Origin of the sequence: Mesorhizobium sp. M7A.F.Ca.US.008.03.1.1, assembly GCF_003997495.1 — a bacterium.
In the GTDB taxonomy this organism is placed as follows: Bacteria; Pseudomonadota; Alphaproteobacteria; order Rhizobiales; family Rhizobiaceae; genus Mesorhizobium.
Window position 1 is genome coordinate 57,672 of record NZ_RZRU01000002.1, and the last position, 222,210, is coordinate 279,881.

Annotated in this window: 229 protein-coding genes, 1 tRNA gene, 3 pseudogenes and 1 riboswitch (2 of these 234 running past the window's edge); of the genes and pseudogenes, 91 read left to right on the top strand and 142 right to left on the bottom strand. The window is 63.5% G+C overall.

The window, feature by feature from the left end:
• The 6 genes from EOA16_RS03070 to EOA16_RS03095 all read right to left on the bottom strand — a co-directional run.
• Positions 1-325 carry the 5' end (the start) of an ABC transporter permease gene (locus tag EOA16_RS03070; protein ID WP_127255419.1) on the bottom strand. Its footprint begins 662 nt before the window's first position, so only the first 325 of its 987 coding nucleotides appear in the window; the start codon lies at positions 323-325; its stop codon lies beyond the left edge, outside the window.
• On the bottom strand, positions 322-1,302 hold the full coding sequence (locus EOA16_RS03075) for an ABC transporter permease (protein WP_127255421.1): 981 nt from the start codon (positions 1,300-1,302) through the stop codon (positions 322-324). The genes EOA16_RS03070 and EOA16_RS03075 overlap by 4 nt, the downstream gene beginning before the upstream one ends.
• Positions 1,299-2,846: a sugar ABC transporter ATP-binding protein gene (locus EOA16_RS03080; protein WP_127255423.1), complete on the bottom strand. Its 1,548-nt coding sequence runs from the start codon at positions 2,844-2,846 to the stop codon at positions 1,299-1,301. The genes EOA16_RS03075 and EOA16_RS03080 overlap by 4 nt, the downstream gene beginning before the upstream one ends.
• 80 nt (positions 2,847-2,926) lie before the next feature.
• A complete protein-coding gene (locus EOA16_RS03085; protein ID WP_127255425.1) occupies positions 2,927-4,051 on the bottom strand; it encodes a sugar ABC transporter substrate-binding protein in 1,125 nt (374 codons plus the stop codon).
• Between the two features lie 304 nt (positions 4,052-4,355).
• Positions 4,356-5,384 carry a LacI family DNA-binding transcriptional regulator gene (locus EOA16_RS03090; protein WP_127255427.1) on the bottom strand — a complete coding sequence of 343 codons (1,029 nt, stop codon included), beginning with the start codon at positions 5,382-5,384 and terminating at the stop codon, positions 4,356-4,358.
• A gap of 180 nt (positions 5,385-5,564) precedes the next feature.
• The gene (locus EOA16_RS03095) at positions 5,565-6,794 is read right to left on the bottom strand and encodes an MFS transporter (RefSeq protein ID WP_127255429.1); all 1,230 of its coding nucleotides are present in this window, start codon (positions 6,792-6,794) and stop codon (positions 5,565-5,567) included.
• 170 nt (positions 6,795-6,964) lie between these two features.
• Here EOA16_RS03095 and EOA16_RS03100 point away from each other — a divergent pair, with 170 nt between their 5' ends.
• Complete coding sequence (locus EOA16_RS03100) at positions 6,965-7,255, top strand: DUF3175 domain-containing protein (RefSeq protein WP_164754093.1); 291 nt, start codon at positions 6,965-6,967, stop codon at positions 7,253-7,255.
• Between the two features lie 17 nt (positions 7,256-7,272).
• Here the strand turns inward: EOA16_RS03100 and EOA16_RS03105 are convergent, their stop codons facing one another.
• Together EOA16_RS03105 and EOA16_RS03110 are read right to left on the bottom strand one after the other, a co-directional pair.
• Positions 7,273-8,049, bottom strand: a complete 777-nt coding sequence (locus EOA16_RS03105) for a FadR/GntR family transcriptional regulator (RefSeq protein ID WP_127255433.1) — start codon at positions 8,047-8,049, stop codon at positions 7,273-7,275.
• Positions 8,050-8,151: 102 nt separating this feature from the next.
• On the bottom strand, positions 8,152-9,048 hold the full coding sequence (locus tag EOA16_RS03110; protein ID WP_127255435.1) for an NAD(P)-dependent oxidoreductase: 897 nt from the start codon (positions 9,046-9,048) through the stop codon (positions 8,152-8,154).
• 119 nt (positions 9,049-9,167) lie between these two features.
• On the opposite strand from EOA16_RS03110, the gene EOA16_RS03115 reads away from it, so the two are divergent.
• Complete coding sequence (locus EOA16_RS03115) at positions 9,168-10,106, top strand: NAD(P)-dependent oxidoreductase (RefSeq protein WP_127255437.1); 939 nt, start codon at positions 9,168-9,170, stop codon at positions 10,104-10,106.
• A 22-nt stretch (positions 10,107-10,128) separates the two neighbouring features.
• On the opposite strand, the gene EOA16_RS03120 is transcribed toward EOA16_RS03115, so the two are convergent.
• On the bottom strand, positions 10,129-10,911 hold the full coding sequence (locus tag EOA16_RS03120) for a FadR/GntR family transcriptional regulator (protein WP_127255439.1): 783 nt from the start codon (positions 10,909-10,911) through the stop codon (positions 10,129-10,131).
• 181 nt (positions 10,912-11,092) lie between these two features.
• A complete protein-coding gene (locus EOA16_RS03125) occupies positions 11,093-12,082 on the bottom strand; it encodes a sugar-binding protein (protein WP_127255441.1) in 990 nt (329 codons plus the stop codon).
• Between the two features lie 466 nt (positions 12,083-12,548).
• Here EOA16_RS03125 and EOA16_RS03130 point away from each other — a divergent pair, with 466 nt between their 5' ends.
• From EOA16_RS03130 to EOA16_RS03190, 12 genes are all read left to right on the top strand, one after another.
• A complete protein-coding gene (locus tag EOA16_RS03130) occupies positions 12,549-13,289 on the top strand; it encodes an ATP-binding cassette domain-containing protein (protein ID WP_013530854.1) in 741 nt (246 codons plus the stop codon).
• A 42-nt stretch (positions 13,290-13,331) separates the two neighbouring features.
• The gene (locus EOA16_RS03135) at positions 13,332-14,330 is read left to right on the top strand and encodes an ABC transporter permease (RefSeq protein WP_127255443.1); all 999 of its coding nucleotides are present in this window, start codon (positions 13,332-13,334) and stop codon (positions 14,328-14,330) included.
• An 11-nt stretch (positions 14,331-14,341) separates the two neighbouring features.
• A complete protein-coding gene (locus EOA16_RS03140; RefSeq protein WP_127255445.1) occupies positions 14,342-15,109 on the top strand; it encodes an SDR family oxidoreductase in 768 nt (255 codons plus the stop codon).
• 178 nt (positions 15,110-15,287) lie between these two features.
• A complete protein-coding gene (locus EOA16_RS03145) occupies positions 15,288-16,115 on the top strand; it encodes an AraC family transcriptional regulator (protein WP_127255447.1) in 828 nt (275 codons plus the stop codon).
• Positions 16,116-16,227: 112 nt separating this feature from the next.
• Positions 16,228-16,671, top strand: coding sequence for an SRPBCC family protein (locus EOA16_RS03150; RefSeq protein ID WP_127255449.1), 444 nt, complete (start codon positions 16,228-16,230; stop codon positions 16,669-16,671).
• Between the two features lie 13 nt (positions 16,672-16,684).
• Positions 16,685-17,479 (top strand): FAD binding domain-containing protein, encoded by a 795-nt coding sequence (locus EOA16_RS03155; protein ID WP_127255451.1) that lies wholly within the window; start codon positions 16,685-16,687, stop codon positions 17,477-17,479.
• A gap of 60 nt (positions 17,480-17,539) precedes the next feature.
• Positions 17,540-18,022 carry a (2Fe-2S)-binding protein gene (locus EOA16_RS03160; protein WP_127255453.1) on the top strand — a complete coding sequence of 161 codons (483 nt, stop codon included), beginning with the start codon at positions 17,540-17,542 and terminating at the stop codon, positions 18,020-18,022.
• 11 nt (positions 18,023-18,033) lie between these two features.
• Positions 18,034-19,401, top strand: a complete 1,368-nt coding sequence (locus EOA16_RS33470; protein WP_127255455.1) for a xanthine dehydrogenase family protein molybdopterin-binding subunit — start codon at positions 18,034-18,036, stop codon at positions 19,399-19,401.
• 1 nt (position 19,402) lies between these two features.
• The gene (locus EOA16_RS33475; protein WP_023756899.1) at positions 19,403-20,407 is read left to right on the top strand and encodes a molybdopterin cofactor-binding domain-containing protein; all 1,005 of its coding nucleotides are present in this window, start codon (positions 19,403-19,405) and stop codon (positions 20,405-20,407) included.
• A gap of 8 nt (positions 20,408-20,415) precedes the next feature.
• Entirely contained in the window at positions 20,416-21,297 is an 882-nt protein-coding gene (locus EOA16_RS03175) for a MoxR family ATPase (RefSeq protein ID WP_127255457.1), read from the top strand.
• 220 nt (positions 21,298-21,517) lie between these two features.
• Positions 21,518-22,654 (top strand): VWA domain-containing protein, encoded by a 1,137-nt coding sequence (locus tag EOA16_RS03185; RefSeq protein WP_127255458.1) that lies wholly within the window; start codon positions 21,518-21,520, stop codon positions 22,652-22,654.
• Positions 22,654-23,541 (top strand): amidohydrolase, encoded by an 888-nt coding sequence (locus EOA16_RS03190; RefSeq protein WP_164754117.1) that lies wholly within the window; start codon positions 22,654-22,656, stop codon positions 23,539-23,541. Before EOA16_RS03185 ends, EOA16_RS03190 begins: the two co-directional genes overlap by 1 nt.
• A gap of 4 nt (positions 23,542-23,545) precedes the next feature.
• On the opposite strand, the gene EOA16_RS03195 is transcribed toward EOA16_RS03190, so the two are convergent.
• The 7 genes from EOA16_RS03195 to EOA16_RS03225 form a co-directional block, all read right to left on the bottom strand.
• Positions 23,546-23,953: a carboxymuconolactone decarboxylase family protein gene (locus EOA16_RS03195; protein WP_127255462.1), complete on the bottom strand. Its 408-nt coding sequence runs from the start codon at positions 23,951-23,953 to the stop codon at positions 23,546-23,548.
• A 367-nt stretch (positions 23,954-24,320) separates the two neighbouring features.
• Positions 24,321-25,817, bottom strand: a complete 1,497-nt coding sequence (locus EOA16_RS03200; RefSeq protein ID WP_127255463.1) for a sugar ABC transporter ATP-binding protein — start codon at positions 25,815-25,817, stop codon at positions 24,321-24,323.
• Positions 25,817-26,866 carry a hypothetical protein gene (locus tag EOA16_RS03205; RefSeq protein ID WP_127255465.1) on the bottom strand — a complete coding sequence of 350 codons (1,050 nt, stop codon included), beginning with the start codon at positions 26,864-26,866 and terminating at the stop codon, positions 25,817-25,819. The genes EOA16_RS03200 and EOA16_RS03205 overlap by 1 nt, the downstream gene beginning before the upstream one ends.
• The gene (locus EOA16_RS03210; protein WP_127255467.1) at positions 26,863-28,986 is read right to left on the bottom strand and encodes an SMP-30/gluconolactonase/LRE family protein; all 2,124 of its coding nucleotides are present in this window, start codon (positions 28,984-28,986) and stop codon (positions 26,863-26,865) included. Before EOA16_RS03210 ends, EOA16_RS03205 begins: the two co-directional genes overlap by 4 nt.
• A gap of 82 nt (positions 28,987-29,068) precedes the next feature.
• Positions 29,069-30,097 carry a sugar ABC transporter substrate-binding protein gene (locus EOA16_RS03215; RefSeq protein ID WP_127255469.1) on the bottom strand — a complete coding sequence of 343 codons (1,029 nt, stop codon included), beginning with the start codon at positions 30,095-30,097 and terminating at the stop codon, positions 29,069-29,071.
• A gap of 88 nt (positions 30,098-30,185) precedes the next feature.
• On the bottom strand, positions 30,186-31,172 hold the full coding sequence (locus EOA16_RS03220) for an ABC transporter permease (RefSeq protein WP_127255471.1): 987 nt from the start codon (positions 31,170-31,172) through the stop codon (positions 30,186-30,188).
• 270 nt (positions 31,173-31,442) lie between these two features.
• Positions 31,443-32,876, bottom strand: a complete 1,434-nt coding sequence (locus EOA16_RS03225; RefSeq protein WP_127255473.1) for a DHA2 family efflux MFS transporter permease subunit — start codon at positions 32,874-32,876, stop codon at positions 31,443-31,445.
• Positions 32,877-32,997: 121 nt separating this feature from the next.
• On the opposite strand from EOA16_RS03225, the gene EOA16_RS03230 reads away from it, so the two are divergent.
• Together EOA16_RS03230 and hutH are read left to right on the top strand one after the other, a co-directional pair.
• On the top strand, positions 32,998-33,999 hold the full coding sequence (locus EOA16_RS03230; RefSeq protein ID WP_127255475.1) for an ornithine cyclodeaminase family protein: 1,002 nt from the start codon (positions 32,998-33,000) through the stop codon (positions 33,997-33,999).
• Positions 33,996-35,477 (top strand): histidine ammonia-lyase, encoded by a 1,482-nt coding sequence (gene hutH / locus EOA16_RS03235; RefSeq protein WP_127255477.1) that lies wholly within the window; start codon positions 33,996-33,998, stop codon positions 35,475-35,477. The genes EOA16_RS03230 and hutH overlap by 4 nt, the downstream gene beginning before the upstream one ends.
• A gap of 9 nt (positions 35,478-35,486) precedes the next feature.
• Here the strand turns inward: hutH and purU are convergent, their stop codons facing one another.
• The 15 genes from purU to EOA16_RS03310 all read right to left on the bottom strand — a co-directional run bounded on the left by purU (position 35,487) and on the right by EOA16_RS03310 (position 50,458).
• A complete protein-coding gene (gene purU / locus EOA16_RS03240; protein WP_127255479.1) occupies positions 35,487-36,368 on the bottom strand; it encodes a formyltetrahydrofolate deformylase in 882 nt (293 codons plus the stop codon).
• The gene (locus tag EOA16_RS03245; protein WP_127255481.1) at positions 36,365-37,165 is read right to left on the bottom strand and encodes a 3-methyl-2-oxobutanoate hydroxymethyltransferase; all 801 of its coding nucleotides are present in this window, start codon (positions 37,163-37,165) and stop codon (positions 36,365-36,367) included. The genes purU and EOA16_RS03245 overlap by 4 nt, the downstream gene beginning before the upstream one ends.
• Before the next feature lie 34 nt (positions 37,166-37,199).
• The gene (locus tag EOA16_RS03250; RefSeq protein ID WP_127255483.1) at positions 37,200-37,514 is read right to left on the bottom strand and encodes a MocE family 2Fe-2S type ferredoxin; all 315 of its coding nucleotides are present in this window, start codon (positions 37,512-37,514) and stop codon (positions 37,200-37,202) included.
• 17 nt (positions 37,515-37,531) lie between these two features.
• A complete protein-coding gene (locus EOA16_RS03255; RefSeq protein ID WP_245455862.1) occupies positions 37,532-38,614 on the bottom strand; it encodes a fatty acid desaturase family protein in 1,083 nt (360 codons plus the stop codon).
• A gap of 49 nt (positions 38,615-38,663) precedes the next feature.
• Entirely contained in the window at positions 38,664-39,845 is a 1,182-nt protein-coding gene (locus tag EOA16_RS03260) for an aldose 1-epimerase family protein (RefSeq protein ID WP_127255487.1), read from the bottom strand.
• Positions 39,846-39,861: 16 nt separating this feature from the next.
• Positions 39,862-40,638, bottom strand: a complete 777-nt coding sequence (locus EOA16_RS03265; RefSeq protein WP_127256201.1) for an ATP-binding cassette domain-containing protein — start codon at positions 40,636-40,638, stop codon at positions 39,862-39,864.
• Positions 40,639-40,640: 2 nt separating this feature from the next.
• On the bottom strand, positions 40,641-41,621 hold the full coding sequence (locus EOA16_RS03270) for an ABC transporter permease (protein ID WP_245455841.1): 981 nt from the start codon (positions 41,619-41,621) through the stop codon (positions 40,641-40,643).
• Positions 41,622-41,703: 82 nt separating this feature from the next.
• Positions 41,704-42,648: a substrate-binding domain-containing protein gene (locus EOA16_RS03275; protein WP_127255489.1), complete on the bottom strand. Its 945-nt coding sequence runs from the start codon at positions 42,646-42,648 to the stop codon at positions 41,704-41,706.
• Between the two features lie 56 nt (positions 42,649-42,704).
• Entirely contained in the window at positions 42,705-43,619 is a 915-nt protein-coding gene (locus EOA16_RS03280; RefSeq protein ID WP_127255491.1) for a sugar phosphate isomerase/epimerase, read from the bottom strand.
• A gap of 55 nt (positions 43,620-43,674) precedes the next feature.
• Complete coding sequence (locus tag EOA16_RS03285) at positions 43,675-44,760, bottom strand: Gfo/Idh/MocA family oxidoreductase (RefSeq protein ID WP_127255493.1); 1,086 nt, start codon at positions 44,758-44,760, stop codon at positions 43,675-43,677.
• 35 nt (positions 44,761-44,795) lie between these two features.
• Complete coding sequence (locus EOA16_RS03290; protein WP_127255495.1) at positions 44,796-45,857, bottom strand: ABC transporter ATP-binding protein; 1,062 nt, start codon at positions 45,855-45,857, stop codon at positions 44,796-44,798.
• Between the two features lies 1 nt (position 45,858).
• Entirely contained in the window at positions 45,859-46,950 is a 1,092-nt protein-coding gene (locus tag EOA16_RS03295) for an ABC transporter ATP-binding protein (RefSeq protein ID WP_127255497.1), read from the bottom strand.
• On the bottom strand, positions 46,947-47,906 hold the full coding sequence (locus EOA16_RS03300) for a sugar ABC transporter permease (protein ID WP_127255499.1): 960 nt from the start codon (positions 47,904-47,906) through the stop codon (positions 46,947-46,949). The genes EOA16_RS03295 and EOA16_RS03300 overlap by 4 nt, the downstream gene beginning before the upstream one ends.
• Positions 47,903-48,763 carry a carbohydrate ABC transporter permease gene (locus EOA16_RS03305; protein ID WP_127255501.1) on the bottom strand — a complete coding sequence of 287 codons (861 nt, stop codon included), beginning with the start codon at positions 48,761-48,763 and terminating at the stop codon, positions 47,903-47,905. The genes EOA16_RS03300 and EOA16_RS03305 overlap by 4 nt, the downstream gene beginning before the upstream one ends.
• 81 nt (positions 48,764-48,844) lie before the next feature.
• Entirely contained in the window at positions 48,845-50,458 is a 1,614-nt protein-coding gene (locus tag EOA16_RS03310; RefSeq protein WP_127255502.1) for an extracellular solute-binding protein, read from the bottom strand.
• Positions 50,459-50,794: 336 nt separating this feature from the next.
• Here EOA16_RS03310 and EOA16_RS03315 point away from each other — a divergent pair, with 336 nt between their 5' ends.
• A complete protein-coding gene (locus tag EOA16_RS03315; RefSeq protein ID WP_056590241.1) occupies positions 50,795-51,823 on the top strand; it encodes a LacI family DNA-binding transcriptional regulator in 1,029 nt (342 codons plus the stop codon).
• Between the two features lie 58 nt (positions 51,824-51,881).
• Here the strand turns inward: EOA16_RS03315 and EOA16_RS03320 are convergent, their stop codons facing one another.
• The 7 genes from EOA16_RS03320 to EOA16_RS33040 all read right to left on the bottom strand — a co-directional run bounded on the left by EOA16_RS03320 (position 51,882) and on the right by EOA16_RS33040 (position 57,605).
• Positions 51,882-52,901, bottom strand: coding sequence for an aliphatic sulfonate ABC transporter substrate-binding protein (locus EOA16_RS03320; RefSeq protein WP_127255504.1), 1,020 nt, complete (start codon positions 52,899-52,901; stop codon positions 51,882-51,884).
• 36 nt (positions 52,902-52,937) lie between these two features.
• Entirely contained in the window at positions 52,938-53,834 is an 897-nt protein-coding gene (locus EOA16_RS03325) for an ABC transporter permease (RefSeq protein WP_127255506.1), read from the bottom strand.
• Between the two features lie 12 nt (positions 53,835-53,846).
• Positions 53,847-54,683 (bottom strand): ABC transporter ATP-binding protein, encoded by an 837-nt coding sequence (locus tag EOA16_RS03330; RefSeq protein ID WP_127255508.1) that lies wholly within the window; start codon positions 54,681-54,683, stop codon positions 53,847-53,849.
• 17 nt (positions 54,684-54,700) lie between these two features.
• Entirely contained in the window at positions 54,701-55,027 is a 327-nt protein-coding gene (locus EOA16_RS03335; protein WP_127255510.1) for a ferredoxin family protein, read from the bottom strand.
• Positions 55,024-56,649 carry an FAD-binding protein gene (locus tag EOA16_RS03340; protein WP_127255512.1) on the bottom strand — a complete coding sequence of 542 codons (1,626 nt, stop codon included), beginning with the start codon at positions 56,647-56,649 and terminating at the stop codon, positions 55,024-55,026. The genes EOA16_RS03335 and EOA16_RS03340 overlap by 4 nt, the downstream gene beginning before the upstream one ends.
• Positions 56,650-56,685: 36 nt before the next feature.
• Positions 56,686-57,282: a thioredoxin family protein gene (locus EOA16_RS03345; RefSeq protein WP_127255513.1), complete on the bottom strand. Its 597-nt coding sequence runs from the start codon at positions 57,280-57,282 to the stop codon at positions 56,686-56,688.
• Between the two features lie 146 nt (positions 57,283-57,428).
• Positions 57,429-57,605 (bottom strand): hypothetical protein, encoded by a 177-nt coding sequence (locus EOA16_RS33040; RefSeq protein ID WP_245455842.1) that lies wholly within the window; start codon positions 57,603-57,605, stop codon positions 57,429-57,431.
• An 18-nt stretch (positions 57,606-57,623) separates the two neighbouring features.
• Between EOA16_RS33040 and EOA16_RS33045 the strand changes: the two genes are divergently transcribed.
• On the top strand, positions 57,624-57,836 hold the full coding sequence (locus tag EOA16_RS33045) for an SIP domain-containing protein (protein WP_245455843.1): 213 nt from the start codon (positions 57,624-57,626) through the stop codon (positions 57,834-57,836).
• Here EOA16_RS33045 and EOA16_RS03355 read toward each other — a convergent pair.
• From EOA16_RS03355 to EOA16_RS03400, 10 genes are all read right to left on the bottom strand, one after another.
• Positions 57,754-58,248, bottom strand: a complete 495-nt coding sequence (locus EOA16_RS03355) for a DUF126 domain-containing protein (RefSeq protein ID WP_127255515.1) — start codon at positions 58,246-58,248, stop codon at positions 57,754-57,756. The genes EOA16_RS33045 and EOA16_RS03355 overlap by 83 nt on opposite strands.
• Entirely contained in the window at positions 58,245-59,495 is a 1,251-nt protein-coding gene (locus EOA16_RS03360) for an aconitase X (RefSeq protein ID WP_127255517.1), read from the bottom strand. The genes EOA16_RS03355 and EOA16_RS03360 overlap by 4 nt, the downstream gene beginning before the upstream one ends.
• 71 nt (positions 59,496-59,566) lie before the next feature.
• Entirely contained in the window at positions 59,567-60,631 is a 1,065-nt protein-coding gene (locus EOA16_RS03365) for an ABC transporter ATP-binding protein (protein WP_127255519.1), read from the bottom strand.
• Complete coding sequence (locus tag EOA16_RS03370; RefSeq protein ID WP_127255521.1) at positions 60,631-61,419, bottom strand: ABC transporter permease; 789 nt, start codon at positions 61,417-61,419, stop codon at positions 60,631-60,633. Before EOA16_RS03370 ends, EOA16_RS03365 begins: the two co-directional genes overlap by 1 nt.
• Positions 61,419-62,282 (bottom strand): ABC transporter permease, encoded by an 864-nt coding sequence (locus tag EOA16_RS03375; protein ID WP_127255522.1) that lies wholly within the window; start codon positions 62,280-62,282, stop codon positions 61,419-61,421. Before EOA16_RS03375 ends, EOA16_RS03370 begins: the two co-directional genes overlap by 1 nt.
• Positions 62,283-62,349: 67 nt before the next feature.
• Entirely contained in the window at positions 62,350-63,411 is a 1,062-nt protein-coding gene (locus EOA16_RS03380; protein WP_013530805.1) for an ABC transporter substrate-binding protein, read from the bottom strand.
• Between the two features lie 57 nt (positions 63,412-63,468).
• Complete coding sequence (locus EOA16_RS03385; protein WP_127255524.1) at positions 63,469-64,440, bottom strand: PfkB family carbohydrate kinase; 972 nt, start codon at positions 64,438-64,440, stop codon at positions 63,469-63,471.
• Positions 64,437-65,477: an ADP-ribosylglycohydrolase family protein gene (locus EOA16_RS03390; protein WP_127255525.1), complete on the bottom strand. Its 1,041-nt coding sequence runs from the start codon at positions 65,475-65,477 to the stop codon at positions 64,437-64,439. The genes EOA16_RS03385 and EOA16_RS03390 overlap by 4 nt, the downstream gene beginning before the upstream one ends.
• A 3-nt stretch (positions 65,478-65,480) precedes the next feature.
• Positions 65,481-66,206, bottom strand: a complete 726-nt coding sequence (locus tag EOA16_RS03395) for a GntR family transcriptional regulator (RefSeq protein WP_127255527.1) — start codon at positions 66,204-66,206, stop codon at positions 65,481-65,483.
• 220 nt (positions 66,207-66,426) lie between these two features.
• Positions 66,427-66,750 (bottom strand): DUF982 domain-containing protein, encoded by a 324-nt coding sequence (locus EOA16_RS03400; protein ID WP_245455844.1) that lies wholly within the window; start codon positions 66,748-66,750, stop codon positions 66,427-66,429.
• A 29-nt stretch (positions 66,751-66,779) separates the two neighbouring features.
• Here EOA16_RS03400 and EOA16_RS03405 point away from each other — a divergent pair, with 29 nt between their 5' ends.
• Positions 66,780-67,037 carry a hypothetical protein gene (locus EOA16_RS03405; protein WP_023814060.1) on the top strand — a complete coding sequence of 86 codons (258 nt, stop codon included), beginning with the start codon at positions 66,780-66,782 and terminating at the stop codon, positions 67,035-67,037.
• A gap of 252 nt (positions 67,038-67,289) precedes the next feature.
• Here EOA16_RS03405 and EOA16_RS03410 read toward each other — a convergent pair whose 3' ends face one another.
• From EOA16_RS03410 to EOA16_RS03435, 6 genes are all read right to left on the bottom strand, one after another.
• A complete protein-coding gene (locus EOA16_RS03410; RefSeq protein WP_127256205.1) occupies positions 67,290-67,427 on the bottom strand; it encodes a DUF3309 family protein in 138 nt (45 codons plus the stop codon).
• A 66-nt stretch (positions 67,428-67,493) separates the two neighbouring features.
• Positions 67,494-68,129 carry an isoprenylcysteine carboxylmethyltransferase family protein gene (locus EOA16_RS03415; RefSeq protein ID WP_245455845.1) on the bottom strand — a complete coding sequence of 212 codons (636 nt, stop codon included), beginning with the start codon at positions 68,127-68,129 and terminating at the stop codon, positions 67,494-67,496.
• Positions 68,130-68,365: 236 nt separating this feature from the next.
• The gene (locus EOA16_RS03420) at positions 68,366-69,388 is read right to left on the bottom strand and encodes an ABC transporter substrate-binding protein (protein ID WP_127255530.1); all 1,023 of its coding nucleotides are present in this window, start codon (positions 69,386-69,388) and stop codon (positions 68,366-68,368) included.
• Positions 69,385-70,149, bottom strand: coding sequence for an ABC transporter ATP-binding protein (locus EOA16_RS03425; RefSeq protein ID WP_127255531.1), 765 nt, complete (start codon positions 70,147-70,149; stop codon positions 69,385-69,387). The genes EOA16_RS03420 and EOA16_RS03425 overlap by 4 nt, the downstream gene beginning before the upstream one ends.
• Positions 70,146-70,907, bottom strand: coding sequence for an ABC transporter permease (locus EOA16_RS03430; protein ID WP_245455863.1), 762 nt, complete (start codon positions 70,905-70,907; stop codon positions 70,146-70,148). The genes EOA16_RS03425 and EOA16_RS03430 overlap by 4 nt, the downstream gene beginning before the upstream one ends.
• Before the next feature lie 92 nt (positions 70,908-70,999).
• Positions 71,000-71,608, bottom strand: a complete 609-nt coding sequence (locus EOA16_RS03435; protein ID WP_127255533.1) for a YkoF family thiamine/hydroxymethylpyrimidine-binding protein — start codon at positions 71,606-71,608, stop codon at positions 71,000-71,002.
• A riboswitch (TPP riboswitch) is annotated at positions 71,599-71,712 on the bottom strand. Its footprint overlaps the gene before it by 10 nt.
• A 194-nt stretch (positions 71,713-71,906) precedes the next feature.
• Here EOA16_RS03435 and EOA16_RS03440 point away from each other — a divergent pair.
• The gene (locus tag EOA16_RS03440; protein WP_127255534.1) at positions 71,907-72,236 is read left to right on the top strand and encodes a hypothetical protein; all 330 of its coding nucleotides are present in this window, start codon (positions 71,907-71,909) and stop codon (positions 72,234-72,236) included.
• Between the two features lie 98 nt (positions 72,237-72,334).
• Here the strand turns inward: EOA16_RS03440 and msrA are convergent, their stop codons facing one another.
• Positions 72,335-72,853: a peptide-methionine (S)-S-oxide reductase MsrA gene (gene msrA / locus EOA16_RS03445; RefSeq protein WP_127255536.1), complete on the bottom strand. Its 519-nt coding sequence runs from the start codon at positions 72,851-72,853 to the stop codon at positions 72,335-72,337.
• An 82-nt stretch (positions 72,854-72,935) separates the two neighbouring features.
• On the bottom strand, positions 72,936-74,477 hold the full coding sequence (locus EOA16_RS03450) for a glycosyltransferase family 39 protein (RefSeq protein ID WP_127255537.1): 1,542 nt from the start codon (positions 74,475-74,477) through the stop codon (positions 72,936-72,938).
• Between the two features lie 298 nt (positions 74,478-74,775).
• On the opposite strand from EOA16_RS03450, the gene EOA16_RS03455 reads away from it, so the two are divergent.
• Positions 74,776-75,483, top strand: coding sequence for a hypothetical protein (locus EOA16_RS03455; RefSeq protein WP_127255539.1), 708 nt, complete (start codon positions 74,776-74,778; stop codon positions 75,481-75,483).
• Between the two features lie 165 nt (positions 75,484-75,648).
• Positions 75,649-76,405: pseudogene (locus EOA16_RS03460) on the top strand (IS5 family transposase).
• Positions 76,406-76,418: 13 nt separating this feature from the next.
• Here the strand turns inward: EOA16_RS03460 and EOA16_RS03465 are convergent.
• The 6 genes from EOA16_RS03465 to EOA16_RS03490 form a co-directional block, all read right to left on the bottom strand.
• A complete protein-coding gene (locus EOA16_RS03465) occupies positions 76,419-76,733 on the bottom strand; it encodes a hypothetical protein (RefSeq protein ID WP_127255540.1) in 315 nt (104 codons plus the stop codon).
• 380 nt (positions 76,734-77,113) lie between these two features.
• Positions 77,114-77,437: a hypothetical protein gene (locus EOA16_RS03470; protein WP_127255542.1), complete on the bottom strand. Its 324-nt coding sequence runs from the start codon at positions 77,435-77,437 to the stop codon at positions 77,114-77,116.
• Positions 77,437-77,622, bottom strand: coding sequence for a hypothetical protein (locus tag EOA16_RS03475; protein WP_127255544.1), 186 nt, complete (start codon positions 77,620-77,622; stop codon positions 77,437-77,439). The genes EOA16_RS03470 and EOA16_RS03475 overlap by 1 nt, the downstream gene beginning before the upstream one ends.
• Complete coding sequence (locus tag EOA16_RS03480; protein ID WP_127255546.1) at positions 77,607-77,840, bottom strand: hypothetical protein; 234 nt, start codon at positions 77,838-77,840, stop codon at positions 77,607-77,609. The genes EOA16_RS03475 and EOA16_RS03480 overlap by 16 nt, the downstream gene beginning before the upstream one ends.
• Position 77,841: 1 nt before the next feature.
• Entirely contained in the window at positions 77,842-78,060 is a 219-nt protein-coding gene (locus tag EOA16_RS03485; RefSeq protein ID WP_127255547.1) for a hypothetical protein, read from the bottom strand.
• Positions 78,057-78,767: a glycosyl hydrolase 108 family protein gene (locus tag EOA16_RS03490; protein ID WP_127255549.1), complete on the bottom strand. Its 711-nt coding sequence runs from the start codon at positions 78,765-78,767 to the stop codon at positions 78,057-78,059. The genes EOA16_RS03485 and EOA16_RS03490 overlap by 4 nt, the downstream gene beginning before the upstream one ends.
• A 246-nt stretch (positions 78,768-79,013) precedes the next feature.
• Here EOA16_RS03490 and EOA16_RS03495 point away from each other — a divergent pair, with 246 nt between their 5' ends.
• Both EOA16_RS03495 and EOA16_RS03505 read left to right on the top strand, forming a co-directional pair.
• Positions 79,014-79,706 (top strand): FkbM family methyltransferase, encoded by a 693-nt coding sequence (locus tag EOA16_RS03495; protein ID WP_164754098.1) that lies wholly within the window; start codon positions 79,014-79,016, stop codon positions 79,704-79,706.
• A 448-nt stretch (positions 79,707-80,154) separates the two neighbouring features.
• A complete protein-coding gene (locus EOA16_RS03505; RefSeq protein ID WP_127255552.1) occupies positions 80,155-81,351 on the top strand; it encodes a hypothetical protein in 1,197 nt (398 codons plus the stop codon).
• On the opposite strand, the gene EOA16_RS03510 is transcribed toward EOA16_RS03505, so the two are convergent.
• On the bottom strand, positions 81,311-83,623 hold the full coding sequence (locus EOA16_RS03510) for a right-handed parallel beta-helix repeat-containing protein (RefSeq protein WP_164754099.1): 2,313 nt from the start codon (positions 83,621-83,623) through the stop codon (positions 81,311-81,313). The genes EOA16_RS03505 and EOA16_RS03510 overlap by 41 nt on opposite strands.
• Positions 83,624-83,858: 235 nt before the next feature.
• On the opposite strand from EOA16_RS03510, the gene EOA16_RS03515 reads away from it, so the two are divergent.
• On the top strand, positions 83,859-84,128 hold the full coding sequence (locus tag EOA16_RS03515; protein WP_127255555.1) for a hypothetical protein: 270 nt from the start codon (positions 83,859-83,861) through the stop codon (positions 84,126-84,128).
• A gap of 76 nt (positions 84,129-84,204) precedes the next feature.
• Entirely contained in the window at positions 84,205-84,510 is a 306-nt protein-coding gene (locus EOA16_RS03520) for a hypothetical protein (protein WP_127255556.1), read from the top strand.
• 51 nt (positions 84,511-84,561) lie between these two features.
• On the opposite strand, the gene EOA16_RS03525 is transcribed toward EOA16_RS03520, so the two are convergent.
• Positions 84,562-84,990, bottom strand: a complete 429-nt coding sequence (locus EOA16_RS03525; protein WP_127255558.1) for a DoxX family protein — start codon at positions 84,988-84,990, stop codon at positions 84,562-84,564.
• A gap of 201 nt (positions 84,991-85,191) precedes the next feature.
• Here EOA16_RS03525 and EOA16_RS03530 point away from each other — a divergent pair, with 201 nt between their 5' ends.
• The 5 genes from EOA16_RS03530 (at position 85,192) to EOA16_RS03550 (ending at position 87,350) form a co-directional block, all read left to right on the top strand.
• Positions 85,192-85,368: a hypothetical protein gene (locus EOA16_RS03530; protein WP_164754100.1), complete on the top strand. Its 177-nt coding sequence runs from the start codon at positions 85,192-85,194 to the stop codon at positions 85,366-85,368.
• 506 nt (positions 85,369-85,874) lie between these two features.
• Entirely contained in the window at positions 85,875-86,054 is a 180-nt protein-coding gene (locus EOA16_RS03535) for a DUF3606 domain-containing protein (protein WP_024501602.1), read from the top strand.
• Positions 86,055-86,315: 261 nt separating this feature from the next.
• Positions 86,316-86,759, top strand: a complete 444-nt coding sequence (locus EOA16_RS03540) for a GFA family protein (RefSeq protein ID WP_127255559.1) — start codon at positions 86,316-86,318, stop codon at positions 86,757-86,759.
• A gap of 94 nt (positions 86,760-86,853) precedes the next feature.
• Positions 86,854-87,090, top strand: coding sequence for a DUF982 domain-containing protein (locus tag EOA16_RS03545; protein WP_127255561.1), 237 nt, complete (start codon positions 86,854-86,856; stop codon positions 87,088-87,090).
• Between the two features lie 14 nt (positions 87,091-87,104).
• On the top strand, positions 87,105-87,350 hold the full coding sequence (locus EOA16_RS03550; protein ID WP_127255562.1) for a DUF982 domain-containing protein: 246 nt from the start codon (positions 87,105-87,107) through the stop codon (positions 87,348-87,350).
• Positions 87,351-87,434: 84 nt separating this feature from the next.
• Here the strand turns inward: EOA16_RS03550 and EOA16_RS33480 are convergent, their stop codons facing one another.
• Both EOA16_RS33480 and EOA16_RS03555 read right to left on the bottom strand, forming a co-directional pair.
• Positions 87,435-87,569, bottom strand: a complete 135-nt coding sequence (locus EOA16_RS33480) for a hypothetical protein (RefSeq protein ID WP_281035762.1) — start codon at positions 87,567-87,569, stop codon at positions 87,435-87,437.
• 90 nt (positions 87,570-87,659) lie between these two features.
• Positions 87,660-87,968, bottom strand: a complete 309-nt coding sequence (locus EOA16_RS03555; RefSeq protein ID WP_127255564.1) for a hypothetical protein — start codon at positions 87,966-87,968, stop codon at positions 87,660-87,662.
• A 147-nt stretch (positions 87,969-88,115) separates the two neighbouring features.
• Between EOA16_RS03555 and EOA16_RS03560 the strand changes: the two genes are divergently transcribed.
• Positions 88,116-89,054 (top strand): alpha/beta hydrolase, encoded by a 939-nt coding sequence (locus EOA16_RS03560; protein WP_206517307.1) that lies wholly within the window; start codon positions 88,116-88,118, stop codon positions 89,052-89,054.
• Here EOA16_RS03560 and EOA16_RS03565 read toward each other — a convergent pair.
• Positions 89,034-89,582 (bottom strand): MgtC/SapB family protein, encoded by a 549-nt coding sequence (locus EOA16_RS03565; protein ID WP_127255565.1) that lies wholly within the window; start codon positions 89,580-89,582, stop codon positions 89,034-89,036. The two genes, EOA16_RS03560 and EOA16_RS03565, sit on opposite strands and share 21 nt — an antisense overlap.
• A gap of 131 nt (positions 89,583-89,713) precedes the next feature.
• On the bottom strand, positions 89,714-90,769 hold the full coding sequence (locus EOA16_RS03570; RefSeq protein ID WP_127255567.1) for a PAS domain S-box protein: 1,056 nt from the start codon (positions 90,767-90,769) through the stop codon (positions 89,714-89,716).
• A gap of 178 nt (positions 90,770-90,947) precedes the next feature.
• On the opposite strand from EOA16_RS03570, the gene EOA16_RS03575 reads away from it, so the two are divergent.
• The 3 genes from EOA16_RS03575 to EOA16_RS03585 all read left to right on the top strand — a co-directional run bounded on the left by EOA16_RS03575 (position 90,948) and on the right by EOA16_RS03585 (position 92,263).
• Entirely contained in the window at positions 90,948-91,430 is a 483-nt protein-coding gene (locus EOA16_RS03575; protein WP_127255569.1) for a pyridoxamine 5'-phosphate oxidase family protein, read from the top strand.
• Positions 91,431-91,811: 381 nt separating this feature from the next.
• On the top strand, positions 91,812-92,105 hold the full coding sequence (locus EOA16_RS03580) for a hypothetical protein (protein WP_127255571.1): 294 nt from the start codon (positions 91,812-91,814) through the stop codon (positions 92,103-92,105).
• Positions 92,106-92,189: 84 nt separating this feature from the next.
• Positions 92,190-92,263 (top strand) — tRNA-Gln (locus tag EOA16_RS03585).
• 55 nt (positions 92,264-92,318) lie between these two features.
• Here the strand turns inward: EOA16_RS03585 and EOA16_RS32520 are convergent.
• Complete coding sequence (locus tag EOA16_RS32520; RefSeq protein ID WP_164754101.1) at positions 92,319-92,819, bottom strand: hypothetical protein; 501 nt, start codon at positions 92,817-92,819, stop codon at positions 92,319-92,321.
• 152 nt (positions 92,820-92,971) lie between these two features.
• On the opposite strand from EOA16_RS32520, the gene EOA16_RS03600 reads away from it, so the two are divergent.
• Positions 92,972-93,178: a hypothetical protein gene (locus EOA16_RS03600; RefSeq protein WP_013530768.1), complete on the top strand. Its 207-nt coding sequence runs from the start codon at positions 92,972-92,974 to the stop codon at positions 93,176-93,178.
• 89 nt (positions 93,179-93,267) lie between these two features.
• On the opposite strand, the gene EOA16_RS03605 is transcribed toward EOA16_RS03600, so the two are convergent.
• Positions 93,268-93,510 carry a hypothetical protein gene (locus EOA16_RS03605; RefSeq protein ID WP_127255575.1) on the bottom strand — a complete coding sequence of 81 codons (243 nt, stop codon included), beginning with the start codon at positions 93,508-93,510 and terminating at the stop codon, positions 93,268-93,270.
• Between the two features lie 280 nt (positions 93,511-93,790).
• Here EOA16_RS03605 and EOA16_RS03610 point away from each other — a divergent pair, with 280 nt between their 5' ends.
• Positions 93,791-94,108, top strand: coding sequence for a hypothetical protein (locus EOA16_RS03610; RefSeq protein ID WP_127255577.1), 318 nt, complete (start codon positions 93,791-93,793; stop codon positions 94,106-94,108).
• Between the two features lie 105 nt (positions 94,109-94,213).
• Here the strand turns inward: EOA16_RS03610 and EOA16_RS03615 are convergent, their stop codons facing one another.
• Complete coding sequence (locus EOA16_RS03615) at positions 94,214-95,083, bottom strand: NmrA/HSCARG family protein (RefSeq protein ID WP_127255578.1); 870 nt, start codon at positions 95,081-95,083, stop codon at positions 94,214-94,216.
• A 103-nt stretch (positions 95,084-95,186) separates the two neighbouring features.
• Here EOA16_RS03615 and EOA16_RS03620 point away from each other — a divergent pair, with 103 nt between their 5' ends.
• From EOA16_RS03620 to EOA16_RS03635, 4 genes are all read left to right on the top strand, one after another.
• Entirely contained in the window at positions 95,187-96,077 is an 891-nt protein-coding gene (locus tag EOA16_RS03620; RefSeq protein WP_127255580.1) for a LysR family transcriptional regulator, read from the top strand.
• A gap of 110 nt (positions 96,078-96,187) precedes the next feature.
• The gene (locus tag EOA16_RS32525) at positions 96,188-96,361 is read left to right on the top strand and encodes a hypothetical protein (protein WP_164754102.1); all 174 of its coding nucleotides are present in this window, start codon (positions 96,188-96,190) and stop codon (positions 96,359-96,361) included.
• A 133-nt stretch (positions 96,362-96,494) separates the two neighbouring features.
• Positions 96,495-96,740: a DUF982 domain-containing protein gene (locus tag EOA16_RS03630; protein ID WP_127255581.1), complete on the top strand. Its 246-nt coding sequence runs from the start codon at positions 96,495-96,497 to the stop codon at positions 96,738-96,740.
• A 70-nt stretch (positions 96,741-96,810) separates the two neighbouring features.
• The gene (locus EOA16_RS03635) at positions 96,811-97,812 is read left to right on the top strand and encodes an aldo/keto reductase (protein ID WP_127255583.1); all 1,002 of its coding nucleotides are present in this window, start codon (positions 96,811-96,813) and stop codon (positions 97,810-97,812) included.
• 53 nt (positions 97,813-97,865) lie between these two features.
• Here the strand turns inward: EOA16_RS03635 and EOA16_RS03640 are convergent.
• A pseudogene (locus EOA16_RS03640) lies at positions 97,866-98,392 on the bottom strand (IS5 family transposase); the annotation flags it as partial.
• A gap of 30 nt (positions 98,393-98,422) precedes the next feature.
• On the opposite strand from EOA16_RS03640, the gene EOA16_RS03645 reads away from it, so the two are divergent.
• The gene (locus EOA16_RS03645) at positions 98,423-98,824 is read left to right on the top strand and encodes a hypothetical protein (RefSeq protein ID WP_127255584.1); all 402 of its coding nucleotides are present in this window, start codon (positions 98,423-98,425) and stop codon (positions 98,822-98,824) included.
• A 61-nt stretch (positions 98,825-98,885) separates the two neighbouring features.
• Here the strand turns inward: EOA16_RS03645 and EOA16_RS03650 are convergent, their stop codons facing one another.
• From EOA16_RS03650 to EOA16_RS03670, 5 genes are all read right to left on the bottom strand, one after another.
• Positions 98,886-100,865 carry an AI-2E family transporter gene (locus tag EOA16_RS03650; protein WP_127255586.1) on the bottom strand — a complete coding sequence of 660 codons (1,980 nt, stop codon included), beginning with the start codon at positions 100,863-100,865 and terminating at the stop codon, positions 98,886-98,888.
• 143 nt (positions 100,866-101,008) lie between these two features.
• Complete coding sequence (locus EOA16_RS03655; RefSeq protein ID WP_127255588.1) at positions 101,009-102,097, bottom strand: D-alanine--D-alanine ligase family protein; 1,089 nt, start codon at positions 102,095-102,097, stop codon at positions 101,009-101,011.
• A 24-nt stretch (positions 102,098-102,121) separates the two neighbouring features.
• Positions 102,122-102,739 (bottom strand): C39 family peptidase, encoded by a 618-nt coding sequence (locus EOA16_RS03660; RefSeq protein WP_127255590.1) that lies wholly within the window; start codon positions 102,737-102,739, stop codon positions 102,122-102,124.
• A gap of 97 nt (positions 102,740-102,836) precedes the next feature.
• Entirely contained in the window at positions 102,837-103,352 is a 516-nt protein-coding gene (locus tag EOA16_RS03665) for a hypothetical protein (protein WP_127255591.1), read from the bottom strand.
• Between the two features lie 187 nt (positions 103,353-103,539).
• Positions 103,540-103,968, bottom strand: coding sequence for a VOC family protein (locus tag EOA16_RS03670; RefSeq protein WP_127255593.1), 429 nt, complete (start codon positions 103,966-103,968; stop codon positions 103,540-103,542).
• A 327-nt stretch (positions 103,969-104,295) separates the two neighbouring features.
• On the opposite strand from EOA16_RS03670, the gene EOA16_RS03675 reads away from it, so the two are divergent.
• Positions 104,296-104,598 carry a hypothetical protein gene (locus EOA16_RS03675; protein ID WP_245455846.1) on the top strand — a complete coding sequence of 101 codons (303 nt, stop codon included), beginning with the start codon at positions 104,296-104,298 and terminating at the stop codon, positions 104,596-104,598.
• Here the strand turns inward: EOA16_RS03675 and EOA16_RS03680 are convergent.
• The 3 genes from EOA16_RS03680 to EOA16_RS03690 form a co-directional block, all read right to left on the bottom strand.
• Positions 104,575-105,774, bottom strand: coding sequence for a PLP-dependent aminotransferase family protein (locus EOA16_RS03680; protein WP_206517311.1), 1,200 nt, complete (start codon positions 105,772-105,774; stop codon positions 104,575-104,577). The genes EOA16_RS03675 and EOA16_RS03680 overlap by 24 nt on opposite strands.
• Before the next feature lie 175 nt (positions 105,775-105,949).
• Positions 105,950-106,402, bottom strand: coding sequence for a GNAT family N-acetyltransferase (locus EOA16_RS03685; protein ID WP_127255598.1), 453 nt, complete (start codon positions 106,400-106,402; stop codon positions 105,950-105,952).
• Positions 106,403-106,467: 65 nt separating this feature from the next.
• Positions 106,468-107,220, bottom strand: coding sequence for a pyridoxamine 5'-phosphate oxidase family protein (locus EOA16_RS03690; protein ID WP_164754104.1), 753 nt, complete (start codon positions 107,218-107,220; stop codon positions 106,468-106,470).
• Positions 107,221-107,225: 5 nt separating this feature from the next.
• Here EOA16_RS03690 and EOA16_RS03695 point away from each other — a divergent pair, with 5 nt between their 5' ends.
• Positions 107,226-108,680: a PLP-dependent aminotransferase family protein gene (locus tag EOA16_RS03695; protein WP_127255601.1), complete on the top strand. Its 1,455-nt coding sequence runs from the start codon at positions 107,226-107,228 to the stop codon at positions 108,678-108,680.
• 49 nt (positions 108,681-108,729) lie between these two features.
• On the opposite strand, the gene EOA16_RS03700 is transcribed toward EOA16_RS03695, so the two are convergent.
• A complete protein-coding gene (locus EOA16_RS03700; RefSeq protein WP_245455847.1) occupies positions 108,730-109,224 on the bottom strand; it encodes a hypothetical protein in 495 nt (164 codons plus the stop codon).
• Between the two features lie 119 nt (positions 109,225-109,343).
• Here EOA16_RS03700 and EOA16_RS03705 point away from each other — a divergent pair, with 119 nt between their 5' ends.
• Entirely contained in the window at positions 109,344-109,943 is a 600-nt protein-coding gene (locus tag EOA16_RS03705; protein ID WP_127255602.1) for a DUF922 domain-containing protein, read from the top strand.
• 54 nt (positions 109,944-109,997) lie between these two features.
• Here the strand turns inward: EOA16_RS03705 and EOA16_RS33615 are convergent, their stop codons facing one another.
• From EOA16_RS33615 to EOA16_RS03725, 4 genes are all read right to left on the bottom strand, one after another.
• A complete protein-coding gene (locus EOA16_RS33615) occupies positions 109,998-110,255 on the bottom strand; it encodes a hypothetical protein (RefSeq protein ID WP_127255604.1) in 258 nt (85 codons plus the stop codon).
• Between the two features lie 98 nt (positions 110,256-110,353).
• The gene (gene add / locus EOA16_RS03715; RefSeq protein WP_127255605.1) at positions 110,354-111,346 is read right to left on the bottom strand and encodes an adenosine deaminase; all 993 of its coding nucleotides are present in this window, start codon (positions 111,344-111,346) and stop codon (positions 110,354-110,356) included.
• Between the two features lie 119 nt (positions 111,347-111,465).
• Positions 111,466-112,524 (bottom strand): Gfo/Idh/MocA family oxidoreductase, encoded by a 1,059-nt coding sequence (locus EOA16_RS03720; RefSeq protein WP_127255607.1) that lies wholly within the window; start codon positions 112,522-112,524, stop codon positions 111,466-111,468.
• Positions 112,525-112,573: 49 nt separating this feature from the next.
• Complete coding sequence (locus EOA16_RS03725; protein ID WP_127255608.1) at positions 112,574-113,278, bottom strand: SDR family oxidoreductase; 705 nt, start codon at positions 113,276-113,278, stop codon at positions 112,574-112,576.
• A 127-nt stretch (positions 113,279-113,405) separates the two neighbouring features.
• Between EOA16_RS03725 and EOA16_RS03730 the strand changes: the two genes are divergently transcribed.
• Positions 113,406-114,302 carry a LysR substrate-binding domain-containing protein gene (locus tag EOA16_RS03730; protein ID WP_127255610.1) on the top strand — a complete coding sequence of 299 codons (897 nt, stop codon included), beginning with the start codon at positions 113,406-113,408 and terminating at the stop codon, positions 114,300-114,302.
• Here EOA16_RS03730 and EOA16_RS03735 read toward each other — a convergent pair.
• Positions 114,299-114,760: an Lrp/AsnC ligand binding domain-containing protein gene (locus EOA16_RS03735; RefSeq protein ID WP_127255611.1), complete on the bottom strand. Its 462-nt coding sequence runs from the start codon at positions 114,758-114,760 to the stop codon at positions 114,299-114,301. The genes EOA16_RS03730 and EOA16_RS03735 overlap by 4 nt on opposite strands.
• Positions 114,761-114,887: 127 nt before the next feature.
• Between EOA16_RS03735 and EOA16_RS03740 the strand changes: the two genes are divergently transcribed.
• On the top strand, positions 114,888-115,883 hold the full coding sequence (locus EOA16_RS03740) for an ornithine cyclodeaminase family protein (RefSeq protein WP_127255613.1): 996 nt from the start codon (positions 114,888-114,890) through the stop codon (positions 115,881-115,883).
• A gap of 124 nt (positions 115,884-116,007) precedes the next feature.
• Here the strand turns inward: EOA16_RS03740 and EOA16_RS03745 are convergent, their stop codons facing one another.
• Positions 116,008-116,625, bottom strand: coding sequence for an XRE family transcriptional regulator (locus EOA16_RS03745; RefSeq protein WP_127255615.1), 618 nt, complete (start codon positions 116,623-116,625; stop codon positions 116,008-116,010).
• Positions 116,626-116,759: 134 nt separating this feature from the next.
• Here EOA16_RS03745 and EOA16_RS03750 point away from each other — a divergent pair, with 134 nt between their 5' ends.
• From EOA16_RS03750 to EOA16_RS03765, 4 genes are all read left to right on the top strand, one after another.
• The gene (locus EOA16_RS03750; protein ID WP_127255616.1) at positions 116,760-117,893 is read left to right on the top strand and encodes an FAD-binding oxidoreductase; all 1,134 of its coding nucleotides are present in this window, start codon (positions 116,760-116,762) and stop codon (positions 117,891-117,893) included.
• 55 nt (positions 117,894-117,948) lie between these two features.
• Positions 117,949-119,553, top strand: coding sequence for an ABC transporter substrate-binding protein (locus EOA16_RS03755; RefSeq protein ID WP_127255618.1), 1,605 nt, complete (start codon positions 117,949-117,951; stop codon positions 119,551-119,553).
• A gap of 84 nt (positions 119,554-119,637) precedes the next feature.
• Positions 119,638-120,738: a serine hydrolase domain-containing protein gene (locus tag EOA16_RS03760; protein ID WP_127255620.1), complete on the top strand. Its 1,101-nt coding sequence runs from the start codon at positions 119,638-119,640 to the stop codon at positions 120,736-120,738.
• Positions 120,739-120,911: 173 nt separating this feature from the next.
• Positions 120,912-121,106, top strand: a complete 195-nt coding sequence (locus EOA16_RS03765; RefSeq protein WP_024501638.1) for a hypothetical protein — start codon at positions 120,912-120,914, stop codon at positions 121,104-121,106.
• 54 nt (positions 121,107-121,160) lie between these two features.
• Here the strand turns inward: EOA16_RS03765 and EOA16_RS03770 are convergent, their stop codons facing one another.
• Complete coding sequence (locus EOA16_RS03770) at positions 121,161-123,278, bottom strand: EAL domain-containing protein (RefSeq protein WP_127255621.1); 2,118 nt, start codon at positions 123,276-123,278, stop codon at positions 121,161-121,163.
• 219 nt (positions 123,279-123,497) lie between these two features.
• On the opposite strand from EOA16_RS03770, the gene EOA16_RS03775 reads away from it, so the two are divergent.
• Positions 123,498-123,947 (top strand): ester cyclase, encoded by a 450-nt coding sequence (locus EOA16_RS03775; protein ID WP_127255623.1) that lies wholly within the window; start codon positions 123,498-123,500, stop codon positions 123,945-123,947.
• A 60-nt stretch (positions 123,948-124,007) separates the two neighbouring features.
• Here the strand turns inward: EOA16_RS03775 and EOA16_RS03780 are convergent, their stop codons facing one another.
• Entirely contained in the window at positions 124,008-124,544 is a 537-nt protein-coding gene (locus EOA16_RS03780; protein ID WP_206517308.1) for a hypothetical protein, read from the bottom strand.
• Positions 124,545-124,662: 118 nt separating this feature from the next.
• The gene (locus EOA16_RS03785) at positions 124,663-124,989 is read right to left on the bottom strand and encodes a DUF1330 domain-containing protein (protein WP_056591901.1); all 327 of its coding nucleotides are present in this window, start codon (positions 124,987-124,989) and stop codon (positions 124,663-124,665) included.
• Between the two features lie 175 nt (positions 124,990-125,164).
• Between EOA16_RS03785 and EOA16_RS03790 the strand changes: the two genes are divergently transcribed.
• Positions 125,165-125,857 carry a helix-turn-helix domain-containing protein gene (locus EOA16_RS03790; RefSeq protein WP_127255624.1) on the top strand — a complete coding sequence of 231 codons (693 nt, stop codon included), beginning with the start codon at positions 125,165-125,167 and terminating at the stop codon, positions 125,855-125,857.
• Between the two features lie 51 nt (positions 125,858-125,908).
• Here EOA16_RS03790 and EOA16_RS03795 read toward each other — a convergent pair whose 3' ends face one another.
• On the bottom strand, positions 125,909-126,106 hold the full coding sequence (locus EOA16_RS03795) for a transcriptional regulator (RefSeq protein ID WP_127255626.1): 198 nt from the start codon (positions 126,104-126,106) through the stop codon (positions 125,909-125,911).
• 127 nt (positions 126,107-126,233) lie between these two features.
• Between EOA16_RS03795 and ada the strand changes: the two genes are divergently transcribed.
• The 4 genes from ada (at position 126,234) to EOA16_RS03815 (ending at position 129,199) form a co-directional block, all read left to right on the top strand.
• Entirely contained in the window at positions 126,234-127,358 is a 1,125-nt protein-coding gene (gene ada / locus EOA16_RS03800) for a bifunctional DNA-binding transcriptional regulator/O6-methylguanine-DNA methyltransferase Ada (RefSeq protein ID WP_164754121.1), read from the top strand.
• Between the two features lie 18 nt (positions 127,359-127,376).
• Positions 127,377-127,595, top strand: a complete 219-nt coding sequence (locus EOA16_RS03805) for a hypothetical protein (protein ID WP_127255629.1) — start codon at positions 127,377-127,379, stop codon at positions 127,593-127,595.
• Between the two features lie 309 nt (positions 127,596-127,904).
• Positions 127,905-128,459 (top strand): methylated-DNA--[protein]-cysteine S-methyltransferase, encoded by a 555-nt coding sequence (locus tag EOA16_RS03810; protein WP_127255630.1) that lies wholly within the window; start codon positions 127,905-127,907, stop codon positions 128,457-128,459.
• A complete protein-coding gene (locus tag EOA16_RS03815; RefSeq protein WP_127255632.1) occupies positions 128,456-129,199 on the top strand; it encodes a 2OG-Fe(II) oxygenase in 744 nt (247 codons plus the stop codon). The genes EOA16_RS03810 and EOA16_RS03815 overlap by 4 nt, the downstream gene beginning before the upstream one ends.
• Before the next feature lie 24 nt (positions 129,200-129,223).
• On the opposite strand, the gene EOA16_RS03820 is transcribed toward EOA16_RS03815, so the two are convergent.
• A complete protein-coding gene (locus EOA16_RS03820) occupies positions 129,224-129,823 on the bottom strand; it encodes a dihydrofolate reductase family protein (protein ID WP_127255634.1) in 600 nt (199 codons plus the stop codon).
• Between the two features lie 102 nt (positions 129,824-129,925).
• On the opposite strand from EOA16_RS03820, the gene EOA16_RS03825 reads away from it, so the two are divergent.
• Both EOA16_RS03825 and dinB read left to right on the top strand, forming a co-directional pair.
• The gene (locus EOA16_RS03825; RefSeq protein WP_127255636.1) at positions 129,926-130,342 is read left to right on the top strand and encodes a helix-turn-helix domain-containing protein; all 417 of its coding nucleotides are present in this window, start codon (positions 129,926-129,928) and stop codon (positions 130,340-130,342) included.
• A 119-nt stretch (positions 130,343-130,461) separates the two neighbouring features.
• Positions 130,462-131,709: a DNA polymerase IV gene (dinB, locus tag EOA16_RS03830; RefSeq protein ID WP_127255638.1), complete on the top strand. Its 1,248-nt coding sequence runs from the start codon at positions 130,462-130,464 to the stop codon at positions 131,707-131,709.
• Positions 131,710-131,722: 13 nt separating this feature from the next.
• On the opposite strand, the gene EOA16_RS03835 is transcribed toward dinB, so the two are convergent.
• The 12 genes from EOA16_RS03835 to groES form a co-directional block, all read right to left on the bottom strand.
• Entirely contained in the window at positions 131,723-132,136 is a 414-nt protein-coding gene (locus EOA16_RS03835) for an excalibur calcium-binding domain-containing protein (RefSeq protein WP_348630307.1), read from the bottom strand.
• 53 nt (positions 132,137-132,189) lie between these two features.
• Positions 132,190-133,212 (bottom strand): cupin domain-containing protein, encoded by a 1,023-nt coding sequence (locus EOA16_RS03840; RefSeq protein ID WP_127255641.1) that lies wholly within the window; start codon positions 133,210-133,212, stop codon positions 132,190-132,192.
• A 127-nt stretch (positions 133,213-133,339) separates the two neighbouring features.
• The gene (locus EOA16_RS03845) at positions 133,340-134,941 is read right to left on the bottom strand and encodes an FGGY-family carbohydrate kinase (RefSeq protein ID WP_127255643.1); all 1,602 of its coding nucleotides are present in this window, start codon (positions 134,939-134,941) and stop codon (positions 133,340-133,342) included.
• 145 nt (positions 134,942-135,086) lie between these two features.
• Positions 135,087-135,815 carry an SDR family oxidoreductase gene (locus EOA16_RS03850; RefSeq protein WP_127255645.1) on the bottom strand — a complete coding sequence of 243 codons (729 nt, stop codon included), beginning with the start codon at positions 135,813-135,815 and terminating at the stop codon, positions 135,087-135,089.
• Positions 135,816-135,837: 22 nt separating this feature from the next.
• Positions 135,838-137,097: a sugar ABC transporter permease gene (locus EOA16_RS03855; protein WP_127255646.1), complete on the bottom strand. Its 1,260-nt coding sequence runs from the start codon at positions 137,095-137,097 to the stop codon at positions 135,838-135,840.
• On the bottom strand, positions 137,094-137,933 hold the full coding sequence (locus tag EOA16_RS03860) for an ATP-binding cassette domain-containing protein (RefSeq protein WP_127255648.1): 840 nt from the start codon (positions 137,931-137,933) through the stop codon (positions 137,094-137,096). Before EOA16_RS03860 ends, EOA16_RS03855 begins: the two co-directional genes overlap by 4 nt.
• Before the next feature lie 99 nt (positions 137,934-138,032).
• On the bottom strand, positions 138,033-139,121 hold the full coding sequence (locus tag EOA16_RS03865) for a sugar ABC transporter substrate-binding protein (RefSeq protein ID WP_127255649.1): 1,089 nt from the start codon (positions 139,119-139,121) through the stop codon (positions 138,033-138,035).
• A 239-nt stretch (positions 139,122-139,360) separates the two neighbouring features.
• Positions 139,361-140,245 carry an AraC family transcriptional regulator gene (locus tag EOA16_RS03870; protein ID WP_127255651.1) on the bottom strand — a complete coding sequence of 295 codons (885 nt, stop codon included), beginning with the start codon at positions 140,243-140,245 and terminating at the stop codon, positions 139,361-139,363.
• A gap of 320 nt (positions 140,246-140,565) precedes the next feature.
• Positions 140,566-140,859 carry a DUF982 domain-containing protein gene (locus EOA16_RS03875; RefSeq protein WP_127255653.1) on the bottom strand — a complete coding sequence of 98 codons (294 nt, stop codon included), beginning with the start codon at positions 140,857-140,859 and terminating at the stop codon, positions 140,566-140,568.
• An 88-nt stretch (positions 140,860-140,947) separates the two neighbouring features.
• Positions 140,948-141,175 (bottom strand): hypothetical protein, encoded by a 228-nt coding sequence (locus EOA16_RS03880; RefSeq protein ID WP_127255655.1) that lies wholly within the window; start codon positions 141,173-141,175, stop codon positions 140,948-140,950.
• Positions 141,176-141,244: 69 nt separating this feature from the next.
• Positions 141,245-142,876 (bottom strand): chaperonin GroEL, encoded by a 1,632-nt coding sequence (gene groL / locus EOA16_RS03885; protein ID WP_127255656.1) that lies wholly within the window; start codon positions 142,874-142,876, stop codon positions 141,245-141,247.
• 56 nt (positions 142,877-142,932) lie between these two features.
• Positions 142,933-143,247 carry a co-chaperone GroES gene (gene groES, locus EOA16_RS03890; RefSeq protein WP_127255658.1) on the bottom strand — a complete coding sequence of 105 codons (315 nt, stop codon included), beginning with the start codon at positions 143,245-143,247 and terminating at the stop codon, positions 142,933-142,935.
• A 337-nt stretch (positions 143,248-143,584) separates the two neighbouring features.
• On the opposite strand from groES, the gene EOA16_RS03895 reads away from it, so the two are divergent.
• Together EOA16_RS03895 and EOA16_RS03900 are read left to right on the top strand one after the other, a co-directional pair.
• Positions 143,585-143,863 carry an usg protein gene (locus tag EOA16_RS03895; RefSeq protein WP_127255660.1) on the top strand — a complete coding sequence of 93 codons (279 nt, stop codon included), beginning with the start codon at positions 143,585-143,587 and terminating at the stop codon, positions 143,861-143,863.
• A 175-nt stretch (positions 143,864-144,038) separates the two neighbouring features.
• Positions 144,039-144,821, top strand: coding sequence for an SDR family oxidoreductase (locus EOA16_RS03900; RefSeq protein WP_127255661.1), 783 nt, complete (start codon positions 144,039-144,041; stop codon positions 144,819-144,821).
• A 134-nt stretch (positions 144,822-144,955) separates the two neighbouring features.
• Here the strand turns inward: EOA16_RS03900 and EOA16_RS03905 are convergent, their stop codons facing one another.
• Positions 144,956-146,458, bottom strand: a complete 1,503-nt coding sequence (locus tag EOA16_RS03905; protein WP_127255663.1) for an ATP-binding protein — start codon at positions 146,456-146,458, stop codon at positions 144,956-144,958.
• A gap of 208 nt (positions 146,459-146,666) precedes the next feature.
• Here EOA16_RS03905 and EOA16_RS03910 point away from each other — a divergent pair, with 208 nt between their 5' ends.
• Positions 146,667-146,972 (top strand): hypothetical protein, encoded by a 306-nt coding sequence (locus EOA16_RS03910; RefSeq protein ID WP_013530714.1) that lies wholly within the window; start codon positions 146,667-146,669, stop codon positions 146,970-146,972.
• A 64-nt stretch (positions 146,973-147,036) separates the two neighbouring features.
• Here the strand turns inward: EOA16_RS03910 and EOA16_RS03915 are convergent, their stop codons facing one another.
• From EOA16_RS03915 to EOA16_RS03925, 3 genes are all read right to left on the bottom strand, one after another.
• Positions 147,037-147,885 carry an aldo/keto reductase gene (locus tag EOA16_RS03915; protein ID WP_127255665.1) on the bottom strand — a complete coding sequence of 283 codons (849 nt, stop codon included), beginning with the start codon at positions 147,883-147,885 and terminating at the stop codon, positions 147,037-147,039.
• 142 nt (positions 147,886-148,027) lie between these two features.
• Positions 148,028-148,660: a PQQ-binding-like beta-propeller repeat protein gene (locus tag EOA16_RS03920; protein ID WP_127255667.1), complete on the bottom strand. Its 633-nt coding sequence runs from the start codon at positions 148,658-148,660 to the stop codon at positions 148,028-148,030.
• A gap of 86 nt (positions 148,661-148,746) precedes the next feature.
• A complete protein-coding gene (locus EOA16_RS03925; protein ID WP_127255669.1) occupies positions 148,747-149,967 on the bottom strand; it encodes a helix-turn-helix domain-containing protein in 1,221 nt (406 codons plus the stop codon).
• Positions 149,968-150,269: 302 nt separating this feature from the next.
• Here EOA16_RS03925 and EOA16_RS03930 point away from each other — a divergent pair, with 302 nt between their 5' ends.
• The 4 genes from EOA16_RS03930 (at position 150,270) to EOA16_RS03945 (ending at position 153,009) form a co-directional block, all read left to right on the top strand.
• On the top strand, positions 150,270-151,022 hold the full coding sequence (locus EOA16_RS03930) for a thioredoxin family protein (RefSeq protein ID WP_127255671.1): 753 nt from the start codon (positions 150,270-150,272) through the stop codon (positions 151,020-151,022).
• 83 nt (positions 151,023-151,105) lie between these two features.
• On the top strand, positions 151,106-151,366 hold the full coding sequence (locus EOA16_RS03935; protein WP_127255673.1) for a hypothetical protein: 261 nt from the start codon (positions 151,106-151,108) through the stop codon (positions 151,364-151,366).
• A 49-nt stretch (positions 151,367-151,415) separates the two neighbouring features.
• Positions 151,416-152,420, top strand: a complete 1,005-nt coding sequence (locus EOA16_RS03940) for an NAD(P)-dependent alcohol dehydrogenase (RefSeq protein ID WP_127255675.1) — start codon at positions 151,416-151,418, stop codon at positions 152,418-152,420.
• A gap of 205 nt (positions 152,421-152,625) precedes the next feature.
• Complete coding sequence (locus tag EOA16_RS03945; protein ID WP_127255676.1) at positions 152,626-153,009, top strand: VOC family protein; 384 nt, start codon at positions 152,626-152,628, stop codon at positions 153,007-153,009.
• 42 nt (positions 153,010-153,051) lie between these two features.
• Here the strand turns inward: EOA16_RS03945 and EOA16_RS03950 are convergent, their stop codons facing one another.
• Positions 153,052-153,915, bottom strand: a complete 864-nt coding sequence (locus tag EOA16_RS03950) for a bestrophin family ion channel (RefSeq protein WP_245455848.1) — start codon at positions 153,913-153,915, stop codon at positions 153,052-153,054.
• A gap of 191 nt (positions 153,916-154,106) precedes the next feature.
• Positions 154,107-154,727 (bottom strand): TetR/AcrR family transcriptional regulator, encoded by a 621-nt coding sequence (locus tag EOA16_RS03955; protein WP_127255678.1) that lies wholly within the window; start codon positions 154,725-154,727, stop codon positions 154,107-154,109.
• A 290-nt stretch (positions 154,728-155,017) separates the two neighbouring features.
• Here EOA16_RS03955 and EOA16_RS03960 point away from each other — a divergent pair, with 290 nt between their 5' ends.
• The 6 genes from EOA16_RS03960 to EOA16_RS03990 all read left to right on the top strand — a co-directional run bounded on the left by EOA16_RS03960 (position 155,018) and on the right by EOA16_RS03990 (position 162,903).
• Positions 155,018-155,515 carry a (2Fe-2S)-binding protein gene (locus EOA16_RS03960; protein WP_127255680.1) on the top strand — a complete coding sequence of 166 codons (498 nt, stop codon included), beginning with the start codon at positions 155,018-155,020 and terminating at the stop codon, positions 155,513-155,515.
• Positions 155,512-156,570 carry a xanthine dehydrogenase family protein subunit M gene (locus tag EOA16_RS03965; RefSeq protein WP_127255682.1) on the top strand — a complete coding sequence of 353 codons (1,059 nt, stop codon included), beginning with the start codon at positions 155,512-155,514 and terminating at the stop codon, positions 156,568-156,570. Before EOA16_RS03960 ends, EOA16_RS03965 begins: the two co-directional genes overlap by 4 nt.
• The gene (locus EOA16_RS03970; RefSeq protein WP_127255684.1) at positions 156,560-158,818 is read left to right on the top strand and encodes a xanthine dehydrogenase family protein molybdopterin-binding subunit; all 2,259 of its coding nucleotides are present in this window, start codon (positions 156,560-156,562) and stop codon (positions 158,816-158,818) included. The genes EOA16_RS03965 and EOA16_RS03970 overlap by 11 nt, the downstream gene beginning before the upstream one ends.
• Positions 158,819-159,149: 331 nt before the next feature.
• Positions 159,150-159,629 (top strand): (2Fe-2S)-binding protein, encoded by a 480-nt coding sequence (locus EOA16_RS03980; protein WP_127255686.1) that lies wholly within the window; start codon positions 159,150-159,152, stop codon positions 159,627-159,629.
• The gene (locus EOA16_RS03985) at positions 159,626-160,609 is read left to right on the top strand and encodes a xanthine dehydrogenase family protein subunit M (protein ID WP_127255688.1); all 984 of its coding nucleotides are present in this window, start codon (positions 159,626-159,628) and stop codon (positions 160,607-160,609) included. The genes EOA16_RS03980 and EOA16_RS03985 overlap by 4 nt, the downstream gene beginning before the upstream one ends.
• On the top strand, positions 160,606-162,903 hold the full coding sequence (locus EOA16_RS03990; protein ID WP_127255690.1) for a xanthine dehydrogenase family protein molybdopterin-binding subunit: 2,298 nt from the start codon (positions 160,606-160,608) through the stop codon (positions 162,901-162,903). The genes EOA16_RS03985 and EOA16_RS03990 overlap by 4 nt, the downstream gene beginning before the upstream one ends.
• Positions 162,904-163,073: 170 nt before the next feature.
• Here EOA16_RS03990 and EOA16_RS03995 read toward each other — a convergent pair whose 3' ends face one another.
• The 9 genes from EOA16_RS03995 to EOA16_RS04035 all read right to left on the bottom strand — a co-directional run bounded on the left by EOA16_RS03995 (position 163,074) and on the right by EOA16_RS04035 (position 174,823).
• Positions 163,074-163,940: an outer membrane protein gene (locus tag EOA16_RS03995; protein ID WP_245455849.1), complete on the bottom strand. Its 867-nt coding sequence runs from the start codon at positions 163,938-163,940 to the stop codon at positions 163,074-163,076.
• Positions 163,941-164,083: 143 nt separating this feature from the next.
• A complete protein-coding gene (locus EOA16_RS04000) occupies positions 164,084-165,043 on the bottom strand; it encodes an AraC family transcriptional regulator (protein ID WP_127255692.1) in 960 nt (319 codons plus the stop codon).
• Positions 165,044-165,248: 205 nt separating this feature from the next.
• Positions 165,249-166,130 carry a DMT family transporter gene (locus EOA16_RS04005; RefSeq protein WP_127255693.1) on the bottom strand — a complete coding sequence of 294 codons (882 nt, stop codon included), beginning with the start codon at positions 166,128-166,130 and terminating at the stop codon, positions 165,249-165,251.
• A 218-nt stretch (positions 166,131-166,348) separates the two neighbouring features.
• The gene (locus EOA16_RS04010; protein ID WP_127255695.1) at positions 166,349-167,431 is read right to left on the bottom strand and encodes a histidine kinase dimerization/phosphoacceptor domain -containing protein; all 1,083 of its coding nucleotides are present in this window, start codon (positions 167,429-167,431) and stop codon (positions 166,349-166,351) included.
• 158 nt (positions 167,432-167,589) lie between these two features.
• Positions 167,590-169,080, bottom strand: coding sequence for an efflux transporter outer membrane subunit (locus EOA16_RS04015; protein WP_127255697.1), 1,491 nt, complete (start codon positions 169,078-169,080; stop codon positions 167,590-167,592).
• A gap of 12 nt (positions 169,081-169,092) precedes the next feature.
• Complete coding sequence (locus EOA16_RS04020; RefSeq protein WP_127255699.1) at positions 169,093-172,236, bottom strand: efflux RND transporter permease subunit; 3,144 nt, start codon at positions 172,234-172,236, stop codon at positions 169,093-169,095.
• Between the two features lie 3 nt (positions 172,237-172,239).
• Positions 172,240-173,514, bottom strand: coding sequence for an efflux RND transporter periplasmic adaptor subunit (locus EOA16_RS04025; RefSeq protein ID WP_127255701.1), 1,275 nt, complete (start codon positions 173,512-173,514; stop codon positions 172,240-172,242).
• A 278-nt stretch (positions 173,515-173,792) separates the two neighbouring features.
• Positions 173,793-173,993, bottom strand: coding sequence for a hypothetical protein (locus EOA16_RS04030; RefSeq protein ID WP_127255703.1), 201 nt, complete (start codon positions 173,991-173,993; stop codon positions 173,793-173,795).
• A gap of 131 nt (positions 173,994-174,124) precedes the next feature.
• Positions 174,125-174,823 (bottom strand): hypothetical protein, encoded by a 699-nt coding sequence (locus EOA16_RS04035; RefSeq protein ID WP_127255705.1) that lies wholly within the window; start codon positions 174,821-174,823, stop codon positions 174,125-174,127.
• Positions 174,824-175,095: 272 nt separating this feature from the next.
• On the opposite strand from EOA16_RS04035, the gene EOA16_RS04040 reads away from it, so the two are divergent.
• The 6 genes from EOA16_RS04040 (at position 175,096) to EOA16_RS04065 (ending at position 182,725) form a co-directional block, all read left to right on the top strand.
• Complete coding sequence (locus tag EOA16_RS04040) at positions 175,096-175,827, top strand: response regulator (RefSeq protein WP_127255707.1); 732 nt, start codon at positions 175,096-175,098, stop codon at positions 175,825-175,827.
• Positions 175,824-177,065, top strand: coding sequence for an ATP-binding protein (locus EOA16_RS04045; protein WP_127255709.1), 1,242 nt, complete (start codon positions 175,824-175,826; stop codon positions 177,063-177,065). Before EOA16_RS04040 ends, EOA16_RS04045 begins: the two co-directional genes overlap by 4 nt.
• A gap of 555 nt (positions 177,066-177,620) precedes the next feature.
• A complete protein-coding gene (locus EOA16_RS04050; RefSeq protein WP_127255711.1) occupies positions 177,621-178,790 on the top strand; it encodes an acyltransferase in 1,170 nt (389 codons plus the stop codon).
• On the top strand, positions 178,787-179,893 hold the full coding sequence (locus EOA16_RS04055; protein WP_127255713.1) for a glycosyltransferase family A protein: 1,107 nt from the start codon (positions 178,787-178,789) through the stop codon (positions 179,891-179,893). Before EOA16_RS04050 ends, EOA16_RS04055 begins: the two co-directional genes overlap by 4 nt.
• A gap of 3 nt (positions 179,894-179,896) precedes the next feature.
• On the top strand, positions 179,897-180,931 hold the full coding sequence (locus EOA16_RS04060) for a glycosyltransferase (protein ID WP_127255715.1): 1,035 nt from the start codon (positions 179,897-179,899) through the stop codon (positions 180,929-180,931).
• A gap of 9 nt (positions 180,932-180,940) precedes the next feature.
• Positions 180,941-182,725 carry an ABC transporter ATP-binding protein gene (locus tag EOA16_RS04065; protein WP_127255717.1) on the top strand — a complete coding sequence of 595 codons (1,785 nt, stop codon included), beginning with the start codon at positions 180,941-180,943 and terminating at the stop codon, positions 182,723-182,725.
• 284 nt (positions 182,726-183,009) lie between these two features.
• Here EOA16_RS04065 and EOA16_RS04070 read toward each other — a convergent pair whose 3' ends face one another.
• The 5 genes from EOA16_RS04070 to EOA16_RS04090 all read right to left on the bottom strand — a co-directional run bounded on the left by EOA16_RS04070 (position 183,010) and on the right by EOA16_RS04090 (position 190,286).
• Positions 183,010-184,476: a hypothetical protein gene (locus EOA16_RS04070; protein WP_127255719.1), complete on the bottom strand. Its 1,467-nt coding sequence runs from the start codon at positions 184,474-184,476 to the stop codon at positions 183,010-183,012.
• Positions 184,477-184,923: 447 nt separating this feature from the next.
• Positions 184,924-185,196: a cell division topological specificity factor MinE gene (minE, locus tag EOA16_RS04075; protein WP_023813379.1), complete on the bottom strand. Its 273-nt coding sequence runs from the start codon at positions 185,194-185,196 to the stop codon at positions 184,924-184,926.
• Positions 185,193-186,008 (bottom strand): septum site-determining protein MinD, encoded by an 816-nt coding sequence (minD, locus tag EOA16_RS04080; protein WP_127255721.1) that lies wholly within the window; start codon positions 186,006-186,008, stop codon positions 185,193-185,195. The genes minE and minD overlap by 4 nt, the downstream gene beginning before the upstream one ends.
• A 62-nt stretch (positions 186,009-186,070) precedes the next feature.
• Entirely contained in the window at positions 186,071-186,865 is a 795-nt protein-coding gene (gene minC / locus EOA16_RS04085; protein WP_127255722.1) for a septum site-determining protein MinC, read from the bottom strand.
• 373 nt (positions 186,866-187,238) lie between these two features.
• On the bottom strand, positions 187,239-190,286 hold the full coding sequence (locus tag EOA16_RS04090) for an NB-ARC domain-containing protein (RefSeq protein WP_127255724.1): 3,048 nt from the start codon (positions 190,284-190,286) through the stop codon (positions 187,239-187,241).
• 399 nt (positions 190,287-190,685) lie between these two features.
• Between EOA16_RS04090 and EOA16_RS04095 the strand changes: the two genes are divergently transcribed.
• Entirely contained in the window at positions 190,686-191,351 is a 666-nt protein-coding gene (locus EOA16_RS04095) for a hypothetical protein (RefSeq protein ID WP_127255726.1), read from the top strand.
• A 155-nt stretch (positions 191,352-191,506) separates the two neighbouring features.
• Here the strand turns inward: EOA16_RS04095 and EOA16_RS04100 are convergent, their stop codons facing one another.
• From EOA16_RS04100 to EOA16_RS04110, 3 genes are all read right to left on the bottom strand, one after another.
• Positions 191,507-191,656, bottom strand: a complete 150-nt coding sequence (locus EOA16_RS04100) for a hypothetical protein (protein WP_010910556.1) — start codon at positions 191,654-191,656, stop codon at positions 191,507-191,509.
• A 770-nt stretch (positions 191,657-192,426) separates the two neighbouring features.
• Positions 192,427-192,774 (bottom strand): DUF2934 domain-containing protein, encoded by a 348-nt coding sequence (locus tag EOA16_RS04105; RefSeq protein WP_127255728.1) that lies wholly within the window; start codon positions 192,772-192,774, stop codon positions 192,427-192,429.
• Between the two features lie 89 nt (positions 192,775-192,863).
• Positions 192,864-193,475, bottom strand: a complete 612-nt coding sequence (locus EOA16_RS04110; protein WP_127255730.1) for a BA14K family protein — start codon at positions 193,473-193,475, stop codon at positions 192,864-192,866.
• 259 nt (positions 193,476-193,734) lie between these two features.
• Between EOA16_RS04110 and EOA16_RS04115 the strand changes: the two genes are divergently transcribed.
• From EOA16_RS04115 to EOA16_RS04125, 3 genes are read left to right on the top strand one after another with little or no spacing between them, the layout of a single operon-like run.
• A complete protein-coding gene (locus EOA16_RS04115; protein ID WP_127255732.1) occupies positions 193,735-197,859 on the top strand; it encodes a Pls/PosA family non-ribosomal peptide synthetase in 4,125 nt (1,374 codons plus the stop codon).
• Positions 197,860-197,885: 26 nt separating this feature from the next.
• Positions 197,886-198,359 carry a GNAT family N-acetyltransferase gene (locus tag EOA16_RS04120; protein ID WP_164754105.1) on the top strand — a complete coding sequence of 158 codons (474 nt, stop codon included), beginning with the start codon at positions 197,886-197,888 and terminating at the stop codon, positions 198,357-198,359.
• Positions 198,356-199,000 carry a 4'-phosphopantetheinyl transferase superfamily protein gene (locus tag EOA16_RS04125; RefSeq protein WP_127255734.1) on the top strand — a complete coding sequence of 215 codons (645 nt, stop codon included), beginning with the start codon at positions 198,356-198,358 and terminating at the stop codon, positions 198,998-199,000. Before EOA16_RS04120 ends, EOA16_RS04125 begins: the two co-directional genes overlap by 4 nt.
• A gap of 2 nt (positions 199,001-199,002) precedes the next feature.
• Here the strand turns inward: EOA16_RS04125 and EOA16_RS04130 are convergent, their stop codons facing one another.
• A complete protein-coding gene (locus EOA16_RS04130; RefSeq protein WP_127255736.1) occupies positions 199,003-200,115 on the bottom strand; it encodes a KamA family radical SAM protein in 1,113 nt (370 codons plus the stop codon).
• Positions 200,116-200,276: 161 nt separating this feature from the next.
• On the opposite strand from EOA16_RS04130, the gene EOA16_RS04135 reads away from it, so the two are divergent.
• Positions 200,277-201,212, top strand: a complete 936-nt coding sequence (locus EOA16_RS04135) for a hypothetical protein (RefSeq protein ID WP_127255738.1) — start codon at positions 200,277-200,279, stop codon at positions 201,210-201,212.
• A gap of 29 nt (positions 201,213-201,241) precedes the next feature.
• On the opposite strand, the gene EOA16_RS04140 is transcribed toward EOA16_RS04135, so the two are convergent.
• From EOA16_RS04140 to EOA16_RS04150, 3 genes are all read right to left on the bottom strand, one after another.
• Positions 201,242-202,798, bottom strand: coding sequence for a serine hydrolase (locus EOA16_RS04140; RefSeq protein WP_127255740.1), 1,557 nt, complete (start codon positions 202,796-202,798; stop codon positions 201,242-201,244).
• A 155-nt stretch (positions 202,799-202,953) separates the two neighbouring features.
• A complete protein-coding gene (locus tag EOA16_RS04145) occupies positions 202,954-203,844 on the bottom strand; it encodes an NmrA family NAD(P)-binding protein (RefSeq protein ID WP_127255742.1) in 891 nt (296 codons plus the stop codon).
• Positions 203,841-204,023, bottom strand: a complete 183-nt coding sequence (locus tag EOA16_RS04150) for a DUF1127 domain-containing protein (RefSeq protein ID WP_127255744.1) — start codon at positions 204,021-204,023, stop codon at positions 203,841-203,843. Before EOA16_RS04150 ends, EOA16_RS04145 begins: the two co-directional genes overlap by 4 nt.
• A gap of 219 nt (positions 204,024-204,242) precedes the next feature.
• Between EOA16_RS04150 and EOA16_RS04155 the strand changes: the two genes are divergently transcribed.
• Positions 204,243-205,154, top strand: a complete 912-nt coding sequence (locus EOA16_RS04155; protein WP_127255746.1) for a transcriptional regulator GcvA — start codon at positions 204,243-204,245, stop codon at positions 205,152-205,154.
• A 265-nt stretch (positions 205,155-205,419) separates the two neighbouring features.
• Here the strand turns inward: EOA16_RS04155 and EOA16_RS04160 are convergent, their stop codons facing one another.
• Complete coding sequence (locus EOA16_RS04160; protein ID WP_127255748.1) at positions 205,420-205,632, bottom strand: 4-oxalocrotonate tautomerase family protein; 213 nt, start codon at positions 205,630-205,632, stop codon at positions 205,420-205,422.
• Positions 205,633-205,712: 80 nt separating this feature from the next.
• On the bottom strand, positions 205,713-206,471 hold the full coding sequence (locus EOA16_RS04165; RefSeq protein WP_127255750.1) for an SDR family oxidoreductase: 759 nt from the start codon (positions 206,469-206,471) through the stop codon (positions 205,713-205,715).
• Between the two features lie 102 nt (positions 206,472-206,573).
• Between EOA16_RS04165 and EOA16_RS04170 the strand changes: the two genes are divergently transcribed.
• The gene (locus EOA16_RS04170) at positions 206,574-207,467 is read left to right on the top strand and encodes a LysR family transcriptional regulator (RefSeq protein ID WP_127255752.1); all 894 of its coding nucleotides are present in this window, start codon (positions 206,574-206,576) and stop codon (positions 207,465-207,467) included.
• Between the two features lie 24 nt (positions 207,468-207,491).
• Here EOA16_RS04170 and EOA16_RS04175 read toward each other — a convergent pair whose 3' ends face one another.
• Positions 207,492-208,724 (bottom strand): flavin-dependent oxidoreductase, encoded by a 1,233-nt coding sequence (locus EOA16_RS04175; RefSeq protein WP_127255754.1) that lies wholly within the window; start codon positions 208,722-208,724, stop codon positions 207,492-207,494.
• Positions 208,725-209,115: 391 nt separating this feature from the next.
• Here EOA16_RS04175 and EOA16_RS04180 point away from each other — a divergent pair, with 391 nt between their 5' ends.
• The 5 genes from EOA16_RS04180 (at position 209,116) to EOA16_RS04200 (ending at position 214,169) form a co-directional block, all read left to right on the top strand.
• On the top strand, positions 209,116-210,132 hold the full coding sequence (locus EOA16_RS04180) for a GlxA family transcriptional regulator (RefSeq protein WP_164754106.1): 1,017 nt from the start codon (positions 209,116-209,118) through the stop codon (positions 210,130-210,132).
• A 195-nt stretch (positions 210,133-210,327) separates the two neighbouring features.
• Entirely contained in the window at positions 210,328-211,188 is an 861-nt protein-coding gene (locus EOA16_RS04185; protein WP_127255756.1) for a xanthine dehydrogenase family protein subunit M, read from the top strand.
• Entirely contained in the window at positions 211,188-211,664 is a 477-nt protein-coding gene (locus EOA16_RS04190) for a (2Fe-2S)-binding protein (protein ID WP_023813348.1), read from the top strand. Before EOA16_RS04185 ends, EOA16_RS04190 begins: the two co-directional genes overlap by 1 nt.
• Before the next feature lies 1 nt (position 211,665).
• The gene (locus EOA16_RS04195) at positions 211,666-213,936 is read left to right on the top strand and encodes a xanthine dehydrogenase family protein molybdopterin-binding subunit (RefSeq protein WP_127255758.1); all 2,271 of its coding nucleotides are present in this window, start codon (positions 211,666-211,668) and stop codon (positions 213,934-213,936) included.
• A complete protein-coding gene (locus EOA16_RS04200; RefSeq protein ID WP_127255760.1) occupies positions 213,924-214,169 on the top strand; it encodes a MoaD/ThiS family protein in 246 nt (81 codons plus the stop codon). The genes EOA16_RS04195 and EOA16_RS04200 overlap by 13 nt, the downstream gene beginning before the upstream one ends.
• An 80-nt stretch (positions 214,170-214,249) precedes the next feature.
• On the opposite strand, the gene EOA16_RS04205 is transcribed toward EOA16_RS04200, so the two are convergent.
• From EOA16_RS04205 to EOA16_RS04230, 6 genes and pseudogenes are all read right to left on the bottom strand, one after another.
• Positions 214,250-215,428 carry a hypothetical protein gene (locus EOA16_RS04205; protein WP_127255762.1) on the bottom strand — a complete coding sequence of 393 codons (1,179 nt, stop codon included), beginning with the start codon at positions 215,426-215,428 and terminating at the stop codon, positions 214,250-214,252.
• Positions 215,428-215,874: a response regulator transcription factor gene (locus EOA16_RS04210; protein WP_127255764.1), complete on the bottom strand. Its 447-nt coding sequence runs from the start codon at positions 215,872-215,874 to the stop codon at positions 215,428-215,430. Before EOA16_RS04210 ends, EOA16_RS04205 begins: the two co-directional genes overlap by 1 nt.
• Before the next feature lie 5 nt (positions 215,875-215,879).
• A complete protein-coding gene (locus EOA16_RS04215) occupies positions 215,880-218,054 on the bottom strand; it encodes a hypothetical protein (protein ID WP_127255766.1) in 2,175 nt (724 codons plus the stop codon).
• Between the two features lie 938 nt (positions 218,055-218,992).
• On the bottom strand, positions 218,993-219,433 hold the full coding sequence (locus EOA16_RS04220) for a DOPA 4,5-dioxygenase family protein (protein ID WP_127256217.1): 441 nt from the start codon (positions 219,431-219,433) through the stop codon (positions 218,993-218,995).
• Between the two features lie 132 nt (positions 219,434-219,565).
• Positions 219,566-219,852: pseudogene (locus EOA16_RS04225) on the bottom strand (ABC transporter permease); the annotation flags it as partial.
• An 83-nt stretch (positions 219,853-219,935) separates the two neighbouring features.
• A complete protein-coding gene (locus tag EOA16_RS04230; RefSeq protein WP_127255768.1) occupies positions 219,936-220,292 on the bottom strand; it encodes a hypothetical protein in 357 nt (118 codons plus the stop codon).
• Positions 220,293-220,547: 255 nt separating this feature from the next.
• On the opposite strand from EOA16_RS04230, the gene EOA16_RS04235 reads away from it, so the two are divergent.
• A complete protein-coding gene (locus tag EOA16_RS04235) occupies positions 220,548-220,988 on the top strand; it encodes a hypothetical protein (protein WP_127255770.1) in 441 nt (146 codons plus the stop codon).
• A 72-nt stretch (positions 220,989-221,060) separates the two neighbouring features.
• Here EOA16_RS04235 and EOA16_RS04240 read toward each other — a convergent pair whose 3' ends face one another.
• On the bottom strand, positions 221,061-222,210 hold the 3' portion of the coding sequence (locus EOA16_RS04240) for an ABC-F family ATP-binding cassette domain-containing protein (protein WP_127255771.1). It continues 473 nt past the right edge of the window; only the last 1,150 of its 1,623 coding nucleotides appear in the window; its start codon lies beyond the right edge, outside the window; its stop codon occupies positions 221,061-221,063.

Here is a 222,210-nt window from a genome sequence, read left to right on the forward strand (position 1 = left end):
ACGGAATGGCCAGCGCCACGCCGAGCGGACCATAGGCGGCCGCCGCGCAGGCCATCATGGCCCCTACGGCCACCGACCACGGCACCGACAGGTCGATCTGGCCGAGCAGGATGACTAGCATCATGCCGGTGGCGATGACGCCGAGGAATGAAGCCACCTTGAGCTGCTGCAGAAGATATTCAGGCGACAGGAAGCTTCTGGAATAGAGGCTGCCCAGGAAAAGCAAAAGTACGATGCAGGCGAAGGCCGTCAGCACCGCCGGATCGGCGCGGCGGATGAATCTGGGCATGCGGCCGGCAATGCCGCCAAGGGTCGTTTCGCTCACAGGAACCACTCCAGCCGGTTGCGGACCCGAAACAGGGCGAAGGCGCCGAGGCTGACGGCGACCAGCAGGATAACGCCCTGGAACAATGGCTGCCAGAGCGGATCGAAATCGAACACGAACAACAGGTCGCCGATCGTACGGAAGGCCAGCGCGCCGAAGATCGCGCCGATGGCGCTGCCCTTGCCGCCGAACAGCGAGACGCCGCCGAGCACGACCGCGGCAATCGAGAACAGCGTGTAGGCGTTGCCGCTGGCATAGGCCGCGTCACCGGTATAGGTGAAGAATGTCAGGAACAGCCCGCCGATCGCGGCGAGCAGCCCCGCAAGCGCGTAGGCGGCGAACTTGCCACGCCGGATCGGCACGCCGGACATGTAGGCTGCCATCTCCGAGGAACCGGCCGCATAAGCCGCGCGGCCAAGCACCGAACGGCTGAACGGCACCCAGACGACCAGCACCACGGCCAGCAGCACCACCAGGCTCGCCGGCACCACGCCGAACACCCGCCCGGTCAGCGCGTCGGCAAGGTCCTCGTTGACCGAACCGCCTGGAAAGGGTCGCAGCAGCAGCGCGATGCCGAAATAGACAGCACCCGTTGCGATGGTGGCGACAATCGGCTGCAGGCGTCCATAGATGACGATGGCACCGTTGATAGCCCCGCACAGCAGTCCTGTGCCAAGCACCGCAACGACCCCGAACGCGGTTTCGACGCCGGTACCGATGACCAGCCACGAAGCCAGGCAATTGGTCAGCGTGAAGATCATGCCGACGGAAAGGTCGATGCCGGCGGTGATCACCACCAGCGTCTGGGCCATCGCCACAAAGGCGAGCAGCACGCCCTTGTTCGAGGCCGTCTGCACGACGTTGGCGGTGAAGCCGGCCGGATGGTTCGAGGTGTAGATGACGAACATGACGATGAAGATGCCGAACGCCAGCAGCGTTCCGCGCTGTTCGGCCAGCCAGTAGCGCCAATCTTTCACGCGTCCGCTCCCAGGCCCACCGGGCTCTCCTCGCCATGGATGTTGAGCGCGCTTGATATCAGCGCCCGCTCGGTGATCTCTGCGCCGACCAGCTCGCGCTTGACCGCCCCGTCATAGAGCACCAGAACCCGGTCGCAGCAGCCGATCAGTTCGTCATAGTCGGTCGAATAGAACAGGATCGCCGCGCCCGTGTCGGCGAGCTTGCGCATCAGTTGGTAGAGCTCCTGCTTGGTGCCGACATCGATGCCGCGCGTCGGATCGTTGAGCAGGATGATGCGCGGCTGCCGCATCAGCCATTTGGCGATGACCACTTTCTGCTGGTTGCCGCCCGACAGCGCGCCGACCGGAATGTCGAGGCCTGCCGTCTTGATCGCCAGCAGACCGACCATGTCGTCGATAAGCCGCTGCTCGGCGGCGCGGTCGATGATGCCGGCTTTCGACAGCCGGTCCAGCGCGGCGAAGGAAAGGTTTTCGCGCACCGTCATCGGCAGCATCAGTCCTTCGGTCTTGCGGTCCTCCGGGATGAGCGCCATGCCGATGTGGTCATCGCGCGCGGCGGATGGACTGGCGATCGCCGCCGGCTTGCCGTCGATCAAGATCTGGCCAGACAGGCCGCGCAGCACACCGAAGAAGGCGAGCAGCAATTCGCGTTGGCCCTGGCCGTCGAGGCCACCAAGGCCGACCACTTCACCTGCCCTGACGGTCAGTGAGATGTCGTGCAGCCGGTCGGCCCATGAGAGCTTGCGGGCCTCGAGCCTGGGGGCTGCGGTGGCAGGCACGGCCGCCGGCTTGGGCGGAAAGATATGGCTGTATTCGCGGCCGATCATCAGTTCGACCACCTCATTGTCGCTCTTCGAGCCGGCTGGATAGCTGGCGACATTGCGGCCGTTGCGAAACACCGTGCAGTGGTCGGCAAGCTCGGCGATCTCGTTCATGCGGTGCGAGATGTAAAGCAGCGCCAGCCCTTCCGAGCGCAAGCGCTTGAGCACGCTGAAGATCTTGGCGACGTCGGTCGCGGTCAGTGCCGAGGTCGCTTCGTCAAGGATCAGGATGCGCGGCTTCCTGGCCAGCGCCTTGGCGATCTCGACCATTTGGCGGCGCGACAATGGCAGGTCCTTGACCAGCGCCAGCGGGTGGATATCGGCGGCGCCCGCCCGTGCCAACGCCTCCTCGGCGATGCGGCGCTGCGCCTTGCGGTCGATCATGCCGAAACGCTTCGGCGGATCGGAAATGACAATGTTGTCGGCAACGCTGAGTTCGGGGACCAGCGACAGTTCCTGGAAGATGCAGACGATACCGGCCTTGTTCGCAGCGCCTGGCGAGGCGAACGTCACCTCGCCTCCATCCAGCGTCATGCGCCCTTCGTCGGGCGCGACAACACCCGCCATGACCTTGATCAGCGTCGATTTGCCGGCGCCGTTTTCGCCGAGAATGGCGTGAATGCTGCCTGATGAGACCGAAAGCTCGGCCTTCTCCAACGCCCGCACACCACCATAGCGCTTGGATATGCCTTCCATCCGGAAGAGCGGAACCATACCGTCCATCGGCCCTCCCGAGGCACTTTGACGACCAGGGTATCGAGTGGCCGGCGCCGCGGGAGATCCCGCGGCGCCGTATATGCTGCCTATTGGTCCGCCTTGGTCTGGCCCATGATTTCCTGCGCCGTGAAATTGATGCCGCAGGTCGGGAAGGAGTTGCCGACGAAGAAATTATCGGACTGGTCGGGGAAGAAGTCCTGACCGGCCTTGAAGTTCGGATCCTCGACAATCGCCAGCGGCAGCTTGACGGCTTGCGGAACGACATTGCCTTCGAGTGCGGCAATCGCCGTCTTGATGGCAACCGCCACCTGGGCCGGACCGGTACCAGCCGAAGAGCATTTCAGCCCGTCCGCAGCGTGAGCGGCGCAGAACTTGCGGAAGCCATTCTCGGTCTCGCCGCCGAACGGCACGAATGGATGCTTGGCATCGATCATCGCCTGCACGATGCCGGTATCGCCGCCCTGCCCGGTGACGCCGTCGAAGGGGCCGTTGGTGGCGATGGCGTCGGCTGAAGCCTTTTGCGCCACGCCGTCATCCCATTTGCCAACCACTTCGGTGACCTCCCACTTCTTGCCGGAAGCGTCGAGAGCCTCATGGATGCCGTTGTGGCGGTCGGTATCGACCGAGGTGCCGGCAACGCCGCGCACTTCGAGCACCTTGCCGCCATTCGGCACATGGCCGACCAGCCATTTGCCCCATAGCTCGCCAAGACCCTTCTGGTCGACGTTGACGTTGATGGCGTCCTTGGTGTCGAGAATGTTGTCGAAGGCAACCAGAATGACACCGGCTTCCTTGGCGCGCTTGATGACCGGCCCGAAAGCGGTCGGGTTCTGCGCGTTGACGACGATCGCGTCATAGCCCGAATCAATGAAGTTGTTGATCGCCGAAATCTGCGCCGGCACGTCTTCGCCGGTCGAGACGACCTTGAATTCCTTCAGCTTCGCGGCGACGTCCTTCTGTGCCGCATAGGCCTTCGCCGTCTGCACCATCTGGATGCGCCAGGTGTTGGCGATGTAGCCGTTGGCGAGCGCGATCCGATATGGACCGTCTTTCTTGGGGAACTTGAAGAATTGGGTGTCAGCGGCCCATGGCGCGAAGCAGTCCGGCTCGGCGGACGGTCCCTTGACGATTTCGGGGTCGGCGATCGCCGACGAGCTCAACATGACAAATGCAGTGGCGGCAACGACGCCACCAATGAGTGACTTGATCATCGATATTCCTCCCAGTTGCAGTTCTGATTGTTGTTGGCTGCTGTGACGTCTCGCGCGTCAGATCCGGAACCTCCCGCCTAACTCTGCCGCGCCTTTCGGTGGCTGAATGTCGCCCCGATCCCCTCCCTTGCTCCCCGGTAATGCCGGAAAAAACCTATCATATTATCCATAATAAACAAGTATGAGTTGTCGCTTATATATAATAAACAGGTTTTGCTGTTTGTTACGAGCACCTTTCCGGCGAAAGTGGTAGCGCTACCATTCCGCAGTGTAAAGCGTCATTCGCACAGTGGCGAATGCGTGTTCACCGGTCGGTGCTCTCGCGGCGCTTGAGTTCGAAACCGAGATCGATGACCCGTTGATCAGGCCTGTTGCCGGCAATTGCCGCGAGCGCCATGGCGACCGCTCGTCGGCCGATCTCGTAGCGGTGAGTGCGGATGCTGGTGACCGATGGAAACGCCACCTGCATCATGTCGAGATCATTGAAGCCGACGATGCCGATCGTCTTCGGCACTGCGATCGAAGCGCGATGGCATTCGAACAACACGCCGAGCGCGATGTCGTCATTGTTGCAGAAGACACCGTCGAGCGTCGGCACCTTGGCCAACGCGTCGCGGAGCATTTCGCGGCCGAGCGACACGCTGGACAGCACCGGCGTGGTGGTGACAAGGCGCGGGTCGAACAGGCCCGCGGCCTCCATAGCCGCGCGATAGCCGGCAAGGCGCCGCTGCGAACGCGGGTCCATGCGCGCGCCGATGAAGCCGATGCGGCGATAGCCCGCCTCGATCAGATGCTCGGTCGCCGCCCTGCCGCCGTCGAGATGCGAGAAGCCGACCATCATGTCGACCGGATCTGGACCGGTTTCCATGACCTGCACCACCGGGCAGCCGGCGTTCTCCAGCAGTTTTCGCGAGGTCGGCGTCTGGTCGATGCCGGCGACGATCAGCGCTGCCGGCCGCTGCGAGCCGAATAGCTGCAGCAGCCGCTCTTCCTCAAGGCCGGAATAGTGGGTGTTGCCAAGCTGGATGCGGAACGGGCTGGCCGACAGGCTGTCATAGATGCCGCGCACCACTTCGGCAAAGACATTGTTGGTAAGTGACGGCACCAGCACGCCGAACACTTCGGCGCGCGCCGAGGCCAGCGCCCGTGCATTCGGGTCCGGCACGTAACCGAGCTCGTCGACGGCGGCCTGGATCTGGCGGCGCAGCTCTTCGGACACACGCTCCGGCTCGCGCAAGGCGCGCGACACGGTGATGGCGCCGACGCCGGCCTTGCGCGCGACATCCGCGATGGTCGGGCGGCCGCCACCCCGGCGTGAGCGCGGCTTGATCACGGACGCGCTCGCCCGGAAACGCACCCGGCAGGGCGCGGTTTCGACACGATCGTCTTTGCTGTCTCCATCTCGTCGGCCCTTTGCCGCCCCAACTCGCCTTCTGGCGTCGCGCGGCACCCGCCGGTTGTCAAGCCAAGGCGCGTGCCGGGCTTACGTGCGTGTGAAGACCACCGACTTCCTTCAGGCCATCGCGGCGGCGCTGCGCCGTGCCCTCCAGAACAGCAGCCCGATCGCCAGAATGTTCAGCAGATTCCAGGCGATGCCGTTCAGGAAGGCAGCGGCATAGGAGCCGGTCAAATCATAGATCCAGCCTGACATCCAGCCGCCGATCGCCATGCCGAAGATGGTCGCCATCATGACGATGCCGATACGCTGGCCGGCCTCCCTGGCCGGCATGTAATCGCGCACGATGATCGCGTAGCAAGGCACGATGCCGCCCTGCGACAGGCCGAACACCAGCGACACCACATAGAGCGAGGCAAGCCCGTCGAACGGGATGTAGAACAGCAGCGACAGGCACTGCAGCACCGAGCCGATCATCAATGTCCACACGGCGCCGATACGGTCGGCGAGGAAGCCGGACGCCAGCCGGCTGACGACGCCGCCCGCCATCATGATCGACAGCATGTCGGCGCCATGTGCGACGCCGTAGCCAAGGTCCATGCAATAGGCGACGATATGCACTTGCGGCATCGACATCGCCACGCAGCAGCCGAGCCCGGCGACGACCAGCAGCACCTGCAAGGCCGCCGGCGACAGCGAGATCGGCTGCACCGACCGGCTTCCGGGCGAACCCGCGGCGAGCGCCTCCGGGGCACCGCGCCGCAGCATCAGCACCAGCGGGACCATGGTGACCAGGCAGAAGATGCCGATTGCCGCATAAGTGAAGCGCCAGCCCTCCGCCTTCATCAGCGTCGGCATGATGGTCGGCCATAACGCCCCGGCAAGGTAATTGCCGGCCGCCGCCGCCGTGACCGCAACACCGCGACGGCGGTTGAACCAGTGCGAGATATCGGCGATCAGCGGCCCGAAGATCACCGATGTGCCGACACCGATCAGCACTCCTTGGGCAAGCGTGAATTGCAGGATCGAGGTCGACAGCGCCGCGAGCAGCAGGCCGGCGGAAAGCGCAATCGAAGAGAGCAGCGCCGGGATCCAGTAACCCATCCGGTCGATGGCGCGACCGACCAGCACGTTGCCGGCGGCGAAACCCACCATGGTCGCAGTGTAAGGCATGGACGCCGCGGCGCGGTCGACGCCGAACTCGGCCTGCACCGCGGGCAGCACGACGACGACAGCCCACATGCCCACGGCGCCGATCGTCGCCAGCAACATCGAGATGGCAAGCCGCATCCAGGCATAGGAGCTGTCGATGCCGGGACCGGGCTGGATGTTGTCGGTTCGGGTCAAGGCGTTTCCTGTCGGCGGTCTCGGAGATCGGCTGCCGTTTGCGCCACTATCGGCGCATTCTCAGGCCGCAGCAGCGCCACAGCGGGCAAATCCGTGGCTCCAGAGCAAGGGCGGAACCGATGCCGATGTGCGGAGTTTCCCGGCAACCCACCCTGCAAAGGAGCTCTGCGATGACCGGCACCAGGAAAAAATGGTCGGCCGAGGTGACCGAGCACAGCGACGCGATGGATCTTGAGGATCACGTCTTCGAATCCGACGACGCCAGGAAGATCGCCGCCTCGCTGAAACGATCCGCCGAACACAGCCACAGGCGCAAGGCCGAGCCTTTTCAGTCCGCCATGTCGATGCTGAATTTTTACATCAACCGCGCCGGCAAGAACTTGCCTGCCGCGCGCAAAAAAGTGCTTGAGGACGCCAAGGACGAACTGCGCAGCGCCTTCGGACGAGACAAGGATGATTAGCGGCGGCCGGTCCGGTCCTACCGGCCGCGGATGACGCCGTCTGTGTTGGCGAGCAGTTTGCGCACGGCATTGCGCGCCGCGTCAGGGCGCTGCAGGCGGATGTTCTTCTCGATCGCCTCGTGCAGCTTCTGCGCGTGGTTGAGATCATCGATCTCCCGCGTCGTGTAGGCAAAGAGATGATCGAAGGCGGATTCGATCAGCACGCCGAGCGGCACCAGCAGGTCGTTGCCCGAAGCCCGCAGGATGGCAAGATGGAAGCGCGTGTCGGCGCGGGTCCGCTCCTGCAGGCTCGTCGCCTCTCCCATCTCACGGCAGGCCAGGCTGATCCCGGCCATCTGCTCGTCGGTTCTTCGCATGGCTGCAAACGCGGTCGCTTCCGGCTCGATGATGTGGCGGAATTCCTGCACCGTCTTGAGGAACACTTCGCGATCCGGCGACGTCGCGTACCAGGCAAGCACATCGCGATCGAGCAGGTTCCAGCGTTCCTTCGGTTCGACCCAACTGCCGATCTTGGGACGTGAGGCCAAAAGGCTCTTGGCCATCAGCATCTTGATGGCCTCGCGCACCGCCGAGCGGCTGACGCTGAAGGTCTCCGACCATTTCGCTTCATTGGGCAGGATGGTGCCGGGCGGATAGTCGCCGCGCACGATCCTGAGGCCGATTTCGCTGGCCAGCGAGGCGTGGACGCTGGAGCCTGGAATACGCGCGGCGTCCGCCCGGCGAACGCCGCCCGGACGGTCCCCCGAGGCCGCTTTCCCCAACGATTTTTCCTTGTTCGGCTTCGCGTCCCGCATGGGCTCCAGAAAGTCCGTATTAAGCAGGCTGTCAAGCGCGGCAAGCGGCTTGCACCGCAAAGCCGCCAGCTGTGCACAGATCAGCCTCGATTGCTTCGCGGATCAGTCCTGCTTGACGTATTTGCGCCAGCTATGCTCCGGGCGGAAGCCCAGCACGTCGCGCGCCTTCCGGTTCGACAGCAGCGTCTCGTATTCGCCGAGTTCGGCCTTGACCGGCACGCCGGGGTAGAACCGCTTCAAGAGTTCGGCAGTCGGCAGGTCGGATGATGTGTCGTCATTGGCCGCGTTGAACACCTGATAGCCGAGCCCGTCCTTCTCTATGGCGCGCAGCGTGATCTGGCCAAGGTCGCGCGCGTCGACATAGCTCCAGGCGATGCGCTTGCGGAAACCCGGATCGGCGAACCATTTCGGAAACAGCGAATATTCGTGCGGCTCGATGACATTGCCGATGCGCAGGGCATAGATGTCGGTGCCATTGCGCTGCGCAAATGCACGCGCCGTCTTCTCGTTGACGACCTTGGACAAAGCATAGCTGTCCATCGGGTCGACATCATACTCCTCGTCTAGCGGGAAATATTTGGGATCGCGCGGCTCGTTGGCGAACACAAGTCCATAGGTCGTCTCGCTGGAGGCGATGATCACCTTGCGGATCCCGAGCTTCACCGCCGCCTCGATGACATTGTAGGTACCAAGCGCATTGATGCGGAACACCTCGTTGTCGGTGGTGATCATGATGCGCGGGATGGCGGCGAAATGCACCACCGCATCGACCGGCTGCGGGCGCAGCGAGGGGTCGAATTCATGCAGGCCCATATAGCTCGACAGTGCGTTGAACACCTGCCCGCTGTCGGTGATGTCGGTGATCAGCGTGCGTACCTTGGGGTTGTCGAGCGGCCTGGTGTCGATGTTGAGCACCTGGCAGCCCTGCTCGACCAGGTACTGGACGACATGGCGTCCGGCCTTGCCGCTGCCGCCGGTGAACATGATCCGCTTCGTCATTTTGCTCTCCACATCCTCAGGAATTTATGTGTATTGTCAGACAATATCGCCATCCGCAACCACCCACGCCTGCAAAACGGCAGCGCCTGACATCAATCATTGCAACAGGACTTGAAGACATGAACACGACTGCCGCCAGCGAAAAGATCGGCTTCATCGGGCTTGGCCTGATGGGCCACGGGATCGCCAAGAACATCGTCGACAAGGGCTACAGCCTGACTTTCCTCGGCCGCAAGAACCGCAAGCCGGCGGAAGATCTTTTGGGCCGAGGCGCCAAGGAAGCGTCTACGTCGCGGGACGTGGCGGCGGCATCGGATATCGTCTTTATCTGCGTCACTGGCTCGCGCGAGGTCGAAGCCATCATTCGCGGCCCCGGCGGCCTCAAGGAGGGCTTGAAAAAGGGCTCGGTCATCGTCGACTGCTCGACCTCCGATCCGGTCTCGACCATTGCGCTTGCCGCTGAGCTCAAGGCGCTCGGCATCGATTTTGTCGACGCACCGCTCAGCCGCACGCCGAAGGAAGCCTGGGAAGGCACGCTCGACGCCATGGTCGGCGCACCGGACACCCTCTTTGCCAGGGTGAAACCGGTGATCGAAACCTGGGCCGGCCGCATCGTCCATATCGGCGACACCGGCGATGGCCATCGCATGAAGCTGCTCAACAATTTCATCTCGCTCGGCTACGCAGCGATCTATTCGGAGGCACTGGCGCTGGCTGAGAAGGTCGGCATCTCGCCGCCGCGCTTCGACAGCGTCATCCGCAATGGCCGCATGGATTGCGGCTTTTACCAGACCTTCATGCGCTGGACGCTGGAAGGTGACCGCGATGCGCACAAATTCACCATCGCCAATGCCTTCAAGGACCTGACCTATCTGGAATCGATGGCGGGTGCGGCCGGCATTGCCAACCCGCTCGGCAACGCTACCAAGAACTCCTTCGCCGGTGCCCATGCAACCGGCCCGGCCGAGCAATTCGTGCCGATGCTGGCGACGCATATCGCTGAGGTGAACGGTGTCGACCTGATGCCGATGAAGGATGGGAAGAAACAGACGATTTGAGATTGCCAAACGCAAGCGTGGATCACCGCCTCCAGCGCCCGATCCCTTCATCGGTATCCGCAAGCAGCTTGTGCACGGCGTTGCGCGCTGCGGCTGGGCGCTGCAGGCGGATGTTCTTTTCGATCGCCTCATGCAGCTTCTGAGCCTGGCGCTGATCGGCGACCTGCTGTGTCGTGAATGCGAAGAGATGGTCGAGCGCCGACTCGATCAGCACGCCGAGCGGCACCAGAAGATCGTTGCCGGAGGCGCGCAGGATGGCGAGATGAAAGCGCGTATCGGCGCGGATACGCTCCTGCAGGCTCAAGGCCTCGCCCATCTCGCGGCAGGCCTGGCTGATTTCCGCCATTTGCTCGTCGCTGCGCCGCATGGCGGCAAAGGCCGACGCTTCCGGCTCGATGATATGACGAAACTCCTGCACGGTTCGCAGGAACGCCTCGCGGTCGGGCGCCGTCGCGTACCAGGCCAGCACGTCGCGGTCGAGCAGGTTCCAGCGCTCCTTCGGCTCGACCCAGCTGCCGATCTTGGGGCGTGAGGCCAACAGGCTCTTCGCCATCAGCATCTTGATGGCTTCGCGCACCGCCGAACGGCTGACATTGAAGATCTCTGCCCATCTGGACTCGTTGGGCAGGATCGTGCCAGGCGGATAGTCGCCACGCACGATCCGCAGGCCAATCTCGCCGGCCAGCGAGACATGGACGCTCGCTCCCGCAAAATGCGCGGCACCAGCCTTCCGCATGACAGCCGGGCCGTGGCTGGCTTGTGCCTTGGCCCGGTCGGTTCGCTTGCTTGACTTCTCGTCCGGCATCCACGTTCCAATGCGTCGACCGTCTGTCGTCCGGACTGGTCCGAACCGCACCGGCGCCGATTTCGTTGCCGAAAAATCCAGATTATGGCCGCGCCAAAGCAGGAGCCTGTTGCCCCAACCCATTGCGTCCGTTCAGGAATTGACGGGGCGCCCAGTCACCGGGCGCCCCGAAATCGAGAACCTACTTCTGGATGCAGGTGTCGACCGTGTCCTTGGTGCATTCGTCGAGGCCGGTGAACACCGGATCGGCGACGGTCTTGCCTTCGACCAGGTCGATCATCACCGACGGTGCCTTGTAGCCCATTTCGAACGGCCGCTGACCGACCAGCGCGGTCACGAGGCCGTCACGAGCGATCGCCACTTCGTCGCCGATCGTGTCGGCGGCGCCGATGACGAAGTCGTTGCTGGCGATCCGGTCTTTGAGCGGTCCGAACAGATCGCGATAGGGCTGCGGCGCGCCGAACAGCGGCCAGCCGCCCATGATGCCGAAGGCGTCAAGCTTGGGGTTGGCGGCGAGGATGTCGGTCATCGCCTGCACGCCCTTGGCGCCGTCGTCATTGGTGAACACCGGGCAGCCCGCAACTTCGGTCCAGCCACCTTCGCCGGCAAGTGCGGCAAGGCCTTCCTTGCCCGACAGTGCGTCACGCATGCCCTGGGCACGGCGCAGGATGTTGTCGGCTGCCGGGTTGCCCTCGATCGTGCAGATCGTGCCGCCATTCGGCTTGCCCTTCTTAATGTACTCGCCGATCTTGTGACCCATCAAATAGTTGTCGGTGCCGAGATAGGTCTTGCGAAGTGCAGCATCTTCCTTGCTGAGGTCGGCATCGAGCGTCATGATCGGGATCGTCGGATTGGCGGTCTTGATCGTCTGCGCGATCAGCGGCGCGTTTGACGGCGAAATCGCCATCGCCACGGTGTCGGCCTTGCTCAGCATATCCTGAACGATCTGCGCCTCGCCGGCTTCGTCGGAAGTCGACGCCGGACCGGTGTAGAAGCATTCATATTCCGAGCTGGCGTTTTCCTTGTTCCATTTCTCGCAGCCCTGGTGGATGGCTTCGAAGAACGGATTGTCGAGACCTTTCACGACAATGACGAGCTGTTTCTTGGCCAAAGCCGGCCCGGCGCCCAACGCCATGGCGGCGACGGCGGCGAGCAAAAGTGTCTTCCTCATGTCAGTCCTCCCTTGAAACAAACGGACACGGCGTGCCCGCCATACAGATCGACCGGATGCATGATGACCGAGGGTCGTTTCGCGAGCGCTCGTGTCGCCAGGACAGATCGATAAGCATTTCCAGATTCGGCTTCAGATCAGCTCACACACAGGTGCCGCCGGATCCTGGACCGTCAAACCTCCGCCGATTCCTGCCGGCGAACCGCCAGCGGGGATCGGCATAATCTCCTCCGACGCTTAGCTAATATCGGCTTGGCGCCAACGTCAATGCTATTTGTCCTACAAAACGGATTTTTAAAATAGTCCTGGCCCAATTCGTCCGACAATTGATTGACGTGCGCCGGCTTTTGCGTAAAAGAACGCTAACGCCGTCTTCGGGAGGAGCCGGGGAGAGCGAGGCCAAAGCAGCGTCGGCATCCAGGCCGGGAACAGCGGCAGGTCGCAAATCACGGGGAGGCAAAGGCTGGTGGCGGTTCTCGAACTCACCAACATCTCAAGGCATTTCGGCGCCATCCAGGCTGTCAACGACGTTTCTCTGTCGATCGAGCCCGGACAGGTGGTCGGCCTCATGGGCGACAACGGCGCCGGCAAGTCGACGCTGGTCAAGATGATCGCCGGCAATTTCCGCCCGAGCCATGGCACCATGCACATGGACGGCAAGGAATTGATCCTGCACAAGCCGGCGGAAGCCCGCCAGCACGGCATCGAGATCGTCCACCAGGACCTTGCGCTCTGCAACAATCTGACCGCCGCCGCCAATGTCTATCTCGGCCGCGAGCTGCGGCGCGGCGTCGGGCCGTTCCGCATCCTCGACTATGCCTCGATGTACAAGCGTGCCGGCCAGCTCTTCGCCGAATTGAAGTCCGAAACCCGTCCGCGCGACCTCGTCAAGCAGATGTCGGGTGGCCAGCGCCAGGCGGTGGCCATTGCCCGCACCATGCTGTCGCAGGCCAAGATCGTGCTGATGGACGAACCGACGGCGGCGATCTCGGTGCGCCAGGTCGCCGAAGTGCTGAACCTGATCCGCCATTTGCGCGATCAAGGCATCGCCGTCGTGCTGATCAGCCACCGCATGCCCGACGTCTTCACCGTCGCCGACCGCGTCATCGTCATGCGGCGCGGCCGCAAGGTCGCCGACAAGACGATTGCGTCGAGTTCGCCCGAGGAAGTCACCGGGCTGATCACCGGCGCCATCGAACAGGTTTGATTTCAAGCGAATTCCACCACGCACAGCAAATGAAGGTCGACGATGGCACTGACAATTGACCAGCCGATCGAGCACAAGCGGCAATCCCTGCCGGCAAGACTGTTTGCCAGCCAGACTTTCTGGGTGGTGATCTCCGTCATCCTTGCCTGCGTGTTCCTGTCGTTTGCCACCGACGCCTTCGCCACGTCGAAGAACCTCTACAACATCACCCGCAACATCACCTTCGTCGCCATCATCGCGCTCGGCATGACCTTCGTCATCATCACCGGCGGCATCGACCTGTCTGTCGGCTCGGTGCTGTGTCTGTCCTCGATGGTTCTGGCCGTCACCATGCATGCCGGCTATTCGATCGAGGCCGGCATCCTGGCTTCCATTGCCACCGCGCTCGCCATCGGCGCCTTCAACGGCATATTGATCGCCTATCTCGGCTTTCCACCGTTCGTGGTGACACTCGGCATGCTGTCGATCGCCCGAAGCCTCGCCATGGTCGCCTCCAACAACACCGTCGTCTTCCAGTTCGGGCCGGACCACGCCAAGCTTCTGGCACTGGGCGGCGGCGCCTGGGTGTTCGGCATCGCCAACCCGGTGCTCTATATGATCCTTCTGGCGCTGATCACCGGCTTCATCCTGCGCTGGACCAAGTTCGGCCGCCACATCTTCGCCATTGGCGGCAACGAGCACGCGGCGACGCTGACCGGCGTTCCGGTGCGCCAGATCAAGGTTGCCGTCTACATGATTTCGGCGCTGTCGGCAGGCATTGCCGGCATCATCCAGACCGGCTGGCTGGGCGCCGTCACCACCAATCTCGGCACCGGCATGGAGTTGCAGGTGATCGCCGCCACCGTCATTGGCGGCGCCAATCTGGCCGGCGGCGTCGGCACTGCCTTCGGCGCCATCGTCGGCGCGGCCCTGATCGAGGTGATCCGCAACAGTCTCGGCCTGCTCGGCATCAATGCTTTCTGGCAAGGCGTCTTCATCGGCGGCGCCATCCTGCTGGCGGTGCTGTTCGACCGCATCCGCAATTTCCGCCGCAGCGACTAAGCCGACGGTTGATGGCCAACTCCCTGTTCAGCCTCGAGGGGCGGGTGGCGCTGGTGACTGGCTCCGGCCAAGGCATCGGCTTCGCGCTGGCTCGGGGCCTGGCCGAACATGGTGCAAGCGTGGTGCTGAACGGTCGCGACACCGCCAGGATCGGCGGTGCCGTCGAAAAGCTGCGCAATGCCGGCTTCAAGGCGCATGCCTCGGTATTCGACGTCACCGATTTTCAGGCGATCAACGAGGACATTGCCCGCATCGAGGCCGAGATCGGCGCCATCGACATCCTCATCAACAATGCCGGCATACAATTCCGCGCCCCACTCGAGGACTTTCCCGAGGAGCAATGGGAGCGGCTGTTCAAGACCAATGTGTCGGGCGCCTTCCAGGCCGGCAAGGCGGTCGCCCGCCACATGATCCCGCGCGGCAAGGGCAAGATCATCAACATCGGTTCGGTGCAGAGCGAACTGGCAAGGCCGAACATCGCGCCCTACACCGCAACCAAGGGCGCGATCAGGAACCTGACAAGGGGCATGTGCGCCGACTGGGCAAAGCACGGCCTGCAGATCAATGCGATCGCGCCCGGCTATTTCCGCACCGAGATGAACCAGGCGCTGGTCGACAATCCGGAATTTTCCGGCTGGCTGGAAAAGCGCACGCCGGCCGGGCGCTGGGGCAATGTCGACGAGCTGATCGGCGCCGCCGTGTTCCTTGCCTCCGACGCCTCGTCTTTCGTCAACGGCCATACGCTGTATGTCGATGGCGGCATGACGGCTTCGGTTTGAGGCGGCAATCCTCCCAACCGCTATTCGTTCCAGTGCCTATCGCTCAGTCTGAAAATCCGGCCTCACTGGCCGTCATTCGCCCTCGCCGCTCCCGCGCGTCTTGACGCGGCCCTGAACTCGGCCGCACAATCCCTGTTGCAGACGAAGGGAGGCCAGTCGTCTGCGGGAGGATATACCCATGACGGAAGCGATCAGGCTCTACTGGGGCCGGTTCGGACATGTTTCTATCCTGAATGTCGCAAGCGACTTCGTCACCCATGCCCATGTCGAGGCCCATCTGATCATCTGGCTGGAAGGCACGGCCGGCGAAATGACCATCGGCCGCGAGACCGTGCGGCTTGGACCTGGAACGGCCGCCGGCATCAACTCCTTCCAGCCGCACAGCCATGTTCTGTCGCAAAACGGGACGCCCGGTCTGTTTCTCGCCTTCTACATCGATCCCGACTGGGCGCGGCGCCGCCGCGACCTGCCTTCGTCGGCGCCGCTGTTTTCAAGAGCCGCGATCACATTGGAACCGTGGCTGCATCAGGCCGCCGCCAATCTGCTCGACCACCTCAGCGACAATGAGAGCGTCGACGATATCGCCAACTACGAGATCGAGCGTTTCATCGATAGCGTGCTCGACGCAGCCGACGCCTCGGCACCGCAGGAGACCCGTCTCCGCATCAACACCATGCAGGATTTTCGTGTCCGCAAGGCAATCCAGCTGATGAAGGCCAATGTCTGCGAGCGCATCTGCTTCGACGACGTGGCGCGCAGCGTCGGGCTGTCGCGACCGCATTTCTTCGCTTTGTTCAAGGAACAGACCAATCTGACGCCCAATGTCTACTGGAACACGCTGCGCATGGAAGAAGCGGTGCGGCAGCTGCAATGGTCCCAGGAACCGCTGATCTCGGTCGCCTGCAATCTCGGCTTCACCACGCAGGGCAATTTCTCGCGCTTCTTCCGCGATCATGTCGGCGTGCCGCCGACGCTCTACCGCGAAGCCGCGCGGGCGATCGCCTGAACCAACCGCCCTTTTTCAGACTCCTTGATAGGCGCTCAAGACGCATTGATAAGCGCCGCTGAAATGGCCGCCCTACCCTTGCACCGGATCGCTTTTGCAAGGGAACATTTGAATGGCCAAAGTCACCATTTCCAGCGTCATCGACGCGCCGGTCGAAAAGGTCTGGGCGCGCATACGAGACTTCAACGGGCTGCCGGGCTGGCATCCGCGCATGGTGGAAAGCCACATTGAAGACGGCAAGGATGCCACCACGATCGGCTGCGTGCGCAATTTCCAGCTCGCCAGCGGCCCCCGCCTGCGCGAAAAGCTGCTCGACTTTTCCGACCAGAATTTCCTGGTCAGCTACTCCATCCTGGAGACGCCGCAGCCGCTGACCAACCACAAGGCGACCCTGCAGCTGCGGCGCGTGACCGATGGCGACCGCACCTATGCCGAATGGACCGCCAGCTTCGACGCCGCTCCCGAGGAAGCCGACAAGCTGGCCGACGGCATGGGCACCAATGTCTTTCAGGGCGGCTTCAATGCCCTGAAAAGCCATTTCGCCGGCCAGAGCTGACAGGAGCCAAACCATGGCGCTGGCACTGCAGACTTTTGCAACGGTGAAAGACGCGAACGCGGCACTGAAAACCCAGGGCACACGCTACCTCGGTGGCGGCACGCTGGTCGTCCGCGCGGCCAATGAAGGCGACGTCTCGGTTTCCGGCCTTATCAGGTTGACCGAGCCGTCCCTGTCCACCATCGCCGTTGCCGGCGATAAAGTCCGCATCGGCGCTTCGGTGACCATGGCGGCGATCGCCGGCCATCCGGAGCTTGGCACGCTCGCCAAGGCCGCCCGCGCCGTCGGTGGTCCGGCCATCCGCAACATGGCGACCGTCGGCGGCAATCTTTTTGCCCCGGCCCCCTATGGCGATTTCGCCGTTGCCCTGTTGGCGCTCGATGCGACGGTCAGCACCGATGGCGGCGAAACATCGATCGAGACTTTCCTGGCCAATCGGGACGGCAGCCGCGCCGTCGTCACTTCCGTGAGCTTCACGCTTCCGAAGGCCGACAGTTTCCGCTTCCTGAAAGTGTCGAGGGTCAAGCCTAAGGGCGTCTCTGTGCTCAGCATAGCCGGTGCTCTGGAACTGTCGTCGGATGGCACCGTGACCTCGGCGCGGATCGCGCTCGGCTGCATGGCGGATCGGCCAATGCGCGCCAGCGCGGCGGAAAAGGCGCTGATCGGTCGAACGCTGACGGCTGACGGCATCGCGCCGGCCTTGGCCGCGGCCGGTGATGGGACCTCGCCCATCACCGACCCGATCGCCAGCACCTGGTATCGCGCCGAAGTCCTGCCGGTTCATCTCGGCCGATTGCTGCTCGCATAATATTTCGTTCGGGGGCGCGCGTCTGTCCGCTGGTTCGGGCAGGCGCGCTGGGAGGAAAACATGGCAAAGGTTCCGGTTCAATTCACGCTCAACGGCTCGGAAAAGGCCGAATTCATCGACAGCGGCACGACGTTGCTGCACGCCTTGCGCGACAAGATCGGCGACACCTCGCCGAAAGGCGGCTGCCATCAAGGCACCTGCGGCGCCTGTTCGGTCATCATCGACGGCGAACTCAGGCTCTCCTGCCTGACGCTGGTCGAGACCTGCAATGGCGCCGTCATCAGCACCACGTCAGGGCTTTCCGAGGCTGGCGTCCTGCATCCGCTGCAGCGCGCCTTCCTCGACACCTTCGCCACGCAATGCGGCTTCTGCACGCCGGGCATGATCATGGCGGCCAAGGTGTTGCTCGACCATACGCCCAACCCCAGCCGCGACGAGGTGATCGAGGCGCTGTCGGGCAACATCTGCCGCTGCACCGGCTACGAGCCGATCATCCAGGCGGTGCTGACCGCCGCGCGGTCCAACTCTCAGAACGCGGCTTGAGGTTACAAAACATGGAACTGCGCAAGAGCTACTTCGCCGATGTCCGCAAGGATGATCTGCACGAGATCGGCCAACCGCGGCCGCGCTCGGATTCACCCGGCCATGTCACCGGCAAGACCGCCTTTTTCGCCGACCGCAACTTTCCCGGCATGCTGCACCTGAAGATGGTGCGCAGCCCGCATCACCATGCCCGCATCCGCTCGATCGACACCTCCGAGGCGGAAAAACATCCAGGTGTGGTGAAGATTCTGACCGCCAAGGACGTGCCGCACAATGTCTACACCATCCTGATCCTGATCCAGGTCGGGCCGGAGGACGAGACGGTGCTTGCCGACGGCAAGGTGCGCTGGAAGGGGGAGGCCGTGGTGGCGGTGCTGGCCGAAACCGAGCGCGCGGCGCAAGAAGCGGCCGCCAAGGTCAAGGTCGACTATGAGGTGCTGCCGGCCGTCTTCGACATGGAAGAGGCGCTGAAGCCTGGCGCGCCGCTGGTCAACGAATATCACGGCCAGAATTACTATCTCTACGACAGCGGCGAGTGCCGCAAGGTGCGCTTCGGCGACGTCGAGGCGGGCTTCGCCGGCGCCGACCACATCTTGGAGGAGAGCTACCAGTCCTCGCCGATCGAGCACGCGCCGACCGAGACCACCGGCTGCGTGGTGGCACCTGAGGGCAATGACCGCTTCACCTGCTACACCAACACGCAGGCGATGTTCTTCACGCTCGACAACACCTCGATCATCCTGCAGATGCCGGGCAGCAAATTGCATTTCGTCGGCGGCACCGTCGGCGGCGGCTTTGGCGGCAAGGTCGACGTCATCGTCGAGCCGATCGCCATCCTCGGCGCAAAATTAACAGGACGACCAGTCTGTTTTATCTACAGCCGCGAGGAGGAGATGCAGATCTCGTCGCCGCGAGCGGCCGAAAAGGTCGTCATCAAGGACGGCGTCATGAAGGACGGCCGCATCGTCGCGCGCAAGGTCACCGGCTATACCGACGCCGGCGCCTATTCGCGCCACTCGCCCTATGGCGCGCAAAAGGGTGCCGGGCACTATCCCGGCCCTTACACCATCCCGAACGTCTGGATTGACACCTATTGCGTCTACACCAACCGCACGCCCTCCTCCGCCATGCGCGGTTTCGGCGTCACCATCGGCGATTTCGCGCTGGAGGTGCAGATGGACAAGCTGGCGCGGCTGATCGGAATGGATCCGCTCGAATTCCGCTTCATCAACGCCTATCGCGACGGCGATATGAAAGCGCACCGCCAGCCGACCGAGGGTGCGGCGCTGATCGAATGCATGCAGGAAGCTTCGCGCGCCGCCAACTGGCCGGTGGCGGAAAAGTACATGGCGATGTCGTCCTACGTGAAGGGAGCTTGAGATGGCGATCAGGCGTGGACGCGGCGTTGCCGCGATCAATTATCCCACAGGCATGAACCTCGGCGGCGACCCGACCCAGGCGCTGGTGCATTCGACGCCGACAGGCAATTTCATGGTGACGCTGTCATCGGTCGATCTCGGCCAGGGCATGAAGCAGATCATGGCGCAGATCTGCGCCGAGACCATCGGCGTACCAACCGACCGTGTCGTCGTCGACACCGCCGACACCGACACCGGCCCGCACTGCATGGGCACGTTTGCCTCGCGCGGCACGCACCGCGCCGGTAACGCCGTCATCCAGGCGGCCAGGGAAGCCCGCCAGGTGATGCTGGAAGTGGCGGCCGAGGAGCTGGAGGTCAACGCCTCCGATCTCGAGACCGACGGCCAGGGCAACATCCTGGTCAAAGGCGCACCGCAAAAGTCGATCTCGATCTTCGATGTCGCGCTGTCGGCGCATTTCAAGCGCGGCCGCTCGATCTCGGGCCGCGGCATGTTCCTGATCCCGCGCTCCTATCCGGAGAAGGAGACCGGCGCGATGAAGCCGTCGACCTGTTACGCGCATGCCTGCACCGTGGCCGAAGTCGAAGTCGACGACGAGACCGGCGAGGTCACCGTGTTGACGGTCAAGAACGTCTTCGAGATCGGCCGCGCACTAAACCCGAAAATGGTCGAGCAGCAGCTGGTCGGCGGCTCTTGGATGGGCATCAGCCACGCGCTCTATGAGACGACCGAGCCCTACTATCCCAACCGCGACCATGGCGGCACCGACTTCAACCAGTATCTGATGCCGGGCCCCGGCGACCTCGCCGAGACCGAGATCATTGTGCTGGAGCGGCCATCGGCAGACGGACCATACGGCGCCAAGGGGCCGGGCGAAATGTGCGCCAACCCGCAAATCCCCGCGGTCGCCAATGCCGTCTTCGACGCTGTCGGCGTGCGCATCGACACCCTGCCGATCACGCCGGAGCGCATCCTGCGCGCGCTGAAGGCGCAGGCGGCGAATTGAGGGCTGGAATGACAGGGACAGGCGCCGAGACTGTCGCAACGTCGCCGGAGGCGGTGGCGCAGCACCTTGCCACCTCGCGCTATCTGGCGGATGAAAGCCTTTCGACCGCCATCTTCCTGGCGATCAGGCTGGGCAAGCCGCTGCTGCTCGAAGGCGCACCGGGCGTCGGCAAGACCGAGGCGGCCAAGGCGATCGCGCAACTGCTTGGCCGCGATCTGGTGCGGCTGCAATGCTATGAAGGCATCGACGCCGCGCATGCGCTCTACGAATGGAATTACCAGCGCCAGCTGCTCGCCATCCGCCACGCCGGCGAGCATGAGATCGACATTTACGACGACCGTTTCCTGATCGCCCGGCCGCTCCTGCAGGTGCTGAAGGCGCCGGAACAGCGCGTGCTGCTGGTCGACGAGATCGACCGCTCGGACCATGAATTCGAAGCGCTGCTTCTGGAATTCCTCTCCGACTTCCAAATCAGCATTCCCGAGCGCGGCACCATCCGCGCCACGGCACAGCCGATCGTCATCCTGACCTCGAACCGCACCCGCGAACTCGCCGAAGCGCTGCGCCGCCGCTGCGTCTACCACTGGATCGGCTATCCCGACGCCGAGCGCGAGGCCGCCATCATCCTGCTGCGCGCCGGCAACGTGGCTGAAGCAACGGCGCGCGCCGTGGCGGCGGCCGTGCAGACCATCCGCGCCCGCCCGCTGGCCAAGCCGCCGGGGATCGCCGAGGCGGTCGAATGGGCTAACGCCGCCACCATCCTGGAGAAGGGCGGCAGCCTGTGGCCCGAAGCCTTCCGCCGCGCCATCGGCGTGCTGATCAAGGACGAGGAGGACCTCTCCTACATCGCGCCGGAGCTTGGCCGGATTGTCGAGGAGGCGCTGGCGTGAGCCGCGATCTCAACAATCCCTCCTCCCCGTTCATTCTGCAACGCTGGCGGGACTGCACCCCTCTCTGTCCTGCCGGACATCTCCCCCTCAAGGGGGGAGATCAGCTGTCATCTCGGCTTTCGCCAATCTCTAAGGTCTCCGAACGGAGCGAAGCGCCGAAGCTGCCAATCTCCCCCCTTGAGGGGGAGATGTCCGGCAGGACAGAGGGGGGCGCCACGCAATGATGCGGGAAACAAGCATGCCCCGCGCCGCCGCACCTCTGCTCGGCTTCGGCCGGCTGCTGCGCCGCTACGGCTTTGCCGTAGCCCCCGAGCAGGTCTCCGGCTTCATGCAGGCGGTGACGTTGCTCGGCCCGCGCTCGATGGCCGACATCCGCGAGGCGGCGCTCGCGACGCTGGCGCCGCCGCCCGACCGCCGCGACGAATTCGAGGCGCATTTCCAGAGCCATTTCTATGGCAACACATCCGCCGTGGTCGAAAGCGACGCCGACGAGGAAACTCGCATCAAGGATGATGGCGGCGCCGACGACGAACGGATCGAGGCCGAGCAGCAGCAAGAGGGCGGCGAGCTGTCCTCGGCGCTGGAGCAACTGAGTACCCGCGACTTCCAGCGCGATGATGACAGGCTGACCGCCTTTCGTCGCAAACTCTCGACCGCTTTACCAGCCCGGCGCTCCTTCCGCACGATACGCACCCACTCCCGCGGCAAGCTCGATTTGCGCCGGTCGCTCAGGGAAATCGTCAGCGCCGATGGCGACGTGCCCTCGCCGCTGCTGCGCCGCCGCCAGACCGTCCCGCGAAAGCTGCTGCTGCTGATCGATGTCTCCGGCTCGATGAAACTGCACACGGCGGACTATCTCAAGCTGGCGCATGCCGCCGTGCAAGGCGCCGACCGTGCCGAAATCTTCACCTTCGGCACGCGGCTGACCCGCATCACCACGGCATTGCGCATCCGCGACCGCAGCCAGGCGCTGGCGCGCGCCGCTGCCCAGGTCGACGATTGGGACGGCGGCACCCGCATGGGACCGACGCTGCTCGCTTTCCTCTCGGTGCCGCGCTTTTCCGCCTTCGCGCGCGGTGCCGCGGTTGTCATCCTGTCCGACGCGCTGGAGCGCGGCGATCATGGCGAGCTGGAGACAGCGATGCGGCGGCTGAGCGCCCGCGCTTTCCGGCTGTCGCTGGCCACACCGCTAGCCGGCGACCCGCGCTTCCGGCCGGCAACGGCGGCACTGCGCGCCATCCTGCCCGCGCTCGACGATCTGGTCGACGGCTCATCGCTCGCCGGCCTCACCGATTTCATCCTGTCGCTCGCCCGCCCTGCCCCGGCGGCGGCGGCAATCTGGAAGAGGGTTTCATGATGCAGAAAGTCATAGACGCGCATTTCCACATCTGGCGCCAGAAGGACCAGCCCTGGCTGGTCGGACCGATGGTGCCGCGCATCTTCGGCCCCTACGAGCCGATCCGGCGCGATTACCCGATCGAGGAATTTCTGGCTGACCAGCAAGGCGCCGGTGTCGAGAAAGCCGTCTATGTCCAGACCAACTGGGCCAAGGAGGATTTCGAGAAGGAAGTCGCCTTCCTGCAGAAGACCGCTGACGAGACTGGCTGGCCGCATGCCATCGTCGGCTACACCGACATGACCGTCGACGACATCAGGCCTCAGATCGATCGCTTGAAAAAATATCCGCTGCTGCGCGGCGTGCGCATGCAGCTGCACTGGCACGAGACGCCGGCCTTCCGTTTCGCAGCTTCGGCCGACCAGGTGATCGACCCGAAGGTGCGCGCCAACGTGGCGCGGCTCAAGGATTATGGCTTGTCCTTCGACTTGCAGCTCTTCCCCGCCCAGATGAAGGACGGCCTGACGCTGGTCGGCGAAAACCCGCAGACCAATTTCATCCTCACCCATGCCGGCATGCTGACCGGAATGGAGCCGGAAACCACGGAAGCCTGGAAGGAAGGCCTACGCACGCTGTCCGCGGCGCCCAATTTCTACGCCAAGCTCTCCGGCCTCGGCACCTTCATCCATCGCAACGACCCAGCGCTGATCGCCTACATCGTCGACAACGCGATCGACATATTGGGCGCCGACCATCTGATGTTCGGCTCGAACTTCCCGATCGAGAAACTGTGGACCAACCACGCCGAACTGATCAAGGCGTACCGCGATGCGGTGGCCAGGCATGGTTCGGCAGCGGAGGCGGATATCTTCTGGAACACGGCGCAGAAGATTTACCGGCCGGTGTGACGCTTCACTTCACCTCGAACTGCGGATCGACCGGGATCTGCAGCGCCGTCACCATATGGTTGGTCTGCCCAGCCAATCCGATGATCGACACCAGCTCGCCATGCTGGGCATCGGTCATGCCCTTGGCGCGGGCTGCCGCCGTATGCGAATGGACGCAGTAGGAGCAGCCATTGGCGGTCGACACCGCGATGTAGATCATCTCCTTGGTCAGCGGATCGATGGCGCTGTCGGCGACCATCACCACCTTCAACTGCTCCCAGGTCCGCTTCAGCGCCGCCGGATCATTGGCCAGCCCGCGCCAGAAATTGTTGACGAAATCGGATTTCCGCGTCGCGCGGATGTCGTCGAACACGGCTTTCACGGCCGGGATTTTCTCCACCTCGGCGTCAGTCAGAAGTCTTGTGGTGGCCATGGCATTCTCCCTTCGTTGGATCGTCGTGAGTTGGCTGAATCAAGTCCTGAGCAACTGGAGCTAACCGCTTTGTATGATTCATTTTTTGATGCGGTTGACTGACAACCATGGAGGTTGGCCGAGACCCCTCACCTTCGTCATCCACGGGCGAAGCAAGGAGCGAAGCTCCGTCGCGGAGACCCGAGGATCCATTCCGTGACATCAGTCGAAGAGTGCAGCGGAGCAGAACTCTGCACTGCAGCGACGCTTTGCAGTCGCGGCATGGATCCTAGGGTCTGCGCCACGTCGCTGCGCTCCTTGCTTCGCCCTAGGATGACGAATGGACTGACGTCCCGGCCAATTGTCTGAGTGCGCACCGCCCAGAAACCTAGTGCACGGCCGCATACATGATCTTCTCCTCCGTCGCCTCCGCAGGCGAAAACTCCTCGACAATACGCCCTTGCCTACAGACAAGAATCCGGTCGGACAGGTTCATGATCTCCGGGAGGTAGGACGAGATGACGACCACCGCGAGGCCCTCATCGGCCAGCCGGTTGATGATCTGGTGGATCTCGGCAATCGCGCCGACATCGACGCCACGTGTCGGCTCGTCGAAGATGACGATGCGCGGCTGCTGCACCAGCCCCTTGCCGATCACCACCTTCTGCTGGTTGCCGCCGGACAGTTCGACCACGCGCGCATTGTCGTTGATCGCCTTGATGTTCAGCGTCTTCGTCCATTCGGCTGACAGCGCGCGCATTTCCTGCGCATTGATCACCCAGGCCTTTTCGCGGCCCGCCGCCAGCAGTCCGCCGAACAGGTTTTCGGCAATGCCCATCGTCTCGAAGATACCCTCGCTCTTGCGGTCCTCGGTGACATAGACGATGCCGTCGGCCACCGCTTCGCTCGGCACGAGATAGCGCACCGGCCTGTCGTCGAGCTCGATGGCGCCGCCGCGCAAAAAGTCGCGCTTGTAGATGCCGGAGACGATCTTGAAGGTCTCGGTGCGGCCGGAGCCGATCAGCCCGAACACACCGGTGATCTGCCCTTCGAAGATCGAGAAGGACGTGTTGCGCACGACATTGCTCATCGAAATGTCCTGCACCGACAGCACTTTCTTGCCCGCCTTGCGCAGCTTTGCCTCGTCGCGCTGGCGGTAGATCTGTCCCGACAATGTGCGCCCGACCATGGCGGAAACGATCCTGTCTCGGTCGAAAGCAGATGTGTCGTCGGTGATGACCAGCTCGCCGTCGCGCAGGATAGTGATGCGGTCGGCAATATCGAGCGCCTCTTCCAGCGCGTGGCTGATGAAGACGATCGAGACGCCGCTCGCCTTCAGCCGGCGGATCAGCGCGAAGAAGTGCCGCTTCTCCTCCGGTGTCAGCGTCGCCGTCGGCTCGTCGAAGATGATGATCTCGGCATTGTGGTGGACGGCGCGCGCGATCTCCACCATTTGCCGCTTGGCCGCGCCCAGCGTCGCCACCATCGCGTTCGGGTCGACGGGAAAGTTCAGCGATTGCAGGAATTGTTGGGCCGAAATGTAGGTGCCGCGCAGTCGGTTGAGAAACTTTTCGGTGCCGAGATAAAGGTTCTGCGCCACCGTCATCGACGGCACCAGGCTGGTCTCCTGGAACACCATGGCGATGCCGGCTTCAAGCGCTGCGTGCGGCGAGCCGTAGGCGATCTCTTGCCCCTTGTGGAACATCTTGCCCGAGGTGGCGTCGACCACACCGGCGATGATCTTGGTCAGCGTCGATTTGCCCGCGCCGTTCTCGCCGAGCAGCGCGTGGATTTCGCCTTTGCGTAGCTCGAACGTGACGTTCTTGACCGCGGGCACGCCGCGATAGTTCTTGGTGACATTCTCCAGGCGGACGATCGGTTCCATCAGAAACCTCCCGTGGCGACGGAAAGGATGCAGTCGCCGCCCCTCGAGGCGACGAACAGCCGGCCGTCCCTTTCGGCAACGCTGCAGATGCCGTGGCGCGTGCCGTTGGCGCGGCTGTGCAGGCTGAATTGCGGCTGCAGCTTCTGGTCGAGCCTGACCACCAGCCCGTAGGAGCGGCTCGGCGACCATGGCTTGTGGATACCCATTGTGCGGATGCCGCCGCATTGCAGCGGCTCCAGAAAACTGCGGCTGGAGGCCAGTGCCGGCGCGATCCAGTAGGCGGGCGGCACTTGGCTCAGCATGTCCTGCCGGTAATGCGTTTCCTGCAGCACGAATTCGATCAGCCGGTTGCGCGGCGCGAACAAGGTCAGCCAGGCGCCGCCATCGGCGGACGGCGACAGCCGCGATGGATAGCCTGGCAGATGCGCCAGAACCGTCGAGCGGCTGCCCGTCGCGCCATCGAAGCGCACCAACTGATGACGCCAGCTTTCGCTGACCAGCACATCCCTGCCGAGTGGATGCAGCCCATAGGGAAAGGCAATGTCGCTGGCCACCTTGCGGAAATCACCGCCTGCGGCGTCTCGCTTCCAGAGCGAACCGGAAGCGCCCTTCTTCATCAGATCGGCGGCCCATTGCGAAGGCGCGTGCTCGGCCGAGCCATTGGCCAGCCACAGCGTGCCGTCTTCGGCATAGGCAAGTGCGGTGATGCAGAGGATCTCGGCCGGCAGCGAAACCTCCTTGCCGGCAACCAGCAGCTTGCCGCTCTCCAACCCGACCGCCAGTTCGCCGGATGGCGACATCGCCAGCGCGGTGACGGGCGACGGAAAGGTCTCGACCACGGTTGGGGTCGCGCCGGCAGCAACCGAGTGGATGACGTTGCCGCTGGAGGCTAGCAGCCTGTCACCGGAAACCAACAGATTGTCGGGCTCGGTCAGCTCGGCAAACGCAGGCGCATCATCCAGCCGCGTATTGGGGCGAAAAGCGCCGTCGAGCGGCGGGATGGTCACCGCCTTGCCGCGAAACAGGTCGAGCACAGGATCGAGGATCATGGCTTTGCTCCCCAATAGGAAGCGGGGCTGGTCCAGTTCGGGTCGGCGCCTGAAATCTTGTAGCGGCCGATGCGGTTGTTGAGGATGCCGCCGACGAACAGATATCCCTTGTGCTCGCGCATCGAGGTGACCATCGGGTGTGCGCCACCGGTGAGATCGCCCATCGCCTCGACGATGCCGCCCTTCTCGTTGAATTTCACCACGCCGCCGGTGTTGATGTTGGGGAACAGCCATTCATCCTGCGGCAACCGCCGCGTCATGCGCTTGCGCATGTCGGGATGGCGCAGCGAAAGATCAAAGCTCGGCGTGCGCATGCCGAGCCACGCCATCCAGTAATTGCCGTCGGAGGCGCGGTTGATGTTGTCCGGATAGCCCGGCATGTCGCGGATGACGCATTCGGCGGTGCCGGCTTTCGGCCCTTCCAGCCAGTAGCGATGCACGCGGCAGGCCCAGCTTTCGGCGAAGAACAGCGACTTGCCGTCATGCGCCATGCACACACCATTGGTGTAACGGTAGCCGTCGAGCAATGTCTTGGTCGACCCGTCCTTCGGGTCGTAGACCAGCAGCCGGCCGGTGGCGCGGTTCTCGATCGAGTCCAGTGCCCAGTCATGCGCATCGTAGCGCTTGGTCGAGTCGGTGAAATAGATGCGGCCGTCCGGTGCGATGTCGCAGTCGTTGGGATCGCGCAGCCGCGCATCGTCGACGATCGAAGTCCACGAGCGCGAGGTCTCCGCCGACAGGCGTTTGACCTCCCGATCCGGCGAGACGGAATAGAGCCCCATGGCGCCGACGCAGCTGATCAGATTGCCCGATTTGTCGAAGGCAAGGCCGAGCGGAAAGCCGCCAATGTGAGCGAACACTTCCGACCTGACATAGTCCGGCGCGAAGAAGCGGACGATCTCGCCGTGGCGCGTGCCGCAATAGAGATTGTCGGCGCGGTCGAGAATGACGTCTTCCGGTCCCTCCAGCTCGCCAAGCCCGATATGGTTGGCCGCCGACAGCCTGTTGTCGAGCTCGTAGGGCGTGCCCGAGCCGGGCGCGGCCGATTGTGTCTCGCCCATCTTGAGATAGACCGGCGCGACATAGACCTCGTTCAGCACCTTGTGGCGGTTCTTCAGCCAGCGGATGTCGATGGTCACCGCCACCGCCAGCATGATGCCGAGCACCATCTGGTTGGTGCCGGTGCCGTAGCCCAGCCGGATCAGCCCATTGGTCATGGTCAAGACGATGATGGCGCCCATCAGCCCCTTGATCACCGAGCCGCGGCCGCCGCCGAGGCTGACGCCGCCGACCACCGCCGCCGTCAGCGCCATGATCTCGAGGTTGAGGCCGGTGCCCGGCCCTGCCCCGCTCAAACGGCAAGCGATGAGGAAGCCGCCGATCGAGGCGCAGAAACCGGAGAAGACATAGGTCATGAACACGGTGCGGCGCACGCGGATGCCGGCATTGTGCGCCGAGCGCCTTGAGCCGCCGACCGCCAGCACGTGCCAGCCCGGCCGCGAACGCGTCAGCGCGATATGGGTTATGATGGCCAGGATGATCGCCAGCCACACCGAGACGGAGAGCCCCCAGAAGGTGCTGTCGCCGATGAAGTCCAGCACATCCGATGTGGCGGTCGAAAGCTGCACATCGGCGGCATAGGTGGTGACCAGGATGTCGAACAGTGCCCGCCCGAAGATGAAGGTGACCAGCGTGGTCAGAAAGGCGCGCAGCCTGAGATAGCCGACGAGGTAGCCGTTGATGGCACCGAAGATGAGGCCGGTGGCGAGCGAAGCGGCCAGCGCCAGCCAGACCGACTGTTCGAGGATGAAGAAGACATAGACGGCGGAGAAGCAGGACAGCGCGAAGATCGAGCCGACCGACAGGTCGATGCCGCCGCCCAGCATCACCACCGTCATGCCGGTGACGACCATGGAGAACTCGCCGAGCTGGCGGGTCGATTCCTGCAGTGCGGTCAGCTTGAAGAAGCCGGGAATGATCGAGCCGAAGGTTGCCAGCGTCGCCACCAGCGCCAGGAACGGAATGGCGTTGTCGGTCCAGCGTTTGGTCAGGATCTCGCCGACGACATGGTCGGGCACGAGATTGTAGCGCCAGGACTGGAGACGTTCGCGAAAGGACATCGGCTGCTGCTATTCCATGAGGGAGCGAGGTGGCCGGATCCTTCCGGCCACCTCGCTTGTACTTCAGTCGAAAAGGTGCGGCTTACTTTGCGGCCGCCGCTTGCGCCTGCAGCGCCTTAAGGTCCCAGCAGCTGTCGGGCTTGAGGTCGGCCTTGGTCGTCGCCTTCTCCAGCGTGTAGATGTAGGTGTGCGAGGTGCCGGCCGGCTGGCCGCTCTGCAGCAGGAACTTGATGATGGCGTTCATGTCGCCCGACTGGCGGGCAAGATCGGTCATCACCACGGCGCCATAGGTGCCGTCCTGCAGCTTGTCGCAGTCGGCCGCCTTCTCGCCGCCGCCGGTGGTGACCAGGAACACCTTGCCGTCGAGCTTGGCATCGCGGATCGCGGCGGACGCGCCGGTGGCGTCACCATCCCAGAAATCGATGATCGAGCAGATATCCGGGTTCTGCTGCAGCATCGTCGTCGTCACGTTGCGCGAGGCCGTCGCATCCCAGTTGGAATCGGGCTTGGCCACCACCTTGAAGTCGGGATTCTTGTCCAGCACCTTCATGATGCCGGCATACTGATAAAGGCTGGATGAGTTCGCCTGGTCACCTTGCACAAGGCCGATCTTCTTCGACGAGTTCGGGCCGCAGCCCTTGATCGCCGCTTCGGCCTCGAGCTGGCCAAGCCGGTCCCAGTCACTGCCGATAAAGGCGTCGGCCGGGAAGTTGGCGGGATTGTCGACCAGGATGACATAGGTGCCGGCGGCCTGCGCCTTCTTCATCAGCTTGGAATAGGAATTGAGGTCCGGCGCATGGATGATCAGCACGTCCGGCCTGGTATCCGAGGATATTGCGTCGGTGATCGCCTGTGCGCCGGCATCGACCACCCAGTTCGGGTCGCGCGTCTCGAACACGCCGCCCCATGCCTCGACCTCGGTCTTCAGATAATGCGCCCAGCCCTGCGCCAGGTCGAAGCCCATTGCCAGCGGCACCAGCATGACGCGCTTGCCCTTGAGCGCCTGCGCGTAAGCAGCCGGCCCCGGATCGTCAGCGGCGAAGGTTGGCGCCACGAAGGCGGTGACGGCGAGTGCCGTGGCAGCGGCCATCAATGTCCTGATGAATTTCATGTCAGATCCTCTCGTTTCGATTTTCATTGCCGGCCGATCGGGATGGATCGGACCGGGTACCCCGAGCAGATGGGCCAGCCCATCCGCTTTAAATGTCGCCTTGCTGGGCGGTCTGCTCGTCACGTGGATTGATGATGCCGTCGACAATAATGGCGCCGAGCAGGATCGCTGCCTTGATCAGGTTCTGGGTGAGCAGCGGAATGTCGATAATGGTCATGGCGTTGAGCAGGATGCCGATCAGCGCCGCCCCGACCAGCACGTTGCGCACCCCGCCGCGCCCGCCGGACAGGCCGATGCCGCCGATCACCGCGACCAGCACGATGTCGTAGAGCAGCGTCGAGTTGACGACGCGGGTGTTGATCGAATGCAGGCTGGCCGCCGTCAGCAGGCCGGCGATCAGCGCCACCAGGGCGGAAAGCACATAGCGCAGCACCAGCATCGGCCGCACCGGAATGCCGATGTTGCGGGCGGCAGCCGGATTGTCGCCGGCGAAATAGATGTAGCGGCCCCATTTGGTGTAGCGCAGGAACAGGAAGAACAGGAAGGCCAGCCCTGCGAACACGAACACCTCAATGGGAATGTCGAGGAAGCGCAGGCCGCCGAGCAGCTCGACCCAATGACCCTGCGGCACCGGCACGGCATCCTGCGTGATCAGCTGCGAACGCACATAGCCGAAGACGAAGGAGCCTGTTGCCAGCGTCACGAAGATCGCCGGCACGTCGGCATAGGCGACGAGAAAGCCATTGAGCAGGCCGATGGCCAGCACACCGGCCAGCACATAGGCGAAGGCCAGCCCGTCCGGCGTACCCGAATTCAGAAGTTGCAGATACCAGGCGACAGACATCGCCATGATCGCGACGGCGGAGAGGTCGATGCCGCGGCCGATGATGACGACGGCCATGCCGAGCGCGAGGATGCCCAGCACCGACACGGAGCGGACGATGGCGACGAGATTGTTGGGGTCGATGAAGCCCGGCAGGCCTATGGCCGCTGCAACGAACAGCACCACGGCGATGGCAAAGACAATGCCTTCCTGATTCAGGCTCCTGAAATTCGGCCAGCCGATCGTGTTCATGTCTGCGTTTGCCCCGATGGCAGCGCTGCCATCCCTGGGAAAGAACGCTAATCGGCCCAACGCCGGTTCGTCAAATGAATCCGCGCTCGGAAGCCAAGCCGGCAGCAATATTCACCGAGTGGACGCATCGATTGCCGAAGCTGGCGCAATGCTCGGAAAACTCTGCGCTTTTGGCAATTCGTTGCGCCCTTGCCGCCGCTCGCGAAAGCGCGGCACCAAGGCGAAAGGACAAGATGGAATTTATCTCCGCATCAGGCGGAAAAATCGATCTCAATTTCCCGGTGAGTGGCCGGAAACTTCCGCGCCCGCACTTGGCGGCAGCACGAGAAAACGCAACGCCGCCACCAGCCCGATGGCGCCGATCGCCAGGAAGGCGATTCGAAAATCGACGAGGTCGAGAGCGGGGCGATCCCTGACGATCTGCGACAAATTGAGGATCGCCGCCGCGACCGCGACGCCGAACAGCATCGCCACCTGCTGCAGCATCGAGGACAGCGTTGCCGCCGAGCTGCGTTGCGCCGCATCGATGTCGGCGAAGGCCAGCGTGTTGAGCGCAGTAAACTGCATCGAGCGCGACAGGCCGGCGATCAGCATCAGCGCCACCACCAGCGCCTGTGGCGTCTGCGGCGAGATCGCAGCGCAGGCCATGATCGCCGCCGAGGCGATCAGGCCGTTGACGACCAGCACCGAGCGGAAGCCGAAACGGCGCAGCGTCGGCGTCGTCACCGTCTTCATGCCGAGATTGCCGAGGAAATAGGCAAGGATCATCATGCCTGCGTCGACGGGGCTGAGGCCAAAGCCGACCTGGAACAACAGCGGCAACAGGAACGGCGTGGCGTTGATCGCCACCCGGAAAATGGTGCCGGCGGCAAGCGTCGAGATGGCGAAGGTCAGCACCTTGAACGAGGCGAGATCGAGCAGCGGATGCGGCGCGCGCCTGAGATGCCGCACCGCCAGCCAGCCTATGACGATGCCGGCAACGACCAGCAGCGCTGTCGGCAGCACGCCGTCCTCGGGATGCGCGATGCGTTCGAGACCATAGAGCAGCAAGGCAAGTCCGGCCGATGTCAGGAAAAAACCCGGCCAGTCGAGTGGCTTGGGATCGGCCTCGCGGTCGCCCGGAATGAAGCGGGCGACCAGCGCCAGCCCGATCACGCCAAGCGGGATGTTGATGAAGAAATTCCAGTGCCAGGACAGATAGGTGGTGATGAAGCCGCCGAGCACCGGCCCTACCACCGGTGCAAACAATGCTGGCCAGGTGATCAGCGCCGTGGCGTTGAGCAGTTCGGATTTCGACGCATTGCGCAGGACGAGAATTCGCCCGACCGGCGTCATCAGCGCGCTGCCGAGCCCTTGCACGGCACGGGCGGCGACGAACTGGGTCAGGGTTTGCGAGAGGCCGCAGGCGAGCGAAGCAAGGGTGAACAGGACGATCGCCAGCAGGAAGATGTTGCGCGCCCCGAACCGGTCGGCGAGCCAGCCCGACAGCGGCACGAACACCGCCATGGTCAGCATGTAGACGGTGATGCCGATGCTCATTGCCACCGCCGACACGCCGAAGGAGGCACCCATCTGCGGCAGCGAGGTCGAGATGATCGTCGAATCCAGCAACTGCATGAAGAAGGCGATGGCGACGATCAGCGCCACGCGCCGCGCATTGGTGGCCGTTTCGGATAAGGTTGCGGTCTCGGGAATGGCAGTCATGACGGAACCGGTTTGAACAGCATCTCACCGGCCGCGTCCAGAGACGGCGCAACAAACTTTCGTGTCCCGCCATGGCCTGCTATGGGATGAACGGGGTGGCCGAGGAAAGTGTCCGCGTAGAATGAAGCCCATCTATATCGACTATCTCAATGCCCTCGACATCGATGCCCTTGCCATGACCGATGGCGAGATCATCGCCGCCGTCGAGGCTGGCCTGGTGGCGCAGGGCCGGGGCCAGACCGTGATCGAGCCACGCGTCCATCTCGAGCCGGACCCGTCCTTCCACGGCCATTTCAATGTCTTGCGCGGCTACGTCGCGCCGCTCGACACCGCCGGTGTCAAGATCGTCGGCGACTATGTCGACAACTACCTGCATGGCCTGCCTTCCGAATTCGGCATCCTCAATCTGTTCGATCCGCGCACCGGCACGCCGCGCGCCATCCTCGACGCCACCGTCATCACCGACATGCGCACCGGCGCAGTCACCGCCATCGGCGCCAGGCATCTGGCGCGCAGGAATTCCAAGGTCCTGGCCCATATCGGCGCGCGCGGCACGGCCTACTGGAATGTGCGCCTGCTCGACCATCTCTTCGATTTTGACGAGATCCGCGTCCATTCGCGCCGCCCGGAAAGCCGCGACGGTTTCGCCGCCAAACTCTCCGCCGATCTCGGCAAGACGGTGACGGCGGTGGCCGACTGGAAGAGCTGCATCGAGGGCGCCGACATCGTCGTCGAGGCCTCGCGGCTGCCGGAGCCGCAACCGCTGCTGAAGACCGAATGGATCAAGCCCGGCGCGCTGGTCGTGCCCTATGGCACGATGAGCGCGGTGGAACTGTCGCTGACCGACATCATGCAGAAGATGGTCGTCGACGATTGGGGCCAGTGCAAGGGCGGCAAGTTCGGCTCGCTGCGCGCCCATGTCGAGACCGGGCGGCTGAGCGAGAAGACGCTGCATGCCGAGCTCGGCCAGATCGCCGCCGGCCTCAAGACCGGGCGCGAAAGCGAAGACGAAACGATCCTGTTCTGGCACCGCGGCCTGTCGCTGTCCGACATTGCACTGGGTAAGGCGATGCTGGCCAAGGCCCAAGTGCAAGGCATCGGCCAGAGGCTGCGCTTCGCATGACCGCGCTCGTCCTCATCGGGACCGGCGTCGGCATTGGCGATGTTGCTGCGGTCGCCCGCGATGGGCGCAAGGTGGAGATTGGACCCGACGTCATCGGCAGGCTGGAGAAGGCACGAAAAGTGCTCGACCAGGCCGCCGCATCCGGCCAGCAGATCTATGGCCTCAACACCGGGCTCGGCGCCAATCTCGGCACGTCAGTGGAAGGCGATGTCGGCGCCTTCCAGCGCCAGTTGCTGGAGGGCCGCAGCGGCGCGGTCGGCGAAGCGCTGCCGGTCGAGGCCGTGCGGGCAACCATGGCCGCCCGCGCCGCGATGCTTTCGACCGGCGGCTCCGGCCTTTCGCCTTCCGTCTTCGTCGCTTTGGTCGACGCCCTCAATGCCGGCGTCCATCCCGTCATGCCGTCGCTCGGCTCGATCGGCGCCGGCGACCTGGTGCTGATGACGGCACTCGCCCGCATGCTCACCGGCGAAGGCGAAGCGGACTATCAGGGCCGGCGCATGCCGGCGGCCAAGGCGCTGATGATGGCGCGCCTCGCCCCCATCAGCCTGGCGCCCAAGGACGGCCTGTCGTTGATCAACGCCTCGGCGGTGTCCGCCGGCGCCGGCGCGCTTGTGGTGACGGATGCGCTGTCCGCCCTGGCCCAGCAACAGCAGGCCGGCGCTCTGACCATGGAAGGTTTTGCTGCCAATCGCACCATCCTCGACCCGCGCCTGCATATGGCGCGCCCGGCGGCCGGCCAGCAGGAAGCAGCCAAGGCGCTGCACGATCTGCTCGCCGGTGACGAGGGGCCGGCGCCGGCCACCTTGCAGGACCCGCTGTCGATCCGCTGCATGCCGTCGATCCATGGCGCGCTGATCGAGGCGATCGGTCAGGCGAGACAGGCGGTCGAGATCGAACTCAATGCCGCCGCCGACAATCCGCTGGTGCTGGGCGATGATGAGCTGGTGCTGTCGACTGGCAATTTCCACACCGCCGCACTGGCGCTCGCCTTTGAGACGCTCGGCTTGGCGATCGCTCAATGTGCCGCGGCCAGTGCCGCGCGCTTCATCCAGCTCACCGGTTCGGGCCGCAATGGCCTGCCGAAATATCTGTCGCCGATTGGCAGCGCCTCGGCCGGCTTCGTGCCGTTGCAGAAGACGGTGACGTCGATCCAGGCCGCCATCCGCCACAAGGCCAATCCGGTGATGCTCGACTTCCTGGCCGTGTCGGAAGGCGTCGAGGACCACGCCACGCAGACACCTCTCGCGGTTGCGAAATGCGCTGGTATGATCGTGCTATGGCGGCGGCTGATCGCCTTCGAATTGATGGCCGCCGCACAGGCCATCGACTTGCGCGACGGCTTTACATTGGCGCCACGCACCGCCGCACTTCACACGGCGATCCGCACGCTGGTCCCTGCCCTGAAGGAGGACCGGCCGCTCGGTATCGATGCAGAGGCGCTTTACGCCGCGCTCGCCGGCGGAAGCTGGCCGGCCTGACGCGGCTTCTCAGAAGACGACGGTCTTGTGGCCGTTGAGCATGACGCGGGCTTCGAGATGCAGCTTGACGGCGCGCGCCAGCACCCGGCTTTCGATGTCGCGCCCGACGGCGACGAAATCCTCGGCGCTCATCGCATGGGTGACGCGTTCGGTCTCCTGATCGATGATCGGGCCTTCGTCGAGGTCGGAGGTGACGTAATGCGCCGTCGCACCGATCAGCTTGACGCCGCGATCGAAAGCCTGGTGGTAGGGCTTGGCGCCCTTGAAGCTCGGCAGGAAGGAATGGTGGATGTTGATCGCCCGTCCGAACAACCGGTCCGACAGGCCTTTCGAGAAGACCTGCATGTAGCGCGCCAGGATGACCAGTTCGGCCCCTGTCCGCTGCACCAGGTCCAGCAGCTTCTGTTCCTGTTCGACCTTGTTTTCCTTGGTGGTCGGCCAATGGTGGTAGGCAATGCCCTCCATCTCGGCGAAGCGGCGGGCATCCTCATGATTGGAGACGACGGCGGCAACCTCCGCGTTCAGCCAGCCGACCCTGATCTGGTACAGCAGATGGAGAAGCGCGTGGTCGAACTTGGAGACCATGACGATGATCTTCGGGCGGCGTCCCTGATCGACCAGCGCGGTCTTCATGCCGAAACGATCGACGCTTGATTTCAGGGCCCGCTCCAGACTGTCCCTGGTCGAGCCTGGCGGGCTGGTGAAGGCGATCCGCATGAAAAAGCGATTGGTCTGCCGGTCCCAGAACTGGCTGCTTTCGGCGATGTTGGCGCCATTCGCGGCAAGCTCCGCCGTGACGGCGGCGACGATCCCCGGCCGATCCTCGCAGGAAAGCGTGAGAATATGAACCGGCGCGGCCTCGCCCGTCGCATCATTGCCTTGAGATTTCACGCCCTGTCGACCCTTTTCATGAACAGGCTGAGTTCAGCCGGGTCCATATGCACCACATGCTTGTCTTCGGGGTAGGCCAGGCTGTTGACATCGGCAACATATTCCGAGAACGCGGCGATGCGTTCGGCCTGCAAACGATCATATTCGGCAGCGAAATTGCGATAGACCTTGGAGTGGCGGGGCATGTGGCCACGGTTCTGGCCGAGGATGTCGTCGGCAAACAGATATTGCGCGTCGCAGCCGGTGCCCGCCCCCATCGACAGCATGATCAGCGATGTCCGTTCCGAGATCGCCTTGGCCACCTCGACCGGAACGACCTCGATCTCCGCGCCGACGGCGCCTGCAGCTTCCAGTTGTTTCACCGCCGTGAAGACGTCCATGGCGGTGTCGGCGGTCTTGCCGACTGCCTTGAAGCCGCCGGTCCAGGTGGCCCGTGACGGGATCAGCCCGACATGGCCGATGACCGGGATATTGTCATCGGCCATCCGCTTGATCGTGGCGTAGCCGGCGCTGCAATAGACCGCGTCGGCGCCGGCCTTGTAGAGCCGGAAGGCCCAGCGCACGAAATCGTCCGATGTGCCGATCTCGTAGAAATTGTCGCCCGGCATGGTGAACAGGCTGGGTGCGGCGTCACGGTATTGCGGGTTGAGCATCAGTTCAGGCGGCACCGAGACGATGTCGAGCCCTGCCCGCTCGGCTGCCTCGGCCTCGTCCATCGTCAGCACACGCAGCATGGTCAGCTGGCGCTTGCCCTTCATGGCGCGCAAATCCGCCACCGTCGGTCTTTTTCGGCTCATCAAAAGGGTTCCCTCAGTTGCATTCGACGGCAGGTCAGCCGATCTGGATCATCACTTTGCCAGCCTCGACCTTCACTGGATAGGTGGCGAGATTGACGCAAACCGGTGCGCCCCGGGCCACACCTGTCTTATAGTTGAAGCGGCCATTATGCTTGGGGCATTCGATGATGTCGTCCATCACCAGCCCTTCGGCCAGATGCGCCTTCTCATGCGTGCAGTATCCGTCGGTTGCGAAGTACCCGTCATCCGGACTGCGATAGATGGCGAAGGTACGGCCGCCATGATCGAAGCGGATGACATCCTCTTCCTCGACATCGTCGACGCCACACGCTTCAACCCAGTCGGCCATCTGCTTCTCCTGCAACTCTATTCCGCCGCCGCCGGCACGGTCAGCGCATGGAACTCGTCCCGGTACGGCCTGGCCGTCGGCGGCAATTCACGCTTGAGGAAATAGTCCTCGTACTGAAGCTGCTTCAGCAGCACCGGCCAGACCTCGCGATAGGCATGCCACATCGAAGGGTTCGGCTCGGGCAGATCGTGCTTGATCAATTCGTGCAGCCTCGGCAGCGCGTGATAGGGCACCATCGGGAACATGTGATGTTCGACATGGTAGTTCATGTTCCAATAGATGAAGCGGCTGATCGGGTTCATGTAGACGGTGCGCGTGTTCAGCCGGTGGTCGGTGACGTTGTCGGCCAGCCCGATATGCTGCAGCAGGCCGGTCAGCACCATGTGCCAGCTGCCGTAGAGGCGCGGCAGGCCGATCAGCACCAGCGGCAGGAACGACCGGAGATAAAGCGCCAGCACGATGGTCGCGACATAGATTGCGACATGCCAGCGCGCGGCTGTGACCACCTTGTGAAGCTCCATCTCGGGAACAAAGCTTTTCTCGTCGGGCGAGATGCTGCCGAACGCATTGCGCACCAGCGTCGGCAGCGAATAGCGGAAATCGAGAATGCCGGTGAAGGCAAGTGCGGCGCGCAGCAGGTCCGGCGGACGCATCACCGCGATCTCGGCGTCGCGGCCGACGATGATCGTGTCGGTGTGGTGGCGGGCATGGCTCCAGCGCCAGGTCACCGGATTGCGCATCAGCATGAAGCTGGCGATCTGGTAGACGGCGTCGTTCATCCAGCGCGTACGGAAAGCAGTGCCGTGGCCGCACTCATGCCAGCGCGAGTCGCTGGACGAGCCGTATAGCACGCCATAGACAAGCAGGAACGGCACCACCCACCACGTGCCCCAGAACCAGATGATGCCGGCGGCAGAACCCAGTATGGCCGATATCCAGATGATCGTGTCGCGGATCGCCGGTCCGTCGGAGCGTTGCATCAGCTCTTTCATCGCCTTGCGCGGCACATCGGTATGGTACCACTCGGCCGAGGCCAGTCCCGTCTCGATCGCAATGCGTGTGCTTTCGCCGACCAGACTGTAGTCGCGCTTTTTCTCCATCACATCGACCTCCGATATCCGACCCGCCAGCCGGAGCATTCGTTTCGCATCATGCCCTGTCCGCCAATCTCGGGAAGTTTCCCGACGGCGCAGGATAATCCTGTTGCGGTTGCCTGGCGATCGAAGCGATCCTCTCTTCAGCCACGGCGATCTCGCCGGCGCCGTCGAGCACCCGGAACACCGCGTCGTAAGAACGGCTTTCGCCATGCTCCAGCCAGATCATCTCGCCGCGCTCGCGCGCCGCGAGATTGCCCAAGACATGATGCGTCGACGGTTCGATGCCCAGTGCATACTGCCCTGCCTGGAAATTCTGCCATTGATAGGCGCAAGGCAGCTGGTCCTTGCGCGTCACCACTTCGAAGCCGAGTCCGAGCTGATCGTTGACCACCGCCAAAGGCACCTCGCCATTGGCGTCCGCCGCCATCTCGTGCTGCCAGACCTGCTCGCTGAAGCCCAGTCGCGGCGCCGGCACGGTGCGGTAACCGACCTTCTGCGCCTGATAACGTTCGCCGGCATGGCCAGCCCAGACGACGTCGCGGATCGGCGCTAGATAGCGCGAACCCTCGTCGAGCAAGGGGTGGCTGACATTGACGTGGTAGAAATACATGTGCGGCGTGCGATTGAAGCCGTGGTTGACGACGCGGTCCGACAGCCGGATCTCGTTGCCGCCGACATCGGCCTCGATGCGCCGGATCAGATGCAAATCCTCGCCGAAGACCGCCGATTGCTGCACGATGCCTTCGGCCCAAAGCACGCAGCGGTCGCCATCCCAGGCCTCGCCATAGCCGGTCAGCCGCGCCGGAATGGTGCCAACGCGGCCATGCAGCGAATGGATCACGGTCTTCTTGCCCGGGTAGTTGTAGCTGTCGGCAGGCACCTCTTCCCGGCCCAGTATGTGGTCGAGGCCGCAGGTGACGAGCAGGCCTGAAAACGAGCGTGCCCAGGCGAGCCCCCCTTCCCCCTCATAATCGTGCAGGCCGGGTTGGCGAAAACCGCTCGGCGAGTGCCAGCCGATCGCCTGGCCCTTGAAGTCGCAATCGGCGATGTCGAGTGCCCGGTCGACCAGCGCCGTGAAACGCAGCCCCGAGCCGGTGCGGAACTCGAGCATGCGGATGCCGCGTTCCACCCCGTCGCCAAGCGTCATCAGCCGCACGCCGGCAAATTGCGACAGCATGCCCGAACGTTCCGATACCTGCCGGCGCGAAAGCGTCTTGCCGTAGAGCTCTACCATGTGACGGCCAACTTCTTCACTTCGCTCTCGTCTCTTTCAGCAGGGCCGACATGTCGGCGCCAGTGATGATGCTTTCCACGGTCAGAAGATCGGTATCGGCAACTGTCTGCTCGGCGACGATCTCGCCGCGGCGCATGACGATGATGCGGTCGGCGACCTGGAACACGTGATGGATGTTGTGGGTGATCAAGAGCACCGAATGGCCGGCGTCACGCACCTCCTTGATGAAGCGCAGCACGCCGTGGGTTTCTTCGACGCCGAGATTGTTGGTCGGTTCGTCGAGGATGATGACCTTGGCGGCGAACTGCATGGCGCGAGAAATCGCGATCGACTGCCGCTCGCCACCGGACAGCGTCGAGACCAGCGCATCGGCGTCGAGGTTTTTCGAGATACCGACGCGCTTCAACAGCGCCGACGCCGCGTCGCGCAATTTGGCGAAATCGAGCGGCGCGAACACGCCCAGCCATTTCAGCTTGACCGGCTCGCGCCCAAGGAAAAGATTGCGCGCGATGCTGAGATCCGGCGCCAGAGATGTATCCTGGTGGATGGTCTCGATGCCGAGGTCCATCGCATCGCGTGTCGAGCGGATCGAAACCTTTTCGCCGCGCACATAGATGTCGCCACGGTCGATCGGAAACACACCCGAGATCGCCTTGATCAGCGTCGATTTGCCGGCGCCATTGTCTCCAAGCAAGGCCACCACCTCGCCCTCCTTGAGGGCAAAGCACGCATTCTTCAGCGCCCGAACGCTGCCGAAGGATTTTTGCAGATTCTGCAGCCGGAGAACTTCCATCATCAGCCCCTTGCGGCGTTCTTCTGCAGCAAAGCGTGCAGGATGAGCATGGCGAGAATGATGAGGCCGACGAAGATGTTGTAGGCGAGGCCCGGCACGCCGATCAGCACGATGCCGTTGCGGATCGCGCGCAGCATCAGCGCGCCGACGATGGTGCCGAGGATCGTGCCGCGTCCACCGGTCAGCGCCGTCCCGCCGACCACCACCATGGCGATCACTTCGAGCTCGTAGCCGGTGCCGGCCACTGGTGAAGCGGCCGAGATGCGGAAGGCGCTGATCATGCCGGCCAGTCCTGCCAGGACCGAAGTCAGGATGAACAGCCACACCTTGACGGCGTCCGCCGGCACGCCGCGCGCCACCGCCGCGTTGCGATTGGAGCCGATGGCGCTGATCCAGTTGCCGAGCTTGGCATAGCGCAGCACGTAGATCGCCAGCAGCGAGAGACCGATGAACCACCACAGCGAGGTGTAGAACCGGAACGAGCCGACATTGAAGCTGCCGGCCAGCAGCGTCACGAAGAAGCCGGGCTGATCCCAGGATTTCAGCGGAAAGCCCTGTGTGATGTAAAGCGCTGCCCCGCGCACCACGAGCAGCATCGACAGCGTGACCAGAAAGGACGAAATGCCGATCTTGGTGACGATCAGCCCGTTGATGGCGCCGATGGCGATGCACAGCAGAAGTCCGGCCAGAAGGGCGACGCCGATATCGACGCCGCCGTTCTGCACCAGGAGCATGACGACAACCGGCGCCAGCCCGAACACGGCACCAACCGACAGGTCGAACTCGCCCGCCGTCAGAAGCAGCGTCATGCCGAGCGCGATGATTCCGAGCTCGGGGAGGAACGCCATCATGTTGGAGATGTTGAGCGGCGACAGGAAATTGGCATCGGCGATGGCGAACACCGCAAGGAGGACAACGAGGATGACGAGCGAGGAGAATTGCGGCGAGCGCATAAGGCTCGATCTGCGTTTCCCGACAGGCATTTCGTCTTCTGCGGCGATCATCATGACTGCTTGAACCATGCTTTGAAGAGGCACCCGCGGCCTGCGCCGCGGGCACCGGTTTTCACTTCGTGTCGTAGAGTTTCAGGATCGGTTCGACGCTCGAGGCGTCATAAAGGCTGAACGTGTGAATGTCGTAGCCGATCGGTTCGCCCGACGCGGCGAGCCCGAGCAGCGCCACCGGCATGAAGCCCTGCGCAGACGGGAACTGCCAGGCGGCGGCGTTGACGAAGCCGGATTTGACGGCCTCTGCGGTTTCCTTCGAATTGCCCCAGCCGACGACCGGGATCTTGCCGGCCGGCACGCCGGCGCCGTCGAACACCCGCTTGACGCTGGCCGCGACGGAATCGCCGAGCGCGATGATCGCCGGCGGATTGTTGGCCACCATATAGTCGGTCATCTTGGCAATGATGCCGGCCGGATCGGTGCCGCAATCGACCACATCATATTTGATCCCGAGCGGATCGAAGACACTGGCGATGCCTTCGGTCTCCAGCTGCTGATAGCTGGCACCAGGCACTTCCACCGGCAGGAACACCTTGTCGCCCTGCTTCACCATCTTATGGTCGACAAGATACTTGGCCCAGATGACGCCCGCCTCCTTGAGATCGGCGCCGACATAGGCCTGCCGTCCGGTCGCCGGATCGTCTGTGTTGAAGAACACGATCGGAATCCCGGCCGCCTTGGCAGCCTTCACTTCCTCGGTCCACAAGCCCGGCTGGGCCGAGGTGGTGGCGATGCCGTTAGGCTTGGCCGCAAGGGCCGAATTGAAGGCCTCCTTCTGCGCCGCCATGTCGCCGCCGCTGAAGGAGATCTTGCAGGTAACCTTGAGCTGGTCGCAGGCTTTGGTCGCGCCGGCATTCCAGTCCAGCCAGAACGCATCCGATGGGCCGCCATGCGAGAGCAGGTAGAAGGTTTTCTGCCCATCCTGCGCCATTGCCGGCGCGCTCAACGAGACGCCGGCGAACAGCGTTGCGGCAGCCGCCAGTTTCAATGCGAATTTCAACATTCTTTCCTCCCTTGCTTTGGGCCGCGCCGCGGCAAATCGACGGCGCGCAGTGACCGTCACAGACCGTTGGCGCGGAACTTCCCATCGAGGAATTTCTTGGCGCGCGGCACGTCGTCTTCCGAGAGATGCTCGATGATGACGGGGATATTCGGATGCTTCTGCGCCAGCCGCTGGAGGTAGAGATCATAGTTCAGCGAACCGAGGCCCGGTGCCGGCAACTCGATCTCACCGACGCCACGGAACGTATGGCTCTCCAACGCGTCCTCGTCGCCGATATCGGCGTGCTTCTCGGACTTGTCGCCGCCCGAACGCTTGACGTCCTTGGCGTGCGCTATTCTGATCTTGTCGGTCAGCGTGTCGAACACCTGGTTCAGGATCTGGTCCATCCTGTCGATGTTATGCGTCTCGAAATAATTGGTCGGATCCATCAGCAGACCGAGGCCGGGATGGTCGACCTGGGCGAACATCTTCACCGTCTCCTCGACCGAGCCGACAACGTTGTTGACATAGGTCTCAAGCAGGAAGACCGCGCCGTGGTCGTAGGCCGTCTGGGCAAGGTCGGCGACCACCTTGCGGCATTCCTCGAACCCTTCCTCGGTCTTGTTCTTGGGGTGATGCACCCAGTCGGATTCGGTGTTGTAGGTGCCGGTCTCCGAGATCACGTAGGGCGAGCCGAAATGGCGGGCGTTGCGGATGATCTCCTTGAGATAGCCGACGCGCTTGTCGCGCTCGGCCTTGTCCGGATGGATGATGTTTGTGTAGCCGGAAATGCAGCACACCGGCAGGTGATGATCGCGGAAGACGTCGCGCACCTTCTTGGCCTTGTCCTTGGTGATCTGCCCCGCCGAGAGGTCGACATCCTTGAAATGCAGGTCGAGCTGCACCGTGTTGAAATCGAGCCCGCGGATCTTCTTCGCCGTCTCTTCGAGGCCGTACGGGAAATACCCCGTGAAAATACCTGCCTGCATCATGGTGTGAATTCCTCCCTGTAAGCGATTCAGTTGTCTGGTATTTCAGTTGCGGTGATCAGGTAGCGATCTCGGAAAGTTTGACCGTGCGGCCCTCGTCGATCGAGCGGTATCCCGCCTCGACCAGCGCCATGGTCTTGACGTTGTCGGCGACCGACAGCGCCGGCGGCGTGCCGGTCTTCACCGCATGCTGGAGCTGTTCCATGACGCCGATAAAGGCATGCGGGAACCACATCGTGTCCCAGCTCGGGCTGACCCATTCGCCGCCGGTCGTCTCGGTCGAAGCGTAAGTCAGCGTTGAGGCAGCGCCCGTCGGCCAGCCGATGGTGCCCTTCGCGACGCCCTTGGTGCCGTCGACGCGCCAGTTGATGTGCTGGTCGTCCTTGTAGCCATCCTGGCGCGGACCGGACCAGACATCCTCCAGCGACACGGCAAGAACACCGGACGGGAAACGCAGCGTCGACACCGTGATGCCGTCGGAATGGTCGAATGTCGTGCGCGGATCCTTGCGTGTCAGCGTGGTGATCTCAGAGGGGTCGCCGAACAGGAAGCGCAGCACGTCGAGATGATGCACGCTCATATTGGCGAGCGTCAGCCGGTCGTAATCCTCGAGGAAGCTCTGCCAGTGGGGGATGGCGTGCATGTCGATCTGCGCGAAAACGATGTCGCCCAGCGCGCCGCTGTCGATGATCTGCTTCAAGACGCGCATCGACTGGTCGTAGCGCATGTTCTGGTTGACCGAGAGGATCTTGCCGGCCTTGGCCGCCTCGTCACGCAGCTTGACCGCTTCATCGACCGACAAGGCCAACGGCTTCTGCGCCAGGATTGCCTTGATGTGCTTCTGCTTCAGCGCGTGACGGATCAGCGCCGGCTGCAGGTCGGGCGGGAAAGCAAGATCGATGATCTCGACATTTTCGTCCTCGATCAGTTTTTCCGGCGTGTCGTGGACCGTGGGGATGCTCCAGCGCGTCGCCACCTTCTCGGCGCTGGCCCTGGTACGCGAGGCGATTGCCACCACCGGGAATCCAGCTTCCTTGTAGGCGGCCAGATGGCACTCGGCCATGATCATGCCGGCGCCGACGCAGCCGATCTTGTATTCCTTCGTGCGAACCTTCACGTCCGGCTCGAAGCCTTTGCTTGCCATCTCTTCCTCCCGAAGGTCTTTCCTTGCGGCGGCCGTCATCGTGCCAACGCTCCGCCGCTCTGTTCGAAATAATGCACTCTGGCCGGCTCACAGGATATCGCCACCATGGCATCCGGCCTGATATCGGGCTGGCCGCGCAGCAATGCCTTCAGCCGCGCCTGCCCGGCAGCGAGCGTCACCACGGTATAGCCACCAAGCGGCTCGACCTCGAACACTCGCGCCGGGCGGCCCGGGTCCCCATCCGCCCACGGTCTAACCTTGATGTCTTCCGGCCTCAGGCCGATCTCCACGGCGTCGGCGGGCGCTGTCTTGTCTTCGATGCGGATCGTGCCTTCAGCCGCTTCGACCCCGCCCTCGCCACGCGCCGATCTGAGGATGTTCATCATCGGCGAGCCAAGCAGCCTTGCCACATAGGTGCTGGCCGGGCGGTCGTAAATCTCTGCCGGCGCACCGATCTGCCTGATCTTGCCGTCCTCCAGGATGGCGATGCGGTCGGCCACCGACATCGCCTCTTCCTGGTCATGCGTGACGTAGATCAGCGTCTTGCCGAGTTCGCGCTGGATACGCTTCAGCTCGACGCGCGTTTCCTCGCGCAGCCTGGCGTCGAGCGCCGAGATCGGATCGTCCATCAGATAGGCATTGGGATCGCGCACCAGCGCCCGCGCGATTGCCACGCGCTGCCGCTCCCCGCCCGAAAGCTGTCCCGGCGGCTTGTGCAGGATATGGCCGATATGCAGCTTCGCCGCGACGTCGGCGACCCGCCTTTTGATCTCGGCCTCGGCGACCCGGCGTTCGACCAGGGGGAAGCGGACATTGTCGAGCGCGCTCATATGCGGAAACAGCGCCAGGTTCTGGAACACCATCGCCACGTTGCGTTCGGCCGGCGACACCGCGTTGACCGGCCTGCCGCCGATCAGGATCTCTCCCGAGTCCGGCGTCTCCAGCCCGAGCACCAGGCGCAGGATCGTCGACTTGCCCGACAACGGCGGTCCGAAGAAGCAGAAGAATTCGTTGTCGTTGACGGTGAACGAGGCGTCGTCGACGGCGAGTGTGTTGCCGTAGCGCTTGGTCACATTGCGGAAGACGATATCGGCCATCTCAACCTGCCTTCGTCGCAAGGCCGGTAGCGGCGTCGAAGACGCGCACCGACGACGTAGTGGGAGCGACGATCGCGGTGTCGCCGATCGCCAGCCCGACATCATTGTCGAACACCGTTTTCACAGCCGCCTCGCCCAACCCGAGATGAACGATGGTGCGCGCGCCGATCCGTTCGACGAAGGTGACAGGCATGGCGAGGCCTTGCCCATTCCGCACCAGCGACGCCTGTTCCGGCCGAAATCCGTAAAGCACCTCGCCGCGCGCGCCGCGCAGCGCCGCCGCGAGCTCGCTCGGCAGCGGCGGGGTGATGCCCAAGGGTCCGAGATCGACGACCAGCCCGCGGTCGCTTTCCGCCGGCCTGCCCTTGAGCAGGTTCATGCCCGGCGCGCCGATAAATCGGGCGACGAAGACATTGGCCGGATCGTTGTAGACCTCGAGCGGCGTGCCGACCTGCTGCAGCACGCCATGGTCCATGACCGCGATGCGGTCGGCCATGGTCATCGCCTCGAGCTGGTCGTGGGTGACATAGACCATGGTCTGGCGGAACTGCCGCTGCAACTGCTTCAGTTCGGTGCGCATGACGGCCCGGAAAGCGGCGTCGACATTGGAGAGCGGCTCGTCGAGCAGGAAGATCGCCGGCTCCATGATCGCCGAGCGGCCGATCGCCACCCGCTGCAAGATGTTGACCGACAGCCGGTCGGCCTTGCGGTCGAGCAGCGGCGTCAGTTGCAGCATCTCGGCGATGGCGCCGACACGGCGGTCGATCTCGGCTTTGGCAGCCCCTCGCATTTTTGGTCCATAGGCAAGGTTCTGGCGCACCGTCATATGCGTGAAGATGGCGTAGTTCTGGAAGACGAAGCCAACGCCGCGCCGGCCCATCGGCACGCCGGCCATGTCGCGCTCGCCAAACAGGATCTTGCCGTCGGTCGGCTCTTCCATGCCGGCGATCATGTTCATCGTCGTCGACTTGCCGCAGCCCGACGGGCCGAGCAGCGCCATGAACTCGCCATCTGATATTGCCAAATCCATGGTCTTCAGCGCGGTGAAGTCGCCGAATTTCTTGACCAGGTTTTGCAGGTGAATGGCGCTCATGTCGGTACCTCGCGTGCCCGCGCCATGCGCTTCATGGCAAACACAGCGACGATCGACAGCACGACCAAAATGGCCAGCGCGATCGCAGCCACATAGCCCCAGATCAGGTCCTGCGTGGTGAGCTTGTAGATGTAGACCGAGATGGTTTCGGTGGCGACGCCTGGACCGCCGCCGGTCATGATGTAGAGCGTGTCGAAGATCTTGAAGTTTTCGATCACCCGGATCGCCAGCGCGATGATGATGATCGTCTTCATCTTCGGCAGCACGATGGTGACGAAGCGCTGCCACGGATTGGCGCCGAGCAGCGTCGCCGCCTTGATCTGGTCCTCCGGCACGCCGACCAGGCCGGCAAGCAGGATGAGGAACATCAACGGCGTCCACTGCCAGATGTCGGCGACCATCACCGCGATCAGCGCCAGCGTCGGATCCGACAACCAGGCGATGGTGACGGGTGAGCCGGTCAGCGCCGACAAGATGTCGTTCACCGGGCCGCCCGACTGGAACAGCATGAAAAACATGTAGCCGGCCACCGCAGGCACCACCATCATCGGCATCAGCAGGATCGAATAGAAGATGCGCTTGCCCGGGAAATCGTCGGCAAACAGTGTCGCCAGCGCCAGCCCAAGCAGGAACTCCGCCGGCACGCAGACGATCATGACGATGGCCGTACGCTTCAGCGCGCTCCAGAAGCGCGCGTCGGCGGCGAGATCGGTGTAGTTGGCAAAGCTGTTCCACATCGACCATGCGTTCCACCAGCCGGTGCCCGACAGGGGCGACCAGTCGGTGACGCTGATGTAGAGCTGCATCAACAGCGGGAAGGCCGAGATGAACAGCACCAGGATCTGCGCAGGCAGCGTCAGCCGGAAACCCAGCCTTGCGCCCTCATCGCGCGAAACCGGCTTTGCTCCGACGGCTTTCATCTCATCCTTGGAAGTCATGACAGTCACCGCGCTCATTGCTTGAGCGCCCCGAACGTCAACCCGCGCACCAGATGGCGTTGGATGGCGATGCCCATGATGACCGGCGGCACGGCCGCGATCAGCCCAAGCGCCGCCTTGGCGCCATAGAGCTGCCCGGTCATCGAGGAGGACAGAGAGGCCATGTAGACCGGGATGGTCACCCATTCGCGCGTCGTCAGAAGCAGCGCGATCAGATAGTCCGACCAGTTGAGGATGAAGACGAAGAGCGCGGCACTGGCCAGCGGCGCGCGCATCATCGGCAGCGTGATGCGGGTGAAGACGCGCAGCCGCGAACAGCCTTCGACAAGCGCTGCCTCCTCGATCTCGCGCGGCATGTCGTCGAAGAAGGTCTTCATTAGCCAGAAGGCGAACGGCAAGGTGACGATGCCGTAGATCAGCGCCAGCCCCCACCAGCTATCGGTGAAGTTGAGGAAAGCCCACATGATCATCACCGGGATCATGACCGCCATCGGCGGAAAGATCCTGAGCTGGATCAGCGCCAGCGGCAGGTTCTGGCCGGAGCCGAAACGCGACAGCCCATAAGCCGCGGCAGTGCCCGCCAACATGGCGATCACCGTGCCGAAAACCGCCGACAGCAGCGATGCGAGGATCGGCTTCAGCGCGTTACGGTCGAGCGCGACGATCAAATTGTTGGTCGACTCGCCGAAGACGAAACGGAAATTGCTGAGCGTCGGGTTCTTCGGCCACCAGGTCAGTTCGGCCCCGGTCGCCGACCATTCGGCGATCGGCTTGAAGGCCATCGACACCATCCACAGGATCGGCACCAGCGTCACCGCCATAGCCGCGAAGATCGCGGCATAGCGGAATATCAGGAAAGGAACGGAACGCTTCATCTGGCGGCTTTGCTGGTGGCGTTGTGGGCGGAGGGGAGAAGCAAGCTCCTCCCCTCCTTCGATATGATCCAGGGAGAAGGATCAGACGATTGGATCGAGAACTGTCGGCCAGGCCTCCTTGTTGGTCTTGATGGCTTCGAGCAGTTTGTCCTCGCCGGTACGCCGCGCGATCTTTTTCCACTCTGCCTCGGTATCGGCCATCGCCTGCTCTGATGTCTTGGCCTTGGTCAGCGCCGCCATCAGGTTCTCGTCGAGCGCATTGTGGAAGGCCGTCGCGCCGGGATAGTTGATGGTCGGCACGGTGCGAGCGACCGTCTCGCGCACGACGTCCATGTGGTAGGCATGATAGGTCTGGCGCACCAGCGGATCGGAGAAATCCGAAAGCCGGAACGGATCCAGATAACCGCCGGGGTTGGCGCTCATCCAGGCGTAGATACGGGCCGAGCCCAGCCATTGCAGCAGGAGATAGGCGACCTCCTGGTTCTTCGACTGTGACGAAACCATGCCGGTCAGCGAGAACCACAGCACGGAACGGCTGATCAGCTTGCCGTCGATCTCGCGGCCGGGCGGCAGCATCGAGCCGATCTTGCCGGTGACGGCTGAATCCTTGTTGCCGGCATTGTCGAGAAACTTCGGCAGGTTGGAGAAGGCGCAGGTCATCGCCGCACCACCCTTGGCGAAATTGCCGTATTGCTCCGGCCAGCCCCAGGAGATCGCATCCGGCGAATGATGCGCGAGCGAAGCGACATATTCGTTGGTGGCGGCAATGCCTTGCTCGGAATTGATCATCGGCTTGCCGTCATCGCCAAACAGGAACTGGTTGGGCGAAGCCATCGAGACATAGCGCTGGTACCAGTTGGTGTAGCCCCAGCCCTGGTTGCGCAGGTCGGTCGAGCCGAACAGCCCCTTGTCCGGGCGCTGGAAGAAGGCGGCGATGTCGCCATGCTGCTTCCAGGTCTTCGGCGGCGCCAGATCGTAGCCGTATTTGTCCTTGAAGGCCTTCTTCTCGGCTTCGTCGCCAAACAGATCGGTGCGATAGACCCAGGTCTGGAAGTCGCCATCCAGCGAGACGCCATAGTTCGAGCCGCGGTATTTGTTGAGCAGCGACACGCCCTTGGCGCCATTGACATAGCCGCTGACGGGATCGTCCCATTCGGGCTTATGCTGCGCGACAAAGTCATCGAGCTTGGCGATGCCGCCGGTTTCGGCGAGGTCGCCGAGGCGGTTCCATTCGGTCGAGTAGATGTCGTAGGCCCCACCCTTGGTGGAGATGTCCTGCATCGTCTTGGTGAATTCCTGGCCGTTCGGCAGACCGACGATTTCGATCGCGATTCCGGTTTCCTTTTCCCACAGCTCCTTGATCGACGGCGCACCGGCCGGGAACGGCTGCGTGAGCTGGCCGATCGAGCCGTCGGACAGGCCGAGCACGATCTTGGCCGGCGCCTTGCCGGCGCCCTTCAGCGCCTTGGCTGCCTCGATGGCACGGCCTTCCGGCGTGTCGGCGCCATACTGGTAGCGTTCGGCTCCATCGAAGCCCGTCGGGCCGCCGATCATGCCGGGCGCCAACGCGTCGGCCGCATAGGCACGGCCGGGACGAATGAATTGGGGTGCGATACCAGCGGCGGCCATGATCACAGCCGCCTTTCCTCCGGATGCCAGCAGCCGGCGCCGCGAGATGCGGATCAAGTCAGACATTGAAACTCCTCCCTCAGGGCCACGTTTCCTCCACGACCCTCATGAGGGATATTGACGGCAGCATGGCAAGGCTGTCAACATCATAAATAATCAAAATACCTCACAACATTGCAACAGGGCAAGGAAATGCACAAAAACGGGACCCATGCGTCATGCCGGATGCCTCAATTTGAGGGAACCCGACCCTTCCCGGCCCTGCGCAACCTTGCCGGGCCATTTGATTTAGCGCGGCGGCTTGCACATCGGCCAAGGGCGGATACATCATTTCCCATCAGAATCGCCGATGGCGGGGAAGCCGTCGCAAGCCGATCCGACGCATGCAGGAGATGAAAGACGGTGCGGTCCACCCTGACTGACATAGCCCGGGAAGCCGGTGTCTCGGCCGCAACGGTCGACCGAGTGCTCAACAACCGCCCCGGCGTGCGGGCGCGCACGCGTGAAATCGTGCTCGAAATGGCGCAGCGGCTTGGCTACATCGCCGAAAGCCCGAACGGGGCGCCGCCGCGGCCCTTGCCCGGCGACGTCATCCGGCTAGACTTCGCGCTGCCCGCCGGCACCAATTCCTTCATCAAGATGCTGCACCGCCAGATCGAGGCGCAGGCGCAGTCACGGCCAGACCTCGATGTCCACATTGCCACCATCGAAGGGTTCAACCCGGACGGTCTCGCCCGCCTGCTGCAGGACCTGCGCGGACAGACGCAAGGCGTCGGCGTCATCGCCCTCGACCATCCGACGGTGCGCGAAGCGATCCGCTCCCTGTCGGCCAACGACATCAAGGTGGTGACCATCGCGTCCGACATCCTGCATGTGCCCAGGGTCGCCTATATCGGCATCGACAACCGCGCCGCCGGGCGGCTGGCCGGCTATCTGCTCAACCGCTTCATGGGATCGGGGCGTCCGGGCAAGGTGGCGCTGTTCGCCGGCTCGCTGTCCTATCGCGGTCACGAAGAGCGCGAGATGGGGTTCCGCCATATCCTGACGGAGGAATCCCCCAATCTGCAGATCGTCGAGATGCGCGAAATGCTCGACGACCGCGAGAAGGCTTATTCGGAGGCATCCGCCCTGCTGGAGCGGCACCCCGACCTTGCCGCGATCTACAATGTCGGCGCCGGCAACACCGGCATCGCCCGCGCGCTCAAGGAGCGCGGCCGCGCCCAATCCATGGTCTTCCTCGGCCACGAGGTGACGGACGGCACCAAGGATCTTCTGCTCGACGGCACGCTCGACGCGGTCATCGACCAGAACCCGCGCGTTGAGGCCCGTGAGGCACTCAACACCTTGACCCATGCGGTCCGGGGACTGCCCTATGAACTGCACCAGCCCAGGCTGCAGGTGATCTTCAAGGAGAACATCCCGGAGATTTGACGGACCAGACGAGCGGGGCAGCGCGGTAAAGCGCTCGCCCCGCTCGATCTTTCCGGGTCTACTGGACGGCAGCGACTTCTGCTGCGGCACCGTCGACAAAGCTCTTGTCGACCCATTTGCCATAGTCGATCGAGCCCTTCAGGAGCCCGGCGCTGGCCATGAATTTCTCCTCGCCCCGCAAGGCGGCGATCGCATTGTCAGTGACTTTCGGATCCTGGTGGAACACGCCGTCGGCATAGGTCTTGCGGACCGACTTTTCCGACGACTTGGTCGCCTCGACAAAGGTCTTGATCGTCTCGTCCGGATGGGCGTCGGCCCAACGCGAAATCTCGATATCGACCTTCAGCAGCCGCTTGACCAGATCGGGATATTTCGCCGCGAAGGCGCCATTGACCGAGATGACGTTCGGAACGTTCCATTCCGGATGGGCGCTGGTGTCGAACAGCACCCGCGCCTCGCCGGTATCGACCAGCTTGGCCGCCGTCGAATCCGTCTCGACGATGGCGTCGATATCGCCGCGCAACAGCGCCGGGCCGGATGCCTCGAAAGGCAAGTTCAGGCCTTCGACGTCATTTGTGGTCAGGCCGACACTGTTCAGTGCCTTGCTGAAGTTCGAATGCCGCACCGTGCCGGTGAGATAGGCGACCTTCTTGCCCCTGAGATCCTGCAGCGTCTTCAGCGGCGAGTCGGTCTTGACGACGATGTAGGAACCGCCGGCCTTCACATAGCTCGACAGGCCGATCAGCTTGACATCGGCGCCGGACGCAGCAACGCGCAGCGCTGGATTGTTGCCGGTATAGGTGAATTCGATCGCGCCGGTGGCAAGCGCCGTCGTCGCCTCCGAACCGCCATTGAAGGTCACCAGTTCGACCTTGATGCCGTCCTTGGCGAATTCCTTCTCCCACCAGCCGTCCTTCTGGGCGAGGATGAATTTGAGATGCCCCGGCGCCGTGCTGCCGATACGGATAATTTCAGGCTTGTCCTGCGCGAAGGCAGGCATGCCGCCAAGGCCGATGACGACGGCAATGGCACCCTTCAGCAACAGCCGGCGAAATGCGTCGAATGGAATGTTGGGCATGGGAAAAATCCTTCCTGATTGGAATGAATGGGCCGCTTAAATGAGCGAGGTCTCGGACTGGCCCTTCCAGGCTGTTGCCCAGCGCTCGAACCAGACGAGCAGGTAGTTGACGGTCAGGCCGATGACGGTGAGTGTCAGGATGCCGGCATACATGTCGGCCGTCTCCATCATCAGTTGCGAGTTCTGGATGAGGAAACCGAGGCCGGATTTGGCCGCCAGCATCTCGGCGCCGATGACCGCGAACAGTGAGGATTTCACCGCCAGCCGGGCGCCGGCGACGATCGAGGGAATGCTGGCCGGCAGGATGACTTTCCGGAACAGATCGAAGTCGGACGTGCCCATCGAGCGCGCCGCCTTGATCAGCAGCGGATCCACCGACTTGACGCCGCTGATCGTGTTGACGAGGAGAAAGAAAACCGAGGAGTAGAAGGTGATCGCCACCTTCGATTCCTCACCGATGCCGAGCAACAGGATGAACACTGGCAGCAGTGCGAATTGCGAGGTGTTGCGCAGCGTCTGCACCAGAAGGTCGGAAACCTTCTCGAACAGCGAATAGCGCCCCATCAACAGACCGAGCGGGATGGCCACCACGACGCCGAGCGCAAAGCCAATCGCCGCGCGCTGCAGGCTTATGCCGATATGCTCGATCAGCACGCCCGAGGCGAGCAGCGCCCACCAGGCAACCAGCACCTCGCTCAGCGGCGGAAAGAAAATCCGGTTCAGCCAGCCGAGCCGGGGCGCGATCTCCCACAATAGGAAGAACAGGCCGAGCAGCGGCAGGCCATAGAGGAACGTGCCGTGGCTTGCTTTCTTGCTCCGGATCTTGGCGCTGGCCTTGATGGCGGGGACCCTGGCGACGGCGACCGTTTCGCCCGCGCCGGCAAACAGGTGGAGCGCTCGAGCGGAGCCAAACTTCTCGGTCAGATAGGCCATGGGTCCAGCTCCTCAGTGACTGAAGGCTGGCGACAGGGTCCAGTCCTTCTGCGCCTTGTTGACCTCGTCGCGCAGCACGTCCCAGACGCGAGCGCGATAGGCGTTGAATTCGGCGCTGGCACGGATGTCGCCGTCGCGCGGCCGTGGCAGGTCGATGTCGATGATCTCCTTCACCGTACCTGGGCGCGCGGTCATCACCACGACGCGGTCGGCGAGGAAGATCGCCTCGTCGATCGAGTGGGTGACGAAAATGACAGTCGTATTGATCTTACCCCAGATCCGCAGCAACTCGCCTTGCAGCAGTTCGCGCGTCTGCTGGTCGAGCGCCGCGAACGGCTCGTCCATCAACAGCACTTCCGGGTTGCTGGCCAGCGCACGCGCGATCGCCACACGCTGCTGCATGCCGCCGGACAGCTGGTTGGGAAAACGGTCTTCGAAACCGGCAAGGCCGAACAGTGCCAACAGATGGCGGGCGGTCGCCGTGCGCTCGGCCTTGGCGACGCCGCGCACCTCCAGCGCATATTCGATGTTGGCGAGCGCCGTGCGCCAGGGAAACAACGCATATTGCTGGAAGACATAGCCGGTCTTGGGATCGGGCCTGGTGATGCGCCGGCCGTCGAGCTGGACGTCGCCACCGGTCGCCTGCGTCAGCCCGCCGACAATGTCGAGCAGCACCGACTTGCCCGAGCCGCTGGGGCCGACCAGCGTGATGAACTCGCCCTTGCGGATGGAAAGATCGACGCCGTCGAGCACGGTGACGCGGTCGGTCGCCTCGCCATCGACGGTGACGAACTGCCCCGGCTTGAGCTGGAAGGTCTTGCTGATGTCGCTGACGACAATACGGTCCATATCTGTCTCCGATCGGTTCACTGCGCCACGCGGATGCGGTGCGTCGGGTCGAATTCCGAGCCGCCCGCCTTGCCGCGCTTCCAGCCAAGCGCGCGGGCATAGGAGCCGAACAGCTGTCGGGCGTCGGCCTGAGCTTCCGTGATGCCGGTCGGCCCTTCGGCGAACTCGGCCACGTAAAGGGCGTCGGTCGGGCAGTAGATCTCGCACAGGAAGCAGGTCTGGCAGTCCTCCTGGCGAGCGATCACCGGCACGCCATTGTCGGTCGCGTCGAAGACATTGGCCGGACACACCTTGACGCAGATGTCGCATTCGACGCAGCGCGTGGCCGAGACGATCTCGATCATGACACCAGCTCCGCCAGCCGCTCTGGCGCGCCTGCGATGCGGAACGCATCCACACCAGTGATGACCAGCCGGTGCGCGAAGGCAGCGCTCTTGCCCGGTTGGTCGGAGCGGCGATGCATGCCGCGGCTCTCGGTGCGGTGCAGCGCTGCGGCCACGGACCAGCGCCCGGCTGCGGCGATCGACGCTGCCTCTCGAGTGCGGACCCGGTCCAGCCCCTCGCCTTGCAGATGGTCGCGCACGTCGCGCCAGACACTCCCCAGCCGCTCGCCGCTTTTCTCCAGGCCCTCGCCGGTGCGGAAGAAATTCTTGTCGAGCGGCGTCACCTCGTTGCGCACCGCCTCGATGACTTCGCCTGCCGAGATGTCGGCACGCGGCGAAGATGCAGGACGTAATCCAGCCTGGCCAAGCGACTGCACCGCACTGCGGAACGCCTTGCCGGTCCGGCGCCTGGCATGGGTCGAAGCGCCTTTGCCGGCCCACCAGCCGCTGGCCAGCGCCCAGGACGAATTGACGGCGCCGCCGCCCGACACGGCCCCGGTCATGATCTCGCGGCTGGCGGCGTCGCCGGCGACATAGAGGCCGGGCACGCCGGTGGCGCAATCGTCGGAGACGATGTCTATGCCGCCGGTGCCGCGCACCGTGCCTTCGGCGCGCAAGGTGATGGGGAACAACTCGCCGAACGGGTCGATGCCGGCGCGGTCATAGGGCACGAAGCAATTCGGCTGGCCCTGGCGCAGCCAGCCTTGCAGCGCCGGTTCGGCTTGGTCGAGCCGCGCATAGACCGGGCCGTCGATCAGCGCGCGCGCCACTTCCTCCTCGCGGTCGCCGATGCCATTGCGCAACGGCTCGCCGGTCGGCCCGACAATCGGAGTGCCATCTTCGCGATGGAACGACGCCCAGCGGAACGGTAGCCCCTTGTTCAACGAGGAGCCGTAGGGCGCCAGCGTGTACTTGCCGGTGAACTCCATGCCCGACAGGCTGGCGCCGGCCTCTGCCGCCATCAGATAGCCGTCGCCGGTGAGCCCGCTCGCGCCGAGGATGCGCTCGCGGAAAGCGCAGCCGCCGGTCGCCAGCACCACGGCATTGGCGTCGACGCGCCAGTCCTGGCCGATCTGCCTGGCGACACCGGCGGCGCCGACAATCGCATCCCCATCCGACAACAGTTCGAGCGCGGGATGATGGTCGAGCACGGTGACGCCGGCCAAAAGCACTCGGCGGCGCATGAAGCGCATGTAGTCCGGGCCGCGCAGATTGGCGATGTAGAGCCGGCCGTCATCCTCGCTCGGGAAGGGATAACCCCATTCGGACAGCCTGAGCAGATTGCGGTAGGCGGTATCGACGCATCGCAGCATCCAGCGCGGGTCGGCAAGTTCGCCGGTGCGCTGCCAGCGCCGTTCGACCACGGCATGCCTGTTGTCACCCGGCGGCACGCACCAGGTGCCGGTATTGGACGGCGCGGTGGCGCCGCTGGTGCCGAGATAGCCCTTGTCGGCCAGCACCACCTTAGCGCCGCTCTCGGCCGCAGCGACTGCTGCCCAGGCGGCCGACGGACCGCCGCCCAGCACCAGCACGTCGGCCTGGAGCAGCAAGCTGTCGGAAGCGGATTTTTGCGGCTTAGGCATGGACACCTGGCGAATGCGTTCGAAGCGCCGCCTGCGCTAAGCGGCGCGGGCGGCGCTGGAGGACCACACCGGCTCGTTGCCGGTGCTCCACTTGATGTTGCAGCCGATCGACGGCACCTGGTTCGCGGCGGGCCTGCCGCCCTCCAGCACCGTGTCGACTGCCGCGCGCAGATCGGCACCGGTCACCGGCTTGCCGTTGCCCGGCCGCGCATCGTCGAACTGGCCGTGATAGGCGAGCCGCCGGTCAGTGCCGAACAGGAAGAAGTCGGGCGTGCAAGCCGCGCCATAGGCTTTCGCCGTCTGCTGGGACGCATCCTTTAGATAGGGGAAGCAATAGCCGAATTTTTCGGCTTCCTCGCCAATGCGGGCGAGCGTTTCTTCCGGATGCGCCTCATGGTCGTTGGCGTTGATCGCTACCACTTGCAGCCCCTTGCCCGCATAATCCCTGGCGAAATTGGCAAGCTGCTCACGGATCAGCACGACGAACGGGCAGCGGTTGGAGATGAAGGCGACGAGCAAGGCCGGCCTGGCATCGAAATCGGCGAGCCGGTGCAGCACGCCTTGCGCGTCGGGCAACAGGAAGTCGGCCGCCTTGGTGCCCAGCTCGATCGGGTTGGATTCTGTCTTCGGCATCGCTGCGCTCCTTGGTACAGCCGGTTTTCACAGACCGTGCGACGAGCGCTGCGGGCGTTCGTACTTAGTCTATGAATTTAGTAGAATTATAGGCTGCGGAGCCCATTCGCGGTCAACCGCGCGGCTTAGAATATCGTGCCAATGTTTCAGGCCAGACCGGCAAGTTTGTTCGAGCAGAAGCTGATCCGGAGAAATCCGGCCTGCCGGCGCTTGCGCGGCTGCTGGAAACATTGCCGGCCGAAACCCGGGGGGATCGCCTTAATCGAGATCGCCAGTGACGCGAACGGCAGGCGATCGCCGACGCCACGGATATCGAACTGCATTGGCCGACAAGGGATGGCTTGCCGGCCGGCGAAGGCAAGCTGCTGACCGAGGCTGTCCGCTCGGTGGCGTGGCCGCATGGCCCCTCAGCCTTCGGCTGGTTCGCCGCAGAGGCTGCCGCCAAGATCGTGCGCGAATATTGGCGCGACACTATGGGACTTGGTCGCGATCAAACGCTGGCGGCCGCCTATTGGCGGCGTGGCTCTGCCGGATTGATGGCAGGTGAACTCTGACGATCGGCCCGCCGTCTTTGCCGATGCCGATATCAATTTGATCACCGGAGACAAGGTTCGAAATATCGCAAACCACCAGCGGCATGCGGATGTCATAAAGAAATTCGGCAACGATGGCGCCGACCGCCAGGATCGGGTCCGGCCGCTCCAGAAGAATCCCGGCTGGCGCGGTTCCCCTGCGGATCGCCTCGGCCAGCACCGAGGATGAAGACGATGAGCCGCGCCCGCTCGGCATGACTAGTATCTTGCCGGCGACATTCTGGCCGAGACCGGGATGCGAATGGTCTGTTATCTCGCCGGTCTCGGCATCCATACCGCCCCAGAAGCTGAGCGGTTGCGAAAACACCAAAGCCAGGCCATCGGCCTCACCGGCCAGCTGGAAGGTGCCGGTTCGTTCCACCGGTCGCGTCATGAGGCGCTCCGCACGACATGCCCGACCGCAGCGGAGCGGATGCAGTCCTCCATCTCAGCGAAGGCGACGGACACGCCGATATTGCCCGGCGCGTAATGCGCCCATTTGCCGGAATTGGTCATCACCGCGCCGTCGAGATGCTCGAGGATCGCAGTGACATAGGTGCAGGTGTCGGCGACCGGAATCAGGCCGAACGCCTCCATGCCATCAAGCGCGCCCTCCTCCTGCAGCCGCGTCAGCGTCGCACGGCCCGTGTTGACGTAGATCGGGATGCGCCTTCCGGGTGCTGCCTCGCGCAGCAACGGCAACAGCCGCATCCATTCCTCATGCGAAAAATGCGGCGTGCCGAGCGACACGGCCGCCAGCGGCGCACCGTTTGGCACGGTCGACAGCCTGGCCAGCGCATGGTCGATATCGGCGCGGGTGATGCGGATCGTCTCGTCAGGCGCATGGCCCTGGAACGCCTTATCGAGCGTCATCGCTTCCGGCGTGATGCCGACCGCGTGGAACAGCGCCACCGCACCGGTCGTTGCCGCCGCCGCTCCCAGCGCCTTCAGCTGGTCCTCGTCGCGCGGCCGCGGCAGGCCGGCAATCACCGGAATGCGGTCGCCACTCGCTTGCCCGATGAATAGCCCGACGCCGACGAAAAGGCTGTCGCTCGGCTCGCCGGCCTGAACATCCAGCTCAAACAGGATCCGGCCGCGCCGGTTCTCGCTCAGATGCAAGCCCCAGGCCGGCGCGCGCCCGGTCATGGCGCAGCACAGATCGATGAAATCGCCATAGCGGTTGGTGCGCGCGCCGATCACCGAATTGGCAAAGACGATGGCGTTGGATTCGCCCCAGGCGATCTGCTCGCCGAAACTCGGCCGGAACCGCGTCTGGTAGGGCGCGCAAGTGAAGGTCGCCTGGCAGCCAAGCTCCAGATGCGCCTTCATCAGCCGCCGCGCCGGCACCTCTTCCGCCGCCGGCATCTTCACCATGCCGGGATGGATGAGGTCGAACGAGCCGACGTTCAATGTCGTCGGCACTTGGACACGCCCGCCGCCTTCGACCAGCCGCTCGACGAAATCGAGCCCCGCCTTGCCGTGGTAGAGGCAGCCGTCGATATGGGCGCCCGTGATGTCGAGGAGGCCGCGCGCGCCGATCGAGTTGGAAAAGGCGAGCAGGATTTTCATGGCAGCAGCCGCTGACGAGCCCTGCTCGCCGTCGAGCATGGATCGGTCCTGTGCGGTCAGTTCCAGGGTCATCGGTATGCTCCGGGCTTGTGCCCGATTATGCTGTCCCTGATTGCGAACAGTCTGGCAAGACCCAGCGAGGATCAGTTTACCGCGATCAACACCGTGCTCTCCGGCGACCAGCGCAGCACGACATCCTGACCTTCCGCCAGCCGTTCCATGCCCGTGTTCTGCACAATTACCTTCAACGTCTGGCCGCCACGCTCGACGAAATAGGTGCTGTTGTTGCCGGCGAAGATGCGCTTGGAGACCTGCCCCTTGAGTGTGTTGGGGTTGCCATCCGGCGCCCCTGCATCCGTGGCGATGCGGATGCGTTCGGGTCGCACGGCGCAGCTCGCCTTGGCGCCGGCGGCAAGCGTCGCACCGACGCCAGCGACAATCGCCGTTCCGTCCGCCAGCCTGATGCCATCGCCCGTGGTGTCGCCGCGAAAAATGTTGGCGTCGCCGAGGAAGGTGGCGGCGAACTCGCTCTTCGGCCTGTTATAGATCTCCTCTGGCGGCCCCTCCTGCACCAGCCTGCCGTCGCGCAAGATGCCGATGCGGTCGCTCATCGTCAGCGCTTCTTCCTGGTCGTGCGTGACGAAGATGGTGGTGACGCCGATCTCGCGCTGGATGCGCTTGAGCTCGATCTGCATATCGACGCGCAGCGCCTTGTCGAGCGCACCCAATGGCTCGTCGAGCAAAAGCACGCGCGGCTTGGTGACGATGGCGCGGGCGAGAGCCACACGCTGTCGCTGCCCGCCGGAGAGTTGGTGCGGCCGGCGGCCACCGAGCTTGCCGAGCTGCACCAGATCGAGCGCGCGCTGCACCTCCGTCTCAATCACCGCCTTGGTCTCGCCACGCACCGACAGGCCGAAGGCGACATTGTCGGCGACGCTCATATTGGGAAACAGCGCATAGTTCTGGAACACCATGCCGATGCGCCGTTTTTCGACCGGCACCCGCTCGACGCTTTCGCCACCGATGGTGATGCGGCCGGAATCCGGAAAATCGAACCCCGCGATCTGTCTGAGCAGCGTGGTCTTGCCGCTGCCCGAAGGCCCGAGCAGCGCATAGAAGCCGCCATCGGCGAAATCGATGGAGACGTCGTCCAGCGCCTTGTGCGCGCCAAAACTGCGCGAGACATCAGAAACCTGCACGCCGGCCATTATTTCTCTCCGCCGAATTTGAAGAACCGCGCCGTGAGCAGCATCAGCGCCATCGACACGACTATGATGATCGTCGAGACCGCATTGATCTCGGGCGTGAACCCTTTGCGGATCGCGGCATAGATTTCGACCGGCAGCGTCGTCTGCCCCGGCGTCGCCAGGAAATAGGAGACCACGAACTGGTCAAACGAGACGGCGAAGGCAAACAACCCACCGGCGATGACGCCGGGCATGATCCAGGGCAGTGTCACGCGCCGTGTCACCTGCCACTGATTGGCGCCGAGCGAGCGCGCCGCCTCTTCCAACTCCGGCGCGAAGGTCTGCAGCCGGGCCGAGACGACGACGATGACATAGGGCAGCGCCAATGCGACATGGCCGAGCAGGATCGCATGCAGGCCGCGGCCGATGCCGACGCCGAAGAAAAAGATCAGCATCGCCGTGCCGGTGATCAGCCACGGTATGGCGATGGGTGGAAACAGCAGCGCCTGCAGGAATTTCTTGCCGCGAAACTCATAGCGAAAGAGCGCCAGCGACGCCGCAGAGCCGAGCACGGTGCAGATGACGGTGGTGATGACCGCGATTTCGACGCTGTTCCAGGTGGCCGAGATCAATTGGTTGTTCTGCCACAGCGAGGCGTACCATTCGGTCGTCCATTCGAACGGCAACTGGTAGAAGGGCGAGACGTTGAACGACATCAGCGCCATGATGATGATCGGCAGATAGAGAAAGGCGAGCAGCAGCCAGATGTAGAGGCGGCCGAGCCATTCGAGGATGCGGGTGGTCGCCATCACGCGGCCCTCCGCAGCACCGGCGACGCCACCGCCAGGATGACCAGCACCACCGCCAGCAGGATGAAGGACAGAGCGGCACCGAGCGGCCAGTTGAACACGGCGACGAACTGGTCCTCGATGACCGTGCCGTAGAAGGTGCCGGTGCGGCCGCCGAGGATGCGCGGCTCCATGAACGAGCCGACGACCGGCACGAAGATCAGGGCCGCACCCGCGACCAGTCCGGGCATCGACAGCGGGATGATCACCCGCTTCAGCACCTGCAACCGTGAAGCGCCAAGCGAGCGCCCGGCCTCGATCAGCGAGTCGTCGATAGCCTGCAGCGTGAGATAACAGGTCAGCACCATGTAAGGCACGTAGGAGTGCACCAGCCCGATGATGACGGCCGGATAAGAGTACATCAGGTCGATGTTGATCTTGAACGGCAGCACGGCGTTGAGCGCGGTGTCGAGAATGCCGCCCTCGCGCAGCACCATCGCCCAGGAGAAGATACGTACCAACCCGTTCGACCAGAACGGCAGGATGACGAGCAGGAAGATCGCCTCTCGGCTGCGCCCCTTCAGCACCTTGGCGAGCACGTAAGCCGCCGGATAGCCGATGACGATGCACCACAGCGTCACCTCGAGACCGAGGCGCAGCGAGGCCAACAGCAGCGTCAGATAGAGGCTTTGCGAAAAGAAGGCGGCATAGTTGCCAAGGGTGAATGCCCACGGCTTTCCCGACAGCGGCAGCTCGGTCATGAACGAGAAAAAGACCATGGCCGACAGCGGCAGGAAGATCGCCACCGTCAGCCAGAGATAGGCTGGCGTCAGCAGCGGCAATGCCGATCTCAGCCCGCTTCGCGACGCTGTCGCAGCTGCCATGAAACCCTCCTCCCCAGAATTGAAGGAACCAGCCGGCGCGAACCGCCGGCTGGTCCGGATGTCGGCTCTATTTCACGTCGACCTTCAACTGCTGCCACAGCGCCAGATAGGCTTCGCGCTGCGCATCGGTGATCGGCGCCTGGAACTGGATGCGCTTGGCCACTTCGGGGTCGCCCATGACCTTGCGGTTGAAGGCGTCCTCGGGCAGCGCTTCCACCGCCTTGGTGTTGGCGGAGACGGGAGCGCCGACCTTGGTGACCCATTCGACGTAGAATTTCGGGTCGATCATGTAGTTGATGAAGGCCTCGGCGCCGGCAACGTTCTTGGCGCCCACCGGAATGGAAAACGCGTCGAGCCAGGCGACGGCGCCTTCCTGCGGCACGACCAGCGAGACCGGCAGCTTGAAATGCGTCTTGGCGCGGTCGGCCGAGCCGCTCCAGTAGGTGCCGATATCGATCTGGTTGGAGGCGACCATCTGGTTCCAGTCGTTCTCCGAGCTCCAGAAGGTCTTGATCTGCGGCATCAGCGAAGTGAGCTTCGCCTTGACCGCATCCATATCCTTGATGTCGTTGATGTTCTGGCCGGTGGCGATGGCGCCGAACTGCACCGCCTCGACGGCGTCGTCGCGGATGACGACGCGGCCCTTGTGGGCGGCATCCCACATTTCGGCGATGCTCGTCGGCGGCTTGTCGAAGGATTTGTCGTTGATGGCGAGCGCCGTCAGGCCCCACACCCACGGCACGCCATAGACCTTGCCGTCATGGACGAGCATAGGCGATCCCGCCTTGTCCTTGCTGATATCGGCGTAGTTCGGCAATTTGGAGACGTCGATCGGCTGGATCAGCTTGCCGTCCATCGCCTGGTCGTTGAAGGCGGCATTGATCATGACGACGTCATAGAGGCCGGGATTGGTCCGGATCTTGGTCAGCATTTCCTGTTCGGAATTGAAGAAGTCGTTGACGACCTTGTTGCCGGTCGCCTTTTCGAAAGCCTCGACGGCCCACGGCTCGTCGGCGCCGTAACCCTTCCAGTTGAGCACATGCACTTCGTCGGCCTTGGCGGCGAACGCGAGTGCGGAGGTAAAGACGGCGGTCGCCGTCAGCAGAGCAGTCAAGTCAGGCATGCGCATGGTTGGTTCCTCTCTGTGGGTTTGCCCGGTTCCCGGGCTTGTCAGGCTTTCCAGTTGTTATGTATTGGCCTTCTGTGTCTGGCCTGCTCCCGATGGGTCGGCGGCATGGCTCAGGAGTGTCTGGATTTCGTGATCGGTCGGCGCCGACGAGCCGCCGTGGCGGGTGACCGAAACAGCCGCCGCCGCATTGGCATAGCGCGCTGCCCCGAAGGGCGGGATGCCGCGCGCCAGCGCGCTGACGAAAGCGCCGATATGGGTGTCGCCGGCGCCATTGGTGTCGATGGCGTTGACGTTGACGCCGGCAATGGTCTGCGCTGTGCCGCCGGCCAACCTGACATGGCAACCCTTCGCGCCAGCGCGAATGATCACGCCAGCAGCCTTCGGGCAGTGGTCGGCGAGAAGTCGTGCCGCGAGGCCCTCGACATCGCCCGGGCCGGCAATCTCGGCGGCTTCCGTCGTGTTGCAGCTCAGCCATGTGGTGCGCGCGAGCACCCGCGACAGGATGGGACGCGGAATCTCCGTGATGACCGGCGTAGGGTCGAAGACGAAGGGAATATCGGCCGGAAGTGCCTCGATCCAGTCGGTGAGCGCATCGCGGCTCTTGGGATAGCTCAGCGTATAGCCTGAAGTGAACACCCAGTCGCCCGGCGCCACCGCGACCGGCGCCATCATGTCGAGGCTGAGCAGGCTCTCCGCACCTGGCCACGAGACGAAGGTGCGTTCGGCGTCGCTCGAGATCATGGCGACGCAATTTCCGCTGTCCATCAAGGACGATGGCGGCGTCAGCGTCGCGATGCCCTCGGCAGCTAAAGCGGCACGCAGGAAATCGCCATTGGGTCCGTTGCCGAGTTGGCCGCCGAACACCACCTGCATGCCGGTGCGGCTGGCCGCGACCATCATGTTGAAGCCGCCGCCGGCGACCTGGGCGAAGCTCGACGCTGTCTTTTCCATGCCGGGCGCCGGCAAGGTGTCGATACGGTAGACATAGTCGACCACGGCACTACCGATATGGACGAGGCGACCGCTCATGCCGCCGCGTCCTTGCCGGAACCAATTTTCGCCACCCTTGCTGCCACGAGGTCGGCGGCGAGCGCGCGAACCTCTGACATGTCGAGGCCGACAAGCCGGGCGATATGCTGCTGCGGCAATCGCGAAAAACCGCTGCAGGCGCCGGCCATGCCGGCGGCGATGGCGCCGATCGTATCGGTGTCGCCGCCGAGATTTGCGCTGATGATAGCTGCTTGCCATGGGACGCCACGCGCGACTTCCAGCACGGCGAAGGCCGCCGGAATGGATTCCTGGCTGGCGACGCCGGTGCCGACCAGATCGGTGATGAGCCGGATGGCATCCCTGATCGCCTTGCCGCGCACAATGTCCTGTGCCCAGACGATACGCGCGGCAATGTCGCCGCCGGTGACCCAATGACCAAGCGTCGCCCCTCGCCTCGCCGCCGCGACGGCGCTGGCGGAAGCATCGCGCCAGCCACCGCCGGCGATGCCGCGGCTGACGGCAGCGGCAACGGCAGCAGCGGAAGCGATGGCAATCGAGGTGTTGTGCGTCGCCCGGCAGGTCTCCGCCACCTTGGCGACGAACGCCTCCAATGGTTCGAGCGGCATCATGATGCCGACAGGCGCGATGCGCATGGCCGCGCCATTGGTGTCGCCGCTGCGTCCCGCCTCCTCCGCCGGCACGCCATTGTTGATGGCGTCGATGGCCCGTTTGGTCGACGGCCCCAAGAGATCATAGCTGCCCCGCGCCTTGACCTCGCGCTCCCAGTCGAGCAGCGCATTAACCCAGCGCGCGTTGTCGAAACGGTCGCCGGATTCGACCAGGATGCGGCCGAGCAGAAGCGCCTGCTCGGTGTCGTCGGTGATGGTTCCGGCAGTCAGTCCCTTCGACACCGGATGATCGGCGAAAGGCGCGATGAAATCCTCGACGTAGCCGTAGAGTTCGGCAATGCGGGCCGGTGACAAAAGCTGCGTTGGCATGCCGAGCGCATCTCCCAGCGCTCCGCCGACAAGCGCCCCCATGGCGCGATCAATGGCCTTGCTGGTTGCATCCGACATCGCTCAGAACCTCATATGCAGCGCAAAATGCGCCGGGTTGAGCAGGCTGGTGACATACTCGATCGGCCGGTCGTCGGCCGCACGCGTCAGCCGGCGGCCGCGCAGGAAAGGCGTGCCTTGCGGGCAACCGAGGATGGCCGCATCCTCGGCATTGAGCATCTCGATCTCGACCCATTCCTCGCCATGGTCGGGAATGAGGCCGGCGGCGCGCAACGTCTGGTGCAGTGAGCCCTCGCGCAATCCGCGCAACGGTACGTCCTCAAGCTCGGGTGACAATGGCAGCCGGCTGCGCTCGATGGAGATCGCATGGCCGTCGCTGGCGTTGGTGCGCACCCGGTCAACGGCAATGAAGAACGGCCTTTCGATACCAAGCAGCGCAGCCAGATCAGGTTCTTCGATGACCTCCAGCCGCAGCGTCCGCGTCTCGGCATTGGCGCCGGCATCGGCCAGCGCGCGCGACCAGCCAATCGCGTCGTCGACCGGCTTGCCGTCGAAGGTGACGAACGAGCCCATGCCGACCTTGGTCGTGATCAGCCCGCGGCTGGACAGTTCCCCGAGGCCCTTGCGGACCGTGTTGCGGCTGACGGAGAAGCGCTGGACAAGTTCGCTCTCGCTTTGAAGGCGGTCGCCGAAACCGAGAACGCCGGAACGGATCTCATGTTCGAGGACGGTGGCGATTTGCTCGGGCTTGCCCGTGCCGGGAGACAGTTGAACCGCGCGCCGCTTCATATAGGTACCTGTTCAGTGAACCTGTATAATCCTGTTCAATATCTGGATAGAAATGCTATGTCAACAAATCCCGGAAACAGGCCCAATGAACGCCGAATTTCGGATTGTCCGCAGAGCGCGTCGAACTGGCCGGTTGCCATAGCCCGGTAAATCCGGCGTGAAAAGCCGAGATTAATCAAGAGGATAGAGCCGATCTTTGATTCAATTTCACCGGGGCAGGCTACGGGATCGACACCTCACGCGGTTCGACGAGGATGTCCGCCTCGATAGCGGCGTTGATGAACGCCGCCCTTGCCGCCGAGACTTCTTTCTTTCCCTCGAGCACGGCCAGACAGACCTTGCGGGCAACCATATGCTTTTGCCCGGTCGCAACCGGCCAGCGGTTCAGCAGGATGTCGGCAGCCTGAGCGACCCGCTCCACGTTGAAGATCGAGTTTCGCGATCGACCGAGCGCAATCCTGACCGGCTCATCGAAACGCTGGTCTTGCACGATGCCACCCCCAAAGTCGGCATTCATCGATTCGCGGCCTTCAACCCCGAGCAATGTGATAGGTTCCGCGCCAAAGGTGCAAGATGTCCGATTCCAGTGGCCAGAAAAATCCCAGGCTGATCGTCGTGGTCGCGTTCGATCGCGGTGAGGATGGCGAGCTGTTCCCCGCCTTTGGACCCGCCGACCAGCAGAGCGAAGACCGCGCCATACGCACCGCCAGGGCTCTGGCGGCAAAGCATGCCGGCGTCATCGCCTGGAGCCGCGAGGCCGATCCGACGCTGGGCGAATACGGCCCGCCGAACACGCTCTTCGTCAGCGGCGACGTACCTGACATGGAGTAATGCCGCCCCCGGGTATCGACCCAAGCTCAGGACCGTCAAGCAAAAGCCCGCCACGGTAAACCGGAGCGGGCCTTGGAGGAGGACAAGGGGTGGGACCCTCTCCTCTTGTTTCCACGGGGGGGTGTGGACCGCAATGACCATACGAAAGTTTTGCGGAGTGCAGGATCACAAGCCGGCGTGCCTGCATCACAATCCGGTGCACGCCGATATTGGGGGCGCTCACGAGATTGCGATCAGTTGGCGATAACCCGGCTAGATACGCCCGAGCACGACAAGCACGATGATGATGAGCAGCAAGAGCCCAAGGCCGCCGCCGCCATAGTAGCCGGTGCCGTAGAACGGACCGCCACCGAAGCCGCTGAGGCCGCCAAGCAGCGCAATGAGAAGAATGAAGCGCGCAGATCACGCGAAGGTGCCAGCGTGATTGCAGACCGAACGATTCTGCGCGCCCACTTGTCAGACGACGCCGTAGAACAGCCTGTATTGGACGCGCTTCATATAGTCCCGGTACTCCGGCGTGGCGGCCAGCAGCGCCTCTTCGCGCAGGATGCGGTGCACCTGGAAGAAGGTGATCACCGCGTAGACGGCTAGATTGTAGAAGGAAAAAGCCGACATCAGGAAAAGGACATGGCCGGCAAGATAGCCGGCATAGATCGGATGCCGCACCAGGCGGTAGGCACCGCCCGTCATCACGCCACGATTGCCCGGCAGAATAGCGAACGAACGCCCCAGCGACATCTTTCCCCAGATCACGAACCCCAACGCCAGGGCCTGCAGCGCCGCCGCAACATAGACCGGGATGATGGCCACGCCCGGCTCGAGGTCGATGAAGCCGACACCGAAGCTGGCGATCACGGAGACAACCACGGTGAGCGGGTTCCAGTCGCGAACCTGCGGCCGCCGCGACAGAAGCAGCCAGGTAAAGGTCAGGATCTCGGAAATCGCCAACAGCGCCACATTGATGCGCGTCGGATCGAGCATCAGGTGATATACGCCGCGGTAGACGAACATGCCCGCGAAGGCCAGCGCGCAGATCCGAAAGAAACCTTCCCGCAAATCCACCAGGATTTCGCGCTTTCGGGCTGCGGACAAAATTCTGCCGTCACTGACGTGCGAAAGTGCCTCGCTTTTTGATATGAGCAATGCAAACACCCCGATGATCCCTCAAGGCGACCTTTGCACGCAACCATTGCCGGGCAGTTAATCAACAAGATCAGATCGGTATTAAATTGCCTGTCGGGGAGCCCAGGGCGCCACATTTAGACGACCCTGCTCCACGCGATCGCTCAGAAATAGACTGGCAACCCAGGTCCCTTAGTTTTGCCAGGCTAGCTCAGATAGTCGTTGCGGAAATAGCTCCCGAAATCCGGGCGTTGAGCAACCAGCTTGCCGTCGGCATCGCGCAAAATGCCGGAGGCGAAGAGATAGTCGCCGATCGCTTCCATCTTGGCCGGATCCATCGTCCCGATGGCGCCGCTTTGGCTGCGTAGATAATGGCCGTCGATCAATGCCTTCAGCGAGGCGTGGATCAGCGCCGGACTGGGCAAGGCATCCTTGTTTGCAGCGATCAGCAGGCCTGCCGCATCTTCGGGGTGGTCGACCGCGAACTGGTAGCCGCGCCGTGTCGCCTGGACAAAGGCGGCCGCGGACTCAGGGTTAGCCTGGAGATAGGCTTCGCTCGAAGAGATCAGTGTCGTGTGCTCGTCAGGCACGCCATAATCGGCATAGACGAAGCTGCGCTGTTTGACGCCCTTGAGTTCGGCCTCGACACCCTCCCAGGTCGAGACTTCAAGCGTGAAATCGACCGACCCATTGGCCAGCGCCTCATAGGCTGAGGTGCCGAGCGTCACCGTCTCGAAATTGCCCTTGCCGCCATCACGGCGGATGATGGTCGATATCAGCGCGTTTTCCCAGGCACTGCCGAAGCCGCCATAGATCAGGCCGTCAAGACTTCTTGGGCTTTTGATCTCGTTGCGTGCCGCATTAAACACCACGCGGCCGGTTTCGGACTGCACCACCGCATAGACGCCCTTCAGATCCGCCCCGGCGGTTTTCTGGGTGAACAGGCTGATGGTGCCGTTGATGCCGAAATCAGCGACGCGGTTTGCGACCAGCGTGCCCGCACCGGTATCGCTATAGGGCAGGATGTCGACCGCGAGCCCGGCCTCGCGATAAAACCCTTTGTCGCGGGCCACAAACAGTCCGATGTGGTTGGTGTTGACCGTCCAGTCGAGGGCGACGGTGACCTTTTTTGCCGCCGATTGTGCCTGGGCTCGCCTTGCTCCGGCAACGAGCGGAAGGCCGGTGGCAAGGGTCAGCAGCAAGGCCTGTCGGCGCGTCAAGTCAGTCATGGTCGTGTCCTTTGGATGGATTGGGGGTTGAGGATGATGTCGAGAATCTCGGCCTCGAGCGCGCTTGCTTGCCGCGCGTGTTCGCCGCCAAGGCAGCGCGGGCGCGAAAACGGCACCTTGATTTCACGCACGATGCTGGCCGGACGCGCCGACAGCACATAGATGCGGTCGGACAGGAACACGGCTTCGCGCACATCATGGGTGATCAAGAGCGCCGTCCAGCGGTGGTGCCGCCACATCTGTTCGAGCCAGCGCTGCATCGCGGTGCGGGTCAGTGCATCGAGCGCGCCGAACGGCTCGTCGAGCAAAAGCATGTCGCGCTGCTGCACCACCGTGCGCAGCAAGGCCGCGCGCTGGCGCATGCCGCCGGACAGCTGCGCGGGAAAATGCCGCTCGAAGCCGGCAAGCCCGAATTCGGCAAACAACGGCGCAACGCACGCCCGCGCCGCCTGTCTCCTCATGCCTTGCACTTCGAGCCCGAGCGTCGTGTTGTCGAGAATGCGCCGCCACGGCATCAGCGCGTCGCGTTGCGGCATGAAGGCGAAGTGCCTGCCGTGGTCATCGAGGCGCGCGCCGTCGAACAACATCTCGCCCTCGCCATGCTCGGCGCCGGTCAGAAGCTGGAAGAGCGTCGACTTGCCGGCGCCGGAGGGCCCAAGGATCGAGACGAATTCACCAGCGCCGACGCTGAGCGAAATATCGGCCAGCACGTCGAGCCCACCGAACGCCTTGCGCACATGCCGCAGTTCGAGCCGGCTCATCGCCGCGGCCCCTTCCCCTCGGTTTTCTTGCCGGCCCGCTCCCAGGGCATGGCAAGCCGCTGCACCAGTACAGTCAACCCAAACAGAATAAGAGTCAGCGCCGCGCTGACACCGACGGCGGCAAGAACCAGATCAGGCCGGAAATTGTTCTTGGCATTGAGCATGTAGATGCCCAGTCCCTTCGCGGCACCGGCATATTCGGCGAAGATCGCGCCAACCACCGCATAGGTGATGGAGATCCTCAACCCAGCAAAGAAGTAAGGCAGCGCCGAAGGCAGCCGCGCCAGCAGGAAGATACGCCAGCGCCCTGCCCCCATGGCGCGCAGCATTTGTCCGATCTCGACCTCGGTCGACTCATAGCCCTCGACCAATGCAACCAGCATCGGAAAGAAGGTAACCAGCGCCACCAGCATGATCTTGGGCGCCAGCCCGAAGCCGAACCACAGCACCACCAGCGGCGCGATCGCCACCAGCGGCAAGGTCTGGCTGACGATGAAGACGGGAAACAGCGCACGCCGCAGCGGCTGGTAGAAGTCGACCAGCATCGACAGCACGAAGGCGGCGCTGAGCGAACAGGCAAAGCCAAGCAGCGTGGCGCCGATGGTCGGAAGGGCGTTGTCGGCCAGCGCCTCGCGATTGAGCATCGCTTGCTCGAAGACGCGTGACGGCGCAGGCAGTATCGTCGGCCTGATGCCGGAATAGATGGCATAAAGCTCCCACGCCAGCAGGAGCAAACCGACTGAGATAATGGCCGGCATTGCCTTGACAAGAAAGCTCGCGATCGGGCGCGAAGCGACTGATGATGAGACCACGGGAGATAACCTTTGACGGCCGCGAGAGCGGCGCGGCTTTAGACAGCCGACGGGCTGTTGGCCGAGACCGTGACGTCGAGGGTTACGTGGCCGGCGCCTGGTCCGAAGCGGCAGAAAGCCTCGTCCAGCGCCGAAAAGATCGCATTGGCATCACCGCGCAGTTTCGTGCAGAAATGCTTCGAACGCTCATAGACGCCGGACCGCTTGAGAAAATCTATGCAGCCGTAGATCTCTTCCATGTGGTCGTCGGTGCCCATCACATAGAGCGAGAACTGTGCTGCCGCCGGCTGGCCGGTGACAGCAGCATTGCGCACCGCCGCGATGGCCGCATCCTTGCGCGGGCCGAGTGGCCCGACAGGCCCGCCAAGGGCATCGGAGCGGCAGATCGGATCGTCCGGCTCGCCAGGGCAGCCGCGCGAGATGGTAGCCGACAACACGCAATGTTTGCCGCTGCGTGCCGCCGCCACGAAGAGGTCGCGCATGGCAGGAAAGAGCACTTCGGGCGGCCCGACCAGCAAGGTCGAGATGTCGTCGGTCTCGATCCTGAGCTTGTCGCGCCAGGCATCGAGCGCACCGAGCGCGCCAAGGATTACACCGACGAAATCGTCGGTCATGGGATATAGGGAAATCTGTGCGCCTGAAAACATCGCCCGCCTCGCTCCGCTGGTATTACCCAGATCAGCTTCTAGGGTCTGTGGGCTTGCCGCCCCCGTCTCAGCCCCGACCGTACGGAGCACCCCTGTGGATGTGCGCCTTAAAGCATCATTCGAGTTGAAGGGAAAGCCGTTTTTTCAGCACACTGCGCCAAAAGGATTGCGCCAGTCGTGGTGCGCCTGAGCGGAATTTTGTCGGGAACCTTCACTGCCGCGACCGGTTGTCCCCATAGTCGCGATGCGATCACCTTCATAAGAATGAGCGACGAGTTCACAGAAATGGAGACAAACCATGTTCATGAAAATCCTCGCAGCTTCGGCTCTCACCATTGGCCTGGCCACATCAGCCATGGCGCAAAGTGCTGGCGATAACAGCGCGAATGGCGGTGGCAGCGGCCGGTCGGTGACGGTCGACCCAAAAACCCCTGCTTCGCCGAGCCCGGTCGACCCCGACACTGTCGACCCGGGCACGACCAACAGCACGACCGGCACGGTTGGGGACTTGAATTCAAACGCGGATCAGAACTGCCCGGCAAGTCCGCAAGGGGCGCAGGCAAATGCCAACGGCACCTCCCCAGGCACCACCTCGCCGACAGTCAACGACAACAATTGCGGCAAGTAATCTGTTGCACGCAATCGAACCAAAGCCGCGGAGCACAATTTCCGCGGCTTTCTTCTACCACCAAGCGAGGATCGGGGTTTTTGGCACAAGCTTGAACTCTACGAAACCGCCTTTTCGCGGACCGGCAGCTTCCAGCCCGGCCTGACGAAGTGGCAGGTGTATCCGTTGGGATATTTCTCCAGATAGTCCTGATGCTCGGGCTCGGCTTCCCAGAAGGGGCCAACGGGTGCGACTTCGGTGACGACCTTGCCCGGCCACAGGCCCGAGGCATCGACATCGGCGATGGTGTCCTCGGCGACGCGCTTCTGTTCGTCGCTGGTGTAATAGATCGCCGAGCGATAGCTCATCCCGACATCGTTGCCCTGGCGGTTGCGGGTCGTCGGATCGTGGATCTGGAAAAAGCGCTCCAGCAGCGTGCGATAGCTTATGATGGCCGGATCGAAATTGATCTCGATGGCTTCAGCGTGGCTGCCGTGGTGGCGGTAGGTGGCGTTGGGCACGTCGCCGCCGCTGTAGCCGACACGGGTGGAGATGACGCCGGGATAGCGCCGTATCAAATCCTGCATGCCCCAGAAACAGCCGCCGGCAAGGACTGCACGTTCGGTCGAAGTCGCCATGTCACGTCTCCTCAAAAGCAAGTGGTCTCGCCATAAATGGGCATTATCACCTGCTTCGTCCAGCGGACGCGGTGGATCTACTTCAATTGCTCGGTTGGGCGAGGCTGTCGATCAAACCCGGCTGTTTCACGCCGGGCGGAATGGCGGCAAAGCTGATCGCCACCGGTGGTGCCCTGAGCGACCAGTCGAAAAGAACGGTCTTGACCGGGATATTGCCCAGCCACGCCAGCAGCCGAGGCGGCACGCCACTCCCGGGCCAGACCAGGAGCATGCCGTGATCGCGCAGCCGCTGGCTGGTGATCCAGGGGGCGAGCCGCATGTCGAGGTCCGTGAAGATCGACGGCTTGTCATAGGCGTTGAGGCCCGCCAGCAACGCGATGCGGGTATCGCCGCCGACGACATCGAGCCGACCGGGCACTGCCGCATGCCAGACGGCCTCGGCTTCGTCCGAGATCTGCCGCGCCGGCCAGCAGACGGCATCCATGCGCCCGCGCAAATTGCAGCTCGTCCAGCGGATGCCCGCATAGGCGCCGGACATGCCGACAATGCAGACGAACGCGCAGATCGACAGCCATCGCATCTCGATGGCGCCGAGCCGATGACCCAGCAAGGCGATCGCCACAATGCCTACAAGATTGTACATCGGCGCGCCCCAGGCCTCGCCGGCGCCGGTGAACAGCGAGGCCACCATGACAAGCACCGCCGGACCAAGCCCCATCCACACGAGATAGGCCAGCGTGCCGCGTTCGACGGGCTGTTCCGGCGCGGGCGAACGCCGCAACAGCCCCGATATCGCCAGCACCAGCAATAAGCCGCAGAGCCCCGCTATCTGGACGCCGATATAGTAAAGGCGGGCGCGGTGGACCAACACCCATTCATCGCGGCCGGCGACATAGGTCAGCGGCAGGAAATCGATGCGGTAGAGCTGGACGGCCAGCGGCGCGGCGGCGGCGAGGAAAACCGCGAGCCCAAGCCAGGGCCAGGGCGTGGCGAGCCGATTGCGTGCCCGTGTGTCCGACAACAGCCAGATCGCGCCGAAGAGCAACAGCAGCCCGGTGGAAAACTTGGCATAGAGCCCGACGCCCGACACCAGTCCGAGCGCCAGCCACCAGCCCGGCCCACCGCCACGGCCTGCACGCCACAACAGCCAGCAGATAGCGGCCCAGAAGGGCATCTGCGCGTAGTCATGATTGAACTGCGGTGTCGGCCAGCCGAAGAAATACAATGAGGGCATCAAAAGCACGGCGGCCAGCGCGCGGGTTCTCCCGAGCATGTCGCGGCCCAGCAGGTAGACGAAGACGAAGGTCGCCGAGACGACAAGCTGGGCGAGCAGATATTGCGGCCAGCGGAACGATCCGGTCAGAAGATGGCTGATCTCGAGCAGCCAGCCGGGAAGCTGCGGATGCTTGTAGGTCAAAAGCACCCATTCGCGGCCCCACATGAAGCTCTCGACGACATCGCCGGGCGGGGCGGCATCGACGAGCGCCGGCACCACGGTCCAGCACAGGATCTGCGTCAGGCATAAAAGCGCCAGGCCGGCTTCTGGATAGGGCGTCAGCCCCGGCCAGATCGACTGCCGCCAGTCGCCTGGAACAGAACTGCCGACCGGCAGCCAACCGTTCATGGGTTCGTCGATTCGCGTCATGCGGTGGATAAATCACACCGGACGGTTTTTCGAACAGCCCAGAACTCAAAGCTTACGAAAATGTATACTTGGCCGACCATGGCAAAACCAAGATTGAGGCAGAGTTTCGCGCCACCATGCCGCCTCTCCCATCATCACATGCCAGCAAGACAACAATGGAACACGCTATCCCGCAGCACCCTGAACATGCCGGGCATAGCGAATGGGCGTGATCGCGGCAGGCGTCGCCTACGCCTGATCGGCTCCCGTCCCCAAGAAAGCATCCAGGATTTGAAAAATGCGCCACCACCATGCCGTCATTCACTACCGTGCGCTCGATTTCTGGATGGCCCGTGCGGCCGTTCTCGTCATCATCTGCCTGCAGCTTCTGGTCATCAACAATCTCTCATTCGGGCCGCGCTGGCTGGCGCCCGCGCTGGAGGCCGCCCTGCTGCTGCCCTTGTCGGTGGCCACCGCCTGGACACAGGCCGCCACCCGGAAGGCGGTCGAGGACCACGAGTGGCATGCGATCGGCCAGTTTCGAGTCATGATCCGCAGAACAGCGCTGACCATGACCGCCATCATCAGCATCATGAATTGCGGCTCGCTGGTCCTGTTGGTGCATGCCTTGCTGGAGGGCCATGCCGGCAACAGCGGTACGACGCTGCTGATCGACGCACTCAACATCTGGGTCACCAATGTCATCGTCTTTGCCTTGTGGTTCTGGAGCACCGATCGCGGCGGCCCGCCGACCTGCGGCCTCGTCAAGCTCGCACAGGCCGACTTCCTGTTCGCGCAGATGACGTTGAACGACCGTGAGCTTCGAGACTGGCTGCCCGGTTTCGTCGACTATTTCTTCCTCGCCTTCACCAATGCGACGGCATTTTCGCCGACCGATACCTTGCCACTTTCCCAGCGCGCCAAGCTGCTGATGATGGCCGAGGCCATGATCTCGCTGCTGACCATCGCACTGGTCGCGGCACGCGCGGTCAACATCCTCGCTTGATCGGCCCGACACGCGAAAATAGCCCGCCCGGCGAACCGGAACGGGCTATTTGGGTTGTCTTCGATGGTTGGAATGCAGCGCCGGACTAGGACCAATCGACATTCAGGGATTCCGTTTTGGCGCGATGCGTGATTCATAGGTGTCCGCGATTTGCGGAGACTTAGGATGGCGACGAAGCGGTATGAGTTGAGCGACGAGCAATGGCGGCGGATTTCGTCGCAGCTGTCGGGCAAGGTTGGTGACCCTGGCCGGACTGGCTCGGACAATCGGCTGTTCGTCAATGGTGTGTTATGGGTGCTTCGATCCGGTGCTCACTGGCACGATCTGCCAGAGCGCTACGGTAAGTGGAAGACGCTGCACAAGCGGTTCTCGCGCTGGTCCAAAGCCGGGGTATGGGACCGCGTCTTCGCGGATCTGACGAAGGATCGGGACAACCAATATTTGATGCTGGACAGTACTCTGGTGCGCGCCCATCAACAGGCAGCGACCGGAAAAGGGGGGCCTCGGATCAGGCTCTGGGGCGCTCCCGAGGTGGACTAACCACCAAAATCCACATGCTTGCCGATACCTTCGGTCGTCCCCTCAGGTTCCTGCTTGCCGCCGGGCAGAGCCATGACATCTTGGCCGCGCCACTACTGCTCGAAGGCTGCACAGCCCAGGCCGTCCTTGCCGATAGGGCCTATGATCCAGCGCCCTGCGAAACCTCATCGACGAGATCGGGGCAAAGGCGGTCATTCCCTCGACCCGTTCCCGATCAGTCCCCATCCCGCATGATCCCATCATCTACAAATGTCGAAACCGCATCGAGCGCTGCTTCAACAAACTCAAGCACTTCAGGCGCTTCGCAACGCGCTATGACCGCAGGGCACGCCACTTCCCAAGCTTCATCCATCTCGCCGCAGCAATGATCTGGATGCGCTGAATGTCGATTCAGCCTAGTGGCGCTTGCCCAGCCTGTAGCCGTTGCCGCCCAGCAGGTTGACGCCGAGCCCGCTCAGAACGCCACCGACGATATTGGTCTTGTTGCCGTTCAGAATGCCTGAGACGACATTGCCGCTCAGGATGTTGTTGCCGCTGAGCACGTCGTTCAGCGCGGTGATCTTGCCAAGGTCGATGGACGGCGAAACATTGATCAGGCTGCCCGAATTGCCTCCCCAGCCGCCCGAACCTCCGCACCCACAACCTGCCTCGGCGGCTCCAACGGATGATGCAACTGCAACAGCGGCGAAGATAACTGTGAACTTGTTCATGAAAGCTACTCCCGTTTGATGATGGAGATGGCTTCCGTCTTCTGTGGTCTACCTCTTGCTTAACAATATATGAACACTTTATCCGCTCAAGCCTTAATCTAACTTCGGTGCATCAATCAAAAATTAATAATAATCATTATGCATAACCGATATGATTAACTGGCTTGCGGCGACGAGCGATCTCGAAAGACCAGTCAGTTCGAATCCCGGTCAGCAACGGCCGATCGGAAAATGCGGGAATGCCCGCCCCGGCGTGAGCAGAAACGGGCAGCGGTCGATCCTGGAAATGAGAGCCACGCCGTGCCAGGTGGCGTTTCAGCGTGGCCTCGGGGCGGCTCTGTTGAAGGCCCCGGCAATGCGCCAGCAGACAACCCCAACAGCTACTCGTCCCGCGCACGGCTGACTCTCCGCACCACGAACTCGAACAGGGCGTCCGAGATCCACATCGCGCAGACGCCGATCAGGAAGGCCGCGGCCAGCGTGGTGGTGTCGTCGGCGGGATCGGGCATCGGCAGGCCGGCGATCCTGGCGTAGGAGACCGCCGGCAGCGTCAGATAAGCTGCCGCAAGCGCGCCGCAGATCGGCGAGGCCACCATTTCGCGCAGCTTGTAGCGATGCCGCGACAGCGCGCGCAGAACGCCGCCGGCGAGACCCGCCGCCACGACCGGTCCCTTGATGCCGAGCAGGTCGAAAAGATCGTTCATCATGGCCTCCAGCCGCAAAGCTTCTGGCCCTTTTCGTTGTGAGCCAGGATCGCCGCCACCGACGCGTCGGAAAGGGTCGCCGCCTCTGCCCTTGTCGGCCGGATGGGATGCCCGGCCGCGCAGAACGACCCGCCTGATGTGGTGCAGCCGGCCAGCATCAGCGAGAGCACTATGATCTTGACCATCTGGTGAGCCTCTCCCGGTTTTCATCCGGCGCCCGGCCGGCGACGGCGTCATCGATCTTCTGGGCTTCGGTGCGTGCCGCGGCGTCGGCGGCATCCTGCCTGGCCTTCTGGCTGGCCTTGCCCTTGGCATAAGCTGTCCAGACACCGGCAAGCGCGGCGCCCGTTGCCAGAAGATACGGCCAGGCCTGGCCAAGCAGCGCGAGGGCGAGTGTTCCCATCTCATGTCTCCTTGGCCGGCGGCGCGACCATGCCGCGCGGCCCGTCACGCACCGCGTTGATGATGATCTTGGCAAGGGCAATGACGCCGCTGATCTGAAGCGCGGTGCGGTCGCTCACGCCGAGCAGCGTCCAGTCGAAGCCGGCGATCGCGCCGCCGCAGATGATGGCGATCAGCGTGTTGAGGAGATTGTGCAGCGCATTGGTGTTGAACCATGTCATCGAAACAGGCTCCCGAAAAAATCGGCTACCTGATGCCGGTAGGCCGCGAGCGCTCCGGCCATGAGGACGAGGATGCCGGCCGCGGCAGCCGTCTTGCCGCCGGTCGCCTGCGGCACGGGCTGAACCGACGGCGCCCCATTGGCCGATGTTTCGACCCTGAGCGGCACCGGCGCGGTCACCGACACCGCGGGGCGCTGCGCCGACATCAGCAGGGCCTGAACCCGCACCGACCTGACCCGATCGGACCAGCCGCGCCCGAATGTTGCCCATGTCGGCAACCGCTTGAGGAACGCCAGCCGCGCATCGCAAAGCGCATCGATGGTGACGCCGGCCGGCTTTGCCTTGGCCGCCGCGACGGTGACCGGTCCGATCCGCCCGTCCTGGGCAACGCCGACGGCCGCCTGCAAATATTTGGCCGCCCGGCCAGGCCCGCTGTTGACGGCGAAATCGAACACCGCATGGTCGACGCCATCGGGCAATTCGGCGCCGAGCACAGCGTCCCAGTAGAAGCGGCGATAAACGGTGGCGACCTGCGCGTCGCTGATCGCAAGCAGATCCACCTTCGTCGCGTCGGCCTTCACATAGCGGCGGAAGCTGGCAAGCGTCACACCTTTCATGGTGGCGCCGCCGGGATCGGCCGGATTGTCCGACCACCCGCCTTCCGATTTGAGAACAAGCGCAAGCGCCCGTGCGAAGTTGCGGTCCATGGTGGTGGCTCCTTTGAAGGTTGAGCTATGTTCGGGAGGGGCCGAATTTCACGGCCGAGGAAATGCGAAGCGAGAACGCCATCGGCATCACTTGCCGCGCGGAGCGATGCTCATGCGGCTATCAAGGCAAGTCCGAAGCGGGAAGTGCTGAACTGGGCAAGCCGTGGATATGAGTCACGCACCTTGCCAGCAGTTGGGCCGGGGAGTTTACATTGGGCTGCTGATTCCAGCTTGCAAGGAACCGAGATGTTCTTAGACGCCGTCCGAAACATTCGCGACCTTGGCTTTGAAATTCTCACCATCGGCAAGAGAACGGTAACGGTCCGAAACATCACCCTGTCTTTAAACGGCGTCTCCCGCCGCATGCGATATGTGATGGCCAGAGGCTACGAGGATCAGGACGCGGCTCTGGCTTCGCGCTTTCTGAACCGCCACGACAAGGTTCTTGAAGCTGGCAGCGCGATCGGCTTCATGGCGCTGAACTGCATGATCGAGGCAAACCCGCGCCTGGAGGCATCCATGAGGGAGAATTTTCGCCTCAATGGGATCAGCCTGCCCGTTCTCAAGACCGTGGCTGTCGGTCCATCCGACGGCTCTATCAGTTTCGGTATCAGCCAGAATTTCTGGTCATCCAGCGCATTGCGTCGGGACAACGAAGCTGAACGGCTCACCCTACCTATGCTCTCGATCCCGACAATCGTTTCAGAGCTTCCGTTCAAGCCAAATGTCTTGATCATGGATATCGAAGGTGCCGAAACAAGCATTCCGCCGAACCATTTTGAGTTATTTGAAAAGCTGATTGTCGAGTTCCACCCCAAGTTGACGGGTCATGCCGAAGCGCTGGAGTTGGAGCGAAACATAACCAAGCGTGACGGAGTTTGGTCGGGCTGGAGGAACAATCGCGTTTATAAAGACGTGATGATGGCCGATTCGGGGTGAGACAGCCGTGAGACCAATTGCTTTCATTGCCATTGCCGTCGGACTTGGAGCGGCTATGACTATCGGCGTCCTAACATTCGGTACTCCTAAGGTTCCCAAAGCCGTGCCGAAGCCGGCAGAAATAAAGGACATCAAAGGTCGACTTACGGTGCTCACCGCCAATTCGTTCAAAGTGGATGGCACTTCCATTGTTCTCTGTGGAGTTAGGCCATCAGGTAAGACATCCGCGGAAAACGCAGCTCAGAGCGTCAAGCTTTCTTATGAAAATGCCTATGTGAAATGTAGGCCTGTCGGCGGCGGTACCCCATGCGATGGGAAGACGGTGGCGACCTTAGGTGCATCTACCGTAGCGCAATGCAAGATTGACGGGGCGCTTGACTTGGCAACGGCTCTGACAGACTCCGGCATTCTTTGCGGGACGATCCCTAGCTACAAGTCGTGCTAGCGAATGTCGCACTATTACGCCCAAACCCCACGCATTCCAATCGCCAAGCAGTCGACTTTTGCGGACAAACTGAAGACGATTTACGTCGTTGTTGGCGTCATCGCCATGAGTCTGCAAAGCGTCTACCTGCCCCAATTCGGGATGGCCGCCTTTTGCTACCTCGGGCTTCTCATGCTGATCCCGCTGCTAAATGCGCCGGTCAAGGCAAATGTTTTTTGGATCGTCGCTTTCCTACTAGTCGGGATGTGCGGGACCTTGGCCACAGCGGAAGATGGCGGAACCAAAGCAGTCCTAGGCACGATTGGTAGCAGCTTGGCTCTCATTCTCGTTCCAGCTTGCTTTGCCAAAGATACTCGCCCTTTGTTGATTGGTTTGCGATGGGCGATCGCTGCGCACGCGCTTATGGTGCTGTTCCAGATCATCTATTTCGCGGCGTTCCGAACTTATTTTGACCCGTTGGCAAGTCTTGGCCTTGGTGACCAAGCGGTCATGAGCAAGAAAGGACTCGAGCTTGCCGTCGGCAGAGTGCCGCGCTTTGCAGGCTTGTCGAATGAACCGGGCACACATTCGACCATGATCGCGAGCCTGCTTGCCGGCGAGTATGCTCTTTCACGCAAGCTCTCCAAGGTCTCAATTTTAGGCATTCTTTCCGCGATCGCGACGATGTCGCTTGGCGGCATGATGTTCGTCGCAATGTTCTGCGGAGTTGTTGGGCTCCACCAATTTTTCGCTGTTCGCAAATGGAGGCTACTTGTCGCCGCGATCGGCACGGCGCTGCTTTCGGTCATGATCTATTGGGCGTTGCTGAATCTTGAGACAAGATCACAACTCTATGTCGAGGGTACGCAGCACGATCAGATGATGGAATGGGCATTTTCCTACCAGCGGATAACGCTGTTTGGCCTAAGCGAAAGTCAGATACCGATATTCTTCACATTTGGCTATCTGGGTGTTGGTCTCGACTTCCTGCTCCGATACGGCTTGTGGGCAGTTATAGGGGTTGCTGTGTATTTGTTGAGTTTGCCGCTCTTGGGCATTGGCCTGTCGATTGTGCTGTTGGCCACAAAATTGAAACTGACATATCCTCTAGTTTTCGTCATCCTCGCAACGATCAACTTAGGCATGACGCAGAACCCTTACGCAAAGTTGCGAATTCATCCTAGGCTTCGAAATCTCCCGACCAGCCGATCGCCGAACTGACGACCCACAATCCCGCCGCGTAGGCCTCCAGCACCACGCGCTCGCCAGGATCGAGGATCAGATACTTTCCGGCGCCGCCGCCCTTGATCGTGTCGGTCCTGTCGGGATCGACATTCATGACATGGGTCGCGTGCACGGCGGCAAAACCGATCCGAAGGCCAGACACGGCAGGCGGCAGCGTATGCGTCCGCGCCGCGCCGGCGCCGTTGTTGTGGCAGAGTGCGCGGTTGTGAAGCCCTAACAGCGTTGTGTTGACGGTTAGATTGATCGGCACACTCGACGTCCCCTGCAAGCTGGGATTGTCGCCACCAATGAACCGGGTCACGATGCCGCCCGTGATGGAGCTGCCAGTGCCATCGCCAACCCATTCCGACATGTCGAAACCGTCGACAAGCATTTCGTCGATCACGCCGCCGGTGGTCACACGCAAGGCGATGCCAACGGAGGTGGAGTTCTTCAGAGCGATGTCCCTGAGACTGGCTTTGCGCAGCCTTTGGCCGGCGGAAAGGTTGAACCGGATGCCGTGCGACTGGGTGTTGCCCCTGATACCCGTCAGGCTAAGGCTCGCCGGGGTGACGCTGTTCGCAACCACCACGGCATCGGTCGAGCAATTCATCAGCGTGCCTGGGCCGATCGCAAGCGACGTCTGGTATGGCGCGGCGATTGCAGCCGTGGCGCCAGACGTGCCGCCCGTGATCGTCTCGCCAGCCGAGAAGATGCCGGACGAACCGCGCACATAGATGCGCCGGGTCACGCTGCTTACCGCTTTGGCGATCCCCGAGATCCCGCCGGTGATTGTTTCAGCGGCCTGGAATGTCCCGCTTGCCGGCAAGACGCGCAGCACATTGGCGAAGGAATCGACCAAGGTGCCTGTCGCGCCGGATGAACCGCCTGTCACCGTCTCACCGAGTTCATAGTCGACGGTTGAACCGGTGATGACGATTTCAAAATGTTGGAACCGCAGGGTTCCGGTCGAGCCAGACGTACCGCCGCTGACCGTTTCGCCAGTCGCAAACGATCCAACTTGCGAGTTGAGGGCGAACTGATATTCGCCGTTTGGCTCCAATTGCAGGGCGGTGTTGTAGCGATCGATGTACCAGTTATCGAGCCGGCCTGACTGAATCTGAACGCCGAACACGTTACCGGCAGAACTACCGGAGAGCCGGTTGCCGATTGCCTTGACATTCGAAATGACGATCTCGCTGTTGGCGTCAGTCGCGGCTACGCCTACCAGACAGTCATTCGCCACCACGTTAGTTATGATCCCTCGTGGATCTCGCGCACCGGTCATCTCCACCCAGATACCAGCGGAGGGACTGTCGAGATGTGCATCCGCGAAAACCCCGTCGACCAGCACGTCCGTGGTGTTTAGATTCCCCGTATAGGTCAACACGACACCGTCGCGTTTGCACTTCGCCGACCGGATGTTGCGCACGATCGGCTTGCGGACGCCGGCCACGTAAACCGTGTCGCCAAACTCGCCGCCGGTTGGCGTGATGATGTTATAGCCGTCAATGTCCTCAATCGTCGGACTGTCGACACAGAGCGCCATAACACCGGCAAGGCCAAGATTGCGAACCTTCACGCCGCGGATTGTCGGCCGCTTCCGGCGTGCACCAGTGGAGAGGCCTACGCGAATACCAATAGAAGCCTGGTAGCCGGCATGTGATCCACCATCGATCGTGAGGTCCCCGTCTATCAGGACGTCATCGGCAGCGATATCGATGACGGGATGGTGGCCGGTAACGGTACCGACTGGCGCACGCAGGATCAGGGCAGAGCCGCCCAGGCATTCGACGCGCTTCTTCGCTGTCGAGATCGTGTGGTTGCCGTCGGTCTGGTAGGAGCCGTCAATCAGCACATGCGGATAGCTGCCCGCGAGCAGTGCACTGATAGCAGCCGTGGCATTCGCACCGCCACCACGCGCCCCGAGCATTGATGCCGTCACCGGGGTTGAGGCGAGCGTATAGCCTGTCGTCGTCATGCCATCGCTCAGCGTGATCACCAAATCCCCGACATTCGTTCCATTCTTGCGGTACACAGCGCCGCTGCCTGCCACCTGAGAGCTGTCGTAGAAGGCGGTGCGGATATATGTGGGTGCTAATGGCGGGGAAAATGCCTCCGCCGTCGCCTTGGTCGCGAATTGCGGATCGAGCACGGTTGTCATGGCGCCCGTCGCTACGTCTGCAGCGGCCTGGGCCTGGTCGATGATGCCTTGCGCGGCTGCCTGGATATCCCCGACTGTGTCGTCGGACTGGTAGAACGACAGCACAATGTCATCGGTTCCGATAACGGGGTTCAGCGTCTGGAAGGCAAAGCTGCCCTCACCCCGTCAACCGTTTTCTGAGAAAAAATTCCTAGTCCGTTCGAAACTCCCGCTCTGACCGACGCCGGCAAGCGCGTGAAACCCTGCTTTTGCCGGCGGCTGGTCATAAGCCTGCAGGTGTGAAATCATTAGCCGAAGCTCATGGAATGATTCCCGTCGCACGGCCTTGTGGGAGAGGACGATGGACAGACCCGCCATGGCATCCGTGTTCAGGATGCGGCATGCACCAGCCACGCTTTCCGGCGTGCGCAGCACCGGTCAGGGTCAGGCCGATCCAGTCATCCGCGTGCGTTCGCTGGGCGAAGCCATCCGTTTCGTCGCCAACGCTTACCCCCAATATGACATCAGCGCCGTCGCCATCAGCTGCGGCGATCCTTCGGTCACGCGCCTTGGCAGTCTGGAGGTGAAGGTGCTGTGGCGCGAATATGGCGAGCGCCTGACGCAGGAATAGGCCGCTTCCGCGCGCCTTCCGGATCGGAAACGCCGCTGGCGCGTTTCAACTGCGACCAATGGAGGGAAAAAACGCCATGAACGTCGCCAACCTGCAACTCGAAGGCCTGCTCATGGCCGTCGCATCGATCAATCATGTCCTGGTTCGAAAAGGCATACTGACGGCCGAGGAGATCGACATCGCCTTGCGCAAGGCCGAGGCCAGCGAAACCAGCCAGGAGCGATCCGAAGGCATGTCGGCGTCCAGCCGCGACGCCGTCAACTTTCCGATACGGCTGCTGGAACTCGCCAACCAGTGCCAGCCGGAGGCCGACATGCCCTCCTTTTCAAAACTGGCCCGGATGGTCGGCAAGGTGAAGGAACCCTACAACGACCAGCTGTGAGGGTGCCGGCGGGCGGGCGGACGTGCTTCGCGGTGGCCGGCCGGCCTCGCCTCAAGCCCTGCCCGGCCATCCCAGGTTGAGCGAAAGCACCTTGCCCGGTCCATGCACCGCCGCGAACAGCAATCCTGCCATGAACGAAAAATGGTCGATGAAGAAGCCGAACTCGGCCTGGTTGCCGGCCCAATGGCTGGGTCCGTGAAAGGCAAGGGCGAGGAACAGCACATAGGCGGCGGCGACCAGGGCGGCCTGCGAGAAGAAGGCGCCGGTCAGGAAGCAGAGCACCAGCGCGACTTCCAGCATCGCAGCGCACCAGGCCAGGAACAGCGGAAACGGAAAGCCGGCGGCGGCGATATAGCCGGAGGTGGCCGCCATGCCCATGAATTTGAAGGTCACGGCCATCAGGAAGACGCCGGCGAAGATCAGCCGGGCGATGAGAATGGCCGCGGTCTGCCACGGCGATCGAATGATTTGCGACGACATGCTCGTTCTCCAGCTTTGCAGGTTGCTCGCTCCTAGGACGCGCGACGGGCGCCAGGTCCGACACGCCAGGCCAATTTTTCTCGACAGGGCGCTCGCCGCGGGTCGAAGGAGGCTTCGAAGCCTCGCACCGCGCCGGCAAAGAGCGATTTTCGGTTTGCCGGCCGACGGTATATTGTTGCTCGCTCAAAGGGGGAGACGGACATGGCCAAGGCCTTGACCATCGGCGCACCGCAGCATCCGGCGATGAGCACCGCCTACGAACAGGAATGCAGAGATATGCTGGCTCCGCATCTCGACGCCCTGCTCCGCAAGGTCGAGGCCGCCGGTTGGGACCGCGGGCAGGCCGCCTCGGCGCTCATCTCGCCGCGATGCGGCTGAAGCCGGCCTGACGACGCGCCGGCCCGAACAGCTTTCCGGCGCATCGTGCGATTGAAACTTGTTGGTAATCACGGAAGTGATATTGTTAGCCGGGGCTAATGCAGCGGTGTGCCGGTGCAGCGATTTTGGGTGGGCTGAAATTTGCGAACAAACGTCAGGTTTGGGGCGATATCTCATGGCGTGGGGTCTGCGACGCTGGAATGCAGCGGCTGCGGCGGCGCTGGCCAGGTCTTCCAATGTCCGCGCTGGACGAGTTCCAACGGCCATTGCTGCCCTGCCGGCACCCACCGGCGCGGCTGCCCCGGCCGCAGCGCGGCATGCTCCGAATGTGACGGCGACCACGCTGCCGACGCCGACCCCATGCGGCCATCGGCCTGATACAGGCCGTTTGCAGGCCTGGCCATGTCGTCTGGTGGAACCGGCGGCGCCGATCTGTGTTATGTCGTGCTGATCGCGGGCGCCGAAGATTTTGCGCGTTTCCCCGACAACAGAAAGCGAGGCCTGAGATGGCTGACGACAAGTCGAAGACGAAACAGGACCGCAAGCTGGTCTCGAGCGAAGAGCCCTACGAGGTTGCCGCCTTTGCCCGCAAATACGGCATTCCGCCAAGCGAGGCACAGACCATCATCAAGCGCTACGGACCCTCGCGCAAGAAGCTCGACGCCCATATGGCAGCCCGCGGCTAGTCGCCCGAAAGTGGATTTCGGTTTGGGAGAACGAAACGACACGCATGAAGCGGGTCGTGCGCGTCCGTTCGGACGCGGCACGCTTTAGGGCCGAAACCATTTCGCCCGGGCGGCGTTGAAGATGCTGCGGGCCGCGTCAACCGGGCCTGGTGGTACGGTGAACAGGATGTCTTTTTCCCGGTTTCTCATCCTGGCCAACGAAACGGCAGACGAGCATCTGTCCCACCCGGCCCGCAGCGCCACGCATTGAGGGAGGTCGTCTTGTCCGACACCATACGCAGGACCGGCAGCTGCCTGTGCGGCGGCGTGCAGTTCCAGGTCAGCGGCGCGCCGTTGCGCGTCGGCCTGTGCCATTGCAAGGATTGCCGCAAGGCCGGCGGTTCGGTCTATTCGGCCTTTGCCATCTGGCCGCGCGAGGCCTTCGAGACCACCGGCCTCGTCAGCTCCTATGGCACGCGCAGCTTTTGCCCGACATGCGGCGGCCGCGTCGCCTGGGTCGACGACAACGAGGCCGAGGTGGCGATCGGCAGCCTCGACATCGCGCCCACCGATCTCGTGCCCGAATATGAGTTGTGGACCTCCAGGCGCGAGACCTGGCTGCACCCTCTGCCCGGCACCGAACAGTTCGAGCACGACCGCCCAGCGGCCCACGACGCTGAAGCGCCGATACCGAGATCGCTGTCGGACATCGACGCTGAGATTTGATCTCTGGGCAAGGGAACCCTGCCCTGCCGCCGACGTTACCGGATGCCTCTCACGCATGTCGCCCGGCGACTTGCGGCAATCATGGAGACGACCGTTGAACGACAAGATGTTTCCCCGCCCCATCAGGCTGAAATTCGCGCCTGAGCGCGAGCGCACCATCCGCAGCGCCTGGGAAGGCCTGGAATGCCTCGGCGACTGGCCGGCTGGCCAGGGACGGCGCTATCGGGCGGCGTTGCGCAGCTGCCGCGATGCGCTGGATGGCTGGACGCCGCCGGAAAAAGCGATGCGGGCGGTGATCGACGCCGCGCGCGAAGCGAAACTCCTCCAGTAGTTGGAAAACAGGACATGTCCGAGCTCATTTTGCCCACACCGATGCGGATCAAGCCGCATGGGTCGGACACGATCCGCGACGTCGCCACGCTCAAGGATGCCAGCGAGATCCTGATCGACTGGCCGCAGGCCAAGCGCGGCCCGTTCTACCAGGCGGCGCGTGAGAAGGTCGAAGCCGCCTTGGAAACCAAGGCAGGTGCAGCCGAGGCACAGGAAGCGTTCGCAGCGCTCTGCAGCCACTCCGGCGTCTTGGTTCGATAGCGGTTTCCATCAAAAGAAGCAGGCGGGGCATCGCCCCTCGCCTGCTTCGTGCAAATCGGTCTGGATTCCGGACAATCGATCCGATTATTCCGCCGGTAGCTCGCCCTGTACGACCGGGTGAGAGGTTTCGAAGCCAAAACTCTTCGGCGCCAGCAAAATCAACGCTATCACGATGGCAATCGAAGCAAGCAACGTGGCCGTGGTCGCAATATCTCTCACGATAATCTCTCCAATTCCAAGTCGTGAGAAAAACGCTCCCGAGAAACCGCGGTTCCATTAGCTTGTGCGATAATACCAACGAGCTGGCGTTTATTGTTTCGGCGGCTGGGGCGGCACTTCACCAGGCTTGATCACCGGCGTCTTGCCTTCGTCAGGGGCCGGCGCCGCCATGCCCTGGTCGCCCGTCGGGGGCGGTTTCAGCACGCCGCCGCAGTCGTTGAGCTTCGCCGTCAAATTGCCGTCATCGGCTTGCTGTCCAGGCTGCTGTTTTGCCCCTTGCCCGGTCTGAGCCCTGCATTTGTCTGCCTGTGGCGCCTGGCTGTCGTTCTGCTGCTGGGCCGCGGCCGGCACTGCCAGCGCCAGCATAAGGCCGAATGGCATGATGGCGAGAGTTCTCATCGCCGCCTCCTTCTTTCTTTCACGGGTCGCCCGCGGCGACCTTCCCTTCACAGGGACAACGCCTGTCGATGAAAAAGGTTGGCCGCCTCGCCGGGCGGCATTGCAACCAAATCCGTTTGCCGGCCGTTGCGCGTGCCGGAGGCGATCATGTTCGAAGGTTTTCAAGGCGCGGAAATCGACACTGGCGAGGCCGGCATATTCTGCCAGCGTGCCGGCGGCGGGCCGCCATTGCTGTTGCTGCACGGCTTTCCGCAGACGCATCTGATGTGGCGCGACATCGCGCCCGCTCTGGCCAGCCGGTTCAGCGTCGTCTGCGCCGATTTGCGCGGCTATGGCGGCAGTTCCTGTCCGGCGTCCACTCCGAGCCACGCACCCTATGCCAAGCGCGCCATGGCGGACGATTTGGTGCGGATGATGGAGAAGCTGGGGTTCAGCAGCTTCATGGTCGCCGGCCATGATCGCGGCGGGCGTGTCGCCTACCGCATGGCGCTCGACCATCCCGACAGCATCGACATGCTCGCCGTTCTCGACATCGTGCCGACCGCCGATGCCTGGGACCGGGCCGACGCCAGGCTGGCGCTGGGCTATTGGCCGTGGTCGCTGCTGGCGCAGCCCGAGCCGTTGCCGGAAAAGATCTTGTCCGGAGCAGCCGAGGCGATCGTCGACAATGCGCTCAACGGCTGGGGCTCGTCGCCATCGGCCTTTCCAGCCGAAGTGCGTCAGGCCTATGTCGAGGCCTTGCGTGCGCCTTCCCACGCCCATGCCATCTGCGAGGAATATCGGGCGGCAGCCACGCTCGACCGCGAGCACGACCATGCCGACAAGGCAGCCGGCCGGCGCATCCGTTGCCCGCTACTGGCGCTATGGAGCGGTCAGGGCGCGTTGGCGGATTGGTATGCCGGCGAAGGCGGGCCGCTGGCGCTGTGGCGCGGCTGGGCCGACGATGTGCGCGGCCAGACGATGCCGGGCGGACACTTCTTTCCCGAGGAGAACCCGACGCGGACGGCCGATCTGCTGGACGGCTTCTTCGGTGAAACCAGTCACGGCATCTCCCGGCGATCGGAATTACCTTCGCCCTCCCCTTGATGGGGCCGAAGCCGCCTCCTTCTCCGCCTTTGCCTGACTGCCTTCATCACCGGCGGCAAGGCCAGGTCCGCGTTCGAACCGGTGCAGAAGGCCGGCAACGACCAGCACGATCAGCGTCCCGAACCCGGCCACCTGCCAAAGACCCAGGCCGCAGGCGACGCCGATCGCGCCCGCCAGCCACATGCCGGCGCCTGTCGTCAGCCCATGCACCTCGCCGCGCGAAAACATGATCGAGCCGGCTGCGAGGAAAGCGACGCCGGCGGTCACCGCCTCGACCACCCGGATCGGATCGACCTTGACGGCTTCCTGCGCGAACATCGGTGCATGCACGATCTCGATCGTCAGGATGCCGAAGGTGGCGGCGGCGACGCAAACGAGAATGTGCGTGCGAAGTCCGGCCGGGCGGTTGCGCCATTCGCGTTCGAAACCGATGACCGCGCCGTAGAGCGTCGCCAGCAACAGCCGCGCCGCGATGACCGGAAACGAGGTGTAGGTCGAATGGCCGAATTCCTCGACGAGCTGTTCCATGATGTCCCCTCCGAAAGCTTGACGCCACAACGCGGCCGCCGGGTCACGGTTCCTGAATGCACCGCCAGATGCGGCAAGGATGCGGCCGTTTTTGAAAACGTCGGGGTGTTGATGGAACGGCCCTCAAGGGCTCAGGACGTTTCGGTTTCAGGCAGGTCGGTGCCGAGCTGCGGAACGATGATCGAATCAAGGGGCGCCGTCAGCGACCAGCTGAGGTGGCCCGGGCTGCGATCCAGCACCGCCAGGCCGTTCAGCGATTGGGGCGCGACCCGTTGCAGGACGACGGTGCCGAAACCCTTGCGCGTGGTTTCGTCCCGCCGCTCCCCCTCACGCACCGGCATCGTCTCGTCCCAGAGCAGATGGATTTCCCGCTTGTCCGAAACGCCTTCGACGATCCGCCAGGTGATCTCCAGCCGCCCGGCTTCGCTGGCCAGCGCGCCATATTTGGAAGAGTTGGTGCCGAGCTCATGAAATGCCATGCCGAGATTCTGCACGGCATTCGGCTGCAAGGTCAAAAGCGGTCCCGATAGCGATACCCGCGCCTCGTGGCCGAACGGCTTGAGCTGCTCCTGGGCGAGGTCGAAGAGGCTGGCGCCGGCCCATTCCGAGTTCACAAGCAGATCGTGCGACCGCGACAGCGCCATGATGCGGGAGCGGATCATTTCCTCGAACTCGCGCGGATCGGTCGAGCGTTTGCTGGTCTCCCTGATCATCGAAAGGATCACCGCGAACTGGTTCTTGACGCGATGGTTCACCTCGCGGAGCAAAAGCCTGATCCGGCGCTCGCTCTCCTTGCTGGCAGTGATGTCTCGGGCGATCTTCGAGGCGCCGATGATATCGCCGGACGCATTCCTGATCGGCGAAATGGTCAGCGACACGGCGATGAGGCCGCCATCCTTGCGCCGGCGGATCGTCTCATAGCTGGCCAGCAGTTCGCCTTTGCGAACCCGGCTGATGATGTCGGTCTCTTCGTCCTTGAGATGATCGGGGATGAGCATGAGCACGGACCGGCCGACGGCCTCTTCGGCGGTGTAGCCGAACATGCGTTGCGCGGCCGCGTTCCAACTGGTGATGATGCTGTTCAGATCCTTGCTGACGATGGCGTCGAAGGATGAATCGACAATCGCCGCCAGCCGCGCATCGGCGGTGATGGCGATCAAGGCATTAAGGCCCGCCAAATCTGTCACTGTCGACCCCTTCTCCCTCACATGCGTATTGCGCGCATGGCCCCCAATGCGCCGCGGTGCGTTTTGGTTGCAATCGCCTCCCGACATTCCTCCCAGTAACCGTCCGGGCAGTTCACCACCGGAACCTTGCGCGCTTGCGCGAGTTGCACCGGACACCCCATGAACGAGGAGACACACGATGAGCGACGGCAACAGCGATCTCGACCGGGTCTGGAAGCTGATGGACAGGATAGGTTTCTGCATGCTGGCCACCCGCGAAGGCGATGACATCCGCTCGCGACCGATGGCGGCGCATGCGGTACGCGACGAAAACGCCATCTACTTCCTCACCGATGTCGACAGTCACAAGGACGACGAGATCGAAGCCGAGCCCAATGTCGGCCTCGCCTTCGCCGATTCAGGCGGCCAGAAATATGTTTCCGTCAGCGGTCTGGCGGCGGTTTCGAACGACCGCGCCAAGATCAGGGAGTTGTGGTCGACCCCGGCCAAGGCCTGGTGGGACAGTGCCGATGACCCTTCGATCCGCGTCCTTAAAGTGACGCCGAAAGATGCCCAGTATTGGGACAGTCCCGGCACCGTGGTCAGCTACGTGAAGATGCTGGCGGCAGCGGTCAGCGACAGCCGCCCAGAAATCGGTGACACCGGCAAGGTCAGGATGTAGCCGGACGGCGTTGGAAAATCAGGACATCAAGCACACGTGCGAATGCCGGTGGCCGCAGGGAATATCGCCGGTGCGGCACAGCGGTGCCGCTCAGTCTGGCTTGGGAGCGTCAGGGGCATTCGGTGCTGTATCGGCGTCAGCATCTCTTTGCGGACAGTCCTCATAGCTGTGGTCGCGCCCGCCGCAGAAAGAACAGCACATGGCCTCGCGACCCCCGTTTCCGGGCCGCCATTGCGGGGTTTCGTAGGGCTTCCTGCCATCCATCCCCAGCAATGCACGACGGACCATTTGGTTGCGCCGCCACAGATGGCCAGCCGGCGGTTGCGGAACCACCCGCCGGGATGCGAGTTTCGGCCAGTACATCCATTCGAGGAAATAGCCATGCCGATGCGCCGAATTGCCTTGATGACGGCAGCGATCCTGCTGGCCGCGACCGGCCTCGCCGAAGCCAGGCCCGATACCCGCACGATGAGTTGCGACCAACTCCGGCAATTGATCCAAAGTCACCATGCCATGGTGCTGACCACCGGCCCCAACACCTATGACCGCTATGTCAGGCAGTTCGGCAACGAATGCGACTGGCCGGAGGTGCCGATGTCGGCCTATGTCCCGACCCGTGACGGCAGCTGCCCGGTCTACCGCTGCGAGGAACCTGTCACCAACTTTCCGAACTGATACAGCGCCTCCAATCGGCTTTGCCGCCGCAGTGCGTTGATCCCGGCGCGCGAACCGGCTAGGGGTGATGCGCAACTTGCCTTTTCCCGCTTCGTCTAATGGTAGGACAGCGCCCTTTGAAGGCGTGAATCGTGGTTCGAGCCCATGAGCGGGAACCAGCAAGCAACCAGGCGCTCGCCTGTTCGAAGCTGCGCGCAGAATGGCAAGCCGGGTTCATTGCATTAGCGCCCGCTTGTATTTCGCCCGAAGCAGGATCATCATCCAGGCAGTCAGCGGCTTGAAGGGGTGCAGCGCCATGGAACTGAGTTGCTTTGACGGGGGCGCCCTTGCGTCGGCGATGTCCCTGAACGTCACGGCGGTTTTCACAATACTGGCCGCATTTGCCGCATTTCGGCTGGTTGCGATGTCAGGCGAAGGTGCTGTCGACCAACTCCAGACGGCGTAGCCCGCAGAAACCTCCCGTTCAGGAGAACGGCATATGGCCGCGAGAAAGGTGATAGCCGTCAAGGACTGGTCTTGCGGCATGAGCGACGAGCTTGGCCGCGTCGTCCTGACCATCAACCCGACCGAGGGCGAGCCAATCCTGGTTTTGATGACAATTTTCCAGGCGGCAAGGATGGCCGGGGAATTGCGGACCCCGAAACTCGTCTCCATACCTCGGTAACGCAGCGCGCCCTCGGCAAAGCGGATCAAGCTCGCCGGGGGCAGCCCCAACGCCCTCCCCCGGCGAGCCCTGTTGCTCCGTTACGATGAACAATGGAGCAATTACTGCTCTACGAATCCGGGCGCCGTTAAGTTGCATCCGGCCTCCTGAAACCATTTCGCGGACCCTGCGTTGACCACCGGGCCGACACAGGAGACATCTCATGACCGTCAATTGCCGTATATCGATCGACAACCGACCGGAGGCCACGGACGCCGTTTTCCAGGCGGTTCCCCGGATCGGCGAAAGCGTTGCGCTGTCGATCGACGGAACCACGCAGGATCTGCGGGTATCGCGCGTCGTGCACGTCACAAACGGCAGCCTGGAAGGTGCCGCGATCGTCGTCGAAGTGACGACCAACATCCTCTGAACCGAGAGTTCTCGTCCCGCTACGTGAGCCGGCGCCGCGTCGCGGCAACTGCCGACCGGCCTGCGAGCGGCTCCGCGCAGCGAGCCGCTCTACTCCTCGCCACCGTCGGAAATGCCGTTGCCGCCGGCGGTTGGCAGGATGCCGAAGTCTTGCGACTTGGTCCCTTGCTCCGCCGTCAGGAAGCCATCCGAGGCAAGACCGCGCCGCAGCAATTCCCTGACGGCGGCCGAACGGCTCGGCATGCGCTTGTCGAAGCGCCAGTTTTCCAGCGCCGCCAGTTCGTCTGACGTCAGCATGATCTGCAACCGTTCCGGGCGTTCCAGTTCAGTCATCGGGCTCCCTCGCCTACGGCCACGAATACGTCGAATGAGTATTCAACTCACTTACCTCATAATTAGGAAACCGCTCCTAGCGCGTCAAGACCTCGCTATGGGTGAACCGCTTCTCACGCTGATGATGAGCTTGATGGGTATTCGGCGTAGGGCACACACTTGTATAACTATGCTAACTGTTTGATTTATTTAGATATTATTTAATTTGTGACTTGCCAAGGCGAAGCCTCTGCCGCATTGTGCAATCTGAACAGAAAACCGTTCCCTTTGGGAGGTTTCGATGCGGTATGATTACTCGGCGCGACTGCGCGATGATGTCCGTTCAGCGGTCCAGATCGCCTTCAGGAAGAACGGCATCGTCAGCATCACGGCGGTGGCGGAGCATGTGAGGGTCAGGAATCTGTCCGAAAATGTCGCCCTCGAGGACGTCGAATACCTTGTCTTTCAGGCAGCCCAACTGATTGGCGCCGCAATTGAATTCGACGGGCTCAACAATTTCGACGGCGTAGCTGGTATGTTCGTGGACGGGCTCGGTGGCGCCGATGGCGAGCACGTGATCGCCCAACTCGACAGGCCTGGTCCGGCCACCCTGCAGTAGGCAGTTCCGGCTGAACGCGTATCTGTCCCGCGCCGGTTAGGGGGCCTCCCCCAAAAGGCCGCCCTGCTGTTTCTGTACCTTGGTGAAGAGACCGGAGCTGTTCCGTCAGGCGGAGCCGGCGATTTGTGAGGCGAAGTCGCGATAGGGACGCAGCGGGCGGCCCAGAAGCGCGGTCAGGCGCTCGACGTCGCCGGCCTCGGGCAGCATCCCATCGGTCAGGAACCGCTCGCCCATCAAGCGCATGTCGTACGCCATCCAGGCAGGCAGGAACTGCTTGAGATTCTGCTCGAAACCTTCGGTGTTGTCGCCGCCGTAGCTGATCGGGCGGGCGAGCACGTCGGACCAGATGGCCGCGATATCCGTCCCGGTCAGTGTCTGCGGACCGACGAGATTGATCCGCTCCAGCGCAAGCGGCTCCGCGGACCGTTCCCGGCGCAGCAGTTCGAGAGCGGCGATTTCGGCGATATCACGCACATCGATCATGGCGAGACCCTTGGCACCGATCGGCATTGTATAGGTGCCGTAGCCGGTGATGACGTCTTCGATCATCAGATCGTTCTGGATGAAGTAGGCGGGGCGCAAGATCGTAGCCTTGAAGTCCATCTGCTCGATCATTCGCTCGACGCCGAACTTGCCGGCGAAATGCGGCACGTTCACATAGACGTCGGAATGGATCACCGAGAGATAGACGATCCGCTCGATGCCCGCCGATCGGGCGACATTCAGGGCGACCAAAGCCTGGGTGAATTCATCCGGCACCACTGCGTTCAAGAGGAACAGGGTGGAAACACCGGACATGGCTTTGCGCAGCGAATCGACATCGAGGAAGTCGCCTTGCGCGACCGATACGCCCGCCGGGAAGCTTGCTTTCGACGGGTCGCGGACGAGAGCACGGACATCGGCGCCGCGCTTGACGAGGTGCTCGACGACCTGGCGGCCAACATTGCCTGTGGCGCCGGTAACGAGGATGGTCATGGAATTTCTCCTGTTGGGTTGCTTGACAGGCCCAATATGTGTGGCTCACAAACATTCAAACAGGCCGAAATTATAGACGTACCGTCTCACTGGTGGAACACTCATGGATCTTCTGGCCCTCACCGATTTCAACCTCGTTGCCCGCCATGGCGGTTTCGGCAAAGCGGCAAGAGCCACCGGCAGGCCCAAGGCAACGCTGTCCCGGCGGGTTGGAGACTTGGAGAGCAGCCTTGACCTGCGCCTGTTTGAACGGGGTGCGCGCAACCTGAAGCTCACCGAGGAAGGGCGCGCACTCTTCGAGCGGACGGGGAGCTTGCTCGCCGAGCTGGACGAGACGGCTGCGGAGATCGCCTCGGGCGGCCAGAGACCCAAGGGCAGACTGCGGATCAGCGCACCTATACATTTTTCTCAGACCGCGATGGGGAGGATCGCCGCGGGATTTACTCTCAAACATCCCGAAGTGAGGCTTGAGGTCACGACGGAGGACCGGTCTGTCGACATGATCGAGGAAGGTTACGACCTGGTGATCCGGGTCAATCCGAATCCCGACGAAAGCTTGATCGGACGGGCGTTTCTCCGCGACCGCCTGGTCGTTGTGGCGAGCCCGGACCTTCCTCGCCCGACCGGGGGGCGGACCGCTCCTGGCGTTGCGCGCGGCACAGGCGAGCGGCAAACATGGCGCGTGAAGAACCAAGATGGCCAGTCGACGATTGCGGTCGAGCCTGTCCTCGCTCTGTCGACGCTGATCATGGTGCGGGATGCGGTGCGAGCCGGCGTCGGTGTTGGACGTCTCCCGATTTCCCTGGTGAGCCACGATCTGGCTGACGGCACGCTGGTGAATTGGGGCGACATCGATGGCCCGGAGATCGCTCTGTGGACGCTCTACCCCTCCCGGCGGCTGCTCAGCGCGCGCGTGTCGGCGTTCCTGGATTTTCTGAAACAGGCCTTCCCGAACGGGACGCCGGACGAACTGGCCGCCTATATCGGCAGGTGATGCCCGACCGCTTTTCGCCAGCAAGAACTTTATTTTTCGCGGAATGATTTCCGGTGGAACAAGTTGGGGCGACGAAAATTACCTTGTCGCCCTTACAAGTGGAGGACGTGGTGAAAGGCTTGCGCAGTCTCCTTGCCGAACTGTCAGCCAGCTGGCTCAAGCGCCGCAAGGCGCCCACCACCGTGAACACCGTCAAACCCCGCCCCGACCACCAGGCGATGCGGCAACGTTCCGCTCACAAACCCAAAAAACCGCCCACCCGCGACGTCGCCTCGAACATGTGAGCCGCGGACAATGTGGGGCCGCCCAATGCCGCTGGGGGGGGTATCGGCAACTCTCACGCCGGATTGATCGGCATCGACGAAACCTTTGAGGGCCGAAGGCGTTTATCGCTTCGGCCCAATCGAGGTGGTTCCAATGCAAACGGCGTGGTTCTCCAAGCCTGTGGCGGTTTCGGTCGGCGTCACCGGTTCCATCCACCATCTGTCCAACACACAGCAGGCCATTGATTTGCTGACCACACATTGGCGTGACGCTGGCAGCCCAAAGCATCAATCCGCTCTGCGCGCCTGCCGACGGGCAACGAGCGGCGATGTCGCCCCCGACATCGCCAGGGCGGCACTCGTCGAGGCCGCGCGTGAAGCCCACATCCTCATCGAATAGAGTGTCGATTGAATCGGCCAACGTCGATGCGGCTGCTATAGTCGCGGCATCCCCTCCTGGAGACCTCACCATGACCCTGAAAACACGCAAGCTCGGCAGCCAGGGGCTGCAGGTCTCAGCCATCGGCCTCGGCTGCATGGGCATGAGCCAGTCCTACGGCCCGGCCGACGAGGCCGAATCCATCGCCACGCTGCACCGTGCCATCGAACTCGGCTGCACCTTCCTCGACACCGCCGAAGTCTATGGCCCTTACGACAACGAAGCCCTGCTCGGCAGGGCGCTGAAGGGCAAGCGCGACCAGGTGACGATCGCCACGAAATTCGGCTTCCGCATCGAAAACGGCAAGCAGGTCGGAACCGACAGCCGGCCCGAGCACATTCGAGAGGTCGTGGAAGCCTCGCTCGGCCGCCTCGGAACCGACCGTATCGACCTCCTCTACCAGCACCGCGTCGACCCGGCGGTGCCGATGGAGGATGTCGCCGGGGCCGTAGGCGGACTCGTCGCGCAAGGCAAGGTGCGCTTCTTCGGCCTGTCGGAGGCGGGTGCGGCCAACATCCGCCGGGCGCATGCCGTGCATCCGGTGTCGGCGGTGCAGAGCGAGTATTCGCTGTGGGAGCGTAATCTGGAGCCGGAGATCATCCCGCTGCTTGGCGAACTCGGCATCGGCCTGGTGCCGTTCTCGCCGCTCGGCCGCGGTTTTCTCACCGGCCAGGTCAAGCGCGCGGAAGACTATCCCGACGGCGATTATCGCCGCAACGACCCGCGCTACCAGGGCGAAAACTACGACGCCAATGTCGAGGCGGCCGCCAAGGTGAGCGACATCGCCGCTGCGCGCGGCGTCAGGCCCGGCCAGGTCGCGCTGGCCTGGCTGCTGGCGAAGGGCGACGGCTTTGGCATCGACATCGTGCCGATACCCGGCACCAAGCGCAGAAAATACCTGGAAGAGAACGTCGCCGCCGCCGCGGTCAAACTCGATCCCGCCGAGATGGCCGCGCTCGACGACGCCCTGGCGCCGGGAAAGATCTCCGGCCCCCGCTATGGCGACCGCGGCATGGCGATGGTCGATCGGTAGGCGGCGTCGGCCCTTCTCCCTTTTGGCGAAGTCGGCAATGCAGTGACCGCATTACGAAATGCGTTGACATCATAGCCCTTGTCGGCGAGCAGCATCGCACCCTCTGGCAAATCGGCGATTAAGTCTGATGCAGAGGCGATGTCGCTCTTCTGGCCTGCCGTCAGCATCAGCTTGATCGGCCTGCCTTTGGCATCGACAAAGCATGGATTTTGGTTGTCAGCCCGCCACGGGAACGACCGAGACAATGATCTCGATCCCCCTTTTTGCCGTCGCACCCCTGCTGATAGACGCGAACAATGGAGGTGTCGATCATCTGCACCTTGCCGTCATGGGCTTTGGTGATGGCGTCCATGAGACGGTCCCACACACCTGCTCTCCGCCATCTGACGAAGCGATTGTAGCAGGCGGTGCGTGGGCCGTATCGCTCTGGCAGATCGCGCCATGGCGCACCGGATCGCAGCACCCAGAAGATGCCGTTGAGCACCCGCCGATCATCGACGCGCGGCACTCCTCGTGGCTTGTTGGGCAACAGGGGCGCAATCACGCGCCATTCGAAATCGGTCAGGTCATATCGGCTCATTGCTGAGCCTGAATCAGATTCCGCCGCAACATGAAAGTCTCGGTCGACAACGACCCATTGCGGACCTACGCCCAAGAAGGGTATGTTGCGGCAGCACGCGTAGGCAATCCGCCTCACCATCGCGGCGCATGTTTCATGAAAGAAAATAAGAGATTCTACTCGCTCATGCACGCGGTCTGTGCTGGTCATGGCTATTGTGGAGGAATGCACGGCGACAAGTTCATGGATGTCAGGGATTTTATTCCTCAATCCGGTCATGTTACAGCGGATCAATTCGTCGAATGGGTATTTCTAGCTGAGTACGAGAATGAGAGTGAGCGAATGTCTCCCAGATGGGATCGGCATCGCCAGAGGATACGAGACTTTTTTGTTGAGCATATGGGATCAGACGCCGTCGATGCCAGCCAACTAAAATGGGAAGTGGATGGCTGAACCAACCCCTTTACTCTGCTTCCCACCCCTCTCGGTCATACCGCATTTATGAGTTCACGATCTAGCTCGCGGCGGCTGCCGTGACCTTTTTGGACGCGGTCCGCTGTCGCCGCATGCGTCGTTTGGCGACAAGCTTGAGAGCGACGGGCGGCTCGTTTGACAGCGCGCCCAGCACGGCATCGACCATGCCATGCGCCACGAAATCCGCGTTCATGTCACGGGCCAGTTTGTCGGCCGCCTCCTTGTCCTCGCTGCCGGCCTCCGACCAGAACACGATTCCCACCCGAAGTGCAGCCTTGGCGCGCTTCAGCCGGCGAACCAGAAAGCGGGCGTGCTTGACGGAATCCCGGTTCAGGAATCCGACCACGACGGTGTCGACGGTTTCGAGCTCAAGGCGGCGAATGCTGGCGGGCTCAATATCGGCAAAGCCGGCTTTCGATACCGTCGCTCCCTGGACCTCCAGCACCTGCGCCAGCATCGCGGCAGCGGCGTCGTCGAGTTCGCCGCGCCCGCCGGCGCAAAGCACGGACATATCCGTGCCATCGGGCAGTTCGGTCTCGTCCTCCCCGCTGGGGTCGCCATCGTCGCTCGCCTCTGCGGCCACATGCGGCTCCTCCTCCTCGCCTGCCTCCTCCTGCGCGCTGTCGTCAAGATTGGCGACCAGCATCAGGGCACTGGCGGCCACCTGCCGCCTTTGCAAATCGCCCATGACGCCGCGCACCCGGTCTTGTTCGCCCAGCAGAAGCGCCGGAATGGCAACCTTGTCGTAGAATTCGACCAGATATTTCTCCTCCAGCATCTCCTCGGCATGGTCGGTGGCTTCTTCCGGATCGCCGGCCAGCAGTCGCTGGTACAGGCGCGCATGGGGTTCGAGCACGGGCTCGTTGCCGAACAGCACGTCGAGGAATTCAAACTGCGGCACGTGCCTGCCCAGCACCACCAGGCAGACGGTGAGCGGCGTCGACAGGATCAGCCCGAGCGGCCCCCAGAGCCACGTCCAGAAAATCGCAGCGACGATGATCGCCAGCGGCGACAGTCCTGTCCTCGAACCGTAGAGCCAAGGCTCGACGACATTGCCGGTGATCAGCTCCATCACCACGAACAGGGCGGCCGTCCACAGCACGAGCGACCAGCCCGGCGCAACGGCCAGCGCCAGGAACAGCGGCAAAAGCATGCCTATGATCGGGCCGATATAGGGAACGAAACGCAGCGCCAGTGCCAGCAGCCCCCACAGCAGCGCATTGGGAATACCGAGGGCCCAGAGCCCGATCGCGATCGGTATGGCGTAGACGATGTTGACGACCAATTGCATCAAGAGATAGCGGCCCACCCGCTTGGCGGCTTCCTGAAGCGCCTCGGTGGTGCGGTGGAGGTCGCCGTAGCCGACAAGCCGGATGAAGCGGTCGCGCAAATCCTCCCGCTCGAGCAGCATGAAGATGACGACGACGATGATCAGCCCGGCCGAGCCAAGCGGGCTGATCAGCGGCCCGACGATATTCTGCAGGACCTGAAGCGGCCTTTCGTGCGCGACGATCTCGACCGGCACCGGCTCGCGCGGCGGCTTTTCCGGCGTGGCGGCCGGCAGCGTGGGGTCCTGTCTGTCGATCTCCTGGCCGACCCGCTCGACCACCTGGCTCAATCTGGCGAGGATCCCGCCCCCGACCCCGGTTTCCTTGAGCGAGCGGATCTTGGTCAGGATGTTGGTCTGGTAGACCGGGATGTTCTGCGCCAGTTCGCTGACCTGCGTGGCGACGATGAAGGAGAACAGGCCAAGCGCCGCGAAAGCGCCGAGCACGCTGGCAATGACGGCGGCAATACGGGGGATTCCGACCTTTTTAAGAGCTGAGACAAGCGGCGCCAGTGCGAAGGTCAGCAGCAGCGCGATCGCGATCGGCAGGAAAACCTCGCGCCCAAAATACAGCGCCGCCACTGTCGTGACGATGGCCGCCACATTGGGCAAAGAGGTTCGCGGATGGGGCGCGGCCGCTGAAAGGGAATCCTCCAGCCCCGGAGACGCCGTGCCGTTTCGACGATTGGCCACGTGATGCCTCCCCTGCCAAATGCCATGATCGGGCATATAGAGCCGACGTGCAACTTTAGCCAACGATGAAATACGCCTCACTCAACAGGCAATGATCCGGGCCGGCATCGGCCGCTCTCGAAGGACGGAATGGCCCGATCGGATCAGCGCGCCGCTTGCCTGGCCAGCGCGTGCTCGATCAGCACGTCGATGGTCTGGCTGTAGCCGATGCCTGAGGCGGCAAGCGCCTTGGCGTACATCGAGATGTCGGTGAATCCGGGAATGGTGTTGACCTCGTTGACGAGCAGGCTGCCATCGGCGCGCAGGAAAAAGTCGACGCGCGCCATGGCTTCGCAGCCAAGTGCCTGGAATGCCCGCCGCGCTATATCCCTGGCCGTCTCGGCCACATCGGCCGGGACATCGGCGGGCACCTTGACCAGCGCGCCGTCGGCATCGAGATATTTGGCTTCATAGGTGTAGAAGCCGTGCTTGCCGGCCGGAATGATCTCGCCGGGCAGCGACACCGTCAGCGACCCGTCGGCGCGCTCCAGCACCGAGAACTCGATCTCGCGGCCCTCGACGAATTCCTCGATCAACACTTTGCCGTCGTAGCGGAAAGCCGTGTCGATGGCCTGCTCGAAGCCGTCCCTGTCATTCACCTTGCTGACCCCGAAGGACGAGCCCTGGCGCGCCGGCTTGGCGAAGAACGGCAGGCCGAGTGTCCCGGCAATCTCCTGGAAGGAATGCTTGCCGTTTCGATGCACGGTGACGGAGCGGGCAACCGAAAGCCCTGCCTCGCGCATCAACCGCTTGGCGACATCCTTGTCCATGGCGGCGGCCGAGGCGAGGATGCCGCAGCCGACATAGGCGACATCGGCGACCTCGGCATAGCCCTGCACCGAGCCGTCCTCGCCGAACGGCCCGTGCAGCACCGGGAACACGACGTCGATGGAAGGCAGGTCAGGTTGCGTACCATCCCGAGACACGACGACCAGCCGGCCCTTGCCGCCGGGCAGCAGGGCGACCTCTGCACCATCCTCGGCTACCGGCGCCCCTGCCCCCTCATCGCCGATCGCCGCGGCGCGATCGAGTTGTTGCAGCAGCCACCTGCCGTCTCGCGAAATGGCGATCGGCACGATGTCGTAACGCGTCCGATCGATCGCCTTCAGCACATTGGCGGCCGAAAGGCGCGACACGTCATGCTCGGCCGAACGCCCGCCGTAAAGGATGGCCACTCTTGTCTTGTCCGTCACGAAATCCCTCGACTGTCAAAAAAATCAAATGGCGACGGCAATGCCGCGATTGGCGAAGAAGCGGTCGAAATCGGCCGGCGCCAACACTGCGTCTGCCTGTGTGGCCGGGTCATGGCCGGATGGGTTGTGGAAGCGGAAACCCTCGTCGGACGTCGCGGTGACCAGCACCAGATGGCCGCCCTTCGAGGGCGGCTCGCGCTCGGGCCAGCGGATAGAACTGCTGACCGAAGCGATGAAGAAGCGCGAGCGCTGCATGATCGCCGGAATCTCCGCTGTCGCGACATTGGTCATCACCTCGGCGCGCAGGCCGAAGGCTTCCTTCACGAAGCTGACGAAGGGCGCGTAGATCAGCCCCCTGATCGATCCTTCGTTGACGACATAGCCGCCATATAAGGTGCAGCGCCTGGCAAGCTCGATCGTCGGCACGCTCTCGCCGCGGCTCGCCAGGATCATCTTCAGGCACGCCATGCCGCAGATGTTGGCGGCCCAGAGTGCGTATTCATCGAGTGTTTCCGCGCCCGACCCCCGCCACAGCGGATCGCGCCGCAGCGCAACATCCGCGCCGTCGGCGAGCACGTCCAGCGTCATGTCCGGCGTCTCCCACTGGCTGAAAAACGGCACGGTTTCAGGCGGTGGGCTCATGCGGTCTCCTCGGCGGCTGGCTCCATCTCGTATACGAGGATACGAGATGAATGAAAAGCCGCGTAGGCCGGTTCAGGTGTGGTGAGCCGTGCGCCGCCTACTCGGCCTTCGTCCAGCCGAAAACCAGCCATGCATATTTCGATTTTTCGTCGGGTTCGACAGTGTAGGTCATCTGCATGTCGCCGTCCTTGGCGTAGATATCCAGCCGGGGCGCCGTATCCAGCTTGAGCCACGCCGAACCGTTGCTGAAGGACCAAGTCCCGCACCAGACGCAAGGCCCCGACGTCGGATCACCCGGCTGATGAAAATTGTAGCGGCCGTCCGCCGTGATCTCCAGATAGTCGAACGCGCCGTAAAACGCGGTCACCGTCTGCTGGAACTCACTGGCGGCCGCTTCCTGTTCCGGTGTCGGCGCATCCTTCATATCGCGCGGCGGCCGGATGGCTCCGCCGTTGAGTTTCCATTTGCCGACAAAATCCTTCTCGGTCGGAAGATATTCCTCCTGAGCCTGCGCCGATGAAATATAAGCAAAAGATGATATACTTGTGAGGCCCACCGCCCCGATCGCAAATAGAAGCGTGGCGGCACAGATCGCCCTTGTTGGGTTTTGCATAAAAAATATATCTCCACGGGGGTAAGGGGAGTTCTATTGAGGATTTTGCAGCGCGCGTTGCTTCGATGCCGATTCCCGCCCGCCATTTGCACGGTTAGCATCGGGGCCACCGATCTGGCAACGCAAGGCAACCTCTCTCCAGCATCGCCCCTGCGCCCGCGATCCCGGCCGGCTGAATATTGGCAGCTTAGAAGGTGATCTTTACCGAAGCGGCGCTGCGACTATGCGGACCGTGATGGACGGCCTCGATGTTGTTGCCGTCGGGATCGAGCAGGAAGGCGGCGTAATAACCGGCGTGATAAGGCCGTTCGCCCGGCGCGCCATTGTCCGTGCCGCCGGCCGCTAGCCCGGCCTTGTAGAAGCCGTCGACCATGGCGTGGTCCCTTGCCTGGAAAGCCAGGTGATGGCGGCCGGTGAGTTTTCCCTGTGCGGCCCGGCTGTCGGCAGTGGAGACAAACAGCTCGTCGGCCCAGAAAAAGTCGGCGCCGCCACCACCGATCGGAACATCGAGCGCCTGCAGGACCGCCTCGTAGAAATGCCGGCTGGCCGCGAGGTCCCTGACCACAAGTTGGATGTGGTCGATGAGCCGGCCGCGATGCAATTCCTGGGTCTCCATGAAAACGCCTCCTCGTATGGGTTCGAATTTAGGTTCGGACAGGGCGGCGTCAATGCGGATACCTCTTCCGTCCAGCAACAAAAAGCCCGCCGGGAGGGGATCCGGCGGGCCTTTGGAAAGCATGTGTAGCCTTCAGAGGTCTGAGGGGGGATCAGACCTGGTAAGAACCTTTGTTGGCCGCAGAGGTTCCACCCGAACAAAAAATTGCGATGCCCCTTCGAAACCGCGGAATCCAAGCGGTGGAGGCGATTTCTTTCGCGAGACCACTCACAGTTTGGAACTTTCCGCTCGCTACCGGGTTTGGTGGCGCGGTGGGAGGAATTGCGATTGGATTGTTTTCAGAGGCTCGAAGCGCTGGTGGACAGCGCCGGTGTCGACGATATCGAGGAAGCAACCGCTCTGCTGCGCCGGTTCAAAGGCGGATCGCGCGAGGTCGCGGCAGCCATCGACGAGTTCATGCTCGATTTCATGACTTTGGTCTTCGTCGTCGAAAACGGCGAAGAAGGTTTCCAAAAGCCGGTCCGCAAGCTCGCTCGCGCCAGGCTTTCAAAGCTTGAGCGGCTGGTGACTGTAACGGCGAAGGAAAAGCCGGCTTCCGGCGCCAGCCTATCCCTTCAGGATGGTGGCTAGCCTGGGAATGCCTTCGCTCACCGCGCGCCGGTCGGCAAGCGTGAAGGACAGCCGCAGCGTGTTGCGCCCAGTACCGTCGGCATAAAAGGCATTGCCCGGCACGAAGGCGACCCGCGCATCTTTGACCGACCGCGCCAGAAGCTCGGTGGCGTCGGCCCCATCCGGCAATGTCACCCAGACGAACATGCCGCCTTCCGGATGGCTCCAGGTCACGCCTTCGGGCATGTGGGCCTCCAGTGCCGAGAGCAGCCCGTCGCGGCGCCCACGATAGGCGCCGATGAGTTTTTCCACCTGGCCGTCGAACACGGCTTCGGCGACGCGATGCATCACCACCTGGTTGATCGACGGGCTGTGCAGATCCGAGGCCTGCTTCATCAGCACCAGCTTCTCGACGATGTGGCGCGGCGCGCACACCCAGCCGACCCGCATGCCCGGCGACAATATCTTCGAGAACGAGCCGCAATAGAGCGTGCGCGCCTTGTCGATGCCGCCGGACCTCATGCAGTCCAGCGCCAGGATCGGCGGCTCGCCCTCGCCGTCATAGCGCAGCGCGCGATAGGCGGCATCCTCGATGACTGCGATATCGAGTTCGCCGGCAAGGTCGAGCACTGCCTCGCGCTGCTCACGGTTCAGCGTGTTGCCGGTCGGGTTGGCGAAATCTGGCACCAGATAGGCGAATTTGGCCTTGCCGCCGTTTGCGGCCGCCGCCGCGCGATAGGCATCCGGCGTCATGTTGCCGCCGGCCGGGGTCAGCCGGTCGTAGCGCGGCTCATAGGCGTTGAAGGCCTGCAGCGCGCCCAGATAGGTCGGCCACGTCACCAGCGCGGTATCGCCCGGCGACAGGAACAGTTTGCCGAGATAATCCAGCGCCTGCTGCGAGCCGGAGGTGATGATGATGTTGGCCTCGTCGCAAGCGACGCCGAGCTTGCCCATCTGCCCGGCGAGCCAGCGCCGCAACGGCAGATAGCCTTCCGAAACCTGGTACTGCAGCGCCGCACCCGCCTCGGCGCCGCCGAGCACCGAAGCATAGGCGTCACGGATCGCCTCGGCCGGGAACAGCGCCGGATCGGGAATACCGCCGGCGAACGAGATGATGTCCGGCTGGTCGAGCAGCTTCAGGAGCTCGCGGATTTCGGACGCTTTCATGCGCGACGAGCGCGAAGCCAACAGGTTCATAAGGGTCACGACACACCTCCCGGACGCTGCAATATAGGTCAACTTGGCTGACCTATATCCCCTCTTGGCCGAGAGTTGAAGTATGCCTGAACGATTTCCCGAATGCGCCAGCGCCGGCGCGATGCTCGAACGCCGCGAGCGGTTCCACAAAAGTGTGCAGCGGTTTTCCGCCCGCCTAAAGGGTTTTCTTGTAGCCGAGATGGCTGCCGGTGAAGCCGAGGCTTTCATAAAAGCGGTGCGCGTCCGCCCGCCCCTTGTCGGTGGTCAACTGGACGAGGCTGCAACCGCGCGCCCGGCATTGATCGATCGCCCATTCGATCATCAGCCTGCCCACGCCCCCCGAGCGCCGGTGGCCGGCAACCCGAACCGCCTCGATCTGCCCGCGCCACGCGCCCTTGCGCGAGAGGCCGGCAAGGAAAGATATCTGCAAGGTGCCGATTACCTCGCCGCCCTCGACGGCCACCATCAGCAGCTGATTGGGATCGGTGTCGATGGCGTTGAAGGCGTCGATATAGCCTTGCGCCAGCGGCAAGGAAGCGTCCTCGCGGCCGGCGCCAAGCGGATCGTCGGCCAGCATCGCGACGATATCAGGCAGGTCGGAGGCCTGCGCACGGCGGAAGGTGATCATGGTGTCGAGATATCGCGAGGCGGCGGCGGCGGCAAGATTTGAATACGCTCCTCTCCGGGCGCAGGCTAAACTTCGCCCCCATAAACCCGCTGCGCCTGCGTCAGCGCCTCATCGAGCCTCGCACCCTCGGCATATCCAGCCAGATTCTGCGGCCGCTCCATGTCAGGCAGCAGCCTCGGACACGGCTCGGCGGCGCCGACCACCATCCGCACCGGGATGACGCCGGCCCAAACCGGATGCCCGTAATCCTCCTCGTCGTCGCCGACGCCCTTGGCGCGCACTTTGGCCGATGCTTCTTCGATGCGCATGCCAATCACCATCGTCGCCTTGGCCTCCTGCACCGAGATCGGCCGCAAGGTCTCGCTCCGGCCGGGATAGAAGCGGTCGACGACGCCGGCCAGCGCCTTCAGTTTCTCTTCTGGCTCATCGATGATCCGCGCCGTGCCGAAACACATCGCCGAGCGGTAATTGGCCGAGTGGTTGAAGCCCGAGCGCGCCAGCACCAGCCCGTCGAGATGCGACACCGTGAGACAGGCCGGTGTGCCGCCGCGCAGCTGGCGCAGCATGCGGCTGGCCGACGAGCCGTGCCAGTAGAGCATGTCGTCCTCGCGCCAGTGGATGGTCGGCGTGCAATAGGGCTGGCCGTCGAACGTATAGGCGACATGGCACAGCAGCCCGGCATCCAGCACCGCGAAGACTGCCGCATGATCGTAGCTGCCGCGCTCGTGCAGGCGCTTGACGCGGTTGCGGCTGGTGGTCGGAAAGCTGGCTGGCGTGTCGTTCACGGCTTGCATCCTCGGTTGTTGTCTGCCAACCATGCGCCATGGCATTGGTCGATAAAAGAACCAATCATGGCGATAAAATTCAGACCAATCCGCCGGATTGGTCGGCGCTGATCCCGGTCTTGCCGGGCGACGGCCCGCGCAGCCGCGAGCTCTACGCGGCACTGCGGCGGCTGATCGAGACCGGTGCGCTGGCTGCCGGGGCGAAACTGCCGACCACCCGGGATCTCGCACAGCGCTTCGGCCTTTCGCGTTCGGCGGCGGTTGCCTGTTTCGAAACCCTGATCTCGGAGGGGTTTGCGGTTGCCAGGGTCGGCGCCGGCACCTTCGTCGCGCCTGATGTGCCGCATCTGCCGACAACACTGGTCAAGCCGCGTCCACCCGAGATCGATGCCGGCACCTCGTTGCCTTGCGGCCTTGGTGTGGCGGTGTCCGATCCGCGCACGCTCGATATGTTTCGCATCCTGTTGTCGCGCCACCTCACCCGCCCCGGGCCGGAGCATTTCCGCTATGGCGACCCGCGCGGCGGCCTGCCGCTGCGCACGGCAATTGCCAACTATCTCCGAACCGCACGCGGCGTGCGCTGCGATGCCGGCCAGATCGTGCTGACCTCGGGCACGCAGCAGGGGCTGGATCTTCTGGTGCGCGCCGCGCTCAGCCCCGGCGATGCTGTCTGGATCGAAAACCCCTGCTATCCCATGGCGCACGCCGTGCTTGCCGGCAGCGGCGCCAGGGTTTTTGGCGTGCCGGTCGACGCGGAAGGGCTAGATCCCGAGATCGGCGAAAGCCTGTGCCCGAAAGCGCGCGCGGCCTATGTCACGCCTTCGCATCAATATCCGCTCGGCGTGACGATGACGATGCGCCGCCGTCTCGCTTTGCTCGACTGGGCGCGGCGCAACGATGCCTGGATCATCGAGGACGACTACGACAGCGAGTTCCGCTATGCCGGCCCGCCGCTGACCTCGCTGCAGGGCATGGACGGTTCAGGCCGTGTCGCCTATCTCGGCACCTTCTCGAAAATCCTCTTCCCCGGCCTGCGCATCGGCTATGTCGTGGTGCCCGAAGCGCTGCTCGATGTCGTGATGGCGGTCAGGGCGCGCTCCGACCGCTTTCCCTCGACACTGGCCGAAGGCGCGTTGACCGACCTGTTGAACGAAGGCCATTTCGCCGCGCATCTCAGGCGCGTGCGCCGCCGGGTGCAAGCCGCGCGCGACGTGCTGGTCGCCGGCCTCGAGGCGCATTGCGGCGATGCCCTCGAAGTAACCGTGCCCGAACAGGGGCTGCACTTGATGGCGACGCTGAAGGAGGCCGGGCCGGACACAGCGATCGTCGAGGCGGCGAAGGCGGCAGGCGTCGGCGCCAGGGCCTTGTCCTTGATGTTCATCGCCGGGGCGCCCCGGCAAGGTCTGGTGCTGGGTTTTTCGGGGTTTTCGGACGAGGAGTTGACGGCCGCGACGGTGCGACTGGGTGGGGTGGTTCGGCAGCAAGCCCGGTGAGCCAACGAGAACCGCCTCATTCCTGCGCCGACAGCGAACTGTCGAGCCCTCAATCACCATCGGCGGGCTGGGCCTTGCCGCACTGCGCCAGCACCTTGCCGATGGCCGCGCTCGAACCCTTCAGCGGAAAGCTGATCTCGCCATATTTGGCTGAACTGACCGACACATCGCCTTTGCCGCGCAACAGGTCGAGCAGCGGATCGGCTTTCGCCAGATTGGCCACGAAGTAGTTGTACATGGCCTCCAGCTGAAGCGCCTTCGCCACCGCCTTACCCTCGGCCTTGAACGCGAACGAACCGCTGATGCCGGGCTCCAGTTGCTGGCCGGTGGCGCCGAGATCGTAGCTCAGCACCGGCGTGTCGAAACAGGTCAGCATCAGATGCGCATCGCCTTTCGGCCCGCCGCAGACCGAGGCGGTCAGCACGCTGCCGCCCTCGTCTTCCTCCATCTTCGCACTCCAGCCACCGCACGACGCGGCAAACCCCGGCTGCGCGGCCTGCAGGACCGCAACCGCACCGGCGACGACGAGATATCCAGCTCTCATGACTTCCCCCCAATTGACTCCCTCTAGGGCATTTGCAGCACCAGCAGGCATTCTATAGGAAAAGCTCGTCCGGTGGCATTGCCTCGCTGCAACCGGTTCTGATTTTGCGGAGAGCCGTGTTGAAAGCCTGTATTCGTCTGTGTCTGTCGCTAGCCGCACTGCTGGGCTTGCCGCTCGCCGCCCATGCCGACTGGAAGCCGGTCGAGAAGATCGAGCCCTACGCGATCTCGGGCCAGTCCGGCGCCGAACTCTACCGCTCGATCGGCGAGAAAGGGCCAAAGCTCGGCATTGCCCGCGCCATCGCCTACACCAATTTCAAGCTGACCTGGGGGCTAAGGGACTACACGCCCAAGGGCAAGGACTGCGTGCTGACGGCCGGGCGGCCGAAGCTGATCATCACCTACACCTTGCCAAGACCCTCCGGTTCCCTGCCGCCCGCCGTCCAGAAGAACTGGGACGTGTTCATCGCCGGCGTCAGCGCCCATGAGAAGGTGCATGGCGCCAGCATGGTACAAATGGTCCACGACATCGAAGCCACGACCGACGGCCTGACCGTCACCGATGATCCCAGATGCAGCAAGACCAGGGCCGAGGTGGTCAAGCGGCTCGACGCGATCTCGAAGGCGCGGGTGCAGGGAAGCCGCGATTTCGACCGCGTCGAATTCGGCAATGACGGCAATTTGCAGAAGCTGGTGTTCGTCCTGGTGACCGGCCCCTGAGACAGGCCGCCGCGCCTTTGCGACGCGGCGGCAGATTTTGCGGTCTGCCCTGCCCTAGCGGCTCAGATCAAGCGCTGCCGAGAGATCGCCCATCGGCGGCTGGTCGTTGTTGCGCAGCGCCTTGTCACGGGCAACGATGCCGGAAATGGTTGAGGAAGGAGCCGCCGAAGGCGCCCTGGAAGAAATTGTCGGCCAGAACGTACTTCTTCGCCACCGCCCACATCGGCAGCACCGATCCGTCGTCCGGCGCTGGCCGATCCCGAGATCGACGACATCGTCGCCTTCCTGCAAACGCTGACCGATGCGGATCAACGGTGACTCGACACGCGTTGAGCTGGAAGAGTATCCGCCGGACAGCACAATGGTACCAGGGAACGCAACGCTGGTGGGGACCGGAACTGGAGCGGGACTTAGTTCCGCCACGCCTCCAGATCGGCCAGGATTTGCGCCTTCAGCGCCGGATCGGCATAACTCGCGTGCACCGATGTCGCGGCGAGCTGGCGGATGGTTTCGCTGTCCCAGGCAAAGGCCTCGGCGCAGGCGGCATAGGACGCTTCGAGAGTCGTGTTGAGCAACGACGGATCATCGGTGTTGATCGAAACCGCGACACTGGCCTTGCGCAGAGCGTCGAGCGGATGTTCGGCAAGTGAGGGATAGACGCCCAGCGCCACGTTGGAGATCGGACAGACGCCGAGGGCGATCTGCTTTTGCGCCAGCAAGTCGACGAGTTCCGGGTCCTCGATCGCGCGCACGCCGTGGTCGATGCGGTCGGCGCCAAGCAGTTCGATTGCGTCGCGAACACCTTCCGGGCCGCTCGATTCGCCGGCGTGAACGGTGCGTCGCAAACCCGCGGCGCCGGCACGGCGAAACGCCTCGGCGAAGCGCGGGCCGGTGCGGCCGGCAGCCGCTTCGTTCCCGTCGATCGACAGGGCAACGACGCGCTTGTGCCTGATTTCGCTCAGCAACTCCACCAGTTCGATCGCTTCCGCCGCAGACTGGGTGCGAAGCAAGCTGACGCAAAGCCCGACAGGCGGGTGTCCGTCCTTCTCGGCGGCAGCGAAACCCGCATCGAATGCGTCAATCATCCCTGGGATGTTCTTGTGCCAATGCGGCCAGTGCGTCGGGTTGACGATGACATCGGCATAACGCACGCCGCTTCGCCCCATGCGCTGCGCAAACTTGTAGGCCGTGGTGGCGAGCTGCTCGCGCGTCCGGAATGTCCCGCACAACCAGTCGAGCATCTCGAGGAAGCTCTTGAGATCATGGGCTTCGAAGAGCCTGTCGCGAGGCGCACGCAGCGGAATGCCGGCTTCCTGGCAGTTCCTGATCACATCGTCGGCTTCGAAACAGCCCTCGACGTGGATGTGCACTTCGGCTTTCGGCAGCCCGATGAAGTCGGTCAATGACGCCTCCCCTGTTGGCGGGCGCCATCAAATCATGAAACGGCCGGTCCCCATTTCAAGAAATGGTTGAAAGAATTGCATATGGGCCGTGGGGTTGGCGGCGCCGCGCGAACCCAAACCTATTGCGTTTCCGCACTCGCCCTCAACTCCGCCCGCTTCTCGTCCGAGACGACAGCCAGATCCAGCACCTTCTGCAATTCGGCGGCATGGCGGAAGGACGGTTCGGCTTGCACGCCGGTTCGCACCGCGTCAGTGAAACGCTGATAATTGGTCGCCACCGTGCCGGGGTCGAGCTCTTCCCATTTGGCGTTCTCGACATTGTCGCCGACGCAAGCCTTGAGCGCCGAGCCGTCGAGATTGTGCACCACTTCGAGGCCGCCTTTGTCGCCATAGATGCGCAGGCGCAGCTCGTTGAGATGGCCTGATGCCCAGCGGCTGGCATGCACAACGCCGAAGGCGCCGTTGGAAAAATCCAGCGTCATGGCGAAGCTGTCATTGGCGTCGAGCCCGTAGTCGCCGATGCGGTTGCCGGGCGCCTTGTCGAAGGCACGCAGCCGGCAGAAGACATGATCGATGTCGAGCGCGGCGCCGTAGCTGGCGAAATCGAGGATGTGGATGCCGACATCGCCGAGCACGCCGTTCGAGCCGTGGCCGCGCGACAGGCGCCACAGCCATTTCGGATCGGTGCGCCAGTCGCCCCAGAACTTCGACACCAGCCAGCTTTGCAGGTAGGACGCCTCCACATGCCTGACTGTGCCGATTTCGCCCGCCTGCACCATCTGGCGGGCCTTCTGCAGCGCCGCCACGTTGCGATAGGTGAGGTTCACCATGTTGACGATGCCGGCGGCCTCGGCGGCGTCGGCCATCTCGGTGGCCTTGCCGAAATCTTCGGCCAGCGGCTTCTCGCACAGCACCGGCTTGCCGGCGGCGATCAGCGCCATGGTGGTCGGGTGATGGATCCGGTCGGGCGTGACATTGGCCACCGCGTCGAACGCACCCCACGCCAGCGCCTCCTCCAGCGCGGTAAAGCGGTTGGGAATGTCAAAGCTGTCGGCGAACTCGCCGACCCGCGCCGGATCGACATCGACCGCGCCGACAATGTCGACGCCGTCGATAGCGGTGAAGCGCCGGGCGTGTTCCTGCGCCATCCAGCCGGTGCCGAGTATCAAAAGCCGCATTCTTTGCTCCTTGGGTGAGATGCCGGAATCCCCCTCCCGGTCGACGCCCTCAGATAGCGCGTATAATGCCGCCGTCGACCCGGATGTTCTGGCCAGTGATGTAGCCGGCGCCTTCGGACGCCAGGAAGGCGATGGTCGCGGCGATCTCTTCTGATGTGCCGTAGCGCTGCATCGGCACGCTGTCGCGGCGCTCCTCGGTGGCCGGCAGGCTGTCGATCCAGCCGGGCAGCACATTGTTCATGCGCACATTGTCGGCTGCATAGGTGTTGGCGAAGATCTTGGTGTAGGCGGCAACGCCGGCGCGGAACACTGCGGACGTCGGGAACATCGGGCTCGGTTCGACCACCCAGGCCGTCGAGATGTTGATGATGGCGCCGCCCTTCTGCTTGACCATCTGCGGCGCCACGATGCGCACCGGCCGGATGACGTTGAGCAGATAGACGTCCATGCCGGTGTGCCATTGCTCGTCCGTGATTTCCAGGATGGGCGCGCGCGGCCCGTGGCCGCCGCTGTTGACCAGCACGTCGATGCGGCCATAGCGCTCCAGCGTCAGGTCGACGAGGCGCTGCAGATCTTCATTGGATTGGTTGGAGCCGGTGACGCCGAGCCCGCCGAGTTCCTTGGCCAGCGCCTCGCCCTTGCCGGACGAGGACAGGATGGCAACCTTGTAGCCATCCGCCGCCAGCCGCTTGGCCGCCGCCGCACCCATGCCGCTGCCGCCGGCGACCACCACAGCTACTTTTTCTACACTCATCGGATTTTCCTCTCAGGGTTTGCGGGCACCGCAAGCGGTGTTTTCGGGAGTTGAGCGTTGATATAGCTGGTTTTCCGCACCGGTTCGAACCAGAATGCCTGAAATCAACCTGTAGAAAAACTCCTGCATGCCAGAAGCCTTCCTCAGCCTGCCGCCGTTGAATGCGCTGCGCGCCTTCGAAGCCTCGGCGCGTCATCTCAACTTCCGCATCGCCGCCGAAGAGCTCAATGTCACGCAAGGGGCGGTCGCCCAGCACATTCGCGGGCTGGAGGCCGATCTCGGCACAAAACTGTTCGAGCGGCTGCCGCGCGGCCTGGCGCTGACCGATGAGGGCCGCGCCTATGTCCCCAACATCCGCCGCGCCTTCGACCTGATCTCGGAAGCGACGCTGCTGTTGCGCCCCGAACCGGCGCGGCTGACGATCAGCGTGACGCCGACCTTCGCCACCAAATGGCTGATCCCCAGGCTGCAGGATTTTGTGACTGACAATCCGCTGGTCGACCTGCGCGTCCTGGCCAGCGAGGGTCTGTCGAGCTTCCAGGCCGATGGCGTCGACATCGCGGTGCGCCAGGGCCGGCCGCCCTTCGGCGCCGGCCTGATGGTCGACCTGTTGTTTCCCCAGCAGATCGTCGCCGTCTGCAGCCCTGCTTTGCTGCCGCGTGGCGCCAGTGAAATTGCCGCCACTGAAATCCAGCATCACGTCCTGCTGCATGATGCCCACAATCTGTGGCCGGAATTTATGGAAAAGGCGGTCGGCCTGAAGATGACGACCGAGCTGAAACGCATGCGCTTCAACCAGACCGGCCTGGCCATCGACGCGGCCATCGCCGGCCAGGGCATTGCGCTGGCCAGCCGCTTTCTCGTCGCCGCCGATCTCGCCGCCGGCCGTCTGGTTCAGCCCGTCAGCGGCGAAATGCGCGGCACGCAGGATTTTTATGTCGTGATGCCGAGAAAACAACGCCACCCCGAGCCGACGCAAGCCGTGCGGCAATGGTTGCTGGATGCCGGAGAAAGGCCAATCTAGATCGGCAGCAAGGCGTCGGGCTTCACATTGGCGATCGAGGCGTAGGTATGTGTCTCCCGCACCCCGGGCAGCGGCAGGATGACCCGCTGCAGAAAATCCTGGAACATCGCCATGTCGGCGATGCGCGCCTTGACCAGATAGTCGAAGCCGCCGACCACCATGTGGCACTCGATGATCTCGGGCGCCCGCAGAACCGCCTCCGCGAAGCGGTCGAAGACATGCGGCGCCGTGTGGTCGAGCCGCACCTCGATGAACACGAGTTGCGCCTGTCCGATCCTGGCCGGATCGAGCACGGCGCGCACCGCGCGGATGAACCCTTCGGCGAACAGCCGCTTGACGCGTTGTGCCGCCCCTGTCGGAGACAGGCCGACCCGCCGCGCCAGATCGAGCGTCGTGCGACGCCCATCCTCCTGCAGAAGACGCAACAGCGAGCGGTCGATGGGGTCGAGCTCATCCATTTCGGGATTCACACATTTTTGCTTTCGAGAGCGTGATAGTCACGCCAAAATAGCAAAACCAGTATATTTCATCACGCGCCCGGATCGCAATACCGTTGTCGTGCAACCGACAACGAAAGCGGATCCCATGACATCAGCGATATCGACCTCCCGCAGCGCCCAGGCCAAGGGCGACACGCCCATACTCACCCTGAGCGAGGCCGAGGTGAAAACCTGCATCGACCTGCGCCAGCTTCTCGACGCGCTCGCCGGCGGCTTCAAGGCGCTGTCCGGCGGCAAGGTCGTCAGTCCGGCGCGGCCGCAGCTCGATATTCCGCAGGCCGGCTATTCGCTGGCGATGCCAGCCTGGACGGTAGGCATGCATCTGACGGTGAAGATCGTCAACGTCTTCGAGGGCAACATCGCCCTGGGCATCCCCAGCCACCTCGCCACCATCCATCTGTTCGACCCGCAGACAGGCATGCCGGTCTGCGTCATGGACGGCACCTATATCACCGCCGTGCGCACCTCCGGCTCGGCTGTGCTCTCGGTGCGTGAACTCGCCCGCCGCGACGCCAAGATCGCGACGGTGGTCGGCGCCGGTGTGCAGGCCGGCCAGCATTTGCATCTTTTGCCGCTGGTGCGCGACTTCGCCGAAATCCGAGTCGTCTCGAAGGAATTTGCTGATGCGAAGGCGCTCGCCGCACAGCATCCGGGCGTCGTCGCCGTCGCCGATGTCGAGGCCGCGGTGCGTTCGTCCGACGTCGTCTGCCTGGCAACGCATTCCTACCAGCCGGTGATCTCCGCCGAATGGGTGCGACCCGGCAGCCACGTCTCGTCGGTCGGCGTCGCCCCGCCCGGCGGCGAGCTGCCGATCGAGCTTGTCAGCAGGGCCAGCCTGTTCGTCGAGACCAGGGACGCCTTTGCCCCTACCCCGGTCGGTTCCTGCGAACTCGCCGGTCTTGATCCGCAAACCGGAACCGAGCTCGGCCAGATGTTGCTCGGGCTGCGGCCGGGGCGGGTCAGCGCCGATCAGGTCACCGTCTACAAGGCGATGGGCGTCGCCATGGAAGACATGGTGGCCGCCGACCTCGCCTACCGCGAGGCGGTTCGGCGGGGAACGGGACGTGTGGTTGCGCTGTAGCGGAGCCGCTCAATTGTTGAAGCCAGCGCCGCCCGTGGATAGGATCGTCCTTCTTCCGTTTACGGGGAGAAGATGGCGGCAGCCAGATGAGGGGCGGCACCGACGTGGAGGGTTGGGACCAGCCCTATCCCTCCACCGTCTCCAGCACGCTCAGCAGCGTGCCTTCCATGTCCGGTTCGTCGCCGGAGCAGACGCACAGCATCTCGGCGTCGCCTTCGCCGACCGACAAATAGGCGTGGCCCATGGTGGAATCGATGTAGACGCTTTCGCCCTGTTTCAGCCGCACCGGCGCGTACTGGTCGGTGTGCAGTTCGATCTCGCCCTTGAGCACGATCAAAAATTCCTCGCCGGCATGCCTGGTCAGCGGGCCGAACTCCTGCGGCGTGCGGGCGCGGGCATAGGCGTGGATCGGCACCATGCGCTTGCGCACCAGGTCGGTCGCCAGATAGCGGTAGTCGTAGTTGCGGGTCAGCTGGCGCAGCGTGTTGGACTGCGAGGTCACCGAACGCCGGGTACGCGCAGACGGCTGCTTGCGGTCGCCGCTGAGCAGTTCAGTGACATGGATGCCCAGCCCCTCGCAGATCTGCAGCAGCTTGTCGTAGCTCAGCGACATCTGGTCGTTCTCGACCTTGGAGAGCGTCGACACCGCGACGCCGGTCAGCGTGCTGACCTCCTGCAAGGTCCAGCCATGCATCTTCCTCAAGCCGCGCAGGCAATCACCGAGGTTCGGTTGCTCCGACATCGTCAGCTCCTGGCACGGCCACGGGCCGCTTCTTCCCCCTAGGTAGTCCAACTCCCTGCCGCTATCAACAACGCTAACAATTTTCTTATACGCTAAATATTGACTGGATAAGAAATTATTTCTACCCCTAGGAGATGCAGTCGAAGTTCTCTCAGAAAATCGTCGTCATCGGCGGCGGCATCGCCGGCCTTTCGCTGGCGGCGGCCGTGCAGCCCTGGGCCGAGGTCACCGTGCTCGAGCGCGAGCCGCATCTCGGCTATCACGCCAGCGGCCGCTCGGCGGCGCTGTTTTCAGAAACCTACGGCAATGCGCTGGTGCGGGCGCTGTCGCTGGCCAGCCGGCAGGCGATCATCGATGGCGGCTTCGCCGCCCACCGGCGCGGAGCGTTGCATGTCGGCGGTGTTGAGGACAATGCCGCCATCGATCGCATGGCGGCCGAGATGCAGGCGCTGGTGCCGAGCGTGCGGCGCCTGTCGGCTGCGGAAGTCAACGCACTGGTCCCGGTCATCGCCACCGAATCCACCTGCGGCGGCGTGCATGAACCCGGCGCGCTCGATGTCGACACAGGAAAGATGCTTGCGGCTTCAGCCTCCACACTCAAGGCGGGCGGCGGCGTGATCCGCACCGGCGAAGAGGTCCGTGAGATCGCGCGCACGGCAGCCAGCTTCAGCGTCACCACCAATGCCGGCGCCTACGAGGCCGAGATTATCGTCAACGCCGCCGGCGCCTGGGTCGATGTCGTCGCCGGGCTGGCTGGCCTCCCCGGTCTCGGCTTCCGGCCCAAGCGCCGCACCGCCTTCCTGTTCGATCCACCCGCCGGCACGGACATCAGCGCCTGGCCGCTGGTGGTCGATTTGCACGAGCAGTTCTATTTCAAGCCGGATGCCGGCAGGCTGATCGGCTCGCTCGCCGACGAAACCGATTCCGCGCCTTGCGACGCCTACCCCGAGGACATCGACGTCGCCATCGCCGTCGACCGCATCGAACAGGCGACATCGCTGCGCATCGGCCGTCCGTCGACGCCCTGGGCGGGCCTGCGCACCTTTTCGCCCGACCGCACTCCAGTCGTCGGCTTCGACCCGCGCCTGCCCGGCTTCTTCTGGCTCGGCGGCCAGGGCGGCTACGGTTTCCAGGTGTCGCTGACGCTGGCGCGGTTGGGTTCGGCGCTGCTGCGCGGCCAACCCCTGCCGGACGATCTCACGGCACGCGGCGTCACTTCTGCCGCGCTGACGCCTGACCGTTTCCTCAACCCGGCGGCGACGCCATGAACTTCACCGGCCTGTCCTTCCCTCAACCCGTTATGTGTCATCAGGAGCGTTTGCGATGAAATCCACCGTTCTGCACGCAGTGCTTACCTCGTCCCTGCTGGCCTCATCCGTCCTTCTCGGCGGGCAGGCCTATGCCAAAACCCTGGTCTATTGCTCGGAAGCCAATCCCGAGACCTTCAACCCGGCGATCGGCATCGCAGATTCGACCATGGACGCCGCCGCCAAGACGATTTTCAACCGGCTGATCGAGTTCAAGCCGGGCACGACCGAAGTCGGTCCGGCGCTGGCCGAAAGCTGGGACGTTTCGCCCGACGGCAAGACCTACACGCTCCATCTCAGGCACGGGGTGAAATTCCAGTCGAACGACCATTTCACGCCCTCGCGCGATTTCAACGCCGATGACGTGCTCTACACATTCAACCGCCAGCGCGATGCCGACAATCCCTACCACAAGCTCGGCGGCGGCGCTTACGAGTACTTCAACGCGCTGGGCATGGGCACGCTGATCGACAAGATAGACAAGGTCGACGATTACACCGTGCGCTTCACGCTGACGGCAGCCAACGTCACCTTCCTGCCCGGCATCGCGCTCGACTATCTCTCCATCCTGTCGCTGGAGCAGACCGAAAAGATGGTCGCGGCCGGCACGCCGGAACTGATCGATAGCGAACCCGTCGGCACCGGCCCGTTCGTGCTGCAGGCCTATGTGCCCGACAGCCAGATCCGCTATGCCGCCAACAAGGATTACTGGCGCGGCGCGCCGAAGATCGACACGTTGGTCTTCGCCATCACGCCCGAGCCGACCACCCGCGTCGAGCGCCTCAAGGCCAATGAATGCCAGGTCGCCGCCCCGCCACCGCCCAGTGCAGTCGCCGGTTTGCGCACCGATCCCGACATCACCGTGCTCGACCTCAAGGGCCAGAACATCGGCATTCTCGGCTTCAATGTCGAACACCAGCCGCTCGGCGACGTGCGCGTGCGCATGGCGCTGGCCAAGGCCGTCGACCGCAAGGCGATCGTCGACGCCGTCTATGCCGGCGCCGGCACGGTCGCCGGCAGCGTCGTGCCGCCGGCGCAGATCGGCGCCGTCACCGACGCCGGCATCGATTATGACCCGGATGGCGCCAAGAAGCTGCTGAAGGAAGCCGGCCACGAGAGCGACCTGAAAATCAGCCTGTGGGCGATGCCGGTGTCGCGGCCCTACAACCCCAATGCCAAGCGCATGGCCGAGATGATTCAGGCCGACTGGGCGAAGGTCGGCGTCAAGGCCGAGATCGTCAGCTTCGAATGGGGTGAATATCTCAAGCGCACCGCGGCGGGCGAACAGGACGCCTATCTGCTCGGCGGCAGCAGCGATAATGGCGACCCCGACAACATGCTGAGCTACCTGCTCTCCTGCGACGGCGTGAAGGGCGGCTCGAACCGCTCGCGCTGGTGCGATCCAGCCTTCGAGAAGCTGCTGCAGGACGGCCGCGTCGCCGCCGATCCGAAACAGCGCGCCGACATCTACGCCAGAGCGCAGGCGATCCTGAAGGTCGAGGTGCCGGTGGCGCCGATCGCCCATTCGGTGGTGGCGATTCCGATCCGCAAGAGCGTGCTCAACTACGTGCTCGACCCCTTCGGCCGGCAGAACTTTGCCGCGGTCGATATGGCGGAGTGAAGCTGGGCGACCCTGCCCTCGGGCTCGGCCCGAGGACGCACCGGCATCTATGAAACCAGCAATTTAGCGGCGAAAGCGGAATCCATGCGTGAAGACCTGAACGCCCTCCTCAAGTCCTATCTCACCGATGGCGCGGTAGGCGCCTCGCTCGCCTACTCTACAGGCGCCGCACCAACCGCCCTCACCGCCGGCCTCGCCGACCGGGAGCATGGCATTGCCGTCTCGCCTGAACGCCTGTTCAAGATCGGCAGTTGCACCAAGACCTTCGTTGCCGCGGCCTTGGTCAAGCTCGCCCAGGACGGCAAGCTCGACCTCGGAGCGCCGATCTCCGGCTGGTTTCCCGACCTGCCGGGCGCCGGCGCCATTTCGGTGCTTCAACTGATCAACCACCGCAGCGGCCTGCCCGAATTCGAATACTACATTCCGATGGACCCGAGCCGGCAATGGACGCCGCAACAGCTGGTCGACATCGCCTTCGCCTCCGACAAGCAGAAGGCGCCGGGCGGACCCGCCGTCTACAACAACACCGGCTATGTGCTGGCCGGCATGGTGATCGAGACGGTCTCAGGCCAGTCGTTGGGCGGCTACGTCAGAAGCGCCGTGCTGCAGCCGCTCGGCCTGGAAAATACCTGGTCGCCAGCCACCGAAGCCTTTCCGGAAAAATCGATGGTGCGCGGCTACTACCACCGGCCGCCGCCGCCGGCGAATGCGCCCACAGATATCGCCTCGGGCGGCGAGATGTGGCGCATGGATGGCGTGATGCCCTACTCCGATGCGCTGCAGGATTCCTCCGATTCCTTCCCGTTCGGCGCCGCCTATGGCTGCGGCGACATGGTGTCGACGCCGTCCAATATGGTGAGCTTCATGCGCGGCCTGTTTTCCGGCAGAGTGCTGTCGCCGCCGTTCTTCGCCGAGATGTTCGAACACCGCGTGCCGGCGAGTTTTCCGGGCACCCGCATGCGCGAGACCGGCGCCGGCATGTTCCAGAGCACCTACGCCGACCGCGCCTTCTACGGCCACCAGGGCAGCATTCCCGGCTACGTCGCCGTCATGCTGCACGATCCGATCTCGGGGTTGACCATCGCCATGACCAGCAATGTCGGCTCCGGCAACCGGCTGTCCTTCCAGGCCAGTGGCCTGCATCCGGTGGTCGATAAGGCGATCCAGATCATTCTGCGAGACTGACCCTATTCACCCAAAAGACCTCGAGACCCACGGCCGCCGCAATGATTTCCGGATTGTCCTTTGCCGTCATGCGGCAGGTTTGGTGGCATTTGAATAAAAGCCGCTTGTGGATATTTACCCGGCGTTCCCTCGTCTCCGGCAAGGTCTTTTAGGGCGGGATCATGGAGGGACCATTGACCAGCGATTTTTCAGCCGCCCGCATCCACCTCGAACGCGCCTATCATTATCTGCAGGGCAATGACGAGACGAGTCGCGCGGCCTGTGACGCGCTCGATCTGTTGATCGAAGCGGTGACGGAGGCGCAGCACAGGCGACCCGAGGCTGGAGTGCTGGAGTTTCCGCAATCGACGGCGCGGCGAACCGGATAGAATGTGTCGAGTTTCAGGCCAGTCCGGCCTGGCCTGAAACTCGGCGCACCCGGATCACGATGCCTTGCGGGCCGCCGCTCCCTTGGTCGCGCGCGCGACGATTCGCTCCAGCGGCTCCGGCCGGTGCAGCAAGAATCCCTGGCCGAAGGCGACCCCCATGTCGCTCAACATGGCCAGCGTGTCCTGCCGTTCGATCTTCTCACCGACCACGTCGCAGCCGAGGCTGCGGGCAATGCTGGTGATGGCCAGCACGATCTCGCGGTCGAAGCGGCTTTGCGTGATGTGTTCGACGAAGGAACCGTCGATCTTGATCGTGTCGACGGGGAACCGCCTGAGATATTCGAACGAGCTCATGCCGGCGCCGAAATCGTCGAGGCTGACGCGGCAGCGCCGCTCGCGCGCCTTGCGCACGAACTGTTCGGCGGCGTCGAAATTGGTGACGGCGGCGGTTTCGGTGATCTCGAAGCCGATGCCCGAATGCGGCGCTCCGGTTTCTTCTATGACGCTGTCCACGAAGTCCCAAAGCTGCGGATCGCTCAGCGTCTGCGCCGACAGATTGAAGCCAAGCGTCAGCGCCCCCGAACTCAAGGCGGCACCATGCCGCGACAGCGCGGTGCGGATGATCCAGCGGTCGAGCCGCGACGCGATGCCGAACCGCTCGGCCACCGGAATGAACTCGCCGGGTGGCACCAGCCGGCCGTTGCGTGCGGCGAGCCTGGCCAACACTTCGACATGGCGGCTTTCCTGCCAGGGGCGGCCCAGCCGATGGATTTCCTGGCCAAACAGCTTCAGCCTTCCGTCTTCCATGGCATCGACCGTATCGGCGACGACGCGCGCCGCGTTGAGGCCACCCGAACCCGATGCCGTATCGGTGGAGAAGACGGCAAATCGGTTTCGCCCGGCAGCCTTGGCCGCGTAGCAGGCGTCGTCGGCGCAGGCCAGCGCGTCGGCCACCGTCGTGTTGGCGTCATCGACGAAAGCGATGCCGATCGAGGCCGCCAGCTTGCGCGACGTGGCCGTCGATCCTAGTTCGGCATCGCGAACCGCGGCAAGTACCGCGCCGGCCAACCGCCCGGCCTGCGCCGCATCGCAATTGGGCATCAGCAGCGCGAACTCGTCACCGCCCAGGCGCGCGGCATGCGCCGTCGCGGGAAGGCAACCCAGAATGCCGTGGGCGACGCTTTTCAGTGCCAGGTCGCCGGCCGCGTGGCCGGCAAAATCGTTGAGCGCCTTGAAGTAGTCGAGATCGACATAGAATACGGAAAGCGGCAGCAACTGCGGGGCCGCGATATGATCGGCCAGCAGCCGGTCGAATGCGGCGCGGTTCAAGAGACCGGTGAGCGCGTCATGGCGGGCCGCATAGGCAAGCTCCTGCTCGCGCTGCTTGTCTTCGGTGATGTCGCGCACCGTACCCAGGATCTGCCCCGCCAGCCGGCGGTCCGGGATTTGCGGATCGGCGATGAAACGCAGCAGGGATTCTATGTGCCGGACCTCTCCGTCGCGCCGGACGATGCGGTACTGCACGGCGGTGACCTTGTCCGTTTCGAGCGGCACCAGATGCGCGCGCGACGCGGCCTCCTTGTCGTCCGGATGCAGATAGCCGAACCAGTGGTCGCGCTCGACTTCGGCGGTGTCGGAGACAAGCCCGAAAATCTCCCTGGTGCGTTCGTCCCAATAGCTTTTGCCGGTGGCGAGGTCGTGGTGCCAGATGCCGGTGCCGCTGGCGGCGAGCGCCAGGCGGAAGCGCACATTGACCTGCTCGAGTTCGGCTTCGGCGGCCTTCTGCTTGGAGATGTCGGTCTGCACACCCATCAGCCTGAGCGGCTTTCCCATCGAGTCGCGCTCGACGACGCCGCCGCGATCGAGCACCCACACCCAGTGTCCCTGCTTGTGCTTCAGCCGCAATTCGGTCTCGATGGCGTCGGTCAGGCCGGCAATGTGGCGGTCGCCGCTGGCCAGCGCCCGCTCGCGGTCGTCGGGATGGGTCAGTTGCAGCCACAGGTCGCTGGTGTTGGCAAGTTCGCTCTCATCGTAGCCCAGCATCCGCGCCCAGGTCGCGGAATAGAAGCAGTCGCCGGTTACAAGATCCCAGTCCCAAACGCCAAGATGGGCGCGCTCCAGGGCCTTGGCCCAGAACGTTCCATTGCGACTTTTCTTGCCCTGACGCGCCATCGTCTGCTTCGCCTGCCCCATCCCCGGGCAATCTGCGGCAAAACCAGAGAAGAAACAGTTACCGCGGCGGGCGGGCTGCATTGTTGGCCCCCGCCTGCCGCCTCCGCTCTTCGATTGGCCGGCAAGTATCGGAGTTTCGCATCGGCCGGATATTCCTAGTCATGGCTCCAGGTCATCGGCGGCGCCGATGATCCCATGCAAAGACAAGAGGACCTCCCAATGACCAAGCAAGAAGACAACAAGGCCGTCGTCGTCAGATGGTTCACCGACTTCTGGGGTGAAAGCTGCGACCTGTCCGTCGTCCACGACATCGCGGCACCCGACATGCTGCTGAAATACTCGCTGCACGAGCAGCGCCGCGGCCGCGACGACATCAAGGCCTTCATGACCGATTTCCGTGCCGCCTTCCCGGACCTCAACTTCTGGGCCACGGCCGACCTGATTGCCGAGGGCGACTATGTCGTCGGCCAGTGGGAGGGCGGCGGCACGCATACCGGCCCCGCCTTCGGCGACTTCCTCGCCGGCTCGCTGCCGGCCGCCACCGGCCGAACCATGCGCTTCACCGGCACCACGGTGCTGAAGGTGGTCGACGGCAGGATCGTCGAGGAGATCGGCCTCGATGACGGCGTCACCGCCCTCACCCAGCTCGGTCTGATCAAGGCCGCCTGAGGCGATCAGGCAAAACGATCGTTGGGGCCAGGCGGCGTCAATGCCGCCTGGCCTCATCGCTTACTGGCTCGGCGCCATCGCGTGCTCGCATGACACTTTCGGGTTCATGTCGGCGAACGTGCCGGTCGGATTGCCCTTCCAGGCCCATACATGCAGTTCGTAGAATTCACCCAGGCCATAGCGGTTGGGGGCGCTGTTGAAGTTGAACAGCTGTGCGTCCAACGATGCCGGTCCTTTCGAAGTGATGTACTCGACTGCCACCAATTGCAGCGTGCCATCGGCCATCGGCTCGTACATCACAGCTTCGGGACGGGCGATGTCGATCTTGTCGTCCTTCAGATAGTGGCCGTTGACATAGTGAATGCCCATGGCGCCGCCGGTGATGCCGCTGGCACAGGAAATAGGCGAATAGCCCTCTAATACCGCTGCCTTGACGTCGACAAACCGGCTGTTGGCAGCCCGCACCTTGTCGGCCAGCGGGTTGGGGCCGGAGGCAGTTTCAGCCGGCTCCTGATGCGCCTGCGCGAGGGTGGTGCAGATTGCCAGCATGGTCCCCGCCATAAGAAGTCCGCTGCGAAAGTTCGATATCATCTTCATTCCATTCTTCTCGAAAAAGCCCAGCTGGCCGCCCGCCGAAAATACGGAGGCCCGGCAGGCAAGCGCTGTGGCTGTTGTTGCTTGGAGATCCCGAAATCGATGTGACGACCGGGAAGGATCATCCCTTCGGCAGATACGGGATCGTTCCGGCCAGATCGGTGTTGTCGATCACCTGGAAACGGCTGTCGCTGCCGCCCTGACGGGCCGAAACGAAGGGCGCATAGGCTGGATCGTTGGTGAAGGCGCGGGCCGCCGCTTCCGACGGGAACGCCATCAGCGCGATCAGCGTGGTGTCGAGCGGCTTGCCTTCGAGCGTTTTCACATTGCCGCTGCGCGACAGATATCTGCCGCCATGCTTGTGGACGAGGTCGTGCACCGAGGCGGCATAGGCCGGCACCCACTGCGGGTCGTTTATCTTGATGTCTGCGATAACGTAGGCGGTCATGGTAGTCTCCTGGTTGCGGTGCACAGGGTATCCCGTGCAACCGGCCAAAGGGCTCGCATGGCAGGACCCTCGCCAACCAGTCCGCGATCTGTACTGGGGCAGTACAGTTTCCGTACTGGCCGCTTCATTCATGAGGGCCTAATATTCGGTCAGGTTTGAGGGAGAGGCACCAATCATGAGCCAGCACGGATACAAGCAATTCTGCCCGCTATCGATGGCCGCCGAGGTGCTGTGCACCCGCTGGACGATGGTGCTGATGCGTGAACTGGTGGCCGGCTCGACCCGCTTCAACGACCTGCGCCGCGGCGTCCCCAAAATGTCGCCGACTCTTCTGTCGCAACGGCTGAAGGAACTTGAGATCGCCGGGATCGTCGAGCGCGGGGAGGTCCAGGGCGAGAAGGGGATCTTCGACTATCGGCTGACGGAGGCCGGCCGGGACTTGCGCCCCGTCGTCGAGGCAATGGGCTTCTGGGGGCAGAAATGGGTCGAGTCCCGGCTGTCGCTGAAGAACCTCGATCCGTCGCTGCTGATGTGGGACATGCGGCGCAATTTGAACCCCTCTCCGCTGCCCGAGGGACGTACGGTGATACAATTCCTGTATCAGGACCTGCCGGCGTCCAAACGCTCGTGGTGGCTGATCGTCGAGAAACACGGCGAGGTCGATCTGTGCTGGTACGATCCGGGTTTCGATGTCGATCTTTACGTCTCGACCGACCTGCACACCATGACGGCGATCTGGATGGGATTGCTGACCGTCGAGAAGGCCGGCGCGAAGGTTGCCCTGACCGGCGACCAGGCCATCGGCAGGAAGATGCAGACCTGGCTCGGGCTCAGCCCGTTCGCCGTGGAACCCAAACGCGCGGCATAGGAGGAGAACCCGAATGAGTATTTGCCGTTACCTTGTCGGCCTGGCGACGGCCTAAAGCGGGTTGCGGCCCCTGTCGGGTGCTTCGATCAGGTAGTGCTTGTCCTCATAAGCCTCGATCAAAGTTGCGAGAACGTCAAAGCGGTCACCATCGAGAGAGCCGACGTCGGGTTCATTCTCGAAATAGCTGGTGATTTCGGCGATCGACCAGTCGTAATCGGCTTCGGTCTTAATGAGTCGAATGTTTTCCATCACACGTTCTCCGGATCAATCTTTGTCATAGGGGGATTTCGCAAATCTGGAAAGACACGCGCGAACCCTCCTGACAGTTGGCAGGAAACGGGTGGCGAGACGGGCTTTTGGCGGCTTCAATGCGGCGATGTTCACCACCCTGGCGAAAAATCTGAAATCCGAGCCGCTGCCGGTCGCCGACGATCCGCGCTGGGCGCGCATTGTTGCGCGCGACAAGTCTGCCGACGGGCAATTCTGGTATTCGGTGGCGACGACCGGCGTCTATTGCCGGCCTTCCTGCCCGTCGCGGCGCGCCAACCCGAAAAATGTGCAGTTGCACGGCACGCTGGCTCAGGCCAGGGCGACCGGCTTTCGCCCGTGCCGGCGCTGTAATCCCGATGGCCCATTGCTCGAAGCCGGCAATGCGGCGATGGCCGCCGCTGCCTGCCGCAGGATCGAGCAGAGCGAGGAAGAACTGTCGCTGGCTGAATTGGCGAATGCCGCCGGCCGCAGCGCTGGCTATTTCCACCGCATCTTCAAGGCGGTCATCGGGCTGACGCCGAAGGACTATGCCGCCGCGCACCGCGCCGCCCGGGTCCGCCAGGGCCTAGAAGACGGCGCCAGCGTGACGACGGCGATCTACGATGCCGGCTTCAATTCGAGCGGGCGTTTCTACGAGAAATCGACCGGCATGCTCGGCATGACGCCGACGCGCTATCGCGCCGGCGGTGCGCATGAGGAGATCCGCTTCGCCGTCGGCGAGACCTCGCTCGGCGCCATCCTGGTCGCGTCCAGCCAAAAGGGCGTCGCCTCGATCCTGCTCGGCGACGATCCAGACGCACTGGTGCGCGACCTGCAAGACCGTTTCCCCAGGGCACGGCTGATCGGCGGCGACCGCGACTACGAGGCGCTGGTCGCCCGCGTCGTCGGCTTCGTCGAGGCTCCGGCGCTCGGTCTCGATTTGCCGCTCGACGTGCGCGGCACGGCGTTCCAGCAGCGCGTCTGGCAGGCCTTGCGCGACATCCCCGCCGGCCGCACGGTTTCCTATGCCGAGATCGCGCAGCGCATCGGCACACCGAAGGCGACCCGTGCCATCGCCGCCGCCTGCGCCGCCAACAATCTTGCGGTCGCTATTCCCTGCCACCGCGTGATCCGCAGGGATGGCGCCCTGTCCGGCTACGCCTGGGGCGCTGAGCGCAAACGCGCGCTGCTGGAGCGTGAGGCGGACGGGTCGAACGCACCCGGCAGCGCTTACCGATCCGCGCGGAGATGACGGCCAAGCATGCGCGCGATGGCAATATCTCATGACAGCGTCACCGAGGGGACAGCCCGCACCGCCGTCAGCAAACGCGCCCTGGAGGCGAAGTCCCAGGTCATGGCCGCCATCGGCGAGCTTGTCGATGACGGTAAGGCTGAGTGGAACCACACCGCAACCGGCGACATCGAGCTGCGCCTGCTGAGCGGTGAGGTGTTCGTGCTCGGCGAAGTGACGGTCACGCGTGTGGCATGAGCATGCTTGGCTGAAGTGCGAACGGTTCAAAATCAGCACTCTACGCCGCCCCCCTCTGTCCTGCCGGACATCTCCCCCACAAGGAGGGAGATTGGCAGTTCCGGCGTCGGCTCTCGTCCTGCAACATTGGAGATTGGCGAAGGCGGTGATGACAGCCAATCTCCCCACCTGTGGGGGAGATGTCCGGCAGGACAGAGGGGGGGCGCTATAGAGCGCCTGCCTTGTAGATTCGAATTTGAAAGCAAGCATCGGAGTGAGCACCGAACGGCGCGCAGCTAGGGTTCAGGTACAGACAAAGGAGTAAACGCAATGAACCTCATGCAAACCCAAATGGCGCCACCGGCGAGCGTCCACAACGCCCTCGACACCATCGCCTACGCCATCGGCGAATCCGCCATCGGCGACATCCTGGCGGCGCGCAGCGATATCGGCGTCTGCGCCATCCTGATCGGCTCGGATGCCGACACACTGGAGCAAGATCTCGCCAACCGCTTCCCGGGCAAGGTACTGGTCGAAGACGAGGCCACCTTGCGCGACGATCTCGCGGCAATCGCGCGCTTCATCGAGACGCCCGGCGCAGGCCTCGACCTGCGGCTCGACATGCGCCACGGCACGCCATTCCAGCAGCGTGTCTGGGATGTGCTGCGCGCCATCCCCTGCGGCGCCACCATCACCTACACCGCCGTTGCCCGGCGTCTCGGCCAGCCGAACGGCGCCCGCGCCGTGGCCACCGCCTGCGCCGCCAACGCAATCGCACTCGGCATTCCCTGCCACCGCGTTGTCCGCGCCGACGGCACGCTGTCGGGCTATCGCTGGGGCATCGAACGCAAGCGCGCCTTGCTCGACAAGGAGGCCGGACGATGAACGCCCATGCCAAGGTTGCCACATCGGTGGTCGAAGCCGCCGAGACACGCGTCGCTGCTTACGACTGGCCTGCCCTTGCCGCCGAGCTCGACGGCTTCGGCTGCGCGGTGATCGAGAAGTTGCTGCCGCCCGAAGAGTGCCGGCGGATCGCCGGCCTCTACCCCAGGGAAGAACATTTCCGCAGCCACATCCATATGGCCAGGCATGGCTTCGGCAAGGGCGAGTACCGCTATTTCCGCTATCCCTTGCCCGACCTGCTCGGCGGCCTGCGCAGCGCGCTCTATCCCAGGCTGGCCGAGGTCGCCAATCGGTGGAACGAGCGCATGGGTCAGGCCATGCGTTATCCCGCGACGCATGCCGAATTTCTCGAACAATGCCATGCCGCCGGCCAGACGCGGCCGACGCCGCTGCTGCTGCAATATGTGCCTGGCGACTTCAACTGCCTGCACCAGGATCTCTATGGCGACCTCGCCTTTCCGCTGCAGGTGGCGGTCCTGCTCTCCGAACCGGGCCAGGATTTCAGCGGCGGCGAGTTCGCGCTGACCGAACAGCGGCCGCGCATGCAGAGCCGGGTCGAGGTGGTGCCGCTGCGCCAGGGCGACGCCGTTGTATTCGCCGTCCACAACCGACCGGTGCAGGGCACCAAAGGCAATTACCGCGTCAATCTGCGCCACGGCGTCAGCCGGTTGCGCTCAGGCATGCGCCACACGGTCGGCATCATTTTTCACGATGCGAAGTGAGCAGGGAGAAGATGGAGGTCCTCCTCACCCCGCCAGCGCATAGCGGCTGACCACCATGCCACAGGCATAGGCCTTCGAGCCGAGCAGCCGCAGGTTCCTAAAACCACCCTGATCGAAAATCCGGCGGCCCGCACCCAGCACCGCCGGATTGATGAAAAGCTGGAACTCGTCGACCAGCCCGGCCGCGATCAGCGCCGACGCGAAACCGGCGCCGCCGAACACGGCCATGTCGCCGCCCTTGCCCGCTTTCAGCGCATTGACTTCGCGCGGCAGGTCACCACTGACCACGCTGGTCCGCTCCCAAGCCGGCTCCCAGGCCGATTGCTTGAGCTTGTTGCTGAGCACCACCTTGCGGGCGTCGACGATGCGCTGTGCAAAGGCGTAGAACGGATCGCGCGGAAACTTCCTCGCCGCATTGCCCCAATGGGTGAGATAGCCCTCCTGCGCCATCTTGCGGCTGAGCAGGATGGTATCCACGCCTGCGAAGACAGCGTTGAAGTCCTGCTTCAGCGTATCGTCCCAGGCGCTCTCGCCACCCCACTCCCAGAGCTGCCAGGAATGATCCTCGGTGGCGCCGACAAAGCCGTCGACCGACATTTGCATCTGAAGGACCAGCTTTTTCACCGTCATTCTCCTCACGGTCATCGCAAACAGTTTACATTTGGAACCGTTGACGCAAGGCCAAAACGATGTCAATAGTAAAGTGATTTAAAAATGGAACCATAGATGTCGACGCGCGAAAAGTCCGGCTGCCCGATCAACCTGTCCCTCGAACTCATCGGCGACCGCTGGACGCTGCTCATCATCCGCGACATGGTCTTCGCCGGGAAAAAGCACTTTCGCGAATTCCTGCAATCCGACGAAGGCATCTCCTCGCGCACGCTGGCCGAGCGACTGCAAACGCTTCAGGAGGAAGGCATCCTCACCCGAAGCGACGACCCGACGCATGGCTTGAGAACGGTCTACCGGCTGACCGAAGCAGGCATCGACCTCTTGCCGGTGCTGGCGACGCTCGGCGCCTGGGGCAGCAAGCACCGCAAGGCCGACGACAAGCTGGCCAGGATTGCCGACGAGTTGGCGGCAGGCGGCGAAGCGGCGCTGGAAAAGATGAAAGCGGCGCTGCGAGCGGAACATATTGTCTAGGCGGTTGCGTTCAGGCCGAACCGGCATGGCTGTTGCCGCACAAATCGCCAATCGCTTGACAATGATCCACTTTTGTTCTCTATTTGTTCCATCTATCAGCAACTGCGGATGTGCGGTCGATGGAAACGACAGCCACCATCCTGCATGCCGATCTCGACGCTTTTTACGCCTCGGTCGAGCAGTTGCTCGATCCGTCGCTGCGCGGCAAGCCGATCGCGGTGGGCGGCGGCGTCGTGCTCGCCGCTTCCTATGAGGCGCGCGCCTTCGGCGTGCGCGGCGGCATGCCAGGGCGCAAGGCGCGCGAACTCTGCCCGCATTTGATCTTCGTCGGCGGCAATTTCAGCCATTACCAGCGGCTGGGCGATGCGGCGATCAAGGTGCTCGACGATTTTACGCCTGTGGTCGAGCGCATTTCCATCGACGAGGCGTTTGCCGACGTCGCCGGCTGCACGCATCTGTTCGGCTCCCCACAAGAGATCGCAACAGCCATCCGCAGCCGCGTTCGGGCCGAACTCGGCCTGCCGATCTCGATCGGCGTGGCGCGCACCAAGCATCTGGCTAAGATCGCCTCGCAGGTCGCCAAGCCCGACGGGCTGGTGGTCGTCGAACCCGGCACCGAGCTCGCCTTCCTGCATGATCTGCCGGTCGGACTGATGTGGGGCGTTGGCCCGGCCACCAGGGCGCGGCTGGCCGGGATCGGCGTCGAGACCATCGGTCAGCTTGCCAGGACGCATAGCGGCGCGCTGACGCGGCTGCTCGGTCCCGCCGCAGGCGAAAAGCTCGCCGCGCTGTCATGGAACCGCGACCCGCGCAAACTGGAGACCAAGCGCCGCGCGCATTCGGCCGGCGCCCAATCGGCGCTTGGCCAAAAACCCGCCGTGGCACGGGTTATCGTACCCACTCTGCTGCATCTGGCCGACCGCGTCGCCAGCCGGCTGCGCGCCAAGGCAAAGCCCGGCCGCACGGTGACGATACGCGTGCGCTTTGCCGATCTCCGCGCTGTCACCCGTTCGATCACGCTTGACCAGCCGATCTCGGCGACAACGATGCTGGCCGAGATCGCCGGCGATCTGGTGCGCGGCGTGCTCGCCGACAATCCACAGGAGAGAACGATCTCGCTGCTGGCGATCTCGGTCTCGCATCTCGAGGAAAGCTTCGAGCTGCAGCTCGACCTGCCGCTCGGCCTCGCCGACGAGAAGCGCCGCCCCGGCACCAGGAAAGGCCTGGCACGCTTCGACGCCGACCGCGCCATCGACAAGATCCGCGAGCGCTTCGGCAAACTGGCCGTCGGCTATGGCACGGTGGCGCTGGAGGCGGCGCGCTCGGTTCCCGACGAATTCAGGGAGTTGGCGGAGAAGGAGCTGTGAGGCCAGGGTAAGGTTATGGGCCGGTACGCGAGTAACGATGGACCCGGACGCCACTGGAGCTTGCCCCCTGCCAGGGCTCGCAGGCTATGCCGTCATGGTCGGCATCGTGAGTCGGCCAATAGCCAGGTTCGCCCCTGTGCGCAGAGGCGAGGCCAACGGCACGGGCGGCAGTGCAGTTCGGGAACGCGGCAAGGTGCCTCAGGACCGAGAGAGGCGTATCAAACCGAATGCCGACGAAGCCATAGATGAGATAGCCCGACAACAGAATGAACGGCGCGAACAAAGCCACCCATCTCAGTCTGCCAAGGCGGCGACGGTGATAGCGTGAAGGCCATCGTAAGAATGGCAGGAGCATTCCCCGCCAACTCCCCGGTTGGAGTCCCCGAACCAGACTAGCGTCACCAGATGCAGTAGCAACAACGCCCATCTCCAAACGGTTTTCCGCGTTGGCGATTGGAGTCGGATAGCGACACTCCAGTTCTACGCCTCGCCGTCCCAGTAGCGCCTAACCCCGGCCATGTCGAAAATGCCGTCGCGCCGGCGCAAGGCGTCGACCGCCATTTTGTTGGAATCGGGATAGACGCAGACCTCATTGGGGTTTCTCTCGCCGATCATCAGATAGCGGCACGGTCCCGTACCGCTGTTGAGAAAGGAATGTCCGACCGCCAGACCGGCGGGAAAGCAGACATAGTCGCCGGCTTTCATCTCATAGCGCTCCTCGCCAAACAGCAGCGTCACTTGCCCTTCCAGGATCAGCGCATGCTCCTCTTCCAGCATATGGTAGTGCCTGGGCGCCAGGCGCATGCCGGGGGCCGGCGCCTCGATCAGCACGCCGACATGATAGTCGGGCCGTCCCAATGCGGCATAGGTGAGGTGTTTGGACTGACCACCGAACCACGCCCCCTCGCCTTCCTGTTTCCACTCGACAGCATCGCTGGCGACCGGCGGGATCGGAGTGGCTGCTGCCTTGGTGACACCGGCCGTCACATCCGACGGCGACGGATCGCCGACGGCAAGGCCGGTATCCTCGCCGTCCCAGTAGCTTCGGGTTGCCGACAGGTCGAAGATCGCGCGGCTTCCCAGCGCGCGCACCAGCACCTTGTTGGAGGCAGTGTAGATGACCACGTCATTCGGGTTGCGCTCGCCGACGATGACATAGCGGCACGGCGCGTCGCTGGTGTTGATCAGGCAATGCCCCGCCGCGGCACCCGCCGGAAAGCAGATGTAGTCGCCAGCCTTCATGGCGTAGGCGGCGTCGGCGACATGCGCGGTGAGCATCCCCTCGAGGATGAAGACATGCTCCTCCTCGAAAATGTGGTAATGCGCCGGTGAACTCTGCTTGCCCGGCGGCAGCTCCTCGATCGCCACGCCGACATGGTAATTCTCGCCAAGCGCGGCCAGCGACAAATGCCGGTAGCGCACGCCGAAGCGCGGCACATCGGACCATTCCGTCCACGGCACCTCATCCGATGCGAATGGCACGGGCGCTTTCTCGTCTGCCATTGGGGCCTCCTGGTTCTGTCGCCCTGCCCTACAGTAGGCTGTGACAGAACAAAGCTGCCAGTTTCCGGCATCATCGCCAAGCGGTGTTCGCCACGCTCCTGACAGGGCCAGACAGGAGCCGCTCGCTTCAGCCTCGGATTGCCTTGCCCGCCTGCTGCAGCAACTCGAACGCGGAGAAGCGCTTGGCGTGCCAGTCGGCCAGCGCGTCATTGGGGTGATAGACCTCGCCGAGTTCCGACATGCCAGCCATCGCCGTGACCAAGTCCTTGTAGGTTCCGGCGGCGACCGCGCCCAGCATAGCCGACCCGAGCAGCACCGGCTCGGGCGAGGTCGAGGCCACCACCACCATGCCGGTCGTGTCCGCCAGCAACTGGCGCACCAGCGGGCTTTGCCCGGCGCCGCCGCTGACCACGATGGTGTCGACGGGAATGCCCTTGTCGTGCTCGGCCCGCACGATCTGGCGCGCGCCATAGCCCAGCCCGCAAACCCCGGCGACATAGAGCCCGACCAGGCTGTCGAGGCTGGTGTCGAGATCGAGCCCGGCAATCAGCGCGCGTGCATCCGGATCGGCGAAAGGCGCACGGTTGCCGAGAAATTCGGGCACGACATGGATGCCGCCGACCAGCGCCGGCGTCGCTGCGGCCCCATTTCGGCTTTGCGCCTGCAACGACAGCCAGGCGCTGAGGCTGAGCCCCTCGGCTTGCGCCTTGGCGGTCGCTTCGCCAGCCGCGGGGTGCATGCGCACCAGATGGTCGATGGCCGCACCAGCCGCCGATTGGCCGCCCTCGTTTAGCCACAGGCCCGGCACCATGGCCGAGAAATACGGACCCCAGACGCCGTCAACGAAGGCCGGCGCCGCGGTCGACGACATGGTGCAGGCCGAGGTGCCAAAAACATAGGCCATGCGCGACAACACGCTGCCGAAATCGCCACGCGCCCCGACCGTGCCGACGCCGCCGGCATGCGCGTCGATCAGCCCGGCCGCCACCGCTGAACCGGGTTTGAGGCCAAGGTCCGCAGCCGCTTGCGCGGTCAGTCCGCTGCCGAGTGCGGCACCCGCCGGCACGATCTCGGTGCCGATGCGCGCGAATGCCTCGTCGGCCAGCGCGCCGAGGCCGATCTTGCGAAAATAGGCTTCGTCCCAGCGGCTCTCATGCGCGAGATAGGTCCATTTGCAGGTCACCGTGCAGACCGAGCGGGCAAGGCTGCCGGTCGCCCGCCAGGTGAGGAAATCGGCGAGGTCCATGAACTGCCAGGCGGCATCGAAAGTGGCGGGCAGGTTTTCCGCCAGCCACAGGAGTTTCGGTGTTTCCATCTCCGGCGAGATAACGCCGCCGACATAGTTCAGCACCGTCTCGCCGCTGCGGTTGATGCGGCGCGTCTGCTCGACCGCGCGGTGATCCATCCAGACGATGATGTTGCGTTCGGGATTGCCGGACGGACCAACGGCCAAGGGCACGCCGCCCTCGCCCAGCACCACCAGCGAACAGGTGGCGTCGAAACCGATGCCGGCGATCGCCTCGGGTGCCACGCCGGACTGAGCGACGGCTTCGCGTGTGGCCGCGCAAACCGCCCGCCAGATGTCATTGCTCGACTGCTCGACAATGTCGCCGGCCTCGCGCCAGACCTCGATGTCCCGCTTGGCCGAGGCGAGCAGGTTTCCCGTGTGGTCGAACACCCCGGCCCTCGCGCTGCCGGTGCCGACGTCAATGCCGAGAGTGTGGGGCATGGGGAAACCTTCGGTTTAGGGCAGTAGTGAGTAGCGAGTAGTGAGTAGTGAGTAGTGAGTAGTGAGTAGGAAAGTCTTGATTCTTGGATCAAAACCATCTTCCATCAGGATTTCTATCCTACTCGCTACTCACTACTCACTCCCTTCACAAATCATTGCTTTGCGGCAAAATCACCAGATCGCGGATCGTCACGTTGCGCGGCCGGGTCAGCATGAACATCACCGCTTCGGCCACTTCGCGCGGCTGCATCAGGCCGCCGGCGGCGAGTTCTTCCTCGAGCTTGGCCTTCGGCCAGTCGTCGACCAGTGCCGTCACCACCGGGCCCGGCGCCACGGCACCGACGCGCAGGCCGTGCTTGGCGACCTGCCGGCGCACCGTGTGAACGAAGGCCTGCACGGCGTGCTTGGAGGCCGTATAGATCGGCTCCCAGACCACCGGAACCAGTCCGGCGATCGAACTGGTGACGATGATATCGCCCGTCTTGCGCTCGATCATGTGCGGCAGTACCGCCTGGATCGAGCGGAAGCAGGCATTGATGTTGAGGTTGAGCATCCGGTCCCAGGCGTCGGGATCGCCGGTCGCCACCTCACCGCCGACATAGGCGCCGGCATTGGCATGGAAGATATCGAGCTGGCCGGCCTTCTCCAGGATCTGCGGCATCATGGTGGCGACGCTTGCCGGCTGCATCAGGTCGATGACCAGCGGGATCGCCTTCGAACCGAGTTCGGCGCACAATTTGTTCAGGGTCGCCTCGGCGCGGTCGACCAGCACCACGCTGGTGCCGGCCGCCAGCATGTGCCTGGCGCATTCGAGGCCGATGCCTGATGCCGCGCCGGTGACGGCGGCAACTTTTCCGGACAGTTCTTGGCTCATGTCTTGCTTCCTGTTGATGGGTTCAGGCCCGGCCATGCGAGACACGCGAGCGGCGTGCCAGCGAGTCGACGATGACCGCGATGGCAAGCACGGCGCCGGTGATCATGTACCGAAGCGACGAGGACAGATCGAGCAGCGTCAGGCCGCTGGCGATCGACTGGATGACGATGATGCCGAGCAGCGCCGAATAGGCGCTGCCGCGGCCGCCGAACAGGCTGGTGCCGCCGATGACGGCCGCCGCGATGGCGTTGAGGTTGACGTCGCCGGTGCCGGCCTGCTGGCTGGCCGAGGCAAGGCGGGCCGCCGACAGCACGCCGCCGAAAGCGGCCAGCATCGAGCACAGCACGAAGGCGCTGGAATAGATCAGCCGCACATTGATGCCGGCGCGCCGTGCCGCCTCGCGGTTGCCGCCGACCGCCGACATCGAGCGGCCCCATTTGGTCCGCGTCAGCGCGTAATGCATTGATATGACCAGGCCGACGAACAGGCCGAACATCCACGGAATGCCGCGCGCCTGGTTGAGATAGAAGACGATGAGTTCGAGAATGACCGTGATGACGATCGCCCGCGTGATGAGCCCGCCGGTCGACGGCGCCGACAGATTGGCGGCGCGGCGTCGCGCGACGGTGCGCAGGCCGGTGACCAGCATGACAATGCCGGGCACGGCCGCCAGAGCGAACGAGACGAATTTCGGCATCATCAGCAGCTGGCCGAAATTCACCAGGTTCGAGCCGTAGGGCAGGTTGATCGAGCCGGTCGAGCCGAGGATGTAGAGTTGCAGGCCAAGCACCGCCAGCAGGCCGGCCAGCGTCGAGACGAAGCTCGGCATGCCGAGCCGGTTGAACAGCAGCGCGTAGAGAGCGCCGATAAAGCCGCCGACGGCGACAGCGGCCAGAATGGCGAGCGCCACCGGCCAGCCCTGGTTGACCCACAATGTGCCGACCATCGCCGAGGCAAAGCCGCTGATCGAACCGACCGACAGGTCGATTTCGCCGACCATCAAAACGCAGACGATGCCGAGCGCAATGACGCCCACGGTGGAGCAATCGAACAGCAGATTGACCAGATTGCTGCTCGACAGGAAGATCGGGTTGATGCTGGCGAACACCGTCCAGATGATGACCAGCCCGACGATGACCGGCAGCGAGCCGAGATCGCCGGAGCGGACCCGGTCGAAGAACCTGCGGATGGCGCCGCCGATCCCCGCCTCATGCTTGACGCGCACATCGGCGCGGTCGAGCTGCGGCGGCACGGAGGCGGCCTGTTCGGCTTCGCGGCTCATGGGCGTGGCTCCTGCGTTTGATCTTGCCGCGCCATTTGAGTCTGCTGGGTTTGCCTGCGCTCTGCGCGCCGCGACACCGAATTGTTCGACGCGCCGGTGATGGCGCTGACCAGTTCCTGGTTCGAGGCATCGGGCGAGAAGATGCCGTTGTTGCGGCCAAGCCGCAGCACGACGATGCGGTCGGCGACGGCGCGCACGTCTTCCATGTTGTGGCTGATGATGACCACGCCGAGGCCGCGGTCGCGCACGCGCTCGATCAGGTTTAGCACTTCCGCCGTCTGCGCGACGCCAAGGGCGGCCGTCGGCTCGTCGAGCAGGATCAGCTTGGGTTCGAGCAGCAGCGAACGGGCGATCGCCACCGTCTGGCGCTGGCCGCCCGACAGTGACGCGACCACTTCGCGCACGCTTGGGATGCGCGCCGAAAGCTCGTTGAGCAGCGTCCAGGCGCGAACCTCCATCGCCACCTCGTCCAGCCGCAGCGGGCTGAGCTCACGGCCGAGGAAGATGTTGGCGACGATGTCGAGGTTTTCGCACAGCGCCAGATCCTGGAACACGGTGGCGATGCCAAGCGTCAGCGCCGCACTCGGATCGGCAAGCGTCACTTGCTTGCCGCGATAGCTGATGATGCCTGAACTCGGCTGATGCACGCCGGCCAGGATCTTGACCAGCGTCGACTTGCCGGCGCCATTGTCGCCCACCAGCGCCACCACCTCGCCGGCATGGACATCGAGATCGATGTCGGTAAGCGCCGAGACGGCGCCGAAATTCTTGGAAACACCGCGCAGGCTGAGCACCAGCTCGCCTGCCGGAACCGGTTCGTCCGGGGTATCGATCATGCCTGGAACACCTTTCAAAAGAACCGGTTCAAGAAATCAGATGAGCGCTGCCTGGCCACCACGCGGGTGGCCAGGCAGCGGAGCGGGCAAGGGTCGCGGTCAGTTCCCGATGCCCAGCTTCTTGCAGCCTTCCGCGTAACGATCGACACAGAGCTCGGCCGCGGTGTTGATCTTCTTGTCGATGATCTCGGCCTTCAGGTTTTCCTGCGTCACCACGGCTGGCGTGAACAACTGCGAGGGCGTGTCGTACAGCGTCATCTCGGCCTTCGGCGTCTCGCCCGAAAGCAGCTTGATGGCGATGTTGGCGGCGGCCGCCGCCACGATCTCGCTCGGCTTGGAGATGGTGTTGTACTGGTCTCCGGCGATGATCAGTTGCAAGGCTGCGATCGTCGCGTCATTGCCGGTCACCGGCGGCACCGGATCGACGCCCGCCGCCTTGAAGGCCGCGATGGCGCCGCCACCGGTGCCGTCATTGGCGGCGACCACGCCGAGTATCTTCGGCCCGAAGCGGGTGATCTGGCCGCCGGCCCATTGCTGCGCCTTCGGCGGCGCCCATTCCGGCGTGTCGTATTCGGCCAGGATCTGGTAGCCGCTGTTGTCGAGGCCGGCATGGATGCCCTTCTTGATCAGGCCGGCCGCCGCGTCGGTCGGCGAGCCGTTGATCTGCAGCACACCGCCGCTGGCCGGATCGACCTTCAGCGCCTTCAGGTGCTCGACCAGCGAGTCGGCGATGGCCTTGCCGATGCCTTCATTGTTGAACGAGACATAGAAGTCGGCAGGCGCGGTCGGGATCGGCCGGTCATAGGCGATGACCTTGATGCCCTGGCTCTGCGCCAGCTTGACCAGCGAGGCGGCAGCGGTCGAGTCGACAGGGTCGAGCACGATCGCCTTGGCGCCCTGCGAGATCACCGAGTTGAACTGCTGCTGCTGGCGCGAGGCGTCGGCATCGGCGTTCTGGTAGAGCACCTTGCAGCCCGGGCACAGCTTCTTCATCTCGGCGGCGAAGCCGGGATAATCATGCTGTTCGTAGCGGGTCGAGGCCTGGTCGGGCATCAGGAAGGCGACGGTGGCGTCGGTGACTTCGGCGGCCCGGGCGATCGCGGCGGTGCCGGCCAGCAGCGACAGCGCAAGAGCTGCCATGCCGGCGGATTTGCCAGCGGACTTCAATGAAATTGAAAGTTTGGTCATTCGGTCTTCTCCGTTTCTGGATATGTTGTAAGAAGGTCGTTGACTGCTTTGGTTGAAGACACCCATCCGCCCCCGCCCCAACTGCATTGGGAACCAGGCGCCGGCCTGTCGAGCCGCGCCGACACTCTCCGCCGACGGAGGAATTCGAGACAAGCGTTCTCCATCGCGAACCGCTCCACGCGGTTCACGTCGTCATGCAAAAGAAAAAATCCTCCCTTGGTTCCTCCCTGGCTCCTCCGTTAAGCGGCTTTTCCCGCGTTGATGTTGTCGGCCAGCAGGCGCCTGAAACGCGAGGGCGGCATGCCCTTCTCCGCCAGGAACTGCCGGTTGAAATTGGATAGATTGTTGAAGCCGACCTCGTAGCAGATGTCGGTGATCGAGGCCTGCTCGTCGCTCATCAGGATCTGGCAGGCGAGATTGATGCGCAGCCGCTTGACATACTGCACCAGCGACATGCCGGTGTGACGGCGAAACGAGCGCGAGAAGGCGCCGGTCGACTGGCCGGCGATGGCGGCGAGGTCCGCCTCGTCGAACAACTGCGTCAGGTTTTCCCTGATATAGGCGAGCGCCTTGTTCATGCCGGCGGTCATGTAGCCGGAGGGATCGGGCCGGTAGCTGGCGCTGGCCAAAAGCTGTAATTCCTGGGCGCGGCTGAGCAGTCCGGCGATCATCATGAACAGCTCGATTCGGCGCACGCCCTGCGCCTGCATCATCTCTTCCATCAGCGGCGCCAGCGCTTTGCTGGTGCGGCTGGAAAACAGCACGCCGCGCCGCGACGCCTCGAGCAGAGACCCAAGCCCCGCCAGCTCCGGCAGCACATGCATGGCGTCGCCAATGAAACTTTCTGAGAACTGGATGATGCGGCCGCGCAGCGGGATCGAGCTATCCCTGGGGATATCGCTGACCCAATTGTGCGGCAGGTTCGGCCCGGTCAGCACCAGATTGCCCGGCTCGAACTCGCCGATGAAGTCGCCGACGAAATAGCGGCCATTGGTGAAGATCACCTGATGCAGTTCATACTCGGGATGGAAGTGCCAGCGCACCGTGTGGAAGGGGTAGCCGTGCGACCACGCCTTGAAGGACTCACCGCGTCGTATCTGGACAACTTCCAGGTCCGGTTCCATGTCCGTTTCCTCCCGGGCCGGCACGGATATCTGCCGCGTTCGGCCCAATTCCCTAAACCGGCCAAATTGGTTTCGGCTCTGCATTTCAAGAGGCACGGTACCGGCTCATGACAACAGGCGCCACCACGATTCAAGACAATGGATGATACTTTTTTAACCGGGAGGCGGCGCTCAGAGGCGTTATTCGGGCAGAACAGGTCAGTCTTGCTGACGCGTTCGCTCAATTGACCAACGACAATTCCGCCGCCCGGAAAGAAATTCGGATGTCTCCGGTGGTCGCCCGGCCTACCGCAGGAACATCATCTTCAGGCGCTGTTGCATCAGCCCGTGCGCAGCGCACCACCCGCTACCGTCGCGAGCGGCGAAACCATATCCGGCACCAGTATGTCGTGGCGGCGCGCGAAGCTGACCAGCGTGGCTCGCACCGTTTCCGGATCGATCTCGCCGGCGATGCCCGCCTTGCAAGCGTTGAGTGCGACGGCATGGGCGCCGTTGCGGCCGGCGCTCGGCCAGTCCTGCAACAGTGCGTAGGCTTCCATCACGCTGTCGATCTTCCTCGGAAAACCCATTCCGACGAGAAGGGTGACCGGTTCCTCAAATTGTCCGCGCTTCATGCTTGTGCCTCCTCTCGAGCCTGCAGCGGGCCGAACACCGGGGAGCGCGGCCCGCCGCGGACAGGTGAATGGACTGGCCGATTTCCGTTCAGCCGCTGCCGGCGGACACCTCGGATGTTGCCGACACTTGCTGCGCGGCGAGGAACATCAGTGCCGACGCGGCGGTCCGCCGGTTCCAGCCGGCGGCCTCAGCCATGTCGAGCAGCCCTGCCAGCAGCGGCTTCAGCACGTTCCTGCATTCGGTTTCATAGGCCAGGAATTCCTGCGCTCGGTGCGTAGGAGCCGGTACGGAGCCGAGGCCAGCCATTGCATCCATCTTTACCTCCACTTTCTCTTCGACTGACGCCCGCTCCCCGCCAGGGGAACGGGCGGATTGGCCGCGACCTTAGAAGTCCATGCCGGCGCCGGCGGGCATTGCCGGAGCGGCGGCTTCCTTCTTCGGCTTCTCGGCCACCATGGCCTCCGTGGTCACCAGCAGGCCGGCGACCGATGCCGCGTCCTGGAGAGCGGTGCGCACCACCTTTGCCGGGTCGATAACGCCCTGGCCGAAGAGATCGCCGAATTCGTTGGTTTGGGCGTTCCAGCCCCAGCCGAATTCGCTTTTCTCGCGCAGCTTGCCGACGATGATCGAGCCTTCGGCGCCGGCATTCTCGGCGATCTGCCGAACCGGCGTTTCGATGGCGCGGCGCACGATGTCGACGCCAGTCTTCTGGTCCGCATTGTCAGTCTGCACGGTATCGAGCGCCTTGGCTGCCCGCAGCAACGCGACGCCGCCGCCGGGCAGCACGCCCTCCTCGACGGCCGCGCGGGTCGCATGCAGCGCGTCGTCAACGCGGTCCTTGCGCTCCTTGACCTCAACCTCGGTCGAGCCGCCGACCCGGATCACCGCAACGCCGCCAGCGAGCTTGGCCAGCCGCTCCTGCAGCTTCTCGCGGTCGTAGTCGGAGGTGGTCTCCTCGATCTGCGCCTTGATCTGTGCGACACGGCCCTGGATCTCTTCCTTGCGGCCGACGCCGTCGACGATGGTGGTGTTTTCCTTCTCTATCACCACCTTCTTGGCGCGGCCCAGCATCTGCAGCATCACATTTTCCAGCTTGATGCCGAGATCTTCCGAGATTGCGGTGCCGCCGGTGAGAATGGCGATGTCTTCCAGCATGGCCTTGCGGCGGTCACCGAAGCCCGGCGCCTTGACGGCCGCGACCTTGAGGCCGCCGCGCAGCTTGTTGACGACCAGCGTGGCAAGCGCCTCGCCTTCCACATCCTCGGCGATGATCAAAAGCGGCTTGCCCGACTGCACCACGGCTTCGAGTACGGGCAGCAGCGCTTGCAGATTGGAGAGCTTCTTCTCGTGGATCAGCACATAGGGCTCGTCGAGTTCGACGCGCATCTTGTCCTGGTTGGTGATGAAATAAGGCGAGAGATAGCCGCGATCGAACTGCATGCCTTCCACGACTTCGAGTTCGGTCTCAGCGGTCTTGGCCTCTTCCACCGTGATGACGCCTTCATTGCCGACCTTCTCCATCGCCTCGGCGAGGAAACGGCCGATCTCGGCATCGCCATTGGCGGAGATGGTGCCGACTTGCGCGATCTCGTCGTTTCGGGTGACCTTGCGGGCATTGATCCTCAGCTCGGCGACCACCGCATCGACCGCCTTGTCGATGCCGCGCTTTAAATCCATCGGGTTCATGCCCGATGCCACCGCCTTGGCCCCTTCTCTGACGATCGCCTGTGCAAGCACCGTTGCGGTCGTCGTGCCGTCGCCGGCAAGGTCGTTGGTCTTGGAGGCCACCTCGCGCACCATCTGGGCGCCCATGTTCTCGAACTTGTCTTCCAGTTCGATCTCCTTGGCGACGGTGACGCCGTCCTTGGTGATGCGCGGCGCGCCGAACGACTTGTCGATGACGACATTGCGACCCTTGGGGCCGAGCGTCACCTTCACCGCATTGGCAAGGATGTCGACGCCGCGCAGCATCTTCTCGCGCGCTTCGGTATGGAATTTCACTTCTTTGGCAGCCATTGGATCACTCCTTTATCTAGGCAGCATTCGTTGACTGGTTGGGTACGAAGAAGCCGTCAGGCGGCCTTCTTCACTTCGGCGATCTCGTCGATGACACCCATCACGTCGCTTTCCTTCATGATGAGCAGGTCCTCGCCGTCGAGTTTGATCTCGGTGCCGGACCATTTGCCGAACAGGATGCGATCGCCGACCTTGACGTCGAGTTCGACAAGCTTGCCGCTGTCGTCGCGCGCGCCGGGACCGACGGCGAGCACTTCGCCTTCCTGCGGTTTTTCCTTTGCGGTATCGGGGATGATAATGCCGCCGGAGGTCTTCTCCTCGGCTTCAAGGCGGCGGACCAGGATACGGTCATGCAATGGACGGAACGCCATGTCGTTCTCCTTGTGGACAAACAGGTTTTGAGGTTCCTCCGCACCGAACCGGCAATATCGGACCGGAGCGGAACGCCGCGACCCTTCGTCAGGCATCGCGGCGCATATCGAGCTAGTTTTGCCGGTTTTCGGTTTCAAGAGACCGGCGAAAAAAATTTTGCGTTCGGCAAAAGAGCGCCAAAGCACTGTTACCGCGTGGCTATTTTTGGAACCCCCGAGCTTCTCGCGCCGTTGTTCGAAGACGGACCGACAGACCGATCTGTCCCGGCCCGGCTCGGGCAGGTTCAATACAAATGTCGCAGGCTGGATGCCTGAACGCAGAGAGAAGGAGAAAGACATGGCCGAAGCGGTCAGCAGCGAATTCCGCCTGCAAATGGAAGGTTATGGCCTGACGACGGCCGAAATCCACTATCACCTGCCCGATCATCCAAGCCTGCTTCAGCTCTATGTCTGGCAGGACTATGATCTCGCTCCGGCATTCCCCGAACTCAAGGGCTTTCTCCAATATTGGGAGCGCGAACTCGAAGGTCCGCTGCACTCGGTCCGCGTTGCTCATCACCGGCTCATCCAGCCTTCGGAATGGCGGGCCGTCGAGGGCATCATCACGGTCCACTAGGGTCTTTGCGGCGGCCTCCGCTCCTGCTTCGCCTGGAGCGACGGCGTTGGGGCAGGCTCTCGCCGCCCCACGCAGCGCGGCAGCCAACAACCTCCACTCCAAGATTTCCAATTTCCGTATTGTAAAACGATCGCGCCGCGTTAGCCTGAAATCAGATGCGAGGCGGGGAAGAGGAATGGAGCTTCAGCTCGACGGCAAGGTGGCGCTGGTCACCGGCTCGACGCAGGGCATTGGCCGTGCCATCGCCGAGACGCTGGCGCGCTGCGGCGCCGGCGGCCTGCTCGTCACCGGGCGCGAGAAGACGCGCGGCGATGCCGTGGCGGAAGAGCTTTCACGGCTCGGTACGCCGACGGTTTTCGTCGCCGCCGACCTCGCCGACCCGGCAGCCCCTGCCCTTTTGGCGCAAGCCTGCATCGAGCGCTTCGGCCGCATCGATGCGCTGGTCAACGCCGCAGGGCTGACCGACCGGGCATCGTTCCTCGATGCCGATCTCGACGGCTGGGCCTCGCTGTTCGCCGTCAACGCGCGGGCGCCGTTCTTCCTCATGCAGGCAGCCATCGCCGACATGAAGAAGCGCGGTCAGGGCGGCGCCATCGTCAACATCCTGTCGATCAACGCTCATTGCGGCTCGCCGGAGCTCGCCGTCTATTCCGCCAGCAAGGGCGCGCTGGCCACGCTGACCAAGAACGCCGCCAATGCCCATCGCTTCGATCGCATCCGCGTCAACGGCATCAATGTCGGCTGGACCGACACGCCGGCCGAACGCGTCATGCAGGCCGAGACGCTGGGCAACGGGCCGGGCTGGCTCGATGCCGCCAATGCCTCGCAACCCTTCGGCCGCCTGTTCTCGACGAGCGACATCGCGAACCTCGCCGTCTTCCTGCTTTCGGATGCTGCGGGGCCGATGACCGGCACGCTCGTCGACCAGGAACAGTGGGTGATCGGGGCGAACCGGTGAGCGCCATCGAAACGCAAGCGCCATGCATGGCGCATTTCGGCGTCGGTGATTTCACGTTGCCATCAGGAATTGGTCGCGATGACCGTAGCTGAAAAAAGTCTATCGCCGCATTCGCTCAAAGCGCCCGCCCCGCCTCACAGCGCCAGGCTCCCCTGCTCCACCTCAGCGGCATTCGGATCTCCCGGTGCGGTGGCCCAGGCCAATTCGACCAGTGTCACCGTGCGCCGGCCTGTCCCGTCGAGCTGGCAGACGATGAGGCCCTGCTCCTCGATATAGGTCAAAAGGCGCCGGGCGCGGCGCAGCGAGTGCGAGCCGTAGGCGCGGGCGATCGCGGCATCGCTCGGGCACGGCCATCCCTCCTTCGCCGCGCGGGCAATCATCATGAACACGCCCTGCATGTCGTCGGGCAGCAGCGACGCGCGAACGGAAACGTCCCGCCACGCGTCATCCTGCGTCGTCTCGGAACCGAGGCCGGCCCGGGCGCGCGTCAGCATGCGGCGGAACTCCGGCAGATCGGGCACGACCGAGGCCAGGCCTTCGATACGGCAGCGGACCACGAACTCCTGATAGAGCACGCCGATCACGCGAAAACCGGCGTCGGGTTGCGCCAGGATGGCGCGCAGCACACGGTCGACGCGCTCGCGACGCTCGGCCAGATCCTCGGCGCTGACTTGCGGCTCCGCCGGTTCGGGGCGGATTTCCAAGGCCGCCGACTTCGCCGCCATCAGCTGGTCGAGCAGGTCCGGCGACGTCGTCCGGCGCGGCGCGCGCACCGTCTCCGGCGGCGGGGCAGCCAGGATGATCGCGCGTGCATCCTCGAGCGCTGCTTCCGGCATCGCCATCAGCCGCGGCGTGCCGTTGCGCGGGCTGGTATCCGTCGGGCCGATGCGCAGGCCCAGCGGACGGCGCGACAGCGCCGGGCCGAGCGCCATGAATTGCCCGCGTTCCAGATCGCGAAACGCTTCCGCCTGGCGTCGCTCCATGCCCAGAAGATCTGCGGCGCGCGCCATGTCGATATCAAGGAAGGTGCGGCCCATGAGAAAATTGGACGCCTCGGCTGCGACGTTCTTGGCGAGCTTTGCCAGCCGCTGTGTGGCAATGATGCCGGCCAGCCCGCGTTTGCGGCCACGGCACATCAAATTGGTCATGGCGCCGAGCGAGAGCTTTCGCGCTTCGTCCGACACCTCTCCGGCCACCGCCGGCGCGAACAGCTGCGCCTCGTCCACCACAACCAGCATCGGGTACCAGTGGTCACGGGCGACCTCGAACAGCCCGCCGAGGAAGGCGGCGGCACGCCGCATCTGGTTCTCGGCGTCGAGCCCTTCGAGATTGAGCACGGTGGAGACGCGATGCATGCGCGCCCGCTCGCCGGCCGCCTGCAGGCCGCGCTCGGTATGATGCTCGGCGTCGATCACCAGATGGCCATAACGGTCGCCCAGCGAAACGAAGTCGCCCTCGGGATCGATGATGGTCTGCTGCACCCAAGGCGCGCTCTGCTCCAGCAGGCGCCGCAGCAGATGCGACTTGCCCGAGCCCGAATTGCCCTGCACCAAAAGGCGCGTCGCGAGCAGTTCCTCGAGATCCAGCTTCGCCGGGGCGCCTGCGGTCGTCTGTCCCATCTCGATCGCAACGGTCATCTCGACTCAGGCGCTCCTTTCGCAGACGGGCTTATCAACTGGGTCACAGCCCGTCGAGCGTGCATGATCTCCTACGGCGTGTTGCGCACAACTGTGCAGACACCGTCTGGAGGGGTCATCAGCCGATGCCTGGCGCAAACTTTGGGTTGACCCCTTCGGACCACGAGGCGACACTCCACCCAACGCTACGAGTGCGAGGAGGAATGCGATGGACGAGCCCGAACGGTGGCGCCACATGTCGACGGCGCCGAAGGATGGCAGCCGCATCCTGGTCACTGTGCGTCCGTCCGAACAGGGACCGGCGGAAGTCGATCTTGCCTATTGGTCGCGTGCCGACCAGTTCGCGTCGGAAGGCTGGCGCGCGTCGGACTCTTCGCCGGGGCGCGTCATCGAATACGCCGACCCGGAACTGAAATGCTGGATGCCGCTGCCGACCGCCAACCTCAGCCGCGCGTCGATGCCGGCGCCGTGGGAAGGCGAAGACGCCCAGCAGCTCGACGGCTCGGGAATTTAAGAGGGCGAAGCCAGCCGATGTCCCTCCTCGTGGGGGAATTTGGCAGCTTCGCGGTCGGCTCCTCTCAGAACAGGAACGCGGCTGTGGCGGGGTTGGGCCCGTTGCGGCCCTCGGGCGAATCCATGCTACGGATCGTCTGCAGGTCCTGCGCATCCAGTTCGAAATCGAAGACATCGAAATTGGCGGCGATGCGATCCCTGCGGATCGACTTTGGAATGACGATCAGCCCCTCCTGGAGATGCCAGCGGATGATCGCCTGGGCGACGGACTTGCCATGTTTTTTGGCGATGCCTGCAATGGTCGGATCGCCGAGCAGCCGGCCGCTGCCCAACGGGCTCCAGCTTTCGATACGGATGCCGTGCTTGGCATGAAAGTCCCTGACACCGCGCTGCTGGAACTGAGGATGCAGCTCGATCTGGTTGACGACGGGCGTCACGCCGGTTTCCGCGATGATCCGCTCCAGATGGTCCTGGTTGAAGTTCGAAACGCCGATCGACTTGATGCGGCCGGCCTGCCGGAGTTCGACCAGCGTCTTCCAGGCCTCGACATATTTGTCCTGGCTGGGCACAGGCCAGTGGATCAGGAACAGGTCGATCTGTTCGACGCCGAGCTTCTCCATCGTCTCGTCGAAGGCGCGCAAAGCCGCATCGCGCTGGTGCGCGCCGTTGCGCAGTTTCGAGGTGATGAACAGCTCGCCGCGCGGCACGCCGGCGCTGCGGATCGCCTCTCCGACCCCTTCCTCGTTCTGATAGCCTTCGGCGGTATCGATCAGGCGATAGCCGGCCTCGATGCCCCAACCCACCACGTCGGCGGTGATGTCCTGGTCGACCTGCCACACACCGAGGCCGAGTTGGGGAATGGCGGAGCCGTCGTTCAATGCAATCTGTTCGGGCATGGTGGGCTGTTCAGGCATGGGGGATCCTTTGCAAAGCTGGGCCGGGAGTCCGCCCGGCGCACAGCCTATCTAGGTCCGACAAGGGGCAACGGCCAGCCGGCAGCGAACAAATTGCCGAGCGAAGTGCACTTGCAAGTGTGGCCCCGGTCAGGCGTCAGCCTCACTGAGGCCGGCGCACCGCCCGCACCACCCCGGCGGATGTGCTGCCGCAGTAGAGGCGGTCGCCGCCATCGGATTCAAGCCCCGACACGCCCATGCCGTCTGGCATGTCGAGCTTCTCCAAGACCTTGCCTGACCGCGGGTCGACGCGGCGCAGGTCGCTCTGGTCGCCTTCCCAGGTGGCGTGCCACAGTTCGCCGTCGACCCATGTCACCCCGGTGACGAAGCGATTGGATTCGATGGTGCGCAGGATTGCCCCCGTCTCCGGGTCGATCTGGTGGATCTTGCGCTCGCGATATTGTCCCACCCACAGCGTCCCTTCGGCCCAGGTCAGCCCGGAATCGCCGCCGCCGCCGGGCGCCGGAATGGTCGCCAGAACCTGGCCCGTATCAGGGTCGATCTTCTGTATCAGGTCGTTGGCAAGCTGGAAGAAATGCTGGCCGTCCCAAGCGGTCCCGGCATGCGCCGCGACATCGATCGAGCGCAGCTTCTGCCCGCTCTCCGGATCGAAGGCGCTCAGCTTCTCACCCGAGGCGAACCAGACATTGTTGCCGTCAAAGCTCACCCCATGCACCCTCTCCACATCCGGAAAGGGGCCGTATTCGCGCAGGACTTCGGCTGCTGACTGTTTCATGTCTTTGTCCTCGATGCTGGTCCCAAGGTGTGTCGAGATTCAGGTCAGCCATTTGCAGGCCGGCCTCACTTGAATATCAACATACCTTAACCACTCGGCAGCGGCGCCGGGAGTAACAAGGTGGTCGTGAATCCCGCCACCGGCGGCGTCATCCAGCGGCGCGCCCGGCCGTGCCCGAAAAACTGCACCTTGCCGGCCTCGCCAAGCTGCTCCAGCGCCCGCTGCACGCTGCGTTGGCCGGTGCCAAGCGCCAGCGCCAACGCCGAACTGGCCCAGGATTCACCATCGGCAAGGAACGCCAGCACCGCCGCGTGCCGCTCCTCGATTGGCCGCGCCAGCACCAGCACCTCGCGTGCGTGGCGCGGCGCCAGCGCGAAGCCCTGGCTGGTCGCGCCGATGTCGGCAAGGCCCCGCAATTCGGTGCGCAACCGGCCGATCTCGACCCGCAGCCGCGCCCGGTGCGATTCATCGGCGTGCCTGCCGCCGAAGGCTTGCGCGATCAGCCTCGCCCTCGACACATCGCCAGGCCATGCTTCGGCGAGCGTACGGGCCAGCGCAAACAGCACCGGCCGCGTTGCCAGAGAGACCATCTTCTCCTGTTGGCGCACGACATAGCGGAAGCTATCGACCAGCAGCGCCGGCGACGCCTGCAGCGCCTCGACGTCCTCGAGCAGCAGGGGCCGTTGCTCACCACCGGCGATCAGCCGCGCCGCCGGCGTGTCCAGCGCCAGGAATGCGCGGTCGACTTCAGCGATGAGCCCCGCAATACGTGCCTGGCGGGCGGCGTGGCGTGCCCACTCCAACGCCCTGCGCGCCGGCTTCGTCTTCAGGCGCCGCATCGCGATGCCGGCGACGGCTAGCTCGTGAGCGGCGCGCGAGGCCGGCGGAAGCGGCATCGGATCGAGCCCGGCCAGCACGTCTTCGGCCTCGTCGAGACGGCCGATCAATAGCAGACGGCGCACCTTGAGGTGACCGGCATGCGCGGCATTCAGCCGGTCGCCATGCTTTTCCAGCGTCGCCCGCGCCGCGTCCAAAGCCTTGGCCGGCCAGCCGAGATCCCGTGAGACCAGCGCGATCTCGGCCTCGGCAACGACGCATCTGGCGCGCGCCACCGCCTCTCTCGGGCCGAAGCCACGCGCGGCACGCCGCAGCAGCGTCTTGGCGCGATCGAGATCACCCAGCTGCGCCATGGCAATGCCGCGCAGCGCCAGCGCCGGCGGGTCTTCGCGCAAGGCGACGCGATCCAGCGCGCCGAGCGGGTCGCCCCCGGCCAGCGCCAGCGCCGCAGCGGTGATCAGCGAGTCCATTCAAATCCCGTCACACTTGTAACTCCCGCCTCGGCGCTGCCCGCCCTAACTTAAATCCGTACCGTCAACCGACAAGCCGCTTCGGCCAACTCTATCGGCAACGCGCGGCACGCCAAGGGAGAACCGACAATGCCAACCGACACTCCTCTCCACCCGATCGAAGGCACCGTGAGGATGCGCCACCCCTGCTGCGACGGGCCGGTTCCTGCAAATCCCGTCACACTTGTAACTCCCACCCTCGCGCTTCATCGCCCTATTCTGGCGGACAGCAAGCGACAACAGACTGGCAAAGGAGACGACCAATGACCAAGCACATCGCAATGAAGACCCCGCCGATCGTTTCGAGGCAGGACTGGGAAGCCGCCCGCGAACAGATGCTGGTGAAGGAAAAGGCGACGCTGCGCGCCAAGGACGCATTGGCCGCCGAGCGCCGGCGCATGCCGTGGATGGAAGTCGACAAGACCTATGTGTTCGAGGGGCCGAACGGCAGGGCGAGCCTGCTCGATTTGTTCGAAGGCCGCCGCCAGCTGATCGTCTATCGCGCCTTCTTCGAGCCCGGCGTGCATGGCTGGCCCGATCACGCCTGCCGCGGCTGTTCGCTGGGCGCCGACCAGGTCGGCCACCTCGCCCATCTCAACGCCCGCAACACCACGCTTGCCTACGCTTCGCGTGCCCCGCAGGCCGACATCGCGCGGCTGAAGCAGCGGATGGGCTGGGAGATGCCCTGGTACACAATCACTGACAGTTTCGACAAGGACTTCGGTGTCGACGAATGGCACGGCCACAACGTCTTCATCCGTGACGGCGACCGCATCTTCCGCACCTATCTCATCAACAGCCGCGGCGACGAGGCGATGGGCACCGTCTGGAGCTATCTCGACGCGACGCCGCTCGGCCGCCAGGAAATTTGGGAGGATTCGCCCGAAGGTTATCCGCAGACCCCGCTCTACTCCTGGTGGAACTGGCACGACAATTACGACGCCGGGGCAGATAAGAAATGGGAAGAAGTGTCTGCTGCCGGCGAGGCTGCATTCCGCGACAAGGGCGAGCAGTAACGGTTGTCCGGCTTGGGTTCCTCTCCCCACTCCGTGGAGAGAGGAACCTGTCGTGGCTGGCATAATCATCGAGGATTAAGGCGATGAGCGATATCCACACAGGTGCTGGCAGCACGATCCCGGAAGCCACCACCCTCGGGCTGGCCGACTGGCTTTGCCTTGCCGCGGCACCGACCTTCGCCGTGATGGCGCTGCTCACCTGCATCTTCAGCGGCGACGCGGCCATGCAGTGCATGGGCCCCGACGCCTCGCCCCTCACGGGCATGGCCGCGATGTATCTCCTGATGAGCGCCTTCCATCTGGCGCCCTGGCTGCGGGTGATTTCCGGCCGGCAGGCCCGCTAGGCGCAGCGCGCCGTTCCAATTTCAAACAGCCTACACATCGGAGAAGACAATGAGACTGGTCAGGCTAAGAGCGCCGGGCGGCTTGGGCAATCTCGACCTGGTCGAGGAGGATCCGCCCCAGCCAGGGCCGGGCGAGGTGCTGGTCAGGATCCGGGCCTGCGCATTGAACATGCGCGACGACTTTGCCGTGCAAGGCAAGATGCCTCTCGCCGACGGCCGCGTTCCGCTCTCCGACGGCGCCGGCGAAGTGATTGCCCTCGGCGACGGTGTCGATGCACTCAAGCCCGGAGACAGCGTCGTCAGCGTCTTCTATCCCTGGTGGCTGGGCGGCGACATGACGCCCTGCACCCGGCGCGATATTCCGGGAGACAGTTTCGACGGCTTCGCCAGCGAGTATGTCTGCATGCCGGCGCACGCTTTCACCAGGGCACCGGCAGGCTATACGCATGTCGAGGCGGCGTCGCTCACCTGCACCGGCGTTACTGCCTGGCGCGGCCTGGTTGTGTGCGGCAAGGTGAAGCCGGGCGACGCGGTGCTGGTCCTCGGTTCGGGCAGTGTATCGCTGTTCGCGCTGCAATTCGCCAAAGCCGCCGGCGCCAGGGTCATCGCCACCTCATCCGACGAGCAGAAGCTGGAGCGGCTCAAGCGCCTCGGAGCCGACGCCGTCATCAACTACAAGTCCGTCCCGGACTGGGGTCGCAAGGCCAGGGATCTGACGGGCGGACGCGGTGTCGATCACGTGATCGAGGTCGGCGGACCAGCCACGCTGGCGCAGTCGATTACCGCCTGCCGCACGGGCGGGCACATCGCCCTGGTCGGCGTGCTGACCGGCTTTGCGGCGGAAGTGTCTATCCCCGCCCTGTTTTCCAACCAGATCCGCATCAGCGGCATTTCCATCGGCAGCCGGGCCGACCAGGAAGATATGATCCGCGCGATAGAGGCTATTAGGCTGAAGCCCCTCATAGACCGCCATTTTCCGCTGCAGGACATCGCCACCGCCTTCGCGCACTACGAATCCCAGAAGCATTTCGGCAAGGTCTGCCTCGAAGTCTGAGCGCGCGCCAGGCGCCAGCAGCCCTCAAATCACATGCACGCCGATTTTTTGATGTGCGTCGGCAGCGCAATTCACACCTGGCGGTAATGTCGAGCTGCTCTAACTATGACCGCTCTAACGATGCGCTTGACTGACAAGCGTAACACCCATGGAAAACGCCGAGCGTTTCACCCTGGCCCGGCGGCTCCTACTTCGGGAGGCAGGCATGTCGGAAACCACGGTCAATGTGCGCTACATGGTCGACGATGTCGAAGCGGCCATCGAATGGTATGGCAAACATCTCGGCTTTTCGCTTCTCTCTGAGCATGCGCCCGCCTTCGCGGACGTCAAGCGCGGATCGTTGCGGCTCTTGCTCAGCGGGCCGACCAGCTCCGCCGGACGGCCGATGCCCGACGGCGAACAACCGCGGCCTGGTGGCTGGAATCGCATTCACCTTCTGGTCGAGGATATATCGGCCGAGGTGTCTCGCCTGCGCGCCGCCGGAGTGTCTTTCCGCAACGATATCGTGACCGGCCCCGGCGGATCGCAAATCCTGTTGATGGACCCTTCCGGAAATCTGGTCGAGCTGTTCCAGCCCGCTGGCCGCTGAGATTCCAGTTCAATCGGGTCCGTGCCTTCGTCGTGATTCCGGCTAGGTCGCGATGTCGTTGACCGGCAGCAGCGGCTTGGGAAGCTCGGCCTCGCCGAGGCCGCTGCGCAACTCGATCTCGATGTCGCGGCAGATTTGCGAGATCGGAACGTCGTTGGCGTTGCCTTCGAACGGGTTGGCGCTGCTTTCGCCGACCTGGTCGAGGGACATGTAGGCCCAGCCCAGCAGCGTGCTGAACGGGATCGTCAGCCAGATCGCGATCGGACCGAGCACGCCACCCAGTTTGCCCATATCGGCAAAGACGGGAACGACCCCGAATGGCAACAGCGTGCAGAAGATCATCACGAACATCGAACTGACGATGGCGTATTGCCGAGGATATGGATTGTTCTTGAGGCGATCGCAGCGCGCCTGCTGGTCATGGAAGTCGCGGATCAGCTTGGTCAATTCGCCGTAGATCTGGGGAGGGAGCTTTGTGTCCTTGAACAGCGCATTGACCTGGACAGATTGCTGTTCGAGCAGGGCTATCGCCGGCTGGGGCGATTTCAGGACGTCCTCGGCCTGTTCGGCGAGCAGTGGACGCAGCTCGTTGGCGACCGAGCTCGCATCCTCATGGATACGGTAGCGCCGCCGGTATTCGGTATTGGCGGCCCGGGCCATGGATTCCCATGGCATCGGCCGACGCAGAGAAAACGCAATGCCGTCATCCAGGCGATGTGGCGATAGATGAGCTGTCTGGCCGTCGGCGCGTCGAGGAAATCCCTGCAGAAATTTGACCACAACCGGCTGCTGGCCGTAATTTGCGTAAAAGCCTGCAGCGCGTCGCTGCTGCGGGTGAACACCTGCGAATTCTTGAACCCGGCGACGAGTGACACGGTGGTGCCAAGCACGAGCACCACCGACCATGGCACCGAGAACCCGGCGATGCCCGGAAGACGATAGGCCGCTACAGCCAGTCCGCTCACCACCACCATGTAGATGACGCTGCGCCGCGACCACAGCGCGAAATCGATCAGTTTGTAGGAACGGCCTACATACATCGGGTCCCCCTCAACTTATCGACAGGTGTGGTTTTTCACGGCCGGAATCTCGTCGCCTCATTGTGCCTTTACAGCCCCGAACCGCAGCCCGTCCATCAACAGCTTGACCAGCCGGCGCGAGCGGTCGCGCCATTCGGGGGTGTCGGGCGCTGAATAGATGCCGCCCAGCGCGTGCAACACATCGGAAGCGTCGACGTCGCCGCGGATGGTGCCGTCGGCTACCGCCGCCTCGACCAGGCGTCGCAAGGCTTGTGACACCCGGCCGAACGTGTCGGAAAACAGCGTCGAGTTGGTGGTGAGCACAATGCGCAGGCTGGTCGCCAGGCCGCGCTTGGTGGCGATGTAGTCGACGAAGCGCTGCATCCACTGTTCCAGCGCGACATCGGACGGATGTTTTTGGGCAAGCTCGCCGGCGGCCGCGCACAGCGCCTCCACCTCACGACGATAGACCACCTCGACCAGATGCTCGCGCGTCGGGAAATGCCGGTAGAGCGTGCCGATGCCGACGCCGGCGCGGCGCGCGATCTCCTCCAGCGAGCCATCGATGCCGCGCTCGGCAAAGACTGACACCGCCACCTCGACCAGCCGGTCGCGGTTGCGCCGCGCATCGGCGCGCAGCGGCTTTGCGTCTACGGCCTCGGCCTTCTGTTCAGCAATGGCGGACGGCTCGCTGGCCAATTTTTTCTCCACATCGTGTCAGGGGGCTTGAACCCGGCCGGGTCAGCCACCACGTAATAAACGGAGGCGCCTCCGTTTTAGTGGAGCACCTTTATCATATAATCAGGGGAACCGGTATGTCACGTCTTTCGCACACGCAAGCCGACATCTCCCCTGCCCGCCTGCCTCGCGGGAGATCCGCTGCCATCTCCGCTTTCGCCATCAAGACCTGACCGAACAGTTACCTTGCCCTTCTGCGGCAAGGCACCAGTTCAATCCCATCCGCGTCAAGCAACTGGAGCCAGACGCCCATGACCAGCCTTCCCATCACCCTCACCATCAACGGACACCGACACGAACTGGAGGTCGATCCGCGCGTAACCCTGCTCGACCTGCTGCGCGAGCGGCTCGATCTCACCGGTACCAAGAAGGGCTGCGATCGCGGCCAGTGCGGCGCCTGCACGGTGCTGGTCGACGGCAAGCGCATCAATTCCTGCCTGGCGCTGGCGGTCAGCCATGACGGCGCCAATGTCTTGACCATTGAAGGCGTCGCTCACGGCGAGGAGCTGCATCCGGTGCAGGCCGCCTTCATCGCCCATGACGGCTTCCAGTGCGGGTTCTGCACGCCCGGTCAGATCATGAGCACGCTCGGCCTGATCGCCGAGGGACAGGCCGGCGACGATCCCGAACGCATCCGTGAGGGGCTGAGCGGCAACATATGCCGCTGCGCGGCCTATGGCGGCATCGTCGAGGCCGTCCTGGAGGCCCAGCAACAGCTTGCCAAAGCAGACAGGAGGACCGCGGCATGAGAGACTTCGACTACATCAGGCCCGCCACCATCCCCGACGCCATCGCCGCGGCAGCCGAGCCGGGCTCGGCCTATCTCGCCGGCGGCACCAATCTGCTCGACCTGATGAAAGGCGGCATCACCAGTCCCGAGCGTATCGTCGACATCTCTCGGCTGCCGGAGCTCAGCCGCATCGAACGGCTGGACGATGGTGGCCTGCGCATCGGTGCGCTGGTCCGTAATGCCGACCTTGCATACGATCCGGCGTTCGCGAAATCCTATCCGGCGGTTGCCGAGGCGCTGCTGTCGGGCGCTTCGGCGCAGCTTCGCAACGCCGCCACCGTCGGCGGCAATCTTTTGCAGCGCACGCGCTGCAGCTATTTCTACGACACCGCCAGCGCCTGCAACAGGCGCGAGCCAGGCGCTGGCTGCGACGCGCTGGGCGGAGAAAACCGCCTGCACGCCGTGCTCGGCTGGAGCGACGCCTGCATAGCCACCCATCCGTCGGATTTCTGCGTGCCGCTGGTGGCGCTCGACGCGGTGGTCGAGATCGAAGGCAAGAAGGGCCGGCGCCATGTGACGCTGGAGGAATTCCACCGGCTTCCCGGCGAAACGCCGCAGCGGGAGAATGCGCTGGAGCCCGGCGACCTGATCGTAGCGGTGCGCCTGCCGGCGGAGGCTGCCTCCTTCTCCGCCAATGCCCGCTACCTGAAAGTCCGCGAACGAACCTCCTATGCCTTCGCCATCGTATCGGCCGCGGCGGCGCTCGTCGTTGACGGCGGCAAGATCCGCGCCGCAAGGCTGGCGCTGGGCGGCGTCGCGGCCAAGCCGTGGCGGGCACGAACGGCGGAAGCCGTCCTGCTTGGCGCGGACGCCAGCGAGGCGACCTTCGCCAGCGCCGCGGACGCTGCCTTGGCCGATGCCAGCCCCTCCGGCGACAATGCTTTCAAGATCGAGCTTGCCCGCCGCATCGTGGTCAGGGCGCTGATGTCTGCGCTTTCGGGAACGCCCGAGCGTCTGCCAGCTCTTCCTGCCTCCCCGTTCTCGAACATTCCTGGAGCGCGCCATGACGCTTGAACTCAGCCTCAACCAGCAACCCGCCCATGCCCGGCAGGGCTCCAGCATCGGCCAGCCGCTGACCCGCCGCGACGGCTTTCTGAAAGTCACCGGAGCCGCGCGCTATGCCGCCGACAACCATCCGCCCGGCATGCTCTACGCCGTGCTCGCTGTCTCCAGCATCGCACGCGGCCGCGTTGCCGCGCTGGATGTCGAGGCGGCCAAGGCGCATCAGGGCGTGGTCGAGGTGATGACGCCGTTGAACCGGCCAGCGCTCGCCGCCGACCCGGACGCCAAGGACCATCCCTTCATGTTCCGGCTCGACCTGCTGCAAAACGATCAGGTCCGCTACCCCAACCAGAGCATCGCCGTGGTGATCGCCGAGACGCTGGAAGCGGCGACCGAGGGGGCAGCACTGCTGTCGCCGCGCTATGAAGTGCTGCCGGCGCGCGTTGGCCTCGACGGCGCTGAAAGCTTCGTGCCGCGCGGTGTCGGCGTCGGCGGACCGGCGGTGCAGCACAAGGGCGATGTCGAGGCCGGCCTCAAATCGGCAAAGACACGGATCGAAGCCACCTACGAGACCCCCGCCCAGTACCACAACGCCATGGAGCCGCATGCGATCGTCGTCGCCTGGGATGGCGACACACTGTCGATCGACACACCGAGCCAGGGTCTTGCCATGGCGCAGGGCCGCATCGCCGGCCTGTTCGGCATCGCGCCGGAAAACGTCCACATCCGCAGCCCGTTCCTGGGTGGCGGCTTTGGCTCGAAAGGCATGATCTCCGGTCCGCAGGTGCTCGGCATCCTGGCGGCGCGCCTTGTCGGCCGTCCGGTCAAGCTGGTGCTGCGACGTGAGCAGATGTACGGGCCGGTCGGCCACCGTGCGCCGACGCGCCAGACGCTGCGCATGGGCATGGATGGCGAAGGGCGGCTGACGGCACTCGACCATCAGGCCAAGACTGCGTCGAGCACGTTCGACGATTTCTTCGAACCGGCGGCGGATGCCTCGCACACGCTCTATGCCAGCCCGGCCATCGCCACCTCGCACGATGCGGTACGGCTGGACACCGGTACGCCGCTGTTCATGCGGGCACCCGGCGAAGCCACCGGCTCGATCGCGCTCGAAAGCGCCATCGATGAGGCGGCACATGCCTGCGGCATGGACCCTCTGGAATTCCGGCTGCGGAACTATGCCGAGGTCGAGCCGATGACCGGCAAGCCGTTTTCCTCCAAGGCGCTGCGCGAATGCTACAGGCAGGCGGCCGAGACGTTCGGCTGGGCGAGCCGCCCCCTTCAGCCTCGGCTGATGCGCGACGCCGACGGTTTCCTGACCGGCTGGGGCATGGGCACGGCGACCTTTCCGGCCCTGATGTTCCAGGCCGAGGCCCGCGCCGTGCTGAGAAGCGACGGCAGCGGCGTGATGGAGACCGGCGCGCAGGACATGGGGCAAGGCGCCTGGACCGCCTTCGCCCAGATCGCAGCCGACGGACTGGGACTGGATATCGACCAGGTCGATTTCAGGGCCGGCAGTTCCGATCTGCCCAATGCAGGCATTGCCGGCGGCTCCGGCCACACGGCGACGGCCGGCATGGCGATCCACAATGCGGGCGCCGCCGTCATCGCCAGGCTCGCCGATCTCGCCACCGGTGACGAGCACTCACCGCTCTACGGCGCCGGCAATGAAGGCGTGCTGGCGCGCGGCGGCCGCCTCTATCGGCGCGACGATGAAAGCCGCGGTGAAAGCTATGCCGAGATCCTCACGCGCGCGGGCCTCTCCGAGATCGAGGGCCATGGCACGGGCGCTCCCGACCCGGCATCCCAGGAAACCTATGCCAAGCATGCGCATGGCGCCGTGTTCGCCGAGGTGAAGGTCGATCCGGATTTCGGCCAGATCCGCGTCACAAGGCTGGTCGGCGCGTTCGCCGCCGGGCGGGTTATCAATCCCAGGCTGGTGCGCAGCCAATATTATGGCGGCATGATCTGGGGCGTCTCGTTCGCGCTGCATGAGGAAGCCATCACCGACCGGCGCTCTGGCCGGATCCAGAATGCCAACCTCGCCGAATATCATGTCCCGGTGAATGCCGACGTTCCGTCGGTCGAGGCGCTGCTGGTTCACGAGGACGACCCTTACGTCAACGCGCTCGGCATCAAGGGCGTTGGCGAAATCGGCATCACCGGCACGGCCGGCGCGGTCGCCAATGCGGTCTGGCATGCGACCGGCGTGCGGCCCCGGCGCTTTCCGATCCGCATCGAGGACCTGCTGGGGTGAGGAGTGATCCGCCTAGCGTTCGGGAAGCCAAGCTTGGCTTCCCGAACGACGAACGGTGAAGGCCCGGTCCGCCTTCGGGCGGATCAAAATGTCCAGTGGACCTTTTTAAGGGGCTGAACGCCCGAAGGGCAGGAGCGGCAGCGAAGGGCCGGACAGCTGGCGCCAATGCATGTCGCCCAGAAGTGACCTCGGTTTTGGGAGAACGACATGCATAAAAACAAAGATCTGAAGCGGGTCGTCTGAATACGTTCAGACGCGACACGCTTCAGGTCCCCGCCGGCCCAACATGAGATCAACCGACTTCGCGTCAAGCAACTGGAGCCAGACGCCCATGACCAAAACAACAATCCCCGTCCATCTCGATATCAACGGCGACCATCACGAACTGCGACTCGAGCCGCGCGTCACGCTGCTCGATGCCTTGCGCGACCGGCTCGGCCTGACCGGCACCAAGAAGGGCTGCGACCACGGCCAGTGCGGCGCCTGCACCGTGCATGTCGACGGCGAGCGCGTGCTGGCCTGCCTGACGCTTGCGGCCCAAGTCGAGGGCCGCACCGTCACCACCATAGAGGGGCTTGCACGGGAGGGCGAAATGCATCCCGTGCAGGCTGCCTTCCTTGAGCAGGACGCCTTCCAGTGCGGCTATTGCACGCCAGGCCAGATCATGTCGGCGGTCGCCTGCATCCGTGAGGGCCATGCCGGCTCCAACGAGGAAATCCGCGAATACATGGCCGGCAATCTCTGCCGCTGCGGCGCCTATCCGCACATCGTCGCCGCCGTTCGTCAGGCGGCATTGGAGGTCCAGTCATGAGGGATTTTTCCTATCTGCGCGCCAATTCGCTTGATGCGGCACGTGAGGCAGCCGCCCTGCCCGGCGCCATGCTGCTTGCCGGCGGCACCACGTTGATCGACCTCGCCAAATGCGGCGTCGCCGAGCCCGAGACGCTGGTCGACATCACCCATCTCAAGGGGCTGGACAGCATCGAAATGAGCGAGCGCGGCGCCACCATCGGCGCGCTGGCCAGGATGGGCCATGTCGCCGACCATGCCGGCATCAGGAGCCGCTTCCCGGCCGTCTCCGAAGCCCTGTGGCAGGCGGCTTCCGCGCAGATCCGCAACATGGCGACCATCGGCGGCAATCTGATGCAGCGCACGCGCTGCCCCTATTTCCGTGACCCGGCGAATTTCCCCGCCTGCAACAAGCGGCAGCCCGGCAGCGGCTGTTCAGCCATCGGCGGCGTCACCAGGGGACACGCTGTGCTCGGCACCAGCGATGCCTGCATCGCCATGTATCCCGGCGACCTCGCGGTGGCGCTGGTCGCCTTCGATGCGATCTTGCATCTGGGCGAGCGCCAGATCCCGGTCGACGACTTTTTCCTGCTGCCCGGCACCACGCCGGATAGGGAACATGCGATCGCACCGGGCGAGATGATCACCGCCATTGAAATCCCCGGCTCGGCCTCTGCCCGGCGTTCGACTTATCTCAAGATCCGCGACCGGCAGTCCTATGAGTTTGCCGCGGCCAGTGCGGCCGTCGGTATCGAGTTCGAACCTGACCACCGAACGATCCGCGATTTGCGCGTGGCGCTCGGCGGCGTCGCGACCAAGCCGTGGCGTGCGCGGGCCGTGGAAGACGCGCTGAAGGGCAAGGTGCTGGAGCCGGATGCTGTGAGCGCCGCCAGCCTGCTCGCCGTCGAAGGCGCCGTCGACCAGGGCGCCAACCACTACAAGATCGAACTGGCGCCGCGCGTCGTCGCCCGCGCCATCCTCAAATTGGGAGAGACGGCATGACCGTTCACAACATCAGACATGGGGATGCGTCCGACGGCGCTTTTGCCGAAGCCGTCGGCGGCCGGCTGTCGCGCGTCGACGGCCGGGCCAAGATCACCGGCGCAGCGAAATACGCCGTCGAGCAGCAGCTCGAAGGCCTCGCCTACGCCGTACTGGTCGAGAGCACGATTGCATCCGGCAAGGTGCGCGCGATCGACACCACTGCCGCTCAGGCGGCGCCCGGCGTGCTGCAGGTGCTGACGCCGGACACCATCATCAGCCTGAAAACCGCGGCGGACTGGTTCGGCACACCGCCGCCCGACAAGCCCTATTGCCCGCTGGCGCGCGACATCACCTTTTCGGGTCAGCATGTCGCCGCCGTGGTCGCCGAGACCTTCGAACAGGCGGTCGCGGCGGCAGCACTGGTCAAGGTCAGCTATGACGAGACGCCTTCCATCGTCGACCTCAGCGATGCCAAGGCCGGCGACGGCATTCCGATCGACGCCATGACCAAGGAATGGGGCGATGCGCAAGGTGCGTTCGCGTCGGCACCGGTCCGCATCTGCGCCGCCTACAACACGCCGCGCGAATACCAAGCGCCGATGGAGCCGCATGGCCTGATCGCGCGCTGGGACGGCGACCGGCTCACCGTATGGGAGCCGAGCCAGTGGCTCGACGGCATGGCCCGCACCTATGCCGAATGGTTCGGCGTGCCGTTCGAGAACGTGCGGCTGGTGTCGCCCTATATTGGCGGCGGCTTCGGCTCCAAGGCGCTGGCGCTCAGCCATGGCGCGGTGGCCGCATGTGCCGCCAAAATGCTTGGCCGGCCGGTGCGCCTGGTGATGACGCGGCCGCAGACTTTTACCGGTTACGGTGGCCGCGCGGCGACGCGCCAGACGGTGACGATCGGTGCCGACGCGCAAGGGAAAATCCAGTCGATCGTGCATCGCGGCGTCAACGAAACCTCAATCGACGGCATGTGGGTCGAGCCGCTGGGATCGGTCACCTCGATCATGTACGCAACGCCGAATTTCTCCTCCAGGCAGAATGTCGTACGGGTCAATTCGGTGGTGCCGGGCGCCATGCGCGCGCCGGGCGAAAATCCTTCCGCCTTCGGCATCGAAAGCGCCATCGACGAACTCGCCTACGAGGTCGGCATCGATCCACTGGAAATCCGGCTGCGGAACTATGCCGAGCAGGATCCGCATGCCAAAAAAGCCTGGTCGACCAGGCAGTTGCGCGAGGCTTTTGCCGCGGGCGCCGAGCGCTTCGGCTGGTCCAGGCGCTCGCCCGAACCGCGCTCGATGCGCGACGGCAACCAGCTGATCGGATGGGGCGTCGCCGCCGGCACCTATCCGGTGCGGCGCGCCTATGGCGAGGCGATCGTGCGCATCCTGGCGGACGGCTCGGTCGAGGTCGAGAGCTCCTCGATCGACATGGGCCAGGGCACCTACACCATCTTGGCCCAGACCGCCGCCGAAACGGTCGGCGTGCGAGCCGACGACGTGGTGGTGAAGCTCGGTGACTCGCGCTTTCCCCGCGCCGGCGTCACCGGTGGCTCGCGGCTGGCCGGCGTGATGACAGGCGCCGTCTACAAGGCGGCGACCTCGGCGCTCGACCAGCTGATCGGCCTCGCCATCAGCGATCCGCGCTCGCCCTTCCATGCGCTGCAGGCCAACACTTTGGTCGCCGCCAATGGCCGTATGTCATCGCCGCGCGGCGATGGCCCTGATCTCTCGATCGCCGAACTGCTCAAAAGCGTTGGCCGCGACCACATCGAAGCCACCGGCGACACCATGCCGGCCAATTCGACGCCGGAGGATCGCTACAAGAACTACACCACCATCGCCATGGCGCTGCCGCACACCGAGGGCGACTACTCCCGGCACTCCTGGTGCGCGCATTTCATCGAGGTGCGCGTCGACGAGGATTTCGGCACGGTGCGCGTATCGCGCGTGGTGTCGGCGCTGGATTCAGGCCGGCTCTACAACCCGAAACTGGCCGAAAGCCAGTGGAAGGGCGGCATCATCATGGGCATCGGCCAGGCGCTGCTGGAAGAAGGCATCGTCGACCGCCGCCATGGCCGCATCGTCAACAACAACCTCGCCGATTACCTCGTGCCGACCAATGCCGACATCCCGGACATCGAGGTGATCTCGGTCGGCATCCCCGACCTGCATTCCTCGGTGCTCGGCGGCAAGGGCGTCGGTGAGCTGGCGATTGTCGGCGTGGCGCCGGCGATTGCCAACGCGGTGTTCCATGCGACGGGGAAGAGGATACGCGACCTGCCGATCACGCTAGAGAAGCTGATCTGAGCGGTGGCTGATTTCCCCCTCGAGGGGGAGATGTCACCGAAGGCGACAGAGGGGGTCGCCGCGGGTAGAGCGCTAACTTATTCGCCGCAGGAGGTCGCATCCGGTCGGACCGACCCCCTCTGGCCTGCCGGCCATCTCCCCCTCGAGGGGGGAGATCAGCAGCTTCAACGTCAGAATTTGTAGCTGAGCCCGACCCGCAAATCTTGCGTCTTGAGATCGACGTTCGCAACCGTGCCAAAACCAAAAAGCGGCACCGAGATATCCTTTTTGCCGAAGTCGGAGTAGCGATATTCGACGCGAGCGATCCACCTGTCGGTGAAGGCGTGCTCAACGCCAGCCCCAACCGTCCAGCCAAGATGGGTTTCGTCGTGGATTGTTATTGAACCGCCGGGACCCCCGGTGATCACATTCATTTCATACTTGGCCGCGGCCACGCCCGCAGTGATGTAAGGCAAAGTCCGATCGAACGCATAGCCGGCCCGCAGCCGCGCCGAACCCGACCACTTGAGTTCGCTATCAAGCAACGCGCCGGCGCCGGCGAAGGTCCCCACCGCATCTACATTGCTGTACGCAATGTCAGCCTCGGCACCAAGCACGAAGCGGTTCGCCAATTCCTGGTTGAAGCCTATGTGAACGCCGCCAATAAAACCGTCCGGATCGAGGGGAGCGTTGACGTCGGTGCCCCCAATACCAGCGCCGGCGATGAAGAGATTGGATTTTCCGGCTACGTAACCGAAGTGAACGCCAGCATAGAGGCCGGACCAGTCGTAGTCGGCGGCAATGGGCGAGGTTTCATTGATGTCCGCCGCGGACGCCATGCCGACAGGCGCGAGAATGAAGGCTGTGGCGAGAAGAATCGTTTTCATTGTTGTTTGCTGCTCCAAGTGTTGCGTTCCCCCCGATGCGGAAATGCTCAGCGGAGATCCAAGTGTTGTCGAGACCTCGGTGTCGCATTGTTCACCGGCGGCGTCTTGGGCTGAGCCGCACTGGAATTGTCCTGGAAAGCGCTGCGGCACTTGCGCGATCAGTGTGGCCATTCGGCATCAGCCCATCGGCTCGCGCCGCGGTCGAAGGGGTCCATCCGACGCGCTCAAGTTCTAGTTTTATGAATGTGGGTGGCCCAAAACCGCTGCGCGCCCTCGGGTCCAAAGCATATGCTTTTGGGCGACATGCATTGTTATTAGCGGGCACTGCCCGGTGTCGAGCCGAAGCGGCGGCGGAAGCAACGGTTGAAATAGGACACGTCGGAGAAGCCGCTGAGCAGCGCGATCTCGCTGATCCGCATGCGGTCGTTGCGCCTGTCGGACAGCATCCGATGGGCTCTCTGCAAGCGCAGTTCGAGAATGCGCTCGGCAAAGCTCACCCCGGTTTCCTGCAACAGGTCATGGACATAGCGAACGGAGAGCCGCAACTGCCCGGCAACGCTCTGCGCCGAAATGGCGGGATCGGCGAAATTGTCGCGCATCTTCTGCAGTATGGCCTGCAGCCTTGCCGCGCGCAGGCCGCGCAGGCCCGCCAGTTCGGCCGCTTCGCCCTTGGCGCCGGTCGCCAGGCCGATCAGGTCGACGATCGTTTCGGTGGCGTGGCCGATGAGGTCGGGCGAGGCCAGGGCCGGGCCTGCTTCCAGGAAGCTGCAATAGCGCTTGAGCATGCCGAGCGCCTCATTGTCGGCTCCGACGGTCAACGCCAGCCGATCCTCGATATGAGCGAAGGCATTTTCCAGCACGGCACGGGGGAGCACCACATTGGCCCAGACATTGCTGTCGCCGCCGGTCATCTGCAACGCTTCCGAAGCCGAGACCAGTGCGGCCTCGCCTTTGCCGACGTGATAATCGCGGCCAATCTGCGTGCCGCTGAGCACCGTATCGCCATTGTTGACCAGCAGCAGATAGCCGTCGCGACCGTCGGCGGCGATATTGCCCGCCTTGCGGCTGGCATGACGTATCGTCCCGGCCATCTGCCCAAGCACCAGCGACCCGACAGCCGTCGCTTCGATCGCGGCTTCGAACGACAGTCTCTCCGAAATCGTGTATTCGACCGACCATATCTCGGCGACATGGATGTCCTGCCAGAGCGCGAAGCGTGCGCGATGATCCAGATGCGGCGGCAAATCCGCCGATGAGAAGACGTTCTTTTGCAAGGGACGACCGGCCTTTCTACAATCGCGTCTTCATTTCGACACGCACCGTATTGGACCAGATCACGGTCTGTCCAGAGCCGGAAATACTTGTGCGCCAGGCGGCAATTTCAGTGCCGTCCTGGACAAGGATTGGCTTAATTTCGTCGGTTGTCCGGCTGAATTCCGGAATACTCGAAAATACCCGGGACCGACGAATCGCCCCACCCTACTCCGGCGATGGCACCGGCGGCCGTGATGTCAGCGCCGTGCCGAAGGCGGCGACAACAACGGCTGCGATCCCGGCCAGTTGCGTTGCGGTCAGGCTTTCATGCAGGAACAGGAAGCCGGCCAGTGCACCAAGCCCCGGCTCCAGGCAGGTCAGCGTGCCGTAGATGCGCGCCGGCATGCCGGTCAGCGCCACCATCTCCAGGAAGAATGGCAACGCGCTCGAGAACAGTCCGACCAGCAGCGCGCTGACCAGGATCGACGGCGCCAGCAGCGCGGATCCCGCCTGCGCGACACCGAAGGGCAGCACCAGCACGGCGGCGATGGCCATGCCGTAGGCGGTGGTGCGGGTACCAAGCTCCGCGCCGGCCTTCTGGGCAAGCACGATATAAAGCGCCCAGAAGCCGCCGGCCGCCAGCGCCAGCATCACCCCGATCGGATCAAGCGGCGCGAGCGAATGAATGAAGGGCGACAACAGCAGGATGCCGGCCACCGCCAGCGCAATCCAGACAAAGTCGCTGGCGCGCCGCGAGCTCAAGGTCGCCACCAGAAGCGGGCCGGTAAACTCCAGCGCCACCGCGATGCCGAGCGGAATCCTGGCCAGCGCTGCGTAAAACAGGAGGTTGAGCGCGGCGAGCGTCACCCCATAGCCGACCAGCCACGGCATGGTGGCGCGCGAGGGCCGCATCTGCCAGGGCCGCAGCACCGCGATCAGCATCAGCGCGCCGATGACCAGCCGCAGCGTCGTTGTGCCTTGCGCTCCGATCAGCGGGAACAGACCCTTGGCAAAGGTGGCGCCGATCTGGATCGACACCATGGCTCCCATCAGCGCCGCGACCGGCAAGGGCGCCGCTTCGCGACCGGCAATCGGCGTCGATGTCACGTGATCCCATCCTCCATACCGCCGGGTCCAAACCCGACCGGCGGTATCGAGATAGGGCGAACCGGCCGGCCTGTCGTGAGGCAGCGGCAACTGGCTGCTAGGGCAGGACTGCAGGCACGCTATGAGCCTTCCGGGCCGCGAAGCGTTTCATTGCCGCAGGCGCAAGGAATAGCTGGAGATGATCCTGTAGGTGTGAGATCCCAAGACGACGATACGCTTTAGGCGGCGGCAGCCGAGCGCTTGAAGACGATGGTGACCCTCGTGCCCTCGCCGGCGCTCGAATTGACGTCGAATTCCGCCTTGGCATTCTCTGTCAGTGAACGGGCGATCAGCGCGCCGAGCTTGCCGCTCTTGGGCCAGGTCTCGCCCTCCGGCAGGCCGATGCCGTCATCGGCGATCACGATGCGGCAGCCATCGCCGTCAACGATGCTGTGCAGAGTGATCGTGCCGCCATCGCGTCCCTGGAAGGCATGTTTGAGCGCATTGGTCAGAAGTTCATTCACCACCAGCCCGGTCGGCATGGCGACATTGATCGACACCGGATAGGTATCCACCTTCATATCGAGGCGGATGCCCTCGACGGCGTGCGAGTTCATCACCGCCGACGCGATCTGGCTGAGATAGACGCCAAGATCGACCTCATCCTTGTCATCGTCCCCCGACAGCGTCTGGTAGAGGATCGCCAGCGCGTCGACGCGCCCCGCCAGCCTCTCGAAACGCTTCTGGTCCGGCTCGGCCGCGTTGCGCGTCTCCATCCGGATCAGCGCGGTGATCATCTGCAGATTGTTCTTCACCCGGTGCTGCAGTTCGCGCAGCAGCGTGTCCTTCTCGCGGATGCGCTCGTCGATCGATCGCGCATCCTCCGTTTCGCCGTGGGCCGAGACGTCGACCAGCGCCACCAGCCGGAAACAGACCTTGCCATTGTCGTCCTCGATGACATTGGAATAGACGTCAACGATCGCCGGTTGGTCTTCCGTCCGCTCCAGCCGGAACGTGCCGACGAAATCGGTCTCCTCGACCACGGCCTCGAACAACGCCCGGTCCTTCTGCTGGTGCAGGCCGGTGCCGGAAAGAGCCGCCCAGTGCTTCTGGGCGAGCGTCGCCGCCTTGAGGCCGGACAGTCTCTCGAATTCCGGGTTGGCATAGACGACACGCTCCTTCGAACCCAGGTCCGAGACCGCAATGGCGATCGGCACCTGATCGAGGAACTTCTTGAACTGTTCGCTCTCCAGCGCGCTGGCAAGGTCCGGCGTTTCGAGCAACTGCCCGACCGCTTCGGCCTTCTGTGGATCGGATGTCATCTATGGCGCCTGTACTATGCGTGGACGTCATCAATATCAGCCAAGCGACGCGCCCGCCATCACCAAAGCTAAAGGCGGCATTTTCACGCGCCGCATCGGCGATGAGCGACGTGTGGCGCAGCCGCCTCGAAGCAAGCAGCCGAGGCCTTGGGAGCGCCTCACGAGGCCGGCTTCGACGCCAGCCGTGGCCCCATCTTGGCGTCGCCGATCTCCGGCTTGGCGCTGTCGACCGTGCCATCCCAGCCGCCGCCGAGCGCCTTGTTGAGGGCGATGTAATTGGTCGCCAGCAAGACGCGGCTTTGCAGCAGCGTGTCCTCGGCCGAATAGAGCGAGCGCTGGGCGTCGAGCACATCGAGAAGGCTTGTCTCGCCGGCCTTGTAGAGCGTGCCTTCGAGACTTGCCGCCTCGCCATAGGATTTCGCCGAAGAGGCGAGCTTGGCTATCCTGACGCGCTCCTGCGACAACAGCACCAGCGCGTTCTCGACATCCTCGAGCGCCGTCAGCACCGAAGACCGGTAGGCGATGAAATATTGATCGCGCTGCGCCTTGGCGACCTCGACGGCCGCCTGCAACTGGCCGGCATTGAACAAGGGCACGCTGAGCGTCGGCCCGAACGACCAGCCGATCGACGAATTCTTGCCGAGATCGCCGAGCTTCAGCGCCGCCGTGCTGATGTCTCCGGTCAGGCTGACCGAGGGATAGCGGGCTGCCTCGGCCTGGCCGATCTTGGCGGTGTATTGCGCGTATTGGCGTTCCGCCATGCGCACATCGGGGCGAGACAGAAGGATGTCGGCGGGAATGCCGGTCGGGATCGGCAGGCGCGGCGTCGGAATCGGCGCGCTACGCTTCAGCCGATCGCTGAGTGCGGCCGGCGGGCGGCCGGTCAGCACCGAGAGACGATGCATGGCTTGCGCATAGCTTGCCTCCAGCGTCGGCACCGCGGCTTCGGTGCTCGCCGCCTGCCCCATCGCCTTGGCGACGTCGGCTGCGGTTGCCGTGCCCGCCTGCGCCATGGTGCGGGTGAGTTCGGCGGTCTGCCTTTGCGACGCGGCCGAACGCCGCGCGAGCCCGATGCGGGCCTGGTAGCCGCGCGCCTGCGCATAATAGGATGCCACATCGCCGACCAGCGTCAGAAGCGTCGAGCGCAGTTCCTCCTGCGAGGCGTCCAGCCCATAACGGGCGGCCTCGACACCCCTGCGGTTGGCGCCGAACAGGTCGAGTTCCCAGCTGGCGTCGAAGCCGGCCTGGTACTCGTTGTAGGTGGCGTTGGATCCTGACGTGGTCTCGGCCGACTTGTTGCGGGTTGCCGAGCCGGAGCCATCCACCGAGGGCAGCAAGGTGCCGACGCTCTGCCGATAGCTGGCGCGCGCCTCGCGGATCCTCGCCTTGGCGGTAGCGACGTCGAGATTGCCGGCAGCCGCTTCGTCGACAAGCGTGTTCAGCTCGGGATCGCGCAGCCGCTGCCACCATTTCGACAGTTGCGCCGGCTGGGCCGGCTTTGTCGGTTTCTGGCCGCTCCAGCTTGCCGGCATCGCCAATATCGGCGTCTGATAGTCCGGACCGACGACGCATCCCGCGAGCAGGACAGCGGTAATCATAGGCGCAAGAAGCCGCCCCGCGGCCACCGAGCCACGTTCCAAACCTGTCATGTGAAGTTTTCCTTATTGCTGGTTGGCCGTCACCGGCGTCTCGCCCGTATCTGGTTTGGCCGCCCTGCCCTTGAAGATGCGTCGCACCGTGACGAACAATAGCGGCACCAGGAACACGCCGATCACGGTCGCCGCGATCATGCCGCCCATCACGCCGATGCCGACCGAGTTCTGCGCGCCCGAGCCGGCGCCGCTCGCAATCGCCAGCGGCAGCACACCGAGGATAAAGGCCAGCGACGTCATCAGGATCGGCCGCAGCCGTTGTCGCGCCGCCTCCAGCGTCGCCTCGACAAGCCCCATCCCGGCGGTCTGCCGCTCGATGGCGAACTCGACGATGAGGATGGCGTTCTTGGCGGCAAGACCGATCGTGGTCAGCAGGCCGACCTTGAAATAGACGTCGTTGGACTGGCCGAACAGGCTTGCCGCCAGCAGCGCGCCGAAGATGCCGATCGGCACCGACAGCATGACCGCGAACGGGATCGACCAGCTCTCATAAAGTGCTGCCAGGCACAGGAACACCACGAGTGCCGAGATCGCATAAAGCGACAGCGCCTGGTTGCCGGAAAGCTTCTCCTGGTGCGACAGGCCGGTCCATTCGTGCGAATAGCCGGCGGGCAGCTGCGCGACGAGCTTGTCGATCTCGTCCATGGCGGCGCCCGAACTGACGCCAGAGGCCGCCGCGCCCTGGATCTCGACCGCCGCCGAACCATTGTAGCGCTCCAGCCTGGGCGAGCCGAATGTCCAGTGGCTGGAGGCGAAGGCCGAGAACGGCACCATGGCGCCGCTGGCATTGCGGACCTGCCATTTGTCCAGGTCTTCCGGCTGCATGCGGAAGCTCGGGTCCGACTGCAGATAGACCGGTTTCACCCGCCCGCGATCGATGAAGTCGTTGACGTAGTCGCTGCCCCAGGCGGTCGACAGCGTGTTGTTGATGTCGGCCAGGCTGACGCCCAGCGCGCTGGCCTTTTCCTGGTCGATGTCGACCGAGAATTGCGGCTGGTCTTCCTGCCCGTTAGGCCTTGTGTTGGCGAGCACCTTGCTCTGCCCGGCCAGGGCCAGAAGCTGGTTGCGCGTCTGGATCAGCGCGTCATGGCCGGCGCCGTTGACGTCCTGCAGGTAGAAGTCGAAGCCGTTGGTGTTGCCGAAGCCCTGGATGGCGGGCGGCGCGAGCGCGAAGACCTGCGCGTCCCTGATCTTCGAAAACGCGCCCATTGCCCGGCCGGCGATGGCCTGCGCGGCCGAAGCCGGCGATTTGCGCAGGTCGAAATCCTTCAGCCGCACGAAAGCGATGCCGACATTCTGCCCGGCGCCGCCGAAGCCGAAGCCGGAAGCGGTGAACACCCCGTCGACGACATCCTTCTCCTGGTTGAGATAATGGTCGGTCACTTCTGCCAGCACGCGCTCGGTGCGATCCTGCGTCGCGCCGACCGGCAGCTGCACGCTGGTGATCAGGATGCCCTGGTCCTCTTCGGGCAGGAACGAACTCGGCAGCCGGGCAAACATCCAGCCCACGGCAACGACGATGGCCAGGAACACGACGAGGAAGCGCCAGGACCGGTTGATGATGCCGTGCGAGCCGTCGCGATAGGCAAGCGTGCCGCGGTCGAAGACACGGTTGAACCAGCCGAACGGACCGGTCTGCGTCGCATGGTCCTTGGGCGGCCGCAGGATGGTGGCGCAAAGTGCGGGCGTCAGCACCAGTGCCACCAGCACCGACAGCACCATCGCCGAGACGATGGTCACCGAAAATTGCCGGTAGATGATGCCGGTCGAACCGCCGAAGAAAGCCATCGGCACGAACACGGCCGAAAGCACGGTGGCGATGCCGATCAGCGCGCCGGTGATTTCGTGCATCGACTTGCGCGTCGCCTCCTTCGGCGACAGGCCTTCCTCTTGCATCACGCGTTCGACATTCTCGACCACGACGATGGCGTCGTCGACCAAGAGGCCGATGGCCAGCACCATGGCGAACATGGTCAGCGTGTTGACGGAATAGCCGAACAGGGACAGCACGCCGAACGTGCCGAGCAGCACCACCGGCACGGCGATCGTCGGGATGATGGTGGCGCGCAAATTCTGCAGGAAGATGAACATCACCAGGAACACCAGCACGATCGCTTCGGCCAGCGTCTTGACCACCTCCTCGATCGACAGCCGCACGAAAGGCGAAGTGTCGTAGGGATAGACGACCTCGACGCCTTGCGGGAAGGTCGAGCTCAGCCGGGCGATCGTCGAACGCACCGCTTCGGCGGTGTTGATGGCGTTGGCGCCGGTCGCCAAATTGACGGCGACGCCGGCCGCCGGCTTGCCGTTGTAATTGGCCTGCGTCGTGTAGCTTTCGGCGCCGAGTTCGACCGTGGCGACGTCGTTGAGGCGAACCAGCGAGCCGTCCGTCTGGCTCTTCAGGATGATGTTGCGGAACTGTTCGGCGGTCTGCAGCCGGCTCTTGGCCGTCACAGTGGCGTTGAGCTGCTGGCCCTTGCGCGCCGGCAGGCCGCCGAGCTGGCCGGCTGAAACCTGCGTGTTCTGCGCCTCGATCGCCGAGGCAACGTCGCTCGGCATCAAGGCGTATTTGGCGAGCTTGTCGGGATCGAGCCAGATGCGCATGGCATAGCCGGAGCCGAACAGCTGCGTCGAGCCGACACCCTCGACGCGCTTCAGCGTGTCGTTGACGGTGGCGTCGACATAATCGGCGAGATCGGTCGAGTTCATCTTGCCGTCGGTCGAGACGAAGCCGATGACCATCAGGAAGCCGGTCGAGGATTTGGAGACGGTGATGCCGTTGCTCTGCACCACCTGCGGCAACTGCGACTGCACCAGCTGCAGCTTGTTTTGCGTCTGCACCTGGGCGGTATCGGGATCGGCTGATGTGGTGAAAGTCAGCGTGATCGAAGCCGACCCGGTCGAGGTCGACGTCGCCGTCATGTAGTCGAGATTGTCGATGCCGGTCATGCCTTGCTCGATGACCTTGGTCACCGAGTTCTCGACGGTCTGCGCGTCGGCGCCCGGATAGGTGGCGCTGATGTTGACCGTGGTCGGCGCGATCTGCGGATATTGCGAGATCGGCAGCGAGGTGAGTGCCAGAAGCCCGCCCAGCATGATCACGATGGCGATCACCCAGGCGAAGATCGGCCGGTTGATGAAGAATACGGACATCGCTCAGTTCCCGGTCGCGGCGGCAGGCGCCGGTTTGGTAGCGGTGGACGCGGCCGGTGCGGCTGATGTGCCCTGCCCGCGATCCTTGACCTCGCCGGTCGTCTCGTCGATCGTCACTTCGACGCCCGTTGCATCGCCGCCGGGACGCACCAGCTGCATGCCCTCGACGATGACACGGTCGCCGTCGCCGACACCCGAATCCACCAGCCAGTTGTTGCCGACGCTGTTGCGCACGGCGAGCACCCGCGTCTCGACCTTGCCCTGCACATTGATGACCATGGCGGTCGCCTCGCCCTTGGTGTTGCGACTGACGGCGCGCTGCGGCACCAGGAAGCTGTTCTGGGCGACGCCCTCCTCGACCAGCGCCCGCACATACATGCCGGGCAAAAGCAGGCGGTCGGGATTGGGGAATTCGGCCCTGAGCGCGAAGGTGCCGGTGGTCTGGTCGACATTGGCGCCGGCGAATTCCAGCTTGCCGGTCTGCGTGTAGATGGTGCCGTTCTCGAGCTTCAGCTTGACGCTGACATTGGGGCCGCTGAACTTCAGCCGCCCTTCCGAGATGGCCTGGCGCAAATTGAGCAGGTTGGTGCTCGATTGCGTGACGTCGACATTGATCGGATCGAGCGAACGGATGGTGGTCAGCACAGTGTCCTGATTGGCGGTGACCAACGCGCCGGGCGTCAACGTGGACTTGTCGATGCGGCCGGCGATCGGCGCTGTGATCGAGGTGCGGTCGAGGCTGATGCGCGCCGTCTCGGCGCTGGCCTTGGCCGACGCGACATCGGCTTGCGCCTGCGCCAGCGTGGCGGCGGCATCGTCATAATCCTGTTTGGAAACAACGTTCTGCTTCAACAGACCGGCATAGCGGTCGAACTTGGCCTGCGCCGTGGGCACCGCCGCTTGCGCCTTCTGCTGTGCGGCGACCGCGCTGTCATAGGATGCCTTGTAGCTCGCCGGATCGATGAGGTAGAGCGGCTGTCCAGCCGCCACCTCGCTGCCCTCCTTGAACAGGCGCTGCTGGATGATGCCGTTCACTTGCGGGCGCACCTCGGCAACCAGCGAGGCCGCCGTGCGTCCCGACAGTTCGGCGGTGATCGCCACAGATTGCGGATGCAAGGTGACGACGCCGACTTCCGGTTTGCCGGGCGCGCCCATACCGGCGGGGGCGCTGCTCTCCTGCGAGCAGGCCGCCAGCAGAAAGGTGGCGGCGGCGAACATCGCGGCCCAGGGCGTCAGACGGCGTGCCGGCTGCGGAGACGGGCTAGACTGGATAGACATGGACTGAATGATCTTTCGCTGGAGTTGCGTGCGCGGGCAATCGACCGCTTGGTCGAAGCATGCCGGCCGATCTTGACGGTGGGCCGCGCCGGTCTGCGGACGGCGACGAGCAATGCTTCGAAGCGGCTCATGTCGCGCTCCTTCTCGGCGGCCGGAGCTGCTCGAAGGTCGAGCAGCTGGCCGCGATGCCCACCAACATCATTATGCCGATCAGCAAGGACATGCCAAGCGTCTTGTCCGAGTCCTGCGCGATCCAGAGTCCTGCGCGGTCCCGAGGTTCACGCGATCTTGCGGTCATGATCTGCGTGGTCATTTGGTGAGAGCGGAAGCGACAGCCGCCAGGCGGCGAAGTTCAGGCGGATCGCGCCCTTCAGCGTGTCGACCGGCAGGGCCAGCGGCATGCCTCGCCCGGCAGGCCCGAACGAGAGCCTCGGGCTGGCAGACGCGAGCAGCCGCAGCATGATCATGGCTTCCCACATTGTCGTGCTTCCATTGCATGGTTCGAACTGGACGTGATTGAAACGAGGGATGGCGGAGATACGCCCGCCATCCTCTAGAGAACCGGCCGGCCCGAGAACGGGTTGGGTACCGGGCCGGCCGGTGCAGTCGGTCAGAGTTGCTCGTCGTTCCCGGGCTGGGGCGGGAGCTGCCTGCCATCGTTGGGCAGGCCTCTGGGGCCGGCTGCATCGTTCGGCGGGCCGCCCCAGGGACCGGGGGGTGATCCATGGGGACGTTCCGCCGAAGCGAGGATTTCAAGTTGTTCGGGCGTCAGCCTGGCACGCAGTTCAGCGATCGCCTCCTTCAGTCTGCCGGCCGAAACCGCGCGGGCGGTGACGTCGTCGGCCAGCTTTTCCTGGAAGGCGAAGGGATCTGGCTTGCCGCCTGGGCCTGCTGCGTCGGGACCCTTCGCTTCAGGACCGGCTGGTCCGCCCGTACCACCAGGGCCGCGGTCGGGACGTGACGGCGAAAGCACGGCCTGCAGCGCGCTGGTGTAGTCGCGCCAGGCATCGAGCTGTTCGGTGCGGATGCCGACGCGGGTCTCCAGCGCGGCCAGCCTGGCGGCCAGCATGAATTCCGGCGGCGGACCCATGCGGCGGGGACCAAAGCCCTGTGGGCCAAAACCCTGCGAACCAGGCCGCATCGGTCCATGCGGGCCGGGTCCAGCCATCGGGCGGTGATCTAGGCCGTCCTGCATGGCCATGACAGGTGGCGGCTCGCCGGGCCCGGCGCCGGCATCGGGCTGCGCTGCCAGCGCGGGGTGAATTGCGGCGACGGAAAACAGGCCGAGCGCAAGAAGTCTGCTTCGCATAAAGATGTTCCTTTCTCTCATGCTTCGGACAGTTCAGAGGATAGGAAGCGTCTTTGTCCGCTTCGCGTCGGCGTGTTGCCGAAGGTTTCCGCAAAAGGGCAATTTGTTTCCGAATGTTTCCCTCAGGCCACCGGAAACATTCAGTTGCAATTTTCCATGCCGCTTGGGCGTGGCTCTCCCTATAATCGCGGCAAGCCCCTGTAATCACGGCCCCCCGAAATCACGGGCCTCTATAATCATAGGTCTCTACAATCATCGGCAACGGCACGGTCATGCAGTCACAACCCCATATCCTCGTCGTCGACGACGACCGCGAGATCAGGACGCTTCTCCAGCGTTATCTCGACAGCCAGGGCTTTCGCGTCACGGCGGCGGCGGACCGGCGCGAATGCGAGCAACGGCTTGGCTCGCTCCAATTCGACCTGATCGTGCTCGACGTGATGCTGCCGGACGGCTCGGGGCTCGATATCTGCCGCGGCTTGCGCGACCGCAAGCCGCACACCCCGATCATCCTGCTGACCGCGCTGAAAGAAGATGTCGACCGCATCATCGGCCTGGAACTCGGCGCCGACGACTATCTCGGCAAGCCGTTCAATCCGCGTGAGCTCATTGCCCGCATCCGCGCCGTGCTCAGGCGCTCGGCGCCCGAGGAGGCGCCCGCCGCCTCGCCCCGCGCGCGCATCTACCGCTTTGCCAGCTACAGGCTGGAGCCGGACACCCGCAAGGTGACGGACGCGCAAGGCGTGGCCGTCGACCTCACCGGCGCAGAGTTCGATCTTTTGCAAGTGTTTCTCGACCGCCCCGGCCGGCTTTTGTCGCGCGACCAGCTTCTCGACCTGACGCAAGGCCGCGAGCGTGACCCGCTCGAGCGTTCGGTCGACGTGCTGGTGAGCCGGCTGCGCCGCAAATTTTCCGACACCGGCGACGGGCCGCTGTTCAAGACCGTGCGCAATGGCGGCTACCAGCTCACCGCGCGCGTCGAGACCATGGAGAGCCACCCGTGAATTCGCTGCGCCGTCGTCTCATCCTGCTGCTGGTCGCCTCGATCGTCGGCGTCGTCGGCCTGGCGACGGCCGCAGTCATCAGCGTGCGCGGCGGGGGACCGCCGCCGGAACTGACCGTGCCCTGGATTGCCCAACAGATGGAACTGGTGGTGCGGCTCTTGCCGGGGCCGATCCCCGACGTCCTGCGGGTTCAATTCGCCGACCATCCGGCGGGCGGCAAGGTGGCTCGTGCGGAAACGGCGATGCTCAACGACATCCTGCACCGCCGTGGCCTCGACTTTCCCGCGGTCGTCAACGAGAAGACGGGCGAACCCGGCCAGATCGCATCGATGCACCTGCCTGACAGCCGCTGGGCGATCATGGAGGTGCCGCATCTCAAGCCGCCACGGCGCGAATGGCTGGTCTTGGCCGGCTGGATCTCGCTGATCGTCGCCGGCGCCACGGCGGTGTCGGTCTATTTCACCTCGGTGCTGATCCGCCCGCTCGAGATGCTGGAGGCCGCCGTCTCCAAGATCGGATCGGACGGCGTGCTGACGGCGGTGCCGGAAGTGGGCTCGGCCGAGGTCAAGGCCACCGCGCATGCGCTGAACCAGCTCTCGTCGCGGCTCAGGACCGCCATGGAAAGCCGCATGCGGCTGGTCGCCGCCGCCGGCCATGATCTGCGCACGCCGATGACGCGCATGCGGCTGCGCGCCGAATTCCTCGACGACGAACGCGAAAAATGGCTTCACGACCTCGACGAGCTCGACCGCATCGCCGACAGCGCCATCCGCCTGGTACGCGAAGAGGTGAACCAGGACGCCGTCGAAGCGGTCGCCCTGGCAAAGACGGTGCGCGATATCGAAGCCGAGATGGTGTCGCTCGGCCATGCCGTCTCGATCGGACACCTGGACAAGGTTTGCGTGCGGGCCGGTGCGCTCGGCCTGCGCCGCGCCTTGCGCAACCTGATCGTCAACGCCGCCACCCATGGCAAGGCGTGCCGCATCGACCTGGCCGCGGCCGACAATCGCGCCGTGCTGACCATATCGGACCATGGCCCGGGCATTCCGCCGGAGCTCCTGAACAAGGCGTTCGAGCCCTTCTTCCGCGTCGACCCCGGCCGCCTGCAATCCATCCCCGGAGCCGGTCTTGGCCTCGCCATCGCCAAGGAAATCATCGAGCGCTACGGGGGGACAGTAACACTGGAAAACCGCCGGGACGGCGGACTGGAACAGACAGTGGTGTTCGAGGCAGTGTGAGCGGCGCTACCTGCGAGTTCCCGTTGGACGAAATGCCTGCCTCAGAACAGCGAGCCCTGCGGCAAACCAAGAAAAAGACGGCGACGATGCTGCACCGCGCAAGGGAATGATTCCAACCCACTTCTGCAGCCAAGGGCAATCCATACAAATACACATTCCGGAATTTCGTGTGGTTTAACAACCAATTAGACCTATCTTATTGCCTCGACCCACGACGTCTCCCCAACCGGTCAAGCGAGAATCTTTAGTCATCGCTCAAATAAGTATTTCAACCCGGTAGATTTTTTGTGTTGCGCCGCACAATGCGGTAGCCGAACCATTCCTTTGGAGGTTCGTTTGCGACTGGACATACGCTGTGGAGGATTCCGGCACGTTGACCAACCTGTGCTGTCCGTCCGTCGATTTCGAGCCCGGCGCGATCGGACTCGCCGCGATTGGACGCGCAAAGCGCAGGTTTGACGGTACCGGCGCCCTGGCGGCTCTCGTCCGCCTTGGCGTGCTGCCCGAAACGACCGGCTGGCTGCGTCGCGGACATCAATGCCACGGAAGCCGCTGATGGGAACCGCCCGCGACATCCAACTCGATGCGTTGAGAGCCATCGCCGTGACGATGGTGTTGTATTCCCATTTCTTCGCCGCTGGAGGATCTTCATTCTGGGGCCATATCGGCGTGCGGCTGTTCTTCGTGCTGAGCGGCTTCCTCATCACGCGCCTGCTCCTGGAAGCGCGTTCGGCCGCCGAATTCGAGACCGGCCCCGCGCTGCGATCCTTCTATATCAGGCGAGGCTTGCGGATATTTCCGCCCTATTTTGCCGTCCTGGGTTTCGTCTGGCTGGTCGACCTGGACCAATCCAGGGGATCGCTGATCTGGCATGCGCTTTACCTGTCGAATTTCTGGTATGCGCTGCGCAATGACTGGAACCCTTGGGTGCTGTGCCATTTCTGGAGCCTGAGCATCGAGGAGCAGTTCTATCTTGCCTGGCCGCTGGTCGTCCTGCTGGCCCCGCGCCGCCGCTTCGAACAGATCTGCATCGGCGTCATCGCGCTGTCGCTGGCCTATCGCTTCTATTGGCCGATCACCGCCACGCCGGCGCTGGCGCGCGACCTGCTGCCGCCGGCATCCATGGATGCGCTGGCGACGGGCGCGCTGCTTGCCTGCTGGCGGTCCAGGGGTGCGGCTCTGCCGCACTGGATGCGGCTGGGCTGGCCAGCCTTCGCGGCCGCATTCCTTCTCATCGAGTGGTTTGTCCCGGCACCTGCCGATCCGATGCTGGAATGGGCCCACTGGATGGTGCGGCAAGTCTTGCCGCTGGTACCGCTGATGGCCATCGTCGCCGCCTGTTCGCGCAGCCTTGGCGGTCCCCTGGGCAAGCTTGCCGAACTGCCGCCGCTGCTTGGCCTCGGCCGCATCAGCTACGGCGTCTATCTCTATCATCCGATATTGCTGTCGCTCGCCGTCAAGGCGCAACCCTGGATTCCGCTCAACGTCTCGGAGCAAGGGCCAGGGCGATTCCTGGTCGCGGGCGCCGCTACGATTGTCGTGGCCTCGATTTCCTGGGTGGTTTTCGAGAGGCCTCTCAACAGCCTGAAGCGCCACTTCCCCTATGTCGCGCGCACCCGCTCCGCGCAGGGCAGCCATGGCGGCTGGCTCGCGACGGCTGCCGTCGGAGCGCCCGATGGCCGCACACCGGCGCTCGAACTCCAGCGCACGGATGCAAGACGATGACCGCCGCACCGCTCGTCTCCGTCCTGTTGCCGGTCTACAATGCCGGGCCCTATCTCGCCGACGCGCTGGGAAGCATCCTGCGGCAGGATTACGGCCGCCTGGAGATCATCGCGATCGATGACGGCTCGACCGACAATTCGCTCGAGATACTCGAGCGATGCCAAAAGGCCGACAGCCGCATCTCGATCATCTCGCGCGAAAACCGCGGCCTTGTCGCGACCCTCAACGAAGGGCTGGCGGTCGCCCGGGGCGAACTGGTCGCGCGGATGGACGCCGACGACATCGCCTATCCCTGGCGCTTGTCGCGCCAGGTCGCGCTGTTCGAGCGGCGGCCGGAACTGGGCTTCTGCGGCGCCGGCGTCGACATGTTGATCCGCGGCCGCATCGCCATCGGCAGGCCCGATCCGGTGTTCCAGTTCGGCCGCATCCCTGTATTGGCGATGTTCTTCACGATCTTCATGCACCCGACGGTCGTCTATAACAGGAAGGTCGTCGACGACGGCGTTCTCCACTACGACCAGACCTACAGGCACGCCGAGGACTTCGATCTTTTCAGGCGGCTGGCCGGCCGTTACCCGGCAACCATGATGCCCGAAAACCTGGTCGTCTACCGCGTCCATGAGGCAAGCGTGACCAGCCGGCACGTCAAGGAGATGCGCGGGACACATTTGCGGATCGTGGCCGAGAACCTCGAGCGCGAGGGCCTGGCGCAGGCCACGCGGGACCTGCGCGACATTGGCGATGCGGTCAGCCACGACACGGTCGCCCGCGCGGCCAGCTTCATCGTCGCGCTGGAGGAGGAAATCCGCTCGCTGCCGGCGGCGACGCGGCCGAGCTTCGAGGCCGGCGCGCTGAACCTGTTCTATTTCCTCTATCAGCTCGTGGCCGACGAAAAGCAGCCCTCGCTGACGCATGAATTGCTGACGCGGACCGCGAAATGGAACGTCATCCGGCGCCGCGAACAATATGCGCTGCGGCCCGGCGCCTGGGCGCCCTGGCTCAGCCTCGCCTCGCTGTCGGCCGCCAGGCAAGCCGATGCCATGGCATATTTTTTCAAATCCGCGCCTGCCGCAGCGGTGCTGGCACCTTATCAGGCGGGGTGAGGGATGATCGTCAAAGCCAACCAACCTCTGCAGCGCGATCGTTCGACGGCGCTTGGCCCTGCCCCGGCCGGTCCCCGCCCGGAACGATCGGCGCCGGAAGTCAGCTTCATCATCTGCACGCGCAACCGCGTCGCCGTGCTCGATGCCTGCATCAAGTCGGTGCAGGCCGCGTGCCGCGCACATGCCGGCTTCGCCGCCGAACTCGTGGTCGTCGACAACGGTTCGAGCGACCGCACGGCCGAACGCCTGGCCAGCATCGCGGCTGCGTCGGACATTCCGTTCACGCCCGTTTGCGAGCCGCGCCGCGGGCTGGCGGCTGCGCGCAACGCCGGGCTGAGGCGCGCGCGCGGCCGCGTGCTGGTCTTCGTCGACGATGACTGCGCGGTCCATCGCGACTATTTGCGCGATCTGGAGCGACACTATGCGTCCGGGGAACAATGGCTCATCCGGGGCGGTCGTGTCGAGCTTGGCGATGCGAGGGATTTGCCGTTCACCATCAAGCGGTCGTGGGCGCGCGAGCGGCTGACGCCGGATGTTCATCCCGGCGGTTTCGTGCTGGGCTGCAACATGACGATGCACCGCGATGTCGCGGCCCGCATCGGCTATTTCGACGAACGCTTCGGCGCCGGCGGACCATTGCGGTCGGCAGAGGATACCGATTACCTTGTGCGGGCGATGCTGCTCGGCATCGCGGTCGAGTATGTGCCTGACATGACGATATTCCATCATCACGGCCGGCGGGATCGCAAAGCCATCGAGAAGCTGCACCGCGACTACAGCCTGGGCAATGGCGGGCTCTGCCTGAAGCATGTTCGCCACGCGCCCTGGCTGCTTCGCCATTTCTACTGGGCCGCAAGAGGGGCTATCAGGGAATTGGCGGGAGGACCCGCCTTCGATCGTGAACTCAACCTGCCGCACTGGCCGATCGTTGCCATGAACTTGCTCGGCGCGGCCAGGTTCGCTGTTCTCCTGCTGGCCGGACGGCCGCAGGCCGAGCCGGTGCGGCAAGATCAGCAAGCCAATGCCCAGGCGGGGTGAAACGCAATAATGCCAATGCTGCCGCCAAATCTGCCGATGCTGTTCCGGGCGTTCGGAAAGCGGCAACTGCGCCTGCTGCCGGCGGTGGTGGTTCTCGGCCTGGTCAGCGCCGTCCTCGAAGGGTTCGGCATCGGCCTGATCATCCCGTTGCTGGGCATCATCATGGGACACGGGGATGCGGCCGGAATGGCAGGCTTCTCCGCCGTTCTCCAGCACGTCGGATCGGGCTTGAGCGAGCGCGACCGGCTGGTTGTTATTTCGGTCGCCATCCTCGGCTCGATCATCCTGAAGAACGTCTTCGCCTTCGCCAACACGCTGCTGACGACCTTCATCTCCGGCAAGGCAAGTCACTCGATCCGCAGTGCCTTGTCGGAGCAGCTGTTGCGGGTCGGCTACCCGTTCTTCCTGCGGCAGAGCCCCGGACGCCTGCTCAACATCATCTCCAACGAATCCTGGCGGGCCTCCGATGCGATCCAGATCATGCTGTCGGCCATCGTCAGCGCATCGGCCGCCATTATCCTCTTGGCTTTCCTGTTGCTGCTTTCGTGGCGCATGACGCTTTTGGTCACGCTCGGACTGGCGCTCGTCCAGATCGCGCACGCCATCCTCTCGGCCAATCTGAAGGAGCCCAGCCGCAGCGTCGCTTCGCGCAACGGCCACCTCGCCTCGCAGATGCTCCACCTTGTGCATGCCGGACGGCTGATCCGCATCTTCGGACAGGAGAAGCGGGAGAAGGCGATATTCGACACGGCGTCAGATGCGGTTCGCCGCGCTTCCTTCGCGCTGCTCGTGCGCCAGGGAGCGCTGCCGCCGCTGACGGAGGTTCTCCACGCCATGCTGTTCCTGGCGGTGGTGATCGGCGCCTGGCTGGCGCAGGTGAGTTTCCCGCTGATCATCGCCTTCGTCATCCTGCTCTACAGGCTGCAGCCCCATATGCGGGCCCTGCAAGGGTCGTGGAGCCAGCTGCAGGGCCTGAGCGGATCGCTCGAAGAGGTGACATGGCTGCTGGATCCCACCGGCAAGCCGCGACCGCCGCAAGGCGACGGACCATTCCACGGCCTGCGCCAGGGCATCAAGTTCGACGATGTGACGTTCACCTATTCCGGTACGGACCGGCGTGAAGTGGTGCTGCATGCGGCGACATTCGAAATCCGCGGTGGCCGCTCGACGGCGCTGATCGGCCGCTCGGGCGCCGGCAAGACGACGATCGTCAATCTCCTGTGCCGCTTCGTCGAACCGGACACCGGCAGCATCCTCGTCGATGGATCGCCGCTCGACCGGATCGACGCCGCCCAGTGGCGCCGCCACATCGCCCTGGCCAGCCAGGAACTGGAGCTGGTCGACGGCAGCATTTTTGAAAACATAACCTACGGGCAGGACGCGGCGACAGCCGGCGACGCCGAAGCTGCCGCAAGACTGGCCGAAGCGCATGAATTCATCGAAAGGCTGCCTCAGGGCTACGAGACGCTGGTTGGTTACAGGGGCGTCAATCTGTCGGCGGGACAGAGGCAGCGGATCGCCTTGGCGAGAGCCCTGGTCCGCGATCCCGACCTGCTTATCCTGGACGAAGCCACCAACGCGGTGGACGGCCTGTCGGAAGCGGCCATCGTCGAGACCCTGAAGTCGAGAGCCGGCCGCCGCACGACCATCGTCATCAGCCATCACCACAGCACCATCTCGTTTTGCGACGACGTGGTGATCCTGAGCGGCGGGCGCGTGAAAAAGCAGGCCCCTTTCGGCGCCCTGGCGTCGCTCAGCATGGACGAGCTCTACCAGCACGAACCGCTCGACTGAGAAGGCACCGGGCCGGCCCGCGATCGTTTCCCGGGCGTGTCTGCAGGCTCCGGCCGGCGGGTCGTCGAAGCGTTCGAATCAGAAGCCCGGGGAAGTGCCGCTGGCACCTTCCGTGATCGCACCAATGCCGTGCGGAACCGAGGCGCGCTACCTTGTCTGTGCGGCGGACCTGTCGATCCGCCTGGCCGGTGCCCCATTGGGCTTACTCTCCGGGTGAGGTGCCGGCCTCCCCATGCACAAAAGACCTGAAGCGGGTCGCCTGCCCCCTTCAGGCGCGACACGCCTCAGGTAGCGGCGCCGACATTCCTGCCGATGCGTCGCCTGCCCGTCGTCCGCGCTTTCTTCGTCATCGCCCCGGCTATCTCGACCACGCCGTCCTCGTGCGGCCTGCCATTGGTGGCCTTGTGGAGCCGCTCATAGGGCAGCAGTTCCTTGATCCGGGCATTGAGCGAGGCGATTTCGGCTTTGAGGTCCTCGCACTCCTGACTCTGCACGTCGAACTGTATCTGTTCGGACGCCTGTTGCAGCGTCAGCTGAGAAAGATTGGCGTTCACCTTGGAAAGATTCATCTTGTCGCTTTCGTTCTCCTGGGTCAGTGCGGACAATCTTTCATCGGCGATTTTCTTTTCGGCCAGGGCATCGTTCAGCTCGCTCTTGAGCCTGGCGATTTCCCCGGCGGCTTCGCTGTTTTCGGTCGACACCTGTTCCAGCCGCGATTGCAGGTTCTGGATCTCCGAGCTCAACCCACGCATTTCCGCCTGACTGCGAGCCAGCTCGGCTTCCTTGTCGCCTTCCATCATGCGGGCCGCTTCGGCCGTTTCCGATAGTTTCACCTGTGCGGCCTCGAGCGACTTCTGGAGCCGTATCTCCTCTTTCTCGCTCTTGCCGAGCGCGGCCAGCAGCTCCGCCAGCCGTGCTGCTTCGCTGGCATGGATCGTCGAGAGCTCGTCTAGCCTGTGGCGCGCCTGCGATTCCCGCTTCAGCGCCTTGTCGAGTTCGAGAGACAGGTTCACGTGCTTTTCGCGCAGCATCTTGCTCTCGCGCAAGCGCCTGTTGGCCTCGACTGTCCTGGCGGTCAGCCGCTTGGCGATGTCGCCGAACTCCGCTTCGCGCTTGGCGCTCGCATTGGCTGTCTCCACCAGTTCCAGCCTCACCGCGGCAAGTGCCGCACGAAGCGTCTCCCGGTCCTGAACCAGGCTTGTCTCGCGTTGCTGCAGCGCTTCGAACGCGCCTTCACGCTCGCGCAACTTTCTCGTCGCATCGTGCAGCTTTTCCGACAACGCCCTCTGTTCGGCGGCCAGGGCGGCATTCGCAACCTCCAGCTCGTTGGCGCGCAGGATGTCGCTGTGCAGGATGTTGAGGAATTCACGGGTCAGATGGTGTGAGGTGCCGATCTCCGACAGCTTGTCGTTGATCTCCTCCAGATAGTCCCTGGCGTCATGGAAGAGACCCTCGAAGGCGCTCAAGGCAGCCAGCCGGGTCTGTGTATGGGCCGTCAGTCGTGGCGCGGTTTCGGAACTGTCAGCATCGCCCGCAGCGTCGGCATTCCCGGCATTGTCGTCATTTGCCGCATCGGCCTGGGGTGGCCCGTCATCGGGTGCCGCCTGGGCATCCGGCACATCGTCGCTCTCTGGCGGCGCCAGGTCGTCGGCATCGAGACTTGCATCCAGCGCGTCCGCCAAATCGATCTGCAGGTCCTGGATCGCTTTATCCACGTCTTCAGCACGCTTGATCAGGCCTCTGAAGTTCATCACCAAACTCCCTTTACGCATACCTCGCTTCGAACTTAACAAATTGCTAATATATTCTTACATCCGCTGCTTGCGCAGGGGAAGCCCCATTGGCACAAAGGTAAATCTGAGACATTTGGGGCTCGCCATCGCCAAGGAAATCATCGAGCGCTACGGCGGCACCGTGACGCTGGAAAACCGCAAGAGCGGCGGCCTGGAGCGGACGGTGGTGTTTGAGGCGGTGTGAGGTGTGTGAGGCTGGCAAGGTCGGCGGGACAGCGCCCCCCTCTGCCCTGCCGGGCATCTCCCCCTCAAGGGGGGAGATTGGCAGTTTCGGCGCCGGACTTCTCATTGACGCATTGGCGATTGGCGAAAGCGACGATGACGGCCAATCTCCCCACTTGAGGGGGAGATGTCCGGCAGGACAGAGGGGGGCGCCAAGGATCGCGACCTCCCCTGCCTTGGCCCTCAGCCAGCCATCGCCATCGGCACGGCGCTCTTGTTGGGGATCTGGATGTCGATTTCCAGCGTCGACATAGTCTCGCCGCGGTCCATCGAGACCTGCAGATAGTCCTGGTCGATCTGCACATGCTTGGCGATGACGGCCATGATCTCCTCGCGCAGGATGGAGACGAGGTCGGGCTGGCTGCGGTTGCGGCGCTCATAGGCGAGCAGCACTTGCAGCCGCTCGCGCGCCACCGGCGCGCTGGAGCGCCGCTTGAAGATGTCGAGCAGGTTCATGCCGCCCTCCTTCCCAAAAGACGATCGAGGAAACCCTTGCGTTCGAAGGGCACGATGACAGGCAATTCCTCGCCTTCCAGCCGCCTGGCGGCGTCGAGGTAGGCGCGTGCGGCGGCGTTGAGCGGCTCCGACAGCGTCACCGGCGAACCGAGGTTGGAGGCGCGCAGCACATCCTGGCTTTCCGGAATGATGCCGAGCAGCGGCACCGACAGGATTTCCAGCACGTCGTCGATCGACAGCATTTCGCCGCGCGACGCGCGCGCCGCGTCGTAGCGCGTGACCAGCACATGCTTGGCGATCTGTTCGCCCTGCTCCGCCCGCAAGGTGCGGGCATCGAGCAGGCCGATGATGCGATCGGAATCGCGCACCGACGACACTTCCGGGTTGGTGACGATGACGGCCTCGTCGGCAAAGCGCATGGCGAGCTGCGCGCCGCGCTCGATGCCGGCCGGGCTGTCGCAGAACACGTAGTCGAACACCGAGCGCAGCTTGTCGATGACTTCGCCGACGCCCTCCTCGGTCAGCGCATCCTTGTCGCGCGTCTGCGAGGCCGGCAGCAGAAACAGCGTCTCCACCCGCTTGTCGCGGATCAGCGCCTGAGAGAGTTTCGCCTGGCCCTGGATGACGTTGACGAGGTCGAACACCACCCGCCGCTCGGCGCCCATGATCAGGTCGAGGTTGCGCAGGCCGACGTCGAAGTCGACGAGCGCCACCTTCTTGCCGGTCTTGGCCACGGCCGCCCCGAGGGCCGCCGTCGAGGTCGTCTTGCCGACGCCCCCCTTGCCCGAGGTGACCACCACTACCTTGCCCATTGAATAGCCTCCGTTGTTGTTGTGTTCTTGGTCGAGCGGCCCGGCCGCCCCAATATCGAATGTCAGCTCAGCGTCGAAACCCGCAGCGCATCGCCGTCTAGAAACGCCTGCACCGGCTTGCCGCGCGAAACCCCTTCCATCTCCTCGGCGGTGACGTACCAGCCGTCGACCGCCAGCAGCTCCGCCTCGTTCTTGCGGCAGAAGATGCGCGCGCCTCTGTTGCCCAGCGCACCCGCCGAGGCGCGCCCGCGCAGCGTGCCGTAGACATGGATCGAGCCCGCCGCGATGATCTCCGAACCGGACGCGACCGAGCCCAGCACGATGACATCGCCATGCGGATGCACGATTGCCTGGCCCGAGCGGATCGGCGCCTTGATCATCAGCGTGCCGGATGCTTCCTGCGCAACCTGCGGCTCGCTATCGCCCGCCTTGCTTGCGTCAGCCTTGCCGACGCTGTCCGGGCCGGCTTCAGGCGCCCTGCCCTCTGCCTTGCCGAAACCCTCAGCCCGCGCCTCGCGGGGCAGCAGGCCATCCGTCGTCGCCTCCTTGGCGCCGACCAGCACCGGCGGCAGGTTGGGCTCGAGTGCGGTGTGGCCGTCGAGCTCGATGGCGTAAATGCGGATGCCGCGATGGCCAAGGACGTCGACCAGCGATTCGATCGCGGCGACATCGGGCTTCAATGTGTTGAGATCAAGCACCACGGGGCGGCCGGCAAAATAGCCGGGCGAGTTGCCGATCCAGTGGTCCAACCCCTCCAGCCACACGTCCAAAGGATCTTCCGGAGTCAATGTGAAAGCGACGAAAGAGCGGGCGCGAAAACGAATGGATTTGGCCTCGAGGGGAGCGGAAAAAGTCACGGGCTGCGAATCCTTACTGAGAGGTAAACGCTAGCGAGGGAATGGTTAACGAATGGTTAATGGGGAGGGGCGGGATGGTGGTAACTTGGCAGTTGTTCGCGAAGTTGGGAGTTGGGCCAAAACGCCGGTTGCGGCCGCTACCCGGCGATGCACTTGATGTCTGGATATGGGCCGCCCACCGAAAGTCTGCTTCTGAGTTTGGAAAAGCGCACGTCGCAGAGCTTGCGACTGCAAGGCTGCTTGTGGCCGATTTCGAACATTGCGAACCACCCATTGGCTGACTCACGCTTTTGCACCTTTTATCTTTGGCTGCGCTGCTGACGGCTGGTTCGTTCAATCACCCGTGTGAACGCCTTAGCCGTTAGGCCGTCATCTACTCCAGCATCCACTCGCGCACGATGCGGCTCGACTGGGCTTCGCCCATCAAAGGTGAGCCATTGTCGCGTAGCTTCTGTACCTCGCTGTAAATTTCCCGAACTCTAAAAGGCGCAGAATTACCGAGCACGCGGATCGAGTCCATTAAGAATGCTTCTGCTTTGGTCTTGTCGCCAAGCTGCGCAAAGACTTGGCCGATCCACCGCCGCGCATAGGCACGATTCGACTTACTTTGATGCGAGGAATCCCCTTCGAGGAGTTGCGTCGATTTCCTGTAACATTGCAACGCTTCTTTGTTCCGCCCCATCATCTGGAGACAACGCCCAACATTTCCGTACATTGGGCCGTCTTCCGGGCCACTCTCCGCCCCCGCGACAATATCATCGACCGTCCAGTCCCCTCTGAAGAATTCCAGGGCTATATCCGGGTATCCCGCATCCCGCTCGGCAAGCGCGAGCGAATGCTCACAATCGAAGTTAGTATCGACTTGGCTGTCCTGCTTGAGCGAGACCCCCTTTCTTGCCCAGTCGATTGCCGGTTCGAATTCTCCACGGAGCCAAAGAGAGTATGACCGGATATCGCAGAATTTGATGTATCGCGCCGTCTTCTGGGGGATGGTCGATTCATAGCGCACAAGCAGACTATCCGCGGACTCTATTTCGCCGAGCTGGTCAAAAGCAGCCACCATCCTACCGACTACCGTGTCGAATTTTTTGTATTTGGTGGCAGCTGTTTCCCATTCGATAGACTCGAAAAGCAGCCGTCCGACGCGGACATATTCCTGAACGTGCCCCCCCCCGATCAGCGCATTTTCGATTTCGACCAAGGTTTCGAAAGCTTCGTCATACATCCCTGCCGAAACCTCGAGTTCTGCCTTCTGGGACCATCGCTCAAGAAGCGCGAAAGGTAGATTGACACCCAGCATAGACCCGATTGCGCCTATGATGACCTTGTACTGATTGATCACTATAGTAATGAAATCGGCGCGCTCCGAGCGCTCGAACCGAGTCCGAACAAATTGACGAACGAGTGGATGCAGATCGTATAAGTCGGGTGCGTCCACTTCGGGCTTAACGACAATCAGATTGAGCGAGATCAGCGATCGAAGCGCCCGAATGAAATTCTTGTAATTCACCTGTGACGCCACAAACCGTTGAATCGTGATCTCAGTCTCGGGACGCACTGCTTCCGCCATGAAGCGGAGGAGTGTCTGTTCCCGCAGCGCAAGCTTGTCCCAAATCGACGAAAGGACATCGGGCACCTCCTCTCGACCACGGCGCATGTCGTCGAGCAATTTCCTGAGCGTCGTTCCCGGCACTTTCGTAGCTTGCACGGCGAGGAGATCCAGCCAAAAGGCGTGGCCTTTGGTAACAGCATGTGCGTCGCGGATGTCCGCACCCGGAATGATGTGTCCCGGCGCTCGTTTTGCGAAAAGTTCGATCGCCTCTTCTTCCGATATGCCCTTCATCGAGAAGGTGATGACTGAAGAACCGGGGTACTCGACGTGGGGGCGACATGTCAGGATAATACGGCTCGAGGAATTCTCGGTCGAGAGCCGTTGGATCAGCAGATCGATTGCGCCGATGAAGGTGCGATTTTCAAGATCAACGTAACTATCGACGTTGTCAAAGACCAGGATCGCATACGCGTCTTTCGTCTGGTCGACGAGAATCTCTACGAGTTCTTCATCGCTCGCCTCGGAAAGATCATCCGACATAATCCTGCCGTTTGAAAAGCGTACGATTATTTCTACAATTTGTGTGCGGATGCGATCGCTCTGCTCCTTACAATCTCGCCAATCCCAAAAGCGATAGCCACCCTCTCGCTCCTGGAGCGTGTTGATATAATGAGAGGCGAGAGCCGATTTGCCCTCGCCTCCGATCCCACAAATTATAACCACCTTGGCATTCGAAGTCTCAAGGGCGCGCAGTTCATTGTCGCGACCAACCCAAATTTCGACATTAGGCGGTCGATCGCAATCGAGCGGCGCCAGCCGGAAGAGATGTGCCATAGACTTGGACTTTGATGAGGAAGGCGACGGTTCTACCGTCGCGGTAGCGACAAAGGCGACATTGGAGCCGTCCTCGTCCCAAAGGCCCAGAAGCTCGGGCAAGAATTCGTGACAGTCTATTCCTTTGTAGAATGTAACGCGATTGCGATCGATCCCGGGGCGCAATTGACTTAAGAGATGTTCGCTGAGTTGCGGCTCGTCGCCGTACAGCGCCCAAAGAATCTCTGGAAAAAGGTTGTCGTTGCCGACGACACCGCCAAGTGCACTCGTGAAGATGTCCGGCCAGCCACCGTAAGCCATCACGACCACGATATGGTCCCGCAGACGGACCAGAAGATCGTTCTGCAAGGTCGGCCGGCTTCTGACAAGCTGCCTGTTAGTATGAAGCGTGTCGCTACCATGCCAATAGCCGTGGATATGTATGACTTGGCACCCGCTCGCGGTGCTCTGGTTGATCGAACCATCAACCGCGAGCGAGGTTCGCCAAGCCATACCGCCTGCTCGTTTGATCGAAATCTCGATCAAAGGATCGAAGTTCGACGTGATTAGAATTTTACCGAACCGACTCGGATATTCGGCGATCAATCTACCTAGCGCCTCGACCGCCGGGGTGAAGTGCCAAGCATTTGCATCGGTGTCCAATACTTGAAGCTCCTCCTCACGAAGCTTGCAGATATTGTCGTTCCAGGCATTTCCACCGGAAGATAGAAGGCCCCCCGCGACGGCGCGTTTGATGACGCGGTTTGCGGCATCCTGCCCAGCACGAGGCGACAGGAAGTCGAACGCCGTTTGATAGCGATTGGACGCTCCCGCAAGCTCCGCATCAAGCTTTTCCAGCTGCCCACGCTTTCCTGAAAATTCCGAGCGGATCAGCTCAACTACGGCCGCGAAATCCGCGACTCCTGGATTACCATTTTTGGGCGCTGTGAGAGGTGCGCCCACTACGAAAACGACGTCTTTCTCGCTGTTTTCCAAGCCCTCATGAAGGCGATAAAGTAGCGCATCTTTCTCGTAAAAAATAAGATCGTTTTCCAATATTACCTCGCCTACTGAATTCTGTTCAATTGCCGCAAACTAGCTCGCAATGATCTTTTCGCCAATGATGAACGACCCACTTCCTCAGAACCCCCTCTGGTTCTGCAATCGAACGATCAAGCATTGTTTGACTCATATTCCCTTAGTCCACCACGAATAGAAGTGAGTGGCAGGCAGGGACGCCGCCGGTAAAGCCGAACCGACAGATTGAATATACAAAGAGGCGCGAAGCTGCATTATAGGAAGGTGGCCAAAATCGACGTTCGGGAGTCTGGCTTGGGCCACCGGATAGAACGAAGGCCATTCATCATTCGATAATCACTGGATAAATATTAATTTAGTTTGACAAGAAGCCGATGTTAAGTTCACTTTTTCACTTTGTTATTCATTGAGGTATGCATGTCAGTTCTGGACATTCCGCTCCGCAAAATTCTACAATTATTTTATGCGCCGCCACCGCTACGGCGTTCAATTTTGAAAGAGGACATTAGACTTGACCGCAGAAAGGAAAAAGGAGGAAGTAGAAGCAAAGGCGGCGACTTTTACCTACCTTTTTGGTCCGATGTAAAGAAGCACATTGTGGGGGACGCTGATCTTTCGGAAATGACCGACGACCGCATCCGATCAAATAGGAATTTTACGCGACTATACCCGCTCTTGAAAGACGGAGTAATCGACTTGCTTAGCGCGAAGCTGCGCTGGTCGAATGAACCCGTTGAAATAGTACCTAAGAGCGTCCACGGGAACCTCCAATTTGGGGACATAGGGGGTATCGTTCGTATACGCGACGCCCTGCATGCCCGCGTGAGAGGAGAATATACGCGTGTTGTATACCCTTATTTCAGCGAGGAGCCCGCGCTCCCTGAGGAGGGCGGTAGGTTGGGCTTGTGGGCGATGCAGCAAGCTCTAGCCGAACCTGACCCAAATGACATGCGCGTTATCGACATTCTTCGTCGGACGTTCTTCTCGCCGCAAACAACTCCATTAAGGGGGAATGAGGGGATAGTGTTCCGAGAAAATTACATTTCAATAATCACCGAATGGGAGCGCCTGAAGATCGATTAACACGTTGCCACGGTTCGCATCTATGAACGGCAAAAAGCCGACCTGTACGGCAGAAACGGGCGCATGTGCTGCCTTTGTACTTAGTGGAATTAAGGCCAAACCGGTCACGGGGGGCGTGCGATGTATGTCTTCGCAGCCGCCAGCCCCTCGCCCCCTCAATGCCGTTTAAAATACTGCACCTCCTTCTCGTGCTTCTCCGCCGCCTCGCGCGTGTCGAACGTGCCCAAATTCCGCCTTTTCCCGGTCTTCTCGTCCTTCTTGCGCGAATACAGCCGGTATTTGCCGTCCTTGAGTTTCCGGATCATCTCGCTCTCCCTGGCTAGGATTTGGCTCTGATCAAGGTTTGCCCTTGAGGTCCGCGGTGCGGCCCGCCTGCCGACCAGCGCCTGCGCTCGTCGCCTGATATGCCGGCGCGCGCCGCCAGCTTCGTTTGCCGCCCATGATCATTCCTCCGGTTGCGTCAGGGATGAACGCCGTTCCAATCCGAATGATCCAAAAATTCCGTGATCGCGCGCACGAGGCGCGACTCGCACTGAGGTGGCCACCCTACGGCGCCCCCTCTGGCCTGCCGGCCTTGGTCGTTCGGGAAGCCAAGCAATTGGCTTTCCGTCCGCTACGCGGACCACTTCTCAACCCCCGCAAGTGGGGAGATTGGCAGCTTTGGTGCCGGCGTTTTTCTCGCAACGTTGAAAATTGGCGAAAGCACCGGCCAAAACGCAAAAACCCGCCTGTGCGGCGGGTCACTGGCGCAAATCAGCACCATAGCCAGAAATGTAGCATAACTGCCCTCACGGGTCAAGAAAAAATTCCTATCGACATCGACACAAGCTGCCCGCCGGACACATGCATTCCCAGGCCAGTGGCGCAATTGCAGTGGAGGCCGACATTCGAACGAAAGTAGATCCAGCTTAACGGAACATTAGTCATAGCTAATTGTTAACGTGTGCGGCAGGCGGTGCCCTCCATCGCCTGCCGAAGATCGGCCGTCCGATCGGCCCGCGTCCTCCGCCAGAGGCGCGGGCTTTCGGGCCGGGTGACAGCAATCCAGCCGGTATTTCCGTCCTTCAGCTTTCGATCATTTCGCTAGTCCCTCATCGGGGTTTCGCCGCCTTTTGGCCTTGAGGCTGCGGGCAGCTTGCTCCACCGCGGCGCGGTCGTTGCCCAGGCGGTCGATCAGCGCCTGTGCCTCGTCGCCCGATATGCCGGTGCGCACCGCCAGCGCCTCGACCTCAAGCACGTCGGTGCTGGCGATCTCGCCGGTTTCAGGCAGCGCGTCGTCCGCCGTCAGCGGCAGGGCCGCCTCGCGGTCGATCTCGGCCTCGGCCTGGTGCCAGTGCCGTTCGGGGTCGCCTTGCATGCGGCCTCCCCGTTCCCAGATCTGGTAGGCGCGCTCACGAATTCTGTCGTCCCGGTCGTCGCTCATGGTCAGTCCTCCTTCGGGTCAGGGTTGAACGCCGCGTCAATGCGAACGCTCCGGAAATCCGCGTGATCGGATCGTGCGGCGCGCGGGCTCTACTGGCATTGCCGTCTCGGCCCGCCGGAGTATGGCTGGTAGGAGTTGTCTTCCGGGCGATAGGAGCGGTAGCGGCTGAAGCAGGAATCGACATGGTCGGCCGAAAGTGCTTCGCCGCCATCGTCGGCAACGTAGACGCCCAGGCCGGCGCCGTTTTCGTCACCATCACCGGCAGCCGGCTGGGCGGGCTGACCGGCGGCTTCGAGATAGGGCGAGATGCAGCGGCGCAGCTGTCCGCTGAAGGAGAGATAGCTGTTGTCGTCCGGATGGTAGGAGCGATAGCGGCTGGCGCACCAGGCGAGATGCGGAGGCGGCAATTCGGTCGCCTCGGGCGCGATGGCGCCGGTGACCGTCGGGTCGGGCGGTGTTTCCTGCGGTTTGGCGGGGATGTCGGGCGGCGCGGGCTGGGCGGCCGGCAGGCGCTCGAGCCCTTGCCCCGCTTTGTTCACCGGCAGCGCTTTTTTGGTCCACAGCTCCGCCACGCTGACAGTGGTCGCCATCGTCTGGCCCGGCGGTTTTGCGGCGAGCAGCCAGGCGGCGAAGCCCAGTCCGCTGCCGAACACCGCAAGGGTCAGCACGAAGCCGCAGACCAGTCCCAAAACCGCTTTCACGTCACGCTCCTTAAGTCCCTGCTCATAGAATGCGGGGCCTCAAGGCTGGTTCCAGAAAAACGCCCAAGCGCACGCGCCGGCGCTGCCGCCGAGCGCGCCCGGCAGTGCCGCCAAGGGAGGCTCAAAGAGCGCCCAGACACAGTTCAGAAACAATATTCAACAGTTCGGAAAAACTGGCGAAAAGATCGGATGGCATAAGCATCCCACAACAACTGGAAAAATGGCCGTGCCGGGCAATGCCCGGCCTGGACGGGAAAGTATGGAAATGGATCACGGTGTCGATATCGCCGAACTGGACGCGGACCGACCGGGGCTGGAAAGCGGCCTGGCAGGTGTCGATGCGCCGGTAAAAACGGCCCCCGCAACAGCCAGGCCCAGGCAAATCCTGACGGGCGCCGACTTTGCCCGGCAAGGCCTGCCCGGCGAGCGGCTCGACACCGTCTTCGAACAGCTCGCCGAAATGTTCGCAGCGCTGCCCGCGGTGATCTCCGACGGGCGTGTCTGGACCTATCGTGAACTGGACAGCCGGGCCAACCAGTTCGCCCGCCTGCTGGTCAAGCGCGGCGTGCGGCCGGGCGACCGCGTCGGGCTCATCCTCGACCGCTCGGCGGAGACCTATGTCGCGCTGCTCGCCGTGATGAAGGCAGGCGCTGCCTTCGTGCCGCTGGCCACCGCGTTCCCCGAGGAGCGGATGGCGCTCATCATCGAAGACGCCGGCGTCAGCCTGATCGTCACCATCGCCGCCTATGCGTCGCGCGCCGGCCAGCTGCCGGTTCCGCATCTGCTGATCGACAGCGCTGCCGCCGAAATCTCCAGACAATCCGGCGCGTCGCTGAAGCTGAATGCGAAGGCCGCTTTATCAGACGACACCTGCTACATCCTCTACACCTCGGGCACGACCGGCAAGCCCAAGGGCGTCGTCATCAAGCACCAGAGTTTTGTCAATTTCATCCGCGTCGCCGCCGCCTCCTACGGCTACCGGCCGGGCGACCGCGTCTACCAGGGCATGACCATCGCCTTCGACTTTTCCTCCGAGGAGATCTGGGTGCCGTTCGTCGCCGGCGCGACGGTGGTGCCGGCGCCGGGCCAGATGCCGCTGGTGGGCGAGGAACTGGCCGATTTCCTGCGGCTCCATGACATCACCTGCATCGCCTGCAGCCCGACGCTGCTGTCGTCGATGACGTCGGATGTGCCCAGCCTGCGCACGCTTCTGGTCGGCGGCGAGGCCTGCCCGCACAATCTGGTGGTGCGCTGGTCGAAGCCGGGGCGGCAGATCCTCAACACCTATGGCCCGACCGAGGCGACCGTCACCGCCACAATGGGCGCGCTGACGCCTGACAGTCCCGTCACCATCGGCGCGCCGCTGCCGACCTACTCGATCGTCATTCTCGACGCTTCGCTGCCGCAGCTTGCCGAGCCCGGCGAACTGGGCGAGATCGGCATTGCCGGCATCGGCCTCGCGGTCGGCTATCTCAACAGGCCGGATCTGACCGAACAGAAATTCATCGCCGATTTCGTCGGCCTGCCGAACAACCCGTCGAAGCGCATCTACCGGACGGGTGACCTTGGCCGCATCAACGACCAAAGCGAGATCGAGTATGCCGGCCGCATCGACACCCAGGTGAAGATCCGCGGCTACCGCATCGAGCTCGGCGAGATCGAGGCGGTGCTTCTCGACCAGCCCGAAATCGCGCAGGCCGCCGTTACCACCTGGGAGATCGAGCCCGGCCGCGTCGAACTCGTCGCCTATTACGCCGCGAAGGCCGGCCAGCCGGCGATCTCACGAGCTGACCTCGCCAGGACGATGAAGCGGCGCCTGCCCGATTACATGGTGCCCTCCTATCTCGAGGAACTGCCGGCCATCCCGATGACGGTTTCCAACAAGGTGGATTTGCGCCAGCTGCCGAAGCCGACAAGCGTGCGGCTTTCGGGCGATCGCGCCATGGTGGCGCCCGGCAATGACGACGAGCGTTTCCTGGCCGAAGCATTGGCCGCGGTGCTGAAATTCGACGAAGTGTCCGTCGAGGACAATTTCTTCGACGATCTCGGCGCCAACTCCCTGCTGATGGCGCATTTCTGCGCGCGCCTGCGCACCAGGAAGGAATGGGCGACGGCCTCGATGCGCGACATCTACCTGCATCCGACCGTGGCGCGGCTCGCGCTTCATCTGGGCGTGGCGGACGAGATGACGACGGCCACCAACGAGCCCGTCCTCACCCGCCGAGCCTCGAACTTCGCCTACTGGACCTGCGGCGCCGCGCAACTGCTGTTCTACGCGCTCTACAGCTACGGCGCCCTGTGGGCGATCAACGGCGGCCTCAACTGGATGTATGACGCGCTCGACGATCCGCTGCAGCTGTATTTGCGCTGCGTGGGGCTTTCGGCCGCCGTGTTCTTCGGCATGTCGGGCTTTGCCGTCATCGCCAAATGGGTGCTGGTCGGCCGCTGGAAGGCGGAAGCGTTTCCCATCTGGGGCGTGCGCTACTTCCGCTTCTGGGTGGTCAAGACATTGATCCGCACCGCGCCCGTCGTTCTGTTCCGCGGCAGCCCGCTCTACAGCATCTACCTGCAGCTTCTCGGCACCAAGCTCGGCAAGAACGCCGTCATCGAATCGAAATCCGTGCCCGTCTGCACGGATCTCATCTCGATCGGCGCCAACACCATCCTGCGCAAGGAATCGATGATCCTCGGCTTCAGGGCGCAGTCCGGCTATATCCACACCGGGCCGCTGACCATCGGCCGCGATGCCTTCGTCGGCGTAGGCTCCACGCTCGACATCGACACCAGGATCGGCGACGGCGCGCAGCTCGGCCATTCGTCCTCGCTGCACCGCGGCCAAAGCATCCCCGACGGCGAACGCTGGCATGGGTCGCCGGCCGTGCCGACCACGGCGGATTATTGCAAGGTGCGCAATGTCGATCCGTCCAACATCCGGCGCTTCCTGTTCGAAGCGGTGCAGCTGATCGGCCTGTTTGCCATCGTCACCCCCTTGCCGCTGCTATTCCACAGCTACTGGGAAAACGTCGGCGACGACTACCAGGAGACCATCGGCGTCGTCGCGATCGGCACCACGGTCACGCTGTTCGGCTACCTGGCCGCATCCTTCCTGGCGGCGACGCTGGTGCCGCGCCTGGTCAGCCTGCTGTTGAAGCCCGGCCGCACCTACACGCTGTACGGCTTCCGCTACTGGCTGCAGACCGCCGCTGAATTCTCCAGCAACTCGCGCGTGCTCGGCCTGCTGGCCGGCGACAGCTCGGCCATCGTGCACTACATGCGAGCCATCGGCTGGAACCTCAACAAGGTGGTGCAGACCGGCTCCAACTTCGGCTCCAACCAGCAGCACGAAAACCCGCTTCTGTGCGAGATCGGCACCGAGACCATGGTGTCGGACGGGCTGTTCATGATCAACATGCACAAATCCGCCGCCGCCTTCAGGCTCGAGCCGACGAGGATCGGAGAGCGCAACTATCTCGGCAACAACATCTACTATCCGCCGGACGGCCGCACCGGCGACAACGTCCTGCTCGGCACCAAGGTGATGATCCCCATCGACGGGCCGCTGCGCGAGAATGTCGGGCTTCTCGGTTCGCCGACGTTTGAGATCCCGCGCATGGTGAACCGCGACAAGGAACTCATCGCCGGCATCGACGAGGACGACCGGCGCCGGCGCATCCCTTTGAAGAACCGCCACAACCTGGTGACGATCCTGCTGTTCGTGGCCACGCAATGGGTGATGCTGTTCGCCACGCTGGCGATCTGGGACCGGGCGCTGAACTACTACACCGAATGGGCGGAGGTTGCGCTGTTCGTCGCCGTGCTTTTGACGTCGGCGATCACCATTCCGTTCTACATCCTGGTCGAGCGGGCAAGCCTCGGTTTCGGCAGGCTGAAGCCGCAGATGACGACCATCTACGATGTCGCGTTCTGGCGCCATGAACGCCACTGGAAGCTGGCGGATTCGCCGATCGTGCGCCTGTTCGCCGGCACGCCGTTCCGGCCCATGATCCTGCGCCTGCTGGGCGTCAAGGTCGGCAGCCGTGTCTATGACGGCGGCAGCAATCTGACCGAACGCTCGCTGGTGGAGATCGGCGACGACGCCACCCTCAACGAGGGTTGCGTCATCCAGGCCCATTCGCTGGAAGAAGGTGCCTTCAAGTCCGACTTCATCCGCATCGGCAAGGGCTGCACGCTCGGACCCTCCGCCTTTGTCCATTACGGCGTCGTTATGGGTGAAGGCTCGGTGGTCGATGTCGACTCCTTCGTCATGAAGGGCGAAGAGCTGGAGCCCAACTCCATATGGCGTGGCAACCCGGCCAAGCTGCACCGCTTCGTCGAGCCGATCACCGACGATGGCTCCAAGGTATCGGCCAGGGCATCGGCTTGAAGAAGGGCGTCGGCTTGAAGAGGGGCATGGGCTTGAACACCGGAGACATCCGTCTCGTTGCCGTGACCGAGGCCAACCGGGCCCTGGTCACGGCCCTGGAACTCGCCCCGGAGCAGATGGATTTCGTCGCCGGCAATGCGGACTCGCTGGAAGAAGCCGGGACTGACGAAGACGCGCGGCCACGCGTCGTCATGGCAGGCGATCATGTCGTCGGCTTCCTGATGTACGAGGCTCCACCGGATGACGACGAGGCGCGCATCTACCGCTTCATGATCGACCGCGTTTTTCAAGGCAAAGGTTACGGCAAGGCCGCGTTGCGCGAAGTGCTGGGCGAAATCCAGGGGCTCAGCCACATAAGCCACGTCTCGATCTGCTACGAACCGGAGAACGATGCGGCGCGAAACCTCTATCGCAGCGCCGGTTTCGTCGAAGAAGGGCTCGACGAGGACGGAGAGATGATAGCCCATCTCGCTTTGCCGGTCCGGGCGCACAAGCCATGATGCGGCTGCCCGAGGAAATCGCCTTGGCCGAAGCGATCGCCGCCATCGCACCATCGGGTATCCGGATCGGATGCCGGATGATCCGCGACGGCGACGAGGCCCATCTGCTGCCTGGGGAAGCGCATTCCATCCCCGCGCGTCAGCCTGGCATGCGGCGCGCCAGCGGCGCGGCCCGGTGGATCGCGCACGGACTGCTGGCGGAGCTTGGCGTCGGCAACGTCGCCATCCTGCGCACGCCAGCGGGCGCGCCGGCCTGGCCCGACGGAATAATGGGTTCGCTCGCGCACGACGATGACATGGCCGTGGCAGCGATTGCACCGATTGGCGATATCGCCTCGCTCGGCATCGACGTCGAGCCCGCGCGGCCTCTCCCGGATGACATTTTGGCGCTCGTGACAACACCTGCGGACCGCACGGACGCAGCCGACCGGAATCTTGCCGGCCGCATCCTCTTTGCCGCCAAGGAAGCCGTCTACAAGGCCGTCTATCCGCTCGATCGCCAGGTGCTGGGTTATGAGGACATCACCGTCGACCTGAACGCAGGCCGCGCGACGACGAAGACGGGCCGCAAGGCCAGCCTCGCCTACTGCGTTGCCCCGCGCGTGGTCGTGCTGGCATTTGTCGATGGAGATGGGCGCTAGAGCTACTCGCCAACAATCTCCGTATATCCCTTCACCTCGCCATCCAGCCCGCGCAGCCGCCAGTTCTCGCCGTCCCGTCCCTCGACATGGCAAGGCCCGATCGGCACCTTGCCGCCGCCTTGCGGCAGGTCGAGCACATAGACGGGGTTGCAGATGCCCGACAGCCGCGCCCGCAGCGCTTCAGTCAGCGCCTGTCCCTGCGCAATCGTGGTGCGGCGGTGCGCCATGCCGCGCGCGAGGTCGCCATGGTGCAGGTAATAGGGTTTGACGCCGAGGCGGTACATCAGCTCGCGGCAGAGCTCCTCCAGCGCCTCGACGCTGTCATTGACACCCTTGAGCAGAACGCTCTGGTTGAGCAGCACGAAACCGGCCTGGCGCAGTGTGCGGCAGGCCACCTCGGTTGCGTCGGTGATCTCGCGCGCATGATTGAAATGGGTGACGACGGTGACCATCAGCCGGCCCTGCAGGGCGGCAACCAGTCCCGGCGTGATGCGCGACGGCAGCACCACCGGCACGCGCGTGTGGATGCGCAGCAGCCGCACATGCGCAATGGCTTCGATGCGCGCGAAGATTTCGGCCAGCGCCTTGTCGGGCAGCGACAGCGGATCGCCGCCGGTCAGGATCACCTCGCGGATCTCGGGATGGTCCGCGATATAGGCAAGCGCCGGCTCCAGCGCCTCGCGCGTATACCCGCGGCCGATCGCGGTCAGCGACTCCTTGCGAAAGCAGAACCGGCAATAGACCGCGCATTGATAGGTCGGGAACAACAGCACCCGGTCGGCATGGCGATGCGTCAATCGCGGCACCGGGCTGAAGTCATGGTCGGCGATCGGATCGTCGAGTTCGCCTTCCTGTTCCATCAATTCGTCCGGCGACGGAATGACCTGCGCCCGGATCGGGTCGGCGGGGTCGGTCCAGTCGATCAGGTCGAGATAGGCCTTTGGGATGCGAACCTTGTGGTTCGCCGCCGCGGCCTGGGCGGCTGCGCGCTCGGCTGGGGACAGCGGCAGGGACGCTAGATCGCGGACGTGGCGCACGCCGGCGCGGACTTCAGCCTGCCAGGCGGCGTCGGGGCCGGCGGTGGGTGCGGCGTGGAGTTTGGTGTCTGAAGTCATCGGAGTTTCTCGGGGGCAGTTTCTGGCGGAGCTATCGGCCGGATGGCCAGGCGGGTCAACCTTCTGGGGTGGTCGCCGCCATCAAATCCACCGCCCGCAAATCCGTAGGTATTTAGCCAAAATGGCACTATTCTGCGCAGTCCGGGCTTCAGGGAAAACGAATGGATTTCAGCACTGGCCATGGTTACCTGCTCATCGGCGGCCTCATCCTCGTCGGTACTGGGCTGCTCATCCTGTCGCTGATCGTCAATCTGCGCGTCGCCCACAGCGTGCGCGACGACGTGCGTCATCGCGAAAAGCTGCTGGAATATTACCGTAACATCTTCTCGCAGTTGGGCGTGATCCTGATCGGCATCGGCGTGTCGCTGTTCATCTTCTTTTTCCAGCAGAATTACCAAGACCAGCGCAGACGCGAAACGGATCTCCAGCAGGTTCTGGCCAAGCTGGCGGCGCGCATCGCTCGCGGCGCTCCCCTCGTCGAGTCACTTGGCGAATTCGACGGGCTGCTGGACGACGGCGGGGCCTACGTTAGTCCCGAACTTGGTGGAACCAACGCCGCCATCGGCGCGCAGGGAGCGGAGCTTGGCAAGCAGATCCGCGAAATCCTGCTGGTTGAGCGCGACGTCGACATCCGGGACTTCGACATCCTCAACCTGTCGCGCGATTTCGAGTCGTCGTTCGTCGTCAGCGAGCTCGATCCGGCGCTATGGTTCGACATCGTGCGCGACGAGAGCGAGATCAAATATGCCATCACCCAACTCACCCTCGATTACAAGGACCTGCAGGATGCGATCGGCGGCGAACCGGTCGAGGTTGCGATCGCCAATCCTGAAACCGAGCGCAAGATCAAGCACGAGGTGCTCGACATCTTCTATGACGCCGACCTCCTGCGCCAGCGCAGCAGGCGATTTCTCGGCCGTGCGTGCTGGCTTCTCAACCACGGACGCAGCTTTGTCGGTCTTGCACCGGTCGAAGCGATCGAAGCCGATGCGAGGTCGCACCAGGAATGGATCGACCGGGCGAAACCCTTGCTGACGCAGGCGAAGTCGGGCAGCGGCGATTGCTTCAAGCTGCTCCGATACGGCCCGGCATCATGAACTCCCGGCGGCACCGTTCGATTTGGAAGTCAGTCACCCACACGTTGCAGCGTGCCGAGATGATTGTCGTCGAGGAAACCTACGGTCATGGCCGACGCCTTGCCATCGGGGCCGACGACAAAACTTACACCCGAGGGGCTGTCCGGCGTCTCCGCGTCGGGGAAGGTCAGGAAAAGGTCACCGTCGAAATGCCTCAATGAATAGGACCGGCCAGCGGCCGGGCCTACCTTGAGCACAAGGTCGTCTCCCGCTTTCGACACAATCGCGTCGCCGATGAAGTCGTTGGCGTACCGGCCGGCATAGACACTGCCCGGCCCGGCTCGCCGTGACGGAGACGGCGGCGCGGCATAGGTGGCCTTGGCCGCCGCGACCGCCGGACCGAACAGGCCCGCATAGATATCATTCCACGCCGTGACCCAGTCCTTCTCGACCCTACCATCGAAGACGAGATCGGCGAAGCTGTCGGACAATCCCTCCGGCAGGCCAGTCGGAAAGGCGTTGGCGACGATGACTATGCCCAGCTTCTCCTTTGGGAAGACTGTCACCAGGGTACGCGCGCCGACGCTGAAGGCGCCGGCGTGGCCCCAGCTCAGGCCGTGTCGGCCGAATTCGACGTTCCAGCCGAGGCCGTAGAACGATGCGCCGCCGGAGACGGGATTGTTGCCGCGCGCTATCAGCGGAACATGCGTCTGGCTTAGCGCATCGGCGGCAATCAGTGTCTTGCCGGCATAAACGCCGTTGCCGAGAATGAGGCGCACCCATTGCGAGAGGTCACGTGCCGTAGAGCTGACGCCGCCGGCGGGCGCCTGCGCATCCGGATCGCGCTCTATCCTCGCGGCCCAGGCGCCATCGACCTTGACGTGAAGCGCGGCGCGGTTGGTTTGCTTGACGAAGTCTGAATGACGGGAACTGGTCGAGGCCATGCCAAGCGGACGGTAGAGCTTCTCCTCGGCGACCTCCTCCCAGGGCTTTCCCGTCGGTGTCGCGGCTGCCACGGCACCCTCTGTCAATCCGAAATTGCTGTAGGAATACTCGGCGCGAAAGCTCGACGATAGTGGCACGAACCGCAGGCGATGCAGGATCTCGACGCGGTCGTAGCCAATGTCCTCGAGGTCGTCTCCGGCGGTGCCCGGAAGGCCGCTGCGATGCGAAAACAGGTCACGGATGGTGAGCTGGCTTGCCGGATAAGGATCGGCCAGCCGGAAGGCCGGATCGAGATCGGCGATCTTCGAATCCCAGGACACGATCCTGTCGCTGACCAACGCCGCTACGACGGTGGTGGAAACCGGCTTGGAAAGGGAGGCGATCTGAAACACCGTGTCGGCATCGACGGTCTCAGGCTTGCCGGCCTCGCGATGCCCAAAACCCTTGAGGAAGATCACCTCGTCATCGCGCACGACGCCGATGGCGAGACCGGGTACGGCACCGTCCGCTACGGCAGCTTCGGCAAGCGCCTCGAGCTTCGACAGGGCAGCAGTGATGCGCTCGGGCGTGAGGGTATCGGCCAGCGCCGCGTGCGGCCAAAGCGCCGTTGCGGCGATGAAGACCCAAACCCTCCACTGACAGAGATTCCGATTCAGCCGCATGCACAAGCCTCCTCCCAGGAATTCACGTGGCCATGATACAGACCCGCACGGGTGAGGCCAGCCCTTCTCAGGCCACTCGCGCTGCGAGCCGGATGTTCGATCTCCTTCAACGGCCATGCCGACGACGTCAGCTTCAGCGACGCGCTCCCCTGATCCTACCGCCCAGCGGTGCCCGCCATCGCCACAAAGGCGCTCTCGATGGTCTCGAACGTCAGCTCCGGATAGAGCGCTCCGGCTTCCGGCGTGGCCGTCTCGAGCGCGGTCTCGCCGCGAATCCAGAACGCCCGCAGCAGTCCGAGCCACGGGGCTGATGCGATCTTCGCCTCCAACTCCGCCGCACTCTGGGGCACGATGCGCGGCGAGCGGCCGCTCGCCCGGCGCCACAGATCGATCATTTCGTTCTGGGTGATCTTGTTCTGGGCGATCCGGATTTCGCTGCGGACAGCATTGGGGTCGTTCAGCGCACGCATGGTGACCGCGGCGATGTCCTTTTCGCTGACGAACGTCGCCGGCACATTGCCGTTGCCATAAAGCGTCACCTCTTCGGGAGGCAAAGGCGACGAGCCGAAGCGCATCAGATCGCCCAGCGTCGTCACCCATGTCGAGAAGAAACCATTGGTGTAGATCACCGTATAGGGCAGATCGGCCTCCTTGATCGCGTCGAACACCGCTCGCTTGAGGTCGAGCGGCGGAATCGAGCCCGGTGCGGCGACGGCGAAGTCGAGGCCGAAGCCGGCGGAAGGCACGTAGCGGGAAACGCCGACATCCCTGAGCGCCCGCACCAGCGTCATCTCGCTGGCCGAATGCACATGCACCGAGGAGATGACGCGGTCCACCGCACTGGCGGCGCGAACAAGGCTGTCATAGTCGTCGAGATCGCCGACATGGATTTTGGCGCCGAGCTCCTTCAGCGAACGCAGCCGCTCTTCATTGCCGGCCGTTGCCGGACGAACCAGAACGTGCAGGCGATCGCCATTGCGGACGCTGGCTTTCGCCATCTCGCTGCCGAGCAGCCCCGTCGCGCCGATGATCAGGGTGCTGGTCATATCGCCCTCCCGTCGCGCAGGATGGCACCGTCCCAGTCGCGCTCCAGGCCGATGTCATGCAAACGATGGTCCGAGAAGCGTGAAACCCGGCGCAACGCACGCCGGCGCTCGACGGCTGCCGAGGTTCTAAGTGCAAGACCGCTCAACGCGGCACTGATGGATTCGAAGGTCGGGTTCATTGTCCGTCTCCTGTGTTTGCCCCAAGCGCAAGCGTGCCGACGCCGTCCGCAGAGGGACGAGCATGATGATTGCTCACACTTATTTCTGGTCGTTCAGTCCAGCGGCGAGATGGGAAACCCGATCTGGATGCGCCGCTACGCTTATAGATTGGACATTTCCGGGCTGGACGACAAACGACTCTTTGTGCAGGATTTGTGAGCAACGCTCACAGATGGATCATGCCGCGCAGACTGCCGCCCCTCACCGCCCTGCCCGCCTTCGAGGCCGCCGCCAGGCATCTGAGTTTTTCGAAGGCGGCGGGTGAACTCAACGTCACCCATGGCGCGGTCAGCCGCGCCATCCGCAACATCGAGGACAGGCTGGGCATCCAGCTTTTCGATCGGGGAACGCGGTCCGTGCGCCTGACGTCGGTGGGCGCGGCCTATGCATCTGAAGTCAGGACGGCGCTAGACCAGATCGCCGCCGCCACCATCGCCGCCACGCCCGACCGCACGACAGGCATCCTGAATGTCAGCACATCGGACGGTTTTGCCGGCCGCTGGCTGGTGCCGAGGCTGCATCGCTTCCACCGCGCCAACGCCGACATCGACGTGCGGCTGTCCACGTCTGGCGTGCTTTCCGATTTCGTCAGTGACGGCATCGACATCGCCATCCGTTATGGCAAGGGCGGTTATGCCGGCGTGACCGCGGAATTTCTCGCCGATGAGGAGGTTTTCCCCGTCTGCAGCCCCGAACTGCTGCAAGGCGAAAATCCGCTGCGCCTGCCCGGGGATCTCAGGCATCACAAGCTGATCCATGACGCCTTTCGCATCGACTGGGCGACATGGCTGCAACATGCCGGCGTGGTAGATGTCGATCCGAAGCGCGGCGTGCGCTTCGATTCCGCCACCTTCGCCGTGGAGGCCGCGGTGCATGGCGAAGGCGTGTTGCTGGGCCGAAGCGCGCTGGTCTCGGCCGACCTCGCCGCGGGGCGGCTGGTGAGGCCCTTCGACCTCGCGCTGAAATCCGCCTCGCGCTACTACGTCGTCTACCGCGACGGCGCGCTGCGCCAGAAGAAGATCAGGGCGTTCCGCGACTGGCTGTTTGCCGAAGTGGCGGCCGACTGGATTGGTGCGACGAAGGGCGATTGAGGTAGAAGGGCTGCGCTTGCAACCCAAGCAGCGCCGCGCAGACCCCCACCCCGCTGCTTCGCATCGACCCTCCCCACAAGGGGAGGGTGAGGAAGGCGCCCTGCCCGCCTGCCGACAGCGCCTTTTTTTAGAAATGCGGAAAAGCTGGGCTCCCAACCTCCCCTTGTGGGGAGGTCGGACCGGAGGTCCGGGTGGGGGTTATGGCGCAACTTTGCTGGACTGGAGCTCCTCGCCTCACGAAGTCAAAGAGGAGGTCGGCCCGGCACTACTCCTTCGCGCGATAGGCGTCCGGCACCATGAACACTTCGTCGGCGCGGCCATAGCCGCCATCGGCGACCTCCTCCACCAGGACCATCGTGTAGGGGCGCACCCCCTCGCCGAAGAAGTCGACGAACATAGCGGTCGTTCGGTGGATGAGGTCTTCCTTCTGCGCCTTGGAGAGAGCGGCCTGCGGCATCTTGATGTTGGCGAATGGCATGATCGTTTTCCTTCTCTTTGGGGTTGGGTTTCAGGCTTTGGGAGGGAGCCGTTCGGCAAGGCCGATCTGTCATCGTCTCCTCAGACCACGCCGCCATTGGCGCGGATGATTTGTCCGTTGACCCAGCCACTGTCCGGTCCGGCCAGGAACGAGACCAGCCCGGCAATGTCATCGGGCTGGCCGAGCCGGCCGAGCGGGATCATCTTGCCGATGGCCTCGATCTGCGCCTCGCTCTTGCCTTCCGTGAACAGCGCGGTCTCGATCGGTCCGGGCGCCACCGCGTTGACGGTGACACGGCGCGCGCCAAGCTCCTTGGCCAGGATGTGGGTGATCGCCTCGACACCCGCCTTGGTGGCGGCGTAGACGCCGTAGCCCGGCTGGTAGAGACCGACGACGCTGCTGGAAAAATTGACGATGCGGCCGCCGTCGCGAAGCCGGCGCGCGCCTTCCCGCATGCCGCGGAACACGCCGCCGAGATTGATCGCGATCTGCGTGTCGAACGCAGCATCGTCGGTCTGCGCGATCGGCGAAATCTTCATGATGCCGGCATTGTTGACGAGGATGTCGATGCCGCCGAACGCTTTCTCGCCGGCGTCAAACAGTGCGGCGATGCCGTTTGGATCGGCGATATCTGCCTGCACGGCGATCGCCTTGCCGCCGTCGGCCTCGATGCTGCGCACAAGCTCTTCGGCCTCCGCACGTCCCCGTGCATAGTTGACGACGACAGCGACCCCGTCGCGGGCGAGCCGGCGTGCGATCGCCGCACCAATCCCCTTCGAGGCACCGGTCACGATCGCCGTTCTGGTTTGGTTGCCCGTATCTGTCTGCTTGGATGTCATGGAAGTCTCTCCGTGTGTTGGTGACACGGATATAGGCCGGCCCGCTTTCCGGATAATCAGCCGCCTATTGACATCACTATTCGGAAACTGCGAACAAAAACCATGGATCGACTGGACACGATGCGGCTCTTCGTTCGCGTTCTGGAGCGGCGCAGCTTCACCGCTGCCGCAGCCGATCTCGGCCTGCCGCGCTCAACCGCGACGGAAGCCATCCGGCGGCTGGAAGAGCATCTCGGCGCGCGCCTGCTGGAACGAACGACGCGGCAGGTGAACGCCACGCAGGATGGCGAAGCCTACTATCGGCGCTGCCTGTCGATCCTGGCCGAAATCGAGGATGCCGAAGCCGCCTTCCGCAATGCCGAACCGTTCGGCCTGCTGCGCATCGACGCCAGCACGCTGCTCACCCGCACCTTCCTGCTGCCGCGCCTGCCGGAGTTTTTGGCCCGCTATGTCAGGATCGACCTGCAGATCGGCCAAAGCGACCGGCTGGTCGATCTCGTGCGTGAAGGCATCGACTGTGTGATCCGCGTCGGCGAGCTACCCGACAGCGGCATGATCATGCGCCGGCTCGCGATGATCCGCGAGATCACTTGCGCCAGCCCTGCCTATCTCGAGCGCCACGGCACGCCCGCCTCCCCCGATGCGCTCGACGGTCACCAGGCGGTGGGCTTTGTCTCGTCGCGCACCGGAGAGACCCTTCCGTTCGAATTCACCGTCGCCGGCAATATCCGTGAGGTGCGGCTGCCAAGCCGCGTCGCCGCCAACAATTCCGATACCGCCGCGGACCTGGCGCGGCTTGGCCTAGGCCTGATCCAGGCGCCGCGCTATCGCTTCGAGAAGGATCTTGCCGACGGGACGCTCATCGAGGTGCTGGCCGATTACCCGCCCTCGCCGACACCGCTGTCGGCGCTTTACCCGCAGAACAGACAGCTCTCGCCGCGCCTTCGCGTCTTCCTCGACTGGGCCTCGCGCATCTTTGCCGAGGCGGATCTCTAGGGCGCAAAAACGCGCCGCTCCCGGTCAATTCGGTTTTGCAAACCCGGCCAGGGACGCATAGCCGCGCACCACGCTCTTGCGTTCTTCGCGCGAAGCGACGGCGTCGATGTCATCAAAGCCATGCGGCGCCCGGGATTCGACCATGTCTATGACTGCTTCCGGGCCGCCTTGCCGATTGGCCAGTACGATGGCCGATGTGGCCGGCCGCCGCTCCCCATCATATCGCGCGAGCGCGGCTTCGACGGTTGGTCCTGCGGCCAGATGCATCGCGAGGCAGGAGGCGTCGAGTATTGCCTGGCTGGCTCCGTTCGACCCCACCGGATACATGGGATGCGCCGCATCGCCGAGCAGCGTCACCCGCCCGAACGACCATCGCGGCAGCGGGTCGCGGTCGCAGTTCGGATATTCGTAGAAGCCATCCGTTGCCTGGATAATCGAGGCAGGGTCGACAAAATCCAGCTGAAACCGGTCGCGCACGAAGGGCAGCACATCATCGATCACACCCGGGCGGCTCCAGTCGCCGGGACGCAGCGGTGATGTGCCGCGATCACTGGTATTGGCCATCACCGCCCAGTTGGTCAGCCTGGTCTCCGGCTCTTCGCGATCCGGCTCGATCGGATAATAGACGAACTTGGCGAAATTGCCGCCGGCAACCGCCATGGTGCGCCCGTCGCGCCAGACCGGCCATGGCGTGGCGCCGCGCCATAGCATCGTGCCGTTCCAGATCGGCGGCCCTTCTTCGGGATAGAGCACGGCCCTGACGGCGGAATGGATCCCGTCGGCGCCTATGAGCAGGTCGCCATGCGCCTCGCCTCGCGAGCCGTCATGCCGGCGGAAATGCGCCACGACCTCGCCCTCGCTCTGCTCGAAGGCATCGACAAGGCTTGCCGTGCTGATGACGTCGCCGCCAAGCCTGTTCAACACGGCCCGGTGAATCAGCCCCAGCAGCCTGCCGCGATGGATGCTGATTTGCGGAACCTCGTAGCCGGCATCGATGCCACGCAATTCCTGCCATACGATTTGGCCGAAGCGGTTGGTGTAGACAAGCTCGCGTGTCCTCACCCCCTCCGCGTCGAGCGCCGGCATCAGCCCAAGCCCGGCCAGCGCCTTGACCGCGTGCGGCAGCATGTTGATGCCGACGCCAAGTTCGCGGATGTCGTCGGCCCGCTCGAACAGTTCAACCTCGAAGCCTGCCTCATGCAGGAACAGAGCGGTGGTGAGGCCGCCAATTCCGGCCCCGGCGATCAAAGCTTTCATCAGTCACTCCCTTGCTGTGAAAAATCGGTGTTCGCAGGACGGCCACACACCCGTCGTCGTTTCAGCACGGCATCGTCACGGCGATGCGCATGGCCTGGGATATTCGAGTTGCATGACGACGAAGTCGGCCGTGCGTGCTCCGTGGCGGCAGCGATGGCGCGCAGCGTTTCGCCCAGTGCTTTTGCCGGCTGCCTGCTGCCGCCTGGCGCTAGCAAGCTCCCTGTGGGCCAGTTGGCGTGGCAATCCATGCTCCGGCACGACAAGGCCGGTGGCACCGGCACTGCTCCACAAGGCAAGTCCCGGCTCATGGGGTCCGGTCTCCTATGGCTTGACGACGAGGCTACCGGCGTTAGGGTTCGTCCGAAATGACATAAATCGGGCGAATACTGCCATGCCGAGGCACGTTGCCGTCGTCGTTCATCCTGGTTTCCAGCTTCTCGATGCGGCCGGGCCGACAACCGTCTTCGAGATTGCGGAGCGATACCGCCCGCACAGCTACGAGCTGACGCTGCTGGCGCCCGGCGGCGGCGACGTTGAAAGCTCTTCGGGTCTGAAGCTCCTCACCAGGCCTTTGCGCGATGGCCCTTTCGACACCGTTATCGTATCGGGCGGCGAAATCATCCGCTCCATGGAGGCGATGGACGAGATCGTCGCCTGGTTGAGGCGCGCCCCGGCGCGGCGCATCAGCAGCGTCTGCACCGGCGCGTATCTGCTGGCAAAGGCTGGATTGCTCGACGGTCGCCGCGCAACCACCCACTGGGCCAGCAGCGACGACTTCCACCGCCGCTATCCGAAGGTCAGGCTCGATGCCGAGCGTATTTTCATCAGGGATGGCGACATCTGGACGTCGGCCGGCATCTCGGCCGGAATAGACCTGGCGCTTGCCCTCGTCGAAGACGACCTTGGCGCTGAGGTGGCGCGCCGCACCGCGCAGCAGATCGTCGTGCACCAGCGCCGGCCGGGCGGCCAGTCGCAATTCTCGGCCTTCGTCGAGCTGGGCGGGCGAACCGGCCGCTTCGCCGCGCTGATCGAATGGGTGCGGGTAAACCTGGCCGAACCGCTGACCGTCGAATGCCTGGCCGATCACGCGGCCATGAGTCCCCGCAACTTCGCCCGCGCCTTCACGGCCGAGACCGGCGTCACGCCGGCAAAGGCCGTAGAGCGCATGCGCCTGGAGACGGCTCGCAGGGTGATCGAGACCAGCCATCTCCCGCTTGAGCGCATCGCCGAAACCGCCGGTTTTGGCGATCCCGGCCGCATGCGGCGCGCATTCCTGCGTACACTTGGCCAGCCGCCGCAGGCGTTTCGGGCGGCTGCCGGACACAGGGGGCTTCAACCGGGGCGGCCAAGCAGCGGCCCTGCCCGGCTTAAAGGCAGCTCCGGCCCAAAGGCGGACAAAAGCGAATGAGCGCACTTGATCCATAACCGAAGTTTCACGAAACTCGTCCCAAAGCCGGTTGCTGCCATTCAGTGCGCCCACTTTCCGTCTGTTGGACTGGATATTGCGGCGCCTGGCCTAATCGCCGCAGATGAGGAACCGGATAGCCATTATGAGGAGACTGTTTATAACGGTCGCTGAAATCGCGATGACCAAGGGGAGACGATGCGCTACATACGTCCGCTTTCAATAGAAGATGCCGTTGGCCAGTTGGCCGGGTCGGCTGGTACGGCCGCCATCCTCGCGGGAGGCAGCGACCTCCTGGTCAGAATGAAGGGCGGCTTTGCCGAACCGGAGCTGATCGTCGACATCAAGGCGATCGATGGCTTGAGCGAGATCCGGGAAACGGCTGAAGGCTTCAGCATCGGCGCCGCGGTTCCCTGCGCCGTCCTGGGGGAGAACACCGCCCTCAAAAAGGCATGGCCCGGTGTCGTCGAGGCGGCCAAGCTGATCGGCTCCAAGCAGGTGCAGGGACGCTGCACCATCGTGGGCAATCTCTGCAACGCATCGCCGGCAGCCGACAGCGTGCCGGCGCTGGTTGCCGCCGGCGCCAAGGCAGTGGTCGTCGGGCCGGGGGGCAGGCGCACTGTCCCCGTGCAGAGCGTGCCGACCGCGCCGGGCAAGACGTCGCTGGCCAAAGGCGAGATCATCGAGGCGATCCTGCTCGACAAGCGCGCGCCGCGGTCTGGCGATGCCTATCTGCGTTTCATTCCGCGCACCGAGATGGACATCGCGGTGGTCAGCGCCGGGGTGAACCTGACGCTCGATGAGCACGGTGTGGTCAAATCGGCACGCGTTGCGCTGGGCGCCGTGGCGGCGACGGTGCTTCTGGTCGAAGAGGCGGCGGAGGTGCTCATCGGCTCCAAGCTGGACGAGGCGACGCTGGAGCGGCTCGCCAAGGTTTGCGCGGGGGCATGCCGTCCCATCGACGACAAGCGCGGCACCATCGAATTCAGAAGAAAAGTTGCGGGCGTGCTGGCCAAGCGGGCCGCCACGACCGCCTATGCACGCGCAGGAGGCAAATGATGGCTGGTGTAGCAGTTTCAACGACAATCAACGGCGACGCTGTCGAGTATCTTTGCCAGCCCGACGAGACGCTGCTCGACGTCCTGCGCGATCGGCTGGGGCTGACAGGCGCCAAGGAAGGCTGCGGCACCGGCGACTGCGGCGCTTGCAGCATCATCCTCGACGACCGGCTGGTGTGCTCATGTCTGGTGCTCGGCGCCGAGGCTGAAGGCCGCCGCGTCGAGACTATCGAGGGCATGGCGCATGGCGACACGCTGCACCCGCTGCAGCAGAAGTTCCTCGAGCATGCGGCGCTGCAATGCGGCATCTGCACGCCGGGCTTCCTGATCGCGGCCAAGGACCTTTTGGCCAAGAACCCCGACCCGACCGAGGAGGAAATACGCTTCGGCCTTGCCGGGAACCTGTGCCGCTGCACCGGCTACGACAAGATCGTGCGCGCCGTCCAGGACGCGGCCATCGTGATGAAGGGAGCCTGAGATGAATTTCGATCCACGTTTTTCCGGACGTAAATTCACTTCTGTCGGCACACGTCCGATCCGTCCCGACGGCATCGACAAGGTGACGGGCCGCGCGCGCTACGGTGCGGACTTCAACATGGCCGGCCAATTGGTCGGGCGCGTTCTGAGAAGCCCGCACGCCCACGCCAGGATCGTCAAGATCGACATTTCGAAGGCGGAGAAGCTCGCCGGCGTCAAGGCGGTGGTCACCGCGGCCGACCTGCCGGACCTCACCGATGGCGATGCCGCCATGTACGACGTCCTCGACAATTGCATGGCGCGCACGAAAGCGCTCTATGACGGCCACGCGGTGGCCGCGGTCGCTGCGATCGACGCCCGCACGGCCAGGCAGGCGCTGAAGCTCATCGAGATCGAGTACGAACTGCTGCCGCACGTCACCGATGTCGACGAGGCGGCGAAGCACACGGCACCCTTGATCAATGATGCCATCTTCACCGAGGGTCTTGAGGAAAAGCCGGTAAAACCCTCCAACGTCACCAAGCGCAGCCAGTTTGGCCATGGCGATGTCCATCAGGGTTTCGGCCACGCCGACTTCATCGTCGAGCGCTCCTTCAAGACCGAGCAGACGCACCAGGGCTATATCGAGCCGCATGCCTGCGTGGCCAATTTCAGCTCCGACGGCACCGCCGACCTCTGGGTCTGCACGCAGGGCCATTTCGTCTACCGCCAGCATTGCGCCCAGCTGCTTGGCATGGAAGCCTCGAAACTGCGCGTCACCTCTTCGGAGATCGGCGGCGGTTTTGGCGGCAAGACCCATGTCTGGGCCGAGCCGGTGGCGCTGGCGCTGTCGCGCAAGGCCGGACGGCCGGTGAAGCTGGTGATGACCCGCGACGAAGTGTTCCGCGCCTCGGGCCCGACCAGCGCCACCTCGATCGACGTGAAGATCGGCGCCCGCAAGGACGGTACGATCACCGCCGCCGAAGCGACGCTGCGCTACAGCTGCGGCCCGTATGCCGGCTCCTGGGCCGAGATCGGCGCCATGACGGCGTTCGCCTGCTACAAGCTCGATAACGTGAAGACGGTCGGCTACGAAGTGCTGGTCAACCGGCCGAAGACCGCTGCCTACCGCGCGCCCTCGGCGCCGATGGCGGCGTTTGCGGTGGAAAGCGCGGTCGACGAGCTGGCCAAGAAGATCGGCATGGACCCGGTCGACTTCCGCATCAGGAACGCGGCTCAGGAAGGCACAAGATCCTCCTACGGCCCGGTCTACGGCCCGATCGGCATTGGCCCGACGCTGGAGGCGGTGAAGAGCCACCCGCACATGAAGGCGCCGCTGGGCAAGAACCAGGGCCGTGGCATGGCTTGCGGTTTCTGGTTCAACTTCGGCGGCCAGACCTGCACCGACCTCAACATCGGCATGGACGGTTCGGTCTCGCTGGCCGTCGGCACGGTCGATGTCGGTGGTTCGCGCGCGTCGCTGTCGCTGGTGGCGGCGGAGGAACTCGGCATCGACTATTCCCAGGTCAAGGCGATCGTCGCCGACACCTCCAGCCTCGGCTACAACGACATGACGGACGGCAGCCGCGGCACCTTCTCGTCGTCCATGGCGACGATCTCGGCCGCCCGCAACGCCATCAAGATCCTGCGCGAGCGCGCCGCGCAGATGTGGGACATTGCCGTCGACGACGTGGTCTGGGAAAAGGGCCACGCGATTGCCAAGGGCGAGAAGCACGGCAATCTCGGCAAGCTGTCGCTCAAGGAGATCGCGGTCGAGTCGGGCAAGACCGGCGGACCGATCGCCGGCCACAGCGAACTCGTCGCCGATGGCGCCGGCGTCTCCTTCGCCACCCATATCTGCGACATCGAGGTCGATCCCGAGACCGGCGCCGCCAGGGTCATCCGCTACACGGTCGTGCAGGACGCCGGCAAGGCGGTGCACCCGACCTATGTCGAGGGACAGTACCAGGGCGGTGCGGCGCAAGGCATCGGCTGGGCGCTCAACGAGGAGTATATCTACGGCAAGGATGGGCGGCTGCAGAACGCCGGCTTCCTCGACTACCGCATCCCGGTCTGTTCGGACCTGCCGATGATCGACACGCAGATCCTCGAGATCCCCAACCCCAACCATCCCTACGGAGTGCGCGGTGTCGGCGAGACGTCGATCGTGCCGCCGCTGGCGGCGATCGCCAACGCGGTGTCGAACGCCGCGGGCGTGCGCATGACGCACATCCCGATGTCGCCGCCGCGCATCCTGGCGGCGATCGAGGCGGAACGGGAATGGTCGAAGTAACGCTCTGGGGCTCGCTCGCCGCGACCGCCGGAGGCAACAGCAAGGTCGAGATCGAGGCCAAGGACATAAGGGAGCTGTTCAGGAAGCTGGCTGAACAGTATCCCGGGATTGAGCCCTGGATCGATCGTGGGATCGCGGTTGCGATCGACGGGACGATCTATCGCGATACCTGGTCGAAGGAGTTGCCGGAGGGGGCGGAGATTTTCCTGTTGCCGCGGCTGGCGGGGGGGTAGTGAGGTTGCGCTATCGACCCGGGGCAGGTGTCCGCAACTGGCGTCTGGAATGGCACTTCGCGCTTTGTACTAACGGATGGCTATTTGAGCGTCTGCCCGTCTTGAGCCAAGATTAGCGGAATAAGTTGGACCGCTACACGGCTGGCGACAATGGCTCCGTGGCGCTGATATCTGTCCTCTTTGTGCTCATTCGCGTAATCCACTGCTACTTTGACTCCGAAGAAATCGACGTGATCCACAGAACGCTTTGCCGCGCGATAAACACCAAACATTTCCATATCTAGGCCGAGCACCCGCTTGTGCGCCTCTGCGATCATTGCTGCCATGTCCTTTGATGCGATTACAGCAGAGCCACTAACCATCGGTGCCACCATAGCCTTGCTTTCAAAAAACTCAGGGTCGTTGAGCGATTTCAGGTCCTCCTTAATATCCTTAAAGTGATTGCTCCGCTCGATCTCTTGCTTGATTATAGTATCTAGGCGATCTGGAATTGGCTCTTGATACATCTCCAACGTGAATTCGTTCCCGAACCACTTGCCGGCTTGGTGCTCCCATACTGGGCTGCCAATGAGAATGTCGCCAAGCTTTGCGCGTCCCTCGAACGCTGCACATATTCCGACGATCAAAACGAGCTTGGGGCGGAAAGTTTCAATAGCCTTATCCGTCGCAATACTGGCTTCAACCAAGCCCATCCGAGGGAGCACCACTGCGACTCCAGTGTGCTTCTCGATGTCTATTTCGAGACAATTCAGTCCGTTTCGAAAGAAGAGCTTTCCAATCTCCGCTTTCGTGCTTTGCAGCACTTGACGTTCAAGAGGCAATCCGCAAATGATTACAAAGTCATGCTCTTGAAATCGAAATGCACGTTGCAAGCTCACTTCTAGTGCTGGAATCCAGTGCGCCCCGTCAGAGTACTCAACAGTCGCTATTCCGAGCCCGGCAAGCTCCCTACTACGAGCTACCACCAGATCGTCGTGTTGCGTTATCGCGACATAGGCTGCCTTCGCATTTAGGTTACTCGCCCGTATGAGTTCGATGACGTGATCCGTGATGTCAAATGGAACATCGCCGTCCCTCATAGGCACCATAAGATCAAGTATAACAAGATCAAACCTTGAAATAGATAATATCGCTGTGAACTTCGAAAAACTTACAACGCGGTCTATCTCAACGTCATCGATATCGATGTATTTATTTATTACACCTATTATTGCCTCTGCCTTTTCATCTTCATCTTCAAGTAAAAGTATCTTAGTCATCAAAGCTCCCCGATAAATCGAGCAAAATTAAGTCGCCAGTTCGTGCTCGACTGATCGAAGTGAATGATTCCAATCAGATTTACACTGACTTCCTCAGACAAGCGGCTAATCACCTCAGGTAATCTAACCAACTCGCCCCAGATTTCCACCTCTGGGTATTGCGTAACAATCAAAACGGCGTCGCTACGCCTCAGTCGGTTCAACTCCAATAGCACTTCAACTCCGCCAGATGGCATGGACTTTGGATTCCCCACGCCCAGCGCACGATCATGACTGGGCAAAGCGATATCCAGGATTATCAAATCATACGAGGCGGCGCAGACGCTCTCGACAGCCGTTTGAACAGCTCGTGCGCACGCGATATGATCAACTACAATGATTTCGTTGAGTGCAACGCTAATGGCTTCTTCCTTGAACGGGTCGTCCTCAACCAGCAGAACGTTCATTGGCTTCAAAGCGTTGTCAGGGTCAGTCTGAATGTGAAGGCGACGCCGTTTGGAGAGAACGACACCGAAACATCTGAGATATCGGTTTTCGCTGATGTTAGCGCCCTCAACTTGCGAATCCCTGTTGATCCTTCTGTCACAAGCGCGTCGTCCATAGGGGCTGTCATCTCGTGCTCAATTCTTTCGCGTGAATAGCTTTCACGCCCGGCTTCAAACTGCGACACCACAGTTACATAGATCGTCGTGACAGGGCCGTCGACCTTTTCGCTGACGCTCAGTTCAAGGGCCCCACCAATCTGACCATGTCGAGCAGCATTATGCACCAGAATGTACAAACCGTCGTATACGTATTGATATCGGTGGCCAACAATTCGGGTACCCGACTCTTCGGGTTCAGACACCTCAGGAGCAAAACCTGCGACCTGCTCGGCTACCTCCATTCGTACTACCTGAAATAGCTCCTGTAACGTAGCAGAGGGCGTCGTTTCCTTTGGAGCAGCAAACCATGCACTAATTTGCTGGAGTGTCTCCGCGACTTTCTCATTCACCCTTCGCACAATTGCTCTTGCTTGGTCATCGTCAGCGCCGGGCTCTGGCATTCGCCGGAGATCCTCCTTCTTTAGCAGAAGCTTTTCACCGCGCCATCTCTCTAACTCTCGCTGAATCTCGGTGAGGTTAGGCTGCAACAGTAACCAACACGACTGAAAAATTATATCAATTGCCTCAGGTATCGAATTATTGCTCAATAACGACTCGCAGACCTGCCGCACGGAGAATTCAAGCATATTATACTCTGCGCCTCGTACGTGAGGCACAAGTAACCCTCTGGGTTTTTTGTCAGATTTCACCTGGAGTCGTTCTCGAGGAAACAGTTTCACCTCGTCGCCGAATCGCGCCAACCAAAATCGCAAACCATGCTCATAGTTCACGCGATCAGTGCCGCATTGATTTAGTAGTTCTTCGACCAAGTCAGATGCGCTTTTTATTAGAGTTCCGTGAAATGTCCCATGCCTTATTCGGCGCCCTATGTATGAATCAACACCATAGGCTTTGTTGCAACAAAACTCATTGTAAGCCGCATCAATTATGCTAGCTACCTGAAGAGATGGGTCGATAAGGATCTCTATCTGGTCGTCGATCTTGACCTCTTGGGCAGGAATACTCTGATCTACGGTGGTAAGGTCGGCCTGCCTAAGCGGCCCCGCCAGCTTTTCAAACATCCATTGCTTGAAGCGAACCGAATCGACGTACAATCTCTGAGAATCTATATCATGTCGAATCAAAACTAACTTATTTTCTAGAGCAAGAGACCTCGCTCTCTCCAGCAATACCTTATCGTCCGTTTGATGGCCATACCAATCCAGTATCGACGTGGAGGCCACGTTAACTTCATAGGCTGACTTGTATAACTTATAGCATTGGATAAGGAAGGATTCGTTCCACATTGCCATGTAGAATTTTGCGACCTGAGGCGCCGTTTTGTAAATAAATTTAAGTAATGACAATATGCTGCCACCAAAATTTGCGATCACTATTCGCTCGGTTGCGCTTCGCATATTGAATTCCGTGCTTATTTTTGGCGCCGACTCAAACTTTAGACTCGCTCTGATTAACTCATACAGGTTGTCCTCCGGCTTTGACGGCAGTGCCGCATCAAGCTCCGCCTCGCTCAATAGCTGTGGAACGTTCTGCGTGACGTTCATAAGGGTCACGAGTTCAAGGCCATTGCAGCTACCCAATGAATATCCATGCTCAACGAGATGAACGAGCCGCAGTGTTCGCTGGAACTCGTCGTCAGGAATTATCGCCGCATCAGCCGCCTTCGGTGGCTGAATACCCTGTTGCGCCATTACCGAGCGAACCAATGAGTCATGGTCAGCGCTTTCAAGAAACGGCCGCTCGACTCCAAAGACGCCGTCAAATCGAGGGCCAGCATATCTTTCGATTGGTCCGTAGAACGACGCCAGCCGCTCGTCTGAAAGCCATGCACTTGCCATACAGAATGCACCTTGCCCGTCGAGAAGGTCACCAGTTGCCGCAAGGTTCAGAGCGTCAAATACGCCTGTCGTTCTTGCTGCGAGATAGGCTTCGCTCAACTCCGCTGGAAGATTTATTTTTTGCGCGGCATCATTTGTCAAAACAAGCGTACTACCAAGAGTACGACTCTCAAGAATAAACATCAGTGTATCGGGCAAAGAATAGGAGGAAAGTGCCCTTAGATGCTGAACTCAGCTCTCGTCGCCTCCTCCCAACGGAGATAAATGGTAGTGGAGCAGTCGTCTTGAAATTAATGACAGCCTCTTGTCGTTCGCTAGTCGAAGAAACATTCTTCGAGAATCAATATAGTCCCGGTCCAAGGCGTAGGACTCACCCACGGCTCTGTGAACGGCATCGCGATTATCTCTTACAGAGTCGATGTAAGGGCGTATTGCAGAAATAACTGAATTGTCATTTTCAAACCGTCTCGAAAGGCAAAGGTATTTTCTATTAACGTGAAATGAGTAGCCGATTTCGTTAGTAAAAATCGCTGTTACCTCTTGGAGTGATTTGGTATCTCGTTCTTGCACAGATCGATTCAAATCAGCCACAGCGGTCAGATATGTCTGAAGTTGTCGGGAGTGTCGGGTGATGCGCCGCACCAGTAGCGAAGTAAGCGCGGACTGACTCAGATGGTCTAGCGGAGTCAGGTGCCCTATACGAGGAGGTCTTGTCGGAAACGGCAGCGAGACAATAACTCGGCCGTCAGCTTGGGATTCCGTGATAACGGCGAGCGCGATTTCTAAATCGCCTCCAGTACAAATCGAGTATAAGCGATCTATAACGTCTGCTGAGACAGCTTCGTCGCGAGAGGCTATGATGCCGCGCACGAGGTTTCGTGCCTCGGTGGAACTCATTTCCATCAGTTTTTGCATTACTTACAACGCTCGCCCGAGTCATGCCCGAGTCGCTTTTCGCACGAAGGATCTTTGCAGGCAAACTTGTCGTTCGGGTGTGCTCCTCGAAGCCTACACCGAAACATACTCAATTGCAGCGTGGCCCCACGATGATGTGGGCCTTCTCGGCGAGAAGTATCCGCGCGCGTTTGACCGACCGGCGAAGGTGACCGGCGCCGATTCGCCTACGCCCCCAGCGTCGGCTCCGTATTCACTTCCAGCGCCTCTTCCGCCTCGTCGTCCTCGCCAAGGCTGTCGCCATGCACGGCCAGCGGGCGGCCGATCCAGATCGGGTCGACCAGATGGTCGCGTTTGGGGTTGGTGGTGTTGGGGTGGATGAGGATACTCAGGCCGCGGTGGTTCAGCATCAGCCACGGCACCAGCGAAGCAAAGATCCCGGTGGCGAAGGAGACCTGGTACATGGCCTGTCCGTGCGGACCGACCTGTCTGTCGTGCCAAGCGCCCAGGCGCACGCGGAAACGTTCGCCGATGCGCAGGCGCAGCCATTCGGCATGCCGCCGCTCGGCCTGCCCGTCATAGTAGACATGGGCGTGATAGCTGGCGATCTCGGCGAGTTGTCTGGGATTGGACGGATCGGGCGATCTCGCGGCGGCGTCTTCGTTCAATTCGATGCTCCCCTTCGATGACAAGCGGCGGCGAGCCGCTGGGCGCGCAGGGCAGGGTCGGCCTTTGACCGCTGCGCTCAATTTTACCAACCTCTCGATCGGGTCGCCAGCCGCCCGGCGCGATCCGCTACTCTCCTCCACAATCCGCAAATAAGCCGACGTCACGAACAGCACGATCAGCCCGAACAAGATCCGCCTTGCCCCCTCCGGCATCTGCAGGATGGTCAAGAGCGTCGTCAGCACGATCAGGATCAGCGCGCCGATGATGGTGCCGGTGTAACCGCCGCGGCCGCCGAAGATCGAGGTGCCGCCGACCACAGCGGGCAACCGAGGGCAGCACCAGCGGTTCGGCGAGCGACAGCGATGGCGTCTGATCAGGCGATATGGAGCAGGCCGGTGATGCCGGCGAGCATGCTGGAGATCACTAAGGCCCAACGGTGGCTCTCCATCACTCGCGCCGCTTCGCTGCCCCGGCGCCTTCTGCTTGGAAGGCGCCGCAGGGCTATGGATACTTCGTTGGCGGCACCCCAGGGTTCAAATCGCCCTGCAGTTCCTTCGGCAGCGGCAGGCTTGAGCATTGCAGGTGCACTTCCCGGGCGAACAGCTTTCGTTGCTTCTGCTCATGCTCCTTGATGGCTGCGACGAGCCCCATCGAGTATGGACCAAGCAGGACGCCGAAACCCCACCCCGGATGCTCTTTCTCGCGAGCCTCGTAATCCGAAGCCGCCATGCGGGCCTGCTGGCATGCCGGCGAAGCCCATTTCTGGTCGGTCTGCGAAAGCGACGCCTCATAGTCGACCGGGGAGGTCGCGCATCCGGCCACTGCCGCAGTCAATGCGAGGCAGATTGCGATTCTCATCCGAAGCCTCTCCTAAGCCTTGTAAAGGGCCTGCATAGACCTCTTCATCCCACAAGGCGATAGCCGCGGTCGGGCGCCTTCCCCCCTCCGCAACCCGCCGCCCTCTCCCCGGCTTTCCCGCAGCCGGATTCGAACCCATACTGGAACCAAATCGCGGGACCTGGAACCAAATCACGGGCGAGACTGTTCAGTTGTAACTTTGACCCCACGCTGACATCCCGGCCGGCAAAGCGGCGACATTGAGGAGTTCTCACCATGAAGATTTCATCCGGATTTCGTTCCATCGCGGTTGCCGCCATCGCCACCGCGAGCATCGGCTTTGCCAGCGCCGCGCATGCCGACAGCGGCACGATCCGCTTCTCCGTCTACAAGGCGGCCTTCTTCGTCGGTGGTTCCGGAGGCAAGGGCACCTTCACATTCCATGGCAAGAGCTACCCGATCTCGATCGGCGCCGTGTCCGGAGGCCTGGCCTTCGGCGTGTCCAAGACATATTTCCGCGGCACCGTGCGTCACATCAGACGCGCCCGCGACGTGACCGGGGTCTACGGAGCGGCCGGCGGCGGCGGCACGATCGGCAAGGGCGCCCAGGTGATCCTCATGACCAACGACAAGGGTGCCCAACTCGAACTCTCGGGCAAGCAGGTCGGTCTGCAGGTCAACGCCGACCTCAGTGGCATGGCCATCTCGTTCGAGTAAGGCGGTCATTCCCACACGGACGATATCCAAGGGGCGGTGCCGGCTTCGACCCGGCACCGCCCTCTTGTCAGTTCAGCTCCTAAGCCCCGGCGCTTCCTGCCCGGTGCGCTCGACATATTCCGTATAGCCGCCGCCATAGGTGTGGATGCCTTCGGGCGTCAGCTCCAGCACGCGGTTGGAAAGCGCCGCCAGAAAATGCCGGTCGTGCGACACGAACAGCATGGTGCCCTCGTACTGCGACAGTGCCGTGATCAGCATCTCCTTGGTGGCGATGTCGAGATGGTTGGTCGGCTCGTCCAGCACCAAAAGGTTGGGCGGGTCGAACAGCATCAGCGCCATCACCAGCCGCGCCTTCTCGCCGCCTGACAGCACACGGCATTTCTTCTCGATCTCGTCGCCGGAAAAGCCGAAGCAGCCGGCGAGTGCCCGCAGCGGCGCCTGGCCGGCCTGCGGGAACGCATCTTCCAGCGTCTGGAACACGGTGCGCTCGCCTTCCAGCACTTCCATAGCGTGCTGGGCGAAGTAGCCCATTTTCACACTTGGCCCACGCGCGACCGTGCCGGTGTCGGGCTCGGAAGCGCCGGCGACCAGCTTCAAGAGCGTCGACTTGCCGGCGCCGTTGACGCCCATGATGCACCAGCGCTCGCGGCGGCGGACCTGGAAGTCGAGCCCCTCATAGATGGTGCGGCTGCCATAGCCCTTGTGGACGTTCTTCAGCGTCACGACATCCTCGCCGCAGCGCGGCGCCGGCAGGAAATCGAAGGACACGGTCTGGCGGCGCTTCGGCGGCTCGACGCGGTCGATCTTGTCCAGCTTCTTCACCCGGCTCTGCACCTGTGCGGCATGCGAGGCGCGCGCCTTGAAGCGCTCGATGAAGGCGATCTCCTTGGCCAGCATCGCCTGCTGGCGCTCGAACTGTGCCTGCTGCTGCTTGTCGGCGATCGCCCGCTGCTGCTGGTAGAATTCGTAGTTTCCGGAATAAGCGGTCAGCGAACCGGCGTCGATCTCGACCACCTTGTTGACGATGCGGTTCATGAACTCGCGGTCGTGCGAGGTCATCAACAGCGCGCCATCATAATTCTTCAGGAAGGACTCCAGCCAGATCAGGCTTTCCAGGTCGAGATGGTTGCTTGGCTCATCGAGCAACATGGCGTCGGGCCGCATCAGCAGGATGCGGGCCAGCGCCACGCGCATCTTCCAGCCGCCGGACAGCTTTCCGACA

Bases quoted from the DNA above. Each gene is read 5' to 3' on its own strand.
- EOA16_RS03080 (WP_127255423.1), bottom strand. From the start codon at position 2,846: ATGGACGGTATGGTTCCGCTCTTCCGGATGGAAGGCATATCCAAGCGC.
- EOA16_RS03085 (WP_127255425.1), bottom strand. From the start codon at position 4,051: ATGATCAAGTCACTCATTGGTGGCGTCGTTGCCGCCACTGCATTTGTC.
- EOA16_RS03100 (WP_164754093.1), top strand. From the start codon at position 6,965: ATGACCGGCACCAGGAAAAAATGGTCGGCCGAGGTGACCGAGCACAGC.
- EOA16_RS03105 (WP_127255433.1), bottom strand. From the start codon at position 8,049: ATGCGGGACGCGAAGCCGAACAAGGAAAAATCGTTGGGGAAAGCGGCC.
- EOA16_RS03110 (WP_127255435.1), bottom strand. From the start codon at position 9,048: ATGACGAAGCGGATCATGTTCACCGGCGGCAGCGGCAAGGCCGGACGC.
- EOA16_RS03115 (WP_127255437.1), top strand. From the start codon at position 9,168: ATGAACACGACTGCCGCCAGCGAAAAGATCGGCTTCATCGGGCTTGGC.
- EOA16_RS03120 (WP_127255439.1), bottom strand. From the start codon at position 10,911: ATGCCGGACGAGAAGTCAAGCAAGCGAACCGACCGGGCCAAGGCACAA.
- EOA16_RS03125 (WP_127255441.1), bottom strand. From the start codon at position 12,082: ATGAGGAAGACACTTTTGCTCGCCGCCGTCGCCGCCATGGCGTTGGGC.
- EOA16_RS03135 (WP_127255443.1), top strand. From the start codon at position 13,332: ATGGCACTGACAATTGACCAGCCGATCGAGCACAAGCGGCAATCCCTG.
- EOA16_RS03140 (WP_127255445.1), top strand. From the start codon at position 14,342: ATGGCCAACTCCCTGTTCAGCCTCGAGGGGCGGGTGGCGCTGGTGACT.
- EOA16_RS03145 (WP_127255447.1), top strand. From the start codon at position 15,288: ATGACGGAAGCGATCAGGCTCTACTGGGGCCGGTTCGGACATGTTTCT.
- EOA16_RS03150 (WP_127255449.1), top strand. From the start codon at position 16,228: ATGGCCAAAGTCACCATTTCCAGCGTCATCGACGCGCCGGTCGAAAAG.
- EOA16_RS03155 (WP_127255451.1), top strand. From the start codon at position 16,685: ATGGCGCTGGCACTGCAGACTTTTGCAACGGTGAAAGACGCGAACGCG.
- EOA16_RS03160 (WP_127255453.1), top strand. From the start codon at position 17,540: ATGGCAAAGGTTCCGGTTCAATTCACGCTCAACGGCTCGGAAAAGGCC.
- EOA16_RS33470 (WP_127255455.1), top strand. From the start codon at position 18,034: ATGGAACTGCGCAAGAGCTACTTCGCCGATGTCCGCAAGGATGATCTG.
- EOA16_RS33475 (WP_023756899.1), top strand. From the start codon at position 19,403: ATGGCGATCAGGCGTGGACGCGGCGTTGCCGCGATCAATTATCCCACA.
- EOA16_RS03175 (WP_127255457.1), top strand. From the start codon at position 20,416: ATGACAGGGACAGGCGCCGAGACTGTCGCAACGTCGCCGGAGGCGGTG.
- EOA16_RS03185 (WP_127255458.1), top strand. From the start codon at position 21,518: ATGATGCGGGAAACAAGCATGCCCCGCGCCGCCGCACCTCTGCTCGGC.
- EOA16_RS03190 (WP_164754117.1), top strand. From the start codon at position 22,654: ATGCAGAAAGTCATAGACGCGCATTTCCACATCTGGCGCCAGAAGGAC.
- EOA16_RS03195 (WP_127255462.1), bottom strand. From the start codon at position 23,953: ATGGCCACCACAAGACTTCTGACTGACGCCGAGGTGGAGAAAATCCCG.
- EOA16_RS03200 (WP_127255463.1), bottom strand. From the start codon at position 25,817: ATGGAACCGATCGTCCGCCTGGAGAATGTCACCAAGAACTATCGCGGC.
- EOA16_RS03205 (WP_127255465.1), bottom strand. From the start codon at position 26,866: ATGATCCTCGATCCTGTGCTCGACCTGTTTCGCGGCAAGGCGGTGACC.
- EOA16_RS03210 (WP_127255467.1), bottom strand. From the start codon at position 28,986: ATGTCCTTTCGCGAACGTCTCCAGTCCTGGCGCTACAATCTCGTGCCC.
- EOA16_RS03215 (WP_127255469.1), bottom strand. From the start codon at position 30,097: ATGAAATTCATCAGGACATTGATGGCCGCTGCCACGGCACTCGCCGTC.
- EOA16_RS03220 (WP_127255471.1), bottom strand. From the start codon at position 31,172: ATGAACACGATCGGCTGGCCGAATTTCAGGAGCCTGAATCAGGAAGGC.
- EOA16_RS03225 (WP_127255473.1), bottom strand. From the start codon at position 32,876: ATGACTGCCATTCCCGAGACCGCAACCTTATCCGAAACGGCCACCAAT.
- EOA16_RS03230 (WP_127255475.1), top strand. From the start codon at position 32,998: ATGAAGCCCATCTATATCGACTATCTCAATGCCCTCGACATCGATGCC.
- hutH (WP_127255477.1), top strand. From the start codon at position 33,996: ATGACCGCGCTCGTCCTCATCGGGACCGGCGTCGGCATTGGCGATGTT.
- EOA16_RS03245 (WP_127255481.1), bottom strand. From the start codon at position 37,165: ATGAGCCGAAAAAGACCGACGGTGGCGGATTTGCGCGCCATGAAGGGC.
- EOA16_RS03250 (WP_127255483.1), bottom strand. From the start codon at position 37,514: ATGGCCGACTGGGTTGAAGCGTGTGGCGTCGACGATGTCGAGGAAGAG.
- EOA16_RS03255 (WP_245455862.1), bottom strand. From the start codon at position 38,614: ATGGAGAAAAAGCGCGACTACAGTCTGGTCGGCGAAAGCACACGCATT.
- EOA16_RS03260 (WP_127255487.1), bottom strand. From the start codon at position 39,845: ATGGTAGAGCTCTACGGCAAGACGCTTTCGCGCCGGCAGGTATCGGAA.
- EOA16_RS03265 (WP_127256201.1), bottom strand. From the start codon at position 40,638: ATGGAAGTTCTCCGGCTGCAGAATCTGCAAAAATCCTTCGGCAGCGTT.
- EOA16_RS03270 (WP_245455841.1), bottom strand. From the start codon at position 41,621: ATGCCTGTCGGGAAACGCAGATCGAGCCTTATGCGCTCGCCGCAATTC.
- EOA16_RS03275 (WP_127255489.1), bottom strand. From the start codon at position 42,648: ATGTTGAAATTCGCATTGAAACTGGCGGCTGCCGCAACGCTGTTCGCC.
- EOA16_RS03280 (WP_127255491.1), bottom strand. From the start codon at position 43,619: ATGATGCAGGCAGGTATTTTCACGGGGTATTTCCCGTACGGCCTCGAA.
- EOA16_RS03285 (WP_127255493.1), bottom strand. From the start codon at position 44,760: ATGGCAAGCAAAGGCTTCGAGCCGGACGTGAAGGTTCGCACGAAGGAA.
- EOA16_RS03290 (WP_127255495.1), bottom strand. From the start codon at position 45,857: ATGGCCGATATCGTCTTCCGCAATGTGACCAAGCGCTACGGCAACACA.
- EOA16_RS03295 (WP_127255497.1), bottom strand. From the start codon at position 46,950: ATGAGCGCCATTCACCTGCAAAACCTGGTCAAGAAATTCGGCGACTTC.
- EOA16_RS03300 (WP_127255499.1), bottom strand. From the start codon at position 47,906: ATGAGCGCGGTGACTGTCATGACTTCCAAGGATGAGATGAAAGCCGTC.
- EOA16_RS03305 (WP_127255501.1), bottom strand. From the start codon at position 48,763: ATGAAGCGTTCCGTTCCTTTCCTGATATTCCGCTATGCCGCGATCTTC.
- EOA16_RS03310 (WP_127255502.1), bottom strand. From the start codon at position 50,458: ATGTCTGACTTGATCCGCATCTCGCGGCGCCGGCTGCTGGCATCCGGA.
- EOA16_RS03320 (WP_127255504.1), bottom strand. From the start codon at position 52,901: ATGCCCAACATTCCATTCGACGCATTTCGCCGGCTGTTGCTGAAGGGT.
- EOA16_RS03325 (WP_127255506.1), bottom strand. From the start codon at position 53,834: ATGGCCTATCTGACCGAGAAGTTTGGCTCCGCTCGAGCGCTCCACCTG.
- EOA16_RS03330 (WP_127255508.1), bottom strand. From the start codon at position 54,683: ATGGACCGTATTGTCGTCAGCGACATCAGCAAGACCTTCCAGCTCAAG.
- EOA16_RS03335 (WP_127255510.1), bottom strand. From the start codon at position 55,027: ATGATCGAGATCGTCTCGGCCACGCGCTGCGTCGAATGCGACATCTGC.
- EOA16_RS03340 (WP_127255512.1), bottom strand. From the start codon at position 56,649: ATGCCTAAGCCGCAAAAATCCGCTTCCGACAGCTTGCTGCTCCAGGCC.
- EOA16_RS03345 (WP_127255513.1), bottom strand. From the start codon at position 57,282: ATGCCGAAGACAGAATCCAACCCGATCGAGCTGGGCACCAAGGCGGCC.
- EOA16_RS33040 (WP_245455842.1), bottom strand. From the start codon at position 57,605: ATGCAGTTCGATATCCGTGGCGTCGGCGATCGCCTGCCGTTCGCGTCA.
- EOA16_RS03355 (WP_127255515.1), bottom strand. From the start codon at position 58,248: ATGACGCGACCGGTGGAACGAACCGGCACCTTCCAGCTGGCCGGTGAG.
- EOA16_RS03360 (WP_127255517.1), bottom strand. From the start codon at position 59,495: ATGACCCTGGAACTGACCGCACAGGACCGATCCATGCTCGACGGCGAG.
- EOA16_RS03365 (WP_127255519.1), bottom strand. From the start codon at position 60,631: ATGGCCGGCGTGCAGGTTTCTGATGTCTCGCGCAGTTTTGGCGCGCAC.
- EOA16_RS03370 (WP_127255521.1), bottom strand. From the start codon at position 61,419: ATGGCGACCACCCGCATCCTCGAATGGCTCGGCCGCCTCTACATCTGG.
- EOA16_RS03375 (WP_127255522.1), bottom strand. From the start codon at position 62,282: ATGGCAGCTGCGACAGCGTCGCGAAGCGGGCTGAGATCGGCATTGCCG.
- EOA16_RS03380 (WP_013530805.1), bottom strand. From the start codon at position 63,411: ATGCGCATGCCTGACTTGACTGCTCTGCTGACGGCGACCGCCGTCTTT.
- EOA16_RS03385 (WP_127255524.1), bottom strand. From the start codon at position 64,440: ATGAGCGGTCGCCTCGTCCATATCGGTAGTGCCGTGGTCGACTATGTC.
- EOA16_RS03390 (WP_127255525.1), bottom strand. From the start codon at position 65,477: ATGTCGGATGCAACCAGCAAGGCCATTGATCGCGCCATGGGGGCGCTT.
- EOA16_RS03395 (WP_127255527.1), bottom strand. From the start codon at position 66,206: ATGAAGCGGCGCGCGGTTCAACTGTCTCCCGGCACGGGCAAGCCCGAG.
- EOA16_RS03405 (WP_023814060.1), top strand. From the start codon at position 66,780: ATGTCCGATTCCAGTGGCCAGAAAAATCCCAGGCTGATCGTCGTGGTC.
- EOA16_RS03420 (WP_127255530.1), bottom strand. From the start codon at position 69,388: ATGACTGACTTGACGCGCCGACAGGCCTTGCTGCTGACCCTTGCCACC.
- EOA16_RS03425 (WP_127255531.1), bottom strand. From the start codon at position 70,149: ATGAGCCGGCTCGAACTGCGGCATGTGCGCAAGGCGTTCGGTGGGCTC.
- EOA16_RS03430 (WP_245455863.1), bottom strand. From the start codon at position 70,907: ATGCCGGCCATTATCTCAGTCGGTTTGCTCCTGCTGGCGTGGGAGCTT.
- EOA16_RS03435 (WP_127255533.1), bottom strand. From the start codon at position 71,608: ATGTTTTCAGGCGCACAGATTTCCCTATATCCCATGACCGACGATTTC.
- EOA16_RS03440 (WP_127255534.1), top strand. From the start codon at position 71,907: ATGTTCATGAAAATCCTCGCAGCTTCGGCTCTCACCATTGGCCTGGCC.
- msrA (WP_127255536.1), bottom strand. From the start codon at position 72,853: ATGGCGACTTCGACCGAACGTGCAGTCCTTGCCGGCGGCTGTTTCTGG.
- EOA16_RS03450 (WP_127255537.1), bottom strand. From the start codon at position 74,477: ATGAACGGTTGGCTGCCGGTCGGCAGTTCTGTTCCAGGCGACTGGCGG.
- EOA16_RS03455 (WP_127255539.1), top strand. From the start codon at position 74,776: ATGCGCCACCACCATGCCGTCATTCACTACCGTGCGCTCGATTTCTGG.
- EOA16_RS03465 (WP_127255540.1), bottom strand. From the start codon at position 76,733: ATGAACAAGTTCACAGTTATCTTCGCCGCTGTTGCAGTTGCATCATCC.
- EOA16_RS03470 (WP_127255542.1), bottom strand. From the start codon at position 77,437: ATGAACGATCTTTTCGACCTGCTCGGCATCAAGGGACCGGTCGTGGCG.
- EOA16_RS03475 (WP_127255544.1), bottom strand. From the start codon at position 77,622: ATGGTCAAGATCATAGTGCTCTCGCTGATGCTGGCCGGCTGCACCACA.
- EOA16_RS03480 (WP_127255546.1), bottom strand. From the start codon at position 77,840: ATGGGAACACTCGCCCTCGCGCTGCTTGGCCAGGCCTGGCCGTATCTT.
- EOA16_RS03485 (WP_127255547.1), bottom strand. From the start codon at position 78,060: ATGACATGGTTCAACACCAATGCGCTGCACAATCTCCTCAACACGCTG.
- EOA16_RS03490 (WP_127255549.1), bottom strand. From the start codon at position 78,767: ATGGACCGCAACTTCGCACGGGCGCTTGCGCTTGTTCTCAAATCGGAA.
- EOA16_RS03495 (WP_164754098.1), top strand. From the start codon at position 79,014: ATGTTCTTAGACGCCGTCCGAAACATTCGCGACCTTGGCTTTGAAATT.
- EOA16_RS03505 (WP_127255552.1), top strand. From the start codon at position 80,155: ATGTCGCACTATTACGCCCAAACCCCACGCATTCCAATCGCCAAGCAG.
- EOA16_RS03515 (WP_127255555.1), top strand. From the start codon at position 83,859: ATGGACAGACCCGCCATGGCATCCGTGTTCAGGATGCGGCATGCACCA.
- EOA16_RS03520 (WP_127255556.1), top strand. From the start codon at position 84,205: ATGAACGTCGCCAACCTGCAACTCGAAGGCCTGCTCATGGCCGTCGCA.
- EOA16_RS03525 (WP_127255558.1), bottom strand. From the start codon at position 84,990: ATGTCGTCGCAAATCATTCGATCGCCGTGGCAGACCGCGGCCATTCTC.
- EOA16_RS03530 (WP_164754100.1), top strand. From the start codon at position 85,192: ATGGCCAAGGCCTTGACCATCGGCGCACCGCAGCATCCGGCGATGAGC.
- EOA16_RS03535 (WP_024501602.1), top strand. From the start codon at position 85,875: ATGGCTGACGACAAGTCGAAGACGAAACAGGACCGCAAGCTGGTCTCG.
- EOA16_RS03550 (WP_127255562.1), top strand. From the start codon at position 87,105: ATGTCCGAGCTCATTTTGCCCACACCGATGCGGATCAAGCCGCATGGG.
- EOA16_RS03555 (WP_127255564.1), bottom strand. From the start codon at position 87,968: ATGAGAACTCTCGCCATCATGCCATTCGGCCTTATGCTGGCGCTGGCA.
- EOA16_RS03560 (WP_206517307.1), top strand. From the start codon at position 88,116: ATGTTCGAAGGTTTTCAAGGCGCGGAAATCGACACTGGCGAGGCCGGC.
- EOA16_RS03565 (WP_127255565.1), bottom strand. From the start codon at position 89,582: ATGGAACAGCTCGTCGAGGAATTCGGCCATTCGACCTACACCTCGTTT.
- EOA16_RS03575 (WP_127255569.1), top strand. From the start codon at position 90,948: ATGAGCGACGGCAACAGCGATCTCGACCGGGTCTGGAAGCTGATGGAC.
- EOA16_RS03580 (WP_127255571.1), top strand. From the start codon at position 91,812: ATGCCGATGCGCCGAATTGCCTTGATGACGGCAGCGATCCTGCTGGCC.
- EOA16_RS03600 (WP_013530768.1), top strand. From the start codon at position 92,972: ATGACCGTCAATTGCCGTATATCGATCGACAACCGACCGGAGGCCACG.
- EOA16_RS03605 (WP_127255575.1), bottom strand. From the start codon at position 93,510: ATGACTGAACTGGAACGCCCGGAACGGTTGCAGATCATGCTGACGTCA.
- EOA16_RS03610 (WP_127255577.1), top strand. From the start codon at position 93,791: ATGCGGTATGATTACTCGGCGCGACTGCGCGATGATGTCCGTTCAGCG.
- EOA16_RS03615 (WP_127255578.1), bottom strand. From the start codon at position 95,083: ATGACCATCCTCGTTACCGGCGCCACAGGCAATGTTGGCCGCCAGGTC.
- EOA16_RS03620 (WP_127255580.1), top strand. From the start codon at position 95,187: ATGGATCTTCTGGCCCTCACCGATTTCAACCTCGTTGCCCGCCATGGC.
- EOA16_RS03630 (WP_127255581.1), top strand. From the start codon at position 96,495: ATGCAAACGGCGTGGTTCTCCAAGCCTGTGGCGGTTTCGGTCGGCGTC.
- EOA16_RS03635 (WP_127255583.1), top strand. From the start codon at position 96,811: ATGACCCTGAAAACACGCAAGCTCGGCAGCCAGGGGCTGCAGGTCTCA.
- EOA16_RS03645 (WP_127255584.1), top strand. From the start codon at position 98,423: ATGAAAGTCTCGGTCGACAACGACCCATTGCGGACCTACGCCCAAGAA.
- EOA16_RS03660 (WP_127255590.1), bottom strand. From the start codon at position 102,739: ATGAGCCCACCGCCTGAAACCGTGCCGTTTTTCAGCCAGTGGGAGACG.
- EOA16_RS03665 (WP_127255591.1), bottom strand. From the start codon at position 103,352: ATGCAAAACCCAACAAGGGCGATCTGTGCCGCCACGCTTCTATTTGCG.
- EOA16_RS03670 (WP_127255593.1), bottom strand. From the start codon at position 103,968: ATGGAGACCCAGGAATTGCATCGCGGCCGGCTCATCGACCACATCCAA.
- EOA16_RS03680 (WP_206517311.1), bottom strand. From the start codon at position 105,774: ATGAACCTGTTGGCTTCGCGCTCGTCGCGCATGAAAGCGTCCGAAATC.
- EOA16_RS03685 (WP_127255598.1), bottom strand. From the start codon at position 106,402: ATGATCACCTTCCGCCGTGCGCAGGCCTCCGACCTGCCTGATATCGTC.
- EOA16_RS03690 (WP_164754104.1), bottom strand. From the start codon at position 107,220: ATGGTTGGCAGACAACAACCGAGGATGCAAGCCGTGAACGACACGCCA.
- EOA16_RS03695 (WP_127255601.1), top strand. From the start codon at position 107,226: ATGGCATTGGTCGATAAAAGAACCAATCATGGCGATAAAATTCAGACC.
- EOA16_RS03700 (WP_245455847.1), bottom strand. From the start codon at position 109,224: ATGAGAGCTGGATATCTCGTCGTCGCCGGTGCGGTTGCGGTCCTGCAG.
- EOA16_RS03720 (WP_127255607.1), bottom strand. From the start codon at position 112,524: ATGCGGCTTTTGATACTCGGCACCGGCTGGATGGCGCAGGAACACGCC.
- EOA16_RS03725 (WP_127255608.1), bottom strand. From the start codon at position 113,278: ATGAGTGTAGAAAAAGTAGCTGTGGTGGTCGCCGGCGGCAGCGGCATG.
- EOA16_RS03730 (WP_127255610.1), top strand. From the start codon at position 113,406: ATGCCAGAAGCCTTCCTCAGCCTGCCGCCGTTGAATGCGCTGCGCGCC.
- EOA16_RS03735 (WP_127255611.1), bottom strand. From the start codon at position 114,760: ATGGATGAGCTCGACCCCATCGACCGCTCGCTGTTGCGTCTTCTGCAG.
- EOA16_RS03740 (WP_127255613.1), top strand. From the start codon at position 114,888: ATGACATCAGCGATATCGACCTCCCGCAGCGCCCAGGCCAAGGGCGAC.
- EOA16_RS03745 (WP_127255615.1), bottom strand. From the start codon at position 116,625: ATGTCGGAGCAACCGAACCTCGGTGATTGCCTGCGCGGCTTGAGGAAG.
- EOA16_RS03750 (WP_127255616.1), top strand. From the start codon at position 116,760: ATGCAGTCGAAGTTCTCTCAGAAAATCGTCGTCATCGGCGGCGGCATC.
- EOA16_RS03755 (WP_127255618.1), top strand. From the start codon at position 117,949: ATGAAATCCACCGTTCTGCACGCAGTGCTTACCTCGTCCCTGCTGGCC.
- EOA16_RS03760 (WP_127255620.1), top strand. From the start codon at position 119,638: ATGCGTGAAGACCTGAACGCCCTCCTCAAGTCCTATCTCACCGATGGC.
- EOA16_RS03770 (WP_127255621.1), bottom strand. From the start codon at position 123,278: ATGGCGCGTCAGGGCAAGAAAAGTCGCAATGGAACGTTCTGGGCCAAG.
- EOA16_RS03775 (WP_127255623.1), top strand. From the start codon at position 123,498: ATGACCAAGCAAGAAGACAACAAGGCCGTCGTCGTCAGATGGTTCACC.
- EOA16_RS03780 (WP_206517308.1), bottom strand. From the start codon at position 124,544: ATGAAGATGATATCGAACTTTCGCAGCGGACTTCTTATGGCGGGGACC.
- EOA16_RS03785 (WP_056591901.1), bottom strand. From the start codon at position 124,989: ATGACCGCCTACGTTATCGCAGACATCAAGATAAACGACCCGCAGTGG.
- EOA16_RS03790 (WP_127255624.1), top strand. From the start codon at position 125,165: ATGAGCCAGCACGGATACAAGCAATTCTGCCCGCTATCGATGGCCGCC.
- EOA16_RS03795 (WP_127255626.1), bottom strand. From the start codon at position 126,106: ATGGAAAACATTCGACTCATTAAGACCGAAGCCGATTACGACTGGTCG.
- ada (WP_164754121.1), top strand. From the start codon at position 126,234: ATGTTCACCACCCTGGCGAAAAATCTGAAATCCGAGCCGCTGCCGGTC.
- EOA16_RS03805 (WP_127255629.1), top strand. From the start codon at position 127,377: ATGGCAATATCTCATGACAGCGTCACCGAGGGGACAGCCCGCACCGCC.
- EOA16_RS03810 (WP_127255630.1), top strand. From the start codon at position 127,905: ATGAACCTCATGCAAACCCAAATGGCGCCACCGGCGAGCGTCCACAAC.
- EOA16_RS03815 (WP_127255632.1), top strand. From the start codon at position 128,456: ATGAACGCCCATGCCAAGGTTGCCACATCGGTGGTCGAAGCCGCCGAG.
- EOA16_RS03825 (WP_127255636.1), top strand. From the start codon at position 129,926: ATGTCGACGCGCGAAAAGTCCGGCTGCCCGATCAACCTGTCCCTCGAA.
- dinB (WP_127255638.1), top strand. From the start codon at position 130,462: ATGGAAACGACAGCCACCATCCTGCATGCCGATCTCGACGCTTTTTAC.
- EOA16_RS03835 (WP_348630307.1), bottom strand. From the start codon at position 132,136: ATGGGCGTTGTTGCTACTGCATCTGGTGACGCTAGTCTGGTTCGGGGA.
- EOA16_RS03840 (WP_127255641.1), bottom strand. From the start codon at position 133,212: ATGGCAGACGAGAAAGCGCCCGTGCCATTCGCATCGGATGAGGTGCCG.
- EOA16_RS03845 (WP_127255643.1), bottom strand. From the start codon at position 134,941: ATGCCCCACACTCTCGGCATTGACGTCGGCACCGGCAGCGCGAGGGCC.
- EOA16_RS03850 (WP_127255645.1), bottom strand. From the start codon at position 135,815: ATGAGCCAAGAACTGTCCGGAAAAGTTGCCGCCGTCACCGGCGCGGCA.
- EOA16_RS03855 (WP_127255646.1), bottom strand. From the start codon at position 137,097: ATGAGCCGCGAAGCCGAACAGGCCGCCTCCGTGCCGCCGCAGCTCGAC.
- EOA16_RS03860 (WP_127255648.1), bottom strand. From the start codon at position 137,933: ATGATCGATACCCCGGACGAACCGGTTCCGGCAGGCGAGCTGGTGCTC.
- EOA16_RS03865 (WP_127255649.1), bottom strand. From the start codon at position 139,121: ATGACCAAACTTTCAATTTCATTGAAGTCCGCTGGCAAATCCGCCGGC.
- EOA16_RS03870 (WP_127255651.1), bottom strand. From the start codon at position 140,245: ATGGAACCGGACCTGGAAGTTGTCCAGATACGACGCGGTGAGTCCTTC.
- EOA16_RS03875 (WP_127255653.1), bottom strand. From the start codon at position 140,859: ATGAAGCGCGGACAATTTGAGGAACCGGTCACCCTTCTCGTCGGAATG.
- EOA16_RS03880 (WP_127255655.1), bottom strand. From the start codon at position 141,175: ATGGATGCAATGGCTGGCCTCGGCTCCGTACCGGCTCCTACGCACCGA.
- groL (WP_127255656.1), bottom strand. From the start codon at position 142,876: ATGGCTGCCAAAGAAGTGAAATTCCATACCGAAGCGCGCGAGAAGATG.
- groES (WP_127255658.1), bottom strand. From the start codon at position 143,247: ATGGCGTTCCGTCCATTGCATGACCGTATCCTGGTCCGCCGCCTTGAA.
- EOA16_RS03895 (WP_127255660.1), top strand. From the start codon at position 143,585: ATGGCCGAAGCGGTCAGCAGCGAATTCCGCCTGCAAATGGAAGGTTAT.
- EOA16_RS03900 (WP_127255661.1), top strand. From the start codon at position 144,039: ATGGAGCTTCAGCTCGACGGCAAGGTGGCGCTGGTCACCGGCTCGACG.
- EOA16_RS03905 (WP_127255663.1), bottom strand. From the start codon at position 146,458: ATGACCGTTGCGATCGAGATGGGACAGACGACCGCAGGCGCCCCGGCG.
- EOA16_RS03910 (WP_013530714.1), top strand. From the start codon at position 146,667: ATGGACGAGCCCGAACGGTGGCGCCACATGTCGACGGCGCCGAAGGAT.
- EOA16_RS03915 (WP_127255665.1), bottom strand. From the start codon at position 147,885: ATGCCTGAACAGCCCACCATGCCCGAACAGATTGCATTGAACGACGGC.
- EOA16_RS03920 (WP_127255667.1), bottom strand. From the start codon at position 148,660: ATGAAACAGTCAGCAGCCGAAGTCCTGCGCGAATACGGCCCCTTTCCG.
- EOA16_RS03925 (WP_127255669.1), bottom strand. From the start codon at position 149,967: ATGGACTCGCTGATCACCGCTGCGGCGCTGGCGCTGGCCGGGGGCGAC.
- EOA16_RS03930 (WP_127255671.1), top strand. From the start codon at position 150,270: ATGACCAAGCACATCGCAATGAAGACCCCGCCGATCGTTTCGAGGCAG.
- EOA16_RS03935 (WP_127255673.1), top strand. From the start codon at position 151,106: ATGAGCGATATCCACACAGGTGCTGGCAGCACGATCCCGGAAGCCACC.
- EOA16_RS03940 (WP_127255675.1), top strand. From the start codon at position 151,416: ATGAGACTGGTCAGGCTAAGAGCGCCGGGCGGCTTGGGCAATCTCGAC.
- EOA16_RS03945 (WP_127255676.1), top strand. From the start codon at position 152,626: ATGTCGGAAACCACGGTCAATGTGCGCTACATGGTCGACGATGTCGAA.
- EOA16_RS03950 (WP_245455848.1), bottom strand. From the start codon at position 153,915: ATGGTCGGTGGTGCTCGTGCTTGGCACCACCGTGTCACTCGTCGCCGG.
- EOA16_RS03960 (WP_127255680.1), top strand. From the start codon at position 155,018: ATGACCAGCCTTCCCATCACCCTCACCATCAACGGACACCGACACGAA.
- EOA16_RS03965 (WP_127255682.1), top strand. From the start codon at position 155,512: ATGAGAGACTTCGACTACATCAGGCCCGCCACCATCCCCGACGCCATC.
- EOA16_RS03970 (WP_127255684.1), top strand. From the start codon at position 156,560: ATGACGCTTGAACTCAGCCTCAACCAGCAACCCGCCCATGCCCGGCAG.
- EOA16_RS03980 (WP_127255686.1), top strand. From the start codon at position 159,150: ATGACCAAAACAACAATCCCCGTCCATCTCGATATCAACGGCGACCAT.
- EOA16_RS03985 (WP_127255688.1), top strand. From the start codon at position 159,626: ATGAGGGATTTTTCCTATCTGCGCGCCAATTCGCTTGATGCGGCACGT.
- EOA16_RS03990 (WP_127255690.1), top strand. From the start codon at position 160,606: ATGACCGTTCACAACATCAGACATGGGGATGCGTCCGACGGCGCTTTT.
- EOA16_RS03995 (WP_245455849.1), bottom strand. From the start codon at position 163,940: ATGGCCACACTGATCGCGCAAGTGCCGCAGCGCTTTCCAGGACAATTC.
- EOA16_RS04010 (WP_127255695.1), bottom strand. From the start codon at position 167,431: ATGACATCCGATCCACAGAAGGCCGAAGCGGTCGGGCAGTTGCTCGAA.
- EOA16_RS04015 (WP_127255697.1), bottom strand. From the start codon at position 169,080: ATGACAGGTTTGGAACGTGGCTCGGTGGCCGCGGGGCGGCTTCTTGCG.
- EOA16_RS04020 (WP_127255699.1), bottom strand. From the start codon at position 172,236: ATGTCCGTATTCTTCATCAACCGGCCGATCTTCGCCTGGGTGATCGCC.
- EOA16_RS04025 (WP_127255701.1), bottom strand. From the start codon at position 173,514: ATGTCTATCCAGTCTAGCCCGTCTCCGCAGCCGGCACGCCGTCTGACG.
- EOA16_RS04030 (WP_127255703.1), bottom strand. From the start codon at position 173,993: ATGTGGGAAGCCATGATCATGCTGCGGCTGCTCGCGTCTGCCAGCCCG.
- EOA16_RS04035 (WP_127255705.1), bottom strand. From the start codon at position 174,823: ATGCGAAGCAGACTTCTTGCGCTCGGCCTGTTTTCCGTCGCCGCAATT.
- EOA16_RS04040 (WP_127255707.1), top strand. From the start codon at position 175,096: ATGCAGTCACAACCCCATATCCTCGTCGTCGACGACGACCGCGAGATC.
- EOA16_RS04050 (WP_127255711.1), top strand. From the start codon at position 177,621: ATGGGAACCGCCCGCGACATCCAACTCGATGCGTTGAGAGCCATCGCC.
- EOA16_RS04055 (WP_127255713.1), top strand. From the start codon at position 178,787: ATGACCGCCGCACCGCTCGTCTCCGTCCTGTTGCCGGTCTACAATGCC.
- EOA16_RS04060 (WP_127255715.1), top strand. From the start codon at position 179,897: ATGATCGTCAAAGCCAACCAACCTCTGCAGCGCGATCGTTCGACGGCG.
- EOA16_RS04065 (WP_127255717.1), top strand. From the start codon at position 180,941: ATGCCAATGCTGCCGCCAAATCTGCCGATGCTGTTCCGGGCGTTCGGA.
- EOA16_RS04070 (WP_127255719.1), bottom strand. From the start codon at position 184,476: ATGAACTTCAGAGGCCTGATCAAGCGTGCTGAAGACGTGGATAAAGCG.
- minE (WP_023813379.1), bottom strand. From the start codon at position 185,196: ATGAACCTGCTCGACATCTTCAAGCGGCGCTCCAGCGCGCCGGTGGCG.
- minD (WP_127255721.1), bottom strand. From the start codon at position 186,008: ATGGGCAAGGTAGTGGTGGTCACCTCGGGCAAGGGGGGCGTCGGCAAG.
- EOA16_RS04095 (WP_127255726.1), top strand. From the start codon at position 190,686: ATGTCAGTTCTGGACATTCCGCTCCGCAAAATTCTACAATTATTTTAT.
- EOA16_RS04100 (WP_010910556.1), bottom strand. From the start codon at position 191,656: ATGATCCGGAAACTCAAGGACGGCAAATACCGGCTGTATTCGCGCAAG.
- EOA16_RS04105 (WP_127255728.1), bottom strand. From the start codon at position 192,774: ATGAGCGACGACCGGGACGACAGAATTCGTGAGCGCGCCTACCAGATC.
- EOA16_RS04115 (WP_127255732.1), top strand. From the start codon at position 193,735: ATGGAAATGGATCACGGTGTCGATATCGCCGAACTGGACGCGGACCGA.
- EOA16_RS04120 (WP_164754105.1), top strand. From the start codon at position 197,886: ATGGGCTTGAACACCGGAGACATCCGTCTCGTTGCCGTGACCGAGGCC.
- EOA16_RS04125 (WP_127255734.1), top strand. From the start codon at position 198,356: ATGATGCGGCTGCCCGAGGAAATCGCCTTGGCCGAAGCGATCGCCGCC.
- EOA16_RS04130 (WP_127255736.1), bottom strand. From the start codon at position 200,115: ATGACTTCAGACACCAAACTCCACGCCGCACCCACCGCCGGCCCCGAC.
- EOA16_RS04135 (WP_127255738.1), top strand. From the start codon at position 200,277: ATGGATTTCAGCACTGGCCATGGTTACCTGCTCATCGGCGGCCTCATC.
- EOA16_RS04140 (WP_127255740.1), bottom strand. From the start codon at position 202,798: ATGCGGCTGAATCGGAATCTCTGTCAGTGGAGGGTTTGGGTCTTCATC.
- EOA16_RS04145 (WP_127255742.1), bottom strand. From the start codon at position 203,844: ATGACCAGCACCCTGATCATCGGCGCGACGGGGCTGCTCGGCAGCGAG.
- EOA16_RS04150 (WP_127255744.1), bottom strand. From the start codon at position 204,023: ATGAACCCGACCTTCGAATCCATCAGTGCCGCGTTGAGCGGTCTTGCA.
- EOA16_RS04155 (WP_127255746.1), top strand. From the start codon at position 204,243: ATGCCGCGCAGACTGCCGCCCCTCACCGCCCTGCCCGCCTTCGAGGCC.
- EOA16_RS04160 (WP_127255748.1), bottom strand. From the start codon at position 205,632: ATGCCATTCGCCAACATCAAGATGCCGCAGGCCGCTCTCTCCAAGGCG.
- EOA16_RS04165 (WP_127255750.1), bottom strand. From the start codon at position 206,471: ATGACATCCAAGCAGACAGATACGGGCAACCAAACCAGAACGGCGATC.
- EOA16_RS04170 (WP_127255752.1), top strand. From the start codon at position 206,574: ATGGATCGACTGGACACGATGCGGCTCTTCGTTCGCGTTCTGGAGCGG.
- EOA16_RS04175 (WP_127255754.1), bottom strand. From the start codon at position 208,724: ATGAAAGCTTTGATCGCCGGGGCCGGAATTGGCGGCCTCACCACCGCT.
- EOA16_RS04180 (WP_164754106.1), top strand. From the start codon at position 209,116: ATGCCGAGGCACGTTGCCGTCGTCGTTCATCCTGGTTTCCAGCTTCTC.
- EOA16_RS04185 (WP_127255756.1), top strand. From the start codon at position 210,328: ATGCGCTACATACGTCCGCTTTCAATAGAAGATGCCGTTGGCCAGTTG.
- EOA16_RS04190 (WP_023813348.1), top strand. From the start codon at position 211,188: ATGGCTGGTGTAGCAGTTTCAACGACAATCAACGGCGACGCTGTCGAG.
- EOA16_RS04195 (WP_127255758.1), top strand. From the start codon at position 211,666: ATGAATTTCGATCCACGTTTTTCCGGACGTAAATTCACTTCTGTCGGC.
- EOA16_RS04200 (WP_127255760.1), top strand. From the start codon at position 213,924: ATGGTCGAAGTAACGCTCTGGGGCTCGCTCGCCGCGACCGCCGGAGGC.
- EOA16_RS04205 (WP_127255762.1), bottom strand. From the start codon at position 215,428: ATGACTAAGATACTTTTACTTGAAGATGAAGATGAAAAGGCAGAGGCA.
- EOA16_RS04210 (WP_127255764.1), bottom strand. From the start codon at position 215,874: ATGAACGTTCTGCTGGTTGAGGACGACCCGTTCAAGGAAGAAGCCATT.
- EOA16_RS04215 (WP_127255766.1), bottom strand. From the start codon at position 218,054: ATGTTTATTCTTGAGAGTCGTACTCTTGGTAGTACGCTTGTTTTGACA.
- EOA16_RS04230 (WP_127255768.1), bottom strand. From the start codon at position 220,292: ATGAGAATCGCAATCTGCCTCGCATTGACTGCGGCAGTGGCCGGATGC.
- EOA16_RS04235 (WP_127255770.1), top strand. From the start codon at position 220,548: ATGAAGATTTCATCCGGATTTCGTTCCATCGCGGTTGCCGCCATCGCC.